At 57.8% G+C, this 225,498-nt stretch carries 225 protein-coding genes, 1 tRNA gene and 16 pseudogenes (2 of these 242 cut by a window edge); 132 read left to right on the top strand and 110 right to left on the bottom strand.

Annotated elements, in window-relative coordinates; genetic code table 11:
- Both OSJ75_RS10415 and OSJ75_RS10410 read left to right on the top strand, forming a co-directional pair.
- Positions 1-1,065, top strand: partial view of an efflux RND transporter periplasmic adaptor subunit gene (locus OSJ75_RS10415; RefSeq protein ID WP_267227910.1) — the 3' portion only. 126 nt of this gene lie to the left of the window's left edge; only the last 1,065 of its 1,191 coding nucleotides appear in the window; the start codon falls outside the window, past its left edge; its stop codon occupies positions 1,063-1,065.
- 10 nt (positions 1,066-1,075) lie between these two features.
- Positions 1,076-3,025: a MacB family efflux pump subunit gene (locus OSJ75_RS10410; protein ID WP_267227909.1), complete on the top strand. Its 1,950-nt coding sequence runs from the start codon at positions 1,076-1,078 to the stop codon at positions 3,023-3,025.
- A 1,126-nt stretch (positions 3,026-4,151) separates the two neighbouring features.
- On the opposite strand, the gene OSJ75_RS10405 is transcribed toward OSJ75_RS10410, so the two are convergent.
- From OSJ75_RS10405 to OSJ75_RS10375, 7 genes and pseudogenes are all read right to left on the bottom strand, one after another.
- A complete protein-coding gene (locus tag OSJ75_RS10405) occupies positions 4,152-4,481 on the bottom strand; it encodes an antibiotic biosynthesis monooxygenase family protein (protein WP_267227908.1) in 330 nt (109 codons plus the stop codon).
- 28 nt (positions 4,482-4,509) lie between these two features.
- Positions 4,510-5,499, bottom strand: a complete 990-nt coding sequence (locus OSJ75_RS10400) for a zinc-dependent alcohol dehydrogenase family protein (protein ID WP_267227907.1) — start codon at positions 5,497-5,499, stop codon at positions 4,510-4,512.
- Positions 5,500-5,560: 61 nt separating this feature from the next.
- Complete coding sequence (locus tag OSJ75_RS10395; protein WP_267227906.1) at positions 5,561-5,863, bottom strand: ArsR/SmtB family transcription factor; 303 nt, start codon at positions 5,861-5,863, stop codon at positions 5,561-5,563.
- A 297-nt stretch (positions 5,864-6,160) separates the two neighbouring features.
- A complete protein-coding gene (locus OSJ75_RS10390) occupies positions 6,161-6,661 on the bottom strand; it encodes a hypothetical protein (RefSeq protein WP_267227905.1) in 501 nt (166 codons plus the stop codon).
- Positions 6,658-7,194 carry a calcium-binding protein gene (locus tag OSJ75_RS10385; RefSeq protein ID WP_267228052.1) on the bottom strand — a complete coding sequence of 179 codons (537 nt, stop codon included), beginning with the start codon at positions 7,192-7,194 and terminating at the stop codon, positions 6,658-6,660. Before OSJ75_RS10385 ends, OSJ75_RS10390 begins: the two co-directional genes overlap by 4 nt.
- Positions 7,177-7,254: pseudogene (locus OSJ75_RS10380) on the bottom strand (hypothetical protein); the annotation flags it as partial. The gene OSJ75_RS10385 and the pseudogene OSJ75_RS10380, both read right to left, overlap by 18 nt.
- 120 nt (positions 7,255-7,374) lie before the next feature.
- A complete protein-coding gene (locus OSJ75_RS10375) occupies positions 7,375-8,301 on the bottom strand; it encodes a LysR family transcriptional regulator (RefSeq protein ID WP_267227904.1) in 927 nt (308 codons plus the stop codon).
- A gap of 181 nt (positions 8,302-8,482) precedes the next feature.
- Here OSJ75_RS10375 and OSJ75_RS10370 point away from each other — a divergent pair, with 181 nt between their 5' ends.
- The 5 genes from OSJ75_RS10370 (at position 8,483) to OSJ75_RS10350 (ending at position 14,081) form a co-directional block, all read left to right on the top strand.
- A complete protein-coding gene (locus OSJ75_RS10370) occupies positions 8,483-9,775 on the top strand; it encodes an ABC transporter substrate-binding protein (RefSeq protein ID WP_267227902.1) in 1,293 nt (430 codons plus the stop codon).
- A gap of 60 nt (positions 9,776-9,835) precedes the next feature.
- Positions 9,836-10,717, top strand: coding sequence for a carbohydrate ABC transporter permease (locus OSJ75_RS10365; RefSeq protein ID WP_267228051.1), 882 nt, complete (start codon positions 9,836-9,838; stop codon positions 10,715-10,717).
- Complete coding sequence (locus OSJ75_RS10360) at positions 10,710-11,585, top strand: carbohydrate ABC transporter permease (protein WP_416362543.1); 876 nt, start codon at positions 10,710-10,712, stop codon at positions 11,583-11,585. Before OSJ75_RS10365 ends, OSJ75_RS10360 begins: the two co-directional genes overlap by 8 nt.
- A 43-nt stretch (positions 11,586-11,628) precedes the next feature.
- Positions 11,629-12,696 carry an ABC transporter ATP-binding protein gene (locus OSJ75_RS10355; protein ID WP_267227901.1) on the top strand — a complete coding sequence of 356 codons (1,068 nt, stop codon included), beginning with the start codon at positions 11,629-11,631 and terminating at the stop codon, positions 12,694-12,696.
- Between the two features lie 104 nt (positions 12,697-12,800).
- Complete coding sequence (locus OSJ75_RS10350; protein ID WP_267227900.1) at positions 12,801-14,081, top strand: Gfo/Idh/MocA family oxidoreductase; 1,281 nt, start codon at positions 12,801-12,803, stop codon at positions 14,079-14,081.
- Between the two features lie 181 nt (positions 14,082-14,262).
- On the opposite strand, the gene OSJ75_RS10345 is transcribed toward OSJ75_RS10350, so the two are convergent.
- The 5 genes from OSJ75_RS10345 to OSJ75_RS10325 all read right to left on the bottom strand — a co-directional run bounded on the left by OSJ75_RS10345 (position 14,263) and on the right by OSJ75_RS10325 (position 19,169).
- Positions 14,263-15,462: a M20 aminoacylase family protein gene (locus tag OSJ75_RS10345; protein ID WP_267227899.1), complete on the bottom strand. Its 1,200-nt coding sequence runs from the start codon at positions 15,460-15,462 to the stop codon at positions 14,263-14,265.
- Positions 15,463-15,534: 72 nt separating this feature from the next.
- Positions 15,535-16,314: an amino acid ABC transporter ATP-binding protein gene (locus tag OSJ75_RS10340; RefSeq protein WP_267227898.1), complete on the bottom strand. Its 780-nt coding sequence runs from the start codon at positions 16,312-16,314 to the stop codon at positions 15,535-15,537.
- The gene (locus OSJ75_RS10335) at positions 16,311-17,240 is read right to left on the bottom strand and encodes an amino acid ABC transporter permease (RefSeq protein WP_267227897.1); all 930 of its coding nucleotides are present in this window, start codon (positions 17,238-17,240) and stop codon (positions 16,311-16,313) included. Before OSJ75_RS10335 ends, OSJ75_RS10340 begins: the two co-directional genes overlap by 4 nt.
- A complete protein-coding gene (locus OSJ75_RS10330) occupies positions 17,237-18,139 on the bottom strand; it encodes an ABC transporter substrate-binding protein (RefSeq protein WP_267227896.1) in 903 nt (300 codons plus the stop codon). Before OSJ75_RS10330 ends, OSJ75_RS10335 begins: the two co-directional genes overlap by 4 nt.
- A 58-nt stretch (positions 18,140-18,197) precedes the next feature.
- Positions 18,198-19,169, bottom strand: a complete 972-nt coding sequence (locus OSJ75_RS10325) for a nitrate ABC transporter substrate-binding protein (RefSeq protein WP_267227895.1) — start codon at positions 19,167-19,169, stop codon at positions 18,198-18,200.
- Between the two features lie 103 nt (positions 19,170-19,272).
- On the opposite strand from OSJ75_RS10325, the gene OSJ75_RS10320 reads away from it, so the two are divergent.
- Entirely contained in the window at positions 19,273-20,598 is a 1,326-nt protein-coding gene (locus OSJ75_RS10320; protein ID WP_267227894.1) for a PLP-dependent aminotransferase family protein, read from the top strand.
- A 312-nt stretch (positions 20,599-20,910) separates the two neighbouring features.
- Here the strand turns inward: OSJ75_RS10320 and OSJ75_RS10315 are convergent, their stop codons facing one another.
- The gene (locus OSJ75_RS10315) at positions 20,911-21,693 is read right to left on the bottom strand and encodes an IclR family transcriptional regulator (RefSeq protein WP_267227893.1); all 783 of its coding nucleotides are present in this window, start codon (positions 21,691-21,693) and stop codon (positions 20,911-20,913) included.
- A gap of 140 nt (positions 21,694-21,833) precedes the next feature.
- Between OSJ75_RS10315 and OSJ75_RS10310 the strand changes: the two genes are divergently transcribed.
- From OSJ75_RS10310 to OSJ75_RS10295, 4 genes are all read left to right on the top strand, one after another.
- On the top strand, positions 21,834-22,709 hold the full coding sequence (locus OSJ75_RS10310; RefSeq protein ID WP_267227892.1) for a transporter substrate-binding domain-containing protein: 876 nt from the start codon (positions 21,834-21,836) through the stop codon (positions 22,707-22,709).
- A 149-nt stretch (positions 22,710-22,858) separates the two neighbouring features.
- Entirely contained in the window at positions 22,859-23,524 is a 666-nt protein-coding gene (locus tag OSJ75_RS10305) for an amino acid ABC transporter permease (protein WP_267227891.1), read from the top strand.
- A 3-nt stretch (positions 23,525-23,527) separates the two neighbouring features.
- The gene (locus tag OSJ75_RS10300; protein WP_267227890.1) at positions 23,528-24,175 is read left to right on the top strand and encodes an amino acid ABC transporter permease; all 648 of its coding nucleotides are present in this window, start codon (positions 23,528-23,530) and stop codon (positions 24,173-24,175) included.
- Between the two features lie 4 nt (positions 24,176-24,179).
- Positions 24,180-24,968, top strand: coding sequence for an amino acid ABC transporter ATP-binding protein (locus tag OSJ75_RS10295; RefSeq protein ID WP_267227889.1), 789 nt, complete (start codon positions 24,180-24,182; stop codon positions 24,966-24,968).
- 320 nt (positions 24,969-25,288) lie between these two features.
- On the opposite strand, the gene OSJ75_RS10290 is transcribed toward OSJ75_RS10295, so the two are convergent.
- The 17 genes and pseudogenes from OSJ75_RS10290 to OSJ75_RS10210 all read right to left on the bottom strand — a co-directional run bounded on the left by OSJ75_RS10290 (position 25,289) and on the right by OSJ75_RS10210 (position 39,068).
- The gene (locus OSJ75_RS10290; protein WP_267227888.1) at positions 25,289-26,065 is read right to left on the bottom strand and encodes an SDR family NAD(P)-dependent oxidoreductase; all 777 of its coding nucleotides are present in this window, start codon (positions 26,063-26,065) and stop codon (positions 25,289-25,291) included.
- Between the two features lie 2 nt (positions 26,066-26,067).
- A complete protein-coding gene (locus OSJ75_RS10285; RefSeq protein WP_267227886.1) occupies positions 26,068-27,051 on the bottom strand; it encodes an NAD-dependent epimerase/dehydratase family protein in 984 nt (327 codons plus the stop codon).
- The gene (locus tag OSJ75_RS10280; RefSeq protein WP_267227884.1) at positions 27,048-28,445 is read right to left on the bottom strand and encodes an amidohydrolase family protein; all 1,398 of its coding nucleotides are present in this window, start codon (positions 28,443-28,445) and stop codon (positions 27,048-27,050) included. Before OSJ75_RS10280 ends, OSJ75_RS10285 begins: the two co-directional genes overlap by 4 nt.
- A gap of 23 nt (positions 28,446-28,468) precedes the next feature.
- Positions 28,469-28,909: pseudogene (locus OSJ75_RS10275) on the bottom strand (LysR family transcriptional regulator); the annotation flags it as partial.
- A complete protein-coding gene (locus OSJ75_RS10270; RefSeq protein WP_267227883.1) occupies positions 28,890-29,471 on the bottom strand; it encodes a DUF2867 domain-containing protein in 582 nt (193 codons plus the stop codon). The gene OSJ75_RS10270 and the pseudogene OSJ75_RS10275, both read right to left, overlap by 20 nt.
- A gap of 7 nt (positions 29,472-29,478) precedes the next feature.
- Entirely contained in the window at positions 29,479-30,285 is an 807-nt protein-coding gene (locus tag OSJ75_RS10265; protein ID WP_267227882.1) for an SDR family NAD(P)-dependent oxidoreductase, read from the bottom strand.
- A gap of 91 nt (positions 30,286-30,376) precedes the next feature.
- Positions 30,377-31,162: an acetoin reductase gene (locus OSJ75_RS10260; protein ID WP_267227880.1), complete on the bottom strand. Its 786-nt coding sequence runs from the start codon at positions 31,160-31,162 to the stop codon at positions 30,377-30,379.
- A gap of 8 nt (positions 31,163-31,170) precedes the next feature.
- Positions 31,171-31,857: an NADPH-dependent F420 reductase gene (locus OSJ75_RS10255; RefSeq protein WP_267227879.1), complete on the bottom strand. Its 687-nt coding sequence runs from the start codon at positions 31,855-31,857 to the stop codon at positions 31,171-31,173.
- Between the two features lie 37 nt (positions 31,858-31,894).
- The gene (locus OSJ75_RS10250) at positions 31,895-32,356 is read right to left on the bottom strand and encodes a nuclear transport factor 2 family protein (protein WP_267227878.1); all 462 of its coding nucleotides are present in this window, start codon (positions 32,354-32,356) and stop codon (positions 31,895-31,897) included.
- Between the two features lie 48 nt (positions 32,357-32,404).
- A complete protein-coding gene (locus OSJ75_RS10245) occupies positions 32,405-33,172 on the bottom strand; it encodes an SDR family NAD(P)-dependent oxidoreductase (protein WP_267227876.1) in 768 nt (255 codons plus the stop codon).
- A 63-nt stretch (positions 33,173-33,235) separates the two neighbouring features.
- Positions 33,236-33,934, bottom strand: a complete 699-nt coding sequence (locus OSJ75_RS10240) for an NADPH-dependent F420 reductase (protein ID WP_267227875.1) — start codon at positions 33,932-33,934, stop codon at positions 33,236-33,238.
- Between the two features lie 332 nt (positions 33,935-34,266).
- Positions 34,267-35,178 carry a LysR family transcriptional regulator gene (locus OSJ75_RS10235; RefSeq protein ID WP_267227874.1) on the bottom strand — a complete coding sequence of 304 codons (912 nt, stop codon included), beginning with the start codon at positions 35,176-35,178 and terminating at the stop codon, positions 34,267-34,269.
- Between the two features lie 144 nt (positions 35,179-35,322).
- Positions 35,323-35,694, bottom strand: coding sequence for a DUF427 domain-containing protein (locus tag OSJ75_RS10230; RefSeq protein WP_267227873.1), 372 nt, complete (start codon positions 35,692-35,694; stop codon positions 35,323-35,325).
- Between the two features lie 96 nt (positions 35,695-35,790).
- Positions 35,791-36,588, bottom strand: coding sequence for an NADPH-dependent F420 reductase (locus tag OSJ75_RS10225; protein ID WP_267227872.1), 798 nt, complete (start codon positions 36,586-36,588; stop codon positions 35,791-35,793).
- Positions 36,589-36,923: 335 nt separating this feature from the next.
- Complete coding sequence (locus OSJ75_RS10220) at positions 36,924-37,496, bottom strand: TetR/AcrR family transcriptional regulator (protein ID WP_267227871.1); 573 nt, start codon at positions 37,494-37,496, stop codon at positions 36,924-36,926.
- Positions 37,493-38,458 (bottom strand): SDR family NAD(P)-dependent oxidoreductase, encoded by a 966-nt coding sequence (locus tag OSJ75_RS10215; RefSeq protein WP_267227870.1) that lies wholly within the window; start codon positions 38,456-38,458, stop codon positions 37,493-37,495. The genes OSJ75_RS10220 and OSJ75_RS10215 overlap by 4 nt, the downstream gene beginning before the upstream one ends.
- A 187-nt stretch (positions 38,459-38,645) precedes the next feature.
- On the bottom strand, positions 38,646-39,068 hold the full coding sequence (locus OSJ75_RS10210; protein ID WP_267227869.1) for a limonene-1,2-epoxide hydrolase family protein: 423 nt from the start codon (positions 39,066-39,068) through the stop codon (positions 38,646-38,648).
- 152 nt (positions 39,069-39,220) lie between these two features.
- Here OSJ75_RS10210 and OSJ75_RS10205 point away from each other — a divergent pair, with 152 nt between their 5' ends.
- A complete protein-coding gene (locus tag OSJ75_RS10205) occupies positions 39,221-39,373 on the top strand; it encodes a hypothetical protein (RefSeq protein ID WP_267227868.1) in 153 nt (50 codons plus the stop codon).
- Here the strand turns inward: OSJ75_RS10205 and OSJ75_RS10200 are convergent.
- A complete protein-coding gene (locus OSJ75_RS10200) occupies positions 39,366-40,337 on the bottom strand; it encodes a LysR family transcriptional regulator (RefSeq protein ID WP_267227867.1) in 972 nt (323 codons plus the stop codon). The two genes, OSJ75_RS10205 and OSJ75_RS10200, sit on opposite strands and share 8 nt — an antisense overlap.
- 186 nt (positions 40,338-40,523) lie before the next feature.
- Here OSJ75_RS10200 and OSJ75_RS10195 point away from each other — a divergent pair, with 186 nt between their 5' ends.
- From OSJ75_RS10195 to OSJ75_RS10185, 3 genes are read left to right on the top strand one after another with little or no spacing between them, the layout of a single operon-like run.
- Positions 40,524-40,952, top strand: a complete 429-nt coding sequence (locus OSJ75_RS10195; RefSeq protein ID WP_267227866.1) for a nuclear transport factor 2 family protein — start codon at positions 40,524-40,526, stop codon at positions 40,950-40,952.
- A gap of 48 nt (positions 40,953-41,000) precedes the next feature.
- On the top strand, positions 41,001-42,620 hold the full coding sequence (locus OSJ75_RS10190; RefSeq protein ID WP_267227865.1) for an MFS transporter: 1,620 nt from the start codon (positions 41,001-41,003) through the stop codon (positions 42,618-42,620).
- Between the two features lie 51 nt (positions 42,621-42,671).
- Positions 42,672-42,794 (top strand): hypothetical protein, encoded by a 123-nt coding sequence (locus OSJ75_RS10185; RefSeq protein ID WP_267227864.1) that lies wholly within the window; start codon positions 42,672-42,674, stop codon positions 42,792-42,794.
- A gap of 200 nt (positions 42,795-42,994) precedes the next feature.
- Here the strand turns inward: OSJ75_RS10185 and OSJ75_RS10180 are convergent, their stop codons facing one another.
- Positions 42,995-44,401: an amidase gene (locus tag OSJ75_RS10180; RefSeq protein ID WP_267227863.1), complete on the bottom strand. Its 1,407-nt coding sequence runs from the start codon at positions 44,399-44,401 to the stop codon at positions 42,995-42,997.
- A 145-nt stretch (positions 44,402-44,546) separates the two neighbouring features.
- Here OSJ75_RS10180 and OSJ75_RS10175 point away from each other — a divergent pair, with 145 nt between their 5' ends.
- Complete coding sequence (locus tag OSJ75_RS10175) at positions 44,547-45,110, top strand: TetR/AcrR family transcriptional regulator (protein WP_267227861.1); 564 nt, start codon at positions 44,547-44,549, stop codon at positions 45,108-45,110.
- Between the two features lie 134 nt (positions 45,111-45,244).
- Here the strand turns inward: OSJ75_RS10175 and OSJ75_RS10170 are convergent.
- Positions 45,245-45,329, bottom strand: a tRNA-Leu gene (locus OSJ75_RS10170).
- A 400-nt stretch (positions 45,330-45,729) separates the two neighbouring features.
- Here OSJ75_RS10170 and OSJ75_RS10165 point away from each other — a divergent pair.
- Positions 45,730-46,215, top strand: a complete 486-nt coding sequence (locus OSJ75_RS10165) for a sensor histidine kinase (RefSeq protein WP_267227860.1) — start codon at positions 45,730-45,732, stop codon at positions 46,213-46,215.
- Between the two features lie 54 nt (positions 46,216-46,269).
- Here the strand turns inward: OSJ75_RS10165 and OSJ75_RS10160 are convergent, their stop codons facing one another.
- The 3 genes and pseudogenes from OSJ75_RS10160 to OSJ75_RS10150 form a co-directional block, all read right to left on the bottom strand.
- On the bottom strand, positions 46,270-47,205 hold the full coding sequence (locus OSJ75_RS10160) for a spore coat U domain-containing protein (RefSeq protein ID WP_267227859.1): 936 nt from the start codon (positions 47,203-47,205) through the stop codon (positions 46,270-46,272).
- 14 nt (positions 47,206-47,219) lie between these two features.
- A pseudogene (locus OSJ75_RS10155) lies at positions 47,220-48,035 on the bottom strand (fimbria/pilus outer membrane usher protein); the annotation flags it as partial.
- Positions 48,013-48,368: pseudogene (locus OSJ75_RS10150) on the bottom strand (hypothetical protein); the annotation flags it as partial. The pseudogenes OSJ75_RS10150 and OSJ75_RS10155, both read right to left, overlap by 23 nt.
- A 257-nt stretch (positions 48,369-48,625) precedes the next feature.
- Here OSJ75_RS10150 and OSJ75_RS10145 point away from each other — a divergent pair.
- From OSJ75_RS10145 to repC, 6 genes and pseudogenes are all read left to right on the top strand, one after another.
- Positions 48,626-48,742 (top strand): annotated as a pseudogene (locus OSJ75_RS10145) (type II toxin-antitoxin system Phd/YefM family antitoxin); the annotation flags it as partial.
- Between the two features lie 56 nt (positions 48,743-48,798).
- Complete coding sequence (locus OSJ75_RS10140) at positions 48,799-49,071, top strand: hypothetical protein (RefSeq protein WP_267227858.1); 273 nt, start codon at positions 48,799-48,801, stop codon at positions 49,069-49,071.
- A pseudogene (locus OSJ75_RS10135) lies at positions 49,061-49,946 on the top strand (integrase). Before OSJ75_RS10140 ends, OSJ75_RS10135 begins: the two are co-directional and overlap by 11 nt.
- A 234-nt stretch (positions 49,947-50,180) precedes the next feature.
- Positions 50,181-51,389, top strand: a complete 1,209-nt coding sequence (gene repA, locus OSJ75_RS10130) for a plasmid partitioning protein RepA (protein ID WP_267227857.1) — start codon at positions 50,181-50,183, stop codon at positions 51,387-51,389.
- Between the two features lie 68 nt (positions 51,390-51,457).
- Complete coding sequence (repB, locus tag OSJ75_RS10125) at positions 51,458-52,432, top strand: plasmid partitioning protein RepB (protein ID WP_267227856.1); 975 nt, start codon at positions 51,458-51,460, stop codon at positions 52,430-52,432.
- A gap of 155 nt (positions 52,433-52,587) precedes the next feature.
- Positions 52,588-53,799, top strand: a complete 1,212-nt coding sequence (gene repC, locus OSJ75_RS10120) for a plasmid replication protein RepC (RefSeq protein WP_267227855.1) — start codon at positions 52,588-52,590, stop codon at positions 53,797-53,799.
- A 228-nt stretch (positions 53,800-54,027) separates the two neighbouring features.
- On the opposite strand, the gene OSJ75_RS10115 is transcribed toward repC, so the two are convergent.
- Complete coding sequence (locus OSJ75_RS10115) at positions 54,028-54,543, bottom strand: hypothetical protein (RefSeq protein WP_267227854.1); 516 nt, start codon at positions 54,541-54,543, stop codon at positions 54,028-54,030.
- Between the two features lie 57 nt (positions 54,544-54,600).
- Between OSJ75_RS10115 and OSJ75_RS10110 the strand changes: the two genes are divergently transcribed.
- The gene (locus OSJ75_RS10110) at positions 54,601-54,852 is read left to right on the top strand and encodes a hypothetical protein (protein WP_267227853.1); all 252 of its coding nucleotides are present in this window, start codon (positions 54,601-54,603) and stop codon (positions 54,850-54,852) included.
- 371 nt (positions 54,853-55,223) lie between these two features.
- Here OSJ75_RS10110 and OSJ75_RS10105 read toward each other — a convergent pair whose 3' ends face one another.
- From OSJ75_RS10105 to OSJ75_RS10070, 8 genes are all read right to left on the bottom strand, one after another.
- Positions 55,224-56,141 (bottom strand): hypothetical protein, encoded by a 918-nt coding sequence (locus tag OSJ75_RS10105; RefSeq protein WP_267227852.1) that lies wholly within the window; start codon positions 56,139-56,141, stop codon positions 55,224-55,226.
- A gap of 48 nt (positions 56,142-56,189) precedes the next feature.
- Positions 56,190-57,545 (bottom strand): hypothetical protein, encoded by a 1,356-nt coding sequence (locus OSJ75_RS10100; RefSeq protein ID WP_267227851.1) that lies wholly within the window; start codon positions 57,543-57,545, stop codon positions 56,190-56,192.
- Positions 57,546-57,547: 2 nt separating this feature from the next.
- Positions 57,548-57,907, bottom strand: a complete 360-nt coding sequence (locus OSJ75_RS10095) for a hypothetical protein (protein ID WP_267227850.1) — start codon at positions 57,905-57,907, stop codon at positions 57,548-57,550.
- Between the two features lie 9 nt (positions 57,908-57,916).
- Positions 57,917-60,031, bottom strand: a complete 2,115-nt coding sequence (locus OSJ75_RS10090; RefSeq protein ID WP_267227849.1) for a type VI secretion system Vgr family protein — start codon at positions 60,029-60,031, stop codon at positions 57,917-57,919.
- 403 nt (positions 60,032-60,434) lie between these two features.
- Positions 60,435-61,256 (bottom strand): hypothetical protein, encoded by an 822-nt coding sequence (locus OSJ75_RS10085; RefSeq protein WP_267227848.1) that lies wholly within the window; start codon positions 61,254-61,256, stop codon positions 60,435-60,437.
- Between the two features lie 10 nt (positions 61,257-61,266).
- Positions 61,267-61,929, bottom strand: a complete 663-nt coding sequence (locus OSJ75_RS10080; protein WP_267227847.1) for a hypothetical protein — start codon at positions 61,927-61,929, stop codon at positions 61,267-61,269.
- Between the two features lies 1 nt (position 61,930).
- Positions 61,931-62,953, bottom strand: a complete 1,023-nt coding sequence (locus OSJ75_RS10075; RefSeq protein ID WP_267227846.1) for a hypothetical protein — start codon at positions 62,951-62,953, stop codon at positions 61,931-61,933.
- 6 nt (positions 62,954-62,959) lie between these two features.
- Positions 62,960-63,325, bottom strand: coding sequence for a PAAR domain-containing protein (locus OSJ75_RS10070; RefSeq protein WP_323748355.1), 366 nt, complete (start codon positions 63,323-63,325; stop codon positions 62,960-62,962).
- Positions 63,326-63,690: 365 nt separating this feature from the next.
- Between OSJ75_RS10070 and OSJ75_RS10065 the strand changes: the two genes are divergently transcribed.
- From OSJ75_RS10065 to OSJ75_RS10055, 3 genes are all read left to right on the top strand, one after another.
- Positions 63,691-64,581 carry an alpha/beta fold hydrolase gene (locus OSJ75_RS10065; RefSeq protein ID WP_416362551.1) on the top strand — a complete coding sequence of 297 codons (891 nt, stop codon included), beginning with the start codon at positions 63,691-63,693 and terminating at the stop codon, positions 64,579-64,581.
- Between the two features lie 186 nt (positions 64,582-64,767).
- Positions 64,768-65,514 (top strand): DUF899 family protein, encoded by a 747-nt coding sequence (locus OSJ75_RS10060; protein ID WP_267227845.1) that lies wholly within the window; start codon positions 64,768-64,770, stop codon positions 65,512-65,514.
- 51 nt (positions 65,515-65,565) lie between these two features.
- Positions 65,566-66,558: a methyltransferase gene (locus OSJ75_RS10055; RefSeq protein WP_267227843.1), complete on the top strand. Its 993-nt coding sequence runs from the start codon at positions 65,566-65,568 to the stop codon at positions 66,556-66,558.
- 116 nt (positions 66,559-66,674) lie between these two features.
- On the opposite strand, the gene OSJ75_RS10050 is transcribed toward OSJ75_RS10055, so the two are convergent.
- From OSJ75_RS10050 to OSJ75_RS10025, 6 genes are all read right to left on the bottom strand, one after another.
- Positions 66,675-67,136 carry a cupin domain-containing protein gene (locus OSJ75_RS10050; protein WP_267227842.1) on the bottom strand — a complete coding sequence of 154 codons (462 nt, stop codon included), beginning with the start codon at positions 67,134-67,136 and terminating at the stop codon, positions 66,675-66,677.
- A gap of 53 nt (positions 67,137-67,189) precedes the next feature.
- On the bottom strand, positions 67,190-68,257 hold the full coding sequence (locus tag OSJ75_RS10045) for a PQQ-dependent sugar dehydrogenase (protein ID WP_416362542.1): 1,068 nt from the start codon (positions 68,255-68,257) through the stop codon (positions 67,190-67,192).
- A gap of 66 nt (positions 68,258-68,323) precedes the next feature.
- On the bottom strand, positions 68,324-68,698 hold the full coding sequence (locus OSJ75_RS10040) for a DUF2255 family protein (protein ID WP_267227841.1): 375 nt from the start codon (positions 68,696-68,698) through the stop codon (positions 68,324-68,326).
- Between the two features lie 58 nt (positions 68,699-68,756).
- A complete protein-coding gene (locus OSJ75_RS10035) occupies positions 68,757-69,197 on the bottom strand; it encodes a cyclophilin-like fold protein (RefSeq protein ID WP_267227840.1) in 441 nt (146 codons plus the stop codon).
- 77 nt (positions 69,198-69,274) lie between these two features.
- Positions 69,275-70,054, bottom strand: a complete 780-nt coding sequence (locus OSJ75_RS10030) for a carboxymuconolactone decarboxylase family protein (RefSeq protein ID WP_267227839.1) — start codon at positions 70,052-70,054, stop codon at positions 69,275-69,277.
- 145 nt (positions 70,055-70,199) lie between these two features.
- Positions 70,200-70,592, bottom strand: coding sequence for a putative quinol monooxygenase (locus OSJ75_RS10025; RefSeq protein WP_267227838.1), 393 nt, complete (start codon positions 70,590-70,592; stop codon positions 70,200-70,202).
- 133 nt (positions 70,593-70,725) lie between these two features.
- Here OSJ75_RS10025 and OSJ75_RS10020 point away from each other — a divergent pair, with 133 nt between their 5' ends.
- Positions 70,726-71,613 (top strand): LysR family transcriptional regulator, encoded by an 888-nt coding sequence (locus OSJ75_RS10020; RefSeq protein WP_267227837.1) that lies wholly within the window; start codon positions 70,726-70,728, stop codon positions 71,611-71,613.
- 168 nt (positions 71,614-71,781) lie between these two features.
- Here the strand turns inward: OSJ75_RS10020 and OSJ75_RS10015 are convergent.
- The 4 genes and pseudogenes from OSJ75_RS10015 to fic all read right to left on the bottom strand — a co-directional run.
- Positions 71,782-72,478: pseudogene (locus OSJ75_RS10015) on the bottom strand (IS630 family transposase); the annotation flags it as partial.
- Between the two features lie 1,433 nt (positions 72,479-73,911).
- Positions 73,912-74,091, bottom strand: a complete 180-nt coding sequence (locus OSJ75_RS22930; RefSeq protein WP_416362541.1) for a relaxase/mobilization nuclease domain-containing protein — start codon at positions 74,089-74,091, stop codon at positions 73,912-73,914.
- Positions 74,092-74,132: 41 nt separating this feature from the next.
- A pseudogene (locus OSJ75_RS10010) lies at positions 74,133-74,581 on the bottom strand (recombinase family protein); the annotation flags it as partial.
- Positions 74,578-75,681: a protein adenylyltransferase Fic gene (gene fic, locus OSJ75_RS10005; RefSeq protein WP_267228045.1), complete on the bottom strand. Its 1,104-nt coding sequence runs from the start codon at positions 75,679-75,681 to the stop codon at positions 74,578-74,580. The gene fic and the pseudogene OSJ75_RS10010, both read right to left, overlap by 4 nt.
- 404 nt (positions 75,682-76,085) lie before the next feature.
- On the opposite strand from fic, the pseudogene OSJ75_RS10000 reads away from it, so the two are divergent.
- The 3 genes and pseudogenes from OSJ75_RS10000 to OSJ75_RS09990 all read left to right on the top strand — a co-directional run bounded on the left by OSJ75_RS10000 (position 76,086) and on the right by OSJ75_RS09990 (position 81,746).
- Positions 76,086-77,192, top strand: a pseudogene (locus tag OSJ75_RS10000) (RHE_PE00001 family protein).
- A gap of 253 nt (positions 77,193-77,445) precedes the next feature.
- Positions 77,446-79,020 carry an N-6 DNA methylase gene (locus tag OSJ75_RS09995; protein ID WP_267227836.1) on the top strand — a complete coding sequence of 525 codons (1,575 nt, stop codon included), beginning with the start codon at positions 77,446-77,448 and terminating at the stop codon, positions 79,018-79,020.
- Complete coding sequence (locus tag OSJ75_RS09990; protein WP_267227834.1) at positions 79,020-81,746, top strand: hypothetical protein; 2,727 nt, start codon at positions 79,020-79,022, stop codon at positions 81,744-81,746. The genes OSJ75_RS09995 and OSJ75_RS09990 overlap by 1 nt, the downstream gene beginning before the upstream one ends.
- Here the strand turns inward: OSJ75_RS09990 and OSJ75_RS09985 are convergent.
- The 8 genes and pseudogenes from OSJ75_RS09985 to OSJ75_RS09950 all read right to left on the bottom strand — a co-directional run bounded on the left by OSJ75_RS09985 (position 81,724) and on the right by OSJ75_RS09950 (position 89,112).
- Positions 81,724-82,146 carry a three component ABC system middle component gene (locus OSJ75_RS09985; protein WP_267227833.1) on the bottom strand — a complete coding sequence of 141 codons (423 nt, stop codon included), beginning with the start codon at positions 82,144-82,146 and terminating at the stop codon, positions 81,724-81,726. The genes OSJ75_RS09990 and OSJ75_RS09985 overlap by 23 nt on opposite strands.
- Positions 82,143-83,354, bottom strand: coding sequence for an ABC-three component system protein (locus tag OSJ75_RS09980; RefSeq protein ID WP_267227832.1), 1,212 nt, complete (start codon positions 83,352-83,354; stop codon positions 82,143-82,145). Before OSJ75_RS09980 ends, OSJ75_RS09985 begins: the two co-directional genes overlap by 4 nt.
- A 647-nt stretch (positions 83,355-84,001) precedes the next feature.
- The gene (locus OSJ75_RS09975; protein ID WP_267227831.1) at positions 84,002-84,901 is read right to left on the bottom strand and encodes an Abi family protein; all 900 of its coding nucleotides are present in this window, start codon (positions 84,899-84,901) and stop codon (positions 84,002-84,004) included.
- Positions 84,902-85,407: 506 nt separating this feature from the next.
- A pseudogene (locus OSJ75_RS09970) lies at positions 85,408-85,683 on the bottom strand (GMC oxidoreductase); the annotation flags it as partial.
- A 570-nt stretch (positions 85,684-86,253) separates the two neighbouring features.
- Complete coding sequence (locus OSJ75_RS09965; RefSeq protein ID WP_267227830.1) at positions 86,254-86,598, bottom strand: hypothetical protein; 345 nt, start codon at positions 86,596-86,598, stop codon at positions 86,254-86,256.
- Positions 86,599-86,721: 123 nt separating this feature from the next.
- Positions 86,722-87,123 carry a RidA family protein gene (locus OSJ75_RS09960; protein WP_267227829.1) on the bottom strand — a complete coding sequence of 134 codons (402 nt, stop codon included), beginning with the start codon at positions 87,121-87,123 and terminating at the stop codon, positions 86,722-86,724.
- Positions 87,124-87,250: 127 nt separating this feature from the next.
- Positions 87,251-87,991, bottom strand: coding sequence for an SDR family NAD(P)-dependent oxidoreductase (locus OSJ75_RS09955; RefSeq protein ID WP_267227828.1), 741 nt, complete (start codon positions 87,989-87,991; stop codon positions 87,251-87,253).
- Positions 87,992-88,254: 263 nt separating this feature from the next.
- Positions 88,255-89,112, bottom strand: a complete 858-nt coding sequence (locus tag OSJ75_RS09950) for an alpha/beta fold hydrolase (protein WP_267227827.1) — start codon at positions 89,110-89,112, stop codon at positions 88,255-88,257.
- Positions 89,113-89,245: 133 nt separating this feature from the next.
- Here OSJ75_RS09950 and OSJ75_RS09945 point away from each other — a divergent pair, with 133 nt between their 5' ends.
- Positions 89,246-89,806: a TetR/AcrR family transcriptional regulator gene (locus OSJ75_RS09945; protein WP_267227826.1), complete on the top strand. Its 561-nt coding sequence runs from the start codon at positions 89,246-89,248 to the stop codon at positions 89,804-89,806.
- Positions 89,807-89,937: 131 nt separating this feature from the next.
- Here OSJ75_RS09945 and OSJ75_RS09940 read toward each other — a convergent pair whose 3' ends face one another.
- The 3 genes from OSJ75_RS09940 to OSJ75_RS09930 are packed head-to-tail and all read right to left on the bottom strand — an operon-like array spanning position 89,938 to position 92,343.
- Positions 89,938-90,453 (bottom strand): nuclear transport factor 2 family protein, encoded by a 516-nt coding sequence (locus OSJ75_RS09940; RefSeq protein ID WP_267227825.1) that lies wholly within the window; start codon positions 90,451-90,453, stop codon positions 89,938-89,940.
- A gap of 40 nt (positions 90,454-90,493) precedes the next feature.
- Positions 90,494-91,969 carry an aldehyde dehydrogenase family protein gene (locus tag OSJ75_RS09935; protein ID WP_267227824.1) on the bottom strand — a complete coding sequence of 492 codons (1,476 nt, stop codon included), beginning with the start codon at positions 91,967-91,969 and terminating at the stop codon, positions 90,494-90,496.
- Between the two features lie 47 nt (positions 91,970-92,016).
- A complete protein-coding gene (locus OSJ75_RS09930) occupies positions 92,017-92,343 on the bottom strand; it encodes a hypothetical protein (protein WP_267227823.1) in 327 nt (108 codons plus the stop codon).
- A 125-nt stretch (positions 92,344-92,468) separates the two neighbouring features.
- Here OSJ75_RS09930 and OSJ75_RS09925 point away from each other — a divergent pair, with 125 nt between their 5' ends.
- Together OSJ75_RS09925 and OSJ75_RS09920 are read left to right on the top strand one after the other, a co-directional pair.
- The gene (locus tag OSJ75_RS09925; protein ID WP_267227822.1) at positions 92,469-93,380 is read left to right on the top strand and encodes a LysR family transcriptional regulator; all 912 of its coding nucleotides are present in this window, start codon (positions 92,469-92,471) and stop codon (positions 93,378-93,380) included.
- A 424-nt stretch (positions 93,381-93,804) separates the two neighbouring features.
- Positions 93,805-95,199, top strand: a complete 1,395-nt coding sequence (locus OSJ75_RS09920) for a PLP-dependent aminotransferase family protein (RefSeq protein WP_267227821.1) — start codon at positions 93,805-93,807, stop codon at positions 95,197-95,199.
- Here the strand turns inward: OSJ75_RS09920 and OSJ75_RS09915 are convergent.
- The 10 genes from OSJ75_RS09915 to OSJ75_RS09870 all read right to left on the bottom strand — a co-directional run bounded on the left by OSJ75_RS09915 (position 95,196) and on the right by OSJ75_RS09870 (position 106,211).
- On the bottom strand, positions 95,196-96,905 hold the full coding sequence (locus OSJ75_RS09915; protein WP_267227820.1) for an IlvD/Edd family dehydratase: 1,710 nt from the start codon (positions 96,903-96,905) through the stop codon (positions 95,196-95,198). The genes OSJ75_RS09920 and OSJ75_RS09915 overlap by 4 nt on opposite strands.
- A gap of 22 nt (positions 96,906-96,927) precedes the next feature.
- Positions 96,928-97,566 (bottom strand): class II aldolase/adducin family protein, encoded by a 639-nt coding sequence (locus OSJ75_RS09910; RefSeq protein WP_267227819.1) that lies wholly within the window; start codon positions 97,564-97,566, stop codon positions 96,928-96,930.
- A 52-nt stretch (positions 97,567-97,618) separates the two neighbouring features.
- The gene (locus OSJ75_RS09905; RefSeq protein ID WP_267227818.1) at positions 97,619-99,142 is read right to left on the bottom strand and encodes an amidohydrolase family protein; all 1,524 of its coding nucleotides are present in this window, start codon (positions 99,140-99,142) and stop codon (positions 97,619-97,621) included.
- The gene (locus tag OSJ75_RS09900) at positions 99,143-100,180 is read right to left on the bottom strand and encodes a s-methyl-5-thioribose-1-phosphate isomerase (protein WP_267227816.1); all 1,038 of its coding nucleotides are present in this window, start codon (positions 100,178-100,180) and stop codon (positions 99,143-99,145) included.
- 49 nt (positions 100,181-100,229) lie between these two features.
- Positions 100,230-101,063, bottom strand: coding sequence for a nucleoside phosphorylase (locus tag OSJ75_RS09895; protein ID WP_267227815.1), 834 nt, complete (start codon positions 101,061-101,063; stop codon positions 100,230-100,232).
- Between the two features lie 27 nt (positions 101,064-101,090).
- Complete coding sequence (locus OSJ75_RS09890) at positions 101,091-101,840, bottom strand: ABC transporter permease (RefSeq protein WP_267227814.1); 750 nt, start codon at positions 101,838-101,840, stop codon at positions 101,091-101,093.
- Entirely contained in the window at positions 101,837-102,619 is a 783-nt protein-coding gene (locus tag OSJ75_RS09885) for an ABC transporter ATP-binding protein (RefSeq protein ID WP_267227813.1), read from the bottom strand. Before OSJ75_RS09885 ends, OSJ75_RS09890 begins: the two co-directional genes overlap by 4 nt.
- A 6-nt stretch (positions 102,620-102,625) precedes the next feature.
- Positions 102,626-103,672 (bottom strand): ABC transporter substrate-binding protein, encoded by a 1,047-nt coding sequence (locus OSJ75_RS09880; RefSeq protein WP_267227812.1) that lies wholly within the window; start codon positions 103,670-103,672, stop codon positions 102,626-102,628.
- An 838-nt stretch (positions 103,673-104,510) separates the two neighbouring features.
- Positions 104,511-105,755 (bottom strand): MFS transporter, encoded by a 1,245-nt coding sequence (locus tag OSJ75_RS09875; RefSeq protein ID WP_267227811.1) that lies wholly within the window; start codon positions 105,753-105,755, stop codon positions 104,511-104,513.
- 3 nt (positions 105,756-105,758) lie between these two features.
- A complete protein-coding gene (locus OSJ75_RS09870) occupies positions 105,759-106,211 on the bottom strand; it encodes a MaoC family dehydratase (RefSeq protein ID WP_267227810.1) in 453 nt (150 codons plus the stop codon).
- 536 nt (positions 106,212-106,747) lie between these two features.
- Here OSJ75_RS09870 and OSJ75_RS09865 point away from each other — a divergent pair.
- The 7 genes from OSJ75_RS09865 to OSJ75_RS09835 all read left to right on the top strand — a co-directional run bounded on the left by OSJ75_RS09865 (position 106,748) and on the right by OSJ75_RS09835 (position 114,207).
- Entirely contained in the window at positions 106,748-107,911 is a 1,164-nt protein-coding gene (locus OSJ75_RS09865) for a helix-turn-helix domain-containing protein (RefSeq protein ID WP_267227809.1), read from the top strand.
- A gap of 277 nt (positions 107,912-108,188) precedes the next feature.
- Entirely contained in the window at positions 108,189-109,238 is a 1,050-nt protein-coding gene (locus OSJ75_RS09860) for a UDP-glucuronic acid decarboxylase family protein (protein ID WP_267227807.1), read from the top strand.
- A complete protein-coding gene (galE, locus tag OSJ75_RS09855) occupies positions 109,238-110,224 on the top strand; it encodes a UDP-glucose 4-epimerase GalE (RefSeq protein WP_267227806.1) in 987 nt (328 codons plus the stop codon). The genes OSJ75_RS09860 and galE overlap by 1 nt, the downstream gene beginning before the upstream one ends.
- On the top strand, positions 110,221-112,086 hold the full coding sequence (locus OSJ75_RS09850; RefSeq protein ID WP_267227805.1) for a glycosyltransferase: 1,866 nt from the start codon (positions 110,221-110,223) through the stop codon (positions 112,084-112,086). Before galE ends, OSJ75_RS09850 begins: the two co-directional genes overlap by 4 nt.
- Position 112,087: 1 nt before the next feature.
- Entirely contained in the window at positions 112,088-112,693 is a 606-nt protein-coding gene (locus OSJ75_RS09845) for a DUF995 domain-containing protein (protein WP_267227804.1), read from the top strand.
- Complete coding sequence (locus OSJ75_RS09840) at positions 112,690-113,652, top strand: glycoside hydrolase family 26 protein (protein ID WP_267227803.1); 963 nt, start codon at positions 112,690-112,692, stop codon at positions 113,650-113,652. Before OSJ75_RS09845 ends, OSJ75_RS09840 begins: the two co-directional genes overlap by 4 nt.
- Positions 113,653-113,688: 36 nt before the next feature.
- Positions 113,689-114,207 (top strand): DUF995 domain-containing protein, encoded by a 519-nt coding sequence (locus tag OSJ75_RS09835; protein WP_267227802.1) that lies wholly within the window; start codon positions 113,689-113,691, stop codon positions 114,205-114,207.
- Positions 114,208-114,273: 66 nt separating this feature from the next.
- Here the strand turns inward: OSJ75_RS09835 and OSJ75_RS09830 are convergent, their stop codons facing one another.
- Entirely contained in the window at positions 114,274-114,582 is a 309-nt protein-coding gene (locus OSJ75_RS09830; RefSeq protein WP_267227800.1) for a hypothetical protein, read from the bottom strand.
- A gap of 402 nt (positions 114,583-114,984) precedes the next feature.
- Between OSJ75_RS09830 and OSJ75_RS22925 the strand changes: the two genes are divergently transcribed.
- Entirely contained in the window at positions 114,985-115,467 is a 483-nt protein-coding gene (locus OSJ75_RS22925) for a DUF4279 domain-containing protein (RefSeq protein ID WP_416362540.1), read from the top strand.
- Between the two features lie 176 nt (positions 115,468-115,643).
- On the opposite strand, the gene OSJ75_RS09825 is transcribed toward OSJ75_RS22925, so the two are convergent.
- Positions 115,644-115,910 (bottom strand): DUF1488 domain-containing protein, encoded by a 267-nt coding sequence (locus tag OSJ75_RS09825; RefSeq protein WP_267227797.1) that lies wholly within the window; start codon positions 115,908-115,910, stop codon positions 115,644-115,646.
- A gap of 196 nt (positions 115,911-116,106) precedes the next feature.
- Between OSJ75_RS09825 and OSJ75_RS09820 the strand changes: the two genes are divergently transcribed.
- Positions 116,107-116,385, top strand: coding sequence for a hypothetical protein (locus OSJ75_RS09820; RefSeq protein WP_267227796.1), 279 nt, complete (start codon positions 116,107-116,109; stop codon positions 116,383-116,385).
- Between the two features lie 217 nt (positions 116,386-116,602).
- Here OSJ75_RS09820 and OSJ75_RS09815 read toward each other — a convergent pair whose 3' ends face one another.
- The gene (locus tag OSJ75_RS09815) at positions 116,603-116,797 is read right to left on the bottom strand and encodes a hypothetical protein (RefSeq protein WP_267227795.1); all 195 of its coding nucleotides are present in this window, start codon (positions 116,795-116,797) and stop codon (positions 116,603-116,605) included.
- Between the two features lie 265 nt (positions 116,798-117,062).
- On the opposite strand from OSJ75_RS09815, the gene OSJ75_RS09810 reads away from it, so the two are divergent.
- Positions 117,063-117,614, top strand: a complete 552-nt coding sequence (locus OSJ75_RS09810) for a Holotricin-3 precursor (RefSeq protein WP_267227793.1) — start codon at positions 117,063-117,065, stop codon at positions 117,612-117,614.
- A gap of 325 nt (positions 117,615-117,939) precedes the next feature.
- On the opposite strand, the gene OSJ75_RS09805 is transcribed toward OSJ75_RS09810, so the two are convergent.
- From OSJ75_RS09805 to OSJ75_RS09795, 3 genes are read right to left on the bottom strand one after another with little or no spacing between them, the layout of a single operon-like run.
- Complete coding sequence (locus tag OSJ75_RS09805; RefSeq protein ID WP_267227792.1) at positions 117,940-118,311, bottom strand: hypothetical protein; 372 nt, start codon at positions 118,309-118,311, stop codon at positions 117,940-117,942.
- Positions 118,312-118,356: 45 nt separating this feature from the next.
- A complete protein-coding gene (locus OSJ75_RS09800; RefSeq protein WP_267227790.1) occupies positions 118,357-118,800 on the bottom strand; it encodes a TA system VapC family ribonuclease toxin in 444 nt (147 codons plus the stop codon).
- The gene (locus OSJ75_RS09795) at positions 118,797-119,024 is read right to left on the bottom strand and encodes a CopG family transcriptional regulator (protein ID WP_267227789.1); all 228 of its coding nucleotides are present in this window, start codon (positions 119,022-119,024) and stop codon (positions 118,797-118,799) included. Before OSJ75_RS09795 ends, OSJ75_RS09800 begins: the two co-directional genes overlap by 4 nt.
- Positions 119,025-119,390: 366 nt before the next feature.
- Here OSJ75_RS09795 and OSJ75_RS09790 point away from each other — a divergent pair, with 366 nt between their 5' ends.
- Positions 119,391-120,374, top strand: coding sequence for a TerC family protein (locus OSJ75_RS09790; RefSeq protein WP_267227788.1), 984 nt, complete (start codon positions 119,391-119,393; stop codon positions 120,372-120,374).
- Between the two features lie 36 nt (positions 120,375-120,410).
- Positions 120,411-120,689, top strand: coding sequence for a hypothetical protein (locus OSJ75_RS09785; RefSeq protein ID WP_267227787.1), 279 nt, complete (start codon positions 120,411-120,413; stop codon positions 120,687-120,689).
- 63 nt (positions 120,690-120,752) lie between these two features.
- Here OSJ75_RS09785 and OSJ75_RS09780 read toward each other — a convergent pair.
- Together OSJ75_RS09780 and OSJ75_RS09775 are read right to left on the bottom strand one after the other, a co-directional pair.
- Positions 120,753-121,830, bottom strand: a pseudogene (locus OSJ75_RS09780) (ISL3 family transposase); the annotation flags it as partial.
- Between the two features lie 25 nt (positions 121,831-121,855).
- Complete coding sequence (locus tag OSJ75_RS09775) at positions 121,856-122,752, bottom strand: LysR family transcriptional regulator (protein WP_267227786.1); 897 nt, start codon at positions 122,750-122,752, stop codon at positions 121,856-121,858.
- 118 nt (positions 122,753-122,870) lie between these two features.
- Between OSJ75_RS09775 and OSJ75_RS09770 the strand changes: the two genes are divergently transcribed.
- From OSJ75_RS09770 to OSJ75_RS09760, 3 genes and pseudogenes are all read left to right on the top strand, one after another.
- The gene (locus OSJ75_RS09770) at positions 122,871-123,830 is read left to right on the top strand and encodes an NmrA/HSCARG family protein (RefSeq protein ID WP_267227784.1); all 960 of its coding nucleotides are present in this window, start codon (positions 122,871-122,873) and stop codon (positions 123,828-123,830) included.
- 110 nt (positions 123,831-123,940) lie between these two features.
- A pseudogene (locus OSJ75_RS09765) lies at positions 123,941-124,159 on the top strand (alpha/beta fold hydrolase); the annotation flags it as partial.
- Between the two features lie 31 nt (positions 124,160-124,190).
- Positions 124,191-124,352 (top strand): hypothetical protein, encoded by a 162-nt coding sequence (locus OSJ75_RS09760; protein WP_267227783.1) that lies wholly within the window; start codon positions 124,191-124,193, stop codon positions 124,350-124,352.
- A 204-nt stretch (positions 124,353-124,556) separates the two neighbouring features.
- On the opposite strand, the gene OSJ75_RS09755 is transcribed toward OSJ75_RS09760, so the two are convergent.
- Entirely contained in the window at positions 124,557-125,177 is a 621-nt protein-coding gene (locus OSJ75_RS09755) for a TetR/AcrR family transcriptional regulator (protein ID WP_267227782.1), read from the bottom strand.
- Positions 125,178-125,309: 132 nt separating this feature from the next.
- On the opposite strand from OSJ75_RS09755, the gene OSJ75_RS09750 reads away from it, so the two are divergent.
- Positions 125,310-126,776: an MFS transporter gene (locus OSJ75_RS09750; protein ID WP_267227781.1), complete on the top strand. Its 1,467-nt coding sequence runs from the start codon at positions 125,310-125,312 to the stop codon at positions 126,774-126,776.
- 993 nt (positions 126,777-127,769) lie between these two features.
- Here OSJ75_RS09750 and OSJ75_RS09745 read toward each other — a convergent pair.
- On the bottom strand, positions 127,770-128,546 hold the full coding sequence (locus OSJ75_RS09745) for an alpha/beta fold hydrolase (protein WP_267227780.1): 777 nt from the start codon (positions 128,544-128,546) through the stop codon (positions 127,770-127,772).
- A gap of 158 nt (positions 128,547-128,704) precedes the next feature.
- On the opposite strand from OSJ75_RS09745, the gene OSJ75_RS09740 reads away from it, so the two are divergent.
- The 3 genes and pseudogenes from OSJ75_RS09740 to OSJ75_RS09730 all read left to right on the top strand — a co-directional run bounded on the left by OSJ75_RS09740 (position 128,705) and on the right by OSJ75_RS09730 (position 131,095).
- A complete protein-coding gene (locus OSJ75_RS09740) occupies positions 128,705-129,277 on the top strand; it encodes a sigma-70 family RNA polymerase sigma factor (protein ID WP_267227779.1) in 573 nt (190 codons plus the stop codon).
- Complete coding sequence (locus OSJ75_RS09735; RefSeq protein ID WP_267227778.1) at positions 129,270-129,926, top strand: DUF1109 domain-containing protein; 657 nt, start codon at positions 129,270-129,272, stop codon at positions 129,924-129,926. The genes OSJ75_RS09740 and OSJ75_RS09735 overlap by 8 nt, the downstream gene beginning before the upstream one ends.
- A gap of 174 nt (positions 129,927-130,100) precedes the next feature.
- Positions 130,101-131,095: pseudogene (locus OSJ75_RS09730) on the top strand (alpha/beta hydrolase).
- Positions 131,096-131,139: 44 nt separating this feature from the next.
- On the opposite strand, the gene OSJ75_RS09725 reads toward OSJ75_RS09730, so the two are convergent.
- Positions 131,140-131,949, bottom strand: coding sequence for an SDR family NAD(P)-dependent oxidoreductase (locus OSJ75_RS09725; RefSeq protein WP_267227776.1), 810 nt, complete (start codon positions 131,947-131,949; stop codon positions 131,140-131,142).
- A 46-nt stretch (positions 131,950-131,995) separates the two neighbouring features.
- Between OSJ75_RS09725 and OSJ75_RS09720 the strand changes: the two genes are divergently transcribed.
- From OSJ75_RS09720 to OSJ75_RS09700, 5 genes are all read left to right on the top strand, one after another.
- Entirely contained in the window at positions 131,996-132,376 is a 381-nt protein-coding gene (locus OSJ75_RS09720) for a winged helix-turn-helix transcriptional regulator (protein ID WP_267227775.1), read from the top strand.
- Between the two features lie 158 nt (positions 132,377-132,534).
- A complete protein-coding gene (locus tag OSJ75_RS09715) occupies positions 132,535-133,068 on the top strand; it encodes a TetR/AcrR family transcriptional regulator (protein ID WP_323748361.1) in 534 nt (177 codons plus the stop codon).
- Positions 133,069-133,148: 80 nt separating this feature from the next.
- Positions 133,149-134,567 carry an MFS transporter gene (locus OSJ75_RS09710; RefSeq protein ID WP_267227773.1) on the top strand — a complete coding sequence of 473 codons (1,419 nt, stop codon included), beginning with the start codon at positions 133,149-133,151 and terminating at the stop codon, positions 134,565-134,567.
- 128 nt (positions 134,568-134,695) lie between these two features.
- Positions 134,696-135,451 (top strand): SDR family oxidoreductase, encoded by a 756-nt coding sequence (locus OSJ75_RS09705; RefSeq protein WP_267227772.1) that lies wholly within the window; start codon positions 134,696-134,698, stop codon positions 135,449-135,451.
- A gap of 181 nt (positions 135,452-135,632) precedes the next feature.
- Positions 135,633-136,322: an aspartate/glutamate racemase family protein gene (locus OSJ75_RS09700; protein WP_267227771.1), complete on the top strand. Its 690-nt coding sequence runs from the start codon at positions 135,633-135,635 to the stop codon at positions 136,320-136,322.
- A gap of 70 nt (positions 136,323-136,392) precedes the next feature.
- Here OSJ75_RS09700 and OSJ75_RS09695 read toward each other — a convergent pair whose 3' ends face one another.
- Positions 136,393-137,319 (bottom strand): AraC family transcriptional regulator N-terminal domain-containing protein, encoded by a 927-nt coding sequence (locus tag OSJ75_RS09695; RefSeq protein ID WP_416362550.1) that lies wholly within the window; start codon positions 137,317-137,319, stop codon positions 136,393-136,395.
- A 76-nt stretch (positions 137,320-137,395) separates the two neighbouring features.
- Between OSJ75_RS09695 and OSJ75_RS09690 the strand changes: the two genes are divergently transcribed.
- The 8 genes from OSJ75_RS09690 (at position 137,396) to OSJ75_RS09655 (ending at position 142,610) form a co-directional block, all read left to right on the top strand.
- Positions 137,396-138,223, top strand: a complete 828-nt coding sequence (locus OSJ75_RS09690) for an oxidoreductase (RefSeq protein ID WP_267227769.1) — start codon at positions 137,396-137,398, stop codon at positions 138,221-138,223.
- Positions 138,224-138,278: 55 nt separating this feature from the next.
- Positions 138,279-138,869: a TetR/AcrR family transcriptional regulator gene (locus tag OSJ75_RS09685; protein WP_267227767.1), complete on the top strand. Its 591-nt coding sequence runs from the start codon at positions 138,279-138,281 to the stop codon at positions 138,867-138,869.
- Positions 138,870-138,936: 67 nt separating this feature from the next.
- On the top strand, positions 138,937-139,563 hold the full coding sequence (locus tag OSJ75_RS09680; RefSeq protein WP_267227766.1) for a hypothetical protein: 627 nt from the start codon (positions 138,937-138,939) through the stop codon (positions 139,561-139,563).
- A 105-nt stretch (positions 139,564-139,668) separates the two neighbouring features.
- The gene (locus OSJ75_RS09675; RefSeq protein WP_267227765.1) at positions 139,669-140,523 is read left to right on the top strand and encodes a cytochrome b/b6 domain-containing protein; all 855 of its coding nucleotides are present in this window, start codon (positions 139,669-139,671) and stop codon (positions 140,521-140,523) included.
- Positions 140,520-141,296 (top strand): molybdopterin-binding protein, encoded by a 777-nt coding sequence (locus tag OSJ75_RS09670; RefSeq protein WP_267227763.1) that lies wholly within the window; start codon positions 140,520-140,522, stop codon positions 141,294-141,296. Before OSJ75_RS09675 ends, OSJ75_RS09670 begins: the two co-directional genes overlap by 4 nt.
- A gap of 31 nt (positions 141,297-141,327) precedes the next feature.
- Complete coding sequence (locus OSJ75_RS09665; RefSeq protein WP_267227761.1) at positions 141,328-141,636, top strand: hypothetical protein; 309 nt, start codon at positions 141,328-141,330, stop codon at positions 141,634-141,636.
- A gap of 51 nt (positions 141,637-141,687) precedes the next feature.
- Positions 141,688-142,272, top strand: a complete 585-nt coding sequence (locus OSJ75_RS09660) for a DUF308 domain-containing protein (RefSeq protein WP_267227760.1) — start codon at positions 141,688-141,690, stop codon at positions 142,270-142,272.
- Positions 142,273-142,313: 41 nt separating this feature from the next.
- Positions 142,314-142,610, top strand: coding sequence for a chorismate mutase (locus OSJ75_RS09655; RefSeq protein ID WP_267227759.1), 297 nt, complete (start codon positions 142,314-142,316; stop codon positions 142,608-142,610).
- A gap of 67 nt (positions 142,611-142,677) precedes the next feature.
- On the opposite strand, the gene OSJ75_RS09650 is transcribed toward OSJ75_RS09655, so the two are convergent.
- A complete protein-coding gene (locus OSJ75_RS09650) occupies positions 142,678-143,541 on the bottom strand; it encodes a LysR family transcriptional regulator (protein ID WP_267227758.1) in 864 nt (287 codons plus the stop codon).
- Between the two features lie 108 nt (positions 143,542-143,649).
- Between OSJ75_RS09650 and OSJ75_RS09645 the strand changes: the two genes are divergently transcribed.
- The 7 genes and pseudogenes from OSJ75_RS09645 (at position 143,650) to OSJ75_RS09615 (ending at position 149,096) form a co-directional block, all read left to right on the top strand.
- A complete protein-coding gene (locus OSJ75_RS09645) occupies positions 143,650-144,474 on the top strand; it encodes an oxidoreductase (RefSeq protein ID WP_267227757.1) in 825 nt (274 codons plus the stop codon).
- Positions 144,475-144,520: 46 nt separating this feature from the next.
- A complete protein-coding gene (locus OSJ75_RS09640) occupies positions 144,521-145,369 on the top strand; it encodes an alpha/beta fold hydrolase (RefSeq protein WP_267227756.1) in 849 nt (282 codons plus the stop codon).
- A 54-nt stretch (positions 145,370-145,423) separates the two neighbouring features.
- Positions 145,424-145,954 (top strand): VOC family protein, encoded by a 531-nt coding sequence (locus tag OSJ75_RS09635; RefSeq protein ID WP_267227755.1) that lies wholly within the window; start codon positions 145,424-145,426, stop codon positions 145,952-145,954.
- A pseudogene (locus tag OSJ75_RS09630) lies at positions 145,951-146,684 on the top strand (L,D-transpeptidase). The gene OSJ75_RS09635 and the pseudogene OSJ75_RS09630 overlap by 4 nt, the downstream one beginning before the upstream one ends.
- Before the next feature lie 105 nt (positions 146,685-146,789).
- Positions 146,790-147,548 (top strand): alpha/beta fold hydrolase, encoded by a 759-nt coding sequence (locus tag OSJ75_RS09625; protein WP_267228043.1) that lies wholly within the window; start codon positions 146,790-146,792, stop codon positions 147,546-147,548.
- Between the two features lie 384 nt (positions 147,549-147,932).
- Positions 147,933-148,580, top strand: coding sequence for a LysE family translocator (locus OSJ75_RS09620; protein ID WP_035201353.1), 648 nt, complete (start codon positions 147,933-147,935; stop codon positions 148,578-148,580).
- Between the two features lie 111 nt (positions 148,581-148,691).
- Entirely contained in the window at positions 148,692-149,096 is a 405-nt protein-coding gene (locus OSJ75_RS09615) for a RidA family protein (RefSeq protein ID WP_205837081.1), read from the top strand.
- Between the two features lie 474 nt (positions 149,097-149,570).
- Here the strand turns inward: OSJ75_RS09615 and OSJ75_RS09610 are convergent, their stop codons facing one another.
- Positions 149,571-150,299 (bottom strand): SDR family NAD(P)-dependent oxidoreductase, encoded by a 729-nt coding sequence (locus OSJ75_RS09610; RefSeq protein WP_267227753.1) that lies wholly within the window; start codon positions 150,297-150,299, stop codon positions 149,571-149,573.
- Positions 150,300-150,394: 95 nt separating this feature from the next.
- On the opposite strand from OSJ75_RS09610, the gene OSJ75_RS09605 reads away from it, so the two are divergent.
- Positions 150,395-150,817, top strand: a complete 423-nt coding sequence (locus tag OSJ75_RS09605) for a winged helix-turn-helix transcriptional regulator (protein ID WP_416362539.1) — start codon at positions 150,395-150,397, stop codon at positions 150,815-150,817.
- Positions 150,818-151,133: 316 nt separating this feature from the next.
- On the opposite strand, the gene OSJ75_RS09600 is transcribed toward OSJ75_RS09605, so the two are convergent.
- Positions 151,134-151,595, bottom strand: a complete 462-nt coding sequence (locus OSJ75_RS09600) for an aldo/keto reductase (RefSeq protein ID WP_267228041.1) — start codon at positions 151,593-151,595, stop codon at positions 151,134-151,136.
- 86 nt (positions 151,596-151,681) lie between these two features.
- On the opposite strand from OSJ75_RS09600, the gene OSJ75_RS09595 reads away from it, so the two are divergent.
- The 9 genes from OSJ75_RS09595 to OSJ75_RS09555 all read left to right on the top strand — a co-directional run bounded on the left by OSJ75_RS09595 (position 151,682) and on the right by OSJ75_RS09555 (position 160,459).
- Positions 151,682-151,972, top strand: coding sequence for a hypothetical protein (locus OSJ75_RS09595; RefSeq protein ID WP_267227752.1), 291 nt, complete (start codon positions 151,682-151,684; stop codon positions 151,970-151,972).
- Positions 151,973-152,348: 376 nt separating this feature from the next.
- On the top strand, positions 152,349-153,209 hold the full coding sequence (locus OSJ75_RS09590) for a transketolase (RefSeq protein WP_267228040.1): 861 nt from the start codon (positions 152,349-152,351) through the stop codon (positions 153,207-153,209).
- Positions 153,209-154,198, top strand: coding sequence for a transketolase family protein (locus tag OSJ75_RS09585; RefSeq protein ID WP_267227751.1), 990 nt, complete (start codon positions 153,209-153,211; stop codon positions 154,196-154,198). Before OSJ75_RS09590 ends, OSJ75_RS09585 begins: the two co-directional genes overlap by 1 nt.
- Entirely contained in the window at positions 154,195-155,493 is a 1,299-nt protein-coding gene (locus tag OSJ75_RS09580; RefSeq protein WP_267227750.1) for an aspartate aminotransferase family protein, read from the top strand. Before OSJ75_RS09585 ends, OSJ75_RS09580 begins: the two co-directional genes overlap by 4 nt.
- Before the next feature lie 36 nt (positions 155,494-155,529).
- On the top strand, positions 155,530-156,561 hold the full coding sequence (locus tag OSJ75_RS09575) for a polyamine ABC transporter substrate-binding protein (RefSeq protein WP_416362537.1): 1,032 nt from the start codon (positions 155,530-155,532) through the stop codon (positions 156,559-156,561).
- A gap of 11 nt (positions 156,562-156,572) precedes the next feature.
- Positions 156,573-157,619, top strand: coding sequence for an ABC transporter substrate-binding protein (locus tag OSJ75_RS09570; RefSeq protein WP_267227749.1), 1,047 nt, complete (start codon positions 156,573-156,575; stop codon positions 157,617-157,619).
- Positions 157,619-158,890, top strand: a complete 1,272-nt coding sequence (locus tag OSJ75_RS09565) for an ABC transporter permease (RefSeq protein ID WP_267227748.1) — start codon at positions 157,619-157,621, stop codon at positions 158,888-158,890. The genes OSJ75_RS09570 and OSJ75_RS09565 overlap by 1 nt, the downstream gene beginning before the upstream one ends.
- A gap of 3 nt (positions 158,891-158,893) precedes the next feature.
- Complete coding sequence (locus tag OSJ75_RS09560; protein WP_267227747.1) at positions 158,894-159,694, top strand: ABC transporter permease; 801 nt, start codon at positions 158,894-158,896, stop codon at positions 159,692-159,694.
- Between the two features lie 15 nt (positions 159,695-159,709).
- Positions 159,710-160,459, top strand: a complete 750-nt coding sequence (locus tag OSJ75_RS09555; RefSeq protein ID WP_267227746.1) for an SDR family NAD(P)-dependent oxidoreductase — start codon at positions 159,710-159,712, stop codon at positions 160,457-160,459.
- A gap of 18 nt (positions 160,460-160,477) precedes the next feature.
- Here OSJ75_RS09555 and OSJ75_RS09550 read toward each other — a convergent pair whose 3' ends face one another.
- Positions 160,478-161,155 carry a GntR family transcriptional regulator gene (locus tag OSJ75_RS09550; protein ID WP_267227745.1) on the bottom strand — a complete coding sequence of 226 codons (678 nt, stop codon included), beginning with the start codon at positions 161,153-161,155 and terminating at the stop codon, positions 160,478-160,480.
- Positions 161,156-161,339: 184 nt separating this feature from the next.
- On the opposite strand from OSJ75_RS09550, the gene OSJ75_RS09545 reads away from it, so the two are divergent.
- The 5 genes from OSJ75_RS09545 (at position 161,340) to OSJ75_RS09525 (ending at position 167,783) form a co-directional block, all read left to right on the top strand.
- A complete protein-coding gene (locus tag OSJ75_RS09545) occupies positions 161,340-162,704 on the top strand; it encodes an aminotransferase (protein WP_267227744.1) in 1,365 nt (454 codons plus the stop codon).
- Between the two features lie 9 nt (positions 162,705-162,713).
- Positions 162,714-164,150: an amidase gene (locus OSJ75_RS09540; protein ID WP_267227742.1), complete on the top strand. Its 1,437-nt coding sequence runs from the start codon at positions 162,714-162,716 to the stop codon at positions 164,148-164,150.
- A 23-nt stretch (positions 164,151-164,173) separates the two neighbouring features.
- The gene (locus OSJ75_RS09535; protein WP_267227740.1) at positions 164,174-165,256 is read left to right on the top strand and encodes an ABC transporter ATP-binding protein; all 1,083 of its coding nucleotides are present in this window, start codon (positions 164,174-164,176) and stop codon (positions 165,254-165,256) included.
- An 18-nt stretch (positions 165,257-165,274) separates the two neighbouring features.
- Positions 165,275-166,756, top strand: a complete 1,482-nt coding sequence (locus OSJ75_RS09530) for an NAD-dependent succinate-semialdehyde dehydrogenase (protein WP_267227739.1) — start codon at positions 165,275-165,277, stop codon at positions 166,754-166,756.
- A gap of 97 nt (positions 166,757-166,853) precedes the next feature.
- Positions 166,854-167,783 (top strand): histone deacetylase family protein, encoded by a 930-nt coding sequence (locus OSJ75_RS09525; RefSeq protein ID WP_267227738.1) that lies wholly within the window; start codon positions 166,854-166,856, stop codon positions 167,781-167,783.
- Positions 167,784-168,067: 284 nt separating this feature from the next.
- On the opposite strand, the gene OSJ75_RS09520 is transcribed toward OSJ75_RS09525, so the two are convergent.
- The gene (locus tag OSJ75_RS09520; protein ID WP_267228038.1) at positions 168,068-169,693 is read right to left on the bottom strand and encodes an ISL3 family transposase; all 1,626 of its coding nucleotides are present in this window, start codon (positions 169,691-169,693) and stop codon (positions 168,068-168,070) included.
- Positions 169,694-169,756: 63 nt separating this feature from the next.
- Between OSJ75_RS09520 and OSJ75_RS09515 the strand changes: the two genes are divergently transcribed.
- Positions 169,757-170,518 (top strand): SDR family oxidoreductase, encoded by a 762-nt coding sequence (locus tag OSJ75_RS09515; protein WP_267227737.1) that lies wholly within the window; start codon positions 169,757-169,759, stop codon positions 170,516-170,518.
- Positions 170,519-170,845: 327 nt separating this feature from the next.
- On the opposite strand, the gene OSJ75_RS09510 is transcribed toward OSJ75_RS09515, so the two are convergent.
- Positions 170,846-171,649 (bottom strand): AraC family transcriptional regulator, encoded by an 804-nt coding sequence (locus tag OSJ75_RS09510; protein ID WP_267227736.1) that lies wholly within the window; start codon positions 171,647-171,649, stop codon positions 170,846-170,848.
- 167 nt (positions 171,650-171,816) lie between these two features.
- Here OSJ75_RS09510 and OSJ75_RS09505 point away from each other — a divergent pair, with 167 nt between their 5' ends.
- The 10 genes and pseudogenes from OSJ75_RS09505 (at position 171,817) to OSJ75_RS22915 (ending at position 178,594) form a co-directional block, all read left to right on the top strand.
- Positions 171,817-173,841 carry an FUSC family protein gene (locus OSJ75_RS09505; protein ID WP_267227735.1) on the top strand — a complete coding sequence of 675 codons (2,025 nt, stop codon included), beginning with the start codon at positions 171,817-171,819 and terminating at the stop codon, positions 173,839-173,841.
- A complete protein-coding gene (locus OSJ75_RS09500) occupies positions 173,831-174,046 on the top strand; it encodes a DUF1656 domain-containing protein (RefSeq protein ID WP_267227734.1) in 216 nt (71 codons plus the stop codon). The genes OSJ75_RS09505 and OSJ75_RS09500 overlap by 11 nt, the downstream gene beginning before the upstream one ends.
- Entirely contained in the window at positions 174,043-174,939 is an 897-nt protein-coding gene (locus OSJ75_RS09495; protein WP_267227733.1) for a biotin/lipoyl-binding protein, read from the top strand. Before OSJ75_RS09500 ends, OSJ75_RS09495 begins: the two co-directional genes overlap by 4 nt.
- 874 nt (positions 174,940-175,813) lie before the next feature.
- Positions 175,814-176,143: pseudogene (locus OSJ75_RS09490) on the top strand (transposase); the annotation flags it as partial.
- Between the two features lie 139 nt (positions 176,144-176,282).
- Positions 176,283-176,621: a helix-turn-helix transcriptional regulator gene (locus OSJ75_RS09485; protein WP_416362536.1), complete on the top strand. Its 339-nt coding sequence runs from the start codon at positions 176,283-176,285 to the stop codon at positions 176,619-176,621.
- Positions 176,622-176,623: 2 nt separating this feature from the next.
- Positions 176,624-177,013: an IS66 family insertion sequence element accessory protein TnpB gene (gene tnpB, locus OSJ75_RS09480; RefSeq protein ID WP_267227732.1), complete on the top strand. Its 390-nt coding sequence runs from the start codon at positions 176,624-176,626 to the stop codon at positions 177,011-177,013.
- 67 nt (positions 177,014-177,080) lie between these two features.
- Positions 177,081-177,296, top strand: coding sequence for a hypothetical protein (locus OSJ75_RS09475; protein ID WP_267227731.1), 216 nt, complete (start codon positions 177,081-177,083; stop codon positions 177,294-177,296).
- The gene (locus OSJ75_RS22870) at positions 177,226-177,579 is read left to right on the top strand and encodes an IS66 family transposase zinc-finger binding domain-containing protein (RefSeq protein ID WP_323748354.1); all 354 of its coding nucleotides are present in this window, start codon (positions 177,226-177,228) and stop codon (positions 177,577-177,579) included. The genes OSJ75_RS09475 and OSJ75_RS22870 overlap by 71 nt, the downstream gene beginning before the upstream one ends.
- Before the next feature lie 26 nt (positions 177,580-177,605).
- Positions 177,606-178,444: pseudogene (gene tnpC, locus OSJ75_RS22920) on the top strand (IS66 family transposase); the annotation flags it as partial.
- The gene (locus OSJ75_RS22915; RefSeq protein WP_416362549.1) at positions 178,427-178,594 is read left to right on the top strand and encodes a transposase domain-containing protein; all 168 of its coding nucleotides are present in this window, start codon (positions 178,427-178,429) and stop codon (positions 178,592-178,594) included. The pseudogene tnpC and the gene OSJ75_RS22915, both read left to right, overlap by 18 nt.
- A gap of 519 nt (positions 178,595-179,113) precedes the next feature.
- Here the strand turns inward: OSJ75_RS22915 and OSJ75_RS09460 are convergent.
- Positions 179,114-179,911: an IclR family transcriptional regulator gene (locus OSJ75_RS09460; protein WP_267227729.1), complete on the bottom strand. Its 798-nt coding sequence runs from the start codon at positions 179,909-179,911 to the stop codon at positions 179,114-179,116.
- 165 nt (positions 179,912-180,076) lie between these two features.
- Here OSJ75_RS09460 and OSJ75_RS09455 point away from each other — a divergent pair, with 165 nt between their 5' ends.
- The 11 genes from OSJ75_RS09455 to OSJ75_RS09405 all read left to right on the top strand — a co-directional run bounded on the left by OSJ75_RS09455 (position 180,077) and on the right by OSJ75_RS09405 (position 189,684).
- Positions 180,077-180,919, top strand: coding sequence for an ABC transporter permease (locus OSJ75_RS09455; protein WP_267227728.1), 843 nt, complete (start codon positions 180,077-180,079; stop codon positions 180,917-180,919).
- Positions 180,916-181,755, top strand: a complete 840-nt coding sequence (locus OSJ75_RS09450) for an ABC transporter permease (protein ID WP_267227727.1) — start codon at positions 180,916-180,918, stop codon at positions 181,753-181,755. Before OSJ75_RS09455 ends, OSJ75_RS09450 begins: the two co-directional genes overlap by 4 nt.
- Entirely contained in the window at positions 181,752-182,882 is a 1,131-nt protein-coding gene (locus OSJ75_RS09445; RefSeq protein ID WP_267227726.1) for an ABC transporter ATP-binding protein, read from the top strand. Before OSJ75_RS09450 ends, OSJ75_RS09445 begins: the two co-directional genes overlap by 4 nt.
- A gap of 88 nt (positions 182,883-182,970) precedes the next feature.
- The gene (locus OSJ75_RS09440) at positions 182,971-184,050 is read left to right on the top strand and encodes an extracellular solute-binding protein (RefSeq protein ID WP_267227725.1); all 1,080 of its coding nucleotides are present in this window, start codon (positions 182,971-182,973) and stop codon (positions 184,048-184,050) included.
- Between the two features lie 57 nt (positions 184,051-184,107).
- Positions 184,108-185,295, top strand: a complete 1,188-nt coding sequence (locus tag OSJ75_RS09435; RefSeq protein ID WP_267227723.1) for a CaiB/BaiF CoA transferase family protein — start codon at positions 184,108-184,110, stop codon at positions 185,293-185,295.
- Between the two features lie 39 nt (positions 185,296-185,334).
- Positions 185,335-186,264 (top strand): dihydrodipicolinate synthase family protein, encoded by a 930-nt coding sequence (locus OSJ75_RS09430; protein ID WP_267227722.1) that lies wholly within the window; start codon positions 185,335-185,337, stop codon positions 186,262-186,264.
- Between the two features lie 6 nt (positions 186,265-186,270).
- Positions 186,271-187,047, top strand: a complete 777-nt coding sequence (locus OSJ75_RS09425; RefSeq protein WP_267227721.1) for an enoyl-CoA hydratase/isomerase family protein — start codon at positions 186,271-186,273, stop codon at positions 187,045-187,047.
- A 26-nt stretch (positions 187,048-187,073) separates the two neighbouring features.
- Positions 187,074-187,850: an enoyl-CoA hydratase/isomerase family protein gene (locus OSJ75_RS09420; RefSeq protein ID WP_267227720.1), complete on the top strand. Its 777-nt coding sequence runs from the start codon at positions 187,074-187,076 to the stop codon at positions 187,848-187,850.
- A 32-nt stretch (positions 187,851-187,882) separates the two neighbouring features.
- Positions 187,883-188,932, top strand: a complete 1,050-nt coding sequence (speB, locus tag OSJ75_RS09415; RefSeq protein ID WP_267228034.1) for an agmatinase — start codon at positions 187,883-187,885, stop codon at positions 188,930-188,932.
- A gap of 129 nt (positions 188,933-189,061) precedes the next feature.
- A complete protein-coding gene (locus OSJ75_RS09410) occupies positions 189,062-189,286 on the top strand; it encodes a hypothetical protein (protein WP_323748353.1) in 225 nt (74 codons plus the stop codon).
- Between the two features lie 29 nt (positions 189,287-189,315).
- Positions 189,316-189,684 carry a hypothetical protein gene (locus tag OSJ75_RS09405; protein WP_267227719.1) on the top strand — a complete coding sequence of 123 codons (369 nt, stop codon included), beginning with the start codon at positions 189,316-189,318 and terminating at the stop codon, positions 189,682-189,684.
- 641 nt (positions 189,685-190,325) lie between these two features.
- Here OSJ75_RS09405 and OSJ75_RS09400 read toward each other — a convergent pair.
- Positions 190,326-190,985 carry an RraA family protein gene (locus OSJ75_RS09400; protein ID WP_267227718.1) on the bottom strand — a complete coding sequence of 220 codons (660 nt, stop codon included), beginning with the start codon at positions 190,983-190,985 and terminating at the stop codon, positions 190,326-190,328.
- Entirely contained in the window at positions 190,978-191,739 is a 762-nt protein-coding gene (locus OSJ75_RS09395; RefSeq protein ID WP_267227717.1) for a FadR/GntR family transcriptional regulator, read from the bottom strand. Before OSJ75_RS09395 ends, OSJ75_RS09400 begins: the two co-directional genes overlap by 8 nt.
- Before the next feature lie 262 nt (positions 191,740-192,001).
- Here OSJ75_RS09395 and OSJ75_RS09390 point away from each other — a divergent pair, with 262 nt between their 5' ends.
- The 7 genes from OSJ75_RS09390 to OSJ75_RS09360 all read left to right on the top strand — a co-directional run bounded on the left by OSJ75_RS09390 (position 192,002) and on the right by OSJ75_RS09360 (position 197,803).
- On the top strand, positions 192,002-192,814 hold the full coding sequence (locus OSJ75_RS09390) for a transporter substrate-binding domain-containing protein (RefSeq protein WP_267227716.1): 813 nt from the start codon (positions 192,002-192,004) through the stop codon (positions 192,812-192,814).
- An 83-nt stretch (positions 192,815-192,897) separates the two neighbouring features.
- Positions 192,898-193,617, top strand: a complete 720-nt coding sequence (locus tag OSJ75_RS09385; RefSeq protein ID WP_250015631.1) for an amino acid ABC transporter permease — start codon at positions 192,898-192,900, stop codon at positions 193,615-193,617.
- Positions 193,611-194,270: an amino acid ABC transporter permease gene (locus tag OSJ75_RS09380; RefSeq protein ID WP_267228033.1), complete on the top strand. Its 660-nt coding sequence runs from the start codon at positions 193,611-193,613 to the stop codon at positions 194,268-194,270. Before OSJ75_RS09385 ends, OSJ75_RS09380 begins: the two co-directional genes overlap by 7 nt.
- Positions 194,251-194,982 (top strand): amino acid ABC transporter ATP-binding protein, encoded by a 732-nt coding sequence (locus tag OSJ75_RS09375; RefSeq protein WP_267227714.1) that lies wholly within the window; start codon positions 194,251-194,253, stop codon positions 194,980-194,982. The genes OSJ75_RS09380 and OSJ75_RS09375 overlap by 20 nt, the downstream gene beginning before the upstream one ends.
- Positions 194,983-195,022: 40 nt before the next feature.
- Positions 195,023-195,832, top strand: a complete 810-nt coding sequence (locus OSJ75_RS09370; protein WP_267227713.1) for an HpcH/HpaI aldolase family protein — start codon at positions 195,023-195,025, stop codon at positions 195,830-195,832.
- A 33-nt stretch (positions 195,833-195,865) separates the two neighbouring features.
- Entirely contained in the window at positions 195,866-196,684 is an 819-nt protein-coding gene (locus OSJ75_RS09365; protein WP_267227712.1) for an SDR family oxidoreductase, read from the top strand.
- 825 nt (positions 196,685-197,509) lie between these two features.
- Entirely contained in the window at positions 197,510-197,803 is a 294-nt protein-coding gene (locus OSJ75_RS09360) for a glutathione S-transferase family protein (protein ID WP_267227711.1), read from the top strand.
- Positions 197,804-197,923: 120 nt separating this feature from the next.
- Here OSJ75_RS09360 and OSJ75_RS09355 read toward each other — a convergent pair whose 3' ends face one another.
- Entirely contained in the window at positions 197,924-198,772 is an 849-nt protein-coding gene (locus OSJ75_RS09355) for a sugar phosphate isomerase/epimerase family protein (RefSeq protein ID WP_250015637.1), read from the bottom strand.
- Between the two features lie 182 nt (positions 198,773-198,954).
- Here OSJ75_RS09355 and OSJ75_RS09350 point away from each other — a divergent pair, with 182 nt between their 5' ends.
- From OSJ75_RS09350 to OSJ75_RS09325, 6 genes are read left to right on the top strand one after another with little or no spacing between them, the layout of a single operon-like run.
- Positions 198,955-199,941 carry a C4-dicarboxylate TRAP transporter substrate-binding protein gene (locus tag OSJ75_RS09350; protein ID WP_250015639.1) on the top strand — a complete coding sequence of 329 codons (987 nt, stop codon included), beginning with the start codon at positions 198,955-198,957 and terminating at the stop codon, positions 199,939-199,941.
- Between the two features lie 27 nt (positions 199,942-199,968).
- Entirely contained in the window at positions 199,969-200,457 is a 489-nt protein-coding gene (locus tag OSJ75_RS09345; RefSeq protein ID WP_250015641.1) for a TRAP transporter small permease, read from the top strand.
- 9 nt (positions 200,458-200,466) lie between these two features.
- Positions 200,467-201,747, top strand: a complete 1,281-nt coding sequence (locus OSJ75_RS09340) for a TRAP transporter large permease (protein WP_267227710.1) — start codon at positions 200,467-200,469, stop codon at positions 201,745-201,747.
- Between the two features lie 40 nt (positions 201,748-201,787).
- The gene (locus OSJ75_RS09335) at positions 201,788-202,450 is read left to right on the top strand and encodes a GntR family transcriptional regulator (protein ID WP_267227709.1); all 663 of its coding nucleotides are present in this window, start codon (positions 201,788-201,790) and stop codon (positions 202,448-202,450) included.
- A 3-nt stretch (positions 202,451-202,453) separates the two neighbouring features.
- Positions 202,454-203,179 (top strand): SDR family oxidoreductase, encoded by a 726-nt coding sequence (locus OSJ75_RS09330; protein ID WP_267227708.1) that lies wholly within the window; start codon positions 202,454-202,456, stop codon positions 203,177-203,179.
- Between the two features lie 8 nt (positions 203,180-203,187).
- On the top strand, positions 203,188-204,225 hold the full coding sequence (locus OSJ75_RS09325; RefSeq protein ID WP_267227707.1) for an Ldh family oxidoreductase: 1,038 nt from the start codon (positions 203,188-203,190) through the stop codon (positions 204,223-204,225).
- A 114-nt stretch (positions 204,226-204,339) separates the two neighbouring features.
- Here OSJ75_RS09325 and OSJ75_RS09320 read toward each other — a convergent pair whose 3' ends face one another.
- The 5 genes from OSJ75_RS09320 to OSJ75_RS09300 are packed head-to-tail and all read right to left on the bottom strand — an operon-like array spanning position 204,340 to position 209,202.
- Complete coding sequence (locus OSJ75_RS09320) at positions 204,340-205,395, bottom strand: aldose epimerase family protein (RefSeq protein ID WP_267227706.1); 1,056 nt, start codon at positions 205,393-205,395, stop codon at positions 204,340-204,342.
- Positions 205,396-205,403: 8 nt separating this feature from the next.
- Entirely contained in the window at positions 205,404-206,903 is a 1,500-nt protein-coding gene (locus OSJ75_RS09315) for a tripartite tricarboxylate transporter permease (protein WP_267227705.1), read from the bottom strand.
- Between the two features lie 8 nt (positions 206,904-206,911).
- A complete protein-coding gene (locus tag OSJ75_RS09310) occupies positions 206,912-207,373 on the bottom strand; it encodes a tripartite tricarboxylate transporter TctB family protein (RefSeq protein WP_267227704.1) in 462 nt (153 codons plus the stop codon).
- A 16-nt stretch (positions 207,374-207,389) separates the two neighbouring features.
- Positions 207,390-208,175: an HpcH/HpaI aldolase family protein gene (locus OSJ75_RS09305; RefSeq protein ID WP_267227703.1), complete on the bottom strand. Its 786-nt coding sequence runs from the start codon at positions 208,173-208,175 to the stop codon at positions 207,390-207,392.
- A gap of 34 nt (positions 208,176-208,209) precedes the next feature.
- Complete coding sequence (locus tag OSJ75_RS09300; RefSeq protein WP_267227702.1) at positions 208,210-209,202, bottom strand: Bug family tripartite tricarboxylate transporter substrate binding protein; 993 nt, start codon at positions 209,200-209,202, stop codon at positions 208,210-208,212.
- Between the two features lie 159 nt (positions 209,203-209,361).
- Between OSJ75_RS09300 and OSJ75_RS09295 the strand changes: the two genes are divergently transcribed.
- Positions 209,362-210,405, top strand: coding sequence for a substrate-binding domain-containing protein (locus OSJ75_RS09295; protein WP_267227701.1), 1,044 nt, complete (start codon positions 209,362-209,364; stop codon positions 210,403-210,405).
- Positions 210,406-210,714: 309 nt separating this feature from the next.
- Here OSJ75_RS09295 and OSJ75_RS09290 read toward each other — a convergent pair whose 3' ends face one another.
- Positions 210,715-211,734: a LacI family DNA-binding transcriptional regulator gene (locus OSJ75_RS09290; RefSeq protein WP_267227700.1), complete on the bottom strand. Its 1,020-nt coding sequence runs from the start codon at positions 211,732-211,734 to the stop codon at positions 210,715-210,717.
- Positions 211,735-212,093: 359 nt separating this feature from the next.
- Here OSJ75_RS09290 and OSJ75_RS09285 point away from each other — a divergent pair, with 359 nt between their 5' ends.
- The 6 genes from OSJ75_RS09285 (at position 212,094) to OSJ75_RS09260 (ending at position 218,334) form a co-directional block, all read left to right on the top strand.
- The gene (locus OSJ75_RS09285; RefSeq protein ID WP_267227699.1) at positions 212,094-213,185 is read left to right on the top strand and encodes a Gfo/Idh/MocA family protein; all 1,092 of its coding nucleotides are present in this window, start codon (positions 212,094-212,096) and stop codon (positions 213,183-213,185) included.
- 23 nt (positions 213,186-213,208) lie between these two features.
- Positions 213,209-214,123 carry a sugar phosphate isomerase/epimerase family protein gene (locus tag OSJ75_RS09280; protein WP_250015656.1) on the top strand — a complete coding sequence of 305 codons (915 nt, stop codon included), beginning with the start codon at positions 213,209-213,211 and terminating at the stop codon, positions 214,121-214,123.
- A 104-nt stretch (positions 214,124-214,227) separates the two neighbouring features.
- Positions 214,228-215,409 (top strand): aldose 1-epimerase family protein, encoded by a 1,182-nt coding sequence (locus OSJ75_RS09275; protein ID WP_267227697.1) that lies wholly within the window; start codon positions 214,228-214,230, stop codon positions 215,407-215,409.
- On the top strand, positions 215,406-216,176 hold the full coding sequence (locus OSJ75_RS09270; RefSeq protein ID WP_250015658.1) for an SDR family NAD(P)-dependent oxidoreductase: 771 nt from the start codon (positions 215,406-215,408) through the stop codon (positions 216,174-216,176). The genes OSJ75_RS09275 and OSJ75_RS09270 overlap by 4 nt, the downstream gene beginning before the upstream one ends.
- Complete coding sequence (locus OSJ75_RS09265) at positions 216,161-217,291, top strand: lactonase family protein (protein ID WP_267227696.1); 1,131 nt, start codon at positions 216,161-216,163, stop codon at positions 217,289-217,291. Before OSJ75_RS09270 ends, OSJ75_RS09265 begins: the two co-directional genes overlap by 16 nt.
- 53 nt (positions 217,292-217,344) lie before the next feature.
- Positions 217,345-218,334 carry a LacI family DNA-binding transcriptional regulator gene (locus OSJ75_RS09260; protein WP_267227694.1) on the top strand — a complete coding sequence of 330 codons (990 nt, stop codon included), beginning with the start codon at positions 217,345-217,347 and terminating at the stop codon, positions 218,332-218,334.
- Here the strand turns inward: OSJ75_RS09260 and OSJ75_RS09255 are convergent.
- From OSJ75_RS09255 to OSJ75_RS09230, 6 genes are read right to left on the bottom strand one after another with little or no spacing between them, the layout of a single operon-like run.
- On the bottom strand, positions 218,331-219,443 hold the full coding sequence (locus tag OSJ75_RS09255) for a M24 family metallopeptidase (RefSeq protein WP_267227693.1): 1,113 nt from the start codon (positions 219,441-219,443) through the stop codon (positions 218,331-218,333). The genes OSJ75_RS09260 and OSJ75_RS09255 overlap by 4 nt on opposite strands.
- Before the next feature lie 11 nt (positions 219,444-219,454).
- Positions 219,455-220,411: an ABC transporter permease gene (locus OSJ75_RS09250; RefSeq protein ID WP_267227692.1), complete on the bottom strand. Its 957-nt coding sequence runs from the start codon at positions 220,409-220,411 to the stop codon at positions 219,455-219,457.
- Positions 220,408-221,388, bottom strand: a complete 981-nt coding sequence (locus OSJ75_RS09245; RefSeq protein ID WP_267227691.1) for an ABC transporter permease — start codon at positions 221,386-221,388, stop codon at positions 220,408-220,410. The genes OSJ75_RS09250 and OSJ75_RS09245 overlap by 4 nt, the downstream gene beginning before the upstream one ends.
- Positions 221,385-222,146, bottom strand: coding sequence for an ATP-binding cassette domain-containing protein (locus OSJ75_RS09240; protein ID WP_267227690.1), 762 nt, complete (start codon positions 222,144-222,146; stop codon positions 221,385-221,387). The genes OSJ75_RS09245 and OSJ75_RS09240 overlap by 4 nt, the downstream gene beginning before the upstream one ends.
- Complete coding sequence (locus OSJ75_RS09235; RefSeq protein ID WP_267227689.1) at positions 222,136-222,978, bottom strand: ATP-binding cassette domain-containing protein; 843 nt, start codon at positions 222,976-222,978, stop codon at positions 222,136-222,138. Before OSJ75_RS09235 ends, OSJ75_RS09240 begins: the two co-directional genes overlap by 11 nt.
- A gap of 56 nt (positions 222,979-223,034) precedes the next feature.
- Positions 223,035-224,240 carry a substrate-binding domain-containing protein gene (locus OSJ75_RS09230; protein WP_267227688.1) on the bottom strand — a complete coding sequence of 402 codons (1,206 nt, stop codon included), beginning with the start codon at positions 224,238-224,240 and terminating at the stop codon, positions 223,035-223,037.
- Positions 224,241-224,459: 219 nt separating this feature from the next.
- Here OSJ75_RS09230 and OSJ75_RS09225 point away from each other — a divergent pair, with 219 nt between their 5' ends.
- Positions 224,460-225,498: the 5' portion of a CaiB/BaiF CoA transferase family protein gene (locus tag OSJ75_RS09225; protein ID WP_250015669.1), read on the top strand. It continues 155 nt past the right edge of the window; 1,039 of the gene's 1,194 nt are visible here — the first part of the coding sequence; it begins with the start codon at positions 224,460-224,462; the stop codon falls past the right edge of the window.

Here is a 225,498-nt window from a genome sequence, read left to right as displayed (position 1 = left end):
ACCGGCGACATTGAGGAGGTCGTGCTGGCGACTGGGATTCTGGAACCACTGGAACTGGTACGTGTCGGCGCCCAAGCCTCCGGCCGCATTGAGCGACTGGCAGTCAGGATCGGCGACGTCGTCGAGGCTGGCCAGTTGGTGGCCGAGATCGATTCCCAGACCCAGCGCAACACCTTGCGGGACCGGGAGGCCGCCCTGGACAACATCCGCGCCGTCCACGCCGCGCGCATGGCCGATCTGGTGAAGGCCGAGAAAGATTTCGAGCGCCAGCGCGAGATGCTGGCAAGCGGTTCGACGCCACGCGCCCATTATGACGCTGCCGTCGCTACGCTAGACAACGCCAAGGCGGAGGTCCAGGCGCTAGACGCTCAGATCAGCCAAGCACAGGTCGCGCTGGAGTCCGCAGGTGTAGAACTGGGCTATACCAGCATCACCGCTCCAATCGCCGGGACCGTGGTTGCGGTCGTCACTGACCAAGGTCAAACTGTAAACGCCCTGCAGACGGCGCCGACCATCGTCATGATCGCGCGATTGGACACAATGACGGTGCGTGCGGATATCTCCGAAGCCGATGTCGTGCGTGTACGGCGGGGCTTGCCTGTCTGGTTCAGCATTCTTGGCGACCCACAGCGTCGTTTCGATGGTGAACTGCGCGAGGTGGAGCCGGCACCGGCCTCCATTGCCAACGAGGGCAATGCCGCGAACGGGCGTGGCTCAACCAATGGCGCCGTCTACTATACCGGACTAATCGACGTCGCGAATACGGACGGAGTTCTGCGGCCTTCGATGACGGCGCAGGTATCCATTGTCCTCAGCCGCGTCAGCGGTGCCGTGTTGGTTCCCTTGAGCGCGGTCGAGGGTGCACCGCGGGCTGGCGACAATGCGCGTGTTCGGGTGCGCGACGCGAGAGGCGAAGTACAGATCCGGCAGGTTACGGTCGGCATCGACAACGGTGCTGATATCCAGATCCTTAGCGGTCTTCGGGCTGGCGAGACGATCGTCCTGGGATCATCTACGGACGAACGCACAGATGGCCAGGCTCAACTGGCCGCAGCAAAGCGGTAGGGCGCAAGCTATGACCGAGCCACTGATCCGCATACGCGGGGTATCCCGCGCTTTCCCCGCAGGCGACGATATGGTGCAGGTGTTAAAGGATGTCGACCTAGACGTCCAGGCTGGCGAGATGATGGCCATCATTGGCGCATCGGGCTCCGGCAAGTCAACCCTTATGAATATCCTTGGATGTCTCGATCGTCCGACGACTGGTAGCTACTGGATTGAAGGTCATGAGACGTCGAAGATGGGCGCCGACCAACTGGCAGCGCTACGCCGCGAGCGGTTCGGCTTCATCTTCCAACGGTATCATCTGCTTGGCGACCTCAGCGCGGCCGCCAATGTCGAGGTGCCCGCCGTCTATGCCGGACGCCGCCGATCCGACCGTCACAGGCGGGCCATCGGTTTGCTGACCCGGCTGGGTTTGGCCGAACGGACAGGCAATATCCCCGGAAAGCTGTCGGGCGGCCAGCAGCAGCGGGTGTCTATCGCCCGCGCCCTGATGAACGGCGGCGAGATAATTCTAGCCGATGAGCCGACCGGAGCCCTGGACTCGCACAACGGCGCCGAGGTTATGAATATCCTGCGCGAGCTTCACGCCGAGGGGCACACCATCATCCTGGTCACTCACGACCAAAAGATCGCCGACCATACCGATCGGGTTGTAGAGATCAGCGACGGCGTTATCATTTCCGACGCGCGCAACGTACCCCAGCCTGCCGCGACGGCACGTCCGAACCGTGAATGGGAGCCCGACGCTGGCTGGCGCGGCGTCATCGATCGGCTGACCGAAGCCCTTCGCATGGCCGTGGCTGCAATCTTGGCTCATAAGATGCGCTCGCTACTGACCATGCTCGGCATCATCATCGGTATCGCCGCGGTGGCCGCGATCTCGGCTCTGGGCGCTGGCTCGCAGCAGCAGATACTTAACAGTATCAGTTCGCTCGGCACCAATACGATCGAGGTGCGGGCTGGGAAGGGCTTCGGCGATCTGGAAGTGGGGCGAATACGGACCCTGGTGCCCGCCGACGCTGATGCGCTGGCGAAACAGCCCTACGTCGACAGCGTGACGCCCACGGTGGCGACCAGCATGACGGTCAAACGCGCCGCCGTGGCCGTCAATGCAACGGTCACTGGGGTCGGCGCGGACTTCTTCCGCGCACGAGGCCTCGAGTTAGCACATGGAGAGGCCTTCGATGCCCAGGATGTCACGAGCTACAGCCAGAACGTTGTGATCGACGCGAATGCCTCGCGCGACCTGTTTCCCGATCGGATCAATCCCGTGGGGCAGGTGATCCTTCTCGGCACGATGCCAGCGAGGGTCGTGGGCGTAACGGAACAGGAGAACTCCCTCGGACCGGCGGTGGATGCACTGACTGTCTACGTGCCCTACACGACCGTCATGGGGCGCATGCTGGGTCGCCCGAACGTTGATGGCATCACCGTTCGCATCAGCGACGATGTCGACCCGGGCAATGTCGAGGCGGCGATTTCACACCTTATCGAGCGGCGGCACGGTGCGAAGGACTTTTTCCTCACCAATTCGGCGACCATCCGCGAGACCATCGAGACCACTACAGAAACCCTGACGCTGCTGATTTCGTCAGTTGCGGTGATATCGCTGATCGTCGGTGGCATCGGAGTGATGAACATCATGCTCGTGTCCGTGACCGAGCGCACCAAGGAGATCGGGGTGCGTGTCGCCATCGGCGCGCGCCGCAGCGACGTCCTATCCCAGTTCCTGATCGAGGCCGTTCTGGTCTGCCTTGTGGGCGGGTTCATGGGTGTCATGCTCGCCCTCGGGATCGGTGCTTTATTCGATTTGCTGAGCCCCGACTTCAAAATGATCTTTTCTTCCAGGTCCATCATAACGGCCTTCGCCTGTTCGACCATGATCGGGGTTGTCTTCGGCTTGCTTCCGGCGCGCAAAGCGGCGAAACTAGACCCCATCGAAGCATTGGCGCGAGACTGATGATCCGAAGCGTCCGCTGGGCACCGCGTGCAACGATAGCCCTGTATAATGCCGAAAGGCGCAATGTGGTGACAGCCAAAGTCCTCTTCGTCTCAGGAGTCACAGTTTAAGCTTCCTGCGGTTCAAACTGTGCTTTCGCAAATGAGCAGAGGGAGCAATTCTGTCTCTGCTCCCTATTATTCCCTCAATTTCATTCAGACACAGCATAACGAAGTCAGTAAAGGCCCGTACCACGGGACGCGTGAACGTGTTCGCCGGGTAGGCAAGAACGCCTCTGTCGTGTTCATTGCGGCTGCGCCTAAGCATCTTCCAAACTCAGACAATGTTGCCGCAAGCTTCTCCTGCTCTGTGGGTTCTGGCTGGTCATGGCGGCCGCGGGGCGTCGCTTTGCCTCACTCGCGTCGTCAACGAACCGCCAGTGCTCATTCTCGAAAGGAGATCAACAGAATGCTGCAACGCCCTTCCATTGACGATCGTCGGCCCGCGGCAATCATCCTCTCCATCGCCCTCGTTGGCCTCGCTCTATCAGCGTGTGTGTCGGCGGAAGAACGGCAGTACAGGGACGCGAATACCTGCCAGAGCTTTGGGGCAACCTACGGGTCTCGGACTTATACAAACTGCATGCTGGAACAACAGGCGCGGCGCGACAACGCGCAACGGCAGTCGCTCGAGCAGACCCGATTGACGCAAGAGATTGCAAGAAACGCTCAGGTCATGGCCGACCGCGCGCGCTGGGACCGCTGCAGGCGGGATCCTGATCGGCGCGAGTGCAGACGATAGGAACAATCGGCTGATACTTCTGTGCGCCAACACCACATCGCGCCGTCTCCGCCGACTTGTCACTTGAGGCGGTCCGCGGAGACGAAAGCACGAGGGCAGACGACACGTACGATAGATTGCTACGGCAGTCTACGGACAACCAAGCAGTGGATATTCTACCGTTTTGCACAGCCGGGATCGCCGAGTAAGCAATGGATGCCCGGCTGAGGAACTTGAGCTTTTCCCGCCCTAAGCAAGACACTCCGCACAGCCCACGCCACGCCTGAGATGGCCGCAGCGCTAATTGAAAAGTTGCGCAGTGCCATCGCGCATCGGGTCGGCGACGGTTACCGGCATCTTGCCCACACTAAACGGCTGTGTTGAAATCATCATTTTCGCTTGCGGCGAATGCTCCGCCTTCGAGATGATAGACCTTCGGTTCTTCCGAAAAATATTCCTGTATGCCTCTCATGAAGACCTGGTGGTCTTCGCTCGTTTCAAAGCCCGGGGTGTGATCCTCGAGCGAGCGCCATCGTACGATCAAGTTGAATATTTCCGGCCTTTCGATCCCTTTGGCCAGAATGTGGCCGCGGTAACCCTCTGCGCGGCTAAGCAACGGAACGACTTCTGCGAATGCTTGTCTGAACCTGTCGGTATGCTCCGCGTGTACGGGCAGTTGAGCGATCTCGTAAATCATGGTTGCACCTTCAAAGTGGTTAGAGCGCTTATGAATCGCTGCGCTTCGTGCCGGCCGATGGTTCGACCGCGATCACGATCTTTCCCCGGACACCATTGTCCCGGGTCTCGAGCAGTGCATGCGCGAGAGGCAGGTCAGCCAGCGCATAGACAGCCCCGACATGCGGCCGCAGTTGACCACGGTCCACCAGGGTGCTGAGCTCGTCGAGCTTGCCGCGGTTCTGTCTTGTGAAGACGAAATGGATGCTGGCGTTCTTGCCCCAGGCTTCGATCAGGTTCTGTGGCTGGGCGATGTCCACGATCGTGACAATGCGACCAAGTTGCGCGAGCACGTCCGGGCTGCGCGACAGCGTATCCCCACCAATGGTGTCGAACACGACGTCGACGCCGCGGCCGTTCGTTTCCTGCATTATGACGTCGATATAATTATCGTTCCTGTAGTCGATGACCACGTCCGCGCCAACGCTTCGTGCGAATTCGAAATTGTCTTCGCGCACGGTCGTAAACACCTGCGCGCCGATGGCCTTGGCGACCTGAATGGCGACGTGACCGACCCCTCCAGCCCCACCATGAATCAGGACGCTTTCTCCCACTCTCAGGGCCGCACGTCCGACCAGGGCCTCCCATGCCGTCCCGCCAACAAGGCTCAGACTTGCCGCTTCCAGATGGCTCAGCGAGGCGGGCTTCCGGCCGATGATGGTTTCGTTTGCGACGTGGTATTCGGCGTAGCTTCCCGGCCCGTCAAAAATTTGCGGCGTGTACCAGACTTCGTCTCCCGGAGAAAAGCTCGTCACGCCGGGTCCCACGGCTTCGACAACCCCGGACACATCGTGACCTGTGATGGCCGGAAGTGGAACGTAGTCGCGATAGTCGCCGCGGCGAACCTGGTAATCCAACGGGTTGATCGATGTAGCGTGTACGCGCACCAGCACCTGCCCTGCCTGCGGAACAGGCTTTGGTACCTCGGTAAGCTCGAATGCTTCCGGGCCACCGAAAGATTTTAGTATCATCGCCTTCATAGTAGATCCTCGTTTCTGGAAAACGCTATATTGGGATTTCTCGATATTATAAGGTAAATGATCACAGGTCTTTCCCAATGATCTCGGCTAGCGCCTTGATGGTCCCTTCGTTGCGCTTGTAGTAAGTCCATTGACCGATGCGCCTGACTTCCACCAGACCGGCCCGTTGTAGTGTTGCTAGGTAGTCGGACACCGTTGACTGCGAGAGGCCGACACCTTCTTGAATGCTGCTCACACAGACACCCACCGCATGAACGTCCCCTTCGTCCTGCGGAGGGAAGTTCTTCACGGGATCCCTCAATCCCCGCACGATTTCCAGCCGGGTACGGTTTGAGAGTGCTTTGAATATTTCGAGCAAGTCCATCCCTTATAAATATCGATATTTCCCGATATGTCAATGCTGAATTTCCGGCAACAGCTAATTTCGACAGTCGTGACGAGCGGTTGCTGCTCCCAGAGGTGTGCGATGTCACTGCTGATAGTCGGGAGTACTGAAAAGGTCTTGAGGGGATATGGACCGTCGGCCATGGCGTCTCGATACCGGGCTCGAATCTTTTGTTCAGATCGATAGACGTTTTGTCTTCGTTATCCTTGACGGTGTTCCGTAGCCCCGCTGCGAACGTGACAGTCCTTCGTCTGACCTTTGTTTCTTAAGATGCCATCACATTATGAAGTCGTCGGCCGTCCAGTCATGATTCACATCGCCCTGCACCAGAACAATCAGATCGCCTATACCGTCGCCATCGATATCGTCCTCGATCTGCACATGATCCTGGGGTGTTGCATTCGCAACTACCCGCAATTCGCCGGCAGTGTTGCTGAAATTGCCGCCACCGATAAAATGAAATGCCTGATTGCCATCCACCGTGGTATCTGCATCGATCCAGCTCAGATCAAAAATGTCGCCCTCTATCGAGCTAAAATCTGTGACGGTGTCCGCAGGGGGTTCTTCACCGCTCTGAGAGCCTTGGTGGGCAGAGTCGAAGCGGAAGGGATCGGCACCTGAATTGCCGGTGAGGACATCGTGGCCTTCATTGCCGTCCAAGACGTTGTTTCCGGCATCGCCGGTCAAAACGTCGTTATGAAGACTGCCGGGAAGATTCTGAAAGTTGGAAAAAATATCTCCGTCCGAATTCTCGCCGGTGGCGAGATTGACGCTCACGCCAGCTTCTGCAGTAGCATAGGCAAGAAAATTGGACCACTGCCTCCATCCATGACATCGCTGCCACCTTCGCCAATGATCACGTCATCGCCATCACCGCCGAACTCATTGTCTGCGCCACCCCAGAGACCGTCATTGCCAGCACCACCGCTTATCCGATCAACTCCCCTCTGGCTCTCCAAAGAGTCATTGCCTTCGCCGCCACGGATCCGATCATCGCCATGTCCGCTATAAACACGGTCATTACCCGCACCCGCATCAACCCAGTTTGTATCACTCCCGCTCCATCCGGCGGAAATGAAGTCGTTCCCATCACCCCCGCTCAGGTGGTTCTCGCCATACCGACCATCGATTTCATCGTCACCGGCACCACCATAGATCCAATCGCCATAGTCGCTGAATTGCGTACCGTCTCCACCATCAAGATAATCATCGCCAAGACCACCATACATGTGATCCCGGCCAAGACCGCCAAGCATATAGTCAATGTCATCGCCACCGTTTAGGTGATCATCACCCAGACCGCCGTTCATGCGGTCCACGCCAGCGGCCCCATCAAGCGTATCATTGCCGCCATAGCCGGAGATCCAATCGTGACCAGCGCCCCTTGCAGATTGTCATCGTTCGCAGTTCCGGCGATAGTATCGCCCGGGCTGGCTAACGCTTCATCGCTGGTCATGGGAAAATACCAATTCTGATCATACTGCCCCCGCTCAGGTTTCGGGCAATGGTGGGAACAGCGCCAAGGCTTCGACGCGAGCTGCTATTGAAGCAATTAGCGCCTTGACCTGTGGTATTGTCCGACGCTCTGGAAGAACGTAGATACCCATCACGGCGTGACGCCGGTCGCTGCTGGCGTCGATCTCGACCTCACGCAGGCCATTTTGTGCGAAGTAATGTCGCAAGACATCACTGTGGATCAACACCGAATCCGTATGGCGCACGAACTCCAGACAGGCATCCATTGAGTTGCAGGCAAATGCGTGGCCGGTCCCGTCGAGCTCTTCCTCCACATCACCAGAAATCAAACGCTTCTGTCGAATGTCGGTCGGATTGGCCATAGTGGTCGGATAGTCCCGCACCTCATCGACGGTACGTGCACCATTGAGAAGCGGGTGCCCCTCGCGAACGAAATAGCCGTCGGTTGCAAGTCCCAATGGAATGAAATCTACCTCAAGGCCCGGCCGAAGGCGTTCGATGCGATGTCCGAGGAAAAGCGAAAGATCTCCGGCCATAAGCTGATCCATGCAACGCATCATATTGCCAATGCTGACGTTTATGGGCGCTGCAGGATGCGCGTTGTGGTGCTCGATCACAAAATCCTTGAGAAGCAGAATCCATGTCGAATATCCGGTTCCAATGCTGATGCCCTCTTCCAGCTCGGCCTTCTGTCTTGCGATGGTAGCGAGTGCGTTCGTGTGCAGGCGGTACATGAAGACGGCACTGCTGTAGAGGGTCTCTCCATAGGGCGTCAATTGCACCCCGCGTGCCGACCGGCGAAACAATTCAACGCCCAGAGACTGCTCGAGACGTTTCAGATTATAACTGAGCGCAGGCTGGGACACATGCAAGGTCTCTGCCGCCGCCATGAATGAACCTGCCTCTGCCACAGCCATGAATTGTTGCAGAGCCTTATCCATTTGACCTCCCACAGCCATAAAGGATTTTTATGATACTGCCGAAATATTATATTTGTTCGTATGGCTTTGACAAGCTAGTCTTTCACCTGCAAGTGGTGCCGGCCCTGGGGAGAGACTGGGCTCGCGCGATCCGTCTTGTCCGGCATGGCCGACAAAATACATATCGTCTCGGGAGGATGACATGAACATAAACCATCTTGGTCGGCGACATTTTCTCAGCGCCGGGTTGGCCGCTGCAGGCCTTTCGCTGTTTTCCCGTACGCATGCTTTTGCGCAGGAGACTAGCAACATCCGAATGATTTGGTGGGGTGGCGACGAGCGGGCGCGTCGAACGAATGCCGCGATCGATCTGTTCCGTCAGACGAATCCGGACATTGCCATAAATGCCGAATTCATGGGCTGGGATGATTACTGGGCACGTATTGCGACCCAGGTTGCTGGAAGCAATGCACCTGACTTCATCCAGATGGACTATCGCTACATGTTCGAATACGCGCGTCGTGGTGCGATCCGACCATTGGACGAGTACCTCGGCAAGCAGCTTAAGCTGGGGGATTTTGGACAGGTTAACCTGGACAACTGCTCCGTCGACGGGAAGCTTTACGGCGGCAATGTAGGTGTGAACGCGTTTTCGGTTATCTTCAACAGCAAGGCCTGGGAGGAAGCTGGCGTCGAACCGCCCAGCCTAAAAACGACATGGGACGGCTTTGCCGAGAAATGCGAAGCCTTTAGCAAAGGCAATCAGAACAACCGACTGAGCGCCACGGCCGACGGAAGCTACCAGGAAAGCCTCTTTGAAATCTGGCTTCGGACGCAGGGCAAGGCGCTGTACAATCCTGATGGAACACTCGCCTATGATGCTGCGGACGCGGGACGCTGGTTTGCTTACTGGGCGGAGCTGCGTAAGGCGAACAGCTGTGTCGCGGCGGACGTGCAAGCGCTATACAAGCAATCGCCTGAAACGTCGCCGATAGTGAACGGCCGGTCGGCAACCGATTTTGCGCACTCAAATCAGTTTGAAGGCTACCAGAATCTCCTCCAGTTCGAGCTTTCGGCGACCGGCACCCCCATTCAGGAAGGCGGAAAGCCCGGTCAGTACCTGAAGCCTTCGCAATTGTTTGCCATTTCCTCGAGTTCAAAGAGCCCGGAAGCAACGGCGCGGCTGATCAACTTCCTTATCGCTGAGCCCGAAGGGGCGAAGATTCTCGGCCTTGATCGGGGCGTACCCGCGTCTCCTGTGATCCGCCAAGCCATCATGTCCGAGCTCAACTCGGCTGCCCGCAAGGTAGTCGAACTCGTCTCCAATATTACTCCGCTGGTTGGACCCCTCCCCCCGACTCCGCCGCGCGGCGCGGGGGAAATTAACGACGTCCTCATCCGCATCAGTCAGGAGGCCTCGTTCGAGGCGGTCAGCCCCGAGCAGGCCGGAGCTAATCTGGTAGACGAAGCCGCCGCCATTCTGCAGCGAGCATGACGAATGGCCGTGAAAGACCTTTCCAGCGCCCAGATTGTGAGTGGGCGAGACAGCCGCCTCATGACCGCAATCAGAAGAAACGGGGCCGGATATCTTTTTCTGTCGCCTTGGCTGATCGGCTTTTTCTGCCTGACATTGGGGCCGGCACTCGCTTCACTTTACCTGTCGTTCACGCGGTTCGATCTGTTGACAGTTCCGGAGTTCATTGGCGCGCAGAACTACGTCCGCATGGTGACCGCCGATCCCAAATTCGCCGCATCCATGAAGGTGACGCTGATCTATGTGATACTTTCTGTCCCCCTCAAGCTGACATTTGCGCTGGCCGTGGCAATGATATTGAACCGCGGCATGCGCGGGCTGCCTGTCTATCGTGCCATCTTCTATCTGCCCTCGCTATTGGGTACTTCGGTCGCGATCGCGGTGCTATGGCGTCAGCTTTTTGCAGCCGACGGTCTAGTCAACAGCATTCTGGCTCAATTCGGGATCGTCGGGCCGAGCTGGATCTCCAATCCGAACTACTCCATCTATACGCTGGTCGTTCTGTCAGTGTGGCAATTTGGCTCGCCGATGATCATCTTTCTGGCTGGCCTGCGGCAGATTCCGACTGACATGTATGAGGCGGCAAGTCTGGACGGGGCATCGCCAGCGCGGCAGTTCTGGCGCATCACCTTGCCGTTGTTGTCGCCGGTCATCTTCTTCAATCTCGTGATCCAGGTCATCGAAGCCTTCAAGGCATTCACGCCGGCCTTCGTGATCTCCGGTGGATCGGGTGGACCGATCAACTCAACGCTTTTCTACACGCTTTATCTCTATCAGGAAGGATTCAGCTATTTCCGGATGGGCTATGCCTCCGCACTGGCCTGGGTACTGGTCGCGATCATCGCCGTGTTTACCGCCATTTCCTTTCTGACCACCAAGTACTGGGTGCATTACGATGACTGATGCCTTGCAGCACATGCCGGGGCGCGGGCCCGCGCGTCCGCGATTGACGGGTACGATCCGACATGTCGCCCTGATCGCCATCTGCTTCGTGATGATCTATCCGATCCTCTGGATGCTGTCCGGCTCTCTTCGGCCGGCATCCGAGCTCTTCGGCAACGACGCTGGACTGATCCCATCACAGGTGACCGTGCAAGCTTATCCGGACGGGTGGTTCGGCTTGCAGATCGATTTCGGACACTTCTTCCTCAATTCGCTCATCATCTCGGTGCTTGCGACGATCGGAAACGTTCTGACGGCATCGCTTGTGGCTTACGCATTCGCGCGGCTGAAGTTCAGGGGCCAGACGTTCTGGTTCGCACTGATGCTCGGCACCCTGATGCTGCCCTATCATGTCACCCTGATCCCGCAATATGTGCTGTTTCGCGGCGTCGATCTGGTGAATACGTGGTGGCCACTGATCCTTCCTAAATACTTCGCTGTCGATGGCTTTTTCGTCTTCTTGATGGTGCAATTCTTCCGTGGAATTCCGCGTGAGCTGGACGAGGCGGCACGGATGGACGGATGCAGCGCATGGCGCATCTACTGGAAGATCATTCTGCCACTTTCGATGCCGGTCCTGGCGACTGCAGCCATTTTTTCCTTCATCTGGACCTGGGAGGACTTCTTCGGCCCCCTGATCTACGTCAGCGAGATGCGCAACTACACGGTTCAACTCGGCTTGCGATCCTTCATCGACTCGAGCGGGACATCCAGCTGGAATGAACTTTTCGCAATGTCGGTCCTGTCTCTGGTGCCGATCTTCCTGATCTTCCTGTTCTTCCAGCGCCTGTTGATCGAAGGCATCGCAACGACCGGCATGAAGCGCTGACACCCTCTGGCCAGCCCGTTGCGGCTGAAACTTGGAAATGCGAATGGTAACGACAATCAATCTGAACAATGTGGAAAAGCGATACGGGACCCATGAAGTGATCCGGGGTATCGACCTCAAGATCAAGCCGGGTGCCTTCACCGTGTTTGTCGGACCTTCCGGCTGCGGCAAGTCCACACTGCTGCGCATGATCGCCGGGCTCGAAACCATCTCGGACGGTGATCTGCTCATCGACGGAGAGCGGATGAACGATGTTGCCGCGTCCAAACGCGGCATTGCGATGGTTTTTCAGTCCTACGCGCTTTATCCACACATGACAGTCTACAAAAACCTCGCATTCGGACTGGAAACGGCCGGCTACAAGCGAGACGAGATTGATCGTCGTGTCCACGCTGCCGCTGCGACACTGCAGATAACCGATTACCTGCAACGCAAGCCCAAGGCACTATCGGGCGGTCAGCGGCAGCGCGTCGCCATCGGCCGCTCGATCGTACGTGATCCAAGGATCTTCCTGTTCGACGAACCGCTGTCCAACCTTGATGCCGAGTTGCGTGTACAGATGCGGGTGGAAATCACCAAGCTGCATGAGCGTTTGGGAAATACCATGATCTATGTCACTCACGACCAAGTCGAAGCGATGACCATGGCCGACCAGATCGTGGTTCTGCGGGCAGGAAAGGTCATGCAGGCGGGCTCTCCACTCGAACTGTACAATAATCCAGCCAACCAGTTCGTTGCCGGATTCATCGGGTCGCCGAAGATGAACTTCATAACGGTACAAATTGCCGACAACACAGGCATCTTGTTGAACGGCATGCGGATCGAAGCTTGCCGGCAGGTCAAGGGCGAGCAATTGACGCTGGGCGTTCGCCCGGAGCATCTCGAAATTGGCGAAGGCCCGGGACAATCGATTGGCGATGCGTATGTCGAGCTGGTCGAGCATCTCGGCGGAAGCACTGTCCTGCACGTTCGCCCGTCGTTCCAGGCGGATACGATGACAGTTGTTCTCGCCGGTCAGCTATCGTGCCGTCCAGGTGACATCGTTCCGCTGCGGCTCGGTACCGCGAATTGTCACTTCTTCGATACCGAAGGCAACACCGTGCCCCGCTAGTGCGAACCTGCTGCTTACCGGAACAATGGCCACGGACCTCAGAGTTCAGCCGGATCGACATGCCGATCGGATCGAGCGGTCGTGCACAAGAACAGGAGATATACATGCGCAAGAAATACGTCCTTGTCGGCACCGGCGCCCGCGCCCGGATGTTCTACGAAGCCATTGCTCGCAACTACCGTGACCACGGCGAACTGGTGGCACTTTGCGACACCAACCAGACACGAATGGACTACACCAACAAGGTTCTCGTCGATGAATTCAGCCTGGCGAAGTTACCTACTTACAAGGCTGAAGACTTCAGTCGGATGCTGGAAGAGACCGGTGCCGATGTGGCCATCGTCACCTCGATCGACCGAACGCACCACATCTATATCATCGCCGCGCTCGAGGCCGGATGCGATGTCATCACCGAAAAACCGATGACCACGGATGTCAGCAAGTGCCAGCAGATCGTGGACACCGCGAAGAGGACCGGGCGTTCGGTCCGGGTAACATTCAACTACCGATACGCACCGCATAATGCCGCCGTGCATGAAATCATTGCTTCGGGCGGTATCGGGGAGGTATTTTCGGTTCACTTCGAATGGCTGTTGGATACCCGGCACGGGGCGGACTATTACCGCCGCTGGCATCGCGACAAGCGCAACAGCGGCGGGCTGATGGTGCACAAATCCACCCATCACTTCGATCTTGTGAATTTCTGGCTGCAGAGCCAGCCACAGACCGTCTTCGGCATGGGCGATCTTCGCTTCTACGGTCGCGCCAATGCCGAGGGGCGCGGGATCTTCACTCCTTATACCCGGACGACCGCAGTGGAGACTGCAAAGACCGACCCGTTCGCCATCGATCTGACAGCAAGCCCGATCCACAAGGCGCTTTATTGGGACGCAGAGCATGAAGATGGCTACCAGCGCGACCAGAATGTTTTTGGCGATGGCATCAGCATTGAGGATACGATGCAGGTCATGGTCCGGTATCAGAACCGCGCTGTCATGACCTATTCGCTGAACACCTATGCCCCATGGGAGGGTTTCAATGTCGCCTTTAATGGCTCGGAGGGGCGGATCGAGCTGATGGTTCGCGAAACATCCTACATCAACGCCGGTGGATCGTCCGATAAGGAAGGAGCAGCAAAAGGCATCCAACTCTACCACTTTCCCCTGCATGGCGAACCACGCGTCGTGCCTGTGGTGATGGGCGAAGGTGGCCACGGTGGTGGTGACAACCGGATGCTGGCGGATATTTTTGGGAGTTCGAATTCCGGCGACGCCTACGCGGCCGGTTATCGTGACGGCGCAATGTCGATACTGACCGGGCTTGCTGCCAACCGTTCATTTCAGACCGGACTGCCGGTGGAGGTCGCTGAACTCGTCGCTTTCTGAGCAGCGCTCCGCACAAGCTCTGGCTACGGAATAACCGCCTGCAGCAGGATTGCTCGCCTGCAGGACGGCCTAGGTCCGTCGATAGCGGCCGCACGATCATGCACAAGCAAGCGCAACGAAGTCCGTGATGCACTCAATCAGCAAGTCACGACAGGGAGGCATGCTTTGTTGTCAAAGGGCTTCATAGGTCGAGATAACGCTCTGCCAGACGCGCCCACATGGCCGCGCCAGTGGTCAGGCTGCCGTCGTTAAAATCGTATTTCGACGAATGCAGGATGGCCGAGTCCTTGCCATTTCCGAGCCGCAGGAAGCTGCCGGGACGGTGTTCGAGAAAATAGGCGAAATCCTCGCTGCCAGGTAAAAGTGGACAGGTCGAAACGTTCCCGGTGCCTATCAGTTCTTCGGCCACTTCGCGCGCAAAGGCGGTTTCCTTTTCCGAGTTCACCACGACCGGATACCCGTGCTCGTAGTCGATCTCTGCGGTTGCGCCATGGCCCTCGGCAACACTTGCCGCCAGCTTGCGGATGCGCTCCTCCAGGAACGTGCGGATCGCCGGATCGAAAGAGCGAACGCTCATCGAGATCTTTGCCGTGTTGGCGATAACGTTCGAGGCTTCACCTGCATGGATGGTGCTGACTGTGACGACCGCCGTCTGGGTTGGGTCGACATTGCGCGAGACGATCGACTGCAGTGTCATCACGAGATTGCAGGCGACCAGCACGGGATCGATCGTCAGGTGCGGGCGCGAGGCATGCCCCCCCTTGCCGATGATGGTGATCTTGACGGTATCACCGGCTGCCATGATCGGGCCGGAGCGGGTCAGGAGCGCGCCGGCCGCCATGCCCGGATGGTTATGCAGGCCAAAAATGGCGTCGATCGGAAAACGTTCGAACAGACCGTCGGCGATCATGTGCTGCGCGCCGCTGACCTTGCCGGCCTCTTCGGCAGGTTGGAAGATCAACGTCACGGTGCCATTAAAACGCTTGGTGCGAGCCAGATATTCGGCAGCGCCAAGCAGCATGGTCGTGTGGCCGTCATGGCCACAGGCATGCATCTTGCCCGGCACGGTGCTGGCGTAAGGCGCGCCGGTTTCTTCTTCGATCGGCAGCGCATCCATGTCGGCGCGGATGCCGATGCTCTTCGTGCCGTTGCCGTTCTTCAGAACTGCCACGACCCCGTACCCACCGACATTGCGGGTGACGTCGTAGCCCCAGGCCTCGAGCTTGTCGGCTACGTAACGGGCGGTCTCGGTTTCTTCGAACGAGAGTTCCGGGTGGGCGTGCAGATGCTGGCGGGTCGCCTTCAGGTCGGCTTCCATGGAAGCGAAATCGGCAACGCGGGCATAGAGGTTGTCTTTCGGGAGATTGTTTTGGCTTGGCATGGCTTATCCGGACTTTTTTGAAATCGAACAAAAGACCCCGGCCTTTTGGCCGGGGCTAGTTGAGGGGATATTTTATAGGAAACGCGACAGGAAGGCCTGCGTGCGCGGATGCTGCGGGTTGCCGATGACGTCCTCCGGCTTACCCTGTTCGACGACCACGCCGCCATCCATGAACACCACCCGGTCGGCGGCCTCGCGGGCAAAACTGATCTCGTGAGTGACGACAATCATGGTGAGACCCTGCTTTGCCAGATCCCGCATTGTCGCCAGTACCTCACCGACAAGTTCCGGATCGAGTGCCGAGGTCGGTTCGTCGAACAGCATGAGTTTCGGCTTGATCGCCAGAGCGCGCGCAATCGCAACACGCTGTTGCTGGCCACCGGACAGCTGGCGAGGATAGGCGTTGGCCTTTTCCGACAGGCCGACCCGCTCCAGTAGGCCTTTGGCGTTTTCAATGGCGTCTTTACGGGTTTCACCATGAACGCCGACCGGCGCTTCGATGATGTTCTGCAGCACGGTCATGTGCGGGTAGAGGTTGAACGACTGGAACACCATGCCGATCTTGCGGCGCTGCTTGGCAATACCGTTTTCGGAGAGCTTTTCCAGCCTGTCTTTCTTCACCCGGTAGCCGATCTGCTCGCCATCCACCTCGATATATCCCTGCTGGATGGTCTCGAGATGGTTGATACAGCGCAGGAAGGTCGATTTTCCCGAGCCGGATGGGCCCAGAACCGCGACAACTTCCCCCGGCATGATGTCGAGGTCAATCCCTTTCAGCACTTCGAGATGATCGAAGGACTTGTGGACGTTACGGGCCTGAACGAGTGGCTTGACGTTGGAGACGATGGTCAATGGCTTGCCTCCTCTGCGACAGCGGCAGGCTTCTGCGTTGCGCCGTTACGACGATCGCTGCGGCCGTAGTAGGCTTCAATATAGCTCTGGCCGATGTTGAGCACCGAGGTGATTAGCAGGTACCAGAGGACGGCAACCAGCAGCATTGGGATGATCTCGAAGGTGCGGTTATAAATCGACTGCACCGAATAGAGCAGATCGGCCATGGCGATGACGCTGACGATCGAGGTCGCCTTGATCATGCTGATCAGCTGGTTTCCAGTCGGCGGTACGATGGAGCGCATCGCCTGCGGAATGATGATGCGGCGAAGCGCGCGCGCCTTGGTCATGCCGAATGCCTGCGCCGTTTCCGCCTGTCCGCGATCAACCGACAAAAGGCCACCGCGGATGACTTCTGCCATATAAGCCGCTTCGTTCAGTGCCAGACCCACGATCGCGGCGGTCATCGGTGTAATCAACGAGTTCGTGTCCCAGCTTGCCAGCGTCGGACCGAAGGGAATGGAAATCGAGACCTCCGGAAAAAGCGTCGACATGTTGTACCAGAAGATCAGCTGGACCAGGAGCGGCGTGCCGCGGAAGAACCAGATGAACAATGAGGCAAAACCGCTCGCCAGCCGGTCGTCCGACATGCGCATGATGGCGATCACCAGGCCAAGGGCAACGCCCAGCACCATCGCAATGACGGTTAGGCCAAGGCTGACGTAAAGGCCACTTAAAACGGTCGGATCGAAGAAATACTGGGCCACAATCGGCCAGCCGAAGTTTTCGTTAGTGGCAATGATCCAGCCGAAGTCGATAACGATTAATGCAATCACGATGCGGAGGACGAGAAGACCACTCCGGAAAGGCGTGTGCGCCGTCTTCACGTCGCGAAAGTCCGAAGCCCCCGAAGAGGCCTCATTGTAGTTGGTGTTGCTGGTGCTCATTTGGGAAGCTGTCCGCCGAGATTGAGCCCTGGCTGCTCGATCATGTTGTTCTCAAGACCCCACTTTTTCATGATTGCGGCATAGGTGCCATTGTCCATGAGCACTTTGATCGCATCTATGAACAGCGGGCCAAGCGGCGAGCCTTTCGGCACGACGGCACCCTGAAAAATGTCGCCAAAACCATTCTTCTGTCCAACGCCGTTCAGCTCCAGCTGGCCGTTTGCCTGGGTGACGAAGTAGGTCAGCGGCGCCAGCGAGGAGAAGAAGGCATCCGCGCGCTTGGAACGGACGGCCAGGATCGATGCGGGCTGGTCGGTATAGGACTGCACTTCCACGGGCTCCTTGCCGTCAGTCTTGCACTTGTCCGACTGTGCTTTGATCACCCGCTCGGCAGATCCGCCAGCCATGACCGAGATGCGCTGGCCGCAGGACGTGTCCAGCGAACTAATGCCCTTGGGATTACCCTTGAGGGTGGCGAAGACGACGAATTCCTGTACCCAATCCACAAAGTCGCTTGCTGCTTCGCGATCCTTGTAGTCGCCGATCGGTCCGAAGGCGAACTGATAACGGCCGGCGTTGACGCCGGCCAACAGCGCCGGCAGGCCGCCGACGGTGGCATGATCGATCTTAACACCTAGAACCTGTCCGAGAGCGTCGGTGAGATCGGCGCTGGCACCGGTCATTTCTGTGCCGTTAACAATTTCATAGGGCGGAAAGGAGCCGTTGTTGACGGAGGTCATCTTGCCCGCAGATTTGATCTCTTCCGGCAGGCGATCGTGCAGCTCCTTGATCACCTCCAGTTTAATGGAAGCGTCCTCAGCGCTGGCGGTGCTTGTGAAGGCGATGCTTGCGAGCGCGACGCCGACCAAACTGAGAGCAGTGGATTTCTTTTGCGACATGTCATTCCCCTTGTTTTACACAAACTGCGTTTCTTGAGACTAAGGTTCAGCCGTCCGATCAGCCGATACGACAGCCATCGGTGTCGTATGCAAACAGTTCTTCCGGCGTCATGTGGCGTTTCATGATGCCCTGCGCATGCAGTTCCCCGGCAAAATCGTCAATCATCTTGCGGTTGACGGCAAAGCCGCTGGCATCCCAGCCCTTGGGCAGTTCACGCGAGGTCTTCAGCACTTCGTCGAACATCCACGGTGTGGTTTCGGCATATTTGCGGCGCTTCTCGGTCCACAGCTTCTGCGACGCATCGATCAGGCGGCTGACTTCGGCGATCACCCACGGGTTTTCGGCGACGATCTCGGCCTTGATGCCTATCAGGTGCATACCGGGAACATAACCGACTTCATCGAAATAGCTGCGTTCTTCCGAACGAAAATCCGACAGGACCTGACGAAAAGGCGATCCCGGCTCGAAATAGCCGTTCGGCATGAACGGCGTGAAGATCGCATCCAGTCCGCCGTCGCGCAGTAGTTCGACCATCGGGCGCTCGCCGGGGCAGGCCTCGATGAGACCGGGCTGGCCAAAGCCATCCAGACGGTCGGTGATCGGATGCGCCTCCGTCAGACGACCAGCATACCACATGGCATCCTTGACCTCGACGCCTTCGCGACGGATTGCGGCACGCGTCCAGGTGTTGCCACTGTCGCGCCAGCCGGTCACGCCGATGCGTTTTCCCTTAAGCTGGCCGAGTGTGGTGATGTCGCTGCCGGCCAGCGTCATGATGCAGCGATGGCGGAAACCGCGCATGATGAAGTTGGGGATGCCCACCACGCTGTCATCACCATCGTGACGCAGCTGCGTATAGCGGCTGAACGACATTTCGGCCGCGTCGTGATCGGGGTCCTTGCCGACATGTGAGACCAGCGTGCCGATGCGATTGACCTTCAGGTCGAGCTTGTCGGAAGAGACGTCGCCCAAAACCAGCGGCGTCATGTAGTCCCAGTCACGCAGTGCAATTCGAAGGCGCAGTGTCATTTGAGCTACTCATGTCAAAAAATGCTGATGAAGAAAGAATAAAATGTTTGCGCGCATATGATCAAATGTTATTATGTTATTGAACATTTAAATTGGTGAAAAAATGAACGACGCCTTTGATTCGAGCTGGTTTGCCGAAAAAATAAGCGATCGAACAATTCGCGGAATAGCTTTGGAAACCAGCGCCTTGATCAGAGCAGGCGCCCTTCCTGTTGGTGCCAAGCTGCCTCCGATCCGTGATCTTGCTTTTTCGCTCGGCGTCAGCCCCGCAACGATTTCGGAGGCATGGAGCGATCTGAGACGGCAAAAAATAATTACAGGACGAGGCCGGAACGGGACCTCGGTCAGTGGTGACCGCTTCATCGCAAAGCCAGAGCGTCTTGCGAGTTCTGGCCACTACGGCACAAATGTGCTCGATCTGACGATGGCCGTTCCCGACCCGCGGTTGCTGCCGCGGCTGGAAAAGGCGCTAGCTCATGGAGCTTCTGCTGAGAGCCTCAACAGCTATGAGCGCAGTCGTATTCTGCCGGAACTGGAGGCCGAAATTCGCAAGACATGGCCCTATGACCCGGAAGCGATGCTTGCGACCAATGGCGGTTATAATGCCGTATATACGGCCATTCATGCCTTGGTGACGCCAGGCGCGCCTGTCGCCATCGAAGAACCGACGGCGATGCGCCTCCTCGACATTCTTGAGCACCAGGGTGCGCGTATACTACCTGTTAAATGTGACGAATACGGCCCGCTGCCCTCATCGCTCCAGGATGCGATGCGATACAAACCCGTCGGGTTCCTCTTCCAGCCACGACTGCATTCGGTGACCGGCCGGACCGTAACGCCGCAGCGCTTGGGCGAACTAGCCGAAGTACTACGTGATAGCGACACCCTCATAATCGAGGATGATGGAATGTCCGATATTTCCAACGTTGAGCGTCATTCACTTGGCACGCAGTTTCCCGACCGGGTCATTCATATTACCTCGTTTTCCAAGACGCTCGGCCCTGACCTTCGTTTGGCCGTACTGTCCAGCACATCCGCGATCGTTGAACAGATCCAGTCTTACCGTAGTTTTAGCGCCGCCTGGACCAGCCGCGTGCTTCAGGCCGCTGGCGCATGGTTGTTGCGCCAACCGGAAACCTGGGACGACGTCGCATCCGCGCGAATTATCTATAAAAAAAGACGCGACATGCTTGCCTTCGCTCTACGGGCGCGAGGGCTAACCATCGAAGATGGAGATGGGCTATCGTTGTGGGTGCCTGTGGCCTCCGAGCCCTTTGCTATGGTTACACTCGCTGCCCGGAATATCGCCGTCAATTCGGGAAATAAATTTTGCGTTAATCCGAGCAATAACATTCGCGTGGCAACATCGATGTTGGATGAGCGCTGCGAAGAGGTGGCCGAAGCGATTGCACTCGCCCACGTTAGGTAGATGTCAGTCGGTGCGAAAAATTTGAATTTTGTTTGATGTGTCTGGAATCCAAAATCTAAAGTCTCCACCAGACCCGACAACGGATTGAGATGAGCGACAGGATATGACGCAGCCTGCTCGCGGCACCTGTTTGCAGTCCCCGATAGAGCTGGAATGTCCCGGTCATCAAACGACGCAGCGGCCGATCCCGGCTGTCCTGCTGGGTGGGGTTGGCTTGTCGCGGACAATTCGGCGACGGCGCAACCCATTATGGCTTCAATGCCGATCTCACGTGGAAGTCTGACAATATACCCCCCTGTAAAGCGGGCCCCCTCACCCATGGGCCGCGAAGGAGATTTCGTTCGCGGCCTCGATTAGTCTGGCTTCCAACGTCCGTCGAATGGCCTCCGGCATATCGGCGGGCAGAACGAAGCAGATTGTCGCCTCCACTGCTCCCCGCGCATTGACCAACGGGGAAGCCAGACATTGCGTGAAATTGTTGATGGCGCCGACGGTGCGAGCCAGTGGCTGTTTGCGGTGCGCGTGGCACTCGGCAATGAAGGCTGCGATATCCGCGGCCTGCCCATCTGGTTGCAGACGGTCTTCCGGCTCCAGCACTGTTTCGATTTCCTCACCAGATAGATCGGACAACATCAGTCGACCCGAAGCCGTCCACGGGATCGGTATCTGCGAGCCGACTTCCGAACTGATGCGCAGCGGTCGGGAACCGGGCCGGGCATGGATGATGACCTGCTTGCCACGCAGGCGGATGCAGAGTTCGCAAGTCTCACCCGTTTCCTTGGCCAGATGATCCACCATCTCGCGGCCACGCGCCACGATATCGTTGGCGCGCAGGTAGCTCGCGCCGTAAAGCTGCATCACTTTGCCGAAATAGACCTGCGCGTCCTTGATTTCTAGCAGGCCCGCCTCGCTCAGAATATTCACTAGATCGTAGATCGTAGATTTCGGCGCATCGAGCGCCTTGGGCAGATCTGCCAGCCGCGCTGGCCCGCCATGGTCTTGCAAATATGAAAAGAGCTTGAGAAGGCGGTCTATCCCGCGTTCGCGCTGTCCTCGCGCCACACGTCTGCCGGCTGCAGTCTGCACCGAAGTCATGAGTTGGCCCTTTCTGATCTGATGACGGTTGCCAAACCACACACCTTGTAATATCGTCCTAAATATAAGATTATAGTCCAATATATAAGACTATAAAAAATATCAAGGGAACAGATAAACAAAGATACGTGGAGGCAAAAATGGCCGCAGGCAATGAACGGCGTGAATTCCTTAAACTCGGACTGGGCGGGGTAGCCCTCGGAGCAGCTGCCGCCGTGACGCTGAATGCAAAGGAAGCTGCAGCCCAGGCAGCGAGCGACAGCCTGCTGCGTACCGTTCTGGATCGGGGACACCTGATCGTGGGTACCGGCAGCACTAATGCGCCTTGGCACTTCGAAAACGACGCCGGTGAACTGGTCGGCATGGACATCACCATGGGCCGCATCATCGCCAAGGCACTGTTCGACGACCCAACCAAGGTCGAGTTCGTGAAGCAGGATGCGCAGCAGCGCATTCCCAACATCGTCACAGGCAAGGTCGATATCACGCTTCAGTTCATGACGATCTCCGGCACACGCGCCCAGCTCATAAACTTCACGCGCCCATATTACGTCGAGGGCGTCGCCCTTTTGACCAAGCCTAGCGCTGCGGCCAAGACCTTCGACGAGCTGAAGGCCAAGGGAAGCGGCACCCGCATCGCTATACTGCAAAATGTAGACGCCGAAACGACCGTACATGCGGTACTGCCGGACGCGCAGGTCATGCAGATCGATACGCAAGCCAATGTTTTCCAGGCATTGGACTCCAATCGCGCCGATGCCTCCGCAGTCGATCTATCGAACGTGCGCTGGCTTGTTGCCAAAAACCCGGACCGTTATTTCGATGCCGGCAAGCAATGGAACGCCATGCTCTATGGCGGCGGTGTGCGTCAGAGCGACATCGACTGGCTAACCTTCGTAAACACCGCTTTTTCTATTGCCATGTTCGGCCACGACAACGCCTTGTACGACGCGGGCTTCAAGGAATATTTCGGCATGGAGCCGCCAGAGCGCAAACCGGGCTTCCCGTCCGTCTGAATCCAGAGCACTCGACCGTATTCGCGGTCGGGAATCGTAGGGTGCGATCCGAACATTGCGCCCGCCTGCCCGAAAGGGAGGCTAGAACGGAATGTGGCTTCCGCCCGAAACCACCCCGATCCAACGTGCCGGGAGGCAAGCACCTGCACATGAACTACCATATCAATTTCAACCTGATCTGGCGACATTTCGACAAGCTGTGGCAGGGACTTGTTCTCAGCCTTGAGCTTGCGGTGCTGTCGATCCTGATCGGCGCGATCATCGGGCTGGCGCTCGCCATCTGGTATGTGTCGGCCGGTAGGGTCGCGCGCGCTCTGATCTCGACCTATGTCGAGGTTCTGCGCAACGTGCCACTGATCCTGCTGGTCTATATCGTCTTTTACGGCATCCCCACCGTCGTCAATATCGCATATAGCCCGACCGTTTCCTTCGTGGCGACGCTGTCGCTCTATGCGGGGGCCTACCTAGTCGAGGTATTCCGCTCCGGACTGGAGGCGGTTCCGCGCGGCCAGATCGACGCCAGCAAGGCCATCGGCCTAACGCCGTGGCAGCGGCTGCTTTACGTGCGCCTGCCGACCATGACGCGCATCACGCTCCCCGCGCTGTCCAACACCTTCATCTCGCTGTTCAAGGATACGTCCGTGGCGTCGGTGATCGCCGTGCCGGAGCTCACCTACGGCGCACAGTGGATTAACTTCAACACTTTCCGGATTGTCGAGGTCTATATCGTGACGACGGTGATGTATCTGATAACCGGGTATGGAATCCTGCTCGGCCTACGCCAGTTGGAACGCCGTTTCAGGGCGGAGCGCTGAACCATGTCGTCGATCCTCTACGCTCTTCCCTTCCTTGGCAAAGGCCTTGCGATCACGCTGCTCGTGTCCGCGCTAGTCGTGCTTTTCTCGCTGGTTTCGGGCGTTATCCTCGGTGTCGGGCTGATCTACGGCCCGCGCCCGCTACAATGGTTCATACGCTTGTTCAGCGACTGCATCCGCGGCATCCCGATCCTCGTTTTGATCTTCGTGGTCTATTACGGCTTTCCGCCACTCGGCATTTCGATCGATTCCTTCTGGGCAGGCGTGATGGCGCTGACGTTGTTCAAGGCCGCGCAGGTCATCGAATATGTGCGTGGCGCCATTGTTTCGATCCCGAAGGGACAGATGGAAGCCGCCAAAGCCATCGGCCTGACCTTTGTATCGCGCCTACGCTACGTGATTTTCCCGCAGGCCGTCCGCCGCTTTCTACCGCCGTGGATCAACGGCGTTACCGATGCGGTCAAGGGTAGCGCACTGGTTTCGCTCCTCGGCGTGGTCGATCTCATGCAGTCGATCAACGAAGTCATCGGTCGCACCTATGAGGCCATGTCTCTCTACCTGCTGGGCGCTTTCATTTATTTCGCCATCAATTATTCACTCTCGCTGGTCAGCCGCTCGGTAGAGCGACGCTATGCCTATATTCGGGACTAGAGCCATGACTGCAACTGATAAGCCGCTTCTCAGGATCGAGCGCCTGGAAAAAGCCTACGGCTCCGTATCGGTGCTGAAGGGCATCGACATGCAGGTGAAAAAGGGCGAGGTGGTGGCCGTGATCGGCCCGTCAGGCAGCGGCAAGACCACGCTGCTGCGCTGCGTGAATTTTCTGGAAACCTACGACACCGGGTCGATCCAGATCGACGGCCGGGAAGTAGGCTATTCCGACACCGGCAACCGCAAACGCCGAGGCGAAACCGACCTCGCCAGGATGCGCGCCGAAACGGGCATGGTGTTTCAGGGCTTCAACCTGTTTCCACATCTGACGGCGGCCCAGAACGTCATGCTGGGCCTCATGAAAGTGCGCGGCAAGTCGAAGCAGGAAGCCCACGCTATCGCCGAACACTGGCTCAAGCGCGTCGGCCTCGGTCACCGCATTGACAATCTGCCGTCCGAACTGTCTGGCGGCCAGCAGCAGCGCGTGGGCATCGCCCGAGCCGTGGCCATGGAGCCGAAAATCCTGCTGCTGGACGAAATCACTTCGGCGCTCGATCCAGAACTGGTCGGCGAGGTGCTCGACGTCGTGCGCCAGCTGGCGCAGGAGGGCATGACGATGCTAATGGTGACCCACGAGATCGCCTTTGCTCGCGACGCCAGCGACCGCATCGTCTTCATGGACGAGGGCCGGGTCGCAGCCGAAGGCGCCCCGGCGCAACTGATGGCGCAAGCTGGCCGGAACGATCGCCTGAACACCTTTCTGTCGCGTTTCAGAGCATCTCATTTGAACTAGGACCGCGGGCGCATGCCCCGTTGTCGCCTCAATGCCGCACTGGAGCGCGAGCTTCCGCCTGCTCCCAAGCCCGATCGGCACGCTTCGCAACGTGCTGGAAGTCGGCACCATGCTCTATATTTCCGGTCAGGGGCCCCCGGACCATGAGGATGTCCTGTACAAAGGCAAGGTTGGCCGAGACGTCAATACCAAAACGGCGAACGAACATGCACGTCTTGTCGGAACCTGCTCGCCGTGCTAACGGCGCATCTGGGCGAGCTGCGGCGCGTAAAGCGGGTCGTGAAGAACTGCGTTGACTGCCAAATCAAGGCACCAATGCCTTACGCAGCCATCCATCCTCCATCGACAAACAGATTGTGCCCTGTGATGTAGGTCGCCTCGTCGCTTGCGAGGAAAAGCGCGGCGTTTGCTACATCTTCGGGTGTGCCGAGCCGCGGCCATGGCGTGCGCGAATTAGAATAGTCCAGCCAACGCGGTTCGACGGCTCGACCACCCTTGCCGGTAAGAATCTTGCCCGGCGCAACCCCGTTGGAGATAATAAAATCCTTCGCATAGTCTGCAGCGATCTGCTTGGTCATATAAGCAATGCCTGCCTTGCTAACCCCATAGGCAAAATCCTCAGGAGCGCTGATATGGCCGTGCTGCGAGGAAATATGCACCAGCCGCCCCCGCACGTCCCCGACAAGTTCCTGCTTTAACATCTGCCTCACGGTCGCACGCGCGCATAGATAGGCACCCTTGAGGCTAACGTCCATAACCTGGTCCCAATCGCCCTCCTCGGTCTCGAGAAGCGGCTTGCCGGCACGCAGCACTGCGTTGTTCACCAAGATGTCGAGCCGGCCGAAACGTTCCACCGTCTTTGCCACGAGCGCATCTACTTCGGCTGCGTTCGATATGTCGGTCTTGATGAATACGGCGGTGCCGCCCTTCTCAGCCACGACGTCGCAGATCGGGGGGCCACCCTCGATCGCATTCGTGGTAATGTCGGCAACGACCACCTTTGCACCGTGAGCAGCAAATTTTTGCACGATGGCGCGGCCGATGCCGGATGAGCCGCCGGTGACAATTGCCAACCGTCCGTTGAGACGCTGTGTCATGACTACTTTCTCTCGAATTGTGTAAGCGGACTGAAACGGTCGAGCCAGCCGAGATAGTCTTCGACAGCCCTGGTGAGCAGGATTGCGTCCGGCGCAGACAAGGTGTCGATCCGGCGGTTATCCAGCGCGGGGCGATCGGTGACATAACCGTAGCGGATATTTGTTGCGCCGGCATCGACATGCCAGCGGAAACCGGGGATCTTTAAGGTTAGTTCCTCGCACCAGTCGACCAGCGTCGTGATCTGACCACCACCCAAATTGAACACATCGGCGGCAGGTTGTTGGGCAGACAGGAGATCGACGATCCGCCGTGCCGCTTGGCGAGAGTAGATCCAATTCGCAGGAGCCGCGCGGGGCAAAATGCAGAGCTCGCCGCTCCGGGCGAACGCTGCTATCTGGTGGTGAGGACTTAATATCGTACGCGAACCGGACTGGTGTTCCCATGGGCCGAATACGGGGCCGAGCCGAACGATGCGCAGGTCCATTTGTTCCAGCCGTGCATAACGACGCATCGCTTGCTCTGCGGCCCACTTGCTGATCCCATACAAGGTTTCTGGCGCGGGTAAGCTTAGATATTCATCAAGCCTGCCCTCGCCGTTGCAAAATGCATTCCCGTAAACCGAAATCGAGGACAGCGCGACGATCCGCAAAGGCCTAGAGCGGCGAGCCGCCGCCATCACTCGGCAGGCACCGGTAATGTTGACGTCCATGATGGTATCCGGTGCGGCCCGCTCAAAATCCTCATCGGGCGTCATCGCCGCGGCATGTACGACGTGAGTGATGGGGTAATCCGCGAACAACTCCGCCAAGGCACTAGCGTCACCAATTTCACCGGCAACGAAAGTCATCTTCTGCGCCCATTCTGCATCGGGAAATGCAGGCGGGATACGATCGAAGCCGACGACCGGCACTCCGCGAGCATTCAGCGCTTCGCATATGGCCGAGCCGATGAAACCAGAAGAACCGGTGACCAGCGTGCAACTCATACCTCGCCCCTGCGACAATGCTTTCGTAGCGCTTCTGCGATCTCCTCGCTGGCCCGGCGTGCCGCATCTCCCACAGAACGTGCCGACTTGGCCGACGCCGCTGCCGTGATCGCAGCTTCGCGACGGCGCTCGTCGGCACCGCGTTGGTAGCGCACCATACCGTCTACAACAGTCATCAGGACATCCGCACCCCTACCCCGGGCCATGACCGCCTCCAGAAGATCGGTATCAGCATCTAGATAGCTACCCGATAGTCGTGACAGCTCGATAGCGACAAGATCGGCTTTCATGCCGACCTCAAGCTGTCCTACCTGCGGGTTGAAGATTGCTCTGGCACCCATGGATGTTCCCATATCCAGCATTCTGGTTGCGCTTTTCGGTGGCCCGGCACCGTCAAATCGCGCAAGCAGGCCTGCCAGTCGCAACTCCGACAGGTAGTCCTCTTCATCCTGCAGGGCGCAATTGTCGGTACCGACAGCCACAGGAAGCCCTCCCCTGTGCCAATCCGCAATTGCCGGCGCTCCGTTGCCGAGACGCATGTTCGAACCGGGATTGGCGACGACGACCAGGCCGAGCCTGACCGCATCCGCCACGTCCTTCAGCGTCGCCCGGACGAAATGCGCAGCACTCGTGCTAGTCTTAAATACGCCAAGCGCCTCCAGCCGTGATAGCACGCCCTCGGGATAGAGCATCCGCGCGCAACGGCTCTGAGCGGGCGATTCCAGCAGATGGAAATGAAGCCCTACCCCCCGCCGCGCCGCGTCTTTGGCGAGCGCGCGCCATGCCTCGTCGCTGACCCATTGCGGCCCCGCAGGGCCATAGGCCAATGTAATTGTCGGATGGCCGGAATATTCGGCAGCGAGCCGCGCCATCAGGTTCAACGTCTGCGCCAAAGGCAGATATGCAGGCCTCGCGAGCGCTAACAACTGCTGCGCTTCCTGCGATAGCTTCTTGCGAAACTCTCTCTCGTCTTCCGGAGGATAGACCAGGCCGCCACGATCGGCGTAACCGATGCAGACCGTTGCGCGCAGGCCCGCATCCTCATAGGCGCGAATTGTCCCGCGCAACTCGGCCTCGTAGTCCCCGGTAGAATAGCTGTAGTTGGCATGGAGCGTAGAGGTCACGCCATTGGCCAGCATCTCTTCTGCAGCAAGCCGCGTCAGAGTGTAGCTGTCCGGTGACCCACGCCCGCGCCGGCGGGCGATCCACGGCTCGAGTGCATCATCCGGGTAACCAAGTTGGATCTGGCTAAGCCCCCGTCCGTGCTGATGGGCATTGACAAAGCCCGGCAGAAGCAGCGCATCGGCGAGCCGACGCCGGGGTGCGTCGGGAAAACGGGACACGATATTGACCTTGCGTCCGATGTCTTTGATCGCTGCCCCACTGATTGCCACCGCACCGTCGGCATGAAGGCAACGTCAAGCCGGCCGTTCAGAAGAGCACCAGCGGTGGTTTGCGATGTACCATCTTGGAAAGAAACGTCGATACCGGGATAGCGCCGATGATACGCAGCAAGCAGCTCGGCTAGAAAGCCGTTGCCGAAGCAGGCTGTCAAACCGACGCGGAGCACGCCTGTGGCGCCACGTTTGGCTTGTGCGACTGCATCAACAGCCTGGTGAAGATGTCTCGCGCCGATCACCGCCTCCCTGAGAAAGCTCTCGCCTGCAACGGTTACCCGAGCACCCGATCTATGCCGCTCAAACAGGGCGATACCGATACGTCGCTCCAATATTTGGATGCGTCGGCTGACGGTAGACTGCGACACCGAGAGGAGCTCCGCCGTGCGCCGGAAACTACCATGCTCTGCAGCGAGCATCGCGTAACGCAGATAGCGCAAGTCAAAGGAGACGTCCGGCACTGTTGTCTCCTTTCGCAGAGCGCCGCGTCTGGCGGCGCGCTGTCGCCGCGGCGCGCCTCAGATTTGAACGAACAACAAGTACGTGAAATGGCCTAATTAGATTCAGATAAGCGCGCCCAAACGTATTGTGACAATGAACGACCGTCGTTACGACGACTTCGAAAGCGCCCTCGTCATTCAACGCCCCCAGCAGTATCGACGCTCTGAAATCAAGGTGTCGATCGTCCACACCGAGCACCAGTTCGTTTTCTGATCGAGACAGGACGGGGAAAAAGGCGACGGACTCGTTTTCGCGGGCGTTGCGATGAAGTTCATCCGTCGTCTTCAAGCCAAAGCGAGCTACGGTCATATTGCGCGTCGCGAGGAGCCCGCGGACCCACCAGGCCGGGCGGCCGAGGATAGCGTGCGCTACAGCTTCAGGGTCACGCGGGATTCCAGCACCGAAGGTCCTGCCAAAAGAATCAACTAGGTCGGCTCCGCTGTACCAGCCCACTATGCTGCTTTGAGAGGGCGGCGCCACCGACCTCACGCCGCCGACCGCGTTGCACAGACTTCCCGCCATGGCGCCGCTAGATCGCCATCACCGAGCCGCCATCAACCCGAAGATTTGTCCCGGTGATGAAGCTCGCCCGCTCCGACGCCAGAAACACGACCGCAGCGGCGACGTCCTCCGGATTGCCGGGGCGGCCGACCGCGATATTGGGCCGCAGCGCCGGCTGGAAATGAGCGGCCAGTTCGCCAGGCGAGAGATTCTCTGCCCCGTCCTGCTGCGCCAACAAATCGCGAAGAATGGGAGTATCGACATAGGCCGGCGACACCACGTTCACGACCACGCCGCGGCTCGCGTAGGTTTTCGAGATGCCCTTGGTCAGAATGTTTAGCGCGCTCTTGGCCGAGGCATATTCGAGCGCGACCGCGTCGGGCTGGATGCCGCTCTCCGACGAGATGTTGATGATCCGGCCCCATCCGCGCTCCGCCATTGCCGGCGCCAACGCCCGGGTAACACGCACCACGGAAAGGACGTTGAACTCCCAGGTCTCCAGCCAATCCGCATCGGGGATTTCCTCGAAGGGCCGGAACAGCTCGCCCGTCGACGACCGAAGGCCGCCCGCATTGTTCACGAGGATGTCGATCGGCCCGAGTTTCGCTTCGATCGTGGCAAGCGCCTGCGCCAGGCTATCTTCATTGGTCACGTCAGCGCCGACCGCCAGCGCTCGCTCGCCGAGCGCATCGGTGATCGCCGCCAGTTTCGCTTCGCTGCGGGCCAGGAACGCCACCTTGGCGCCTTCGGCGTGCAATGCGCGGGCGATCGCCTCACCGATTCCTTGGCTTGCTCCGGTCACCAGAGCAGTCCGACCATTGAGTTGCGTGTCCATTCCAGCCTCCTTCGAAGGGACGCAGCTCCTCTTTGGTGGAGCCCTTCGGTGGCTCCTGCCCTGCCGCGTCGGGTGTTAAGGGACGTCGGGCCTAGCGATAGACGAGCCCGCCATCGGTCAGGATCGCCTGACCGGTGATGTAGTCGGCGTCGTCGCTACAGAGGAACGCGACAAGAGCCGCGACATCTTCCGGCGTCTGGGCGCGGCCGAGCGCGATGCCCTCGACATACTTCTTGTAGGTTTCGCCTTTCGGCGCACCGGTGAGCTGCGAAAAGCGCTCGTCGATCTCGACCCACATGTCGGTCCCGACGATGCCGGGGCAATATGCGTTTACCGTGATCCCGGCACTCGCATATTCCTTGGCCGCAGCCTGCGTCAGAGCGCGAACAGCGAACTTCGTTGCGGAGTAGACGCCAACCATCGGGAAGCCTTCATGGCCCGCGGCAGACGATGCGTTGATGATCTTGCCCTTCGTGCCCCGCGCCTTGAACGTGGTCGCAGCGGCTTGAATGCCCCACACGACGCTATCGACGTTGACCCGAAAGATGCGCTCCAGGTCTTCGGGAAGGACGTCGGCAAGCGGCTTCACCTGCGCGATACCCGCATTGTTGACGATCGCGTCGAAGCCACCAAGCCCCTTCTCGACCTGCTGTACCGCCCCAAATACCTCATCGCGTCGGCTGACGTCGGCGACGACCGACACGGCCTTCGCGCCGAAGCCCTCGACCTCTTTTTCTACGTCAGCGAGCTTGTCCCCTTTCAGATCGACCAGTCCGACGTTCGCGCCGTCTCTGGCAAGGCGCAACGCGATCGCTCGGCCGATGCCCTGGCTCGCTCCTGTTACGAGGACGACCCGTCCTTTTGGCTGCGTGACCATAGGTCCTCCTAAGGCTTGCCGATGCTGCTGTTGGGGGATGCGCGGAATTCCGGCTTGCGCTCCGGACTCGCCGCGGCCAACGCCTTGCGGACGCCTTCCGCATCCAGATTGGCAGCATAGACCGGGGTTCCCGGCTGCTGGCGCCAGGACTCGTCGAGCGGGCCGGCATCGATACCGTCGTATCCGAGTTCGTCGAACAGTCGGATGACCCGCGCTTTGTGGGCCTCGCTATCGCCAGCGACCGGCAGTGCGATGCGGCCCGGCGTGCCCGCAGGCTTGCCGCCATCGAGGAGGCTGCGCCAGTGCAGGTTGTTGATGGCCTTGAGCACCGGCCGTCCGAGTTGATCCGCGACCCAACGGCTTTCAGCCGCACCCTCTTCGATCTGGTCGATCCGCCCATCCCGCTCCTGGGGATAGTAGTTCCCCGTCTCCACGACGGCGACATCGGCATCGACACCGTCGAAGAGATCCTTCGGCAGGTCGGCGATCCGCCATGCCGGGATCGCTACGAAGACGATCTCGCCGCTGCGCGCGGCATCATGGACGGTCACCGCCTTGGCGCCGGTCTCGGCGGCGAGATCTGCAAGCGAGGCAGGACCGCGCGAATTGGCGATGGAAACTTGGTGGCCTAACTTCGAGAGCCGGCGGGCCAGAGAGCCGCCAATTTCTCCACTTCCTATGATTCCAATGTCCATGAATGGACCCCTTTTTAGCTGGTTGACTTGGTGCTGGTCAGCGTTGCGTGGCTTCCACGATCGCTGGTGGGGCAACCGCTCTGGGAAGATCGAAGCCCTGATTGTGCAGATAGATGGCGAGGTCGAGAGACGCGTCGGCCGTGTCCCAGTGTGTGACCTGGCCATTTTCCAGTCGGAGCAGGAAACACTCGACGGATGTCCCACTCTCGCCCGTTGGGGCGATTCCGTAGAATGGCTCGCCGTCGTGTTTCCAATGCAAATTGACCGTCACCAGGGCTCGATCGCCGGCGACGAAGTGATCGATTAAGTCAACGCGCGGCCGAAAGGCCGCGTGGAACGCTGCACCGAATGCCTTGAGCGCATCGATCCCGACTATGTCTCTACCCGCCGGGCTGTTCAGCTTGACATCAAGGCGGATGACCGCGTCCCAACGATCAAGCTCGTTGTTCGCGAACGCCTCGTAGATTTCGAGGGTGAGATCAGTTCCTATCTTTGTCATTACACACACCGTTTTCGGTTGTTGGAGAAGCGATCTCACCCCGTTGGGTCAGAGCTTGTAGCCGCCACTCGCTTCGATGACCTGGCCGGTCACCCAACGACCTTCATCCGAGGCTAGGAAGGCCACGACATTGGCGATTTCCGACGGCTCGCCGAAACGTCCCAGCGCGGTGTCAGCCTCGATCGCCTTCACGATATCGGCATTGTCACGGACGGCGGCATTCATGTCGGTCCGCGTCCAGCCCGGGGCGACAGCGTTCGCCGTGATGCCACGGGGACCCAGCTCGATGGCGAGCGAATGCGTAAAGACGTTGATGCTTCCCTTGGCCATCGAGTACATCGACGCCATCGGTGAGGGCCGTGTGGCGAAGCCGGAAGACACGTTGATCACGCGTCCACCAGAGCTCAGGCGGCTAAGTGCGGCCTGCACGACGAAAAACGGCGCACGAACGAAGACGTTGAACATGGCGTCAAAGCTCTCAGCCGTCGCATTGTCCAGCCCGCCAAAACCGCTGCCGCCGGCATTGTTCACAACTATGTCCAGCGTTTTGCTGCCGTTGCGGCTCTCAAGTTCAGCATCAAGCGCCTCGAACAACGGCCCAATGGAGCCCGCGTCCAGCAATTCGGCCTTCAGAGCGAAGGCGCTGCCGCCGGCTTTCTGAATCGCGGCGACGGCCTCCTCGGCGCCAGCCTTGCTGGAGTTGTAGGTAAGTGCGACGGTCGCGCCATCGGCGGCAAGACGCTCTGCGATAGCGCGACCGATACCCCGTGACCCTCCCGTCACGAGAGCAGTTTTTCCCTTAAGTGACTGCGACATAGAATTCTCCTTGGTTCGGCGAAATGCGAGTTTGGTGATGGCGTGAAGGGATGGCGCGCGAGCTCAGACAACCCGTTCGCGCGCGATCGGGCCGGGGCTCGCCTCGATGACTGCAAGGCCCAGCCGAACGAGATCGGCGTCGCCGGCATATTCATTCTCTGCGACGTGATGCAGGAACACGCCGATCTGTTCGAGCTGTCGGGCGCCCTTGAGATCGCCAGCGTTCACGGGCTTGAAGCCGGCGTCACCGATCAGGCTCCGCGTCACTTCTCCTGCGGCCTTGTCGTCGGTCGCGTAAAAGACGCTGGCCTGCACCGGCGATGCGGACCATGCCGCCGCTTCAAGCGACGGAGCCGCGATCAGGTTGAACGCCTTGACGATGCGCGCCTTTGGCAAGCGTCGCTGCAGGTCTTCGGAGGTTGAGTTTCCCCGCATGAACTCCAGATCGTGGTAGTGCACGAAATCGGCGGTAACGCCGAGCGGGTTCATGGTCTCGATTACGACCTTACCGTCGAGCGCGTCGCCAACCTCGCTTACGATCGCCTCGACCCGCGGCCAATAAATGGAGAACAGAACAGCCTCTCCGAATTCCGCAGCCTCGCGGATCGTGCCGAGGCGAGCCTTGTCGCCCAGTTCCGCAAGTAACGGCGCGATCTTCCGGTCTTCACCGTCCTTCGCGACAACGAGTTCATGACCTGCGGCGGCCCAGGCTCTTGCAAGACGACTGCCGATATTGCCGGCGTTCAAGATTCCGATCTTCATTAGATATCCTATTCACTTCAACGTTTGCGCTTCCTCACGGAGCGGTTCGGTTGGAAGGTAGGATATCTCTCGGAAACGGATTAGATGCCCGACGAACCCCAGTCTGTTGTTCGTCCGAGCAACAATGGTGCACGGGTGCTCGGCCGTGGAGATCCTCTGGCGCGCTATTCTGAGCTTCTGTGAGGTACGAGGCCGATTGTCTGATTTCAGCCACGCCGGCGGGGAAGCGGGTCGTCCGCTTCCAAACTGCCCGAGGTACAGGTTTCGGCGCAAACCACCGGCGATTCTAGTTGACGATGCGCGGGCACGACCACTGCCATGGTCGGCTCGCTTCAGCGTAGGCTTGCGTCACTGCCGTCCCCGAAAGCAACACGACAAAGATCAACGAAGCCACGAACCTTCGGATCCATGTAGCGCGTCGAGGCAAAAACGGCGTGAACCGGCATCGGTATGCTGGCCCAACCCGGCAAAACCCTCACCAAGCTTCCCTCCGCTACATGTGGCTCAGCCATGAACTGTGGAAGTTGCGCCACTCCCAAACCGAACACCGTCAGGTTCTTGGCGGCAACGATGTTATCGATCGCGCAGCGTGGCGCCTGCGAGACCTTCTCTGTTGCTTGGCCGTTAACAAGGGTCCAGCTTGCACGGCCGCTGGACGTTTTCATAATGAGGTCATGGCGCTTCAAATCGTCGACGGTGCGGAGCGCCGCAGCGTCCTTCAGATATCCAGGCGCGGCATAGAGACCGTAAGTTATCTCTCCGAGCTTGCGAGCCGACAAATCCGAATCTTGCAAGGTGCCAATACGGATCGCGACATCGATTCCCTCGTGAATGATATCGACGAAGCGAATTGAATATACCGCTTCCACCGTGACCTTCGGCCACTTGGACAGATAGGCGGCGATCCAATTGTCGACCCGCGTTGTGCCGAACTCGGGTGTCGCTGTGATCTTAAGACGGCCCTTGGGCTCCTGGCTCTGCTGGGCGACCGCGGCTTGCGCCGCCTCCGCGGCCGCAAGGATCGAAGACGCACGTTCGAAATAGTCCCTTCCGACTTCTGTCACGCTGAGCCGGCGCGTCGACCTGTTCAGCAGCCTTGCGCCGAGCTTTTCCTCGATCCGCTGGACGATGCGGCTCACCCGAGCCTTGTCAGTCTCAAGGCGGTCGGCCGCAGCGGTAAAGGACTCCTCCGTCACCACTGCGACGAAGACCTGCATTTCGGAAAAGCCAATTGTTGATGTCATGGGCAACATTCTGTCACGCGCTGCTTGAACCATCAATCAGCGCGAGCCCCATATCTCCGACATTAATGAGCTGAACTCGGATGCGCTGTTGTCATGGAAACAACAATAGAATTGGCCGATTTTGCTCGGCGCATATTCCAGCATTTAATCGCGGGCCGTCGTTTCGATAGCATCGACGCGGTCAGGGTAAAACGCGAGGTAACCCTTAATCATCAGCATGTGGTCGAAAGGATCCTCGTAAGACCAGGCGACATCCCTGGCGGCGCCACCTCGCGCGCTGAAATAGCCGGCGTCGCCCTTGTAGGGGCAGTGGGTGCTGGTGTCGCTGCGGCTGAGTTCATCCATCGCCACGTCAGCGCGCGGGATGTAGTAGACCGGATTGAGGCTCGCCTCTTTGAGGATGAGGGCGTCACGGCTGTCGGCGAGGACGGACTCATCCAGCTTGACGACAACCCTCTCGCCCGCAGGAGCGATGGTGATTGGATGGTCGAGACCTGGCTTTCTTCCACCTTGCATGTCGTGTTCCTTTCTGTTGCTCGCGCCGGGCCGGCAGCGGTCGGGCCTCTCTCGACCGGTAGCCGGACGCCCTATGCAAGGGCGCCCGGCAGCGGATCACTTCTTGACGGTGTCAGCGCTGGCTTGAGCCATGAAGAGGTCGACGTGGACCTGCGGCATGCCCTCGAACGTGCCGCCGATCGGCGACGGGCGCTTTGCCTCGTCGATCAAGCGCCGAGCATCTTCGCGCGACACGGGCGTGCCGGGCTGCGTGTAGGCGCGCTCGGCTTCCGGTCCCGTCGCCTGCAGGTCTACCTTCGGAGCATAGGCCCAGAAGTAGATCGGCGTGCTCGGTTCGATGCGCCAGCTGTCCGCGAGCGAACCAGCGTCGATGGAATCGAAGCCGATCTTGTCGAAGAACTCGGTCACCGCCTGCTTCGCTCCGGCGTCGTCACCCGCAATCGGCAGCGTCGTGCGGTTCGCCGAACCATTCGGTGTCGCGTTGGCCTTCATGTGGAGCCAGCTGAGATTATGCATGCCCTTGACGACCTTCGCACCCGGCAGACGCCGCTGGATCAGTTCGCTGGAAGTCAGCTCGGCCTTGTCGAGGACGTCATTGTTGCCGAATGCGGGATAGTAGTTCGTCTGGTCGAGTACGACCTTGCCCGCGAACTTGTCGGCAGGCAGCTGCTCGGTGGCGGCGATCGGGATCGAAAGCGTGACGATGTCACCCGCCGCGATGGCGTCTTCCGTGGTGCCTGCGCTCGCCAGCGGACCAAGCTCCTCGATCAGGTCCTTGATGGTGTCCGCGCCTCGGGAGTTGCTGATCACCACCTTGTAGCCAGCTGCGGTCGCGAGGCGCGCGACTGCCTTGCCGACGAGGCCGGAGCCGATGATTCCGATTGTTTGGGTCATCTACATTGTCTTTCTTCATAAGGGCGGTAGCCGCCGACAGGATTCATACGCTCGCACCGTATCGCGCTCCCTTTGACAGCGAGCGCCACAGCAGGCGACACGAGCGAAATTATGAATTTGATGGAGGAGTTAACAGTCTAGCCAGACACAACAGACTGTTGCCCCTCCGACCGACAATGCAACTTCGACCCGACGACGGCCCTGGCTATCAGTGTGTCCAATTTCGCCGACGACCTAATAAGGCAATCCGATCGAACGTATCGAACCGCATCTTCGGCTTGCCTTGCCGAACGCAGTCACGACCGGGGGTCGCCGCAGAGTGCGGATCTCCGCCTCTACGTCTTGGAGGGCGCGAGGAGAGCGAGCAGGATCTCCATACTCGTTTCCACGCTGGAAAGGCCTTTTTCCGGGTGCAACTGACCGTTGCCTTCTATGGCCAAAAGGCCGTGGACGGTGGCAAAAATCAGGCTGGCCAGGGTTTCACTGGGCGCGCTGGGCAGATCGTTCGCTTGCTGGCATTCCTGCACGATCGATCGGAAGTGCTCGAAAGTCTGAAGGGCCTTAATCTTCAGCTCACCGCCGGCTGCTGCTGTTTCCGGATTGTTGAATAGAAGCCTATATCGGGCCGGATGCTCTCGGCTGTAATCCATGAACAGCTTGAGCGTAGCCATCAATTTCTTCGTCGGCGTTCGACGCGAACTGCGAATGGCAGCCATCGCCTTGGCCAAATCGGCGAATGAGACAGCCGCGACAGCCGCGAGCAAGGCGCTCCGGTTTGCGAAATGCTTGTAAGGCGCATTGTGTGAGACGCCCGCCGCGTGGCCGATAGCGCGCAGCGTCACCGCGTCCTCCCCACCAGCGTCGAGCAGCTTCGCGGCGGCCTCGATCAGCCTCTTGTCAGTGGTCATGCCGATAAGCGCGCTTCCTCCGGCCGCAGTCCGGCCAGGACCTCCATTTGGGTCCAGAGCTTCGTAGCCCGGCTTTCGTCATATGACAGAGTGGAGGACCTCGTCTCAATCAGCTTTCCGTCGCTGGATTGAAAATACTTGCCCGACCCGGCTCTATAGGCCGGATCAGCGGCAAGACGAGCGAGCGATGCACCGGAAAATCCGACCGATCCCATGGTGACGCCCAGACGGCGAGACAGCCATGACATCCCGGCTGTCCTCGCGAACCACTGCACCGGTCCGGGCAAAGTTCGAAGGAATCCGGTCTCCGGTACGCTGCCCGGGTCGAACGCCATAGCAACGATGGGAGAGCCGGATCTCCGAAGGCGGCGGTGGAGTTCGTAGGCATTTAGGATGTTGCACAGCTTGGACGTTGAGTAGCGCTTCCCCGCCGACAAGGGCTTGGAACCGTCCTTACCGATGTTCGCGAGCCTTTCACCGTCGGGTTCGACCACGGCACCGACCAGCTTGCCATCGATCGTGTCGGGATCATGGGTTCCGCTCGTGGTGAAGACGATACGTCCGGTAGGAACCATGTGGTCGGCGAGCAGGCGGGCAAGCAGAAAATGACCGAGACAGTTGCTGGCGAAGGTCAGCTCATATCCGTCCGCTGAATATGCAACGGGACCATCGAAACGCCCACCGGCATTGCAAAGCAGTGCGTCCAGGGATGCCAGTTCACCACTATCCAGCATGCCGATGCATTGCGCTGCCGCTGCCCGCACCGACGCCAACGACGACGTGTCGAGCGCAAGCGTAACCACATCGATACCTGCTTCCCGCCGAAGCTCGTCGGCCGCCCTCTCCATTTTGTCAGGGCTGCGCCCGGCGAGCACAAGGTTCCATTTGTAGTGCGTGGCGAGGTGGCGGGCACAGGAATAGCCGATGCCGCTATGGCCACCGGTAATGACGGCGGTTGGCATATCAAAAGCCCTCGGTTGACGCTGTCAACCATTAGGCGAACAGGTTGACGCTGTCAACCAACCGCCCGGAAGAGGGATAACGACGGCCTGAATGAAAGCTGGGCTCCTACGCCTAGGGTTCCGTCCCACGGCAGCAAGCGCGCACTAAGCGACCGGCGAACTCGCCGGTAATGATGACGCAAGGTCGTTACCGCTGTTTTGCCTGATCGAGCGGGACCAACTGCATTGCTTGGCCGCCAAGCTTGGGGACCAGCCGCTGCTGCACCGCGACGACCGCGGGAAGCGGACGCCACGCCACCGTCATGCCCTCGATCAGGCCTTCATTGTTGAGGCGGATATGGTCGAAGGCGTCGATAACATGGTCTTCGAACCTGATCGTCAAAACTGCGACCACGTCCGCCCCATCACGCAACAGCAACTTCGGCTCGAACGCATCGAGTGTGCCCACGAGCTGTGTAAGAACAGCGGCGACATTCTTTTTGCCGTGGAAGGGCGCAGGTAAAATCGGGCTGCGAAGTGAGATATCGTCGGCAACGTGAGCGACTGCGCCGTCAACGTCTCCGCTTTTCATGGCCTCCAGAAAGGCCCCGAGATGGTCTGCGCTAGTCACGGCGATAACTCCTGATTTGCTCTCGCGCCCGACACTGTAAGGCGCGTACCTAACGGGGAGAGCGACACACGGAGCGAGAAGTACGGACTCGGCGAAGCACTTACTAGTAGCGCGACACGCCACAGACCGTTGTCGTTCGAAACGACAATAAAATGGCCAATGATGCAGACAGGCTCGATCTGAGAGCGACGCAGGTGCTCGAATGGCAGCGTTGTGACCAGATCGCTACGACGCTCGGTGACGACAGGATGGCTTTCGCGCCGCTAGAGCCCAACTCATGGGGCGAAGCTGATCCTCTCAGCTGAAGCCTTCAACATCACTCCTGAAGCCATCGCGACAGACGTCGACAAAACCCCGCACCTTCGGGTCCATGTAGCGCGTCGAGGCAAAGACAGCGTGGACCGGCACGGGGATACGCGCCCAGCCCGGCAACACTCTGGCAAGGCCGCCTTCGGCCACATGCGGCTCGGCCATGTATCTTGGAAGCTGCACGATCCCAAGGCCCGACAGCGCCAGGTTCCTGGCGGCCATGGTGTTATCGACGGCGCAACGTGGCGCGTGCCACACCTTCTCCGTCTTCTCACCATTCACCAAGGTCCATCCCGGACGACCGCGTGGCGCATGCATGATGAGGTCATGCCGCTTCAGATCATCGACCTTGCGGACAGACGCTGCGTTCCTCAGATAATCGGGGGAAGCATACAAACCGTAGGTTAACTCGCCCAGCCTGCGAGCCGAAAGTTCTGAGTCCTCCAACGGCCCGATGCGGATCGCCACATCGACACCTTCATGAATGATGTCGACGAGACGGTTCGTGTACTCCGTCTCGACGGTGACCTTCGGCCATTCGCGCAAGAATGCAGCAATCCAGCCGTCGACCCGCATCGTCCCGAATTCAGCCCCAGCCGTCACTTTCAGGCGGCCCTTCGGTTCTTGACTCCGCTGCGCCACTGCGGCTTCGGCGGCTTCGGCAGCCGCCAGGATCGACGAGGCGCGTTCGAAATAATCGCGCCCGACTTCCGTCACGCTTAGATGCCGGGTCGACCGGTTCAAAAGCCGTGCGCCGAGCTTCTCTTCCATTCGCCGCACAACGCGGCTCACCCGCGCCTTATCCGTTTCGAGGCGTTCCGCTGCGGCGGTGAAAGACCCTTCAGTCACCACGGCGATGAAGGCCTGCATCTCCAAGAAATCGATTGTTGTCGCCATTACAACAGTCTGTGATTTTTTGACCGAATTATCAACACCCAAACAACTGCCATTCTGCGCCATCGACGGCAGGTGGACCGAAGACGTCAGCGGCAGTCCCCACCCCGAAGCCAAGCCCGCCGAGTGAGGAGTGTTGCGATGTCTGGACCTTCGCCCGCCTTGTCCTCTGCTCCCGCCGTCATCGTCATCGCAACGAGGCCCGACACCACCGTGTGACGCGGCCCCAATAGGATCAGGTGGACTTTCAACATGTCTGACACACCAAATGTCGAAGCAGCGAAAGGCTTCTTCGAAGCGCAACGCGGCGATGGTCTCGATGCTGCTATCAACGGCTACGTCCATCCCGATTTCCGCTTCGTGGTCTCCTGCGTGTGCAATGACGAGCTACGCGCCCTGATTCCATGGGCCGGATATGAACACCGAGGTTGCGAAGGCTACAGACGCCTGATCACACTACTCTTTTCCGAGTACCAATCCCTCGCATGTGAAACCACGCGGTTCACCGACGCTGGCAACCAGGTCTTCGTCGAGGGCCATTTCCGTTTGCGGCACCGCGAGACTGCGAAGATCGCCGAAAGTGACTTCCTTGTCCGCCTTGAGATGCGGAATGGAAGGATCGTTATGGGGCAGATGTACGAAAACACTGCCGCCATCGCCGAAGCACGCCGCGCAGACTGAACCCTTTTCATTCCACCCCTTCAATCCGAATAAAGTTGAGCCTCACGTATGAAAGACCGCAAACACACTTCATCTGCGACAGGTACTGCAACAACGACAGAACGGCTGCTCATTCTCATTGCTGTATGCTGCGCGGCTATTACCGCGCCACTGGCGTTCACCGGTATTGCCGTTGGCCTGCCTTCCATCAGCCATGCGCTGGGTGGCAACCCGATTGAACTCAACTGGGCGCTCAATGCGTTCATACTGACATTCGGCAGCACACTGATGGCGGCCGGCGCGCTCGCCGACAGCTACGGGCGCAAGCGGGTCTTCCTATCCGGACTGGCGGCCTTCGGCCTGCTTTCGGTGATCCTTATTTTCGTGGGCAACATCGTTTGGTTTGACATACTGAGGGCGCTCCAGGGAGTTGGCGCGGCTGCTGCGTTTTCCGGCGGCCTCGCTGCACTCGCCCAGGAATTTGATGGGACGGCGCGGCTTCGCGCGTTCAGCATCGTTGGCGCCAACTTCGGCATTGGGCTCGCCTTTGGGCCGGTCGCGGCGGGATGGATGATTGCCACCTTCGGGTGGCCGGCCATCTTCGCGCTACTCGTCGTCCTGGCGGTAGCCGGACTTCTCCTTGGCGCGACCTTCATGCGAGAATCCAGCGATCCGAGCGCTTCGGGGCTCGACTGGAAGGGCGCCGTCAGCTTCACCTTAGCGCTCACCGCGCTGACCTTCGGCATACTACAGGCCCCGGAAAGCGGTTGGGGCGATCCTCTTGTCATCGTGCTCCTGATCGCCTCGCTGCTCCTCTTTGTCGGTTTCTGGCTGATCGAACGGGCCGTCGCCCGGCCCATGCTTGACCTCTCGTTGTTTCGCTTTCCGCGTTTCGTCGGGGTGCAGCTTCTGGCGCTCGCACCGGCCTATGCCTTCGTTGTCCTCCTCGTCCTGATGCCGGTGCGCTTTATCGGCATCGAGGGCATGGACGAGATCGCCGCAGGTCAGATGATGATTGCGCTGTCGGCTCCGTTGCTCATCCTGCCGATCGCAGCGGGAATGCTGACCCGCTTGTTCGCACCGGCGACCATTTGCGGGGCAGGCCTCGGTATTGCGGCAGTTGGCCTCTTTTGGCTCGGTCAATTCCCTATCGGTTCCGACCCCGTCGCACTGATCGCGCCGCTCCTCACGATCGGCGTCGGCATTGGCCTGCCCTGGGGCTTGATGGACGGGCTTGCCGTCAGCGTCGTGCCGAAGGAACGGGCGGGGATGGCGACCGGCATTTTCAGCACCTCGCGCGTTGCCGGTGAGGGCCTGGCGCTGGCGCTGGTGTCAGCGGTCTTGTCCGGACTTATCGCAGCCAGCCTTGGGACAACCGCCGGCGAACGGGCGGGCGCGGTCGCCCAGCGGCTCGTCACCGGCGATCTCCCGGAGGCGACGGCGCTCGTGCCGTCCATGGGGCGGGCAGCACTCCTCCAGGGATATAGCAATGGATTCTCGACGCTGCTCTGGCTGCTGTGCGGGATAACGGCAATGACGGCCGTTGTTGTCTTTCTCTTCCTCGGCCGGAGCCACGAGACAGTAGAGGATATCGAGGATGAGGCCGAAGGGGCCGCAGCCGCCACAGCCGGGATCGCCGAGTGGGCGATCGGTGAAGCCTCCAACTCTCTCTGCACAGAAAGGCAATGAGCAAATGGACGAGTTCAAGATCGGGACACCGTCAGAATCATCGGTTCGGTCATGCCGGGCAACGTGGGAACCGTCGTTGCAATCGACGATACCCGCGGAAAGTACCTGGTGCGCATCACCGAAGTGACGCAAAACTACTATCGAGCTGATGAACTCGAGCTGTTCGAGACCTAGAAACGCTGGATCATGTCGCACCCAAACGGCGAGGAACGGTGGCTGACGCTTGCGAAAGTAAGCCTGAAACTCCGGATACCGCGCCGGCTTGGTGCCGTTGTCGCGAATAGGGCCCAAATGAAATCTCGTCCGCTCCAGCGTGTGACATCAGAGAGCGCCGAGATGCTGAGCTTCCGCAGGATTCCGGCACCCCGCGCAGGTTAAAGGTCCGGGCGCAGCTCTCTGACGGTGCTTACGCCTTCCAGCTGGGCCGCGACTGCCAGGATCGTCGACTCCGCCAGCCAGCTTCCGACGATCTGGACGTTGATCGGTAGACCTTCGCTGCTCGTGCCGAACCGCATGGAGATTCCCGGCAGGCCGGTGACGTTGAGCGGCACGGTCGCGCCCTGCAGATAGGTGGCATCGACCGTCTGGCCATTGATGACGAACTCCTCCTGCCCGTGCTTGTGGGCCGGGAGGGGAAGCACCGGCGTGATCAGCGCGTCGAACTTCTGGAAATATTCGGCGAAGCCATCGCGAAGGCGCTCGGCCGCCTGCTCGGACTCGATGTAGTCCGCCATAGATGTGTCGGGCAGCGACAGCATCGTCTTGGACATCTTGTACATCTGGTCTTCGTGCCCGGCGGTTGCCTCCGCGAAGGCCGACTTCATCTCCATCACGTGGATGCGGTTGAAGACGTCGAGTGCGAAGTCCTTTTCGAGCGCCGGAATGCGGACCGGCTCGACATGCAGCCCGAGGCTCTTGAGCGCTTCAGCAGCTGCTTCGACCACCTTAGCGACTTCGGGATCGATCGGCCCGAAGCCTGGCTCGACCAGCCAGCCCACTCGAAGCTGCCGATAGGGCTGACGGCCGATGCCGGCGTCGAATTGAACAGTGCTCGTCGAAAAGGCGTCCTGCCCATCCGGACCGGCTAGCTGCGAGAAGGCGAGCGCCAGATCGCGGATGCTGCGGGCCATTGGCCCCACATGCCAGAAGCGGCGGGGCGCACGCGGATAAATGCCTGTCATAGGGACACGGCCATGCGTCGCCTTGATGGACGAGATACCGGTCTGGGCAGCGGGGCCGCGCACCGAGATGGCGAGATCCGTGCCGAGGCCGATTGGCGACATGCCCGCCGCGATCGCCGCTGACTCGCCGCCGCTCGAACCGCCCGGCGTCCGCGTCAGATCCCAGGGGTTGTTGGACCGGCCGGTAAGGAGATTGTCGCTTTCGATCCAGTAGGAGAATTCGGGAAGATTGGTCTTCGCGAGGAGGATGCCGCCGGCCCTCTTCATGCGTGCAACGCTGGTGGCGTCAGCGTCGGGCGTGCGGCCCTTGAAGATCGGCGAGCCGCGCTGCGTCAACACGCCGGCGGTATCGATCGAGTCCTTGACCGTGAACGGGACGCCGTGAAGGATGCCGAGTTTGTCACCCGCGCGGACCGCGGCGTCCGCCGCTTCGGCCTTTGCAAGAGCGTCACCGGCGAGCGTGACGATCGCGTTGATCTTCGGATCCACCGCCTGGATGCGATCCAGATGCGCCTTGACGACCTCGACCGCGGAGACCTCACGGCTACGGATCATGTCAGCGAGCTTCGTGGCGTCCGAATAGATGATGTTCTCGCTCATGGCTTTCTCTCTGTTTCAGGCTCCGGCACGACGCACACGCAGCCTACCTGTCGTTCGTTAGGTTGATATAGGCCCTTTATTTTTCGCCCGTCAACCCCTATCTAACGCTTGGTAGGGCGACGGCCGCTGAAACTGAGGCGCGGAGATGATGACGAATTCAAAGGAAGCGATCCTGGCGGCCGCCAGGCAGATCGCTCAGTCACATGGCTACAGCGGGCTGAACTTCCGCGATCTCGCAGCCCAGGTCGGGATCAAGGCGGCGAGCATCTATCATCACTTTCCCAGCAAGGCCGGCCTCGGTGCAGCGGTTGCGCGGCGTTATTGGGAAGATACCAAAAGCGAGCTCGACACCTTGCTCGACAACTCGGTGGACGCGATCGGCGCGCTCCGGGAGTATCCAGGAATCTTCCGACGGTCGCTCGAGAGCGACAATCGGCTCTGCCTCTGCAGCTTCATGTCGGCCGAATATGATGATCTTCCTCAGGAGGTAACGGCAGAGGTTCAGACCTTCGCCGAGATCAATGTGGCCTGGATCAGCAGGGCGCTTGTCGCGGCCGGCGCTGCGCGCGCCGAAAACAGCGACGCCCAGGCACGCGCGATCTTTGCAGCGGTCGCCGGGGCTCAGCTCATGGCGCGAAGCCGTTCGGACATTTCGATGTTCGACGCATTGATCGAAAGCTATCAGACCAATGGGCTCCTGCCGGCCTAAAGCGCAGCTCGCGCGGACCCTGTTGGCGCTCAGCCAGATGCGCCGCTGGCGTTCGCCTGGCTTATTGCGGAAGGCGGCCGAGCGGCATCGCTCTTCGCTCAGTTATGCCAGGACTTTGAAGGTCTAACAAAGGATGGTGCGGGTGGCCGGGGTCGAACCGGCACTCCTTTCGGAACTGGATTTTGAATCCAGCGCGTCTACCAATTCCACCACACCCGCACATTTGCCGCCGATTCTAGCCCTCGCTCTCTGCACCTATACTGCACCTAGCGCGATTCTTGAACTCTGGCGGCTTAAACTCCTATCTTTATAACCAACTGATCTTACTACACTTTCGGCCCGTTGCAAAACCTGTGGATATGGTAGACAAACCACTTTTTGAGACGATCGCAAGTAAAGATGGCGGCAATCTTCAGCCAATCGAACTGGCAGCGCTGCCCGACGAATTGACGCCTATTCTAGAGTCAGTAAACCGGTTGCTCGATCGCATAAGGGCGGCGATGGAAGCAGAGCGAGCGTTCACGTCCAACAGCGCTCATGAACTCCGCACTCCCTTGGCCGGAGCGCTGGCACAGTGGAGGGCTCTTTACAGAAACTGATCCGCCTCGTTGAGAAACTCATGCAATTGGCGCGGGTTGATGCGCGTATCGGCCTATCGTCCAACTCGGTTGATATGGGGCAGCTGTTGAGTTTGATCGTGGAAGAGCTCCAGCGCTCCGCGCGCACAAACAAGCGCCTTCGCTACGAAAATTCGGCTGTCATGAAGGTACATCTGAAAATAAACGAGGATGCTTTTGCCATAGCAATAAGAAACCTTATCGAGAACGCGTTGATACATGGAGATGCCGAAAAGCCGGTATATGTCGAGCTTCGCCCCGATGGCGAAATCCAGATATCCAACCACGGTCGGGTACTGGATGCCGATGAACTGGTGAGCGTTCAGAGCCGGTTCAAGCGCGGCAAGACCAATGCGGAAGGCACCGGGCTTGGACTCTCCATCGCCTCGGAGTTGATCGGTCAGATGAACGGTCGTCTCGTATTGAAATCGCCGGCCCCACAATTGGGTGAAGGCGTACAGGTAATCATCACCTGGCCGCATAGTTGAAATCGGGATACCCCGGACCACTGGGATAGGCGAGCGCTCGCCGATAACTGGTCATCAATAGGTCAAGGTGACCACCACGGTGTCGCTGTAGACCCCGGACGACGGAGTGGGTTGTGGAGGAACCCGCCCGTAAACCGTATAGACTTGGGCTGCGCCATTGCCGGTTCCCGCCACTGTGCTTCCTGGTGTCGTGGTATCGCCCCAAGGCTGGTCGCGTGCAGCGTTCTTGTAGAGGCCGTAGGTCACGCTTTCTGCGCCCTTGGACATTTTGCGAGCAGTCGGTGGAGCGTTGGCCGTACCACCGTTCAGAGAGATCGTATAGGTCGCGCCCGGCGTGCATCTTGCCGTGACTGATCCGGTAGAATCGACATTCGAACTCAGGATGCCCCTCGGGCCGAAATCGATGTTCTGAACTGATACCAGACAGTTTGCGGCCACGCTCGCGTTCACATTGAAATTAATGGTGGCCGTCCTTCCGGCCGAAGACGTGCAATCGTTACCTAACGAATACCTGAAGGGCGTGTTTGCGCCCGAGAACGTGGACAAATATGTGCCAGGAATTGCTGTCGGCTGGCTCCCCAGTACGGCACCATAAACGGTGATGGTTCCTGAGCCGCAGCCCAGGGCGCTCAAAGTAAGGGCATAGGCGGGAGATCGTGCGGGATATGGCCAGCTGTGTGAGCCCCAAATGATGCTTCGGCTTGAGTCAGCGTATAGCTGGTAGTTGAGCGTGTTGGCACCGCTTACCATTTGCCGTGCGGCTGCCGATGATGATCCTCCGCTACCAGCTGCAAGGTTGGGACAGAGCAATATCCTTTGCAAGACCAACCCCGTGCAATTGACACTGATCGTCGCCGTCGAATTGACTTGGCTCCCTGACAGCGTATCCACCGCGCCAAAATTCATGCTCGATGTGCTGAAACTGCAGGTCTGAGCGAACGCGAGCGAGGGTAACAACAGCAAGAGCAGAAGATAGATGAAGCGGGTCATGTTCTTTCCTTGCTTTACTGGCATCTTACATCGTCGATCACGACCTGTTTCCCCGACTGCTGCTCATAGGGGAACTCGGCAAGACACTTGCTGCCGTCGTTTAGCGATATCTCGACGGTGTTCTGCGATCCGAGATTGCGAATGTAGGCCTGGCCGTCATAGCCAACGACGAACTCTTCACCAGAGCCTTGCAAGACACCATGGACGCCAGCCTGAAAGGGCAACCCTTCCTTGTCCTTGATTGTGACCAGTGCGGCTTTTGGAGCGTCTGACACGCCAAATTTAACCACCACGCCGCTACGGTCAGCGGGGACGATGACTTCCTTCGTCGCCGGAACATCGGCATCGACGGGAAGGTTCTTAGGATCAATGGAAACAGTATTCGGCTCGTAAGAATTGAGATCTGGTATGAGTATCCGGCCGCTGTCGTTCGTCTTGCCGACTGGCCGGTTCTGCTGCTGGACTTCCACTCCGGGAGTACCCACATCCACCACAGCGAAGGCATCATCAATCCGGTTCGTGGCGAATACGCTTCCTCCGGCAACTGCGATAGCGCCATCGATTTGCGCCGTAGCCCGCACGTCGCCGTCATATTGCTGCACTCCAGCTTCCAGTCTTGCAAAGCGCGAGCGGTAGCTCACCGACGCTTCTCGGTTATCAACCTTGCCTTCGGAGGTGCGTGCTCGCCAGCCTATGCTGCCATGCTCCCGCTGTTCCGACTTCGCAACGTCCGCAACGACATTCAAACCATCGGGGCCGTTCTCGATCCCAGTGCTCGCCATTATATTGTCGCCAAGCGGAATGGAGAGCCCTGCAAACACGCCGAAGCTGTCGGGCCAGCACCGCATCGATCGCGGCATAGTCGACGCCCGGTAGATTTTCCGCATCATCACCATCGTCGCCATTCCCTTCCGGATCGATCGGGGCCTCGGGGGCGAACGACACCGGCTGTGCCCACCTCGGTCCCACCGACCGACGTGATCTCGGATGTCTGTCGCAACGTTCGGACGCCGTCTGTGGACAGCGCCCAGTCTGGTGCCTGCCCTGCGATGCGCAGGCGGGTGCGCAAAACGTCCCGGACGATGGTGAACTCGTGGGCGGTATGCGGATGTCACGCGTGGCATCGGGGAGACGAGATCTTCGAGATGCACGAATTCGCCGTCGCTCCGGGTGAGACGGGTGGTTTGCGATACCGCGACCCCTTGAAATGATGGTTAATACTTAAGATGACTAGAAACTATCTCGGCCTTTGCTTCCGTTGCACTGACGCCTGCCTGGTGGTGTTATCACCTGCGATAAGTACCTCTTATCGCCTGTGAGATGGTCCATGGGTTGGCCATGCCTGGGCATGGCCGCTAGTCTCCGGCACAATAGCAACCGCGTTGCCGCGCGTCTGCCTGTTGGCGCAAGGAGCTCCCGCATGACCGTCACCGTCAAGGTCGCAGAAGCCAAGACCCATCTGTCCGAACTGCTGGCGCGGGTCGGGGCCGGCGAGGACTTCATCATCCCCCGCGGCAACGATCAGGTCGCCCGCCTGCCCGACGAGGATACCCGGGCGCCGGATCTGCTGCGCCACGAGATCCGCACTATCCTTTGAACGCCGAGCGGCATGGCCGGATTTCCGCCGACCTGATCCATTCGGCGCTGGCGCGTTTGCGCGGGCTGCCCTTGACGCTCGTCGGCGCTGGCGACGAGGCCGAGGTGGTCCGGCTGTCCCGCTACTATCGCCTCAGCGCCCATGACGCGGCCGATCATGCCCTGGCGCTTATGGAGCAGCTGCCGCTGGCCACGCTCGTCCGCCGCCTGGCCGAGGCCGCCCGGGCGGAAGGAGTCAGCCTCTTCGGACCGATCGACCATGAGCCCTGATCCTTCGCCCGGCGTCGTGGCGCGCGCCGCAGCACTCGACACGCTGGCCGCCGTGCTGCCGCTGCACCGGCGCGATCGGCTCGCCGGCATCCTGAGCGACGACGACATCGACACCCTGCGCCTTCTGGTCCAAGCCGGCATCGGTGCCAACTCGCTGAAGGCACTGGCCTCCGACCTTGGCTATCTCGAAGCCTGGTCGCTGGCGGCAACCGGCGCCCCCCTGCCCTGGCCGGCGCCGGAAGCGCTGCTGATCAAATTCGTCGCCCAGCATCTGTGGGACCCGGCCCGGCGCGAGACCGATGCGGCGCATGGCATGCCGGATACGGTTGCGGTCGAGCTGCGCCGTCAGGGCCTGTTGCGCGCCGACGGGCGGCATGCGCCGGCGACGGTGCAGCGGCGGCTGACCAGTTGGTCGAACAACCGCCCCTCGCCGCCAGCGGCAAGGACGGTAACGCCCCTCCCCTGCCCGGCCTGAAGATCGTGCTCGGCCGCACCAAGACCACCGTGGCCGGCGACGATGCCTGCGCCTTTGTCGTCGGCGCGCCGGTCACCGCGCTCAGAGCATCGCGCGCGCCGGCATCCGCGACGGCGCCGTGTTCCGCGGCATCGACCAATGGGGCAACATCAAGCCCCGGGCGCTCAATCCGGCGGCGGCCAATCTCATCCTCAAGACCCGCATCGCCCAGGCCGGTCTCGATCCGACACTGCTCAGCGCCCATGGCCTGCGTTCCGGCTATCTCACCGCCGCCGCCCGCAGCGGCGTCCCCCTGCCCGAGGCCATGCAGCAGTCGCAGCACCGCTCCGTCAACCAGGCGGCGCGCTATTACAACAGCGCCGAACGCCCCCAGGGCCGCGCCGCGCGACTGATCGTGTGATGGTCTGCAGGCGGCGGTTAGCGTTCATCGCCGGATACATTTTTGTCCGCTGACAAAAACTGTAGAAAACCATGGAAAGTCAGCACGATACTGGTTACATCGTGCGAAAATCAGCGAGTCGTCCGTTAACCTTTCGTTAACCTTAAAGTTCTTGCGGATCATAGAGAATCGGACATAATAACGGTTCATCGGGCCGGATTGCCCTAAAATCGTTATTATGGAAGTCACTGGGCAATGAACGAGATCTCGGTTAGAAAGCCGAACGCAAGGCTGAAGTTTGAAGAGCAGATCCTCGAACAGGGCGATCAGATCTCGAAGAAGCTGCATCTGCTTAGCCTGCAGAATTTTCCAGATACCGGTAAGAAGACACTTCGTTCATTCTCGCTCGCCGAAGCATCACAATATATCGGCGTCAGTCAGAGTCACCTTAAGAAGCTGCATCTGGAAGGCAAGGGGCCAGCCCCTGAGACATCGTCGTCTGGTCGCAGGTCATACACCGCTGAGCAGATGCAAGAGTTGCGTCAGTATCTGGATCAATATGGCCGCTCAGAAACGCGCAACTACGTGCCGTACAGGAAGGCTGGAGAACATCTGCAGATCATAGCTGTCGTCAACTTCAAGGGCGGTAGCGGCAAGACGACAACGACAGCTCACCTCGCGCAGTACCTCGCGCTTACCGGGCATCGTGTTCTGGCCGTGGATCTTGATCCGCAAGCATCTCTTTCTTCGCTTCACGGCTTCCAGCCTGAACTTGATCAAGTTCCGTCAATCTATGACGCGATACGGTACGATGACGAGCGAAAGCGTATCTCCGAGATCATCCAGAAAACGAATATTCCTGGTCTCGATATCATACCGGCAAACCTGGAGCTTCAAGAGTTTGAGTACGACACGCCGCTGGCCATGAGCGACCGGAATTCGAATGCCGGCAAGTCTTTCTTCACTCGCATTTCAAAGGCACTCGAGGAAGTTGACAGTTCCTACGATATTGTCGTCATCGATTGCCCTCCCCAGCTCGGCTATCTCACGATCACAGCACTGACAGCGGCAACCGCAGTTCTGATTACAATTCATCCTCAAATGCTTGATGTCATGTCAATGGGTCAGTTCCTTTTGATGTTGGGCAACATTCTTGAGCCTATCCGTGCTGCAGGGGCAGAGGTCAACCTTGAGTGGTATCGCTACCTCGTGACGAGATACGAGCCTACAGATCAGCCTCAGGCTCAAATGGTGGCGTTTTTGCAGACCTTGTTCGGCGAGTTCATCCTCAAGAACCAGATGGTGAAGTCGACGGCGGTTTCTGATGCCGGCATCACAAAGCAAACCCTTTACGAGATAGAAAAGAATGCCATGACCCGATCCACTTATGAGCGCGCAATCGAATCCTTAAACGCCGTGAATAGCGAGATTGAAGGGCTGATCCACGGAGCTTGGGGCAGGTGAATTGTCCGCTGACAAAATGCACCTTTTTACACGCAATTCCAGTGCGATAGACTATTGCGGAGATTGAAATGGCCAGAAAAAATCTGCTTGCGGGACTTGCCGACACAACCGATGAGCCGGTGGAGGCTAATTACCGGATAGGCGGTGCTTCCAAGTCGATGATCCGATCGGTTAACGAGCTTGCCCGTCAGGCTGATGCTTTTCTCGAAGGCGAACAGGTCATCGAAATCGACCCGGATGTCATTGACGGCTCCTTCGTCTCAGATCGCCTTGGCTCAAATGATGAAGATTACCAAGAGCTCCTGCAGGCGATCAAAGAGCGCGGTCAGGATAGCCCTATCCTTGTTCGCCCACACCCTGATTTCGATGGCCGTTATATGATTGTCTTCGGGCATCGGCGCGTTAGAGTTGCTCGCGAGCTTCACCGGAAGGTACGAGCTGTTGTAAAGGCGCTAGACGACAAAACTCACGTCATCGCGCAAGGTCAGGAAAACTCGGCTCGAGCCAATCTTAGTTTTATTGAGAAAGCACTTTTCGCCAGCAATCTCGAAAAGCTTGGATATGACCGAGAAACAATTTCTTCAGCGCTCGCCGCGAATGCGGCAGCGGTGTCCAAGATGGTATCGGTTACCACGCGCATTTCTCAAGATCTGATTTACCGGATCGGCGCCGCGCCTGGAGTAGGGCGTGAACGCTGGGTTGAGCTGAGCCTTCTTGCCGAGCGCAAATCAACCCAAATTGCGGAGGTGTTGGCTTCCGAAGAATTTGGCAGCCTGGACAGCGACGAACGCTTCAGCCGCGTCCTTGCCGCTGCCAGCATCAAGAGAAAATCGGCTAGGAAGGAGCGTTTAACCGCCTCTCCCGCTAAGTCCTGGAGATCCAAGGACTCTTCCGTCATCCTAACGATGAACCAGAAGGCCAAGAAAGTCGCTATCGAACTAGGAAATGAAAACGCCAAACCGTTCAGCGACTGGCTTTCAAGTCGTCTGGACCGTTTGTATGATGAGTTTGAGCAATCGAAAACTGGACCAGCAGGAGACTAAATCGCAAAAGAAAAAGGCCCCCAAAACGTTGCCATCATGGAAGCCCTTCTCGAAGTTCTAGCAGACTGAGAATCGCATTTCCACGAATCACTGTCAAGAGTCTTTGGCGCCGTTTGGTGAGCGGATTTCTTTTGCCTTACAGAAGGTAAGGGGAAATGCAAGCTATAGAGACTATCACGTCCGCCTTTCGCGGGCGAAAGATGTCGTTTGCGCAATTGCGGGCGTCATCATCACAAGAGAGCAAAGAAAAGAGTAACGCGGTCGATCGATGGATCGTCTATAAGCAGCTCTGTATCGCCAAGTCCGTATTCCGCATCAATGACCGCTGTCTGGCGGTGTTGAGTTCTCTTCTGTCATTCTATCCCGAGAACGAGATTTGCGAGAAGAACGGGCTCGTCGTGTTTCCATCGAACCGTCAGCTGGCGCTGCGGGCCCATGGAATGCCGGAGTCGACGTTGAGACGGCACCTAGCGTCCCTGGTGGATGCCGGCCTTATTGCACGTCGTGATAGTCCGAACGGCAAACGATATTCCTATAAGAACAGGGCAGGGGTGGTCGAGGAGGCCTTTGGCTTTTCCTTTGAACCATTGCTTGAACGCGCCAAAGAGATTGCAAGAGCTGCAGAGACAGTCCAGGCAGATGCATTGCTTTTGAAACGAACGCGTGAACAGGTTAGCTTGCAGAGGAGGGACTTAGGCCAGCTTATCGACGCTGCTCTTGTCGAAGACACCTCCGGGCAGTGGACGCCCGTTCACAAGCGCCTGCGCGCAATCGTCGACGCTATTCCACGGCGTGCATCACAGGCTGAACTCCAGGCAATTCTGGGTGAATTGGCCCGTCTGCGTGCAGATGTCGATAACTTATTGAAAACATTGGCTGATGCGCAAGAATTGAGCGGCAATGATGCTCAGAATGAGCGGCAGCATATTGAATCCTTGCCTGAATCCCATATTAAATCTAAAAATTCAAAAATGAATGATTTTACGGAGCCACTTCCGTCATCCAATGTTCTTTTGGAGAAACCAAAACCCATATCAACTCATGCCACAGTCCCGCTTGACGTCGTTCTCAGGGCCTGTCCGGATATTCGCGATTATTCACCGAGTGGCGTAAGCTCATGGCGTGACCTTATCGATGCAACACAGATCGTCTCCCGGTGCCTTGGCATTGCGCAATCGGCCTACAGCGACGCCAGGCAAATCATGGGCACCGAATGTCTATCCGCCGTCATCGCATGGATTCTGCAACGCTCCAGTGAAATTACATGTGCCGGCGGCTATTTGCGGTCGCTGACGCAGAAGGCGAGGCGAGGGGAGTTCGCTATAAGCCAGTTGCTGATGAGCGGCCTGAGAGCTACTGCCAGATAATTATGCAAAATGCACGGCTGGCAACGATCAGCACAACCCGCGGCGTTTGTCGGCATAACAGAAATGAACCCGGAGATAGCTTCGGAATGGTGAGCGTTCACTGTGATTTCATTGCGCTGCGATCTCGGCCCACGCCCCCTGCCACCACTGCCCACCCATGAAGGTATGCATATATGACTTAAAGGAAGTGTGGCAGCAATGCGAGGCGGCTAAAACCGGCTGATCCTATTAGAACCGATTGGGGCCCTGCGTCCGGCGGTATGTGCCAGCGATTGCGGCGCGCATCGGGCAGTGGTTGAAATCACCTTCCAGATGCACTGCATTTCCTTGGAAAGTGAGAACCAATCGCGGCGCCGATGTCAGATTGGCATTTCCTGACCCACCAAGATCTTTCTCGATCAGCAGCCGCCCATCAATGCGATTGCCCACCAAACGACCTTCAGCAACAGTTAGGCAATGAGCCGCGACACCGGAGCCGTCGCGTGGATCGCCACCGGCATATACTTCCACACGGTATTCATTCGGGCGACCAGATAGCTCCGTCACGCGCAATTTGGACACCAGTGGTGATGGCATTTCGTACACGCCGACAGGTGATAAATTGACCTGTGTAGCATCCGCGCCAGACGGAATGGGTTCCACCTGTGCCCCCGCCTCGGGGGCCACCAACGCCAAGGCAACTGTCGCCGACAGCGCAATTGCGGCGAGGGGAAGTCTAAGGGAGCTTGCTTGGAACGGGTCCATTACTTCTCGTCTTCATCCACCGTTGTCAGGCGGCGCTGTCCGACATGATAGCTGCAAGTGATTTTCAATTTCAAATACATCCTGCAACAAGTCACCAGACAGTGGGCGGAGGAGTTGTTTGAGAGCAAAGAAGACGGTCCACTACCTATGTGTTGCCCGAGGAAGACTGAGATGCCTTGGTTCGGCGGTTTTGATACGCCAATAGGCGCGGTAGGAGCAACCGGCGGCTGGAAGAGCGGGCGGGCGCCGCTTCTACCGAGCGATTTTGACAACCGCTTTCATCAACATGCCCCGGAGATCAACAATTAACGTGGTTTGGTGGGGTTATGTGATGCAAGATACCATTGCGGTAAACGGTCTGACGCTGTGTCACAAAAGCTCAGATGGTTGAGGGCATCTGCATTCCTCTCATTCCCCCGAGATGGGGGCGCAATTCCGTAGTCGGGAGTATTACCCAGCTTTCGATGACCAAAGGTGTAATCGCGAGACTGGCAACTTTCCCAATCGCGGGCGCGGATGGCGGCGACAAGTCTCAACGATATCTATAATGAGACAGGCGAACTGACGGCAGAAGTAGCGGTGACTTTGCTTTCGACTAAGCACGGGCTCCGTATTTCAGCAGGGATATTGTCGATGGTCTCGGCATCTTCATATCACTGCATCAACGGGCGGGTCCGCTCTCACACGCGCAGATCGAGATTTCCGCCGATGGCCTTGGCAAACAGCGGCAGAACCTTACTGAGCGTTTCATCGCGGGGAATCGGCACAGGATCATGCAGTCTGCCCAGCGGTGTCGCGTCGAACAGTGGGTGAGAGACGTCGATCACGTCCAGGCCCCGCAATTGGCGAATGCGGCAGGCAGCCAGAAGCTCGACAGGGAAGAACCAGTAGTCCTCAGTCTTCACCACGTCATAGTCATCAAAGCCGCACCCCTTGACATGGAAATCGGCGGCTTTGGCCAGGGCATCGCCGAACATTCTGGCGCTCGGATCAAACAGCTTCTCCAGCATCGGTGCGAAACCCTCCAACTGATCGATTTCCGGTTCGTATTCGTACACCTCGTCGCTGTCCCGCCAGGCCTTGTAAAGCTTGATCGCCATCCAGGGCATGTATTCGCCAAAGGTCTCCCACGGCACCGCGCCGTTGCCGTCTTTCTGCACATCCCAGCGGTCGAACAGGGTTTCGGCCATGCGAACGGCGTGATTGGGCCAGCCGAGCGCCAGCATGGTGCAGACCGGGATGAAGTCGCGGTAGCTCAGACGATAACCAGCCGGGTCATCGGACTCCATGATAGCGTGGGCGCATTCCTGATACCAAAACGTGTAGAGCCCGCCGAGCGACAGCCGCTCATCCGGGAATAGCTTCTCGTTCACGTTCGTATCCATTGCATGCCTCATGTGCCACGTCGCAATATCACGAAGAGCGCTTGGAACCAGTTTCTTTTGAGTTTGGTCATCTTCTAAGAACGGCGTCAGAATGTCGGCATGGGCACCCTCGTACAATTCGTTGTTGATATTCTTGGTCACCCACCCACGCGCAAATTTCTGCTGATCCGCGAGGTTTTTCTGGAAGGTCTTCATCATGTCGCGCTCGATCATCGTGATTCAGTCCAAAGGTTATAACATACGGGCGGCTTTAGGGGCACGTTACTCAGACGGTGGCCCGGTCGACGGGTTAGCGGCAGTGTCCGGCCGGGCGGTCTTCCGTGCCGCTCGTCGTTGCTTCTTTTTGTCTTCCTGTTCGCGCCAGCGACGATAGGCGTCTTCATTGCGCTCCCAAGATTCCACACCTTCCTCGGTGATCGAGCCGTCAGGGTTCTTCTTCAGCTTCACCTTCTGGTAGGTGACGGATTCACCAGCTTCGAGCCTCCTTAGCAGTTGCCGTGCGTATCGCGTATCGCTATCGCTCATTGAGCTGTACGCCCTGTCGCCGCCGCTCATCTGCCCCAGACGAGACCTCACAAACTCGTCACCGCCAAGGAGTTCATCACCACGCAACCGATAATCGCCCACCGTGGAGGTCTTTATTTCGTTGAAGGTGATACCGTTTCCAACACCTTTATCATCGAGGTGGTCAATACCGTGCCCAGAGCCATTTTGCAGCGAGCGGCCGCCATATTTGTCCGTGTAGTACTTTTCTCCATCCCGGCCCGTCGTGTTTCTGTCCTTGCCACGCTGCTGTTTGGCGTTGCCAGCGTCGTCCAACTCCGCCGGGCCTGCGTCGGGATCGCGAACCGTCGTGCCCTGATTGTCCGAGCCGAGAATGCGCTTTTCCGCATCATTGAACTCCGATGGGCTGACTTCACCGAGTGCATGGCTGCGTCCACCGCGATCCTTGCGTATCAGCGAGACAGCAAATTTCTGTCCACGCTTGATGGCAACGAAACCAACCTTGGCGGCGACGGCCGCAGCGCCGGCAGTGACAGCAGCAACCGCCGCAATCACCACGTTTTCAAGGATCGCAAAGGCCAGGTCGATGCCGAACTTGCACAGTGCCTGTTTCCACTGGCCATTCAGACACATCTCCTTGATTTTGGCGTAGGTCTCGGCCGCCCAGCTTTTGATGTCGGCCCATAACGCATTCCAGTCCCGCTTGAAGCGTTCACGCGCCGCCGCGCGCTGTTGTGGACCGAGCGTCTGCCGTGTCTTGGCGACGTCGTCGGCCATTTCATCGCCGTTGATGCTGCCATGACGCAGAAACCACTCGCCAACAGCGAAATAACCATCCATCAGGGCACCGCCCCAGCCAAGGGCGGCGTCATTGGCCATGTCGTTCGCCTTGGAGAGGGAACTGGACGCTGTCTCGATCAAGTCTGAAACCGCTGCCTTGACCTTCTCGGCCGCTTCCTCCTGGGCCTGACTCCCATACACCCCGGCTAGAACGCCGAGAAAGTGAACCATCGCCGCGTATTGTCCAGCCGTGTCCATGGCATGCTGAACGCATTGATTGTCGCCGATATACTGATCAAAATCCTGAACGTCGGGTGCGGTAGCCCCTCCCATCGTCATTGGCTCCCAGGGAAACGGAAGTGGCGCTGCAGGTACGAGGCAACGGTTGTGCCCTGGTAAGCGGGGCGGCCGAGAACTCCCGGGATGAGTTGGCCAGAAGGAATCCCAAGCGCGCTCGTTGTGACCAGCGATTGCACGGCAAGCAAGGCGGAGCGGTCGACATTGTGCACCGACAGCGTCTCGTCGATAAGCGTCTTGACCAACGCCAACTGCGCGCCGGGATCGGGATCGCAAGCAAACGGGTCCTTGGTTCTTTCGACCCCGAGCGCGGCAAAGAACTGGTCGCGAGACTGGTCGCGGAGTGACCGCCGCGATGCTTCGTTCTCAACAAATTCTCCGTTCTTGTAGAGCCGCATCTGAGTACCCTAATTCAGGTCGATCTTATCCGATTTGAGCTTGATGCCCTTTGCCGCCTCGATCTCGATCGTTCCCTCCTCGTTGAGCGTGATCTTGGTCTTGCCGCAGACGATCTCGAAGACTTTGCCAACGACGACGGTTTTGTTCTGACCGACTTCCTCGTACGCGCCCATCAGCACCGACTTGTTTTCGATGCCGCCAACCGTGACTTGATAGCCGCCGCCAACAGTCACGGTCTTCACTGCTCCCACAATCTCCGTCGATGATACCATGACAGTCTCGGCTTTGTTTTTGCCGACGCCGATGACCAGATTGCCTTCACCCATATTAGCGATGTCGGGAACACCCAGCTTGTTGGCGAGCCCGGAAATCTTGTCGGTCAGCGCCTTGAAGGCGCCCGTCACCGCTTTTTGCAGTATATTCGGCCCGACCATCAGCGTCATGTTGCCGCCAATCACCTCGTGATGGTTGTTGCCGACTTCGATCGATTTGTTGTGTCCGACAGATTCCGACTGGTTGTTGTCGACGCGCTTCGAACGATTGTTCTCGATATGAAGTGTGTGATCCTTCTGTGCGTGAAGATAGATTTCTTCCCTGTCGCGCTCGTCTTCAAATGACAACTCGTTGAAACCTGTGCCCTTATGTGTGTTGGTCCGGAACACACTCTTGGTCTTGTTGGCAGGAAGCTCGTAGGGCACCTTGTTCGTCGGATTGGGCACGATTCCTGTGATCAATGGCCTATCCGGATCGCCATCGAGGAAGGTCACCAGAACTTCCATCGCGATTCTCGGGATTATCTGTCCACCCCAACCGCCTCCGGCCCAGTTCTGTGCAACCCTGATCCATTTGGTGTCGGTCCCGTCCTTTTTGGCGCGGTCTCTTTGCCAGGGGAACCAGAGCTTCACGCAACCATCAGGGTCAACGTGGATTTCCTCCCCCGCAGGGCCAGCCACAACCGCAATTTGTGTTCCCTCGATGCGCTGTTTGCGTGTCGTACGGTGCGGAGTGAGCGGTACGCGCGAGGGGATCGCCTCGAAGCTATTACGGTATTCCGGTTCCGAGTCGCTCGTTTCGTAGGAGCGGTCCACGATCAGGTGCTCGGCGGCAATAATGACGTGCTCTTCGTATTTCGCGTCGGGATTGGCCGCATCATAGGGCTGGAAGCGTCGTCCTGCTTCAAGCGTTCGCACGTTCGATGTGCCGGTGACCCGCTCGTGATCGGCCTCGGTTGCCTGCATCCGCAGCTTCTCAACGCGTTCTACTTCCTCATTGGTTATCGCTTGAGCCGGCCACTCGAATATTTCGCGCTTGTGATTGTCGGGCAGGTCGACCAGAGTCGGTGTCGTGCTGCGCGGAATGGTGCCAAACGTCTTGTAGTTCCAGTCCGCGCCTGTCCTGACACCTGGCACATAGGCAAAGCGCCGCGACCATTCGCGGATATGATTGTGATCCGAGCTTCCCTGGGCAAGCCGCACTCGACTCTCGCCCCTTGCTGCAGCCGACGGTTTCAGCCAACCCGAGGCATGATCCGCCACATGCAGCGTGTGCGCTCCATCGTCAAAGCTGAACCACCAATGCAATCCATCCTGTTCGAGACGGCGCATCAGATAGTTGAAATCGCTTTCATTGAACTGGGTTGAGTAATGGATAGGGGGCAGTGGATTGATCACGGCGGAACTATCCGCATGCTTGAGGCCATGCTCCTGCAGTAGGGTATCGAGCACATCGAGACTGGTTTGATCCATCCAGATCCTCGAATCCCGCGTCTGTGACAGCAGCCAGAGACTGGGTCTGAGGATGATATGATAGGAGCGAAGGCTGCGTGTTACTGCCGGTCCTTCGTGCAGTTCGGTCACGATACCACTGAAGGGCCTGTAGATTGACTCTTCCTTGTCTTCGTCCTGGCCAATGTCGACTTCGACACCAACGAGGTGACCGATCAACTCCTCGGGCTTGATCGTCTGTTTGGAGCGCACCGCGATCTCGATCTCGAAGAGCCGGTTAACGCCTTCGCTGATCCGCGCGCGTTCGGGCAGCAGAACATCCTTGCCCAAAGGTGACGTTATACGCAGTACGCGCGAAGCTTGGACAACTTCCGTGGAAAAGCTGGGCATCTCGTTCATCGGCAACTTCCTGGGCGCATACCGTCGGCCGTTCGGCTGAACCTCAGTTCAGGTTCAGCTGGAACGTGCGGCGACCGTAACTAATACAACTAGAGTTGGCAACCCGGCTCGAAACGATTACAGATTGCCCTTCTGATCTACGTGTTCGGTTCCAACATGTGACGGTGTAGCTTGACGATAACGACCTTCAATTTCGTTGCCTCTGGAAGCAACCGCACCATATTGCGTCCGCACTGTTCTTCTCAGCGTACGATTTCAGCAGAGCCTGTTCGGACCTAAATAATATCTCAGCCGGGCAGGGATTGCCGCATACGATCAGTACGGCTAAGCCGGGCATTGCTGGTAATGGCGCCGACAAGCTCAACGATATCTATAATGCGATAGGCAAGCCGACGGCAGCATTTTACCAGTCTCGCTTAAGCTTATCGAAATCAGGGATGTTGTCGATGTCGATGGCCTCGTCGATAGGTTGTACATCATTCCAATCTACAAATTCAAACCAGCCTCTGTCATCGGCCTGAATGTGGTCCGTTAAATCGGAAAACAGCGTTTCCTTCTCGGGTGCCGTCAGGAAATCGTGATGAGCTCGCCACCAACGACGGAAATAGACGACGTCCATATCGAGGCCGAAGAAGAGGGAAGGGGCGGCTTCCTGATTTACGAAGTACACATCCCAGAGATAGTCATCCCATCTGGTGCGCTTGCCGGCAAGCCACTGTTCCTCGGAAGCTTCGACGCGCTGTTTGAATGCCTGGGAGGGTCGGGCAACATGGTCACGGTAAGTGGCGATGAAAGCATCAAATCGGTTGGAGGGTAGACGTGTGGATTTTTTCCCCGATCCTCGCACCCAATCGTGCAGGGTATCCCTCCATTTCAGGTATGGTCCGATATTCTGCTTCTCACGTGGCTGGTCTACCGGAGTAAGGTGCTCCTGCATGGCGGCATGCCAAAGGATCAGACGCTCCGGATCGTCGCCGCCCTTCCGAAGCGCCTCGAGGAAGCCATCAAAAGCTTGAAAGGACAGTTTTTCATCCGCATCCGGGGGAATTGTGGCGCACACCTCGAAATAGTGCTTTGCCTGAGATTGCATGAAGGCTCGGTTCCGAACCGGCATGCACAGCTCGTCATCAAATTCGACCGCCTGATCGCTGACGACCCAATGCAGTTCGATTTGAAAGGCAAATTCTTTCGTAAGGTACTGCGGATAAGGATAGGGATCAGACATAGTTTTCTCCTCAGAGCCCCGGTCGGATGATACGCAGGAGATCGCCCAGATTGCCGGTGTCGCGCAAGTTGGTAAAATTCAGACAATCGGGATGGTCGCGACCCTTCCACGAGATGGTCTCAGGGGTCCAGCCTATTCTTCGGCTCAATATGTTATTGATCACCAGCCGCTCCTTGCGACTCAGCAACTGCGCGGGATTGCAGCGCGCCCTGTTCATCTTTTCCACGCCGCCTTTCACTCTGTTAAAAGCGCCTTGAAGGCCCTGAATGTGATTGTTAAACCCAACAGTTCCCGGGCCATGGGCTCCGCACATCTGCTCTACCATGCGATTGAGATAACCATGAAAGCCGCCTGTTGCACCCGGCAGGCGCTTGTTCTGGTATAGCCCTTCCTTGACATCGCCGGCTGCCTCCTGACACTCCGGCGGGGGATCGCAGGTCGTACACGCGTCAACGGCATCGCCTTGAGCCGCATTCTCTTCTGCACCTTCATTGGCTTGCTCCATCATGGCGGCATCATCGCGGCCAATGCCGGCGATGGCATTGCCGAGCTGGCGCATGCTTTCCTCGCGCTCCTCTCTGCCCGGCGTTACAACATGAGCAGTTCCGACAACTGCTGTACCTATGAGGCCCTCAACAATCCAGGGAATGGCCGGAAGAAACCAAGCAACCATATTATAGCTCCTTCAATTGCTTGGTGGTTTCACGCATAAGAATATCTACCCGTTCGTTGGGGTCAGGACTGGATTTCTGTGCCATCATAAAATCATGTAGTCCCGGCACTGTTTCCAGGTTTCCCTGTGTGAAGAGCTGCATGTAGCACCATTTGCGCAGCTGCGGTTCTCGGGTTACTCGGTATCCGAGAGCCGATTTCAGCCAGACGCGTACCATGGTCTCCAGTTGCTTCTCCGAGATGGCAGAAGCCCTCTCCTTACCGTATTTGCGCAGATATTCGACGGTTCGTGCCGTGAGCCAGTTGAATCGGCTTTGCTCGATATCGGCAACATTTCGTGTATCAAGGGCCAACGGACCAACGGACGCGGTGGCATCCCGCGGCCTGTCGACCCGCTTCAAACCGCCGCCCCACTCCTCATGGGGGGTGAATAGGATGGAGCGGGCCGGGCCGAGGAGGCGTGCACATTGATCCGTCCGTATTGCCGCCGTTACCTGTGCCATAACATTGGCATCGGCATGGCGGAAAGTGACGCGTTCTGGCGCCGTCTCTTCGAATTTGCTGCGAGGAATGAGTATCTGATTGATCGTGCGCAGATGTCGATAAAGGGCGACGTCCGTCAAATCAGCATCGCCGACCCAAAAGACGGCAGCGCGGCTATCTGTGACGATCTGCATTAGAGATGCGAGTTGTACGTTGGGATCGGCAGGTCGTCGAATGACGTCATCTTTCATCCGAACAGAATCTTCGCCGAACGGCTCATAAAGATCATCATCGTTGGGATGGAGGTAATAGAGATCAGCCAGCCAGGGGCCGCCGACCTTCAAGCCATAGTCGTCGCCGCGGTAAAGCGACCGATGCGCTATCGTAGCTGCAGCGAGTCGCGATGGCAGGTCATCAAAGAGGGCTCCTTCCAGGCCAGCATAGACACGCATTTCAGGGTTCGCAGCAAGCCATGACAGAACCTGATCCAGCCGTGTACGACTCTCCGGATTGACTTTGGCTTTCTCGGCTTCTTCCGTCACGCGCGATCAGCTTTTCAAGGAGGGAGATGCTGCTACCGTCGAGCCAGATTGACAGGGGGTGGATTTTGCACCCGCATCGCCGATGAAAACGTTCGGCGATCCCTGTGCGGCCCTACCGCCACAGTCTATAGCATCGCCAATCCGACCAGCCGGTTGTCCATTGATAAATACGGTCGACGAGCCCTTGGCCAGCGCACGGCCGTGAGAGGGCTCTGGACAAGATGAGCACCCATGTGCCTGATAGCTGTCGCCGACACGCATCAGCGGTTTGCCGTTAACAAAGACATTCGGGCTTCCTCCCGTGGCGGCGGAGGGGGGGAAATGGCAGGCATGGCCGGAACCGATATCTCCGCGACGATGGGCTGGCGGCAAGTTGCTGTCTCCTGATCATTCTGAAAACAAAGATCTGCACGAATGAATAGCAACGCTAAACAATCAAACTAGAGTTTGCAACTACTGCTCGACATCTGCCCCTAGCAAGTGAGCTATGGGGCGACAGCGGCATCTCGGACAGCCAATCCTTACGTTGTGCGATCGCTCCCGCCAGCGCTTCCTTTGCGGCATCTTCATATCACTGTATCAACGGGCGGGTCCGCTCTCACGGCTGCGGTGCATCCGGCTTTCATTGCCCGCGTCGGAAATCGTTATTCAGTCCAAAGGCCGCAACGGGCGGGGAACTCTAGGGCGCGACTTCGTTTATCGTACCTGGCAAGATAGGCTTCGACCCGGTCGGGGTGCTGACCCTGGAAGAACGATATGTGCGCGCCGCTTTCCGGATACCGGATAGGTTTCAGCAGGTCGGCGAGGTCAATGTTTTCTACCGCGAGGCGGGAGCAAAGGATGCACCGGTCCTTTTGCTGCTGCACGGCTTCCCGACGTCGAGCCACATGTTCCGGGACCTCATACCGCAACTGGCTGACAATTATCATGTGATTGCGCCAGATCTCCCCGGTTTCGGATATACGTCGGCCCCGCCGCGTGGAATGTTCGAATACACATTCGACAACTTGGCTAAGGTCATCGGCGGTTTTGTCGACGCGTTGGGATTGAACAAATATGCGCTTTACATCTTCGACTATGGTGCGCCGGTAGGGCTGAGGCTTGCAGTTGCTCATCCTGAGCGCGTGACCGCTCTGATCAGTCAGAATGGCAACGCCTACCTCGAGGGGGTCAGCGATGAGTGGGATGCCTGGCGGGCCTATTGGCAGGATGACACGCCGGAAAATCGCGAGGCGTGCCGCTCAGCGCTTTCGGCCGACGTCATCGAAAACTGGCAGTACCGAACCGGCGCGAACCCACGCCTGCTCGGCCCCGATGGATATATGCTGGACATCGCCCTCATGGCCCGTCCTGGTGCAGAAGAGATCCAGCTGGACCTCATTCACGACTATGCCAGCAATATCGAGCGGTGCCCGGAATTCCAGTCGTATTTTCGCGAACATCAACCACCCTTTCTCACCGTATGGGGCCGGCATGATCCTGCGTTCATCCCCGCAGGCGCCGAAGCCTACAAACGTGACCTTCCTGACGGGCAGGTTCATTTCCTGGATACAGGCCATTTCGCGCTCGAAACCCATTCAACGGAGGTCGCAAGTATCATCAGGAGCTTTCTAAGACAGCACCTTTGAAGGGTCCGAGTTGAACCCATCGTTGGGTTAGCCGTTAAAGCACCGGAGTTTCGAGACTGGATTGGATCAGCTGTGCTTGTGAACGGTATTGGCATCAGAATGCCGTCACACTTGTAACTCTCACCCTTCGATTTCGTGTTCTAATCTATACTCACAGTTATCTGCAGGTCATAGGAGGAGACGATCATGCCTCGTAGGAAAGGTGATAACGGAATTCCAAAGATCGTAGAGCGCGCCACGTTCCAAGCAGAACTGGACGCATTGCGTGTTCGAGAGAAGTCCCACATGAGAGAAGGTGATGCCATCGCGGCCTCCCGCCGCCGACTTCCCATGGTGGCGGTGGACGGGGCGACGCCGCTTGTCGGGGAGCGCGGAACGATGACGCTGCTGGACGCCTTCGAGGGCCGCCAAATGCTCATTGCCTACTACTATATGTGGTTCAACGGCCGACCCGCGCCGGAGCAATGCGAAGGCTGTACCTTCTTCACCGCCCAGGTTCGTGAGCTTTCCCATATCCATTCGCGCGACGTTACCTACGCTAACTTCTGCCAGGGTTCCTATGACGAAAGTGTCCTCTATCGCGACTTCATGGGCTGGAAAATGCCATGGTATTCGGTAGAGATTTCGGCCGACACGCTGCTCGCCGGCCGCCGGCCAGGCATGATGTACCTCATCTGTTATCTCCGGCAGGGATCGGACGTATTCGAGACCTACTGGACGACCCGTCGCGGCGTCGAAGCTATGGACAACACTTATCGCCTGCTCGACCTGACGGTCTACGGACGGCAGGAGGATTGGGAAGACGCGCCCGCCGGGTGGCCACAGCATTGGGGCGAAACCAACCATCCTTTTCGTCGCGGCGGCCGGCCAATCTCTCAATGGCAGCGCTTGGAGGCTGGGCATTCCGATGATCTGGGCACGCGCAGCTCATGACGTCGCCTGAGCGATTTCCGCGCGAGCTTGGTGAACGGTCCGCGAAAGTAGATGATCATGAATTCTGATCGCATCGACAATCTGATGGCGTCCGTGCCTCGCGCCCTGGCGGTTCGCGCCGCGCTGGACCTTGGCATCTTCACCCTGCTCGGAGACAGGGCGATGACCGCCAAAGGCCTTGGAGCAGCACTCGAGATTGATCCGGATCGTCTATCACGGCTTCTATACGCATTGGCCAGCATCGATCTTCTCGAGATCAGCGCTGATCAGTTTCGCAACGGGGTAGAAGCCTCTGCCTATCTTGATGCGACCAAGCCGACCTATCGCGGCGCCGATCATGCGCTGCTGCGGGAGCTCTGGGGAGCAGACCTTTTGACGGCCGACTCTCTGCGCCAGAACGGACCCGCCGCCCTGCATGATTTTTCCGACGCGGACCCCGCGGCCGCAGCGGCCTTCAACCGCAAGCTGGCACCTGGTGCGCTGAATTTCGGCCGACAATTGGCAAGCGCAATGGACTTCTCTCGCGTCGGTTCGGTCATAGACATCGGTGGGGGTCCCGGAACAATTCTCGTCGGCCTTCGCGAATCCTGGCCGCATATCGTTGCAACAGTAATGGAGCTAGCGACCGTCGCGGCGATAACGGCGGACATTCTGTCGGAATATGGCAGCCGCGACATCGCTGTCGAAGTGGGGGACATATGTGCGGCACCCTCCACGGGCCGGCACGATCTGGCGATTCTGAAGGCCGTCGTGCAGGTTCTTCCGCCCGACCGGGCACGAAGTTCGATTTTGAATGCGGCACGCTGCCTCATACCCGGGGGTGAGATTATGATCGCGGGATGGGGGGTCGTGGATGATGATCGACTTGGACCGCCCGAGGGAGTCTTTCTGAACTTGACCTTTCTGAACCTCTATCGTCATGGCGAAGCCTATGCCGAAGCTCAGTATCGCGCGTGGATGACAGAAGCCGGATTCAGGGACATTACGAGGTCACGCCTCGGCGACGGCTCTACATTGTTTCGCGCGCACCTTGGTCGCGACTGATCAGGATCCCACGTCGCGACGATTGCAGATCAGGTCATGCTGCAACATCAGTCACACGCGATCGAAGTCGTCGACTCCGGGTTTCGATCAGCGCTTCGGTGTACTATTGCTAATAGCTACGGTGCGAACTCTTCATCTGTGACGAGCTTGCCCCATTCGACGTTCTTGCCGTCCTTCATGTAGGAAATCGCGATGTGGCCCATGCCGGTCTTGTCGGTTGCCCCATGCCAATGATTGACGTCGACCGGAATCCAGACGACATCTCCCGGATTGATCTCCCGCTTTTCACTTCCCTCCTGCTGAACCCACCCCTTGCCCGAAGTGACGATCAGCATCTGGCCGGCGGGATGCGTGTGCCAAGCGGTACGAGCGCCTGGAGCGAAGGTTACATGACCGCCTGTGCCATGCGTGAACTCGTTCGCCGGAAACAGCGAGTTGACGACGACGTGCCCACTGAACAAATTGGCGTCGCCTAGCGCGGATGGTGCCGACGCATTCGGTGTGATCTCGATGGCCTGCGCATGGGCAATCGCCGTCGACAGCGTGACAAGCGATGCGGCTGCAATCAGCTTCTTCATTTCGGTTCCTTTCCCATGGTGGTCGAAGACTTCGGGGGTTGCCGAAGCTGTGGTCATCGCTGCGCAGATAGTCTGACCAGCCGATCCTTTGAAGGTCCTTGCCCTCGTGGTGAGCGATTGGTGGTAATGATGAGGAGATCGTCGCCGACCGGCAGCACATGCCGGACACGCTCACCCAGGTTGACTACGGGCTGGAGCGCTCGGTTTTGCCGATCGAGCACATAAAGCCCGCGGCCCTGTAGGGCCGTTACCAGCAGCTCGTTGCCGGCGAAAGCAATCCCCGATGGCGCCCAAGTGTCATCTCCCGAATGGAGGAACGGCGTCTGCATACCCTCCTGGGCTTCGTCGCCCGAGATGACAGGCCAGCCGTAATTGGCGCCGGGCGTAATCAAATTGATCTCATCGAGAGCGGCCTGACCGTGTTCGGCAACAAGCAACTCACCGTCGGCATTCCACGCCAATCCTTGAGGATTGCGGTGGCCATAGGAATAGATTAACGAGCCTTGAAACGGGTTGTCTTCTGGAATGCCGCCCTCGAGCGTCAGGCGGAGAACCTTGCCAGCGAGGCTTTTGAGGTTCTGGGGGCGCTCATAGTTTTCGGTCCAGCCTGTCGTGACATAGAGATGGCCGTCAGGGCCGATGGCAATTCGGCCGCCGTTGTAAAGCCGGTGGCCAGGAATCGTGTCAACGAGCACAGCGGTTTCGCGCCACGTATTCCCGTCAAATTTGGCGGCAACGACCCGGTTGGCCGGCTCCAACCCGGATGAATAGGAATAATAGAAAAAGGCCCGATCGCTGTCGGCGAAATCCGGCGCAAGCGCTATGCCAAGCAGTCCCGCGCCGCCTTCGGTTCTCAACGGATCGGTTGTTTCGAGAGCGGACCGCTGAACTTTTCCGTCCTCGATAATCACAACGGACCCGGCTTTTTCGGTGAGGATCAGCCGTTTGCCGTCGCGAACAATGTCCCAGGGGTAATCCAGACCGTCGGCGACGACGCTGGACGTCCACGCACTCTCACCATGATTCAGAATTGGCGTGGAGGCATCCTGCGCTATCGAAGAGCCCAGCGCGCAGCTTCCTGCCAGCAAGACCAAAAGAGTTGCGTAAAAGTGCTTCGTCATGCCTGTCCTTCTGTTCTCCGCAATGGGCGTACTCTTGTGCTTCGTCAGCCCGTACGCCGTTGACCCTCAACCCTTTGAGGTGATTTTTACGGTTGCCGCGCGGGCGCGTTCACCGATCATCGGCGCGAGATAGCGGCTCGTGGCGTATTTGCGGCGGTATGCTTCATCGATGCGATCGTTGAGAGCGCCATCGACCGGTTCGAAGACCACTTCCCTGGTCATGCCGGCGGCTGTGATGCGGCCTGCCTTCTGACGGATCGCGGCCTGATACCAGCGCGATTTCTGGCCATTATAGCCGCGAACATAGAGCCCGCCGTCCACGACAACCGACCAGATCCAGGTCAGCGTGCCGTAGGTGGTGCCGTCTTCGCGGAGCGGCGCGATATGCAGGTCGTCGCTTTCAGCTATCTTGTGCAGTTCATCTTCGGGCCATGTGTTCATTGCAAGTACTCCCTGAATTTGGGCGCTTGATCGCGTGTGTCCATGTCCGTCGTGCGCGCTAGTCTTTCGCTTGTTCGACGGTGACTGCGGCAGAGCCGGTAATGCGTAGTGCCTCGATGCCCTGGTCGATATGCCCGAGTTTCACGAGACCGGGCGAATGGCGGAAATCCTTGTGAAACAGAGCAAGATTGCCCCACGGCGCGTAATAGGTGACGTCACCGGCCTTGGGATCGATTCCCGACGGAGCTCCCTGCGTGCTGAGCTTCCGTGGCAAATAGGCGATCTTCTCGGTCGCTGCAAAATCCTCAAGCGTGACAGTCAGCGGCAGCATGGCGATGAAATCGCGCGTTGTAGCATTGTCTTCGAGGGTTGCCGTCACGACCGTCCCGTTGAGCGTGAATCTGACCTTCATGGCTGCCTCATTGGTCTGGGCGTGAGCTGCGTGGGCGACGAGTGTCTGCAGCGTCGCTGCGAAGAGGATTCCGCGAGCAAGTGACACCGCAGCACCCGGCATTGTGCTCGTTCGAGGTATGTTTGAACCAGTCCACGACTTTACCATCCTTTGGCCGCCCCGGATTAGCTGCGGCGCTTTTCAAAGATGGCCTTGGCAACCGGCAGCGCCGACATCGCGTTAGGCCAGCCGGCGTAGAATGCCAGATGGGTGATGACTTCGGCGGCTTGTTCTTCGGTCAGCCCGTTGTCCATGGCTTTGTTCAGGTGGAAGGCGATCTGTTCAACCTGACCGACCGAGATCAGCGCGGCGACCGTGACAAGGCTGCGATCCCGCGGCGCCAGATCGGGGCGCAGCCATAGGTCACGGAAGAGATAGTCGGTCGTGTACTGAACGAGGCCGGGAGCAACGCTGCCGAACTGGTTGCCGACAGTGGTGGCGCGTTGTGCTTCCACCGGTTCGTCCAGCGGCAGAGGCGGAGATTCGACGGCTGCGAGCTGATCCGGGCCGATGCCTCGCTTGGCAAAAGCTTCGCTCACGGGACCGATCGTGGCCATAGCCTTTCCCCAGCCGGAATAATAGGCGAGATGCGTGATCGCCTCCGAGATCTCGGATGGCTTCACGCCGTTCTCAAGCGCCTGATCGGCGTAGTAGGTGAGAGCCGGGGCTTCTCCTCGCGCGATCAGCGCGGCAATCGTGACGAGGCTGCGATCGCGCCGGTCGAGGCCGGGGCGCTGCCAGACGTCGCCGTAGAGGCGTTGCTGCGTATACTCTTCAAGGGCGGGCGCCACCGAGCGAACCTGATCGGGCGAGAAACGGCGGCCTTCGACATTGGGCTGTTGAGCTCCTGCATCCGAGGCAGTCATCATCATAACTCCTATGAACGGTGCGATTAGATGTTTCATCCGGGTCTCCTGAAATTCCTGGCTGGCTGTTGCGATGAGGGATACGTCAACTGTGGTCGAACTGCTTTTCGGTGATGGGATCACTCCGGGCCAAAGCTTTGACAGGGTAGATCGCTTCATTACGCACACATTCCGGTTCTCTCGCTCACCGCTGCCTGGCGCTGAGCTGGAAATTGTCTGTCTCGAAAAGCTTGCGGGACGTGATCATGTCCTTGGTGATGTCGACATATTTCCTGAAGTGCGGAGATTCACGGTGGGATTCGTAGGCAGCCTGGTCCGCATACATCTCGAAGAACCTGAGGTGATTGGGTTTGCCTTTGATCGACACCGCGTAGAGCGCAAGGACGCCTGGCTCGACGCGGATGGATTCTTCCATCTCCTCCTTCACGGCAGCCGAGTAGGCGGCCATCTGCGCCGGATCGATTTCCAGCTCCGCGATCCGGATCACCGGACCCTCGGCCTCCTGTGCCATCGCCGGCTGGACGGCAAGCGGAGCGATGATCGAAGCGGCGATGACGAGAAGACCTTTCAAGCTCATGACACGGCTCCAAATTGCTGCTTTTGGTTTGTGAAGACGCCAGCGCGCCTCCTCTGTGAGGAGACATATAGACCTTGTCGTTTGTTTCGATTAGACGCTAATATGAGATTGAACTTATACCTAGGGTCAATGAATGCAGCGGGAAGAACTTGGAGACCTGATGGCCTTCCTGGCGGTGGCCGAGGAGAAAAGCTTCACCAAGGCCGCCGCCCGGCTTGGCACGTCCCAGTCATCGCTCAGTTTGATTATTAAACGTCTGGAGGCACGGCTCGGAGTTCGGCTGCTGACCCGAACGACGCGAAGCGTTGCCCCAACGGCTGCGGGAGAACAGTTGTTCTCCACCCTCGCGCCCGCATTCGGCACTATCGATGCCCAATTATCGGCGCTCAGCGAATTCAGGGACAAGCCGGCGGGAAGCTTCCGGATTACCGCCGGCCAGCATGCAATCGACACCATTCTCTGGCCCAAGCTTTCCGCATTCCTCCTCGAATATCCTGACATCAAGGTCGAACTCATCGCAGAGTCTGCATTGACCGACATCGTGGCCGAGCGCTTCGATGCTGGGGTTCGGCTGGGTGATCAGGTCGAGAAAGACATGATTGCAGTCCGCATTGGGCCGCTGGCGCGAATGATCGTCGTTGGTGCGCCGTCCTGCTTTAGGGACCAACCGCCGCCGAAGTCGCCGCAGGAACTGACGGCGCACCGCTGCATCAACCTGCGGCTGCCGAGCTATGGCGGATTCTATGCTTGGGAGTTCGAACGAGACGGAGGCGAAATCCGGGTGAGGGTGGACGGTCAGGTGGCATTCAACGGGGTTCCCCAGATTGTGAAAGCTGCCCTGGACGGATACGGCCTCACCTATGTTCACGAAGACGTCGTTTGGGAGTATCTTGATGACGGGCGGCTTGTGCAGGTCCTCGACGATTGGACGCCGCCGTTTCCCGGGTACCATCTCTATTACCCCTCGCGCCGGCACCATTCGCCCGCGTTCACCTTGCTGGTCGAGGCATTGAAAGAGTGATCGAACGGCACCAGGTCAGCTCTGTCAGATCCAGTAGGTGAAATCGAACGGCATGGTCAGGCGCCTTAGAAAAACGCTGTAGAACGTCGGTATCCTAAGCCTTTTTGCTTTCTTTGCTTAATGCGGACAGCAGGATATGAAGGGCCAGATAACAGGCGCTAGAGCATTTCATGTTTTGTTAGAAGCATATCCCGCATTTGTGAGATAATTGGCGCATTCGCCGGGTTGGATTGTTTCGACCATGCTGCCGATGTGCTTCCATGTGTCGTCGATGGTTCGCTTTTGTACGTGTCGCATCCAGTGTTTGATCTTCGAAAATGCCTGCTCGATCGGATTGAGGTCCGGCGAGTAAGGTGGCAGGAACCAGAGCCGTGCACCGGCGGCTTTGATCATCTGACGGATGGCGGCCGACTTGTGACTGCCGAGATTATCCATGATGACGATGTCGCCTGGCTCGAGGACGGGAATCAACTGCTGCTCGACATAGGCACGAAAGCACAGGCCGTTGATCGGGCCGTCGAAGACACAAGGCGCTGTTAGCCGATCGTTCCTCAATGCACCGAGGAATGTCAGAGTGCGCCAGTGGCCGTGTGGCGCAAACGCCCGCAAACGCCGGCCTTTTGGTCCCCAGCCCCTGATGGGTGTCATGTTGGTCTTGATCCAGGTCTCGTCGATGAAGACGAGGCGTTCGGGATTTAGATGGTGTTGCAAGGTTTTCCATCGCTCTCGCCTGCGGGCGACATCGGCACGGGCCTGTTCAAGAGCGAACAACGTTTTTTTTGAAGCGCAGCCCCTCGCTGCGGATGAACTCCCAAATCGTATTATGGGAGACGATGATGCCCTGCGCTGCCAACTCGGCCTTCAGATCGTCATCCTTGCGTAGCGCATTGACCACCCCTAGAAGCTTGTTGTCGATGTCAGCGCTTTTGGATGTGGGATCCTCGCTGGCCAGTTCGCGCCGCTGCTCACCCAACCCCCGCCAGCGAGCTACGAAATCTTGGGCTCTTTTATCCAGGCGTTTACGTCGTTCATTCTCCATCCGGATCGTATCCCGAAGCAGCGCCGCCCGTTCGCCAGCATCGCTGGTCAACAGCTCATCGACAATGCCGGGGTTTCGTGCAAGCCCTGCACGCAAAAGGTTGGAATCTCCCGGCGCCAGACGGTTCATCGTCGAGCGCGCATTGCTCAGGCGCGTCTGCTGGCTGTCGAGAACCGGCAACCCTTTTCGTTTCAAACGCTCGGCGTCACAATAAGCTTCGGCATATTGGTCCAGCGCCCGATCGAACGCAGCCCGAGTTGGATCAGATCGATTTGCTGGACCCGGCCGATCCCGATCCGCCCCCTCGTTTCGAGCCTGAGGCAATTGGGAGGATGCTGGACCCTTGGGAAACTTCATCTTGTCAAAGATGCCTGCCTGCGACTTGCCGCGCAGCATGTCCCGACTGGGTTCGGGTTCCGGGCGTTGCGCTGTCTTCCCCGCCTTCGCGTCGCGGCTTGCCTTCAGCTTCTCACGAAAATCCAGCCAGACCCGTGTCAACAATGGCGCGGCCCGGCGCCGCTCAGCTTCCGCATCCGCCTTTTTTTGCCGGATCTGGGCGGCCTCAAACAGCGGCAGGTCGCCGTCAGCCTTGCGAATTTGCTTCAGACGAGCCCATTCACCCCTAATTGCCCTTGTGAGATCATCGCTCTCGCGTTTGTGTCGTTCGCGCATTGGTTTGAGCTTGTCATGATGCTCTTGCCAGATCGATTTCACCAACGTTTTGACACGCTCCTGTTGTTGGCCGGCCAAAGCAACCCTGCGCTCACGGTAAATCTCTTCATAGCGTTCGACCAGAGCCCTTTCAGACAGGGCAAACCCCACGATCTCCAGCTTGCTTAGACGCTGGCCGAAGCCAAGCATTCGCGCGAATGCACGAAGGCATGACAGGCGCGTTCAAAAATACCATTGCGGTTCTTTTTCACCTGGGTGATCGTCGAACGCTCGTCCTCAAAGATCTTTCGCCATTGCGGCTTAAATTCGCCCTTTGTGGTTTCCCGCGCCTTTGCAACCCGCTCTTTCGTTCGACGTGTCAGTGCGTCGCGCTCACGCGTTTGACTTGCATTGAGATCGACCCGCTCATCCCGATGAGACTCGCGTCACAAGCGATCTTGCTGATCGCGCCAGGCGACAAGTATCTCCCGCGCCACAGCTTGTTTTTCCGCTGCATGGTCCTGCGATGATTTCGAATTCGTATCTTTGGCCCGCAGCCCATGGTCACGGACGCGGTTGTTCTCCACCCGTTGCTCGCAAAAGATCCGTCAGCGCGAGCTCTCGTAAGCTTCTGCCCACCGGGACAGTCTGTACTGGTCCTGGCTGGTGTGGACAGCGCGCACCTCCGTTGGGTGCACCCGGTTGACGATCACATGGATATGCGGATGCAGCCGATCAGTATGCTCGACAATAACAGCCTGCGCCGCAGGCCCCGCAATGCGGAACAACCGACGGTCAAAGAGCGGCCTCTCTTCGCAACAAAACCACCAATGCCAGGATTGCCCGGCTTCTTTCCTTTCGCCTTCGCTGCGCTGATTCCAGCTTTTGTGCGTTCGGAGATCAGCGCACGTTCAAGCTGGGCTACGGCGCCGAGGACTTGCAGGGAAAACATGCCCTGCGGCGTCGATGTATCGATCGGATCCCGCAGCGATCGGAAATGTGCGCCCTGGCGGTGAGATCCTCGATGACTTCAAGCAGGTGGCTGACCGAACGCGCTAGGCGATCAAGGCGCACAACAACAAGGGTATCCCCGGCGCTGATCTCGCGGACGAGTTTGGCAAGGGCCGGTCGGTTGCGGGAAGCGCCGGAACCATGTTCCTCCACGATGAAGTCGCAGCCGACCGAGCGCAATTCGATTTCCTGCGCGTGTGTCGTCTGCTCGTCGGTGGAAACGCGGGCGTAGCCGATCAGGCGGGGAGTTTTGATCGCCCGGGTCATCGATCGGCCTGAGCATTGCGCCGGTCGTTTAGAAGCGTGAGCAGGGCTGGATTGATGTAGAGGTTCTCGCGTCCCGCTTTCACTTCCTCAAGTAAGCCGTTATCAGTGAGTGCCTTCAGATAGACAGAGGCCGCCTGACGTTTTGCAATGCCGGCTTGCACAAGGTCGCTGATCCGGCAGTAGGGGTTGACGAAAATCACTTCGGCCAGCTCTCGTGTGTAGAGCTTCGGGAGATCGCGGCGAATGCGTTCAGCGGTCTGATTGAGGAGATCGCGAATGGCGCGAATACGTGCGGTCGACCAATCTGCAGTCTCACGTACAGCTTCGAGCATGTAGAGAATCCACTCCTCCCAGGAGCCTTGGGTGGTGACAGCGAGAAGCCGATCATAATAGGCGCGCTTGTTGCCGATGATATATCGGCTGAGGTAGAGGACGGGGATGTCCAGCAGGCCTTTGTCTACCAGATAGAGAAGGTTGAGGACGCGGCCCGTACGGCCATTTCCATCGATAAAGGGATGGATAGCCTCAAACTGGTAGTGCATTACAGCCAGGCGAACCAGCGGATCGATTTCTTCCGCTTCGTGAATGTAGCGTTCCCAGTTGGCAAGCTTACCTCGGAGCAAATCCTGTCCTTCCGGCGGAGTGTAGATGACCGTGCCGGTAGCCTCGTTCATCAGTGCCGTGCCGGGCGTTGAGCGAACGTCGAGATCAACACCTTTGATCCTGCGGCAGACGGCGACGGCTGTGGATGTTGATACCGGGCGCTCTTTGAGCGACTGGAATCCTTCGCTGAGAGCTGTGCGATAGCGCAGCGCTTCTTTCGTAGCAGGATCGGCTTGATCACCAGACTCGTTGGCGAAGCGGAACAGTCGATCCGTGGTGGTGACAATGTTCTCGATTTCAGAACTCGCTTGCGCCTCAAGTAGCGGGATCGAGTTGATGAGGATCGACTGGTTGGGTATCAGGTGCCCTGAGACGCGGAGTTCGGCCAGCGACGCCCTTGCTGTGATACATGCCTTGAGTATGGCTTTCGTTTCGACCTCCTCGCGCGGCGGCAGGGACGGGAGATCATTATAGGGGCGATCAGGGCGGAACGTCATGTCGATCAATCCTCATTCTATCGACATGTCATCTTCGATATGTCGATAGTACCGACACGTCAGGGGCTTGTGTCGATGAAAATTGATTCTATCGACATATCGCTGAGCCTGCAAGCAGGTTTTCCAAATCCAGAAGACAAGGCTAAATGGTCGTTTGTAAACGTCTCTAGCGCGATTTCTCAGGCGTCAGGCTTGATTGAAATGCCCGCAAATAGGGCTTTCATGCGTAAAATAGCTCATTGTCAGAGGCCTTTGTTCAGTTCGATAAGAAGTACTTATCGCCAGCGATAACACCTCCAGGCAGAAGTCCACTCAACAGAAGCGAAGGAGAAGATAGTTTCTAAAAAGCGGACTATTAACCATAATATCAAGGGGTTACGTATCGACCACCCGTCTCAACCCTGATGGAGCCGGCTTTCATTGCCGGCATCGCCCCGACCCGTCTTAACGAGCGCATCGCCCGCTCGCCGGTCGGTCGGGGCTGGATCGAGCGCATGCACTTCGGCGATGCCTGCGCCTCGCTGTGGATCGACGGCGAACTCGTCCACCTCGAAGACCTGGTGCGGCACGACGCCGGCCACGACGTCCGCGCCCCGACCCATGAGCTGACGATTGCCCGCGACGTGCTGCGCAGCCGCCGGCGTATCCGCTGCCCAGCCGATGGGCTGGGCGCTGAGCCTGGCGGGTCTTCGCGCCTTCCGTGGCCACGACATCGTCGGCGGCGCGCCTGCACCGTCATTTGATGGCGATGGCGTCGCAGGGTGATCGGCGCAGAGTCTGATGACACTGCCGTGCCGGAAGGGGAGGGGGAGGAGGGTTCTGACGTCACCAGCCCTTTCGACGCCGAGCTTGCCGCCATCGATGCGGTGCTGGCCCGATCGGATGCCGCCATCGAAAAAGCGAAGGCGCCCGGCCGCGGTCGCGCTCGCGAAAAGGATCCGCTTGTCTATGATCTGGACTGGGACGAGGACGAGCGGCTCGACGAGTGGTGGGTCGTGCTGAGCGAGATCGAAGGCCTGCCAGCTGTATTGCAGGCGATCATCGCCCTCGATGCCTGGAACGATCTGCAGGTCCTGCAGCACGCGCCGTGGCTCGGCCGGCTGCTCGCCGCCGAAACGCTGCGGCAGGCAGGACTGACAACGGCGGCGCATCTCCCCGCGATCAATCTCGGCCTGAAAACCATTCCCGTCGATCGGCGCCGGCATCGCGCTCGGGACGCCCGGCTGATGGTAATCGTCAATGGGATCATCGCGGCTGCCGAGGTCGGCCCCAAGGAGCACGACCGGCTGGCGCTGGCGAACTCCATGATGGAGCGGAAGCTGGCAGGACGGCGGGCGTCGTCAAAACTGCCAGCGCTGGTCGAGCTGGTGATGTCCCGACCACTGGTCTCGGCCGGCATGGTCGCCGAGACGCTGAAGGTGACGCCGCGGGCGGCGCTCCGGATCGTCGAGGAGCTCGGCTTGAGGGAGATGACGGGGCGGGGGAGGTTTCGCGCTTGGGGAGTCATGTAGAACGTCTGCGTTCACCTTGTAAGAAGCCCAAGGTTTGGCTTTTGCAATATATCTTTAGTTCGCCACCAAACCCAGCCGTGATTCCGCTCGGCATGCGACAATATAGCATGATTCAACGTGCATATGCGGCGAGACTCTGCAAGAGTAATTCAAAATCGCTGGTTGAGTCTCGGGCTGCACGCTGGCACGGTATCTTTGTCTTTGGGGGACTGAGGTTGAGGACTTGAGTGGCAGGGGGCTAAGCGAACTATCGATGCTGACGGTGACCCGTTTGGCCGCGCGCGCGCTTTTGAAACGGCTTCCTGATGGTTCGGACTTCGGGGCGGTGTGCATGGATCTGGCACCCTATGACGCGGCGCCGGTCGCATTGCTGAGGAACAGGCTCGCCGCCCTTCCGGTCAACGAGCGCAACTATTGGATTGGAACTCTCTATACTCTGATGATGACGCAGGAAGCCCGTCGGGCCCAGGCTGCATATTTCACGCCGCCGTACCTTGCAGAAGCCGTCATCGATCTTGCGGTAGAACATGGATTCGACCTCAGACGACACGACGTGCTCGACCCCGCTGCGGGTGGAGCGGCCTTCCTTTCCATCATTGCTGCGCGAATGCGAGACGCCGGTGCAAAGCCGCTCGACATCGCCTACCGGCTCAACGGCGTCGAGATTGACCGTTGCCTTGCCGAGATATCTGAACACCTTATCTCCGAGCAGCTCGGCGGGTTCCGTGGACGACGTATTGTAGAGACCCACGACAGCCTTCATACCACCACGCACGCTTCTTACAATCTAGTAATAGCGAACCCACCCTATGGCAGAATCACACCGGCCGCCCTGAAAGACGATCATTGGAGGAAGGTCGCGCACTCGGGACATATCAATAGATACGCCGTGTTTACGGAGCTTTGCCTGCGCGTGGCTAAACTAGGCGGGTTGGTCGCCCTGGTCGTTCCGTCGAGTTTCAGGGGCGGGCCGTTCTATGACAAGATGCGATCGTTTATAGCCAGCCAGGGCCAGATTTTGGCACTCGGGACGGTAACCAATCGCGAGGACGTCTTCGCCGACGTTCAGCAGGATATCAGCGTCCTGCTCGTGCGGAAAGGCGCCATTCATCGCACGATCTTACCGGTGAATTTCCCGGAGTTCACGGCGAAGGGCATTACGCGGCCTGTTCCGACGGGAGTGCTTTCGGATGACATTTCATCGCCTTGGCTAGCACCGTCCGATTCAAACCGCGAGCGCGGCGGGGCGACGATCGCAGACTACGGCGTCGTCGCGAAGGCCGGCTACTTCGTTTGGAACCGGGAGCAGGACAAGTTTTGCAAGGGAGAAGAGACCAACGCGTTCCCATTGGTCTGGGCAAAGAACGTTCGGCCCGGACGGCCGTGCGTTCCGGTTAACCGCACCGGTGACGGCGTCGATTTCGTGCGCGTTCCCGAGGGCAGTCAGGCGATCGTATCCACGCCGGCCATTATCCTCCAGCGCACCTCCAACAATAGTCAACCAAGACGAATCCTTGCCGCGATCGTCGACAAGGATTCGGTTGCACCGTGGAAGGGCTTCGTCTCGGAAAACCATACGATCGTCGTCTACGGTCCCGATGCCGACGAGGTCGCGCTGCTGGCGAAACTGCTGAACACCAGAGCCGTCGATGAGCGCTACCGCGCGGTGTCCGGCACAGCGACAGTTTCCGTCCAGCTTTTGCGGCAGCTAGACCTGCCGCCGCCGAAAGTCTTTCGCAAGGCTCTCCGCAAGACAAAGGATCCGGAGAAGGCCGCGTTGATTGCCTACGCGATGGGCGGCGGTAACAGATTGGCGGAGGCTTCCTGATGGCTGGGCCGGGACCGAATTTCCGAAATGCGCCAGGCACCGAACTTTCGGACCGACGGAAACAGCAGCAGGATCAGCTCAAGCGACGTTCAGAACTGGTGGCAGCCCAAAAGGCGAGGTTGGCGACAGGGACCATATCGGCAACCGAGGCTCCCGCCCCGGAACAGGAAGCCGTGCGAAACGCAAACACTTGGCTATCTGCGCTGTCGGAGATCCCGCTGAAGCCGATCGGAGCGGACACGCGCCCTCTGGCGGACGTCTACACCAAGCTCCTTCGCGAGGCTCTCGGCGCGATGAACAGCGGCGAGGCCGTGGTGGTGATGACGTGGCCCGCGCGCGACATCTGCCTTTCGGCGTTGGCATCGCTGCTGGCGCTCGCAGACGTCGCCGTAGCCCCGCCGCGGTCAATCAAGGTCGGCGGCGTTTCGCACCAGTCTTTCGAACGCCCCAACGGTTTCAGGGCTCTTCTCTATCCCTACGCACGCACGACGCATGAGGCCGCCAGAGATGTGCAGATTGATCGGGACTACCTCTGTCGCATCCATATGGCGCACTTTTCACGGCATTCGGCCGTGGGGCAGGACGAATCTTCCGCGCTAAAGGACTACCACCACACGCTGAGCCGGGTCCGAACATTGACTGGCAAAGCCCGCGACGGAGGGACCTATTCCGAGTTCGAACATCCTACCTTGGACGAGATACTTCCTCACGGCGCCTGCGACGGCAAGGCGCATTCCTCGGGCACGCTCCTGTGGCGGACGAGTTCGAAGACCGATCTCAAGGTTCATAATACGATCAAGGGCCATGCCGACGATGGAAGTAAGGCGAGCTATTTCCTCTACGGGCTGAGGAAGGACGACGATCCGGCCGCTTCGCTACGAAAAGTTCGAAGCGGGCTCGATCTGGTGATCGTCGATCTAACCCGGACCGGACGCAACAGGCTCGGCGAAGATTGGACGAGTGTGGCTGCCGCCACGTTCAAAGCAATCCGAAAGACCCACCCGAAGACCGGTGTGCTGGTGGTGACGGAAGACCCCTGGACGTTTGACAAGGCACGCTTTGAAATTTTCAATGAAAACGTGCGCGTGCGAAACCGCCCGGTGCCGCCGGCTAGGTCGAAGATGATCACGGCAATGTCGTCGTCGATTCTTGCTGGCGACGAGGAAAGCGCGCTCTGGTCCGGTTGCGAGGACGTTGCTGTCAAAGGGTTCAATGGCCCTGGCACCAAGGTGGTCGAAAAATTGCGAACGGTTGCACACAAGGCGCAGCGCATGCACGACGCTCAGGGCACCGCCGCTGTACAGGACGTCATCGTCAAACTTCGTCGAAATGCCTCGCTTCCCGGCTCGCTCGCCTCGCTCAGCAACTTTGTAAGTACTGAGCAAGGCCAGGCGGCCGCAGCCGACCTCATGTCGAGCTATACGATCGCCGGCGCCGTTCAGTTTCTGAGTGATCCTTCCGTCCCGGCGAGCCAGATCGGTGGCTCCGAACTCGTGGCGCTCCTGCGGGAAGCCCAGGATATCATTGCGCGGCTTACCCGCTCGACGCCCATGTCCAGTCTCCTCGAAGCGATCGTGCGCAGCATACTGAACGCCTCGTCAAAGGCGCTCTTCATGTTTCGGACGCAGGCACTCGCCGAGTTTGCGACGGCCGATCTTTCCAGGCGGATTCCGGAGCTCAAGGGACGGCTCGACAATGATATGATCGTGTTCTCGGGTCCAGGCGGTCTAACCGACATCACGGCCCGGCCAACGTCCGACCGCAACAAGTTCAAGAAGATTTTCGCCGTTGCTCCGGCGCGCGACGGGGTGCTCACGTTCTTTGCCCGACCTTGGCTCCCGAGCCAGGTGTTCGTCCTCGCGGACGGCGACACTCTACAGTTCTCTTCTCGAGATGCTGCCAGGTTGGCCGGGGAGATTGAAGAGCACGAAATAGCGTCTCGGCTTAGGAAGTACGCGAAGTCATCGGGGGACGAGTTGGGCAGTCTCGGAAACTATCAGATCAAAATAACCGAGATGCCGCCGCTGCCGGCGGAGCTTCAGTTCCCCTCGGAGACGGTGATCGATCTGGCCGGTCCCGCTAGCCGCGGCGGCGTCGAACTTATCGAACTGACGATGGAGAGCGGGCAGAGAATGATCGCCCGGCCGGGGACGGGGTTGGTACAGTATGACCGGACCCGATCACTTGAGGCATTCAAGCAGGTCGATGCGCAAGACCTGAAGCAGGGCGACGAACTCTGCGTGATCAGCGCGAACTTTATTGATCGCGCTCGGCTGTTGCTCAGTATCACAGCAAACGCCCACGAGGCGATCCGCGAGTATCACGAGGACGTTGTCCGGCGCTTCCGCAAGTTGCCCGGACCGAGCGACAGCGACAAGATGAGAACTTTGATCGGAAAGATCGGTGACGCGGACCTCGAGATGCAGCGAGTCCGCTATTGGGTGCATCTGGACAAGCAGTTGCGGGCACCTTTGCACGAGGTCGTGACGCAGGCGCCTCAACACCACGCGATGTTTCTCAAGTTCACCTCTGCTCTGGGCATCGGGGAGGGACTCGCCAACCGCTTCTGGCACTTGGGAGTGAAGGCGCAGCGCAACAGCAGAATGCGCGCAGGGATGGCGTTCCACGATTCCTACAGGAACATCCTGACCGATCCACATGCGGCCGCTGCGTTCGCAGACACAGCGCAGCGAGCCTCCGAAATCAAACGGCTCCAGCGTCTCTAACCGCACGCTTTGGGCTCTCGGGAAGATCGGCGACTGGTGCCGTCGACGGTCTGCGGCCGCCGAGCCCGATCGTCCCGTCCGGTCCGAGCGACAGCGCTCTTGCACCAAGCCCGAACCGCACCGCGGCGGAGACGATGTCCTTCGAGGCGTCGAGCCGGGCGCCCAAATCCAGACGGATGTCGGGATATCGGTTGAGCCAAGACAGGAGGCCGGTGGTTGCGGCGGTCTCCTCGAAGGAGGTTTCCAGATCGTCGGACAGCGCGATGGGCAGGGCGAGGTACGCCAGGGCGAGTTCAGGCGATCTTCCCGCAACTGCCTCGTATTTTCGGCAAAACCCAACGAGACCAAACGTGCCGAAGGCGGGATTCGTCTCCGCGAAGAGATCGTATGCGATATTCATTTCTTGAATCCCAGCAGTGCGAGATAGTCAGGATGCCAGCCAACCCGTCCATCGATCGAAAGGACATGGTACGTGCCTCTGATATAGCTGGGCGTGGTGACGCTCGACGCAATGGACTCGATTTTGTCCGGCGCGTCGTAGAAGCTCCATTTAAGGAGTTCGCGTCCCTTCGTCTTCTTTACTTCCTCGGATTGTCCGCCGCATTCTTCGCACATGTCAACGTGCTTGTAAGTCCACTCCTCCGCAAGCCGGTCGTCGTACTTGGAGATCCTCTCCCGCCAGGATGGGTTTTCGGTGGACCATCGCGAGCGGGATTCGCGAGCTCGCCATTCGTTCGTAACGGCACGCTGAAGCCACGATTCGGTGCCGCCCACCAGCCTTATCTGGTTCTCCACCATGTGATGCGAGCGGTAGGTGTCGGGGGGAAGATCCGCAGCGAAATAGTCCACAAGGTTGTCGTGTTCGATGTCGGCAACGATCTCCATGTGTCGCTTCACCAGTTCGAAGCGGTGGATAGCCTTGTCGCGCTTTCCGCAGTGCGCATGGATGATCTGGCGGTTCCACCATTCCACCATCAGCGCCGCCACATGGGACTGATCCTTCGCGAGCACGGACGTCAGCCTTTTCGCGAGCTCGTCCTCGATGTGCCGGATATTCTGTTGGCCGGGCTTTAACCGGACTCTTGAAAGGATTTCGGCCTGTAGGTTTTCGGAGAGCTTCAGGAATGCTTCGCAACCCGGCGCCCGCTTTGCATGCGGAAGCGGCTTGACGCCCTTCGCGTCAGCCTCCGCCCTTTCTCGGATGACGCGTCTGGCCTCATCCTGAAGAGCGGCCAGAAGGTCGTCTCGGTCTTCAGTCTCGTCGAGAAGAACCTTTAGGGGAGAGGTTGGAGAGATATCCGCCACCGTGACAAGATGCAGCAATGTCTTGGGCAGATCCAGACTGGGAAGCACGTCGATCCAGGCTTTCAAGGTCTTCCAGACGTTGACGCTAGCCACGGTTATGGCATCCGGCTTTGCCGAAAGGGAATGTTTGAGCTGTTCGAGGATCGTTTGACCATTAGCTTCGAGAACGACGTCGTCGAGTGTTTCGAGATAGACGACAGCTTCGAAGCTTGTCTCGTTCCAAAGCCTTAGGAGAGCGTACTGGGCCTGAAAAAGAAACCCCAGGGCGGAGGCGTCTGCGCTGTGAGCATTCGTACTGTCCAATTTCGGCCTCTTGGATCGGAAACTGCAGTCAGCTGTGCGAGCGCGTTATGCTTTGTGATTCGATGATTTGCGCAGGCGTAGCTTGTCTAGGTTCCTCGGTTGCGATGCTCAAGATGCAACTTCACGTTCCGAAGATCAAATGTTAGATTTTTTCGCTCGAAAAGATTCATCAAAGAGGAGGGGCCGCCTTGTTACGCTCTCCGCACGGCTGTTTTACTTGTCCTTTGAACCGGAGCCCAGACTGAACTGCTGGCAGCGATGATGGTCAAGTTCAGCTTTACGCCGGCCTCCTGCTGTCTGCGCAAACGCGGTCGCTTGCGTAAAAAGAATCGCTGAGGCGGCTAATGCGAGCGATAGTTCGCCGACCGACTTGGAAGCCCGCAGACCGACCGGACGCCGTATAGCTCGGAGCAGCCTGTAACTTCGATCGTGGGTAGAAGCGAGAACAGGGTCAGGCTCAGAGCGATCGCGGAAAATCTTCAAGACTGGCGGCTGCAGGTGCAAAGCTTCGCGAGCTCTCCAGTCTGCCCGGGGATCAGAGAAGAGTCCAACGCTCTCGCAAGTCTCGGAAATGACGTGAGAAGCGAACCTGGAGGCGCCACGCAATATAGGGCGCTGGGTTCGTATCCGTTCACCTTCTTCGAAATCTAATTCCATGCGGAAAGATTTTTCCAGTTCTGGGGAAAGCCCATGGCATTTTCGTCTGCGAGTGAGCAGGAATTCATCAATTCTAAGAGATGCTGACGCCATTGGTTTCCGGGCGCTACGATACCCATTAGATAACCGAGAACCGCCACCGTATTATATAGACGGCCTTGAACATTCTGATTCATGGCCAACTTCAGGCTGGCAGGCGACTTTGGCACGATCATCTTCACAGTGATCTGTTTGTTCCAAAGGCGGCCGTGATGTGCACAGATGTTGCGTATGTAAGTAAGGTGATGAGCAAGCGAAACCAAAACCGTTTCGTCAAGTCCATACGTTTTCGCAATGGCTTGGCGGTCGGCGCGGCTTTTCAAATTACTGTACCACATCGAGAGCTGACCCAGTGAAACAACCTCTGCCGTCATCCATATAGGGGGATGTTCCGGATCATCGTATTTGTTTCTGTAATGAACGATGAAAGTGTCTTTCGATCTGTTGAGATCTTCAATCAGTTTGGCGAACGCTTGAGCGTAACGATCGGCGCGATTGTAAAGCGCTGGCTCGAGGTAGCCGTGTGGCCCATATTTCATTGCGAGATGATGCGCCCAACTACCTCGCAGAGAAACTTCAATTCTTTCGATAGCATCCATCACGAGCAATCGGAGCCGTCTGTCGAAGATGTATAGGTCCAACACATTTTCGAACGTGGTTCCATTCTTGAATCGATGTTCGCCATTTGGCGGCGTCGCATCTTCAAACGGAAGCCAGTAGGCACGCAGACGGTAGTAGCTTATATGCTGGAGGCAATGAGCTGTATGAGCGCGATCGGGAACGGCCATTCCCCTCGCTTCAAGCAGCGTAATTTGGTCAGCGATGGAGACGGAAGGCTTTTCGAACTTCATGCCATTTCATAAGCAGATTCGAAGTCCTAGAAAAGGAAAACCCGCCGGGGTGCGCAGTTCCGAAACCTAAGTTCCGTCCGAGGCGTGGCGGGTGTTGTTGACGTAGGATATGGCTCAATCTCGTTAAGAATGCAACAAGGGAAGGGCAAAAAATCCGTCCGTTTCCGGGCTTTTGAGGGCAACCCCTTGATCCAGAATCAGAATTTATTTCCAGACGCAGCGCTCGTTCAGGCCGGAGACGTTTGGACTCGAGCGGACCTCTGGGACCACTGTGCTGAAGCAGGTAAGGCAATATTCGCGATCTCATTCGAGCCAGCCTGCCGGAAATCAACAGGCGCGGGCGCGAGCCGGGAAAGCGAGCTTTTACAATGGGATTTTATTCGAACTTGATGGCTCTTGGTTCGAATCCCTTCAAGACCTAGTGTACTCGACGTCGGAGACGTGGTTGTGAAAAGCCAGAAAATACCTTGCTAACCGGGCAGTTGCTCATCTGCGTTAGAGCCATTTTAAGGGGAATGCTCTTCTCCATCAACGAGATGACGCGGCAGGAGCAAAAGGGTCAGGGCCATGACGGTGAGGGTGGTGCCGGCAACTCCACTGCCGCGGAAGGCGCTGGCGTCGGTAACGGCGAAGTTAGGCGCGTCCCAAACTTGGTTGTAGCGATTGAGCACTGATGGATGCCTCCGGAGTCTCTTCCATCCGCGCGCCGCCCGTCTCGTGGATAGCAGCGCCCATGCAAGTGTCTTGCGAAACCATGTCCGGAACATGAAGCGGGTGAAGGCTGGTCAGCTCTCAGTGCAATTCACCAATGAGGTCGCCTCCCTCAATGGAATAGCCTCGTCGGCAATGAGCACAGCGCCCGGCCCGCAGGCAGGATCCGGCATATCGACATATTCAAGAACGGCCGGAACACCAGGGTTGCCATATGCGGCAGCCTTCATCGTTCTTCCTTTCCCCGACTGCACGGACAAACTGTCGTCCACCGATGGACCCAATTTGCAGCACTCAGCCCAATCTGCTGAATTCCACCGATAAGGGATTTGCCCAGCGATTGCGGGGTCAGATCGCGGTCGTCCCGCCTGTGCTACCGGGCGCCATTTGCGATGCTAAAAGGCAAGACGCCTGTAAATGCTTCAGTCCTTTGATAGTTGCTATAGCGGCGGAGCTTCCCGTTTGAAGAAATTATGAAAGACGAAATGCGCTGGGGAAACGACCGCAACCAATTCCCACCCAGCGTCACCGAGTTCGTTCATCTGATGATTATCGAGCGTTTTGTCGACTGTCAGGTATTCCCATTTCATGATGGACCTCGTTATTGCTGTGACCGATTGCCTGGAACAGGGGAGTGCTTTTCAGGGCACCGTGGTCTGTGCTGTGTGGCTCTTCCAATAGGTGTCAATGATGTGGCGACAGTTCCGAATGACATGTTCGCCAACCTCCGGGTTTCCTCCCCGCAGCGTATCCGGATTGCCTCCGCAAAGGCGCACGAATGTTGCCTGCTGAACCGCGAACATGAAGTAGCCTTCACCGCTCGGTTCAAATCCCAAACCAGCGTCTTGCACGTTCCTCGTGACTTCGGCTGTCGCATCGGAGATGGCGCGCGACACCTTCTCAAGCATGGTCTGTTCGGCCGCTTGCTGGATGGCTAGGAAGGAGCGCTCCTGCGGTGTGGGAATGGGGCAACTGTAGGTGTTCATTACATTCTCCTTGGGAGGCTGAGATTCTGATCGCATTAAAGCGGTCACAGGCTTTGGCCATGGGGCGGTCGTTGCTAAGCGCGACTAGCCTTTGCATCGTAATGCAGCCGTCAGGCGCCAGAGTCATTCCAGGATGGCAGTGACACGGATCTCAATTCTCATGGCGGGGAGCCCAAGGGCTTCCACACCGGTCTGCGTCCAGATCGGAGCGCGATCGGGCATGTACTCACGGAAAAGACCGGCAATCGTTTCGTTCACGATCGGTGGAAAGCCTCCGACGTGATAAGAGTTGACATGGATGACGTCCTTCCAGTCCGCGCCAGCCGTGGCCAAGGTTCGCCGGACATTCTCAAATGCTCTCTCGATCTCGGTCACGATTGACTCCGGAATTTCGAGTTCATCGTTCCATCCGCCCTGGCCGGAGATCTCGATGCGATCACCAATCTTGAGCGCTTGTGAAAAGTGCAAAAGCTCATGGAATTTCTGCCCGTACCCGGGCGTGACGAAAAGTTCAGGCTTTGCCATTGATGTCTCCTGTTGTGAGGAAGGTATAAGCATGGAGATGGCGCCCACCGAAATGGCGTGTTGCCGGTTAGTCCGGGCGATCGAAAAGGTGGGCACCATCGCTCCATCAGAATCTTGCACGCGCAAGTCAGGCGATTGCACCGCCGTCTGCGGTGAGAATAGCGCCCGTGATGACACTCGCGGCCGGGCTTGCGAGAAATACCACAGCGTTGGCAATCTCCCGCGGTTCGCCGTAGCGTCCCAAGGAGGTCAAGCTTTTCTGCAAGTCTGCAGCCGGGCCGTCCGCCGGGTTGCTTTCCGTATCGGTAGCTCCGGGTTGCACGAGATTGACGGTGATACCACTCGGACCAAGTTCACGCGAAAGACCGCGTGTGAAAGATGTTAGTGCAGCCTTGGACATTGCATAGGGCGTTATGCCGGGAAACGGTACCCGCTCACCCAGAGCCGAGCCGATTGTGACGATGCGGCCGCCTTTGCCGAGATGCGGGATGACGGCTTTCGCGTACAGGACCGGAGCTCGTACATTGACATCCATCAAGGTCTGATACGCTGAGACATCAAGGTCCGCGATCATGCCATTGTGGCCAATCGCGGCGCTGTTCACGAGAATGTCCAGTCCACCCAAAACGGAGACGGCCTCGCTTACTGAGCTAGCAATTGCCTCGGGGTCGGCACTGTCGGCCTGGATTGCAGCCACGCGACGCCCCATCTTTTCGATCGCTTCCGTTACCTTCGAAGCCTTTTCGGCAGAGCGTTGGTAGGTGAACGCGACATCCGCGCCGTTCTCCGCCAGTGCCAACGCGATCGCAGCGCCGATGCCTCGCGACCCGCCGGTTACCAATGCCCGTTTGCCTTCAAGATTGATCATGTATCTGTTCCTTTCTTCCAAAGGTAAGTTGATGTGATTCAAGTTATTTGCGAAAGACGCCGAAGGCGCGGACCGAACCAGCGAATACTATTTCACGGGGATTGCTGGCGTCGTGTAGGTGCCAGACGTGCAAAACTCCGTTGCTTGAATAGGAACACTTGGAATAGGCCGGAACCCGTACTGTCTTCCCCGTGAAGCTTCGCGATTGACCGCTTTCAGTGGCCACTTGAGCCAAGCCCGACGACGACAGCGTCGTATCGGGCTTAGAAATGTCTGATCAGGAAGCTTCGGACGATTTGAGCGATCTCATTCGCATGTGTTTCCAGGGCGAAATGGCCGGTATCAAGCAGATGAACTTCGGCGGCTGGGAGGTCACGTTTATAGGCCTCGGCACCCGCCGGTATGAATGCTGGGTCATGTCTGCCCCAGACCGCCAGGAACGGTGGTTGGTGATCGCGAAAATACGCCTGAAACTCCGGATACTGGTCAATGTTTGTCCTGTAGTCGAGGATTAGATCCAGTTGAATGTCTTCAGCACCCGGCCGCGACATGAACGCGATATCAAGTTGATAACCATCGGGGGAAAGACGCTCTCGTGATGTCCCGGTGCGGTACTGCCAGTTCTCGATCACCTCAGGAGATAAAGATGCACGACATGCGTCTCTGTTTTGAGGGGAGGGGTCACGCCAATATGCGTCCCACGCCGTCCATTCATCACTGAACCCTTCGATGTAGGCGTTGCCGTTCTGGCTGATGATGGCGGAGATCCGGTCCGGATTGGCCGCAGACATCCTGAACCCAACCGGTGCGCCGTAGTCAAAGACGTAAAGTGCATAGCGGCTGAGGCCGAGTGCCTCGGTGAAGGCTGTCATGACAGCGGCGAGTTTATCGAATGTGTAAGGGAACTCTCCACGTGCAGGCGAACTCGTTCGACCGAACCCGGGAAGGTCTGGTGCGATGACGCGGTATCGATCCGCCAGCAGCGGGATCAGATCACGGAACATGTGGCTGGATGACGGAAAGCCGTGGAGCAAAAGAAGGACCGGCGCATCCTTAGAGCCAGCCTCCCTGTAGAAAACCTCCACGTCTCCAACTTGTTGCGTTTTGTAGCTTATGGCCATTTTTAAAACTCTTTCTCAGAGGGTTCAACCAACCAACAGTAGCGAATGGAGGTAAAATACGACCGAACGGTCGGTTGTCAACCCTTTAGATTTCCTGTATCAAGTGTAGAGAACCCTGGCTCGGAGAAGATGTATGAAAGTCATGAGAGAAACGATCGTATCGACTGCCAGAGAGTTGTTCCGATCAAGAGGGTATGCTGGCGCGTCGATGAACGACCTCGCGGATGCCGTGGGCCTGAAGAAATCATCGCTGTACGTCCGCTTCTCCAATAAGGAAGCTCTCGTTCCGGCGGTACTCGATCTCACCTTGCAAGAAACATTCGGTCAAAAAGACCTGGGCTCCAGGCAATGGGAGACCGAATTCGTTGAGGTCATAGAACTGATTGCGACCACTCTCACTGATCACGGGCGATGCGTAGGCCTGCATCTCGCTTATGGCACGAGTGACGAGACCCCGATCGCCAAGCAGGCTGTTCGTGCATTTTTTCAAGCGCATCGCGATCATCTGTCGAGTATCCTGTCCCGCGTCATGCCTGTTGATGTGGCTCGAGACATCGCAACCGACACGTTAGCCCGATTGGAAGGTGCCACAGCTTTTGTTGCGATATTCGGCGAGAAGGATGCCATGAAGCGAGCAGTTCGACTTTCCATTGAAGAAGCCCAAAAGGCGGCCGAAACCGAAAGCTTGGTCTGACGGCTAGTTATTGATCAGTGGTATTGGCCGGAACGCTACCGCGTCAAAGTGGAGTGACGGGGTGGCGGGCACGGAAGTCATCGCAGCTCGGAAACTCCGACCTGCCACCTTGAGTACGAGGGCCATATTCCTCAGATGGTAATTTCGGACCCGTCCGGGTTCGCTTTGATGGAATACTCGCCGCTATATCTGAAACTGCGGACCGTTGCGAAAGTATCTTCCATAAACTGCACATAAGACAGTTTGCCGTTTTCACCGCGTGCCAGAACCGAGAAAGGCGACGTCACCTTTTTACCCAACACATTTGACGTGTAGGTGAACGTGCCGAAGATCGCTGCGCCGTCCTTATTTTCGAAACTGTCCTGGATTTCGAAGTTGTCTGTCGTCCAGTAACGGCCGACATCGATAAAAGTCTGAACTAGCCCTTCGGTACCTTCGTTGGTACCGGCCCAGGGCATGATCCTCTTCAGCTCCGGGTGCTCATAGTTCAGCGAAACGTAAATGAAATCGTCCGTCGTGAATTGTTTGACGAAATCTAGGTCAGTCGGGTTCGACAAGATCGACTGCAGGATTGCCAGAGGTGAGTTTGTCGACGCAGGCGCGACTGTGGAATGCTTCTGGGAAAGAACGTGTGCATTGGTGGACATTGATGGTCTCCTCGTTGCGGGTCATTAAGAAATTTAGGTGTCAGCGTTGCTTTAAGCCCGGGTTCAGCGCGATGTGCTTGTGTTCGATGAAATCGTCGAGCGCAGCAAGGCCGTTCAAGCGGCCAAGACCAGACTGCTTAAAGCCGCCTTCCTCGGTCCCGTCGTAAACTTTCGCCCAGTCGTTTATCCACACTGAGCCGACTTCGAGCGCCTGCGCGACGCGCAAGGATCGATCTACATCGCGTGTCCAGATGCTGGCCGACAGTCCGTACTCATTGTCGTTGGCAAGATGGATCGCTTCCGCCTCGTCAGAGAACCGCTGAATCGTCAGCACTGGACCAAAAGTCTCCTCCTGTACGATAGCAAGACTGTTGTCGGAGACTTCCAGAAGGGCCGGGCGAAAGAAAGCGCCGTTTGCAAGAGGACCCACATTGATGGGGCCGCCACGCTCGACCACCGTTGCGCCGGCTGTGATAGCGGCCTCGACCACACCATCGACCCGCGCAACGTTAGCGCGGTCGATTAGCGGGCCCATATCGCTGGAGGGGTCGGCGGCGGGCCCAACCTTGACGTTGCGCAATCTCTCCGCCAAGCCGTCGCGCACGGCCTCGTATTCTCCATCCTGCACGAGCAAGCGGGAGCCCGTCATGCAGAACTGGCCGCTGAAGACAGTCAGCGCCTTTTCCAGCACCGGCAAGGCGGCATCAAGGTCTGCATCGTCAAAGACGATCATCGGCGTCTTACCGCCGAGCTCCATTCCGAAACGTTTGAGGTACCTCGCGCCGGCGCTGCTAATGGATCGGCCGGTACGGGTAGATCCGGTGAAACTGACGACCGGAACCTCCGGCGAGTCCACGAGATAGGCAGAGCCTTCAGGACCGCCCTCGAAAAAGAGATTGATCACGCCATTCGGGAGATCTTCTGCTTCCGCCATAATCTCGGCCATGACGCTTGCCGTCTGTGCTACTTGTGCCGGGAGTTTGATGACCGTGGTGCAACCAGCAGCAAGCGCGGGAGCAAGCGATCGGATCGTCAAAATAACCGGAGAGTTCCAGGGTGCAATGACCGCCGCGACTCCCATCGGTTGCCGAAGGATCAGGGAGATGCTCCCGGGCTTTGGTGTCAACGCCCGTCCACCGTCAACCAGGGCAGTAGCTGCCGAGTAGCGGAGTTTGCTCGCAACCATGTCCAGCTCGAATGCAGCTTCAGCCTTTACCTTGCCGTTCTCCAACGACAGAATTTCGAGTAGTCTGTCGCGATTGCGTTCGAAGGAGCAGGCTAGTTGATCGAGCACACGCGCGCGCAATTCATGATCATGCGCCCACATGGTTTCGCGAAAGGCTTTGGAGGCTGCTGCCACCGCGAATTTCGCTGCCTCAAGGCCGTGATCGGGGTAGTGGCCGATTACGTTATAAGTCGCCGGGTCGACCGACTGTTTCAATTGACCTTCTTGGCACTGGGATCCATTGATCCAATTGAAGGCTTTGCGGCTCGTTATGCTGTCGGGGTTCGTCATATCTCTGGATCCTTCGACATTTGAGTGAGCGTCCAAGAAGGACGAAATCAGACCCGGTGTCGTGATTGCCACTGCACCAATACCTGTTCAATTTTGCCGATAATTGTCCTGGCTGCGGGCTGGCTAACGTTGGTGACAATCGGCACGATCATGAGCGTTGCGGCCAATACACGCAGTGGCATGGGCCAGTCCTGCGTGGAGTCGCCCACAAGCCAAATAATCAGAAGCACGCTTGGGTAGACGGCGAGCCAAACTATCACGGTCGCTTTCAAGCGTTCGAATATTACCTGCCGCAGTCCTGTCATGCTTGCTTGATCCGTTACCCCGCGTGTTGAATGATGAGCGATGGGGACGCGCGTATGAGTGAGAGACATGAGCACTTCCTCCCAAAGCTTAGCTCGACGCACTGGCGGGGCCGGTGCCGGCGTTTGCTGTTCTGATATTGGAGAATCGAAGCAGTTGACGGAATGGGGGTACTCGTCGCATCATTCCGGACATAATGTCGTCAATCGTCTCAATAGAATCCCTCAGCGGCCTTGTCGCGTTTTCAGTCGCTGTGGAATCCGGAAGTTTTGCAGCTGCGGGAAGGAAGCTTGGCCTATCCGCATCGGCCGTGGGAAAGGCAGTGGAGCGACTTGAAGCGCGTCTAGGTGTGCGGTTATTAAACCGTACGACCAGGTCGCTCGCCGTGACCGGCGAAGGTGAAATTCTATACCGATACGTCGCGCGCATCTTGAAAGAACTGCAAGATGCCGAGCAAGAGCTTCATATGGTCCAAGAGGCACCCCGAGGTCGCCTCAAGGTGAGCGTGCCCACAGTCTTAGGACGCAAGATCATCATGCCGGCGCTACTTGATTTTCAGACCCGCTTCCCAGAGGTGACGACCGAGATCAGCCTCGACGATGTGAAGGTGGATATTATTAACGGTGGATATGACGTGGTGCTGCGACTTGGTGAGCTAGACGACTCGACCTTACGCGCACGAAGGATCGGACCACACACATTCATAACGTGCGCCTCACCTGAATATCTTGCCCATCGCGGCACCCCGCAAAGTCCGTCGGATCTCCATGATCACAGTTGTGTTTTTTATCGTTTTCCAACCACCGGTCGGCCAGAGGTTTGGGCGTTCAAGAATTCACGTCTACTAACGCCAATCAAGCCTTCTGCCGTTTTGAACGATGGCGAGGCGCTTGCATCCGCCGCACTGGGTGGCTTGGGGATTATTCAGGCGCCAAGCTATCTCGTAAACGATGACATTGCGGCGGGACGCCTCCAAGCCGTCCTCGCAGATTACACGGACGAACGTGGCAGCGTTTCGCTCGTCTGGCCCCCTATGTCGGCACGAGCGCCCAAAGTACGCGCCTTCATTGATTTCATGGCCGAGCGCGTTTCCCAAAAGCTCTATTAAGGCGGCACCCAAGATTTCTGCCCACTGCTATGGGACAGTTTGCTGTTTAGGTCGGTCTCATGGGACATGCTCTTTAATTCAAGCCACTTAACAGCAGAAGCACAGGCGCCGAAGGTCCATATCCATTCAAGCACCCACTTTCCCGCCTACCAGCCGGGAATAAGGCGGACCTGGCGTCGTTGTCGGCTCTCTCTGTCTCAGGGCTACAAGATTTTCGACTCAGCAGGACTCCGTTGGGCACGCCACCGTCGAACTGATCAGTAGATACCGCTTGCCAATGGGGTAAGAGCCAGTTTCTATAGAATTTAGAACCAGTCTTTCCCTGAGGTCATACGTGAATAATTCCAGCACGAGAGTGAACGATCCCCTATCAGTGTGGGAACACGTCCTTCGCAAGCCCGCCCGTCAAAACGGCTCCCTCGTCATGCAGCTCGTAAGCTCGTTCATCGATGCGATCGACTCCAGGCAGATACCGGAGGGCGTTCGGCTGCCTTCGAGCCGCGCCATTTCGGCATCGCTGAATATCGGTCGCAACACCGCGATCGCCGCGATCAACACCCTTATCGAACAGGGTTATCTCGTCGCCAAGGACAGATCAGGCGTGTTCGTCGCCGAAATCAGTAGGTCCGAAGGTGCTCGCATCCGAGAACCCAGGTCGGCTACGTTTGACTGGCGCCAGAGACTTCGTCTCGTCGATCCGGCACGAATTGAACTTGCCACCAAGACCCAACCCCTAATCACACACAATTTCAAGTATGGGCAATTCGATCCCAGTACGTTTCCGACGAACCACTGGCGGCAGTGCGAAAGGAGCGCGACAGGCGTTTCGGAAATCGCTGAGTGGGGCAGAGACGCGTTCGACCAGGACGACGCGATACTCGTGGAGAGCCTTCGAAGGCACGTCTTGCCCAACCACGGCATCTGGGCCGAACCTGACGAGATCCTCGTTACCCTGGGCGGGCAGGAAGGCCGCTATCTCGTCGTACAGCTTCTCAGCAAGGACGGAGTGACGGTCGGGTATGAAGACCCGGGTCTTCCCGACACGCGCGACATCCTTGCGCTTACCGGAGCTCGCCAGATCAGTCTGCCGATCGATGACGAAGGGGTGTGCCTGTCAGCGGAGCTGAAGCAGTGCGATGTCGCCTTCGTGATGCCAGGTCATCATTGCCCGACCACAGCGGTCATGTCGGCCGAACGGCGAGAAGCGCTGCTTGTTCTGGCCAAAAGACGAGACATGATCCTGGTGGAAGACACGTACGAAACGGAGCTCCTGACATATGGCAAAACCCAGCCTTCGCTGAAAAGCGTAGACGAGGAGGGTCGGGTCATTCACATCGGGAGTTTGTCCAAATCTGTCGCGCCAGGACTGCGGATCGGGTTCGTCGTCGCGTCGCCCGTGGTTATCCGAGAGCTCCGGTCGATACGGCGCCTGGTGCACCGCCACCCGCCCGGAAACATTCAACGCGCGTTGGCGATGTTCATCGACCGTGGATATTACCACTCGTATATTCGCAAGGTCGCAATGACGAGCGCTATCCGTGCGGGGGTCTTCAAGCGATCATTCGGGGAACTTTTTCCGAGCGCGGTGATGAAGCACTGCGACGGAGCCGCCTCATTCTGGGTCAGGTTCGAAGAAGACGTCGACTGCAATGCACTGTGCTCAACGCTTGAAGGGCAGGGTGTTCTGACCGAGAGCGGCGAAAGGTTTTTCCGTGAGGACCCCAAGCGAAACTACCTGCGCCTGGGCGTGTCCCAAGTCCCGTCCGAGAAGATTGCGACAGGACTTGGAATTATTTCGCGGACGCTGTGGTCGAGCTAGGGGCGGGGTTTGGCCCGAAGAAAGTTAAAGTCACAACCGTCTTCCGCCTGGAGGACTTCGTCGAAATAAAGTTTAGCATACCCCCGGCTCACGCTCGTGTGCGCGGGAGGAGACCATTCGGCACGACGGGTTTCCAGTACGCTGTTCTCGACCAGAAGTGTCAGTTCCCCATTAGCGACATCCAGGCGAATCCGGTCTCCGTTCCGCACCAGCGCCAGCGGCCCGCCGACCGCGGCTTCCGGCGATATGTGAAGGACGATCGCACCGAACGCCGTGCCGCTCATTCGAGCATCCGACATGCGCACCATGTCTTTCACGCCCGCTGCGGCCAGTTTGCGCGGAATGGGAATGTATCCGGCTTCGGGCATGCCGGGCGCACCTTTTGGTCCGGCGTTTTGCAGGATCAGGATGTCTTCCGCCTCGACGTCAAGGTCCGGCGAGTCGAGCCGCTCTGCCATGTCTTGCAGCGACGAGAAGACAACGGCCCTGCCCGTATGGTTGAGCAGTGCGGGGGTCGCCGCAGCTTGTTTGATAATTGCTCCGTTCGGCGCAAGGTTCCCGCGCAGAACCCGTATCCCGCCGCCCTTATGGATGGGGTTGGAAACCGGGCGCACCACGTCGTTCGACCATCCTTCGGGTTGCGCCGCGATGTTCTCGCTCAACGTTGTACCGGACACGGTCAGGCAGGATCCGTCGATCAGACCTTCGATTTCCCGGAGAACCGCGGTCAGACCGCCGACCTTGAACAGGTCTTCCATGTAGTGCTGGCCCGATGGCTTCAGATCGACGAGTACCGGGGTCTCCGACCCCAATCGGTCGAGCTCTCCCAGATCTAGGTCGAACCCAAGACGCCCTGCGATTGCGGCGAGGTGGACGACGCCGTTCGTCGAACCGCCCACGGCCTGTAGAACTCGCAACGCATTTGTCATTGAGCTCTTGGTCATGATCTGCGAAGGCCTGAGTTTCTCAGAAGCAAGAGCAACCGCCCTCTCACCCGTGGCTTCGGCGTGGCGGAGCCTGTCGGCGTGCACGGCGGGTATGGCAGCCCCGCCCGGCAACATCATTCCCATCGCCTCGCTGACAAGCGCCATCGTGCTTGCGGTGCCCATCACCATGCAGGTGCCGGGGCCTGGCGCGAGCTTGTTGCCGATCTCCTCGATCTCCGTTTCGTCGATCGTGCCCGCGCGATGCTGGCCCCAGAAGCGCCGGCAGTCGGTACAGGCTCCAAGCCGCTCGCCTTTGTGGCTCCCGGTGATCATCGGTCCCGTGACAGTCAGGATCGCTGGCAGATCGACGCTTGCCGCTCCCATCAAAAGCGCAGGTACGGTCTTGTCGCATCCCCCGATCAGGACCACGGCATCCATCGGTTGCGCCCGGATCATCTCTTCCGCATCCATCGCCATGAGGTTCCGCAGGAACATGCTCGTCGGGTGCGAGAACGCCTCGTGCATGGAAATGATCGGGAACTCGATCGGGAGCCCGCCAGCGAGCATGACACCCCGTTTGATTGCTTCGATCAAGTCCGGCACCGAGCGGTGGCAGGCATTGTAGCCGGAAAACGTGTTGGTGATCCCGATGATGGGCCGTTCGAGCGCGCTGTCCGAATAGCCCATGGCCTTGATGAACGCTTTTCGCAGAAAGAGCGAGAAGCCCGCGTCGCCGTAATTCGCGAGGCCTCGCTTCATTCCTTTCGGTTCTTCAGACATTTTCATCCTCCTCGGCCGCGTGCTAGCTCAGGCCGTACGTCTTGTAGCGTTCGATCGCGATCTCGATCTCGCGTGGCTGCATCATCACGACCTCGCCTGCCTGCCTAGCCTGGATGTACTGACGGCAGAGTATCTCCAAACGAAGCGCGAGATTGTAGGCCTTGCGCAGGGACGTGCCGTGGCTGATCATGCCATGATTTCCCAGAAGGCAGGAGTTTCTGCCTTCGAGCGCTTCTACCGCCGCCTGGCCGAGCTCCGGGGAGCCATACGTGACGTAAGGAGTACACCGTACGTCTTCCCCTCCAAACGCCGCGATCATGTAATGGAAGGGCGGAAGCGGCTTGTTCGTGCATGAAACAGCCACGCAATTGTCCGAATGCGTATGGACCACAGCCTGCGTGCTCGGCGCCGAAGCGTAGATCGCGGCGTGCATAGACCACTCGCTCGAAGGTTTGCCGCCACCGGGGCACGTGCCGTCGAAATCGCAGAAGATGAAGGAGTCGGGGCTGATCTTGTCCGCTGACGCGCCCGTCGGAGAGATCAGCATGCCGTTCTCGTGGCGGACACTGATATTGCCCGAGGCGAGGAATATCAATCCGCTCTTGTCCAGCTCCCGATATGTCTCCGCCAGATCGTTTCGCTTTTCGCTTTCGGTTGTCATTGCATTGTCCTTTTTGATGAAGGCGATCGGGCAAGGCCGATCGACGCGGGCGTTACGTCGGGTCGCAACGGAAGTTCTGCTTCCCCGGTGGTGTGGTCTTGTCGCAGCGCGGGCACTGGTGTGCCGAGAAAACGCGTCGCTGCCATGCCGCGTAGTCGGCGTGCAGGCTTTTGATGTCTCCGGCGCGCTCGACGGCTTCGCCTCGCAGGTCGTCGGCGTAGCGCACCGCGTTTTCCAGCACCTCGGCTTCGTCGAAGGCCACGATCCTTCCGTCACGCAGGACCCATTTTCCGTCGATCATCATCGACACGACGTTGCGCGGATCGGAATGGACGACCAGCGAGTTGAGGTTCGGTGCGGATGCTGACAAGCTGTAGCGCTGCGTCGCCAGAACAAGCACGTCCGCCGCGGCACCCGCTTCGAGGAAGCCATGCGATTTGCCGCTGTTGAGGGAGCCCGAGCCGTTGGTCGTCGCAGCGGACAGGACTTCGTCGGGGGTAAGCCACGACTCGAAATCCGAGCCGGGATCGCGGCCCGAGACAAGCATGTGACGCATGACCTCGAAGAGATCGTGCCGGCCTCCTGTATTCGAGCAGTCGGTCCCGAGTGCGATCTTGAGACCCGCGTCGATGTCATCGCGGAGGCGCCTGCGGCCGGAACCGAGCATCGCGTTGCTGATCGGGTTGTGGGAAACCGTGACACCGCGTTCCGCCAACAGGTCCCGCTCGCTGTCGTCGACCCAGATCCCGTGCGCTACCGAAAGGCGACTATTGAGAAGACCCGCCCCGTCGAGGGCTTTCACGACACCTTGGGGCCAGCGCTTCCAGGCGGCGTTCGCTTGCGGAAGGGTCTCGAGAAGATGCGTATGGCTGCCGATGTCCAGTTCCGTTTCAAGTTTCTTCCAAAGTTCCCAGAGCGTCTCCGAGCACCGCTGCGGCGAATTCGGCCCCGCAAGCAGCGTCAGCCTGCCTTCGCCCTCTGTTTTGAGAAGCGAATGAAGGTTTAGGTAGGCCGCATGGATGTCTTTCGGGCGTCTCGGGGCAAGCGGAGCTATCTTGCGCACCACGTCCCGGTCGAGCGGGATTTCGAGAATGTCCTCGTCCCACATGTCGGCGAAAAACGGCGCGAAACCGACCCGCAGGCCGGACCGCGCGTGAGCCTCGATAGCGAACGCCGAACGGTGGGTTTGCGGGAAGTGATCGATGTATCCGCCGATGCCGCCCCTGATCATCTCTATGTCGGTCAGAAGCGCCGCGTGGCGTATGCCCTCGTCGGTGGAACCACGGCCGTAGTTGATGGCGTAGTAGGACCAGAGCTCGAGAGGGAGCGAATTCTCGGTGCCACGCAGAAGCGTGGAGTTCGAGTGGACGTGGCAATCGACCAGGGGCGGCATCAACACCATCCCCGCGACGTCTATGACCTCGTCGGCGGTGGCGGCCGCCGCTTCGGCCTCGCCAAGTCCGAACACAGCTTCAATCTGGTCGCCGATGATGAGAAGTCCGCCTTCCGCGAGGGCGGCTCCGGCGCCGGGCCATACGTAGCCATTCTTGAAGCATATCCGCTTATGGTCGGTCATTCACGCGGCCACCGGGTTGGCGAAACGATCTCGGATCATTGATGGAGCATAGACACCAACGGCGGTTGCCACCGCCGACACCAGCCTTGGCGGGGTGATGTCGAAAGCGGGATACCACCCCTTCGCGAGCGGTGAGGCGGTCCGCATACCAAGGCAATGGAGCGCCTCCTCGCCGTCGCGTTCCTCCATGCGGACGTCGGCCGGCGTCGACGCCTTTGGGTCCGGAAAACGCACCATCGCGACGAACGGGATGCTGAAATTGTTCGCGGCGATGGCGAGTTGAAGCGTTCCGACCTTGTTGATGACGTGACCCGACAGCGTGACGCGATCGGCTGCGGTCATGAGCTTTTGTACGAGACCGCTGTCCATGGCATGCGCCGCCATGTTGTCGGTGATGACCGTGGCGTCGATCCCCATTTCAGCCACGCTGTGCGCGGTGAGACGGGAGCCTTGAAGATATGGCCTGGTTTCCGTGCAGAGTACGGTGACCTTCTTACCCGCTTCCAGGGCGCAGGCCAGCGCGTCGATGATGCCCGACTCGCCCCAGCAATGCGTGAGGATCGCGTCTCCGTCGTCTATCAGCTTCGCGGCATTCTCGCCGAGGTTACGACTATGCTGGTGTTGTCGAGCCCACGCCTGGCGGGCGGTCGCTTCAAGATGTTGGCCAAGGTTGTCTTGGCCGATGACGCTTTCGGCCTCCTGTGTGAGGTGGGCGATCACGTCGCGGATGTTGTTGTTCGTGGGACGTGTCCTCACCAACCGTTCTCCCGCCGTCGCGAGCAGCGCACGCCGCTGATCTACGGTCGCGAGCTTGGCCGCTTCCCTTGTCGCTAGCACAAACCCGGCACTTGCGGCGAAAAACGGTCCGCTGCTCTGGGTGACCATCTGCTCGATGGCCACCGCGACGTCTTCGAAAGTGCGGCAATCCACGTATTCCGTTTTGAGCGGAAAAATGCGTCGGTCGAGAATCCGTACGATCTCGTCATCGAGCAGTACGCTTTTGGTAATAAGGGTCGGCATAGTGATAGGCTTGACCATCACCATCTCCTTTGTCTGTTTGTTTGACGCGTTCTGTTTTGGATTTCGGTCAGAAATCCTGGGAGGTAATATTCTGCCGATTGGCGGATTTCGCCTTGAGGTCCCATTGCGTGAGATTTTTCACGGCTTCCGCTGCCACCTCGCAGGCCCGCGTTATTCCGCCGTTGTCGCCCCAGACGCCTGTCAGGCGGTTGGCAATGACAGAGCAAATCGAACCTGCGCGGAATCCGTAGAGACGAGCGAGCGTCAGGAATGCGGCCGTCTCCATCTCGAAATTGAGGACGCCGGCGCGTTTCATCTCTTCGAAGATCCGTTCGCCTTCTAGCGACATGAACCCATTGAACGCTGGCCGTCCCTGTCCGGCGATGAACGAGCCGCTGGTCGCTCCCGTTCCGACGCGATGCGCGTATCCCTTGGAGGAGGCGGCGTCCACCAGCGAGAAGGTTACTTCGTGCGATGCGACGGCAGGATATTCGTTCCGGACGTAGAAATGGGACGTTCCATCCAGTCGAACCGAGGCGTCGTTGATGATCAGCGACCCTGTCTCGATATCTTCCTTGAGGGTCCCACAAGTGCCGACACGAATGAACGTATCGATACCGAGCCGGAACAGATCGGCCAGGATGATGTCGAGCGAGGGAGCGCCCATCATCGTCGAAACGGCTCCGATGCGCGCGCCCTTGTAGACGCCGACCGCGGCACGGTAGCCTCTCGGTAGGCTGATGGTCTTCTGCTCGTCCCACTGACTTGCCATGAGATCGACCCGGTCAGGATCGCCCGGCAGAAGAACATACCTCGGCAGATCGAGTTCTTTGAGGGCGTTGATCCTACGGCGATCGCCCGTGTTGGCGGTTGCTGTTTCTTCAGTCGCGTTGCTGGTCATGGATAATTCCAATCTTCTCTTGTGCGGCTAGTTGGCGCGCCACTTGACGACGTATCGTTCCAGGAGCGTGACTGCTCCGAACATGGACAGCGCGAGGGCTGACGACATCGCGATCGAAGCGTACAGAACGTCGGTCCGGTAATCGAAGGTGGACTGGATGATGAGCATCCCGATACCCCTTTCAGCCCCGACCCATTCGCTCACGATCGCGCCGATCACGCTGCTGGTCGCAGCGATCTTCAGGGCGGTGAAGACAAAAGGCAGCGATCGCGGAAGCCGCAGTCGGAAGAATACCTCCCGTTGGTTCGCCGACAGAATTTTCATCAGCTCCATTTCCGAATGAGATACGGACTCGAGGCCTCGTAGCGTGTTGACCAGGGTCGGAAACATGCAGATGATCGCGGCGATTGCTACTTTCGATGTCATCGTCAGACCGAAGACCAGAATCAGTATTGGCGAAAGCGCAATGATCGGAATGGTGTTGAACAGGACGACGACCGGAAAATAGGTGGTTCTCAGGAACTGACTATGCACGAACACGGTGGCCAAGAAGAAACCGATCGCGTTTCCGATAAGGAAGCCTAGGAGGGCCTCGGCTGCTGTTGGGCGGATGTTGTCCCAAAGCAGTTGTCGGTGCTGCCAAATGGCCTTGGCAACCGTCAGAGGGTCCGGAGCGATAAAGGGTCTGACCTGAAAGCCGGTGATAACGGCTTGCCAGAGTGCAACCAGCGATACGAGCCCGATCGCGGGCAAAATCCACGCGCCAATACTTCTCATTGATCCGCTCCCGTCTCATGGGCTTTTTCCAGAACACCTCGCAACTGCGAGGTAATTTGGAAGAATTCTGACGATGTACGGTCGATCAGGTTTCTGGGTTTATGTTCATCAAGTTTGATTTCTTCGACGATCCGGCCAGGCCGGGCTCCCATGACGACGACGGTTTCGCCAAGAAAGGCCGCCTCAGAAAGGCTGTGGGTTACGAAGACGATGGTTGTCCCCGTCTCCCTCCAAATTTTCAGCAGTTCTTCGTTGAGACTGTCGCGTGTGATTTCGTCGAGCGCACCGAAAGGTTCGTCCATCAGGAGTATTTCCGGCTGCGTGACGAGCGCCCGGGCGATCGCCACCCTCTGCCGCTGGCCGCCCGAGAGCTGCCAGGGATAGGAGCTTTCACGACCTTTCAAGCCAACGAGCGCCAACAGGTCCGCGGGGTCGCGAGACTGGCGCTTTGATCGAGTCCAACCGCCAACCTGTAGCGGAAGGGCGACGTTGTCCAGCGCGGTTCGCCAAGGTAGAAGCGTTGCCTCCTGGAAGACAAAAGAGAATCGTCTCTGACGACGCGCCTCACTTGGACTTGAACCAAAGACCTCGATATTGCCTCCAGTGCTCTCCAGCAGGTCGGCGATGTTCCGGAGCAGCGTGGATTTCCCGCAACCGGATGGTCCGATCAGCACCACAAACCGACCCTTTTCCGTCTCCAGTGAGATATTCTTGAACGCAGATACCTGCGCGAACGACATCGACAGGTCGGAGACCTTGATCGCAAGCTGATTTGACATGATTTATTAGCCCAGTTTAGGTCGTGTATCGGCGGTCAGATCCAGGATCTCCCAGGTGACACACTCTTCGAGCACGGGTGCCTTGTCGGGGAATTTGCCGATTTCCTTGAATAGGTCGAGCTGGGTCTGCAGCTTTTCCCGAGCGTGCCAGCCCCAACCGTGTTCCTTCGTCGTCTCGTCGAACGTGAGGGACATGATGAGGTCGATGGTCTTATATTCGACTTCGCGGTCCAGAGCAGGGTACGCATCGCACATCAGATCGACGGCGGCGCGCCTGTTTTGAAATGCCCAGCCCCAGCCCTTCGAAACGGCTCTGATGAACTTTACGAGATTGTCTTTCTGACTTTCGTAAGCATCCGCCGCCACGAAATAGGAATTTGCGTAGTTCGGAACCCCGGTGTTTGCCGGAATAAGCGTTACGATTTCGGGGCCAAGAGCGGACAGGGCCTTGGTGTTCGTAAGAAAGCCTGTCACTGCGTCGACCTGGCCTGAAATCAGCGGTGTCATGTCCGCGCCCATCGTGACAACCTTCACGCTGTCCCGGTTGATGCCGTTTTTCGCCATGATCAGATCAAGGAGATAGCGGCCATTCGGGTTGATCGCCACGGTCTTGCCCACTAGATCCGCGGGTGTATGGACTGGTGATTTTGGAAGGGAAATGTAGGCGTAGGGTGAGTATCGGAAACCGCTTGCGAAAAGCTTCAAGGGCCTGCCTGCTTCGAAAGCCGTGAAGAATTGCGCCGTTGACGACAATTGGCCAATCTGCGCCTGCCCGGCAAGGATCGGAGGGACGGTCTGCGCGTTTGGCCCGCCCGGACCGAACGTAAGATCAAGGCCTTCGTCTTTGAAAAATCCCTTCTGCTGCGCGACGATGTCGCCGACTTGGCCATTGCCGATAAGCCAGTCGTATTGAACGCGTACCGAAGTCAGATCCTGGGCTGACGACGTGTTGAACGTAACCATAGCACCCGCTGTCGCCGCGGCTGCCGATTTCAGAAAACTGCGTCTCCCAAGGATTGTCATTTCAAAGATGTTTTTATTGGCAGATGACATGATTGCTCCCCTTTTATGTTCCGAGGCTCAGTAGTAGAGACGGCGAGGCGGGCCGGAAAGAACCAGTTGCGAATGAATATGGAACCAGTAGCTCTGATCGCTCAAAACGTTCTCGAAGCTCGTGATGCCGATCGTGGTATCGTTGGCACCGCAACCAATCTGGCGCGCTGGTTCCACCAAGCTCACTTTAACAGAGTGCGCGATCGCCCTTGCCCGGGAAACGGAGAGGAACGTGTAAAGGCTCTATAGGAGCTCGTCGTTGCTATCTTCCCAGCATGGTCGAGGATGGTCTACTTATGAAGTTGGGTGATGCCCCTATCGCGTCTGCGCTTAAAACGACTGAAATGACTCGCTCAACGGCAGCGATGCTGTTGAAAGAACCTCATACTTTCGACTCAAGCGGCACCCGACGGTGCGCTCGAAGCCAGACGATTATGACGTTGAACTAGCTGGAGTTGTGACTGTACACGAGGTTTGAACGTAGTGGTCGCAGGTTCGTATACGGTCAAGACCACGTTCCCGTCATGCGGCGCCAATTGCCCGGTTGACCATTAAACCGAGTCTTATCCTGAAATAACCCGAGGGATGCATGCAAATATAAAGACTGCTCGTTAGGTCTTCGGTCAACTAGGCGTTGGCGTCGACTATGTAACCCTCAGTGGCCAGTTCTCGGACCTTCGCCAAATGTTATCGGTGTTGGGTCAGTCCAGCCTGCGCATATGTTAAGCCGAGATCTGCCTTCATCGCCGGTCGCATCAGGCCCTAGACGAAACGTGAGCTCCCGAGCCCGAGTGCTGGGCCGAGGGAGAAAAGACCTATCCTGGCGACGAAGGGGTCATCAGCGTCGGCCGCCGGAAAGCTTGAGAGCTCCCTGCGAACGACGAAGTATCAACATTGCCCAGGCGCCGATGAAGGGGCCAGGCGCGAGTACGACAAAGCACCATTGCCAACTGCCAAGCCAGGCGGCTAGGTGCGGCATCAACCAGATGACGAAGACGGTAAGGGCAAAGCCGAGTCCCATCTGCAGCGAAAGCGCTGTTCCCACGAGGTCTCGGTCTGCCAGTTCCGTTACGGCGGCGGAAAAGAGGGGGGAGTCCCCGACGATCGCGATGCCCCAGACGACGGCGATGAGAATGAGCAGCCAGGTCGGCCCTGAAAATGCAAAGCCGATGAGCAGTGCGCAAAGGCCCGACACGACCATCAGGCCCATCGTCGTGGCGGTGCGCCCAAACCGGTCTGACAGGAGGCCGCCGGCCACACATCCGAAAAGACCGACGGCGATGGCGACGAAAGTGATGAACGAGGCCATGTTCGGGGGAACCGTGCCTTCCGCAGCCGTGCGCATGAACATGAGCAGCCATGCCCACATCGCGTAAAGTTCCCACATGTGGCCGAAGTAGCCGATATTCACCAGGAAGAGATCGCGATCACGCAAGACCTGGCCAATCTGCCGCGGATCGAAAACGGCTTTGCCGAATGGGTAAGGTCCTTCGCGCGCAAACAGCAGAAAGGAGAGAGCTGCAACGAGCGATGCAGCGCTGGACAGGCCGATGACGAGCCGCCAGTCGATATGCTCCGTAATGGTCCGAAAGAGATGAGGCATGGACGAGCCAAGCGTGAGGGCACCGACCACGGCGCCGAGCGCAAGCCCCCTGTTGAGCACGAACCAAGTGGAGACGAGCTTCAGAGCCGGAGGGTAGACGGCGGCGAGCGCCACGCCGGTCGCAAAACGGCAGGCGACGGCTCCGACGGGGCCGGGTTCGAGCAGCAGTAGGGCATTCACGCCGGCCGCCAGGATGGAGGCGACCGCCATGAGGCGGTTGAGGCGAACAATGTCGGGCAGGTTGACGAGGCTTGCCAGCAGCGCGCCCGTCACGAACCCGATCTGCACGCCGTTCGTCAGCCAGGCAACGATGCTGTCCGAAAGCTGCCAGGCGGCCTTGAGCTCGGGTGTTATGGCGGTGGCGGAAAACCATGTCGTCATGGAAAGGACGACCGAGAGGCACAAGATGAAGAGAACCAGCCAGGGATTGGTGTCCGCGGGCCGGTTGACGGCAGATGGAGCGTTCCCGGTGCTGGACACCGGTCAGGCCTTTGCGAGGGGAACCGTGTAGACTGTCGCAGTTCCGCTGAGGCAGGTCTCGCCTGCTTCATTGCGCACGCTGGTGACGATCTTGCAGATCGGCTTGTCGTCGCGGACCTCGGTGACCTCGACGTGCGCGGTGATCATCTCGTCCACGCCGACGGCCTTGGCGAATTTCCACTCGACGCCGAGGAAGACGGTGCCCGGACCGGGCAGGTCTTCGGCAACCACGGCATTGAGCATGCCGGATGTGACGCCACCTTGGACGATGAGCTTTCCGAAGACCGATGCGTCGGCGAGCGCACGGTCGTAGTGCAGGGGATTGCGGTCCCCGGTCATTTCGGAGAAGGTCTCAATGTCCTTCATCGTCGTGCGTCGCGACCGTTCGGCCGTATCGCCGACCTTCGGCTTGCCGTTGACGATGCCGGCCCAGCCATCCTGTTTGATGTCGCTCATGTCATGCCCTTTCCTTGGATTGTTTCTGGCGGAAGGTGGACAGGGTACACCCGTCGATCCGCGTGGGGATCATTTCGACGGCCTTTCCGATCGCGCAGCATTTTACGGGCAGAGAGAATTTTCATGGTATTTCAAGTGGTTATATTATGTTTAAAGAATAGAGCTGCCAAAACAATGAAAGTGGGAGTAGGGGATAAAAACGGGGGCAATAACACCGTTTTGGCGGTGGTCTTCGTCTTCGCTTAATTGCTGCTCCCGTCGTTCTTCACTTCCACTGAATTCGCCTACTCCATTTCTTTCCCACATCATCAATCTGCGCTCGCTTCAGGATGGTGTAAAGCCGTTTGCATTGGCGGGAGCGCGCTGGCGTAGAACGGCGTGCGCAAAGGCGGGTCTGCTTCGAGTGATAGTATCGTTGGAGCTAGGTTCGAGCAGTTGGCCGATCATAGGGAGTTATTAACTCTGGAGGGGCATCGTATGGAGGTCGGCTAATTTCGCGCGACAGGAACTCGCATTCGGTCAGCAGGAGGATCGATTTGCCAGACGCCGGGAAAAGAAAACCGTTCTCATCCCCAAATGATGCGGGGGCGGATGCGCCGCCAACACATGGGGAACGACGCCGTTGGCCAAGACCCACCAAAATTGCCGAGACGGGCGGCGCGCCCTCGTCCCCCGCATTGCAGCCGCTGAACTTCTCCACGCTTGATCTAGCCCCGGCTGATCAGTTCGCCGCCTGGCAGAGCTATCTGGCGCCACTCATCGACATCAAGTTACCCGATGGTGTTGATCCCGAAGGTGGGTTTCCGGCAAGTCATACGGCTTGGAATCTCGGCAGCATGCTCATTGTACAGCAGGACGCGCCTGCTCACAGTTATCAGCGCACATCCGCGAAACTGCGGTCCAGTCCTATCGACCATTGGCAAGTAGTGGTGCTGCAGGTCGGCCGGACATGGACCGAAGTGGAAGGATCGGTTTGCGAAGGAGAGCCGGAAAAAGTCGAATTCAGATCCCTCGGCTACCCGTTTCGAGGCAGGGCGACCAATTCCCGAAGTCTTTCGATTTTTTTGCCTCGCGAATTGTTCACTGACGTTGCTGCAGGCCCGGACATCAGGAACAACACGGCCATAGCGGGCAATTACGCAAAGCTTCTGATTGAATATATCGACAGTATCGAAGCGAACCTTGCCAATTTGACGGCTCAGGACCTGCTGCAGATCGTACAAACAACGCGGGACATGATGGTTACTTGTGTCTCATCATCCCCGGAGGCTTCCACAACAACAGAAATGCAGGGCAATCTCGCGCTTATGGAGCGGGTCCGCCGCTACGTGCAGCGAAATCTAAGTTCACCAGGCCTTACTCCGGACGCCCTCTGCCGCGAGCTTGGAACCTCGCGAACACGGCTCTACCAGTTGTTCGAACCCAGCGGCGGTGTCCATCATTATATACAGAAACGACGTCTCCTGTCGGCGCACGCAGCACTTAGCAATCCCGTGAACCGGCAGCAGATTATCGAAATCGCGGCAGCGGTCGGCTATACGTCCGCGGCTCATTTCAGCCGGGCTTTCAGCAAGGAGTTTGGCTACAGCCCACGTGAGGCGCGTAGTGTCGCCGTGCCACCGTATTTTGCGCATGCCGTTTCGCCCGTGGAACTCGCGGGCCACTCATTCGACGATTGGCTCAAATCGCTTGGCCATTGAGGATGCCGGCTCGATTCCGGCCAACTGACGCTAACGCCGAACCATGTAGCCCTTTCTCCCCTCCGCTTCGTTGAAGCGGCGGAGCCCAGCCATATTCCTCACGAGAATCAGGCCCCCATAGCAGATATGGACGGATTGGCAACTCCCCGGATGCGCGTCTAACGACAGTGCAGAGCGAAGAAAGTATACCGGAACAAGAATGACGACAGCGTCAAGAAAAGCTGAAGAAAACAAACGCCGCTGATCGAAAAGAAAAAAACCTTGGGGGTCAAAATCAATGAAAACAATACGCCCGCTATCTTCCCGTCCAAATGTCAACGCTCTATTCGGCGATGTGCGTGTCGTACGCTCAAAGCAACGGCCTCGGCATATCCTGGTGGCCGGCGGCGCCGGTTTTCTTGGGTCGCATCTTTGTGAGCGCCTTCTCAAGGCGGGGCACACGGTTATCTGTGTTGATAATTTCTCGACCGGGCTTGAACGCAACATCCGCCGTCTGCGCAACTATGACCGCTTCAGTGTTTTAAAGCATGATGTCGTTGATCCCGTCGATGTCGAGGTTGACGAAATATACAATCTTGCGTGCCCGGCATCCCCTCCGCACTATCAGGCAGATCCGGTTCACACGATGAAGACGTGTGTCCTTGGCGCTCTCAACCTGTTGGAGCTGGCGGCGCGAACGGGTGCACGCATATTCCAGGCTTCCACGTCCGAGATATATGGCGATCCACTAATTCACCCGCAGGTTGAGAGTTACTGGGGTAATGTCAATTCGTTCGGCCCGCGGTCTTGCTATGACGAGGGCAAGCGAAGCGCGGAGACCCTGTTCTTCGATTTTAACAAGAAGCATCAGGTCGAGATCAAGGTGGCGAGGATATTCAACACGTATGGGCCGCATATGCGTCCCGACGATGGCCGCGTCGTCTCCAACTTCATCGTGCAGGCGCTGAAAGGGCAGGACATCACAATTTTCGGTGACGGCTCACAGACGCGCTCGTTCTGCTTCGTAAACGATCTCATCGATGGGTTCCAACAATTGATGTCAACCGAAGCCTCATTCACGGGCCCGGTCAATCTCGGCAATCCAGGAGAGTTCACCATTCTTGAGCTCGCTCAGATGGTCATTGAAATGACCGGCTCGCGCTCGAAAACCATTCGAAAGCCCTTGCCGACGGACGATCCGCGCCAGCGGCGGCCGGATATTTCGCTGGCCGAACGTCAACTGGGCTGGCGCCCCCTGGTGCCGCTCGCAGTCGGCCTGGAAAAGACGATCCATTATTTCGATCGGCTTCTCTCGGAAGAAGCACATGAGCTAGCGGAGATTGCATAATGTCTGCGCGCAGGGTTCTCGTTACGGGCGGCGCCGGCTACATCGGCAGTCACACCGCCAAGCTGTTGCACGCGAACGGCGTCGAGCCGATCGTCTTCGACAACCTCGCTACCGGAAATCGCTCATCGGTTCGATGGGGACCATTCGTGCACGGCGATATCCTCGATACGAGCAGCCTCGCCAGGACGCTCACCCAGTATAAGCCGGATGCAGTGGTGCACTTCGCGGCCTCTGCATATGTTGGCGAATCTGTCGAGGATCCCGCCAAATACTACCGCAATAATGTGGCCGGAACGCTATCACTTCTGGATGCCTGTCGCCACGCGGATGTAGATAAGGTCATCTTCTCATCGAGTTGCGCGACATATGGTGTTCCGGATGTGCTTCCGATCACCGAGAATACGCCGCAGCGGCCGATCAACCCCTATGGCAGGACCAAGCTGATCGCCGAGCAAATCCTTCAGGATTACGCTGCAGCCTATTTCCTGAAATATGTAGCCTTGCGTTATTTCAATGCATGCGGCGCCGACCCCGAGGGCGAGCTTGGCGAGTGGCATGAGCCCGAGACGCATTTGATCCCGCGAGCATTGCTTGCCGCGGGAGGATCCATTGAACGCCTCAGCGTCTTCGGTGACGACTATGCGACGGAGGATGGCACCTGCATCCGTGACTATGTTCATGTGACCGACCTAGCCCGTGCACACGTGCAGGCGCTGGATCATCTCATTGGTGGCGGCCAGAACCTGTGCGTGAATCTCGGAACTGGACGCGGCTCTTCGGTAGGCGAGATTATCGAAACCATTGGCCGCGTTACCAAGCGCGAAGTGCCGGTTGAGATGCACCCTAGGCGCGCCGGCGATCCGCCAGCGCTCTATGCAGATCCCTCCTTTGCTCGCAGCACGCTCGGATTTTCACCTGAATACTCCGATATGGAAACGATCGTTCGCACCGCCGCTCCCTTTTTTGGGCTGGAGCCGCGGACATGAACGCGCGTAGCAAAAGGAGCGTGGAACGGCAGCCGTTTCTAGTACCTGTTCTGACCGGGGCAAGAAAGGGTGAATACCTCCTCGGTGCAGCAATCTGGCTGACGATGCTGTTCTATTTCTGGTCCTGGTGGCTTCAGCCGGCGCACTATATTGGCTTTTGGGGCTTTGCCTCTGTTACCGCTATTCTAATCTGGGTCACCCTGTTGCCGGGCTATTTCATAGCCATATTCTATCGTGCGAGAAAGCCGAACGGAGCGCTTGGACTACCTGCCGGACGCCGAGTCGCCATGGTCGTCACCAAGGCGCCATCAGAGCCGTTCTCGGTTGTGGCGAAAACGCTGGACGCCATGCTCGCCCAGGAATATGAGCATGATGTGTGGCTTGCGGATGAAGATCCGACTCTGGAAACATTGAGGTGGTGCAAACAACACGGCGTTTTCGTTTCGACACGAAAGAACCGGCCTGATTATCATCTGTCTACCTGGCCGCGCCGCACACGCTGCAAGGAGGGCAATCTCGCGTTTTTCTATGATCATTACGGCTATGACCGCTACGACTTCGTTGTGCAGCTCGATGCCGATCATGTTCCTGCGGACGGATATCTCATCGAAATGTTACGTCCCTTCGCTGATGCCGGTGTCGGTTACGTATCGGCGCCAAGCATTTGCGATCAAAATGCGTCGGAGAGCTGGTCGGCCCGCGGCAGGCTCTGTGCGGAAGCCAGTCTGCATGGGTCGCTCCAGGCTGGGTATAACAACGGTCTGGCCCCGCTTTGCATCGGATCACATTATGCCGTGCGCACGTCCGCACTGAAGCAGATTGGTGGTCTGGGACCGGAACTAGCCGAAGATCATTCCACGACCTTGATCATGAACGCCCACGGCTGGCGCGGTGTGCACGCGCTTGACGCTATCGCACATGGCGATGGCCCGCGGACGTTCGCCGATCTTGTTACCCAGGAGTTCCAGTGGTCACGCAGCCTCGTCATGGTGCTCCTGCAATATTCACCGATCTACGTTCCGCGCCTGTCGCTGAAGCTGAAATTTCAGTTTCTGTTCTCTCAGTTGTGGTACCCTTTGTTTGCGTTCTTCATGGTTCTCATGTTCCTCATGCCGATACTGGCACTGGTGCGCCAACAGAACTTTGTCGCCGTGACCTATCCAGATTTCTTGGCCCATTTCATGCCGCTTTCGATCACGCTGATGGTGCTGGCCTACCGTTGGCGTTCGAGCGGGTCGTTTCGTCCGATCAATGCAAAAATCCTCAGCTGGGAGGCGATGTTTTTTCTCTTCGCGCGGTGGCCCTGGGCATTGGCTGGAACCATCGCTGCGGTTCGCGACTGGATAAGCGGTTCGCATGTCGACTTCCGGATCACACCGAAGGGAACATCTGAGGTGGACCCGTTGCCCTCGCGTGTTCTCATGCCATATGGGCTGCTATCGGTTGTGTCCGTTCTGCCGGTTCTATTGGTGCAGGATGCGGGCGAAACGCGTGGATTCTATATTTTCGCGATTATCAATGCCGCGCTCTACACACTTCTGTTTCTGATTATCGTCATCCAGCATGCCAGAGAGAATGTCGTCAGGATCCGGACGAGAACATATCGTCCCGCGATGGCGGCAAGCCTCCTCGCTCTCATCATGTTGCCGGGATTTGCGCTGTTCGAGCACGGAAAAGAGGGACTGGAGTCACTCGCTTGGGGCGGCAGGCTCAGACTCTATGAGACGAAATATGCAGTATCAGGCGCCGGAATCGCTAGTGGGGAACTTCGTTCATTGACGTTCAAGCCACGCTGGCTGCCCGCCACGCCAGCCAACAACTTCTCGCAAGAAGAAGAGCTCGAGGGGGGCGCAATCAAATGAAATGGACGACCAAAGAGACAACGGACCAGCGGAACATTCGCCGAAAGTGGAGGCTGGCGGATTGTGCATCGCTTACACGTCACTCTGCCTGGCAGGGTCAGCGTTCACGCATATTGCGCATGCCGCAGAGGGGGTTGTTCCCGCGGCCGAGGCGAAGCCGATGACAGGTGTTGAGCTTTACATGCTCTATCGCAACAAATCCTGGGCTTGGAACGATGGCGCCGGTCGCTTCGACGATGCGCAGCGCCGGTTCACGGCAATCACCGGTGCGGGGGGCACCACCGCGTGGGCGCAGGGCCGGTGGGTCGTAACCGACGACGGCCGCCTGTGCATCAGTGCTGAATGGCACACGGCGTCAGGGGTCCATCCCAACACCAGCTGCTTCAGCCATAAGCGCGCCGGCCAGACCATCTATCAAAAGCGGGAGCCGTCCGGCGCCTGGTACGTCTTCCGGCATGCCGAGCCGGTCGAAACTGACGAATCCAAAAAACTCGTCGGAGAGAATCTGGTGTCAGCTGACATTAGGGTGATCAAATCCAAACTTGAAAATCAAAAAAGACTAGCAGGCAATACGTTGACGAATGCTAGCAGGAGGAAAGTACAATGAACAAGAACAAGACACGCACAGCCATTGCGGTCTCATTTGCAACACTGCTGTTGACCGGCACCGTGCTTGCGGCGAGCGTTCCGCGGGGCATACCAACGAATACCGCGCCGAAGGCAACGCATGGGTTCGACAAGCGCCCGGTGATTGGCCCGACTTCGGTTGTGTTTGGCGCGTATGACCCGCATGGCGATTTCAGCGCTGATCCCAACTCCAAAATTGAGCACCTGTTTCTGCCATGGGAAGACGTTGACCTGTCATCCTTGTCCCTTGCGGACGATTATGCCCAGCAGCGCGGGCGGAAGCTTTATATCACGATCGAACCATGGTCCTGGGCTCTTGACTGGAGATTGTCGCCCGAACAATTGCTTAGCGGCATCCTGGCAGGACGATATGACGCCAACATGGCTGCAGTCTGCTCCACCGCGGCCGGACTCAAGAGCGATGTCACCATCCGTTGGGCACAGGAAATGGATGCAAACGACAACCAGTTCACCTGGTCGCACTGGAAGGCCGCAGATTATGTTTCGGCCTACAGGCGCATGGTGGGCGTGTGCCGTCAGCACAACAAATCGGCAAATTACATGTGGTCGCCGAAGGGGGAGCCTGATCTGGCGGCGTTCTATCCCGGCGACGACGTAGTGGATCTTGTTGGCCTGTCGGTGTTCGGGTTACAGCAATATGACAGGGACCAGTTTGCGAAAGACAGAACGTTTGCGGAGGTGCTCGAGCCCGGTTACCGCATTGCCGCCACCTTCGGGAAACCGGTCGTCGTGGCAGAGTTGGGCTACGAGGGTGATTCCGATTACGTCCGCAACTGGGCGGACAACGCGGCCAAGCAATACGCCGAGTTTCCGAGGCTGACCGCAGTCGTCTATTTCAACGACAAGGAGGTCTATCCTTGGCCACGGCCTTATGGACTTCCCAACTGGCGCGTCGTCAGTGACGAAGTGGTCAACTAAACGCATTCAGTCATTGCCGTTCAGGAGGACGAACAAATGAGAAAATTCAAAACACTATCGCTTCTGTGCATGCTTACTGCAGCCACCGGTGCAATTACCGTCGACGCCCATGCCGCGCAGACCAAGATGGCCAAGCTCCCTGCAATGTCAGAGCCGCTGACCAGCAACGAACTGGTCAAGCTCTACGGCAATCGCTCATGGATATGGAAGGATGGTGCCGGCTATTTTTCCGTGAAGCGGCGCGAGTTCAAAGCCTGGACAGGGGAGGGAGCAGGTTCATACGGCATCGGCCACTGGTTTGTTACGGGCCCTGGCAAGCTCTGCTTCAAAGCTATGTGGTATGCAAAGGCCGGCAATGCTGATGCTCTGACTTGCTTCAGCCACCGCAGGAAGGGCCGCACGATCTTGCAGAAGCGCGAACCAGATGGGGATTGGTACGCATTCAAGACCAGTCCCGCGGCTGCAGGAGATGAATATCGGAAGATACAGCCGGGCGATTACGCTACATCGCGCCTCGTCCGGCTTCGAGCAAAATTATCGCCGGCAGCAAAGTAACGGCGCGTGCATCGGACGATACTATCGCGCTGGCGGTGCGACGATTCTGCTTGGGCCGATCCAAGTCTATCGCGGAAAGCACCTGGAAGTTTGGCCAAACCCGCTTGGCGTACAGATCCAGGGTGCCCGACCCAGATATGAAGCCTTCGTGGCGACAGGCCGGCCAAGCTTTTTCATCGCCGTCGGCTTGCCGGTCTTCTTGGCTTTCACGGTTCTCGAATATGCGGCCTCGGGTGAAGATGCTTGTGCTTGAACCGCACCCGCCAAGCCGATTGCCAGCGTGGCTGCCATCAGAATACGCGCTGGATTGACCAGCTGTGACATCTTGTACCGCTGCAATAAGCTGAACGTGAAAGCTTCAACGCCGTTTGTCATCTGACCTCTCCATGTCTCGATGCGTGAAGGCTACTACGGGTGGCTTTCCCGTCATTTAAGTTCTTCGGTACAATTAGAACCAATTTAGAACGTTGGTCTCTTTGCTGTTGGAAAGTCGTAATAAAGCCAAAATGCGCTCGGCGGGCGCTCCTGCCGTATTTGGTTGAATCACCTGACAGCAGTTGTCGACGCACATAGCCTCTGCTCCGGGCGGTTCAGCAAAGGAAAATGCTGCCGGCCAGTTCCCGGTGGGACAGAGAGTTTTGGTGATTGATCCGGCAAATCCGCTCTCAGAGCAGGCAGGGTGATTCAGGAAGGAGGGCTTCTCTGGAATTGTTTGGCCGGATGACACCAGTTGAATTCAGCGCTAAACTGTTAGTTTCCGCGGTATAGGATCAGCGATTGGCAGAAATATATCAATCAGCGGCATCACTTAATGTCTCGAGCGACGAACTTGAGATCGCACACGTTAGTCATCTTCTCGAAGCTGAGCCTGACTTAGCGTACGAGAAGGGGAAAGAACGTGTCTTGCCGAATGGAAATAGAATAATTGCGCACACTGGCCTTTGGTCCAGAAGCGCAGAATACAGAATACCCGGTGACCTCGACGGACAGATCGCTGAACTATTCACACCGCTTAGCCAGGATCTTGATCACTGGCTCGACGTGTCATCTCGGTACAGAATACGCATATTTTGCGGACTCTGGTTGAAGGACGAAAATGAGGGCATAGACCTTGACCCCCAAACACTGATCGAAGTGGCACTGCGAAACGCCTCTATCGAATTCGACATCTACTCGCCGGTCAAACCCAGCCCAAGCAGCAGCTTGGGGCAGACGGAGGTTTATGGGCGCTCGGTCCTGCGGAGATGGACATCTTTGTGACTGATGAAACCAACCCGTTTGCGGATTCCACTGAGTTCTGGACGAAGTTGCGAGAGCCGGTCGCATCATCGCGCTCATAGAGCTCTTTGGACGCACGACGGTCGTACATTTTGACGCGCGGCAGATAACACCCAAAACGACCGAACCAGCCTAACCGCGCGTGCTTGGTACTATCATCACCGAAGGTCCGCGGCGCAAATCAAGTTCAAGCTCTTGCGGCGAGTGCTGTAGATATTCCTCGCTGCGTTGAGTATCGATTCTCGTGCGGCATCGAATGCTAGTAGACAGTCTTTTTCGATGGTGTCTCTATTCGACGCGGCAGATTTTAGCGCGTCGGCTTCGACATAAAAGCAGACTTCAAACAATCCATCATGTCCGTAGAACCTTATGCGCTGATGGGCTGTATCGTAGCTTCGGCTCCGATTAGGAAAAGATAATGACATAAGTTTTTCCAGTACGTGTTAATAAAAATATGATGTATATTTGGGTTCTCTGGCATACGCATACAACAAATAATATCTAAATTGAGATGTTGGAAGTTTCTAACTTAGATATTTTTCTTTCCGTAGGTATTTTTATTACTGAATTGTCAAAAAAGCGCCGGCGAAAACTGCTGTTCGCAGGCAAAAAGGAAGTGCCATGGTCACTCGTGTCAAACATAGCGTCGTACAGTTCGCTCATCCGTTCACACTCCCCGGTATCGAAGGTACACTCCCGCCGGGTGAATACAGCGTGGATGAAGACGACGAATTAATCGATGGCGTATTAACGGTTTCCTATCGGCGCGTCGCGACCTACGTAACTGTTCCCGCTCGAAATATTACATCATCAAAAAGGCAGGTTTTCGCAATCGACTATGGCGACCTTTCAGCTGCGTTGGAGCGGGATCGGGAACCAAGAAATTCACTGCCTAGTTAATAACGCCGCCGGCACGACCTATCGCAGGTAATTTTCCCAGGTGATGAAAAAATCCGGTCTGACGTAGAGCAAATCAGCTCTATCAGCAGAGATAGGTGATTTACGGCTGACTGGCGGACCTTTGGACAGGGAACACTCGCCGAGCGCATGGGAAGAGCTTCACGGCTTCCCGCCATGGAAACCTATTCACCAAAATCAGCCTCGTTGGCGCGGTGGTTCAGTGCTTTCGGACCTTGCGCGAGCCAACCGAAGTGTTGATCCTTTCGCAATCGCCATTGTACTTCAGGATGAGCTGTTCGGCGTCATCCTTGTTCAGGTCGAACGCTTCCATAAGGTGGTCGACGGTATAGGTCTCTCCTGCCTTTCCAGATGTGCGGTTCTTCCAGCCTGAAGCAAGTTTATCGTCGGTCATTGAATTTCCTCCGCGCATTGCGCGCAAGTTATTGGGCGCTCACTTGCAAAGGAAAGCAAGCATGAAACTAGCAGCGTAGTGAAGGAGTAGAAATGCGCTGGACCAAGGGCGAACCGACCAGATTCACTGCTATGTTCAAATCCGCGTTTTGCCATCGTAGCGCATGATCACGAAACTGCATTCGTGCTAACCAAATTTGTTTAGGCGTCCCCAATTTAGCCTCATATCGCCTCCTTCATGAGCAACGCCAAAGAGGGAGGTAGAAATGTCTTACACACGCACAATAGGAACGTACTGCTTGTCGCTAGGATTGGCGCTGTCGGTCAGTGCCTTGCCTGCGCTTACGGGGATTGCAAAGGTCGATACGGCCTATGCAAAAGATGGAAACGGTGGAGGTAACGGCGGCGGCAATGGCGGTGGAAACTCCGGGGGCAAAGGCGGCGGCAAAAGCGACCATTCCGGGAAAGGAAATGCGTTTGGACAAAGCAAATCAAGCAAAGCCGCGTATTCCAAGTCTGAAAAGCGCTCCAGCGTGAAAACGGCAAAGGTAGATGTTGCCAAAGAGAAGAATACCCTTGGCCCATTGAACGCGGCTCATGCATCGGCAACGGCTCGTGCCAATGCCGCGCCGAATTCCGCAGTGGGTAAAATCGCAACCTATGAAGAGAGCAGGGAAGCTGCTCTTGCCGTAGAGGATCCGGTCGAACGTCAAGAACTGCTGGAACAAGCAAGAGTGGATCTGGAAGCGGCTTTCGGGACCGAACTCTCGACGGCAGAGATTGCTCAGGTTGACGATCTGCTGGACGCTGAAAAATAACTAGCGCACAATCACGATAACGATGCAGCGATTCAGGATCGCTGTATTTTTTTATCCTCTGTGGGGTGGAGCAAGTGGGCTCACACCAACAAGCCAATGCTTTGGCACAAGGCCGAACGTGGTTTTGACGTAAATCGCCATTGGCGGTGGGTTCGATTAATCTGCACGCCGTCCGATGTCCAGCAGACGTTTCTCGGCCGCATCATATTCCTCGCGCGTCAGGACTCCCGAGCGGTATTTTGCGGCGAGTTCAGATAGTCTCACAACGAAGTAGTCGGGGCTGTGCCCCCCATGCGTTTCCTCCCAGGTAGGGAATTGAGGCTTATCATCCGGTGAATAGGTCGGGTCCAGCCCCATGCAATGCGATCTGCCCGAAAATCCAACCGTCTTCGCCTCGCCAAAGCCATATCGGATCGCCGATCCGGAACAGATCGCCACGCGCCCTTGGCCTTGCTTTAAGACGGGCGTCGACGAAGATAACCTCGCCGCCTGCAGATTCTGCGACGACCAGCATATCGAGCTTTCGGCTGCTGACGATATCGCCGTCCGGGTGCGAAACCCATATGGCTCGTCCCCGCTCGGCCGGCATTCCGCGCACCATCGCCGCAATCGCTTTGCGGCCTCGGCTGACTCGGATGGAACGCCGCCGCCCCCAAATCCAAAAACTCCACAGCGGAGCGAGAACCACCCACGTCATTCTTGAACCCATCGGCTACGATGTGCGCAATGTATTGACGGGATTTCACGACCTGTTTGCGGTGATCAAGTGCAGGGCAGAATTGCCCCTTGTGACCGCTGCTGCTGACAGTTTGCGATCGAACGTTGCGAGCTGGCCCCCACGAGCCTTGGCGAGTGCAAGCAGATAGGTGTCAGTCACCTGCGCCGACGTTAGGATTTTTGTGGGAGCGATGTCAATTGAGCCAACAAGACTCACATCGTCCGGCCAAAAACTATGACCAGGGAGCGACCGCAACTTGCGGACGATCTCAACCACGAGTGAAGGTGAACCGGGAGAGTTGGGATATTTGGGATTGCCGACAATGCGGATGACACCATTCTCGGTAATAGGGCAAGTAGCCCATGCGATCTGCCCCATCGCCGCGAACCATTCGTGCGCATTGTCATGGGCTACATGGCCCGGATCGATCAAGGCAATCAGCACGTTGACGTCAAGCAGGAAGGTCATGGTAGTTCGTCACGCAAGGCATTCACGATTTCGAGCGTCACTGGCGGCGCATCCGGCCGAGCCGACAAGAGAGGGATGCCATTGCGCTCGCCGCTGCTCCGCGGGCGGCGCAGAGAACGTCTCGCCAGCTCGGAAATGACCTCGCCGACGCTCCGGTGTTGCTGGGCTGCCATCGCTTTTGCGGCGATCAGGACATCGTCGTCAATTGCTAGGGTCGTTCTCATTTCCGCCTCCACCGAGCATCAAACATCACGCATCATATAGCAATTGGCTCGCCTTCTCAAGGTGGAGCCGGTAGGTACAAGCTTATCAAGGCGCAAGCGCAGAAGATCGCAGCCGGGCAGGAATGATGCTACTCTCGTTGGGGCTCTGAAAGTGGGCTGCACTGACGGTCCCGCCGACGCACAAAGGTTTTCAAGAACGAATAAGGCGTTGGTTGCGAGAAAATCCCCGGGGCGCCCTTGACGTCCCGAAACGTATTTACAATCTATGCAGCAACCCGCTGGTCCGGGCCCCTCTGGCGAGAGCCTCGGCACTCTTGCGATGTCGGACCGTTTTCCGACAATCCGTGCCGATAGGGGATTTACGTTTTGACGCTCTCTTTTCTATTCGTCGAGTGGATGGGAACTCCGCTGTGGATGTGGTCGAGTTTCTTCGTCCTGATCATTGCCATCCTGTCGTTCGATCTCGGCATTCTCCATAAGCAGAACAAGGAAATCGGCGTGCGCGAAAGCGTCAAGCTTTCCGCGCTCTATATCACGCTCGGCCTGGCCTTTGGCGGCTGGGTGTGGTGGCATCTCGGCTCCGATGCCGGCCTTGCCTACCTGACCGGCTTCGTCGTCGAAAAAACGCTGGCGCTCGACAATGTCTTCGTCATCGCCCTGATCTTCTCGTTCTTTGCCGTGCCGCGCATCTACCAGCACCGGGTGCTCTTCTGGGGCATCCTCGGCGTCATCGTGCTGCGTGCGATCATGATCGGTGTCGGCGCGACACTGGTCGCCGAATTCGCGTGGATCCTCTATATCTTCGCCGCGTTCCTTATCGTTACCGGCATCAAGATGCTGCTCCTCAAGGAAGCCGAACCGGACGTCTCGAAGAATGTGCTCATCCGCTTCATGCGCAACCGGTTCAATGTCACCGAGGAACACCATGGCGAGCGATTCTTCGTCAAGAAGCTGCATCCGGCTACGGGTAAGCTGACCTGGTTCATCACGCCGCTTTTCATGGCGCTGGTGATGGTCGAGGTTGCCGACGTCATCTTCTCCGTGGATTCGGTGCCAGCGATTTTCGCGATCACCACGGATCCGTTCATCGTCTACACTTCGAACATCTTTGCGATCCTCGGACTTCGCGCCCTCTATTTCGCGCTCGCGGCAATGATCCATCGCTTCCGCTATCTGAAGCCCGCGCTTGCCATCGTCCTGATCTTCATCGGCTCGAAAATCTTCATTGCCGATCTCCTCGGACTCGAGAAATTCCCCGCCGCATTTTCGCTCGGTATCACCTTTGTCATCATCGCTGCCGGCGTGGCCTGGAGCCTTATCAGGACGCGGGATCAACAGCAGCCGGTGTGATCGGGCTGCACCACGTAAGCTAACAAGGAAACTGACATGATCTCGAATTTCATCGGCTGGATTTTTGCCCTGCTCGTCATCGATCCGCTGCAAGCCCAGTTCCAGGAACAAGCCGAGCGAGCGAAGCTTCCCATGGAAATCGTTCGCCACTCCCAGGCATGCCTGGTCACCCTGGGCCCGCACCTCGTCGAGCGGGCCACCAGCGATTACGGCTGGGCTGCAGTCACCGTGGTCAATCTGGCAATAGGGACCACAACGCTGGCGGAGCTTCTGGGGAGCGCCGACCGACAATGCGCGGCTCTCTCCGCGTCTTGAACGGGGCCGGCGAGGAGGCTTGACGGTCAACGGGTGTCGCTTTGCCCTCAAAGGGGTTCATCCTCAATTTCTGTGATTCAGCGGCAGCATTCTTGCCCTCATCAGTTCTGGGCCGGCGCGACCGTACATTGCTCGCTTCAGCATCTTGAGGCGGTTGAGCCCTTCGGCTTGACCATTGCTCCAAGGGAGTTCGATTGCATTTTTGACAGCATCAATATCCCGGCGTAAAACGCTGGCGAAACGCATGATCGCCGTGAGTTCGGTGTCAATGGCGTCGTCGATCCATTCATCCAGTGCCCCGAATTCCTGCTGCGCAAGATGCCGTTGAAGCGCATGGCCAAGTCACGCATTATGGCGAACACTGTCGAGCCCTGCTTCAAAGCATTGACCTTTCTGGTCTGAAGATCTGTCCGCACGGTGTTATGCACAAAGCTGCGGCCACCACAGACGAGATCACATGGCCGGTATCAGGATCGCGGACAGGTTCTGAAACATGCACATCTGGAGGCGGGTCGTCGGGTTGGATGTTTTCGGCTTCACGCCACACCTTCAACAGGCGCTCCAGATTGGAACGACTGCCCGTGTAGCCGCGGTTCTTGATATCGTGAAATAGATGGCGCCCAATGCGGTTTCCATTCTTCCAGCATTCAGCCAGAAAAGTTTCAAAATACAACGGCGATGTCGGATTCAATGCTGCCCGGTTTCTGTCTCGAGGTGCGTTAGAAGTGAGCCAATTCGCGATGCTGCGGCGCTCGTATCCGGTCCGCCTTGCAATCTCGCTGTAGGTGAGGCCCTGCTGGCGCAAAGCTTGAAGCGTGGCGAATATTTCCTGACGGGATTGTCTGTGCTGCAAGCGGGCTCGGCGGTGTTGAGTAGTAGTGCTGGCTATGGCATCTTCCGACAATATCGGTCTGACGTTGGCATGACCGTGGAGACTCATCTGCTCCTTGATAGCCGCCCTGAGATTTTGAACAAGATGAAAGCGATCGGCCACCTGTTGAGCTCGTGGTGCGCCTTCTCTGGCAGCCTGGGCATAAAGACCACAGCGATCTCGGCTGATGATCTCGATAGAGGGGCGTCCTTGCAACCATGCTTTTGCGCTCTCAACGCTGCGGTCGTCCAGAACATCGACGACCGATTGGCACCTGTTCAAGCCATGCATTCGCCTACGAAGCTTTTACGAGATCGTGGATCTGCTCGCGCATCCATTGCTGACCCTGATGCCTGTGCGTCCGCTCATGCCATATGAGCTCGACCTGAAACCGCTCCGGAAGCCATGGAACGTCTATCCATGCGACCCCACCCAAACGGTTCCGCATCAGGCGTCGCGGCACCAGTGCCACGAGGTCGCTGCTGGCTACGATGCTTGGGACAACGAGGAAAGAGGCGGCAGACGCGACAACGGTGCGGGAGTGACCGAGGACCTCCAGAGTGGCGTCGACCGGCGTGGAAAATCCGCCGCCAGAAGGCGAGACGATGAGCTGTTCAAGCCGGGCGAACCCGGCTGCAGTAGCGCCTTCCTTTATCCGTGGGTGGCCAAGCCGGCCGATAAGGATATAAGTCTCCTCAAACAGGTGGTGGGTACGCAGGTGAGCCTGCCCGGCATCCGGTGTGGCGATGGCGAGATCGACGTCTCCATCTGCCAGCTGCTGCGCTAACCTTGTCGGCGCAAAGCGGTGCACCGCAAGCCGGATACTGGGCGCCCTTTCGCGCAGCGCCACGACCAGGGGTGCTACCACCACAGCCTCGACGTAGTCGGTGCACGCGATCGAGATGGTCAGCTCGGCTGTCGCGGGAGAAAAGCTGTCGTGGCTCTGGAGGGTTCCGCGGAGCTGATCCAGCGAAGCTCTGAGCGGTCCGATCAGCTCCAGGGCCTTGGCGGTCGGCACCATGCCACGATGCGCCGGCACGAGCAGGGGATCCTTGAACAGGTCGCGAAGGCGGTTCAGCTGGGCGCTGAGCGCCGGCTGGCTCATATGTAGCCGGGCTGCGGCCCTTGTGACGTTGCGCTCGACAAGTAGAGCTTCGAGACTGACGAGGAGGTTGAGATCGATGCGCTTCATATCCATGTGCTGGATAGTAGCGCATAAATCAATCGATTTCACATATGGCCTATGGTTGCGATTTAAATCTCCAGGGAGTGCCGCGCTGCGCTGCTCCAGGAAAGTGATGGAGATACACATGTCGATCGATCAAAAGCCTACCATTGTCGTCGCAGGCAGCCTGAGCAAGCAGGGCCGGAGCGTGACAGAGTCGTTGTTGGGGAGTGGACGGTATCACGTTCGTGCGCTGACAAGTCGTACAGACTCGCCTGCGGCCCTCAAGCTGGCGGAGCAGGGCGCTGAGCTCATCGCCGTGCCGCTTGCGATCAACCACAGGAGCGATTTTGTGCAAGCGTTTCGGGGAGCGCAGGGCGCCTTCCTGATGACCCCAGTCGTCGCCCCTCCAGCTACCTACGAGTTCGATATCGGTAGGGACCTCTCGGATGCCGCCGTTGAGGCGGGTGTCGATCACATCGTCTTCAGCACGCTGGAAAACGTAGATGAGATCACTGGAGGTTCGAAGTTCGCGCCGCATTTCACGGACAAAGCGCGCGTCAAGGCCTATATCCTGGGTCTTCCTGTTCGCAGCTCATTCGTCGAGCTCGCGTTCTTCTACGCCAACCTTCTCGAATATTATACGCCGCGTAAGGAGGGCGACACGCTCGTCTTTCCCATTTATCTGCCGGAGCATTTCCGAGCACCCTTCGTCGATCCGCTGACGTCGACAGGGCCAGCCGTTCTGGAAATCGTCGACCATCCCGACATCTATGCCGGGCAAACGCTACCGATCATCGGGGATGTTCTATCCCCGGCCGAGATAATCGAGACTTTCAAGCGTGTCACGGGCCGGAAGGCTGTGTATGCATCCGCCTACACCCCTGATGAGCTGGTTCGTCATTTTCCAGAATTCGGGGAAAATCCCGAGCTCGTTCGAGAAAACATCGGCATGGCGGAATACGCGGTCGAATACGGATATTTCCGGAAAGACCGGGATCTCTCTTGGAGCAGGCGGATCAATCCCTCCAGTCTCACCTGGGAGCAGTTCCTGATCAAGACCGGTTGGGACGGCGAAAAAAGGGCTTTTGGTCTCAGCTGGTGAACCTCGGTCGCTCGCCGGTCGTTTACTCCCACGTCGAGCGCCGGAACCCTTTATCGGCAATAGGGATTTCGGACACAGTTCCATCTGGAAATCCCGAAAAAACGTATCTGATGTTCACAGACTTCGAGCTTACAACCGTCCAAACATCACGTGGTCCGATCCGGCTGAGGAAAGGAGGGGAGGGGCCGCCCGTCCTTCTGCTCCACGGACATCCGCGAACGCATATGACCTGGGGGTAGGTAGCGGATAGGCTGGCGCCGTCATTCACAATAATCTGCCCAGATCTGCCGGGCCTCGGGCAGTCGTATATCCCGCCTGACGCGCCTGACAGAAATCTGGGGTGAATTCGGCGCCCTGATCATGAGCGTCTCAAGTCGCGTGCGCGATGCAGCCACCCGATCGGCGCTCGGTTGGTCCCCTCTTCACAGCGACATGCTGTCGGAAATCGGCAAGCCGCGGCTGCGCGCGCTCGCCTCGTTGACGGCGGCTGGCTCCGGCTCTGAGGAGAGCGCCATCGGGTAACTGCGCGGGACATGTCCCGCTCGCAGAGGTAATTGGTCAGTTCGGCCAATAGGAGCAACGAGGTCCGGCACCTTCGTGCCGGGCCATCATCCACGAACGCATGCCGATGACCTTGCGCGACAAAAAGTGCTTAAGCGCAACGTATCGACGTCAGGTGCCGACGCCGTTGTGAATCCCAATTTCACAGCATCATTGACGAGCATTCTAGGCCGATAGCAAACCGCCGCTCCTGCCGACCATCGCAATGATGATCTCGTTGAGCTCGACTTGAGCTTGGTCGACAGTGATCTCGCCGGTCGCAGCGGCGTGGGACAAGGCATCGGCAGCACCGAGCATTGCCCAGAAGCTGGATTGAAGGATGCCCTTCGATCCGGTGAACGAGGATAAAGCCTTCCGACACTTTTCAATGAAGGCTAGCTGATAGTCTCGTTTCACGGTCTCCAGTTCCGGGGAGCCAGCAAGCCCAGCCAGCACGCCGGGGATTTCGCGACCTTGGGCCAACACGCATTCGACATAGGACTCAGCGATAACTCGCGCAGTTGCTTCCAGCGTCGGCGCGCAGGCTCCAAGCGCGGCGTCGATCACTGCAGTTTGGCGCTCATCAAAATCCCGATAGAGCGCTGTCAGTAGGCCGTTGCGCGTGCCGAAATGGTCGTAGATCAGCGGTTTGGTCACGCCAGCCTTCTCGGCCATCCGCGGCAACGTTAGCGAATCCGTACCTTCTTCTCGCGCGAGCTGCCACGCGACATCCAGGAGCTGGCGCTGCCGCTCCTGGCGGCTTAGGCGCAACCGCTTCCCCCCGCTCAATTTATCAGCACTCACCATTGACACCCTTATATACCCGAGGTAACTTACTAAAAGTATATAGTAGCAATTGTTCAAACACAACCATCCGCCTCGCCCGAGAGGCGGCCGTGGCGGTGCGCGCGCGTGCCGTCCTTGATGGGACAATATCTGATGACTCCAATAGCGCTTACAACGGCCGTCAACCGCAAGGGGTGGCTCGGACTTATGGCTGTCCTACCCCTTGTCCTGCTCGTCGCTATGGACGGCTCCATACTTTATCTCACGATGCCACATGTGACGTCAGCTCTGACGCCTACAGCCGATCAGGCTCTTTGGATACTCGACATTTACGGCTTCGTGGTCGGATCGCTCCTGATCGCCTTCGGCAATATCGGAGACCGATATGGCCGTCTGAAGCTTATCATGGGCGGAGCCGCGGTGTTCGGTGCTGGGTCGCTAGGCGCAGCCTATGCCCAATCACCACTGATGCTGATCGCCGCGAGAGCGCTGATGGGTTTGGGGGGCGCGACACTTTTGCCGTCCGCCCTCGCTATCGTCAGCGCTCTCTTTCCTGACGCTCGGCAACGGGCGCAAGCTATCGGTATCTTCGCGGCAACATTTGCCGCCGGCTTTGCCATCGGTCCACTGATCGGCGGCATGTTACTCCGACAGTATGAATGGGGCGTCGTCTTCCTCATCAACATTCCGATTGTACTCGCGTTCCTAATGACCTCGCCGTTCGTGCTGCGCGACGTCCGTTCGACCGCTTATGGTCGGATCGATATGCCCAGCCTGATGCTATCGTTCGTCGGCATACTTCTGTTCACCTGGTCACTCAAAACGGTCGCTGCGGAAGGATTCACGGTGATGCAATCGACGGGCGGCGTCATCGGCATCCTTGGGCTTGCGGTGTTCCTACGCCGGCAGACGCGCATCGCGTACCCGCTACTGGACCTTAGCCTGTTCCGGGACCCCGTCTTCTTTATCGCGATCCTGACGGGGCTTCTGTCTCTCGTTGTCTGGTCCGCCACCGGCTTCTTGTCGGGCATCTACCTGCAAACGGTGCTCGGCTTCGACGTGTTCACGACCGCGCTGCTGACATTGCCCGGGGCTGTCGTCTTGACCGCGACATGTGTGGGGACGGCCCGTATAGTCGATTGGCTTGGGCAGAGGGCCGCTCTGGTGACAACACACCTGCTTATCAGCATGGGGGTCTTCCTATTGTTGCTGACAAGCACCCAGACAGGTGTCGCTGCGTTCATCGCCTCAACGATTATCGCGGGCATCGGCTACGGGCTCTCGTTCAGTCTCGTTGCCGACGTTGCGGTGTCCGCCGTTCCGGCGGAGCGCGCCGGTGCTGCGGGTTCGATCGCGGAAACCAGCAATGAACTCGGCAATGCACTCGGCATCACTCTGCTCGGATCACTGGCTGCGCTCAGCTTTCGTCTTTTTGGTCCCGGCGTGGCAGGAACCCTTAATGAAACTCTGGACCATGCGGGCATCACAACAGAGGCTGCCGCACAAGCCAAAGAGGCTTTTCTCACCGGCCTGCACCTCGTGGTCACCGTCGGTGGGCTCCTTACCTTGCTAGTTGCCGTAGCTGCCTCGGTCTTCCTGCCCAAAAGGCCGGCGGGTTGACCACAATAACGTCGGCAGAGACAGCCGATACAATCGGCTTCTCCACAGTGTGTTGGCGGGAGAGGCTGAAAGCCCGCGCTAGAGCGGTTCCCTGACTGATTGAATTTGGGGCTTTGCAGATTAGACTCGTTCTGATCCAAACTCTCTGCCGACGAAGGTCGGCAGAGATGTAAGCGGTTGGCGCAACCTGAAATTCAGCAGGGCAGCGTTCGTCCCGGTCCGCTCGGCGGTGACCGCAACTCTCGCAAGATACTCCCGGCTGTTGCGTCATGCTAGATATTCGGCACCGCGCAGTTCATCAGCAATGTCTTCTATTGATTCCATCTGTCGTTCAGCATTCTGTGACAGCAGGTGAGAATTTGCCAAGAGCGGAGGTACCAGAACAAGGCGATCTCTCGGGTACCGGGATGCATTGCTTGATAGAGATAACGATCGTAGCCACCAAGCACGAAGCCGTAGCGCTGATAGAACCTGCAGACAGCCGCGCTATTGGAGTGGGCTTTGAGGCTGATTCCTGCGAGCGCCAGTTTTCGGGCCCATTCGAGCTTCGAGCCCGTGGTAGGTAGCGCGTCCGGTTGGGAGCCTCTGTCTACCAAATCAGATGCTCCGCAGCCGCAGCCGCAGTCAGGCCGGAAGGCGGGAGATCATCTATCGAGCCCGATATCAGTCTATCCAGCAACTCAAGTTCTTGGCGAGGAACGGGTCCTTAAATGGCAACATAAGGGGCAGGGATCTTTGGTTCGATTCCGTTCAAGAGCTAGATTTCTTGAGAGATGAATCTGAACAACCTGGCAAACATATATTCACTGGCTAACAACTCGTAGAAAGAACGACACCCCCAGTCTTGGCTGTCGTCCTCTCTCGATTGCCCTGCTCGCCTGGTTGCCTGGAAACCGTCCGCTTTGCAAAAAGGTCACTTGACGATTAGCGCAGGCTTAGGGGAGGTCACGCAGCGATGTCTGACTGTCTCGCTCGCGGATCGGGCTAGGCTTTCTAGCCTGCAGCTTCCAGGATAAGCTCCGCGACCTCGTCCGGGTGCGAGATCAGCGAGAGATGGCTGGCTTTTAATTCGATTGCCTTTGCGTCCATGCGTTTGGCGAGAAAGCGCTGCAGGTCCGGGTTGATCGTGCGGTCTTCGCTCGACACCGCATAATAGCTAGGCTTGTGGCGCCAAGCGGCTTCGGTAACTTTGCCTGAGAGTAGCGCCTTCCGGAACGGATACTGTGTTGCGTAAAGCACTTCCGCACGAGCCCTTGGGATATCGCCGGCGAAGTCCTCAAGGAACGCCCTCTTGGTTAGCCTGCCTTCCTCGCCGTCGAAAACAATACCAGCAGATGCGGGAGGTGTAGGATAAGTCTTAGCCAATGCGGCGAAGTCCTCATTCGCATCTGGGGCACGGGCTGCGATATATACGACAGCGGACACATTTGGATGCATACCTGCCTGCGTTACGACCATTCCGCCGAACGAGTGCCCGACAAGGACGGTTGGGCCGTCCTGCCGCGCCAGCACGCGCTCGGCAGCCGCAATCGACTCGGGTAGGGTGGTCAGAGGGTTCTGGACCGACGTGATGTTCAGACCTTTGGGCTGTAGCCTGGATATAACCTCGCTCCAGCAGGAGCCATCGGCGAAAAGCCCATGGACGAAGACGATGTTGCGGGCATTTGGTGGGCGGGCAATCGCTGGTGCGGCCATGCCGTTGGTTGAAACCAGCTTTGCCGCCGCACCAACAAGCAATGCAGTTGAAAATCTGCGTCTATTCATGATCATCTTGGACTCCTTTCGTGATAAAGCACATGCTTCGATGGAGTCTTTCGATGCCGAGTCCTCGATCTTACATCGTCACGGTTATGTGATCATTGGGCAAAATCGGAAGATTTTCGAAATGCCACGTAATAACAGGTCTCGTCCAACGAAGTTACAAATGCATGGATACACGGGAAGACAGATGGGCGAAAGCGATGCGGGCCGAACGTATTGGAGATAGTGCTGCCTATGAAGCCTTTCTTCGGGACTTCGCCTCTTCGGTGCGCAGGATCGTCGAAGCGCATCTGCGGCGCATGCGCTTCAGTCTCGCAGAGGTAGAGGATGTCGTCCAGGAGGTGTTGATCGCCGTTCACTCCCGTCGCCATCAATGGGATACGCAGAGGGCTCTGCTTCCCTGGCTGAATGCAATTGCGCGCTACAAGATCATTGATGCAAGCCGGCGCCTAGGACGGGATGCACGCGTGCGCATTGATCTGACCGAGGAGGAATGGGCTGGCATCTTTTCTTCGGAGGCGTTCGATCCGGAGCGCAATCCGGCAGATGTAGAGAAACTCATTTCTGCCTTGCCTCGTGGCGAACAGGCTGCTGTCCGCGCCATCGGTCTTCAGGGCGCATCGACCAAAGAGGCGGCAGAACGGCTCGGATCAAGTGAAGGGGCGGTGCGGGTCGCGTTCCATCGCTCCTTAAAGAAACTGATGGTTGCCGCGCGGAGAAAAGGCTTCGACCATGAATGACACCCAACGGCTGACGGGGCGGACCGACGATCTGATCAAGGGATTGGCAACGCAGGCAGGAAAACGATCGTCGGCAACACCCAGTCTCTCCATTGTCCTTGCCGCTGCCATGGTCTTTTCGATCCTGGCGGCAACTGGCGTGGTTCTGGTGATTGCCGGGGCGCGTTCAGATCTCGCGCGGATCTTGCCGACCTGGACGTTCCAGTTCAAAGTCATCGGCATGGCCTTTATCGCAGCTGGCGCGTTTCAGCTCGCTAGGACCGTGGTACGACCGGGCCGGGCGCTTCGTGCGTTGCTGTGTCTTGCTCCAGGCGTGGCGTTCCTGCTTGCCGGAGCATTGCTCGACCGGAGCGGCTTTCCATTGCTTGGGGTTCACACTTATTCGGTGTCAAGTTGTGCAGGCATCATCATTATGGCTTCCATTCCTGCGTTGGCTGCTTTTCTTGCTGCCATGCGGGCAGGAACGCCTACGCGGCTTGGCCGAGCAGGCGCTGTCGCGGGTTTGCTCGCAGGTTCCGTCGGTGCCCTTGCCTATACGATCGCTTGTCTCAACGATGGCGCTGCCTTCGTCGCAATATGGTATTCGGTTGCTATCGCGTTCGTGACTGCGTTGGGAGCGGCTACTGGCCCAAGATTGTTGAGGTGGTAGCTGGCTGAGGTCGGCAATGGATGCAACGTCCCCCACACATTTCTGGGATGCGGCAAAGAAGGAGCCGCGGACACCGGCATCAATTCCATGCGATGTCGTCGCGTGCAGATCATCGTAATTTGATAAGCCAGACCGATATTCCGAGGTAGGGATAAAGATGTCGATTTTCGACCAATGACAGAGCAAGAAAAAATGAGCAATTTCACACGCAGCGTAACCATACCTGCACGAACAATTTATCCCCCACAATCCATTAGCGTAGAAGCCCAGGCGTCGCTGTCACGCCTGGTAGACGAGGACGGCAGCCCGATCAACGCGCGGTATGAAATGCCGTCCCCAGAGGATTTTTCAGGCTGGATGATGATGAAAGCCGCAGTAGATGCACACTACGCCGCCGCGGCTAAAGATCTTGCCGGGAGTTTGAAGTCCACAGTCGAGACAATTGTAGTCGAACAAGCAACGATCCATGTCGCGAGGCCGCACGGATCATTTCATGAGCGTAGCGCACTCATCGACCTGCATGGCGGCGCAGGAGGCGGTGAGGCCTGTCGCGTCAGTGCGCGACACCAAGCTCACCAGCATGCCGTTCGATGCTACGGTGTCGATTACCGGATGCCGCCTGAGCATCCCTATCCGGCCGCTCTTGATGACTGCTTGGCCACGTACCGTCATGTATTGAACGGTCATCCCCCGACAAGGTGGTCATCATGGGGAGATCGGCAGGCGGCAATCTCGCGACTGCTATGCTGCTGCGAGCGAGAGATGAAGGCATGCCAATGCCCGGCAGACTAGTCTTGCTCTCTCCACAGTTTGACCTCACCGAATCGGGCGACAGTTTCCAAACCAACCAGATGCTTGATCTGGTTCTGCCTCGCCCGCTTAGATCAAGCAACCTGCTCTACGCTGGTGGTGCAGATCTTTCCAATCCCTATCTATCGCCACTCTTTGGCGATCTGCGGGGCTTCCCGCCGACATTTCTGCAGACCGGCACGCGTGACCTGTTCCTATCGAACACGGTGAGGATGCATCGAGCCTTGCGAAAAGCTGGCGTGGAAACCGAATTGCACGTCTTCGAAGCTATGCCCCATGGTGGCTTCATGGGTGGGACGCCGGATGACCAGGAACTCGAAGCGGAGATCGACCGGTTCGTCATGACAAGCTGGAAATGATGCGAGCACCCAGACAGGTTTGGCGCAGCTCCTCTGTTGCCCAGCTACGTCCCTGGCCACATTCCTCCGTCAAGTCGAATGTTCGCCCCTGTGATATAGCCGGCACGAGGGCTTGAGAGAAAAGCAATCGCATCAGCAATCTCCTCGAGGGTTCCGACCCTTCCAACGGGCACCTGAGCAAACAACGGCAGGATTTCTCTCTCAATGTCATTCCAGGGGGCGTCAATGGCCATCCCCATCGCAATTGCTTTCTTACGGAATGCGGTATCCAAACTGATGCTATGCACCGTTCCAGGCGAAACGGTGTTTGCGGTGATGCCGTGTGCAGCAACGTCTTTTGCGAGCGACGCCGTCATCGCGATCATGGCTGCTTTGGCGGCAGAGTAGTCCGGTCGACTTGCAGGCGGCATCAGGGCCGCCAGGCTTGAGATGTTTATGATCCGACCCCACCGCGACGCTTTCATTGCGGGCAGAGCGAGCGAGACGATCCTCACAGATGCGAGCACGTTCCTGTCATAGACAGCGGCCCACGTTTCAGAGTTTGTCGAGGTCCAATCCTCCGCCGGGGCAGATCCGCCGGCATTGTTGACCAGGATGTCGATTGAGCCTGCTGCAGCCTTTGAATCACGAACCAGACGATCGACCTGATCCGGCACAGTTAGATCGCCGAATACCGCGAACGCTTGCCCTCCAGAGGATATGATGTCATGCGCGACTTCCTCTGTTTTCATTCTGTCGCGACCATGGACAAGAACGGTTGCCCCTTCCTTTGCGAGGCCTCTGGCCACGCCCTCGCCAATCCCCTTACTGCTTCCCGTGACCAGCGCAACCTTGTTTTGGAGTTGTAAGTCCACGATATCTCATCCGTGTTGTCGTCTCCTGCAGATATGAGGTTCGTTGATGAAACAGGCAATTACGCACTTTAAAGTGCCTGTCGAGGACAGGGCGACATGCCTCGGAGCCGACGGATCTGTCTCTCATGTCAGCAGGGTGCTTCGGATGATTACAGGACGTTGGAAACTGCCGATCCTTTTCCGATTGTTTGCCGAACCATCATTGCGAGCATCGCAGTTCATGAGAGACATACCTGGGATATCCCAGAAGATGCTAACGCAACATCTCAGGGAACTGGAAAATGACGGCCTCATAATCCGACACGACTTTCAAGAGCAGCCTCCTCGAGTCGAATACTCGCTGAGTTCAGCAGGCCGCGGGCTTATGCCGATTTTGATGGCGGTCAGGGAATTCTCTCGGGCCTATCCTGTCGATCGGCGTCGCTAACTAAGTTGGGTGCCGACGCTTGGCGCGTCATCCCGAAAATATCGCTTGCATTATAGACCGAATGGTTCCATATAGCGTTCATGGTCAAGCGTACTCAAATATCCGCGTCCGTTGGTCGCCCTAGAGAATTTGAACTCGATGAAGCAGTTCGAAAAGCAATGCACGTATTTTGGGATCGTGGATATCACGATGCATCCCTTCCCGACTTGCTTGAGGGTATGAAACTTTCCAGAGGCAGCTTTTATAAGGCTTTCGTCGACAAGAGAGGCGTCTATCTGCGCGCCCTCGACGCTTACATTGAGGACGCTGTTCGCTCGGTCGGTGAAACGCTGCATTCCAATCCGTCGCCCAAAGCCGCGATTTTAGAAGCTTTTTCTCAACAAGTGGATCAAGCATCGGGAAAGGAAGGTTTGCGTGGATGCTTTGTCGTCTTTGCAGCCGTCGAGATGCTTCCAGAGGATGAAGAGGTCGCTCCACGTATTTCCCGGCTGTTCAGGCGGCTGCAAGATCTTTATGCGGCGGCGATAATAAGAGCGCAGGCCTTGGGCGAAATCGATCCCGAGCTTGATGAACGAACGCTTGCCAGGTTCCTCGTGTGTCAGATTCAGGGCATGCGGGTTCTTGCCAAAGCAGGAGCGGATCGCGCTGAGACGAGGGCCATGGTCAAACTGGCGCTAAAGGCGCTTGGCTGACTTCTATTTGGAACCAATAGGTTCCAAATTTTTAACATTGCAAACCTTCGATCGATTTTTTGGTCGATGTGGAGACACTTATGAGAGACACAAGCAATCCCGATGACAAACTCGATCCACGTCGATGGATTGCACTGGTCATCCTTTTGACCGGCGCATTTTTGCCACCGCTTGACTTCTTCATCGTCAATGTGGCGCTGCCCTCGATCCGGGTGGATTTCAGGGCCTCTGCGTCAACGATGCAGCTGATTATCTCTGGTTACGCCACCACCTATGCTGTGATGCTGATCACTGGGGGCAGGCTTGGAGATCTCTATGGTCGACGAAATGTCTTTCTGGCTGGAATGGTCGGGTTTGCAGTCGCATCTGCTTTGTGCGGGTTTTCCTGGTCTCCAGCCGCGTTGATCGCCGGCCGTGTCCTTCAGGGGCTTGCCGCGGCCATCATGGCACCGCAGGCGCTGGCGTCGATCAATGCAATTTTTCCAGACCACGAGAAATCAAAGGCACTCAGCTTTTACGCCCTGACATTTGGTGTTGCATCGATGGCTGGCCTGTTTCTCGGTGGAGCGCTAATCGCACTGAATATCTTCGGTCTCGGATGGAGGGCCATTTTCCTGATCAACCTCCCGGTGATTGCGATCGCTGCGCCGCTGGCCTCCTTCATGTTGCGCGAAACCCGCTCGGAACACCCAACCAATCTGGATTTGGGCGGAGCCTTGCTGATAGCGCTTGCACTTTTTGCCCTGATCGCGCCGCTTATCGAGGGCCGGGAGCGGGGGTGGCCAATCTGGTTGCCTCTGATGCTCTGTGCTTCACCACTGCTTTTCGTCTTGTTCTGGCGGCATGAGCGAAACGTCGAGACAGCGGGCGGAAATCCTATCCTTGAACCAAGCCTGCTGAACGTCTCGGGGTTGAAGCGCGGGTTGACAGCTGCCTTCTTCTTCTACTCTCTGGCGGCATTCTGGCTCGTATTCTCGGTTTATCAACAGAGCGGCCTTGGCCGCACGCCCTTTGAAGCCGGGCTCGCCATCCTGCCTGCCGCAGCCGGTTTTGTCCTTGGCCCCTTTGCAAGCGAGCGCGTCCTCCGCTTCTTTGGAAGATACTCCGCTGCCATTGGCATGGGGCTGCAAGCAGGCGGCCTGTTTGCAACGGCCGCCCTTATCTCAAGTGATCATGCCCAGTTCCTCTCTCTAGCGCTCTTTCTCATTGGAGCGGGGCAGGGGATCGCGCTTCCAAACCTTTTGAAAAGCGTCGTGCAGCGCGTCGCCAGACCGCAATCGGGACTGGCCTCCGGTCTCGTCAACTCCACATTTCAGATTGGCGGCGCATTCGCGGTTGCACTCATTGGCGGGTTGTTCTTCTTGAATTTGGGGTCTGCAACCGATGCCAGATCCATCGGCCGGGCATATAGCCTGGCAGCAATCGCAATCGCACTCTGTCTTCTCGTCGCAGGATGGCTTTCCGCTGGCCTTCCGTCGAACAAGGCGGTGCGCCGATGAGCACGCGCATTGACGAGCTCAATGACTAACGCTGCATTGACGGCTTGATCATTCCCGCCTCCACGTCGGTCCCCACCAGAGGACCATTCCTCACAGCTTGAAACAGAACTATTTCGGAGTAAACCGCCATGAACAACATCCATGATCTTCCTCTTTCGGGTAAGAGCGCGCTTGTTACCGGTGCAGCACGCGGGATCGGCGCGGCCATCGCGCTGAAGCTGGCTAAAGATGGTGCCGACGTTGCGATCACCTATGAGAAGTCGGCCGAAAAAGCCGAAGCTCTCGCCGCCGAGATCAGAACTATGGGCCGCAAAGCTGTGGCCATTCAGGCCGATGCAGCAAGCACAGCCGCCGCTACGGCTACCGTCGAGCGGACCGTCGCTGAACTTGGCGGCCTCGACATTCTGGTTAACAATGCCGGCGTCCTCTTCGCAGGAGATTTCGCGGTACAGCCACTGGAGGAAATAGATCTGCAACTGAGCGTCAATGTTCGTGGCGTGTTTCTGATCACCCAGGCAGCGCTGAAACACATCCCGAATGGCGGCCGTATCATCAGCACCGGAAGCAATGCAGGCCTGGCGGTGCCATTTGCAGGAATCGCGGTTTATGCGGCGACCAAATCAGCGCTGGAAAGCTTCACGCGCGGCCTGGCGCGTGAACTGGGTCCGAGGGAGATTACCGTCAATCTGGTCCGACCGGGGCCAATCGACACTGAGATGAACCCTGCCGACGGTGATCTCGCGCCTGCCATCCTGCCAAAACTGTCGATCGCCCGGTACGGCAGAACCAGAGAAGTGGCAGAGGCCGTTGCGTTCCTCGCTGGTCCAGGTGCTGCCTATATCACCGGCTCGGGTATTCTTGTCGATGGCGGCATAAGCGCCTGAGCATTGGCGCGAGGGGGCGGACCGTACGCCTCGAGCACCGCGTTCTATTCAACGGCACCGAAAAAAGGTGCAGAAACATGGAGTATAAACGCCTTAGAACCGCCAGCCTTCGGATTTGGCGCCTCTGCGCTGGATGCATACTTTTGGGCGAACCTGGAACAGATGGAACCGGAGAAAGCATTTGAAGACCATCGGCATACTTGGCGGAATGTCCGCCGCCTCGACGCAGATTTATTACCGTGAACTCTGCCGGCTCACCCGCGAGACCCTGGGAGGACTTCATTCTCCTGAGCTTCTCATACGATCCGTCGACTTTGATGAAATCGAAACGTTGCAGGTGTCTTCCAATTGGGACGCGGCGGCAGATATCCTGAATGAGAAAGCCATTGCTTTGGAGCGTGGAGGCGCCGAGCTCCTCATCCTGGCGACGAACACCATGCACAAGGTGGCGGGCAGGATTCTGGCCGGGGTGTCGATCCCGTTCGTACACATCGCAGACGCCACGGCGACGGCGATCCTCGACGGCGGCTTTCGCAAGCCGGGCCTGATGGCGACCGCCTTCACGATGGAGCAGAACTTCTATACCGACCGTCTGACTGCTAGGGGACTGTTGCCGATAATTCCTGAAGCGGGAGATCGAGCGGAGACCCACCGCATCATCTACGACGAGCTGTGTCGCGATGTCGTAACCAAGGAAAGCCGTTTGAGGTACGAATTGATTGCGCAGCGACTGATCGATCGAGGCTGCGACTGTCTTATCCTTGGTTGCACGGAGGTGGGCATGCTGTTGAACCAGGATAATGTCGCCGTCCCTGTCTTCGATACGACCCTCATTCACTGTGAAGCGGCTCTTAGGGCGGCGCTGGATTGATGTGCTGCCGGTTGCGGCTCGGCGGTTATCTCGTATGAGGCGCCCTGGGTTCAGGTCTTGGCAAATGGGGTTAAACCTGTTCTCCAAGGTGCTGTTGGACCCACTTCACCTCTTCCGATGCGGTACGTCCGAAATGCCGTTTGAATTCGCGGCTGAACTGAGCGGGACTGACATAACCGACCGATGCAGCCACGGCAGCAATGGTCCCGCTCTGGCGCGCGATCATCAGTCTCGCCTCGTGGAGTCGCATCGCCTTCACGTATTGCATCGGACTTGAGCCGGTCAGGTTTTTGAAATGAACGTGATACGAAGGGACGCTCATGCCCACGCTTTTGGCAAGATCCGCGACAGTGATGTCAGAACCATAGTTCTCGCGCAGCCACGCTACGCTTTCGACCAGTTTTCCGGACGTCCCCTTTCGCTGAAGGGCCGCGATCATCGCGCCGCCTTGCGGGCCGACCATGACGCGGTAGTGCAATTCGCGCAGGATGGAGCTTCCGATCACAGCGACCTCGGCCGGACTTTGGAGCGCCTCGACCAGGCGCAGAAGCACGTCCTGGATGCTGCGGTCCATCCTGCTGGAGAATAGCCCCTTCGGCGTGGCGCTCGGAGAACCTGCATGTTGTTCGACCTGCATGGCGATTTCTGCCGCCACCTGCATGTCGAACTCGAGATAGATCGCCAGCAACGGTCTCTGCTGACTGGCTTTGGAAGTCATCCTGAAGGGAACGGGTACCGAAACGGCAAGATAGTGATCCTCATCGTAAAGGTAGGCTTCCCCATCCAAGATGCCGTGCTTGCTTCCCTGTAATACGAAGACTGCCCCTGGCTTATAGAGAACCGGCACGTCGTTGAGGACTGCTTCAGTGCGCAGGATACGGACACAACCGATCGCCGTCTGATTGTAGCCGAGACGGGGAGCAAGTTGCCCGGCCAGGGCGACAAGCCGGTCATGGCCAACGGACGGTTCTTCATAAATCATAGGATTTGGCAAAATATCGAGAGGATTCGCAATCGAGATAAGAGAACCATCAGATTATCTGTCATCTTGCATAAATCAAGGAGTTTCGAAAATGTCGAGCAAAACGTTTTTTATAACGGGTGTGAGTTCGGGTTTCGGGTTGGCGATCGCCACTGCCGCTATTGACGCCGGTCACAAGGTTATCGGCACCATCCGCTCTGAGGCCTCGCGCAAAGCCTTGGCGGACACTCTTCCGACGCTACCCCCGGTTCTTTGCGATGTCACCGAATTCGACCGAATCCCGGACGTCGTCCGACAAGTCGAGGACGAACACGGGCCGGTCGATGTGCTGATCAACAATGCCGGGTACGGTCATGAGGGCGTTCTTGAGGAATCGCCAATCGAAGAGATGCGCCGTCAGTTCGACGTGAACGTGTTCGGCGCCGTCGCCGTGGCCAAGGCGTTTCTTCCGAGGTTCCGCGAGCGCCGCCGGGGCTTTGTCGTCAATGTCACGTCGATGGGCGGGATGATCACCATGCCCGGCATCGCCTATTACTGCGGCAGCAAGTTCGCGTTGCAGGCTATTTCAGAGGTCATGCGTTCGGAAATGGCTCCGTTCGGTGTTCGTGTGACAACCCTTTGCCCCGGCTCATTTCGGACGGACTGGGCAGGCCGTTCCATGGTCCGCACAGAGCGTTCCATTGCTGACTATGATACCCTGTTTGATCCGATTCGCGAGGCGCGTCAGGCAGTGAGCGGCAAGCAGCTTGGAAATCCGCAAAAGCTCGCCGACGCGGTGCTGACCCTCATCGAATCTGACAATCCCCCGCCGCAACTTCTCCTTGGCAGCGATGCGCTTAAACATGTAACGGCGCGGATCGAACGCCCGACCCAGGAAATCGAAGCTTGGAAGGGCGTGACTGTCTCCACGGACGGCTGACGCAAACCCAAAATTTGTTGTTGACGATCTGCCTACTAGAAGGTAGACAGACTGCATGAGCAATCTTTCGACCACCTCGGACGACATTCTGGCGTCCACCCGAAACCTTCTGATAAGCGGCGGCTACAATAGCTTCAGCTACGCCGATATCTCGGAGATTGTCGGTATCCGCAAGGCAAGCATCCATCATCATTTTCCGAGCAAGGTCGATCTGGTGCGTGAGCTGGTCAAGCGTTATCGAGAGGATGGCCAGGCAAGCGTGGCAGTCCTTGAGCAGAAGGTTCCGAATGCTCTGAACATCCTCAAGGCTTATGCAAACCACTGGGCTGCATGCATTGAGGATGCGAGCAGGCCATACTGTGTCTGTGCCATGCTTGCCAGTGAACTGCCTTCCCTCCCCACGGAAGTCGCAACCGAGGTGACGAACTTTTTCCGCTTCATCTCCTCGTGGCTGGCTTCGGTCATGGAGCGCGGTTCCAAGCAGGGCGAGCTGGGTCTAACCAGTGCGCCGCATGTTGAAGCCGAGACATTTCTAGCAACCGTATACGGGGCAATGCTTTCGGCGAGAGCCTATGGGAAGCCGGGAGTGTTCTCAATGATACTCGAACCTGCTCTCAACCGGCTCACACCGACTGTCTCTCACTAATCCTGCGTAGCTAGCCTGCTCAGGTCAATCGCGCCTAACGAAACTACCAACTAGTAGGAAGATCTAAGTGAAAAATGTATTCCCCGCTCTGGCCCTCGGGCTGACCAGCATCCTTTCTGTAACAGTCCTTTCGACACCCGCATCTGCCGAAGATAAGAAAGCCGCGCCGATCCATGTCCGCGGCAGCATCGTCGCCTATGGGGGATCGACACTCAAGGTGAAAACCCGCGAGGGGGAGACTGTCGATGTTGCGCTTGCCGACGACTGGAAGGTCGCGGGCGTTGCGGAAGCCAAGGTGACGGACATTAAGCCCGGCGATTTTGTCGGTATTGCATCCCTGCCAAAGGCTGGCGGCGGTGATGGCGCACTCGAAGTCCTGATCTTCCCGCCGGCGATGAAGGGCCTTGGAGAAGGCAGCTACGGCTGGGATCTGAAGCCGGACAGCAGCATGACCAACGCAACGGTGGCAGATGCCGTCAAGGGCGTCGAGGGACGGACTGTCACCGTGACCTATCACGGCAAGGAAAAGAAGATCGCCATCCCGGATGGTACGCCTGTCGTGACCATTGCTGCGGCAGCCAAGGACGATCTCGTGCCGGGGGCGGTCGTCTTCATCACCGGCGAAAAGTCTGTAAACGGCCCGGTCGCCCATCAGGTGGTCGTCGGCAAGAATGGCGTAGTTCCCCCCATGTGAAGACCACGCCGTCACTGGCCGGAGCGGCCGCGCCGCTTCGGCCAGGCGATACGATCGATGCTGCTCCACCGGCAGCCGTGAACGTCACAGACGAGAGACGCTGAGATGACCGAAAATGCCGATAATGTTCCTGCTCAATATCCTCGAATGGTCTTCATCCGCCGCCACTCGGTTGTGACCCGGCTTACGCACTGGCTGAACGTGCTTTGCATGAGTTTCCTTCTCTTGAGCGGACTGCAGATCTTCAACGCCCACCCCGAACTATACTGGGGACATTATGGCGCCGACGGTGATCCTGCCGTCTTGACGATTGGCGCTGATGACGAAGGCGGCGAACCGCGCGGTTTTGCTCGCATTGCAGGCCTGGAACTACCCACCACAGGCGTCCTCGGCGTGTCGAATGTTGAAGGCGAACAAGTCTTACGCGCTTTTCCCTCTTGGGCAACCATCCCTTCATTCCAGGATCTTGCGGCCGGACGTCGATGGCATTTCTTCTTCGCCTGGCTGTTTGTCATCAATGGCATTGTCTATCTCGGTTTCAGCCTGCTCAGCGGACATTTCAGACGGGACCTTGCACCCAAGGCCCATGAGCTTTCGCCAAGCCACCTTGGCCGTGAAGTTCTCGATCATGCTCGGCTGCGCTTTCCGCAAGGGGAGGAGGCAAAGCATTACAATGCCCTTCAAAAGCTTACCTACCTGGCCGTCATTGTCATTCTGCTGCCCCTAATGGTCGTGACGGGCTTGACCATGTCACCCGGGATTGACGCCGCTTTCCCCGCACTTGTTGAGATCTTCGGTGGGCGTCAATCCGCACGAACCATCCATTTCATCACAGCATCGGCACTCGTCATCTTCGTTATTGTCCATGTGGCGATGGTCGTCCTGTCCGGGACCTGGAACAACATCCGCTCGATGATCACTGGACGTTACATCATTCATGAGGAAGGACCGAAGGCATGAGCAAGCTTTTCACCCGACGCCGCTTTCTCATCGGCGGCACGCTCGGCGCCAGTGCCCTTACTCTCTCGGGCTGCGACCTGTTGGACCAAAATGCAGACGTCGCCAATGTCCTTCGCTCAGCCGAACACTTGACCATGAAGGCACAGAGACTGCTTCAGGGGCGCAATGCGCTGGCGCGTGAGTTTGACGAGAAGGACATTTCCCCCTCCTTCCGCGTGAATGGAACGAGTGCCCCCGACAGCGACGAATATGCGGAACTGCTGGAAAGCAAGTTTGCGAATTGGCGACTGAAGATCGACGGTCTCGTCGATCGGCCTCGAGAGTATTCGCTCGCCGATCTGAAGGCGCTTCCCTCCCGCACGCAGATCACCCGCCATGACTGCGTCGAAGGCTGGAGCGCCATCGGCAAATGGAAAGGCGTTCCGCTCGCCCATCTGTTGCGCCTGACCGGGCTCAAGCCCACGGCGCGCTTTGTCGTTCTGCACTGTGCCGACGAGCTCGAAAAGACGCTGGATGGAAGCGGCCGATACTACGAGAGCATCGATCTCATCGACGCGGTTCATCCGCAAACCATCCTCGCCTACGAGATGAATGGCCAGGACCTCAGCGTCGGCCACGGTGCCCCCTTGCGCCTGAGGGTCGAGCGGCAGCTCGGCTACAAACAGGCAAAGTACATCATGCGCATAGAACTGATCGACAGCTTCGCCGGCTTGTGGGGCGGGAACGGCGGTTATTGGGAAGACCGCGGCTACGAATGGTACGCCGGGATCTAAGGCCCTGAGAAAAGCCGCAGGAGGACAGTTCATGAGCAGACGCAAGGTTCAGGAAGTCATGCCGATTTCTGCGACAGCTTCGTCTCGCCAGGTCGACATCGGCCAAACCAATTCGATCCTCTCCGATCCCGACGGTCGATGGGTCGCAAAGCGGCAGGAGGCGATCAGCGAGGCATTCGAGAAACGCATGCGCTTGGAGAGCGACCAGCGTCACGGGGCAAAGGTTCCTTCTCACGACAGCTTACAGAACACCGTAAAACTCTCCGGAGAAAGCGATCGTATCGGCCGAAATGATTGGGACGAGAACACCCCATTTGGCAAGCATGTTGGCTTCGTCTGACAAGGCTCGCGCGGACCATCCATAAACCAATTCAGAAAGTGGAAGAAAACAATGTCGAACACTCAGACCTCCCGCGCCACACGCGACAACGACCAGTGGCTCAAGCAGTATTATTTCGCCAGAGCGGCCTTCTCAGTGCTGTGGGTTGCGGCTGCGCTAACTGTCGGGCGGCAGTCGTTTGCAGTGGCCGCCGCGTTGCTGATCATCTATCCGGCGTGGGATGCCGCGGCCAACGTCGTTGACGCGGCCAGGAGTGGTGGATTTGCCGCCAACCGGAGTCAGGTAATCAACGTCACAGCGAGCTCGATTATGACGATAGCCGTGATCCTGGCGTTGACAATGAACATGAACTGGGTTCTGGGCGCTTTCGGTCTATGGGCGATCTTTTCGGGGCTGTTGCAGCTTGGAACTGCCGTGCGGCGTTGGAAAACGAGTGGAGGTCAGTGGGCGATGGTTTTGAGCGGTGGCCAATCCGCTGTGGCCGGTGCTCTCTTCATCTTTCAAGCGCAAATGCCGCAGGAGCCTTCGATCTCCACGGTTGCGGGCTACGCTGGCGTTGGGGCATTCTACTTCCTGGTTTCGGCAATTTGGCTGACGATCGCCCTGTCGCGTCGCAGTATGCATCCCATCTCATAAGCTCTACCTCGCGCCTATGAAACCACTTGGAAGATATTCAAATGATGACAGATGATGTGGCAGAGCAACTCGCTTCCTACCGGAGGACCATCGACAATCTGGATTCGGCTATCCTCTATATTCTGGCCGAGCGCTTTCGCTGTACCGAGCAAGTCGGCCACTTGAAAGCCAAGCAGGCGTTGCCGGCGATCGATAATGAGCGAGAGCGACGCCAATTGGATCGACTGATGAGTATCGCCAATGATGTTGGCCTCAGTCGGCACTTTGTCGAAGGGCTGATGACAATGATCGTGGGCGCTGTGGTGGAGCGGCACAGGGAGATTGCAGCCAGGAAGTAAGTTGTCTGTCGCGGCTGTCCTACCGCAGCCGTGGATCGGCGGGGAAAATCGATTCCCTTCGCCCGGCTTACCATGCAGGGGCATTTGTGATGTGGTCCGAGACGGTCGAGATAAACGCCCGAAGACGCTGGAGACGTCGCAGGTCCCGGTGATATCCCATCCAGATGTCTCGCGCCGGCGGGGGCTTGGGCAGTTCAAGTCTGCGGATACCCGGGATTTGATTGCCCACTGCGCGGGGCAGGACGGCGATTCCAACACCCTGCCTGCACATTCGCCCCTGGACGTTTCGGTTGTTTGATCGCAGCACGGGTCTCGCGTTCGGAAAACTCTCGGCGAGCCAGGCTATGTCGGGGAACTGCCCGGTAGAAGTGTCGTGGGTGATCAGACGGAAACCAGTCCCGTCGCCATATTTAGGGTCAGGCGACTCCTCGGCGATGTAGACGCCGTATTCGAGCCTAAAGAGCCGCCGTTGAATGACATCGGCAGTGTCGAACGGAACGATGCGAAAGGCAACGTCGGCCTCCCTTTGGGCGAGGTTGAACAAGCGAGTACCGGTCAGGACCTCGACGTCTACATTGGGGTAGGCTTTCGAGAAATCTGCCAGGATTGGAGGCAGGACATAGGCCCCGAACCAGTCTGCCGATGAGATACGCAGATTGCCTTTGAGATTTTGCTCCTGCCCGGCGAGCCGGCGCTCCATGGCAAGCGCGCCTTCTTCCATCTGCTCTGCCAGTGCGATGATCCCATGGCCCTCCTCGGTCAGCACGAGACCGTCCGCGGTCCGCTGGAAGAGCGTATGGCCGATGGCATCCTCGAGGGCACGCAGCCGTCTGCCGACGGTCGGATGGCTTGTATGAAGAGCACGCGCAGCGCCGCCGAGCGTGCCGGATCGCGCAATCGCAAGGAAGATTTTTACGTCACTCCACTCCACGGCCATGCCCTTACAAAAGTGAACAGTCAAAATACAAAACTGTCACTTCAAGTACAAATATAAACATATAGATTCAAGTCATCTTCTGAAATGAAGCGGAGAAACGTCATGAAAACATGGTTTATCACAGGCTGCTCGAGCGGCTTCGGACAACGGCTCGCGCTCGCTGCGGCACAGCGGGGCGATCAGGTTGTCGCGACTGCCCGCAACGTCAACTCGATTGAAGAAATGGCTCGGCCATTCGACGGCCGTATGATCACCCTGCCGCTCGACGTGACGGATGCGGCGGCAGCGCAAGCCGCAGTCGCAAAGGCGGTCGAGACATTCGGCGGCTTTGACGTACTTGTGAACAATGCCGGCTACGGGCTGTTTGGGGCGCTTGAGGAGGGCACGCCCGAAGAATATCGACCGATGTTCGAGGTGAACGTTTTCGGTCTTATCGAAACCACCAGGGCAGCCTTGCCTGCACTGCGACGTTCGGGCGGAGTGATCGTCAACATGTCTTCTGGCGCAGGGATCGCGGGCAGCGGCGGCGCAGCATATTACAATGCAGCCAAGTTTGCGGTTGAAGGGGTTTCCGAAGCGCTCGCCGGTGAGCTGAAGCCGTTCGGCATCCGCGTGCTGATCGTCGAGCCTGGGCCATTTCGGACCGACTTCCTTGGCCGTTCGATCACGATGGCGGCCAAGGAGATGCCGGAATACGCCGTGAGTTCGCGCAGGCACTATCGCGAAACCAATAACGGCAATCAGGCGGGCGACCCCGATAAGGCGGTTACAGTGATCCTGCAGGCGGTCGACGCCAATAACGCCCCGCTTCATCTGCCGCTTGGGCCCGTCGCGCATTCAATCGCCGAGCGAAAGCTGGCTTCTTTCCGCACCGATATCGACGCTTGGCGAGATATCTCGGTCGCCACCGATTTCGATCAGGCCTGAGCTGGTCGCTAGCTCTGTTTAACATCAACATCGACGGGAAAGAGTTATGATCCCAACACTGGAAGATTTTACCCAGCAACTGGTGCCGGTGAACGGCATCAAGATCAATGCCGTCACGGGCGGCTCTGGCCCCCCGCTCCTTCTGCTTCACGGTTGGCCGGAAACTTGGTGGGAGTGGCACGACGTCATGCCGCTGCTGGCCGAAGAGTTCAGAGTGGTGGCGATTGATCTGCGCGGCGCAGGCTTTTCCGACTGCCCGCTTGACGGCTACGATAAGGCGACGATGGCGCGCGACGCGCACGAGGTCATGATCGCCCTTGGGCATGAACGCTATGCCGTATGCGGCCATGACATCGGCGGAATGGTGGCGCTTCCGCAGGCCGCTATCTATCGAGATGCGGTTACTCACCTTGCCGTCCTCGATGTTCCGCTTCCTGGCTGGAGCCAGTGGGAGGCGACGACGGCAAAGATCTGGCACTTCGCGTTCCATGCTAATCGGGATCTGCCGGAACGCCTGATTTATGGCCGCGAACATGACTATGTTTCGGCCTTCATGGCGGAGCGGTTTTACGATCACAGCACCTTTAATCCTGAAGACATCGACATCTATGCGAAAGCAATGGCACTTCCTGGTCGCACGCGCGGTGGCATGGAATGGTACCGCACACTGACCGCCGACCATGCGGCCGCGCTCGAATACAAAAAGCAACCGCTCCGGATTCCGGTTTTAGGTCTCGGCGGGGAGCACCGCTTCGGTGCGCATATGGTTCCGATGCTCAAGGAGTTCGCCACAGATGTAACGGGCGGCTCGATTGCCCGCTGCAGTCACTATGTGGCGGATGAGTGCCCGGATGAAGTAGCCGCTGCTCTCATCGACTTCCTCAAGGCCAATTGAACTCTGCGATCCGCACGATCACGTTCATCGATTCAACAAAAAAGGAAAACTGTCATGACTGCACCTCAAATTCGTGGCGTCAATCACATCGGCATCACAGTGCCCGACATCGAAGCGGCAAAATCGTTCCTGGTGGAAGCCTTTGGCGGCCAGGTGATCTACCAATCGTTCGGACCGCAGGATCCGGCAAGGCAGGGACCCCAGTTCGAGCGGGCCACTGGTGCATTCCCTGGAACGGTTGTGCGTGCGCAGGCGATGGTCAAGATCGGAACCGGGCCTGACATCGAGCTCTTCGAAATGCACGGCCCCAAACAAGCGCAACCGGTTACACCGAGCGACTTCGGCATCACGCATTTTGGTGTCTATACCCACGACATCGACGCATCGGTAGAGCGCTTTGAGAAGGCTGGCGGCACGCCACTCACCGCGCCGCGCGATATTCCGTATGCCACCGAGAAAGGCCAAGGGAACAAGGTCTGCTACTGCCGCACGCCTTGGGGCACGATGATTGAGTTTATCACCACACCCGACCGCATGGGCTATCACGACCAAACGGATCTGCGCAGGTGGCAGGACGAGCAATGAACGTGGATCTGGAAAACACTACATCACGCCGCAGCTTTATAACGCTTTCGGCGATTGCTGCGGCGTCAGTACTGGCAGGGTGCGTCTCCACCGCCGGCAAGCGTCGGATGGTGGGGGGACAGTCGACGCCTCCCCAGGATCCGATCGGCTCTGTCCACATCGCTCCTGCGCCGACAGATGCCGAACTGGCTGTCATGTACGGTCCCACCGAGGATGGCGGCTTTCTGATCCCGGCGATTCCCTACAAGCAGATCGATCCGCGCTACTATCGCCAGCAGGTCCTCGACCCGACTGGCGAGGCGCCCGGCACGATCGTCGTCGACACCTCCTCCCGCTTCCTCTATCTCGTCCAGCCGGGCGGGACCGCTATGCGCTATGGTGTCGGGATCGGGCGCGATGGCTTTGCCTGGCAGGGCAAGGGCATCATTCAGTGGCGTCAGAAATGGCCCCGCTGGAAGCCGCCAAACGAGATGGTCGCCCGTCAGCCGGAATTGGCCAAGTATTCGATCGAGAATGGCGGCATGGAGCCGGGCCTGAAAACCCGCTGGGGGCGCGTGCGCTCTACATCTTCTCCGGCGGCCAAGATACACTCTATCGTTTGCACGGCAATCCGGAATGGCGCTCGATTGGCAAGGCCGTATCGTCCGGCTGTGTGCGCCTGCTCAACCAGGACATTATAGACCTCTATGAACGCGTGCCGATCAAGGCTCCAATTGTCGTCATGCAGTAAGCGCAAGCGATCATGTCCGTCCCTCCCTGAACCAGGAGAGACATGTCCTTCAGCGCTTTCAAAGCCTGCATAATTCCACGCACAAAACTCAAGGAACTACCGACCATGTCGAACTTCAGTAAAGCGGCTGTTGGCCTCATTGCCGCGCTTTTGTCTTCTGCTGTCCTAACAGCCCCAGCCTTAGCGGACGCGCGCAACATCGTGCTTGTCCATGGCGCGCTCGTGGATGGTTCGGGCTGGCGCGGCGTTTATGACATCCTGACCCGCGACGGCTATCAGGTCAGCATCGTCCAGCAGCCACTGACAAGCCTGGATCAGGACGTTGCAGCCACGAAGAGCGTGCTTGATCAGCAGGACGGGGACGTCGTTCTCGTCGGCCACAGCTATGGGGGCACGATCATCACGGCAGCAGGTGATGATCTCAAGGTCAAGGCACTTGTCTATGTTGCGGCACTGCAGCCCGAAAAGGGCGAAAGCAGCGCACAACTGCTCCAATCGATGCCGTCACCCACCAATGATATCAAGCCGACAAAGGATGGCTTCCTGCTCATCGACCCGGCAAAGTTCGCGGCTGATTTCGGGGCGGATCTACCCAAAGAGCAGGGCGAGTTTATGGCCCGGTCTCAGATGCCTGTCGCCGTCGCGGCCACCAGTGCGCCGGTGTCTATTGCCGCTTGGCACGACAAACCTAGCTACGGGATTGTTGCGAAGGACGACATGACGATCAATCCGGACCTTGAGCGCTGGATGTACAAGCGCGCCGGTTCAACTGTGACGGAGATCGATGGTAGTCACGCTATTTATATCTCGCAGGCGGCTGCAGTTGCGAAGGTGATCGAGGAGGCCGCGGAAGCTGTCGACTGACAGAAAAGGACCGCGGTAACTCTGCAAATTCACTAGCTGCAGCGTTTTGCGAGTTTGGACTCGTGCCTTGCTAGTGATGTGATCGCTGCACCAAGGATAAACGTTGTCATCAGAGAGTCCCCGCGATCCAACATCGCGCTTTGAAGCCTGATGTCGTCGCGGGCCTTCAATGTAGAGCGCCATGGAAGGTACAGCAGGAGCGCGCTCCGATGCGCGGAACGTCTCAAATTTTCAGTCCCGTTGAAACGCAGCTCTGCATATCTGTTGCCCGGGAGCACTGTTCCCGGTAACTTCGTCTCGACTCGAACTCCTTCGTATGATGCAGGCCGAAGAACGGCCGAATGCAGTACCCCCTAATCGTGCCTAAACCGCAAGGTCGTTGCCATGTCCATCCCTCTGCATCAATACTTCATATTTATCTCTATCGTTACCATGATCGTGGTGACACCAGGACCTAACCTTGCTCTGCTCCTAGCCAATGCGCCGAGCAACGCGAAGCTAACCGGCTTCGGGATGGTATTAGGGTTCGCCGCAGCCATCGTTTCGCATGCCGCGTTGGCACTTGTTGGAGTGGGGGCGGTGATCGCAGCGTCGGCAATCTTGTTCACAGTCATGAAATTGTTGGGCGCAGCCTATCTCATCTGGCTGGGGATTAAATCTCTCTTGTCGCTGCGAAGTCTGACGGCACCTGTCCGGAATCCAAGCCGGGCGCCAGTGATCCTGACAGCTCCGAGAGCCTTCGTTCGCGGATATCTCAGCAACTTCCTCAATCCCAAACCGGCGATCTTTTACGTTGCCGTCTTCCCCCAATTCTTGGAGGGCCACCAACAGGATGTGCTTGCAAATGGCGCCGCGCTTGCTCTGACACATGCTCTGATCGCTTTAGGCTTTTACGGCGCAATTGTCCTCCTTGTCGGCAGCGTAACTGGTTTTCTCAATCGCCCGCACATCGCCAGAAGGATCAAAACGATCTCCGGGGCGGCTTTGATTTTGCTGGGCGGTCGCTTGTTATTGGCAAAGAGCCCTGCCTGATCGTCTCAACCTAATCCGGGCGAAGGCGGCTTCAACACAACGACCTCATCGCATCAGTGCATTCACTTAGCTAATTTGGTTTAGCCGATGCGGACGAAGAAAGGATCATTAGTGAAACGCGAAATTATCGTGCCGCTGGCAATGAAGCCCATTGTTGAGCGGGCAGGCTATGCCCCTGCAGTACGCTTCGAAAACCTGGTTTTCTGCGCGGGGCAGGTTGGACGTGATGCCAACATGAATGTCATCAACGACCCAGAGAAGCAATTCGAGGCGTGTTGGGACAACTTAGCTACCGTTTTGTCAGCGGCAGGTTGCAGCTTCGAAGATGTTGTCGAAATGACTACGTACCATGTCGGATTGCAGCAGCACATGCATACGTTTCGCAAGGTAAAGGACCGAATTTTCCCCCGCGGAACATGCGCGTGGACTTGCATTGGCGTCTCTGAACTTGCCCATCCCGGTCTTCTTGTGGAAATCAAAGTTGTGGCAGCTATACCTTCGCACCCGTTGGAATAGAGCGGTAGTTGATGCCCGCCGAAGTCCTAGAGTGCACAAATTGGACTGGACAGCTGGTGTAGAAGACATAACAAAACGACGCAGCTGGTGGACGACCAGCCGCGGTTTGTATCGCTAATAGCGCGGCTGCGACAGGTGTGTATGCTCACCATAATGTTCCTTGGTCGGCTGGAATTAGCGGTTCCATAATTAACGGTCACGCTCCAGCCTACGCTCCGCTTGCATGAAGCCATTGAACTTTCAATCGCTTGACGAACCAACGCGTGGGCAGATGGTTCGATTCCGCTCAAGGCGATGGTATTGGGGTAAGTTATCGCCGGGCCCTCACGGGTCGCGAGGCGCCGAGACCTAATGTTAAACACGAAGGCTACTTCTCCAGAAATGATGCCGCTTCACGAGAGAAAAGTCGGTCGGGGGGCACTCTTGCCTTCCTTTAGCTTAGGCGTCGTTTTCGACGATTGTCGAAGGCAGGCGTTAAACCTGAGCCATGCCCCCATCAACGGCTATTTCTGCACCTGTTGTAAAACTGCTCTCGTCGCTTGCAAGGAATAGCGCTGCTGCCGCCACTTCATCAGGTCTACCCATACGCCCAAGAGGGATCATACTGGCCAGTGCGTCTCGAACTTCCTGTGAGGTGCCGGCCATCATCGCCGTATCGGTCGGTCCGGGGCTAACGACGTTGACGCGAATGCCCTTGGAGGCAAGCTCGTTTGCCCATGTGCGTGTGAACGAACGAACTGCGGCTTTGGTCGCACCATAGACACCATATCCTTTGGTGCCTATATCGCCCGCAATGGAGCCAATCAGCACAATCGTTCCACCGGGCTGCATGATGTCGACGGCGCCCTGTGCCGCGAATACGAGGGACCGGACGTTCAGGCCGAACGTCCGATCGAAATGATCCTCAGAAATGTCTTCAAGGGGTGCATATTCGGACAGGCCCGCGTTCACGACGAGCACGTCGATGCGGCCTTTTTCCAATCGGATCTGCTCGAAGACGTGCTGAAGATTGGTGTTGTTGTTAGCATCCGCCCGGACAACGTGGATGCTCCCTATGACCGCCGATTCAGATGTGCTCTCCGCGTCCTTGCGGCTTGTCGCGTAGACTTGGGCTCCCTCCCTGGCGAACATCTGAGAAATGGCCCCGCCAATTCCACCGACACCGCCGATAACGAGGGCGATCTTGTTTGCTAATCTGCTCATGTAAACTCCATAAACATCGATGAAGTTAAGATATAGCCTCTATACCTACGGTCAATTACGCACTATAGGTAAAGTAGATATGGAGGAGTATACCCGTGTCCGCGGTTGATGAAGGTCTGCCCATCAAAGCCAACTTGCCTCGTAGGCCTAAGGCTGTCTCCACCGAGGCGTTGCTGGACGTTGAGAAAGCGCGGCCGGTGCTTGAGCAGATTGCAAACAAGTGGTCGGTGCTAATCCTGACGGTACTGTGCACCAGACCGTCCCGTTTTAACGAGATCATGCGCCGCCTGGACGGCATCACACACAAGGCGCTTGCTGACGCGCTGAAGCGTCTGGAGCGCAATGGTCTCATTCGCCGTGAGGTACTTGCGACGAAAACGCCGGTCGGGGTTGAATATACCATCACATCGCTCGGCCGTTCATTACAGCAACCCTTCGAGGCGCTCTACGCGTGGTCCATGACCTATGGCCCCGAGCTCGAGCGCGCGCAAGAAGAATACGATCGCCTTCGAGACTAGCCGGCCTGGCATAGATCGACATTCTATTGCTCGGCCGATACCTTGACCACAACTTGCCGAAATTATCCAACCAGCAGCCTCCCTCAAAAAAGCCGGTTGTTGCGGCCTCTTGATACACCGCCAATACCCGAGGGTGTCTACGAAGCCCGCCGCTATTCAATTCACTTCAAAATTCGGTTCCGAAAGGAGTGTTGGTCGTTCCGACCACCCGCACTGTCCTTCAAAAATATGCTTATCTCCGTGTCCACCAAACCGGCAGCGGGCCAGCCCGGCCTAATCGCTAACGCTGCAGATCATTCCTTGTGCGGCCACTCCTTCACGAACCGAGCGCTTGCTTGCGGATCGTCGCTTCAGTTGCGGAGATCAGGTCCATTTCGCCTTGCGAGAGTTGCCAGCTGAGGGTTCGCGCGTTGTCCTGAGCCTGGCGAAGGTTCTTGGCGCCCACGATGGGGAGAACTCTGTCGTTAATGCCAAGTAGCCAGTTGAGCGCCACTTGAGCGATGGTGGCGTTATGCTGCTTGGCCAAGTTGGCCATCACTTCGAAAAGGGGTTCCAGCGCCTCGCGCCGCATTGGATAGGGCTTTGAGAAAAGACGTCGAAGCAAAGACGGCCGCTCGTGAGATTCGCGGAATAGATCAAGCTGCATGACGCGCATTACGATTTTCACGCGGGATGGTAGGGCGGGCCCGCGGGGCCGGTATTTGCCGGTCAGAATACCTTGAAGCAGTGGCATCAGCGCGATGACGGCGATGTCCAGCTCCTCGCAGGCGTCGAGGATATAGCCAAACGCCAGCAGTTACGGACCTGAATGCGCAAAGGTTGCCATCATGATTATTACCCGCACGCTCGCCGACTTCCCTGCATATGGCCACCGCGATCGTGTTTCCGAAGCCCAATGCTTTAGAGAGAGCTTTGTCGTCGAATTCACCACGAACCAAGGTGAATCTTGCATTGGGAACTCTTCAGAAGGATGGCGCAAACGCCTTCACTCCGTTCATGCAGCGCATGATGGCCGATCAGTTGTCGTCGTGGCTCGTGGCACTGGTATTTGTAAACGTAGAAGCGAAGAGACTTATCCGTGATTTTGACGGCGAGTATCTATGGTATTTCGACAGTCAGCGCATGTTCCTCGTCTCAAATGGGCTTTGGTTTTGAAATGTTTGATGTAAATGGCGTGTGTTGGCAAACCCCGCGTATTTCGTGGGACGGCTTGCGAAAGTTCGAGCTGTTGGATGGCGGTATTCGCGGTGAGGCATATGACCCGCCTTCCGATGGGTGGGTCCAATTCGAACTCAATCTTCATACTGGTGATGTTGTCGGTGGCTCGTACTGCGAGGCTTGAGAGAGTCTGGAGTCACCACATTATTGCCGTGTGCCGCTTAGGGTGTCATTTCGCCCCCAGCCGGAACCGACCCCTTGTCAAAAATCCATGTTGCCTTCCTTGAGATTATATATAACATATAACTTATAAGTTAGGAACAACGGGAGCGTATCCGTGACATCGTTAAATTTTAATAGCGACCATCCACCGATGGACCGCGACATTGACCCATTGTCGGACGCCCAGTTGGAGCATCTCCGCGAGCGTGCACAATTCGTGCGCCTGGAAACAATCAGGCTGATTTCCATCGCTAAAGTGGGGCACTACACGTCGGTGTTCTCCTGCGCCGAGATTTTTGCTGCTCTGTATTACGACGTCATGAGGATCAAAAAAGGCGAGCCCGCATGGCCCGACCGTGACCGCTTCCTTATGGGCAAAGGGCACGCCGCAGTTGGGCTTTTCCCGATATTGGCCGATCTCTGTTATTTCGATCCAAGCTGGCTGGATTCCTACACGCGTCTCGGGAGCCCGCTCGGCGACCATCCAGATATGACCAAGGTGCCAGGCGTCGACTTCAGTTCCGGCTCCATCGGACATGCTTTGTCCAACGGCGTTGGAATGCTCCTCGGGGGCCGCTTCCAGAAGCGTGACTTCAACGTCTTCGTTCTTTTAGGCGACGGCGAGATGCAAGAGGGGCAAGTCTGGGAGGCCGCGTTGTCTGCCGCCAGCCACGGCCTCTCCAATCTGATCGCGATTGTCGACCGCAACGGTTATCAGCTTGATGGAAAGGTTGACGATATCCTTGCTGTCGAACCCCTGGATGAAAAATGGCAAGCGTTTGGATGGGAAGTCCACACCGTCAACGGCCATGACATCCATGCGCTCACTGCTCTTCTGCGACAGGTCAAAGCCGACAAGAATCGCACCAAACCTTGCTGCATCATCGCAAAGACCGTCAAGGGCAAGGGCATCGATTACATGGAAACCGAACCGGGCTGGCATCTTGGCTTCCTTGGTGCGGAAGACGAAGCGAATGCCCTCGAAACGATCCAAAATACGGTGATCTCATAATGAACCAGCTGATTTCCAAGGACTCGTGGCAGTACCGCGAAGTCAATCGCCGCGCTCCTTCGCTTCCAACTTTTTCCGATGCCCTGATCGACCTCGTGGAGGCCGGTCATCCTGTGATGGCGGGAACCGCAGATCTTCAGTATTCCAACGGTTTGAACGAATTCGCCCAACGCTTTCCGGAGCGGTTTGTCCAGTTTGGTATCTCTGAACAGAACATGATCTCCGCAGCGGCGGGTATGGCAACGACGGGTGTTATTCCATACGTGGCAACGTTCGCGTCTTTTCTTGCACTGCTTTGCTGCGAGCAGATCCGGATGGATGTCGCTTATTGCAAGCAACCGGTCCGCCTCATCGGCCATCACACCGGCATTTCGCTCGGCTTTTACGGTACTTCCCATCACGCAACGGAGGACATCGCGATCACGAGAAGCATCGCGAACCTTGCCGTCGTTTCGACAGCAGACGGCCCGGCTCTCGCGGCGGCACTCAAGACGACGGTGGATTATCCCTTGCCAATCTATTTCCGCATTCACCGCGGACATGACCCAGTCGTCTACGACAACGGCGTCGATTTCCAACTTGGGAAGGGGATCGTTCACGGTATAGGCAACGACGTTACGATCATCGCCGCCGGCTACCCGGTTCATGGTGCAAAAAAAGCAATGGAAGAGCTTAACGAGGCTGGCTACTCGGTCGGTCTGATTGACATGCATTCCATTAAACCACTCGACGAGGAAGCCATACTGGAGGCGTCCACGCGTTCCAAAATCATCCTTACGGTGGAGGAACACAACATTATCGGCGGTCTCGGTGGCGCGGTAGCTGAAGTCCTTGCTGAAAAGGGTAAAGGTGCTCGCCTCGTTCGCCACGGCATCAAGGACGAGTACAGCCTCATCGCTCCTCCGACCCATCTCTACAGGCACTATCGCCTTGATGCCGCCGGGATTCGCGCGGTCGTGCTTGAGGCCATCGGGGGAGCAAGCGCATGACGAATAACGAGGCTATTGCACGCCGCGCTGAAGCCGTCATTCCCGGCGGTCTTCTCAGCCCCAGCCGACGCCTTGGAGCGCCTATCGCTTTCTCCAGGGCGGACGGGCCTTACCTCTACGACGCCGACGGCAATCGCTACACCGACTATCACTGCGCGTTCGGTGCAAACGTGCTCGGGCACCGCAACCCGGCAATCTTCAAGGCGATCGCGGATGTCAACGAGAGTGTCGATCTGATCGGCGCTGGTGTTCTCGAACTGGAGGTCGAGGTCGCCGAGCTCCTAGTAAAGGCCATCCCGTGCGCCGACCAGGTCGCGTTCTGCAGCAGCGGATCGGAAGCCACGTACCATGCCCTCCGTCTTGCCCGCGCCTACACGGGACGAAAGCAAATCATCAAGTTCCAGGGCGGCTATCACGGGTGGCACGACTACGTCGCCATGAACGGCCAGTCCAGCCGCCAGATGATCGGCTCGTTCGACCCGATGTCCGACGGAATCCTTTATGACGCGGCTCGATATACGAAGATTTTGCCATACAACAATGCAACCGCCGTTGAGGACTATATCAAAGCCAATCCCGGCGAGGTTGCCGCGATCATCATCGAGCCAATTGCGCACAATATGGGCGCAATCATTGCACAGAACCAGTTCCTCCAGGACTTGCGCAGGATTACGAGCGAAAACGGCGTTGTACTGATATTCGACGAAGTTATTACCGGGTTCAGGCACGCGCTTGGCGGCTACCAGTCGATCGTCGGCATCACCCCTGACCTCGCCACCTTTGGCAAGGCAGCCACCAGCGGTTACCCGATTGGTCTTGTTGCCGGCAGTCAGGACATCATGGAACGTGTCGGGAGAACTGGCGACGGAGCCGTGTTCATGGGTGGGACATTCAATGGAACACCGTCTTCCCTGGCCGCCGTGAAAGCCACCGTTCAAGAGTTGTCAAAGCCTGGCGTCTACAACCGCCTCTTCGATCTCGGGAGCTACCTCCGGAAGCAGATCGACGAAATCATCGCGCGGCACAACATCAGAGCGCAGACGGCGGGCTTTGGCTCGGTCTGGCTCGTCTACTTCTTCGATGGCGAGTTCAGGGAATACGCCGATCTGCTCCGGAACGACAACGATCTCGACATGCGGTTCCGGCGGGCACTGATAGAGCGAAAACAGATTTTCCAGCCTCTTCAGCTCAAACGCCTCTATCTCTCCCTCAGCCACGACCAGACCGTGCTGGACAGGACTCTCGAGCTCATCGACACCACCATGGCCGACCTCGCGCGGTCGGCCGCGGCTTAACTTCCAGAACTAATCTCAATTAAAAAAGGGGAACCAATGAGACATCGGTTAATCACATTGATGGTCACGCTCGCGTGTTCTGCGACGACGACTCCGACACTTGCCCGCGATCTCACGGTCGTCGGCTTCGGCGGCGCAACGCAGGAGGCAATGCGCGAGACACTCTTCAAGCCTTACGAGAAAAAGTCGGGCGCGCTTCTTCTGGAGGAGTCGTACACAGGCGGCATCGCCAAGGTGAAGGCGATGGTCGAGACAGGTACGACGACGTGGGACGTTGTGCAGATGGACGAAAACGAGATGATCCTCGCTTGCGACCAAGGACTTCTCGAGACGTTCGACTGGACGACATTGCCGAACGCAACAGACATCATCGAACCTGCCAAATCCGACTGTGGGGTTGGCGCGTTCGTCTGGTCGAAGATACTGGCTTACGACGGGGACAAGACCACCGGCGTGACATCCTGGGCAGATTTCTGGGATGTCAAGAAATGGCCTGGGAAGCGAGGTTTGCGCAAGCAGGCGCGGATGACGGTGGAAATCGCACTTCTGGCGGACGGCGTAAAGCCGGAGGATCTGTACAAGGCTTTGGCGACGAAGGAAGGGCAGGACCGCGCCTTCGCTAAGCTCGACCAGTTGAAGCCGAACATCCAGTGGTGGGAAAGCGGAGCTCAGCCGATGGAATGGCTGGCATCGGGCGAGGTCACTATGACGTCTGCGTATAACGGTCGTGCTATTGCAGCCAACCAGCAGGGCAAGCACTTCCAGATGTGCTGGACGAACCAACTTTACGCAATGGATTTTTGGGCTATTCCCAAGGGCAGTAATTCGAAGGCGGCATTTGATCTCGTCACCTACATGACAAGCCCCGAGCCCCAGAAAGCGTTTGCGGAAAAGATGGTCTATGGCGTCACGAACGCCAAGGCGACGGCCAGCATTTCGCCCGATGTAGCCCCTCAACTTCCTACCGCTGATAAGAACATGGCAGGCGCGGTGGCCCTAAACACCCCATTTTGGGTCGATCACGAAGAGGAGCTGCAACAACGATTCAACCGGTGGGTAGCGCAATGAGGAGAAACCCCATGCCATATCGTAAACTTTTCAGCGCGCTTATGCTGCTCGCAGGCCTCGGCCTTACATCTGCGGCGTTGGCGGATTCAGGAAAACTGACCGTGGTCGGCGCAGGTGGCGTGCTACAGGACGCGGAGCGAAAAGCGTTTTTTGAACCCTTCGCGAAGTCCTCTGGCGTGAGTGTCACCGAAGATTCCTATTCCGGCCAGATGGCCAAGGTTCGTGCAATGGTAGCCAGCGGAAGCGTTTCCTGGGACGTCATGCAGGTCGAGCAAAACACGCTGCTGTCCGGATGTGCAGAGGGCCTTTTCGAAGAACTCGACTGGACCAGGATCGGTAATCAGGACGACTTCATTCCTGAAGCATACAGCGAGTGCGGAGTTGGCGCTTTCGTCTGGTCCATGGTTCCAAGTTATGACAAGTCCAAGCTGGCGGATGGACCAAAGAACTGGACAGACTTTTGGGATGTGCAGAAGTGGCCTGGCAAACGGGGGTTCCGGCAAACTGCAAAGATGACCCTCGAAATCGCGCTTTTAGCTGACGGCGTGCCTTCAAGCAACGTCTACGAGGTCCTATCGACCAGAGCCGGGCAGGATCGTGCCTTCGCCAAACTCGACCAGATCAAGTCTGACATTATCTGGTGGACCTCGGGCGCGGAGTCGCTGGAGCGCCTGGCCTCCGGCGATGTTACGGCCACGGCCACTTTCAATGGTCGCGTCTCGGCCGCGAACGCAACGGGCAAGAACTTCGCCCTCATCTGGGACGGCCAGGTCTACGGCATCGACTACTGGGGCATCGTTAAGGGTAGCGCCAATCGCGAGAACGCGGAGAAGTTCATCGCTTTCGCAGCGTCAGATGCTGCGCAGTCCGCCTTCCCGCAGTACATCGCATATGGCATTACCAACAAGAAGGCCATCCAGAGCGTCAAGCCGGAGCTGGCAAAGGACCTTCCCACGACGGAGGTAAATATGAGATCCGCCGTTGGCCTGAATACCGAGTTCTGGGCGGACAATGGTGAAGCTCTTGAGGCGAGATTCGCGACATGGCGAGCTCAGTGATGTCTGAATTGGAAGTGCGGCAGTCTCCCGGGACTGCCGCCGCCCAGCCCGGACGCGCGTCAGCGCTCGCGGCTGGTTTTCGCGCTGACCGAAAAAGGCAGAGACTGATCTCGGTCATGCTGATCGGGCCGCTCGTTGCATTCATCGTATTCGCATTCATTCTACCGCTGGGAACCATGCTGTTCTACGCGGTGAACAACCCCGAGGTTCGCAACGCACTGCCGCGAACACTGGAAGTTTTGAAAACATGGGATGGATCAGGTCGTCCACCCGCGGCTGCCTTCGACGCGCTTGTCGCTGACATAAAATCGGATGTTCCGCCGAACGTTCTTGCCGAAGCTGGCCGTCGTCTGAACTACGAGATAACTGGCTTCCGCAGCCTCCTTGCCAAGACAGTTCGTAACGTTCGCAACGCCGAAATAACGGTAGCGCAGCAGCACTTATCCGCTATCGACGAACAATGGAATGATCCTGCCTACTGGAGGGTAATACAGCGGAACGGGTCCGCATTGACAGCGTTCTATCTGCTGTCTGCTGTCGATCTTAGACCTGGAGACGAAGGAGGTGCCAAGCTCGCTCCTCCGGAAGAGCAGCTTTTCCTTTCCACGCTGATGAGAACGCTTGTCATCAGCACCGTCGTTACGCTCATTTGCGCCCTCCTTGCCTATCCTATAGCCAATGCCGTCGTTTCTGTCGGGGGACGGTTCTCGGCCATCATGTTGGCTTGCGTTCTGTTGCCGTTCTGGACCTCTCTTCTGGTGAGAACGAGTGCCTGGATCGTGATTCTTCAGAAGGAAGGTATTGTCAACCGCGTGTTACAGGCATTGGGCTTGACGAAGGCGCCGCTTGAGCTCGTGTTCAACAGGACGGGCCTCTACATCGCAATGGTCCACATCCTGCTGCCATTCATGGTCTTGCCGCTCATCAGTGTCATGAAGGGTATCTCTCCCTCTTATGTCCGGGCCTCATCGTCGCTAGGCGCCGGGCCACTCACCACATTCCTTAGGGTATATCTTCCGCTTACGCTGCCCGGCGTCGGAGCAGGGTGTCTCCTGACGTTCATCATCGCAGCGGGATACTATGTCACGCCTACGCTCGTGGGTGGCGCCTCGGACCAAATGCTCAGTTATTTTGTCGCCTTCTATGCGAATACGACAATCAACTGGGGCATGTCGGCGGCACTCGGTGTCCTACTTCTGAGCTGTATCCTCGCGCTCTATATAATCGTCGGCAGGCTCGTCGGCATCGACCGTATAGTTGGAATGGAGTGAGTCATGCCTTCTAGCATAAGACACGTTCAGATCGCTTTCTGTTCCCTCGCAATGATTTTCCTGATCGGTCCGACCTTCGCGATCATCCCGATTTCTTTCAGTTCGGCGAACTTCCTGTCGTACCCGCTGCCCGGATTTTCGCTACAGTGGTACCACAAGATACTTCAGCCGCAGCCGTGGATGTCGGCATTGCTGAACAGTCTTATAATCGGAGCTGGTGCCACTGTGGTCGCAACTGTCCTCGGCACGGTGGCAGCACTCGGCCTCTCTAGAGGACATCTTCCGGCACGGGCGGCAATTCTCGCCGTCATCATTTCACCGATGATCGTTCCCGTGGTGATCAGCGGCGTGGGAATGTATTTCTTCTTTGCAAAGCTTGGTCTCGTCGCTTCCTTCCTCGGCCTCATTCTTGCTCACGCGGTCCTGGCGGTTCCCTTCGTCGTGATCACCGTTACGGCGACACTGAAGAATTTCGATATGAACCTGGTCCGCGCAGCGGCCAGTTTGGGCGCGTCGCCGTTCCACGCCTTCCGTACAATAACGCTTCCGCTGATCGCCCCTGGCGTCGTGTCGGGTGCGCTATTCGCTTTTGTCTTCTCCTTCGACGAGGTAGTTGTCGCCCTCTTCATCAGTGGTCCGGGCCAAAGAACTCTGCCACGCCAGATGTTTGACGGCCTCCGGGACAATATAGATCCTTCGATCCTCGCAATGTCGACGTTGCTCGTCCTCATCTCAATTGTCCTGATGGGCGGCGCAGCCCTTGTTCAAAAACGTGCTTCCGCTCATGCGAACGTCGTAAATTAATTCGGAGTATTTTTAATGATCATTGTTACTGGAGCTACGCACGGTATTGGACGGGCTTGCGTCGAAACGCTAGCAAGGGTAGGAGAGCAAGTGCTTGCAACTGGTAGAGACGTTGCCGCTGGCGCTGAGCTTGCCGACGCAAACTCGAGTGTCACTTTCGTGTCAGGCGATGTCAGCATGGAAATCGATTGCAAGAACATCGTCGATCAGGCTCTGGAAATGGGCGGCGGACGCCTTTCCGGTCTAGTCAACAATGCAGGAATGTCTAAACGCATCGCGTTCGCGGAGGCAACACAGGCCGATTGGGACGAAGTTCTCGCCGTCAACGCGCGCAGCGCATTCCTCTTTACGCGCTACGCCCTGGACGGACTAAGAAAGGGGAAGGGCTCGGTTGTAAACGTCGCCAGTATCGCCGGGAAAACGGGCGAGGAGGGACTAGCGGTCTATTGCGCGTCGAAAGCGGCCGTCATCGGAATGACCAAAGCGTTGGCTCTCGAGTTTGGGGAAGAAGTGCGCTTCAATGCCGTGTGCCCTGGACAGATCGCAACACGAATGATGAAAAAGATCATCGCTGATCCACTGAGGAAAAAGCAACTCGAACTCCGTATTCCGGCGAACCGCTTCGGAACGCCGGAAGAGGTTGCGGACGTGGTTGCATGGCTTCTCTCCGACCACTCCAGCTATGTAAATGGAACGGTCATCACCGTCGACGGCGGTGAAACGGCGGGCTTGCGCACCCCGCGTATTGCTGAAGTTACAAACTGAGGACCAAGTGAACGGGAGCTACACCAGCTCCCGCTCGTCGAAATATCGCAGAAAGCTCGTTGATGCCCGCGTAATATCATTCTCGATTGCCGCCCGGGCCCTCTTCTTGTTCTTCAACCGAAGAGCTTCCAGGAGGTGCTCATGCTCTTCCGCGCCAACGTAATCGTGTGGGATCTCGCGATAATAGACATTCAAGATAGGTCCCATAGACACCCACATTGTCTCGATTTGCGCGATGAGCATCGGCATTTTTGAAAGGCGATAGACGCCGAAATGAAAAGACCTGTTTGCCGATCTTGCAGCCTCAAAGTCATCAGACTTCTCGCTCGCGACAAAAGCCTCGTGGAAGATCTTTAGCTGCTCGATGTCTGCTGCTGACACATTCTCTACCGCAAGTTCTGCAGCAAGGCCCTCAAGAGCGGTGCGTATCACTTTTATCTGCACATAACGATCTCTACTGAGTTCCGGGACAACAACAAACCGGCCCGAACGGAGTTCGAATGCCTGCTCGCTCACAAGACGCAAGCACGCTTCACGCACAGGGGTGACACTCGTGCCGAGCCTTTCCGCGAGCTCTTGCATCAAAAGCCGCTCGCCCGGAGCAAAACTCCCCACAATCAAACCCTCACGCAGCTTGGTATAAATCCTGGCAGACAGGCTTCCGATCTCCCCCGGCTGCATGTCTATAACACTCATCGTCTCAACTCCTAATCCCTACTGCTTGCATACCTGAACCGGGCGACGCGACCAACCAATTATATCTTATAATCCGGCCGTGCACGTTAGATGACGAATTTTATTCCAAAGCCAACAACAGCAGTTGCCAATTGCATCTCATAACTTATAAGTTATAAAACACAAGAACGCTTAGGAGGCTATCGTGCTAAATTCGCTCCGCTCACGCGATATGGCGTACCACTTTCACTCGCAGACCAATCCCCGCCGCCAAGAGGCTGGTGGCCCGTTGATGATCACCAAAGGGGAGGGTTGCTATGTCGTCGACGAGCTCGGCAACAGATATCTGGAAGGCATGGGTGGGCTTTGGTGTGCATCGCTCGGTTTCGAAAATGAGCGTTTGGCAGAAGTGGCGGCCAGACAGATGAAGACGCTGGCGACCTACCATACCTTCAATCATCGCTCGAATGACCCCTGCGCCGACGTGGTTGAGCAGATTGCCGAGCTTTCGCCAATCCGAGGGAGCAGAGTATTCCTGGTCAACTCAGGCTCCGAAGCCAATGACACGATGGTCAAGCTGGCCTGGTATTATAACATCGCCCGGGGAAAACCATCCAAACGTAAGATCATCAGCAGAAAGGGCGCTTTCCACGGCAGTACCGTGATGGGAGCAGCGCTCGGCGGCCTGCCGCATATGCACGAAAGCTTCAATCTGCCAGGTCTGAACGTTATCTACGCGGAGAAGCCCCACTTCTACAAATACGGTATGCCGGGTGAACCGGAGGAAGCTTACTGCGATCGCCTGATTGCCGACCTGGAAAGCCTGATTACCTCAGAAGGACCCGAAACCATAGCCGCTATGATCGCCGAGCCGGTCATGGGAGCAGGCGGGGTCGTTACGCCTCCAGCCGGGTATTTTCAGCGCGTCAGCGAAGTCCTCAAGCGCCATGACATTCTCCTTCTCTCGGACGAGGTGGTCTGCGGCTTCGGACGCAGTGGCAACTGGTTCGGGTGCGAGAGCTTCGGTTTTGTCCCCGACATGATGTCCATCGCGAAGGGCCTGTCCTCGGGTTATGTCCCTATCGCCGCAGCAGTGATCGGAGATCACGTATACCAGGTAATTGCCGACGAAGCCGATCGCATCGGGGTTTTCGGACATGGTTTCACGTATTCCGGTCACCCCGTAACGGCGGCTGTGGCCGCTGAAGTGCTCCGTACGTACCGCGAAATGGATATCCCCGCGCGCGCTCTGGAACTAGGCCGTTATCTTTTCGATGCGCTTGAGAGCACGATTGCAGGGAGCCCCATTGTAGGTGAAATTCGCGGCGCGGGCTTTCTCGCCGGGATCGAGCTCGTAGCCGACAAGTCGACGAGGACCGCGTTTGAGCCGGCCCTCGAAGTTGGCGCATTTGTCGAGCGTCGTTGCCGCGCACACGGCGTCATGATCCGTAACATGGGCAATGTGATTTCCGTCTGCCCGCCATTCATCATGACAACATCACAGATCGACGAGCTTGCGGGCGGTATTTCCGCGGCGCTCGAAGACGCAGTTTCTGAATTCAAGAATTGAGCGTGTACGATGGATGAACTTGCAAAACTCGATCTCTGCGCCCAGGCGGCGCTCGTCAAGGCAGGGCAGGTGACTGCCGAAGAGCTTCTGGAGGGGGCCATAAGGCGGTCCGAAAAGACAAACTCCCAACTGAACGCCATCATCCGGCCTCTACATGAGGAGGCTCGCAGGGAAGCGCGGGGCGCAGATAAGAGCAGCGTTTTTGCCGGCGCTCCCTTCCTTGTCAAAGACCTATATTGCCACATGGCAGGCGTGCCAACCACGGGTGCTTCGGAGATCACACGGGATTTCGTGCCGGACCACGATAGCGAACTGATGCGCAGGTACCGCAAAGCCGGGCTCAGTACATTCGGCAAGACCAATCTCTGCGAGTTCGGTACCCTCGGGACCACAGAGCCGAAACTCTTTGGAGTCACCCGCAATCCATGGGACATTTTACGGTCAAGCGGCGGATCGAGCGGCGGCGCTGGGGCCGCCGTGGCTGCTGGCATCGTTCCCGCAGCCCATGGCGGTGACGGGGCGGGCTCGATTCGAATTCCGGCGTCATGCTGTGGCTTATTTGGTCTAAAGCCGTCGCGTGGAAGGATCACACTCGGCCCGGATCAGGGGGACAGTACAGGTGGGATCGTAAATGAACACGTTCTGTCGGTGAGTGTCCGTGACAGCGCCGCTCTCCTCGATGCGACCCGAGGGACCTTGGCTGGAGACCCATATACGGCTCCCACCCCGGAGCTCAGCTATATCGACGCGTTGCGATCAAAGCCGGGCCGACTCAGGATTGCGGTTACCACCACTTCGCTGCTAGACACATACGTAGATCCGGAGTGCGCAAAGGCGACGATCGACACCGCACGTCTTTGCGAAAGCCTGGGACATGAGGTGGTTGAAGCCAGCCCGCTGTTGGACGGCGACACCTATCGCATATACTACAAGCGGTTCTGGGCAATGACCGCGACCAGGGCCATCACCGCTCTCGCCAGAAGCAGAAACGTCAGGCCCGAAAGCCTAGCGTCCGGTGTCGAGCCCTTCAACCAATACCTGTACAGCGTGGGCTCGAAGGTCACGGCGGCTGATTATTTGGTAGACCTCAACTGGTTTCATGGTGTCGGCCGGACCATCGCGAATTTCCTCGGCGACTTCGATCTATGGCTGACACCGACACTCGGCTCTCCGCCGCCTCTGCTTGGGCACTTCGACGCCGACATTCACGGCGGTGAGGAAGTAATGGAACGGTTCCTCCAGTTCCTATCGTTCACGACATTCGCCAACATGGCCGGTCTGCCGTCTATGAGCGTGCCAATGTACTGGACACCAGCCGGACTCCCGATCGGCACACAATTTACGGGTCGCTTCAACGACGAGGAAACACTTTTTCAACTTGCCGCTCAGCTTGAGGAAGCTCGCCCGTGGTCGGTCAGACGGCCTCCGGTTCATGCAACGGCATAAGCGCATCAGAAAAGGGGACCGCTATGTCATCTTCAAACTACGTGGAATTCATCAAGGTCGATAAAAGCTACGACGGGCGAAACCTCGTCGTGGACACCCTCAACCTCTCCATCCCCCAAGGCGAATTTCTGACAATGCTGGGACCATCGGGCTCGGGCAAGACGACAAGTCTGATGATGCTAGCGGGGTTCGAGGCTCCCAGCAGCGGCCACATCCGCATTGCTGGTCGCTCATTGGAATCCGTGCCACCGCATCGTCGAAACATCGGGATGGTGTTCCAGAATTACGCCCTTTTTCCCCACATGACTGTGGCGGAAAACCTGGACTATCCCTTGCGCGTCCGCAAGATAGCCAAAGCCGAACGTAATGATCGTGTCCGCAAGGTTCTGGATGTGGTGCAGATGGGGGCTTTTGCCGCCCGAAAGCCGGCGCAGCTTTCGGGCGGGCAGCAGCAGCGGATTGCGCTCGCTCGGGCGATCGTTTTCGAGCCAGACGTCGTCCTCATGGATGAGCCGCTCGGCGCGCTGGACAAGAACTTGCGCGAGCATCTCCAGCTGGAAATAAAACACCTGCACGAGCGTCTCGGGATCACAGTGGTCTATGTCACCCACGACCAGTCGGAGGCTTTAACGATGTCCGACCGTGTAGCGGTGTTCAACGCCGGGAAGATCGAACAACTGGCTCCGCCAGCTGAACTTTACGAGCGTCCTGCCACTCCCTTCGTTGCAGGCTTCATCGGGGAGAACAACCGCCTTGCGGGGGAGATTTCCGGGCGGAACGGCGATGAATATGCCGTCCAAACAGAGACCGGTCACAGAATGATCGTTCGAAGCCAAAAGGACTTCTCGGAACGCCAACGGGTCATGATATCGGTGCGGCCCGAACGGGTGCGGCTTGATACCACTAAGGCGTGCCTGAACACCTTTAGCGGAACCGTCGAGGAGGTAATTTATCTTGGCGACCACAAGCGTGTGCATGTCAGGGTCAGCGAGGCTTCCACGCTCATTGCAAAGGTCCCCAATGCAGGCACCAACATCGACATCAAGCCGTCTCAGGCGTTATCCCTCGGATGGGACAGCGGCGATGCGGTACTAATCCCAGTTTGAATTTCAGGACAGACTACTATGGCTATCTTCCGAGACCTCGACCTTCGTAACCCCGAACTGATGCGTGATCGAGCCTTCGTGGCAGGGAACTGGGTCGAAGCAACGTCGGCTGATCGTATTACCGTGACCGATCCCTTTGATGGGAGCGCTATCGCAGACCTTCCCAGCCTTGGATTGGACGCCGTGCGGCATGCGATAGACATCGCAGACGAAACGCGGAAGGCATGGGCTGCACGTCCTGAACGCGAGCGGGCTGTGGTGCTCAAACGGTGGTACGAGCTGATCGTGGCTAACAGCGACGACCTTGCACTCATACTAACGCGCGAGCAGGGTAAACCGTTGAGCGAGGCAAAGGGCGAAATCCTCGCCAACGCCCACTACATCGAGTGGTTCGCGGAGGAGGCCAAGCGAATCGATGGCGATATCATTGCCACTCCGGTTTCGGGCCAGCGCCTGATGGTTTTCAAGCAGCCCGTGGGCACCTGCGCCGCTATCACGCCCTGGAACTTTCCTAACGGTATGATTACCCGCAAGGCCGGTCCTGCCTTTGCAGCAGGCTGCAGTATGGTTCTCAAACCAGCGTCGCAAACGCCCCTGTCGGCTTTGGCGCTCGCCTTTCTGGCGCAGCAGGCGGGCATCCCGGACGGACTTTTTTCGGTTGTGACAGGGCCTGCGAAAGCCATCGGGGCAGAATTTTGTACCAATCCAAAGATTGCTAAGATCAGCTTCACCGGATCGACCGAAGTGGGCCGCTGGCTGATGGAGCGGGGAGCCGCGCAGATCAAGCGGCTTTCGCTGGAGCTTGGTGGGAATGCGCCTTTCATCGTCTTCGCTGACGCGGATGTAGATGTCGCTGTGGAAGGCGCGATCGTTTCGAAATTCCGGAATGCTGGCCAGACCTGTGTCTGCGCTAACAGGTTGTATGTGCAGGAGGGTATCCTGCCTGAATTCTCCGCCGCGTTGTTAAAGCGAGTGGCTAAGCTCAAGCTCGGCGATGGTAGCAATCCTGAAACGAGCCTTGGGCCACTCATCGATCAGAAGGCTATTGCCAAGATTGAGGAGCACATCGAAGACGCCGTTTCCAGAGGTGCGACCGTTATCGCTGGCGGACGCAGGAGCGAGCTTGGCGGTAACTTTTTCGAGCCGACCATCATGACAGGCGTAACCCAGGAGATGAAGGTGGCGAAAGAAGAGACATTTGCTCCGCTGGCTCCGCTGATCGCGTTTCGCACCGAGAGCGACGTCATCGCGATGGCCAATGACACTGAATACGGGCTCGCGTCCTATTTCTTCACCCGGGATTATGCCCGCATATGGAGGGTGGCTGAGGCACTTGAGGCAGGCATGGTCGGCGTCAACACGGGGCTCATCGGAAGTGAGGCAGCTCCGTTCGGAGGGGTGAAGCAGTCCGGACTTGGACGAGAAGGATCGAAGTACGGGATCAACGAGTACCTGGAGATCAAATACGTTTGTATCGCCGGGATAGGATCGGCCGCGTGAGATGAAGGTCGTGTATTCCGACCTACACAGGTCACACATCCCCGGAGACGTGGTCGAGAACGGCGTTTCCAGGCCCAGCCGTGACGTACCCGAACGAATGGATGCGCTGCTGCGAGCAGTCAAGGAAGCAGGCCTCGAAGTCGTGGGCGCATCAGACTGCGGCCTCGAACCTCTCTGTGCTGTTCACTCGGCGGAATACCTTTGTTTTCTGGCCAGCGCTTACCGCGAGTGGAAACGATCTGGTTTGAATGGTCGCGTAGTGCCGGCAACCTTTGAGACGCGACGTGAGACCTATCGGGACGATTGGTCGATCATTGCCAGGGCGGGTTTCTATCTGCGCGACCAGATCACACCGATGGGTGAAGGGACCTGGGACGCGGCTTACTGGGCAGCTCAGACAGCTGTAACAGCAGCTGAGCTCATCGCGAATGGAGAGCGGCAGGTCTATGCCCTTTGCCGTCCATCAGGTCACCACGCCGGCCGAGACTATGGTGGAGGTGCAACCTATTTGAACAACGCTGCGATAGCCGCTCGGCGGCTGGCTGCGGAAGGAAGCCGCATAGCGATCATCGATTTGGACGTCCATCATGGGAACGGGACACAGGACATCTTCTGGGACGACAAGCATATCTTTTTTGCGTCTATCCACCGCAGCACAGAAAACTATTACCCCCATTTCACGGGTTCTCGTGAGGAGGCGGGTGGTATGACTGCCTGCGGCGCCAACATGAACTATCCCTTAGCCAGTGACGCGGGCGACAGGGAATATCTTATCGGAGTCGAAGCCATCCTGACCGCAGCGCTTGGGCACAACCCCGCTACTCTGGTCGTGTCACTTGGTTTCGACGCACTTGCAAGCGACCCGGCGAACGGGCTCTGCGTGACGCAAGAGGCGTTCGGAAAGGTCGGCCGATTGCTTGCTGGTGTTGCTCTCCCGGTCTTGCTTGTGCAGGAAGGCGGTTACGACTTGAAGAACTTGCAGTATGCAGCGGCTCGCTTTCTTGATGGCTTTTGTCCGCTTCGTTAGCAGCCGTCACGTTTGGTTGGGGGACCAACGGCAGGGCCAGTGGCGATCGCGTGTATTGCACAACGCACAAAACAGAGTTTCTCCCATTGGGCGCCTGGCCTACAGCCGCCAGAGCAAAGATCGTTCGATGAAATAGAACAACACGATCGAAATTGTCCAAATTCCGGAGCATGCTAGGAACGCTTACGTTGCCTCAATGAAACGACCGGCTTCCCCAGCTGGGAGGCAATGAAGGAATGCACCACAATCTCCAGCTGTCGCTTTGCCCTTAAAGGGATTCTTCCTCAATTTGTGTGATTCAGCGGCAACATTCTCGCTCTCATCAGTTCTGGCCCGGCTCTGCCATACATTGCTCGCTTCAATGTCTTGAGGCGGTTGATCTGCCCTTCGGCTTGGCCGTTGCTCCAGGGGAGTTCGATTGCGTTTTTGACGGCATTGATATCCCGTCGTAGAACACTGGCGAAACGCATGATTGCCGTAAGTTCGGTGTCGATGGCGTCATCGATCCATTCATCCAGCGCCTCTGGATGCCTACTGCGCAGGATTCCACTGAAGCGCATGGCCAAGCCTCGCATCTTGCAGAATGCCTCGGAACCCTTCTTCAAGGCATCGACCTTTCTCGCCTGGGGAACGGTCAGAAGGCCGCGCGGCTTGATGCACAGCGCAGCGACGACATCTGAAGAAATGACATGTCCAGTGTCAGGATCACGGATGGCTTCTGAAACATTCACCTCGGGCGGCACCTCATTGGATCGGAAGTTTTCTGCCTTGCGCCATACCTTCAAAAGTCGCTCCAGATTGGACCGGCTGCCAGTGTAGCCTTGGTTCTTGACGTCGTGGAACAGATGGCGTCCAATGCGGTTTCCATCTTTCCAGCATTCAGCTAGGAATACTTCAAAATACAATGGCGATGTCGGGTTCAATGCGGCCCGGTTCCTATCCTTGGGTGCGTTTGAAGTCAGCCAATTTGTAACGCTCCGGCGCTCATAGCCAGTGCGCCTCGCGATCTCGCTGTAGGTGAGGCCCTGCTGGCGTAAAGCGTGGAGCATTTCGAATATCTCCTGACGCGACTGTCTGTGCGCCAGGCGGGCACGGCGGTGTTGAGCAGTGGTGCTGGCAATGGCGTCTTCCGACAATATTGGTCTGACGTTGGCATGACCGCAAAGGCTCATCTGCTCCTTGATCGCCGTCCTGAGATTTTGAACCAGATGAAAGCGATCAGCCACCTGTCTGGCCTGCGGCGCACCCTCTCTGGCAGCCTGTGCGTAGAGACCACAGCGATCTCGGCTGACGACCTCAATAGAAGGGCGTTCTTGTAACCACGCTTTCGCACTCTCAACGCTGCGGTCGTCCAGGACATCGACAACTGCTCGACGCTCAAGATCGACCATGATTGTGCCGTATCGTGTGGAGCGCCGCCAGCTCCAATCATCGATGCCAACGATCCTTATGTTGGCATCCTGGTTTGAGGTGGAAGCCTTTCGTTTAATCTGGCGAAGGATCGTGTCATCGCTAATGGGCATTCCAAGCCGGCCCATCAGATATTCAGCGGGGAGGCCGCCCATGCTGTGGCCGATCATGTCTACAACCGCCGCCATCCGTGCGGTTCGCCGCGAATGGGGTGAAGCAATCTCGGGAAGCCGATCGGTGAACGTTCGACGCTGACATCCCAAGTCTCTACATTGCCACCGATTCAGTGCGAGCTGGACTTTCACAACTTGGCCCTGAACCGGCAAGTCTTGAAGAGTGCGCTTGCGCCAACCGTGCCGATAACGGCTTCGCGTTCTGCAATCTGGGCAAATTCCGATTGGTTTCGCAACCGCGGAAACAACCCAACTTGCTTCACTTTCGAGAGAGATGCCCAGAACGTTGACGCTTGGGCCGGGTGACCAGTTTGATTTCGTGCGCATCACCGTGGATAGCAACTGCGACGTTAAGGATCTATTAACCACACAAATTGAGGAAGAACCCAAATGAATACCGTTCCGCAGACACACCTGATGCTGATAACCGGAGGAAGCCGAGGCGTGGGCGCTGCGACGGCGCGGCTTGCCGCGGCCAAAGGCTATGATGTCGTCATTACTTTCGTTTCCAATGTGGCCGCCGCTCATGCGGTTACAGCCGATGTGGCCGCCGCTGGGCGCAGGGCTTTGGCCGTTCGGGCAGACAGTGCCGATCCCGACCAAATCACCCGGCTATTCTCGACGATCGACCGGGAGTTTGGCCGGATCGATGTGCTGGTAAATAATGCCGGGATCATTGCGCAGCAATCCCGGCTGGAAGATCTCGGATTCGAGCGTATGCAACGCATATTCGCGGTCAACGCGATCGGCCCGATGCTTTGCGCCCAACAGGCCGCCAGGCGGATGTCCAGCCGCCACAACGGGCGGGGCGGCGTCGTGATCAACATATCGTCGGCATCGGCCCGGCTCGGCAGTCCAAACGAATATGTCGATTACGCCGCCTCGAAGGGTGCCCTCGAAACATTCACCATCGGCTTCTCCAAGGAAGTTGCGCGGGAGGGAATACGCGTCTGCTGCGTTCGCCCCGGCCATATCTATACCGAGATGCACGCCAGCGGCGGAGAACCGGGGCGGGTGGATCGGGTCAGAGACACGATTCCCATAGGGAGGGGTGGCCAGCCAGAAAAGGTCGCCCGCGCGATTGTATGGCTGGCGAGCGACGAAGCATCTTTCATCACCGGTACATTCCTGGACGTCACCGGCGGCAAGTGAGCAGCGAGCCGAGTGGAAAGCTGCTGGCACTAACAGGGAACAGCGCTGATCTGATCGGGGTTGAAACCTGCATCGACGTTATCGCGTGCTTGCCCCGCCTTCAAGGTCTCCGATAGGAGTTGCCGAACGCTATCGGTGGATCATGATCTTGTGTATGTTCTCATTTCTCCCTGCCTCTGCAAGCAGTTCGAACGTGATGCGGCAATGAGCCAGATCGTTCCGTCCATTCATACTCCAGCGTTCGGAAAGCAATAACCGAGGTGTGCTCGAGGGTGACGGGCTGCCCCCTCGACACGGATGATGCGCGTGCCGGTGCGGACGCATGATTCAAGCAGACTTAGCCGGTGCATTGCGTTGCGCAAAATACTGCGCTGGCGTGCTTCCCAGAGCCCTCTTGAACATCGTGATAAATGCGTTGACCGACTCGTATCCGAGTTCGGCGGCAACATTCTGCACCGTTTCGCCGCTGGCCAGTTCACGAAGCGCGACGACAAGATGGAGTTGCTGCCGCCAGCGCCCGAACGTCAGTCCCGTCTCCCGGGTCAACAGGCGCGCCAGTGACCGCTCGCTCATTGCGACCCGCTTCGCCCAATCGCTCAGCGTACTGCGGTCTGAAGGCTCGATCGTCAGACCATCTGCCATCGCCCGGATTTTCGGATGGCTGGAGATCGGCAGATTGAACCGCTCACGCGGCATCTGCACAAGTTCGTCCAGGATCACCCGCGCGATCCGGGCGGCATGGCTGCCGGCCAGATAGTCCGCACGCTCGCGAGCAAGCCGATCGACCATCTCGCGGATCATTGGGGACACCGACAGCGTGCAACTGTTGTCGGGCAGGTTAACTGCCCCCGGTTCCACGAACAGGTAGGTGAGCCGGGCGTTCGCGGTCGCGCGGGCGCTGTGGGGCACGCCACCGGGAATCCAGACTCCGCAACTGGGAGGCACGATCCAGATTTCGTTGCCCGCAATGCAGGTAACGGCGCCGTGCAAGGCAAGGATCAACTGGCCCTTCCGATGCACATGCGAAGGTATTTCCGCCTCATGCTCGGCGAAGTCGAGCTGATACGCGACCGCCGGCAGCGGCGTGAGGTCGGGATCGGAAACGGAGACGGCAGATCGCGGCATGGACATAAGGATGACCGGATTTAGGGATTTCTTGTCAGAATACTTAATTTATCTGCTTTTGCAAATCGGTCACAACTGACTGTATGAACACCGCGCAATCCATAAACCCCCTTTCAAGCAAGGCCGGTGCGGCCCTGCTGCAAGCTGGAGCTACCTTCCTTCGCACGCCAGCCATGAAGGCGGATGCGAATGCGATCCTCTTTTCAGCGAAGACTTTCGCCGCGGCAATGTTGGCCTATTATATTTCGCTGCGGATAGCGCTTCCCAAGCCGTTCTGGGCCATCGTCACCGTCTACATCGTCTCGCAGACTTCTGCCGGAGCGTCGCTCAGTCGTGGCGTCTATCGCTTCGCCGGGACGCTCATCGGCGCCATAGCGACGGTCGCGATCGTCCCGAATTTCGTGAACAATCCTATGGTGTGCAGCGTCGTGCTTACGGGCTGGATCGGCCTGTGCCTGTTTTTCTCGCTGCTCGATCGCACGCCACGCTCCTATGCCTTCGTTCTTGCCGGCTATACCACGAGCCTGATCGGGTTCCCGAGCGTGCTCGATCCAGGCGCGGTTTTCGAGACGGCGTCGGTGCGCGTTCAGGAAATCTCGATCGGGATTCTCTGTGCAGTCTTGATCCATCGTTACGTCCTGCCGAGATGCATGACCGGCCAGTTCACCGGCAAGCTATCGGCCACGCTGCGGGACGCCCGTCGGCTGGCGGGCGACGTGCTCAATGGAACGCCAGGACAAAACCATAGCGACCGCCACCAGCTTGCAGCGGACCTGCTTGCGATCCAGGGGCTTGCGGCACATCTGCCCTATGATCCGGCACCCACGCCAGGACGCCAGATACTGCAACTCATCCATGATCGGCTCGCCCGCTTGCTGTCGCTTGCAGCCGAGATCGAAGACCGGGTTCATGCCCTTGGGATAGGGGACGCGGATGCGCCCGACGAACTCGTCGCATTGGTCGACAACGTCGGGGCCTGGGTTGCGAGCGTCGAAACGGAGGACCGGGAGGCCGCCGCGACCCAACTGATCGTGCGCGCGCGATCAGTCCAGAAGCGCTTTGGCGCGGACGCCGCGACGCCCGGCGACAGGCTTGCGGCCAACCTCGCAGGTTACCTGGCCGAGATGATCGGTCTGCTACAGGACTGCGACAGATTGGGGCGGAACATCGCGACGACCGGGCGATTGCGAGATACCGCGTCGCTTCATGGGCCGAAGTGGGCGAAGGGCTACGTCTATCACCGCGATCCGTGGATGGCGGCTCGCACCACGGCCGGCGCCGTCATCGGCATCCTCATCGGCTGCGCCTTCTGGATCTGGTCGGCCTGGCCGGAGGGCGGAATGGCCGTCTCTATTCTCGGCGTGTGCTGCACCCTGTTCGGTAATTTTGATGCGCCTGTGCCATTTGTCGTCAAATATATCGTCGGCACGATCTTCGGGGTCGTAATCAGCCTCGTCTACAGCTTCGTCATCCTGCCCCAGGTCGCGGACTTCCGGGTTCTTGTTGCGGTGCTCGCCCCGGCGTTCCTGTTCGCCGGGTCTCTCCAAGCACGCCTGCCGACGACCTTCATGGCGCTCGGCATCACGCTGACCGTTCCGATCCTCTCGGGTCTGGGCACCCATTACACCGGCGACTTCGCCGCCTCCCTCAACAGTGTGATCGCGCTCTTTGCGGCGGTGGGATTCGGGGCGGTGAGCATGTCCCTGTTCCAGACCGTACCGGTCGATGCGGCGATCAACCGCTTGCTTCGCTTGAGCCGCCGGGACGTCGGCCGGCGCGCGCTCGGCGCTGCGCCCAACGAAGCGCGCTGGGCGAGCCTGATGATCGATCGGATAGCCTTGCTGCTCCCAAGGTTGCGGCTGACCGGCGATGCCTATCCGGATGTGCTCGACGATACGCTGCACCATCTTCGCATCGGCCATGTCGCCGGACAGCTTCGCAAGACGATCCCGCAGATCAAGGGCGAGGCCGGCGTCGAATTGAGCGAACTTCTATCCGTGATCGCCAGGCGCTTCAGTGGCAGGAAGTCGTCAACGCCTGCCGACCTCCTCGACCTCGATCAGCGGATCGAGACCTTGATCAAGACGATGGCGGGCAGCGCGCTCGGGAGCCGCCTGCGGATTATCGACCTGCTCATCGACCTGCGGTTCACGCTCGGCTTCCCAGCAGACGGGAGGGCCACAACTCATGATCGTTGATCTCAATATCGGGGGTGTCCTCATCCTCGGTCTGGTGGTGCTCGCGTTCATCGCGCTGGTCGCCACAATGGTGACGCTCCGCCTGTTCGCCGCCGCCGGCCTCCATCGTCTGTTCGCTTATCGGCCGCTCGTCGAGCTCGCCACCTTTGTCATCATCTACGGTCTGCTCGTGCAGTACCTGCCATCGATCGGACTCCTGCCTTGAACCCTGTTCTATCCCTGCTTGGCCGCTATGCCCTGACCCTTAGCCTCGTCGCCGTATCCGCCTTTATCGCGCTGAAGGCGTGGAGCCATTACGAGCGGACGCCCTGGACCCGCGACGGACGGGTTGGCGTCGATGTCGTGCAGATCGCGCCGGAAGTTTCCGGCACGGTCAGCACCGTTCCCGTGGTGGACAATCAATATGTGCGTCGGGGCGACATCCTTTACGAGATCAACCCCGAGCGGATCCGGCTCGCCGTAGCGTTGGCTGAGGCTGACGTGGAAGCCAAACACCAGGATATGATCGTTCGTCAGGCAACGGCACGGCGGCACAGCCAACTCAAGGACGTCGTCTCCCAGGAGGCGGTCCAGCAATCGGGCGGCGCGGCCGCGGTCGCCGGCGCCGCCTACTCGTCAGCGGTGGCGGTGCTCGATCTGGCCAAACTCAACCTTGCCCGCTCGTCCGTCCGCTCGCCGGTCGATGGCTATGTCACCAATCTGAGGCTGCGTCCGGGCGACTATGCGACGGCCGGTGTGACGAAGGTTGCCGTTCTGGACGCCGGCAGCTTCTGGATCACCGGCTATTTCGAGGAGACGAAGATCAGGCAGATTCGCGTTGGCGACCCGGCACGGATCATGCTGATGGGCTTTGATCAGCCAGTCTCTGGCCATGTCGAAAGCCTCGGTCGCGGGATCGAGAACAGCAACGAAGCGCCCGGTCATCTCGGCCTACCCAATGTGGCGGCGACATTTTCCTGGGTGCGTCTTGCCCAGCGCATCCCGGTGCGCATCCATATTGATCGGGTGCCGCCCGGTGTCGATCTCGCGGCAGGCATGACCGCGACCGTCGAGATCATCCCCGCGAAAGGTGAAGCAACCACGGAGGCGCGGCCATGAAACATGCGCTTCCCTTCCCGTCGGGCCCGTTGCTGGCTAGTCGTGTCTTATGGCAGAAAAAATAATAGAGTGGACTACACACCACAGAAGATGGAGCTTAAGCAGTCTTTCGAGACAGTTGGCTGAGACCTGTAACCGAAATATGCTGCCTGCTGCTGGTGCGGATAGAGCAAGGTCATGGGCATGGCCGGAATTGGTGGGAAGCGGTCAGTGGGTTTGCGGGCAGGGAGAGGGTAGAAGCGGCCTGTAGTGTCAGCGGTTTTCCGCATTTTATGCAGAAATCGTTGAGAAAAGTTAGGGACACTGACCCAAAGGCAACATAGTGGCCAAAAAGGCAAAATATCGTGTCATTCGACACCTGCTTTTATCTGTATAGTCAGAAGGATTTATACCTCCGATACCCAGTCTCGTACTCTGGTGCTCTATCCACCTAAGCCGTGCAACCACTGCAGGTCTATGGCGGTATACCAGAGCGTCGGCTCGAATCCTGCCTGTTTGCTACCGTTGCGGTAAGACATCATCTGGACCGGGCGTTGTGTTTCACCCAGACGCCTTCACAGACGAAGTAAGGCCGGGTCGATGGACCAAGATCCGAGGATACGAATTCATCCGTGCCTATCCTTGGCGCGGCGGGTCTGCTTAAATGACCTGACGGTACTTTTAGAGGCTAGTTCGCGCGGGTCGCTGGACACCGAGAGGTGTACAAATCGTCCGATTGATCGTAAGCGCGCATTTCTCTGCGCCTGTGCTTGAATAGATTGATGATGCAATTTGCATCCCGCCCGAAGGAGGGGCGTGATGCGATGGATGGAAACGACAGAAACAGCATTAAGCTGAAGCCGATAGGTATGCGTGCGAATGGCGGGCGGAATATGACCCGGCTGACAAGGTGAGGCTGGTCCTGGAACGCCTGAAGCCCGGGGTCTCGGTGGCCGGGATTGCGGTTGCACATGGTTTAAACCCGAATCTCGTGCGCAAATGGATTAGCGATTACCGGAAAAGGCAGGGAGACAGGCAAAGCCCAGCATCGCCTGCGCCTTCAGTGTTTATTGAGATCGTTGCGGCTGGCAAACTGCTCAAGGCTATAGCGACATCCCCGACACGGAGCATCAAAGTGTCCGGCCTGATGATGCCGGGACATGTATGCAATCTGCTGGCCTGTTCGGGCATGACGCAGCGAGTGACATTGTCCGGGAAAAGGTAACGCCGCTGCTGGCAACCAGTCTGGAAGCGCTGACGGACGCAGTTCTGAACGCAGTTGCGGGATGGCGCCCTGAACCTGATCCGGTGGTTGTTCGGCGCACAGTTGAGCGTAGCAGGCGTCGGAGACCGGAGGGGAGCGCATGGAGCTGCCGGATATTGGCGATGGCAGCAAGGCGGACGGGCTGGCCGCTTCGTTATCCGATGGACCGCCGCGTTACCTGCGTACTTATGATGCTGCCCTGTTCCTGAGGTTGTCAGCGCGAACGATGGAAAAGCACCGCTGCTGCGGTACGGGGCCGGTCTGTCGTAAACTCGGTGGTAGGGCTGTTTATGCGCTTTCCGACCTGGAGCATTGGGCTAACCGGGGTATCGTCAGCTCGACGTCCGACAGCACAATGGGCGCGCGGCCAGAGCGCAGCGTCAGAGAGATGAATGACCATGGCCTTCAAAACGATAACAACAGTCATGGAGGGCCTTAGCCATGCTGCGTCTGGCCGATGATGTGAAGGTCTATCTTCACCGCGAACCGGTCGATCTGAGAGCGGGTATCGACAGCCTTGCAATACTGGTCGAGCAAGCCATGCAGCTCGGTCCGTGGTCGCGGTCCATATTTGCGTTTTGCAACTGCCAGAGAGACCGGATCAAACTCCTGTTCTTCGATCGGCAGGGGTTTGTCCTGGTTCTGAAGCGGCTCGAAGCCGACAGGTTCCGGTGGCCCCGCCGGGCGGAAGCGGTTCTGACGCTCACGACGGAGCAGCTTCATTGGCTTCTGGACGGCATCGACATCGATGCGATGTCCCGTCATCCGGTACGACGTTATCGTAGTGTTGCCGGCATTTTGCCGGAACCCGAAGGGCGCGTTTTACTGTAATAGCTTCAGCCAGCCTCTGGCGAGAAAATCGTTGACCTGACAGGAGGCTCCTGATTCAAGAATCGGGATGAATCCAACCTGTTCGACGTCAGATCCCGATGAACTGCTCGCCCAGATCGCTGCGCTGAAAGCGGAGAACGGGAAACTCGACGATCGCGTCTTTAATGAGGCCGAACAGGCCGCCGCGACTGAGAGCGTCGAGGAATATAGCGATGACGGCGGTGATGACGCCACCGCCATCGATCTGCCGGATACCGGGGGAGCAATTCCGCAAAAAGCGTAGGCGCAAACGCCTGCCGGCTCATGTGCCACGTGAACGGGTGGAATACGATGTGCCGGAAGATCAAAAGCTGTGCCCTTGCTGCCGTCATCCGATGCACAGAATGGGTGAAGTCGTCACCGAACAGTTGCATGTGGTGACGAGCGCGAAGGTCTTGCAGAATGCACGGGTGAAGTACGCCTGCCGGAATTGCGAGCGCACCGGCATCAATACGCCTGTGGTGATCGCGCCGATGCCAGCGCAGCCCTTGCCGCCAGCGTCGCCACACCCTCAACGCTGGCGTTAGCGCTTGTCAGCAAATATGTGGATGGCATGCCTCTCTATCGTCTGTCGCAGGCATTTGACCGGATCAATGTGCCGATGAGCCGCGGGACATTCGGCAATTGGGTGATCCGCGCCTGCGATCTGCATCTGAACCGCATTTATGATGCCCTGAAGGAAAAGCTTCTGGCCCAGCCCGTTCTCCATGGCGATGAGACCTGGGTGCAGGTGCTGAAGGAAAAGGGCCGGAAGCCCCAGAACAAAATCCTACATGTGGGCCTTTCGCAGCGTGCAGGACAGCGAGCAGCCGGTCGTGCTGTTCGAATCCAGCCTGGTCGCGGCAAGCATACCCTCAGGCTTTCCTTGGCGACTATCAAGGTCTTCTGATCAGCGACGGTTACGAGGCCTGGCGCACGATCCGGGGGGCGATGCATTTTGGTTGCATGGCGCATTCACGCAGGAAGTTCAACGATGCGCTCAAGGCCATGAAGAAGCCCGGTGGCGCACCGATGGAGGTCCTGAAGGTGCTCGCGAAGCTTTACCAGATCGAAAAGCAGGCGCGCGAAGACGAGCCGGGTGACGGGGAAACACGCCACGCCTATGCATTCCGGTTGCGCCAGCAGCATAGTGTGCCGGTGTTGATTACCTTCAGGCAATGGCTCGAAAAGATATCCCCGAAGATCGCCCCGAAAAGCAAGCTCGGCAGAGCCATCTCCTATACGCTGAACCAATGGGATTATCTGGCCCGCTACACCAGTGATGGCCGGGTTCCGATCGACAACAATATACTCGAACGCGATATTAGGCCCTTTTGCACGGGAAGAAAAAGCTGGCTCTTCCGCGACACTGTTGATGGGGCAAAGGCGAGTGCGGTGGTTTACAGTCTGGTCCTGACCTGTCGGGCTTGCGGCGTTGATCCCTTCAAATGGCTGGGCCACGTCCTGACGGAACTGCCCAGGCGTAACAGGGAGAATCCAGATATAGACGACCTGCTGCCGTTCAACTTCGCCAGGCAAGTGGAAATCGGCGTCGCCGCCTGAGCCGCCTTTGTGTCGGCCAAGGTGTCCACCTTGAAGGTGTACCCCTTGGTATCTGGTGTAATCTCTTGCGGGCGGCTCGGAATGCGGGAAGCTGTGACGAGGGGGCTCCCTGATAGGGGTACCCTTTCAAGGTGAACACCTTGAATTGCCGTGCAAAGAAAGCCGCGCTTACGATAGTTAATGATATTAACTATCAATTTGTGAGGTAATCGGCGGTGTTTGGCGGGCCATGAACGTAGGAGATGGGCATGTCAGTTTCACTATTCCTCTCTGAGGCCGCCGGCACTCTTAGAAACTGCGATCTTATTCGATCGGGGTTGCTGAAGTCGTGTCAGCCGGGATCTTCGAGTCGATACCTTCAACATACCGGATTATTGGCCTGAAGACGACGTCCGGACTTCCGCATACGGATGGCAGCTTTGCGCGCCCATACCGGCTCTTTCAGACAGACTTTCCAGCGGACGGCATTCACCAAGTGATCAATGAAGAGCGACAAAGCTGGAAAACGGAAGGACTCACTCACTTGGCGACAGCGAGCGACGCTAGTGAGGCGCGGAGTTCCAGGGCGGCGTCGCGCAGTTCTGCGACATATGTCTCGATGGGATACTGGTCGAATATCTGCTGCTCCAGTCCCGTTACGCCGATCGAAAACATAACCCCCGCATATGGAATGTCGATCGGAACGGCCAAAGCGGTCACGCCAAGTTCGAACTCGGAGTGGCTTAGAGCGTAGCCTTGCGCACGGACACGCTCCAGTTCCTCACGAACGACCATAGGGTCGATGATTGTATTGGGCAGATATTTCTTGAGCGGCTTCGCAAGTTGCTGATCTATCGCCGATTCTTCCTGAAAGGCGAAGATCGCCTTGCCTGACGCGGTGGCGTGGATCGGCGAATACTCGCCGGGCACGATAAGGGCGCGTTCGGTGACCTCGGGCATCGCAAACGCCACGAGACGGACCTTATCGACGATCAACTGATTGACATAGAACACTTGGCCGAACTGCCTCAGCAGTCGGGACAGGATCGGGTCGGCCACCGCCTGCACGTTCCTAGCCCCGAATGCGACATGCATTACCCTGACGAGGCGGCGCCCCAGATGGTAGGTCTTGTCGGATTCGCTCATGGCCAAATAGCCTATCGCAACGAGGCTGTTCACGATCCTGTGGGCCGTCGAAGCAGGAAGCCCGACAGCCTCGCTTATCTTCTTGAGAGTAACCCCCTCCTTGGTCGCCGCCACCGCATCTACGACCTGCGCCGCGCGCGTTAAAGGCATGGATGCAGCGTCTTTGGGCGTTTTCGCGATGTTCTGCTCCAAGTCATTCTCCATTTCGAGCCTCTCCTGCACAGATCGGAGCCCATCAATGGGCGCAAGTCCCTTGACATCTCATCAACCGCAGAATAGTTTCTATAAAACGGAAATGCAATTCCGAAAAATGGAAATCTAGCAAACGATTTCCTAGGGCGAACAGGAACTGATTCGATGCTAGCTGCGCGTAGTGGTTCACTTTTATGGAAGGACCCCTGGTCCCTCATCTCCATCCCGGGGATCGTGTTCATTGCGCTTGGCTTTGGATCAGCGCTTGCGTTCACAGTCGTGCGAAGCCTGACGGATCCCGGTCCTCAGAACTACTTCCGCATTCTGCAAGGCGCGTCTTTTCATGCGCTCCTCACGACCTTCAAGGCTTCGGCGATCACCGCAGTTGTCGTTCTGGCGATGGGCTATGCCTACGCCTACGCCATGCGCGTCGGGCCGAAGCCGCTGCGCATATATCTGATGCTTTTTCTGGCAGTGCAGTTCGCCACAAGTTCGATAGCGCGCGCCTATTCCTGGGTGCAGTTGCTGCAGACCAATGGTGTCGTGAACAAACTGCTGATGAGCGCCGGCGTGATCGATAGCCCGTTGAAGCTGATGCGCAACGATCTGGGGGCCATTATCGGCACAAGTCATGTGCTGCTGCCGCACATGGTCCTGATTCTCTATGCTTCCATGCAGCAGGTCGACCTCGCCACCGTTTCGGCGGCGCGCAGCCTCGGCGCCAGCGCGCCACGCGCTTTCTTCTCAGTCTTCGTTCCTGCAACGAAAGTCGGCATATTGAGCGGTCTGGCGCTCACCTTCATCCTGGGCCTTAGCTTCTACGCCACCCCGGCTCTGCTGGGTAACCCGTCCGGCCAGATGATCAGCGCAATGATCATGACGCAGGCCGAGTACGGCAATTTCGGTGCCGCGTCGACGCTTTCGATAACTCTGGTTTTCATCACGCTGCTCGGCCTGTTCCTGACAAGCCTGTTCCTGCGGCGGTATCGTTCGGTGGGCTCCCGATGAATACGCTCCGGCTGGGTTGGATCGGGTGGCTCTCGATCATCATCGTCAACGTCTTCCTGTGGGCGCCGCTGGTAGTGATTGGCATGCTCGGTTTCAGTGACGCCAACAGCATGACATTTCCGCCGCCGACTTACTCGACGCGCTGGTTATCGTCGCTAGTGACTGATCCTCTCTGGACGCACTCTATTTCGACGAGTCTGTGGATCGGCGTCATTACCGTCATCCTGTCGGTCGTGCTCGGCGTGCCGCTTGGACTGGGCCTTGCAAGAGGGCAGTTGGGCAAGTGGCCCGCGGTTCAGGCTCTGGTCGCGGCTCCGCTCATCCTGCCGGCAATCAGTCTTGCCATAGGCTTCTATTTCGTTTCGGCGCGCTTGCAGATTCTCGATTCCATGCTGCCGCTCATTCTGTCCCACACGACGGTCGGCATTTCCTTCATGGTGGCGACGGTTTCAGCCGCAGCGCGTAGCGTCGACAACGCCCTTGAGCCAGCCGCGCGCACGCTGGGAGCATCGTTCCTGCGATCGATATGGGACGTGACGCTCCCGATGATCCTTGCCGGCGTAATCGGCGGCGCGGTGTTGGCGTTCCTTCACTCATGGGATGACGTGGTGAGCGCCCTGATGCTGGGAACCGCGAGAATCCAGCCTTTCCCGCTCAAGCTCTGGGCGGAAATGCAGCATGTCCTTAATCCCGTCGCCGCGACAGCCGCTGTTCTCCTTTCCGGCGTCGGCATCGGATTGTTCGGCCTCGCCGCCCTGATCGTCCTACTCCGCAGCAAGCGGATGCCAGCAGGACAAGCGAGTGGAATACTTTTGAGACACGGAGCAGGCGAATGAGCGTCGCAGCAAGCACAACCGCAGCCGCCGTAGCGCTGTGCAGCGTCCGAAAGGAATATGGCCGCTTTGTCGCCTTGGATAATATCGACCTCGAGGTGCCGGCCGGTTCGTTCTGCACCTTCCTGGGGCCATCGGGCTCCGGCAAGACCACAACGCTCAATATTGTGGGCGGCCTGGTGTCGCCTGATCATGGCCGCGTCAGCATAGGCGAAGCCGACTGCACCCGACTGGCGCCCGACAAGCGCGGGCTGGGCTTTGTCTTCCAGAGCTATGCGCTGTTCCCCCATATGACGATCGCGAAAAACATCGCCTATCCGCTCAAACTGAGAGGCGTGACAGGTGCTGAGCAGGATCGTCTGGTCGCCGATGCGCTGAGTCTGGTCCGGCTCACCGAGATCGCGAACCGGTATCCGTCGGAGCTGTCCGGGGGCCAGCAACAGCGCGTGGCCTTGGCGCGAGCCTTCGTCTTTAGACCGAAAGTCCTGCTGATGGATGAGCCGCTGAGCGCCCTTGACGCCGCCCTGCGCGCCCATCTCCAGCGGGAGATCGTACGGATCACGCGGGAGCTTGGCTGCACGGTTCTCTATGTGACGCACGATCAGGAAGAGGCGCTGGCGATGAGCGACCAGATCGTTCTCTTCAATCAGGGCAGGATCGAGCAGCGCGGCACGCCTCTTGGAATCTATAGCAATCCATTGACCGAATTCGCGGCGGGCTTCGTCGGGAACGGAAGGCTTGTCCATGGCGTCCTTCACAGAGATGGGGATGCCTGTTTTGTAGCGGCACCGGGCGGGCTGCGCGTGACCGTGGATCCGCAATCCGTTGCTCATGTCGGGATCGGGAATGGCGCGCCTGCCGCTGCAGTATTCCGTCCCGAAACGATCAGTCTCTCGGCGCCTCCCGCAGAAGCGGGCGGAGAATTGTGCCGCGGAACCGTCAAGGATGCGATCTTCGTCGGAGGTCAGATCAAGGTGAGGGTGAAGCTGAACGAAGACAACATCGTCGAGTGCCGCTGCAACCCGAGAAGCGGGCCGTGGGAAACCGGGGCCGAGGTGTCCGTACGGATCAATCCAGACAACCTGCCGGCGGTGGTCCCGTCAACGACGGCGACCAGACCACGAACATAATGACAAGAGCCCCAGTCCGCCGGTCAAAGCGGAAGCAAGGGCCATGGATGAGAAGAACCTCAGAAATCCAACGAAAGGGAACATTCATATGATCAGGAAAAATATAGCGCGCTTCAACGCAACGACAGCCAGGGCAATTTTCAGCGGCGTGATGCTTGCCGCCACCCTCGTTTCGGGAAGCGTCGCCTTCGCACAGGAAAAAGTGACGCTCGTCTGGGTCGGCTACGGCGGCGCCAGCGGCGAGGCCGTCAAGAGGGTCTGGCTCGAACCCTTTATGAAGGATAATCCGAACATCGAGGTCGTCTACGAAGCCGGCGTCCAATGGGCCAAGCTCGCCGCGATGCGCGAAACCGGGAATGTGACCTGGGATCTCTACGAGGGCGACCTCTACGCCACAGACCCCGAGAACTACTTCGAGAAGATCGACTGCGCGGTTATCCCCTGCGATGAAATCATGCAGGATTCGAACCGCAGCGACTACACGATTGTAACCAGAACCCTCGTGAACGGCGTCGCCTACGACAAGGACGCGTTCGGCGATAATCCGCCCAAGACATGGCAGGATTTCTTCGACCTTGAGAAATTCCCGGGCAAGCGAGGTGTGCTCGCCCGCCCGACCGCCGCAGGCACTGTGTTGATGGGTTCGATGATCGGCGCCGGCGTGCCGCGCGAGGAACTCGTGCCTTACAAGACTGAAGCGGCCTTCGGCGCGCTGAACAAGCTGAAGGAGAACGACAGCCTCGTCCTGTTTGCGCAGGGACCCCAATGCCCGCAGCTTCTGCGCGACAAGGAGGTCGTGATGGCCGGACATTGCGACGCCGGATCCATCGTGGCGGCTAACGAAGACGGCGCCAACCTCGGATTCGCATGGGATTCGTCTATCGTGCTCGGCGCATCGATGGCGGTGGTGAAGGGCAGCAAGCACCCCAAGGAGGCCATGCAACTCATCGCCTACATTCTCGATAAGGAGAACAACGCCAAGATGAGCGCGCTCGTAGCGCAGGGTCCAAGCAATACGCTGGCCCTCGACAAGGTCGACGCCAAGTACAAGGACTGGACCATCGCGGGCCATCCCGATGTGAAGCCTTACGCCTATGACTGGCCGTATCTTCGCGTCGACGGCCAGAAGCTCAACGAAGCCTATCAGAACTGGTTCTCGGGCAACTGAGACCAATCCCGCATACCGGCGCGCAAGCGCGCGAGCCTCTTCAAAAGGATTCACAAAGTGACGATCTCGGAACCGATCCTGCCATTCACCGGCATCAAAGTGTTGAGCTTCGCGCAACTGGCGCAGGGGCCGGCCAGCGTACAATTGCTGGCCGATCTCGGGGCTGACGTGGTCAAGGTCGAGCGGCCCGGTTCCGGGTCGCTGGAGCGGACCTACAGGCTTCGGAACGGCGAAAGTCTTCTCTTCCAGATGCTGCATCGGAACCAGAAGAGCCTTACGCTCGACCTAAAGTCGGTCGAGGGCAAGGAGATCATTCTCAAGCTTGTCGAGGGCGCCGACGTTCTGGTCGAGAATTTTCGCCCGGGAGTGATGGACAGGCTCGGTCTGGGTTATCAGGACCTGTCCCGCGTCAATCCCCGTCTCGTCTACCTGTCTGCTTCGGGTTTCGGTCCGGATGGCCCCTATGTCAGCCGTCCGGGCCAGGACCTGATCTTGCAGGGGATGACCGGCCTTGCCTCGGCGACGGGCAAGCGCACGGATCTTCCGACGCCGACCGGCGCCTCGGTGATCGACTTCCATTCGGCCGCGCTGAATGCGTTCTCTATGGCCGCCGCCCTGCTTCACCGCGAGAAGACCGGCAAGGGACAGCACGTCACCACCAGCCTGCTCGACGCCGCCGCGCACCTGCAGACCGAGAATATATTCGACTGCGCCAACGGCATTCACAAGGTGCGCAGCACTTCGGGTCTGGCCAGCCCCGGCGCCGAAGCGCCCTATGGAATCTACGAAACAGCCGACGGACATATCTCGTTATCGGACGTATCGACGGCGGCCCTGTCAGATGCGCTCGATGAGCCGCGTATCGCGGAATTCTCGAAGCAGGATGCATTCACCCGGCGCGATGAACTCCATGACATCGTGGCCGAGCGAATGAAGCAACGCACCAGCGCGGACTGGCTTCAGCACCTGCTCTCGAAGGGCATCTGGTGCGGCCCAGTGCAGGGATACGAAGAATTGCTGGAGGACCCGCAGTTCACGCACAACGAACTTCTCTTCGAGACAGAACATCCGCGTCTCGGACGGCTGCGCAACATTCGCAGCCCGGTCACCATGTCAGAGGCGCCAACCAGCCTCCATCCGCGCAGGATGGCGCCGGAAGTCGGACAGCACACAGACGAAGTGCTGACCGGGATCGGCCTCAGCGCCGATAAAATCGCGTCGTTGAGAGCGGCAAAGATCGTCTGACATCAACCTTCGACAACCACGTTTATAGACAGGAAGACTATGAGAAGCGTCAAACTTGGGGGCGTGGTATCCGCCCTCCTTACCCCCTTCTACGATGATTACTCGATCGACTACGCGTCTTTGCGCAAACTGGTCGACCGGTCGCTGGCTGTAAAAAGCGTCGGCGCGGTATTTGGAGTGGGCCATGCCGGCGAAGTCGCGAGTCTCACGCGCGAGGAGCGCGCCGAGGTCACGCGCGTCATCAGCGATCAGGTGAAGGGGCGCGTTCCGGTTCTGACCGGCGTGTACACGGATTCGCTCAATGAGGCGGTCGACCACGCCAGGGATGCAAAGGCCGCCGGGGCCGACGCCGTCACTATCTTCCCACCGCCGATCTTCGCGGACGGCGCCTGCGCCAGCCACGAGATGCCGCTGCTATGGCACGAGACGATTGCGGAAAAGGCCGACATCCCCCTGGTTCTGTTCCAGTTCAGCCCCGGCGGCGGCCTCGGTTACACGCCGGATACGCTGCGGCGCCTGGTGGCCCTTCCCTATGTAGTCGGCATCAAGGAAGGTAGCGCCGGCATGGTTCCCTACCAGTTGAACGTCGAGATTTGCCGCGAGGCGACGCCGCCCGTGCCGGTTCTGACCTCGAACAACTCTTCGCTGCTCAGCTCTCTGGCTGTCGGCGGCGAGGGAATCCTGTCCGGGAGCGGCAGTGTTATCGCCGCGGAACTGGGCGAGATGTGGGAAGCTGTCGAGAAAGGCGACCTCTTTGCCGCCCGCGCGGCGCATGAAAAGCTGCGGCCGCTAACGAAGTGCTTCTACAAGGCTCCGTTCATCGACATGCACACGCGGATGAAGGAGTGCTTGGTGATGCTCGGCGTTCTGGAAAGAGCAACCGTGCGACCGCCTCTTCTCGCGATCTCGGAAATCGAGCGCAAGGCGCTCCGCGACGCGTTGGCGTTCGCCGGCCTGCTCAAGGGTTAAGCTGCGATGGCTGAGTGCGTGGATCTCATCTTCGACGGTGACATCGCCGAAATATGGTTGAACCGGCCGAAGGTTCTCAACGCGCTCAGCCGGCAGTTGATGAATGAACTCGACGCGGCGTTGGCGGAGGTCGGGCGATCGTCGGCGCGCGCTCTGCTGCTCATGGGCCGTGGCGAGAGAGCATTTTGCGCCGGCGCCGACATCACCGAGTTCAAGCCGGTCGCGACCACGGTGGAAGCGCGGGTATGGCACTATCGGCGCGATGTGTGCATGCGGATTCAAACGCTGCCCATGCCGACGATCGCCGCCATGCATGGCTATACCTTCGGCGGTGGCATCGCACTGGCATTGCCCTGCGACCTGCGGATCGCTGCTGCCGACACATTGTTTGCGCTGCCCGAAACAGCGCTGGGCACTTTTCCCGGCATGGGAGTGACGCTCAGGCTTCCGCAGATCGTCGGGCGCAGCGAGGCGATGAGGCTTATCTTCACGGGTGAGCGGATCGACGCCGCGGAGGCGCTTAGCATTGGCCTCGTCAACGAGGTCGTGCTGACGTCCGACCTGATCGCCAGAGCGCGCGAGGTCGCGGGATACATCGTTGAACGAGGGCCGCTCGGCGTCCGCTACGCCAAGGAGGCAATTGCGCGAGGTGAACGCACGGCGCTGGCGGAGGGGCTCAAGGTGGAAATCGATCTCAACATGTTCATGGATACGACCGAGGATTACGTCGAGGGCGCCAAAGCCTTCGGCGAACGTCGCAAGCCGGTCTTCCGAGGCCGCTGACCGCGAATGCTGAAAGGAATTTGATCATGGCAGAATGCGTTGAACTCTCGTTCGAGAACGACATAGCCACCGTCTGGCTCAACAGGCCGCATGCGCTCAATGCGCTGAGCAATCAGCTCATGCTGGAACTGAACGCGGCGATTGCCGAGGTCGAGGCGTCGTCGGCCCGTGTCTTCATTCTTGCCGGCCGGGGCGAACGCGCGTTCTGCGCGGGCGCCGACATCAAGGAATTCAAGACGGTCGCGACCACCGTGGAAGCGCGAGCGAAGCATTACAGTCGCGATGTCAGCGGCCGCATAGAGCGCCTGCCGATGCCGACGCTGGCCGCAGTGCACGGCTACACACTCGGCGGCGGATTAGAACTTGCGCTGAGCTGCGATATACGCATCGCCGCCGAAAACACGCTGTTCGGGTTTCCGGAAACGGGGCTTGGCACGTTTCCGGGAACGGGAGGAACGCAGCGGACGCCGCGGCTGATCGGCAAGAGCCAGGCCATGTGGATGATCTTCACCGGTCAGAGGATTGATGCCGTGGAAGCGTTGCGCATCGGGCTTGTGAACGCCGTGGCTCCGACTGAAGGCCTGATGGAGCGCGTTCTCGAAACCGCTGGCAGGATTGCCTCCAACGCGCCGCTGGGCGTGCGCTACGCGAAGGAAGCAATTGTCCGAGGCGAACGCGTTCCACTCGAGGAAGGCATGAAGATCGAGACCGATCTGAACATGTTCATGGACACAACCGAAGACTATGTCGAAGGCGCGAAGGCCTTCGGAGAACGTCGCAAACCACGCTTTGTCGGCAAATAGAAATGTCAGAGCGCAAATCTGAAGGAGACGCTATGTCGACGTTTGAAGACCGGCTGCAAAAGCTTCGCGCGAAGTATGGCGAGGCGCATGGTGGCGAGATGTTTGACCCACGGTTTCGGAAGGTTGCCGACAAGATCTTCTCGAAGAACGGCACGCGCCAGGCACCCTATGCAGGCGTACCGACCTTTTTGTCCGCTCCCCATCTGGTTGTCGATCCGGTCAATCCGGATTTCAAGGATTTGCAAGTGGCGCTCCTGGGCATACCGATGGATCTCGGCGTCACCAACCGCAACGGCGCCCGGTTCGGGCCGCGTGCGCTTCGGGCGATAGAGCGGATCGGGCCCTACAATCACGTGCTGGAAACCGCTCCTGTGCACGAGTTGCGGGTCGCCGACATCGGCGACGTGCCTTTTCAAAGCAGATACAGGCTCGAATTAAGCCACGAGGACATCGAACGCCGCGTTGCCCAGATTGTCAAGGCCGGCGTCATTCCTCTTTCCGTGGGCGGCGACCATTCGATAACGCACCCGATCCTGCGGGCGGTTGGCAAGCAGCGCCCGGTGGGCATGATTCATATCGATGCTCATTGCGACACCGGCGGGTTGTTCGACCAGACAAAGTTTCATCACGGCGGACCATTCAGGAACGCGGTGCTCGACGGAGTGCTCGATCCTGCCCGCACGATCCAAATCGGAATCCGGGGTTCCTCGGAATATCTGTGGGAATTCTCCTATGAATCGGGAATGACGGTCATCCACGCTGAGGAAGTGTCCGATCTGGGAATCGCAGCGATCATCGAAAAGGCGAGAGCGGTCGTCGGCGACGGTCCCACTTACCTGTCGTTCGATGTCGACAGTCTCGATCCGTCCTTCGCACCGGGTACGGGAACGCCGGAAATCGGCGGCTTGGCGACGCGCGAGGTGCTGGAGCTGCTCAGAGGTTTGAAGGGACTCAACCTCGTGGGAGGCGACGTTGTCGAGGTAGCGCCTCAATACGACCCTTCAACCAACACCGCCCAAGCGGCGGCCCAGATCCTATTCGAGATACTGAGCCTCATGCCCTTCAGTCCGACTGTTCTTTAAAGAGGTCCCGCCTGTTATAGGGCTAAAGCGCAAAATGTACTTACTACTATCGCCCGGTGCGCTGTGCGGAATACCGCAGATTAATCCGCGATAGGCTGCAGCTACTGGCGCTACCGGAATGCCAGCGAGATGATACACGAGGGCCTGCGTCTGATAGAGCAGCAGGAAACCCTTGAAACCGCCAAGCTGGAAGCTCTCCGCGAGGGCTGCCCGGATCGATTTCGCCAATCTCGAAGAAGGCCGGTTTGTCGACTTCGCCTCGGTCGACGTACTCGGGGATCACTTGGCTCGCGCTACAGAGGAAGCGCTGGCGTTAGGGCACCGCTGAGCCAAATGGATGGCAGGGACGTGTAGCGGTCGGACATGCGACCAAACTCGCAGCAATGGGTGACAAACAGCTCAACCGGCTTACCGCAGCAGGCGTGGCCGTTACAGCGCTGCCATCCACCGACCTCTATCTAAACGGCAGGGAACAGCAGTTTCGCGCACCGCGCGGTGTTGCGCCAATTCATTTTCTGGCTGAACGAGGAGTTACAGTTTCAGTGGCAACGAATAACGTTCTCAACCCCTTTACCCCCTATGGCGATGCCTCGCTCATACGAATGGCCAATCTCTATGCCAACATCATGCATATCGGCCCAGAAGAGTTTCCACGTTGCTTCGATATGATCAGCACAGGCGCTGCCCGGCTGATGCGGATTCCGAATTATGGACTTTTCTCCCGGGAACAGAGCCGATATCATCGTCCTTGACACCACTGATGAAATGGAGGCTTTCGGAGGATTGGCATCTCCGTTGGTGGGTTTCAAGCGCGGTCAAAAAAGCTTCATTCGCCCTGCTGCCCGCATTTTTAAACCAGGTTAAACCTAAGGAAATCTGATTCAGGTATGCGATCGTTCCTGGTCTCAGGGAGGAACGCTGCTCGTCTTCAGCGGAGAATTATCGATGTTCGAAGGCCGTCATTTCGATAAAATCCGGCGTCCAGCGGTAAGCTGAGCTCGCTAACCGATTTTTGCAACACATCCGTTAGAGCCCCACTCCTGCGTACGCACTGCACGCTCCACCTGCGCAAGCAGCGCCTGTTCGCCGGACTCCACTAGGCCATGCGGAGCCCAGCAAGCCGAGAGCTTGCATTCGATCACGCGATCTATTATTGATCTATTCGGCAGCGATTGCCAATGCGCTCGATCGCGCTCTAGCGAGCAGAACTGCTCCCGCCAACGGATCGTACGCCAGATACCGTCGCGCAAACAGCAGGATGATGCGGCCCTTGAACATTGCGACTTCCCGGCGCGAAGTTCAACCTTTTCAATCTCACAATGGTAGTTTACGGAAAATTTGCAGAGCCATTGACGCCGGCAACGGCTGTAGCACCGCTGCCGGCCAAAATTGATCAGGCGGGCCAGATCGACTGCAGCTTCTCCCCGGCCAATATGCGCTGTCTTGCGGCAGCTTCGTTCCTGCCCAGTTCGTCTGCCGCGTCGGCGACATCACGCACCCGGTCCTTGGCGATGACGACGACACCGTCGATATCGGCGAAGATCACATCGCCCGGATTGATCACGACCCGGCCGAATTTCAATGGGACCTGCGATTTCTTCGGCTCCTTCTTGCCGGTGACGCCGACAGGGCTCACTGCGGTGCCGAAGAGCGGATAGCCAAGCGCGCGGACCTGCGCCAGGTCGCGCACCGTTCCATTGACGATCGTCGCCGCCGCGCCGCGCGTCTTCGCCCCGGTGCTCATCAGTTCGCCCGAGCAGGCACCATCGGCACAGGATGCGTCGCAGACAAGAATTCCGCCTTCGGGCGTATTGTCGATGGCATTGTGATAGACATCCTGCGGCTCGCCCTTGCGATCGGACGGTTCGAACAGCACGGTCACGGCTGGCCCGCAGACGACCTCGCCGGCAGGCAGCGCGCCGAGCAGGGAGATTCCCTCGAGGTAGCCCCACAGGCCGAGATGTTCCATGCTGTCGTGGACATCGCCGGAGTACCATTTCTTCAGCCGCGAAATTGCTTCCCAGTCAGTGTCGGAATAGTTGAAATCAGGCATTCTTACCGTCCTTGTCCTTGCTGTTCTTTATGGCAACGCGCAGATAGGCCGCGCTATTGTCGATCTGTGCCCGCATGAGGGCCTTTGCACCTGCCTCGTCCCTGTTCTGGATCATGGCAAGAATATCCGCATGTTCGGCATAGGCCGCATCGAGCGATTTGCTCGGCACGCGGCTCGTCACTCGGATAACCTCGGTGATGAGACCATAGAGATTGTCGTAGAAAACCGAGAGAATCTGGTTGCCGGTCGAGTGCACCAGTGCGAGATGGAATGCCGCGTCGGCCTCGGTAAAGCCCGAGAAATCGCCGCTGTCGCGCGCCTGCCGCATCGCGTCCAGCGCCGCCCGGACTTCATCGCCCACCGGATCTTCGCTGGCGGTCAGCAGTCCGACCACTTCCGTCTCGATCATGCGACGAACAACCATCAGCTGTAGCAAATATTCGGGGTCGCTCGAGAAAAGCTGTCTGACAGTTATGGCGAGGGTGCCGAGAAATTCGCCGACATCATCCCGCACCACGGTCGTCCGTTCCCCATGCCGGCGTCGGACGAGCCCCTTGGTTTCGAGTATCTGTATTGCCTCACGGACGGAGCGCGTGGATACGCCGAAATCGCGCGCGATCTCGCTCTCGGAAGGCAGGCGCTCACCGATCGCCAGCTCTCCCGACATGATCTGGGCTTCCAGCGAACTGGCCACCGAAGAATGTAGCCGGTCCCGGGACCGTCCCTGATCCGATATTCGCTCATTGGATATCATGCATTCGCTCCCGCTGTTCCAGTCGATATTTCCAGCCTTTGCGACAATGCCCTCGAAACTTCAACAGGCACTGGCTTGACTGGTCCCCCGACAAATTCGCCGAACTACACTTGACTCATACTGATGTCATAAGTCATATGTCAAGAGTGGCTCGACGTGACTGGGAGGTCTCGGAAGTAACGGAGCCAGGGCGGCCATCATCAAATCGTCGCGAAACACCCGCCGCAGTAGGCGCCGGGAGGAACGATCGGGAGGAGAAAATATGATCAGATCATTTGCGCGTCACACCATGGCCGTTCTCGGCCTTGCTGCTTTGCTTTCAACGCCCTTTGCCGCGGCACAGGCGCAGACCACGGCCGATATCGAAAAGAAGGGGACGGTCACCATCGGTGTTCTCACCGGCATCCCGCCCTATGACACGGTGGATGCATCCGGCAATCCCGATGGGTTCATCGTCGACCTGGCTCGGGAGGCGGCCAAGGCTCTCGGCGTGCAGCTCGCCGTCGTGCCCGTGAATAATGCATCGCGTGCGGCGGCACTCGAATCCGGCCGTGTCGATTTCCTGATCGCCCATATGACGGCGACGCCGGAGCGCGCGAAGACCTTTCTCATGACCAATCCCTACGGGGCCTATCAGATGCGGTTCGTGGCCGCCAAGGACATGAAGCTTACTTCGCTGGACGACCTGAAGGGCAAACGCGTATCGGTGCCCAAGGGAAGCACGCAGGACGTCGCTGTCAGCGGCTACGGCATCGATGGACTGGAGGTCGTGCGCTTCGACGACGACGCGCTGGCCATGCAGGCGCTCGTTTCGGGGCAGGTGGATGCCACCGCGGCGGTTGCCGCCGTCGCCAATGACGTCATCACCAAGCGCAGCCTCGACAATCTCGAAGTCAAGAACGACTTGCCCATCTTTACGCTCTACTGGTCCATGGCGACACGCAAGGATGCGACCGAACTCCACCAGTGGTTGAACAACTTCATCTACTACGCCGAAATCACTGGAAAGCTCGATGAGCTGCACAAGAAGTGGATCGGAATTCCGACGCCAGGCGGCAAGCTGCCGACATTCTGACCGGGGCGCGGCGCGCAGATGATGGCGCGCCCGACGGTCGGCGGGGCAGAAAGCACCGCCGGCCGGCTGTAGCAGGAGGCATCATGGCTTATGAAATGAACTTTGCGCCGGTATTCGCCCGAACGCCGGAGCTCGTCAGCGGTACGATCGACACGATCACGCTGTCCGCCCAATCCATCGCGGTCGGGCTGGTGATCGGCCTCGCCGTGGCATTGCTGAGGGTGGACGGGCCGAAATGGAGCGCGGTGTTCGGTGCGGCCTATGTCGAAGCCTTCCGCAACACGCCGCTATTGGTGCAATTGTTCCTGCTGTTCTTCGGGCTGCCCTATATCGGCTTTCGCCTGAGCGCCGATCACGCGGCGATCCTTGCGATCTCGCTCAATCTCGGCGCCTATTCGGCGGAGATATTCCGCGCCGGCCTTCTGGCGATCCCGAAGACGCAGATCGAGGCCGGCCTTGCGCTGGGCCTGTCGCGATTGCAGGTGATGCGCTATGTCGTCATCATACCGGCGCTGCGGATCATCTATCCGGCGCTGACCGGCCAGCTTACGCTCACGCTGCTCGGAACCTCGATCGCTTCGGCCATATCCGCGACGGAATTGACGCTCGCGGGCGCTAAGATCGAATCGCAGACATTCCGCAGTCTCGAGACCTTCCTCGTTCTCGCTGCCATCTATATCGGCATCACCTTTGCGTTCCGCCTGCTCTACTGGCTGGTCGGATTGTGGCTGTTCCGCCGCCGCACGCCGCCAGCAGGTTCGGCCACTGCAACACTCACTTTACCGCGCGAGGTGGAATCATGATCCAGTCCTTCGGGTGGTCGAGCGTCGGGTTCCTCTGGAACGGATTAATCTGGACGGTATGCCTTTCCCTGTGCACCTTCGTCTGCGGCGGCGTTTTCGGCCTCATCTTTGCGGTCGGCCGGGCGCTCGGCCCACGCTGGCTGCAAATGATCATCGCGGGCTATATCCAGCTCATCCAGGCGACACCACTGCTCATTCTGGTATTCCTGGCATTTTACGGGCTAAGCTTTGCCGGTTTCTACTTTCCGCCGCTCGCCGCCGCCGCGATCTCGCTGACGATCTATTCGACCGCCTTCCTCGCCGATATCTGGAGGGGCTGTATCGAAGCCATCCCGGCCACCCAGTGGGAGGCCGCGGACGCACTCGCGCTCAGCCGCACGCAACGATTGCGCTATGTGATCCTGCCTCAGGCATTCCGCATCGCGCTCGGCCCGACCGTCGGCTTCATGGTGCAGATCGTGAAGAATACATCCGTGACGGCCCTCATCGGCTTCGTGGAACTGACCCGCGCAGGGCAGTTGCTCAATAACATGACATTCCAGCCCTTCCACGTCTTCCTGACGGTCGCCGCGATGTATTTCCTCGTGTGCTTCCCCTTGTCGTGGTGGAGCGAGAGATTGAAGGAGAGAAAGCATGCCGGCGCTGCGCATTGAAAACCTGAAGAAATCATATGGCGCCGTCCCGGTCCTCAATGGGATCGATCTCACCGTCGACAATGGCGACGTCGTCGCAGTCATCGGCCGCTCCGGTTCGGGCAAGAGCACCATGCTGCGCTGTATCAATGGCCTCGAACCTTTTCAGGACGGCGCCATCGAGGTTGCCGGGCACGTCCTCGACCGGTCGCGCGCCAATCTGCGTGAATTGCGGAAGGAGGTGGGGATGGTGTTCCAGAGCTACAATCTGTTCCCGCATCTGTCGGTCGCCGAGAATATCACGCTGGCGCCGCGTGTGGTGAAGGGCGTTCCGAAGGAGCAGCAATCGGCGCTTGTCGAGGAAGTGCTGGCGCGGGTCGACCTGCAGGAAAAGCGGCACGCCTTTCCCGACGAATTGTCCGGCGGGCAGCAGCAGCGCGTGGCGATCGCCCGTTCGCTGGCAATGAAGCCGAAAGTCATGCTCTTCGACGAGGTGACCTCGGCGCTCGATCCAGAACTTACCGGCGAGGTGCTCAAGACCATTGCCGAACTCGCCCAGGCGGGAATGACTATGGTTCTCGTCACGCACGAGATGGGATTTGCCCGCCGCGTCGCCAACCGTACCGTTTTCATGCACCAGGGCCGCATCTGGGAGGAGGGGAGGTCGGAAGAGCTCTTCGCCAATCCAAGAACACCGGAACTTCAAAGCTTCGTGGCCCCGGATCTGAAATGAGCCGCACAATTCATGACATGCAAATCCAAGGAGATGACAATTGCCCGGTCCTGAGAATCGAACCCTGATCGACAAGATGAAGCGTGGGGAGGCCGTCTTCGGCGCGACCTTCTACACGGGGTCCACCACGGCCATCGAGGCGGCGGGCAATTGGGGGCTCGACTTCGCCTTCATCGATGCCGAACACACGCCCGTCAACATCGACCCGCAGATGGAAAAGCTGGTACTGGCGGCGCTGCTTGCCGCAATTGCGCCACTCGTGCGCGTGCGCGGCACTAATGAGTGGGACATCCGCAAATCGCTGGAATTCGGCGCCACGGGCGTCATCGTTCCCCAGGTCGGCACCGCCGAACAGGCCCGCGCCATCGTCCGGGCCGCAAAGTTTCCACCCTATGGACGGCGCGGCGGCGATGCCAATTGCCGTGCGGCAGGCTTCGGCGGCCCGGGTTTCCAGTGGTCGGCCTATATGGAGCACGAAAATGAAAGCCGCCTGGTGATACCGATGGCGGAAAGCTACGAATTCTTCGACAATATCGACGAAATCCTCGATGTCGAAGGCATCGACGTGATCAATTTCGGGCCTGCCGATTATTCGATCTCGCGCCGCATTTCCATCGACTATTCCATGTCGCATCCGGAGGTGGAAGACAAGCTCGCCGAGCTTATCGAAAAGGCCCACGCCCGCAACATAAAGGTCATGGCGCCGTGCATTCCGCCGGTCGCCGACAATGTCACAGCGCTCAAGAAAAAGGGCGTCGACATGATCATCATGGGCAATGACGTGCTGTTCCTCAATGAAGGATGCCGCCGGGCCCGCGAAGCAATCGACACGGCAGCGAAATCCGCCTGAGCAAAGCGCATCATATCCAGCAAGGACCAATCAATGAGTGATCCATTCGACATTGCAGGCCGCGTTGCGGTCGTCACCGGCGGCCTCGGCCAACTCGGAACCCAGTTCACCAAATCGCTCGCGGAGGCAGGGGCCAAGGTGGCGATCTACAGCCGGCGCCCGTTCAGCGACGAGAAGCTGGCGGAGAAATTTCCGGGGCTAACCGAGCGCATCCGCGTCTATGAGGCCAGCGTCACTGACAAGGAGGCACTCGAGACGGCCACCGAAAAACTGATCGCGGACTGGGGCGTGCCGCATATCCTCGTCAACAATGCCGGCATTGACTCCAAGCCAGACGGCTCCGCCGAGCAGAACGCGCCGTTCGAGGTCTATCCGCAGAAATATTGGGACGAGATCATCGAGACGAACCTGACCGGCGTCATGCTGACCAGCCAGGTGGTCGGCAGCAGGATGGCCGAGGCGGGACGCGGCTCCATCATCAATGTCGGCTCGATCTACGGCATCGTCTCGCCCAACCAGGCGCTCTATGCCTATCGCGAGAAGCGGGACGGCATACCCTTCGTCAAGGCCATTTCCTACGCCGCGTCGAAATCCGGGCTCGTGAACCTGACCCGCTATCTCGGCACCTATTGGGGTACCAAGAAAGTCCGCGTCAACCTCATCTCCTTCGGTGGCGTCAAGACGGCGAGCTTCGACAAGGAGTTCATCGAAGCCTTTCTCGAAAGGGTGCCGATGGGCCGTCAGGCCGAGATCGACGAGTATAATGGCATCATCCGGTTTCTAGCCTCCGATGCATCCTCCTACATGACCGGGTCCAACGTCGTGGTCGATGGCGGCTTCACCGCCTGGTAGCTGCTGGCGAGGGCGGTGCGCCTAGGCACCGCCCCGTCCTGGCTTATCGCCGCGTCAGCCGCAGCGCCATCATGACGATCAACGCCATGACGGCGGAATAGGCGACGAGCGGCCAGGCTGTGTCGCCCGGCAGCAGCATCACCGCTAGGCTGCCGGTAATGCCGACGAACAGGCTCTGCGTGCAGAAATAGGCGGCGACGGCGATCGTTCAGGGCGCGGCATGCCAATATGACGCTGGCAACGATGAAGTTGTTTTCGACTATTTGCTTAAAAGGCGTAGCATACCCTGTTTCGAACAGCATAATGGCATAGCCATACCGAGGCATGTCAATGCGACGCCCCACCGCAAAGTTGCGAAAAGGTGCCTCATCGTAATGAAAGCTGATCCGCAAAGCAAAATTGCAACGGGAACCGCTCAATCAAGTAAAGTCACAGACATAGAGGCTTGGGTGCTCCGCGGAGCGCTTAAGTGCGCAGATTGATTATATTATAGTCCTATTAAGGTGGCATCTCGAGTTCAACTAGGATTCACTCTGAAAATGGGAATTCTCACTAGGACGTGAAGTCATAAATCGAAATGGCGAGCGCGTTACATCGCTGACAGGAAGCGCTTTACGATTTCGCCAGGTTCATGTGCGAACTTTCGAAATTTCTCGTCGGATTCCTGCTGTAATCGAGCCGTATCAGCGTCGCAGAGGGCCGCGTCGACCTGGGCCTCGGATTGACCTTGAGCGGCCCCCGCTGAGAGGGCGGCAGATCGGCAAACGCGGAACAATTCAGAGAACTGTTCTCGGTAGTCGTCATCTGCAGTCAAGTGCTCTTGCAATGATCGCTGAGGTCATCGACCTCTCACTAAACAAGATTCGCTCGGCCCGAATTCTGGACGCTCATCTCGCAGACCGGCAGTTTATCGTCGGCAAGGAACTCACATTGGCTGACATCGATATCTCTGTCCCATTCTCCCAGGTTCACCGATCCAAGCCGCCCCTTGCTGAGTTTTCGAACCTCTGGGCTTGGCAACAACGGCTTCTGAATACAATCCCCGCGTGGGTAGAAACTAAACGGGATCTTGATCACCGCATGGATACGTTCTTCAACAGCATCGGCCTCACATTCTGATGCAGGATTCGGAGCGAGGTATGCCTGATACGACCGGAACAGGATTGCAACTGCAGTTTTGAACCGCCGAGTTAAGGTAATCGCATCGAGGGTGTGTTTCACAAACCAAGTTCCAGGGATTCAGAATCCATGCTTTTCGAGGAGTTCGACCGCCTCCCGTGCAATGTGATCTCCGTGTTCGAACAAGTTCCGCCATGCTCCGACACCGGCAACGATGTCTGGATGCGAGACGGCCGACGAGAATGCCTCCACACCTACGAGTCCTTGATAACCGGCATGTTTAAGGCGGATCAGAAGGGGTGAAAAGTCGATGGTACCACGGCTTAGCGATCCTCGATGGTTCTGGTCGATCTCGAAGTAAGCCAGATGGGGAAGGGCAGTCTCCAGCGCATCCATCATATCGTCTTCTTCTATGTTCATGTGAAAGGCGTCGAGGTGTACTTTGACGTTGTCTGCGCCGATGGTTTCGATCATTCTGACTGCGTCGGATGCGGTATTGATAAGGTTCGTTTCGTAACGATTCACCACTTCGAGTGACAGCATCATTCCCATCGTTTTTGCTTTGTCCGCAACAATCGCCAGCCCTTCAGCGGCGGCGTTGAAGTTGTCTTCCGTGGCCACACGAGTGGCCTTTCCGAATGCGGAATAGAGTATACCGCCCATTCGATCTGCACCCATGGCCGCGGCAAGTTCCAGCGCGGTTTTGTGACGTTCAACGCCGCGCTTCCAGATCGACCGATCAGTACTTGATATGTCGTTGTCGATCTGCAGCGGCGATGTCGTTACGGGCTTAAGTCCGGCATCGGCAAAGATCCGCCCAATCTTGGTCGGCTCGATGTTCTCATGGTTACGGATGGGGACAACAACATGATTGAACCCAAATGCCGCCGCCCTCTCCACCGCATAGGCCCCGTCCTCTGTCGTCCACTGCGGGACCCATGTGTAGGCGTGTATAGAGCGTTGCGTCATCGTCCGGTATCCTCCCTGTCTCATGCTTATATCTGATATCTTGCATCTGATATGCAAGTATGCAAGATCTGTCATTAGCAGTCTGATGGTGGAGGAGAACACGCAGCAGACTTTCGTGGAGCATCCGCATTTGAGGAGACATGCTGCCTTGAGGGAACAAGGTGGCTTTATGGGAGGAATTCATGTCTGTTAAGAATTGCATTGCAGCGACGTTGTGCGTCGGCGCGTTGGCGCTCATGTCCACCGGTCAAGCTCTGGCTCAGGAATACGTCTTACGGCTTAATCACGTGCACACGCCTGCCGAGGCTTATCACCAGGGCTTTCAGAAATGGGCAGATCGCGTCTTTGAGCGCACCAAGGGCGGGCTCAAGATCGAGGTATTTCACTCTGCCCAGCTCGGTGTTGAGGAAGACATCATTGAGCAGATCCGTATGGGGGCCAATGTCGGCCAAAACACCGATGCGGCGCGACTAGGCAACTACGTCCCAGAGATCGCGGTCCTCAACGGACCTTATCTGGTCAAGTCTTTCGATGAAGCCTTCAAATTGGCCGAGCTGCCTGTGGTTCAAGGATGGATCGACAAATTGGCGACACAGCACGGTCTCAAGGTTGTGTGTTTCGACTTCTCGCAAGGGCTGCGCCATGTCTTTACCAATCAGCCCGTCCGCAACCCCCAGGATCTCTCCGGCCTTCGCATCCGGACACCCCCGGCTCCCATCTGGCAGGAAGCGACCCGTGCGCTAGGCGCGGCGCCCACGGCTATGGCGTTCGGGGAAATCTATCCAGGGCTCCAACAGCGGGCGATCGACGGCGCAGAGGTCACTTACGCTAATATTCGGCCAAACAATCTCCAAGAAGTGGTCAGTCACGTTAGCGAAACAGGACATATCCTGCTTCTGAATTTCGAGGTCGTTTCAACGACCTGGTTCGAAACTCTTCCGCCCGAGTTCCAGACAGCGCTCGTCGAGGAGTGCCGCGTTGCAGGGCAGGAGACGACGAAAGTGCTGCAGGCGCAGGCTGAAACAGAAAAGGCGGCACTGATCGAAGCGGGAATGACCGTTGTGGACAATGTCAACCTCGAAGCGTTCAGAGCCGCGAGTGAGCAAGCATATAAAGCCCTCAACCTGACGGACGTTCGAGACGCGCTCTACAAAGAACTGGGCCGCTGATAGGTGATGGCTGGCTAGGAAATTCATATGAAGGCATTTTATCGTTCCCTTACGCGGTTGGAGGCTATCCTCGCCGGCTTCTTTCTCATCGCCATGATCTGTATGGTGTTATTGGGTGGAGTCGCGCGCATGGCGAGCATGCCACTCAATTGGACCATTGATCTATCAACCGGCTTTTTCGCCTGGGCCGTTTTCCTTTGCGCCGACATCGCATGGCGCAACAACACCCTCATGTCGCTGGATCTTTTCACAGAACGATTGCCATCCACGACCAGACGCGTCCTTGATAAGATCAATCTCGGGATCATAGCCGTGTTCCTCTGCTATGGCGTTTGGTATGGCGTAACTCTGGCATGGGCAAGCCGCGCGAGATCCTTCAACGGCATTCCTGGAGTGTCATATTCCTGGGTGACAAGCTCAATTGCCGTCGGCTGCACGCTGATGCTGATCACGACATTGATCAAGTTCAAGGACGCCCGCCTGGAACACGCACCCCCGACAGCATCTGTCAGCTGAGGCAAAACCATGCTCCTTGTCGCTATCGTCTTTGCCATTTTCCTTGTCATCGGAATGCCGGTCGCATTCGCGATAGGCATTTCCGGAATGATGTTCTTCCTGCAGCACCCCGAACTGCCCATTTCGATACCGCTGCAGATAACTGTATCGACAACGCAAAACTTCTCGCTCCTCGCCGTCCCACTGTTCATTGTAGCTGGCAACTTGATGAACCGCTCGGGCATTACGGAGGGCCTTCTCAATCTTGCATCCGTCCTCACCGGACGACTGCGTGGCGGGCTGGCCCAAATCTCGATCGTGCTATCTGCCTTAATGGGCGGTGTTTCCGGCTCGGCGATCGCGGATGCGGCTATGCAGTCCCGCATGCTCGGCCAGCAAATGATTGACCGTGGAATGACCAAGGGCTTTGCAGCGGGCGTCCTGTCGTTTTCCTCCTTGCTGACCCCCATCATTCCGCCGGGTATTGGAATGATTCTGTTCGGTACGATTGGATCGGTTTCGATCGGGCGCCTTTTTGCCGGTGGGATCCTGCCGGCGTTGCTTCTGGGCGTTGCGATGAGCCTTTCGGTCTGGATAACGGCGACCAAGCGGGGTTATCCCCCGGAACGCTCGACGCGCCCGACAGCCAAAGAGACGATCACTGCATTCCGCGGCGGCATTTGGGCCATCCTGTTCCCGGTTATCCTGCTGGTGGGGCTTCGCGCCGGTATCTTCACTCCGTCAGAGATTGGCGCCGTTGCCGTACTCTATGCCGTGTTTATCGGCTTTCTTATCTACAAGAGAATGAAGGTGAGCGACTTCATTGAAGCGCTGGAGTCAAGCCTTGGCGATGTCGGATCCGTAATGTTTCTGATCAGCCTATCTGCCATCTTCGGTTACGGAATTGTATTCGAGAGATTACCTGAGCTTGTGGCGTCGGGGTTGGGCACTCTGACCGATAATGTCCAGGTGGTGATGGTACTGATCGTGCTGCTCACAATCGTAGCCGGGCTCTTTGTCGATGCAACGGTACTGATCATAATGATGACGCCGATCGTTCTGCCGGTGGTCACCCGACTGGGTGGTGATCCTGTTCATTTCGGGATCATTTTCGTGATCGCGGCGACCTTGGGCAATTTCACACCTCCGGTTGGAGCTGCCATGTACACGGTCTGCTCAATCCTCAACGTCTCGATAAAGGACTATATCAAAGAAGGCTGGCCGCTGTTGCTGGCTATCAGCATTGTGACGGTTTTGCTGATCTTTGTCCCGAGCATTGTTCTTTACATACCCAACCTGATCTTCGGCTGATAAGGAGGCAGTTGCAGTATTGGCGATTGTCGAGAGCAAAATGATGAAGATCGAGAGACCAAGGTCACTGAAGGAACTGGTAGTGGACGAACTGCGAAGCCGTATCATCGATAACAAGATTCAGCTGGGCGCTGCTCTTTCGGAAAATGCGTTGGCCGCCGATCTTGGTATGTCGAAGACTCCGGTGCGAGAGGCGCTACAGCAGCTCCAGCTCGAAGGATTGGTAGAAGTGCTTCCGCAACGAGGCTCTTTCGTATTCCGCATAGCAGCAGAACAGGTCGAGCAGATCAGCGAATTGCGTACGGTATTGGAGCTTGCCGCTTGCCGCCTGGCAATTAACCGCAACCACACATCACTTGTTTCCCAGATGAGTGTCGTCATGGAGGAGATGCAGGCGGCCTATGACCGCGATGACACCGTTAGCTATCACAAACTGGACGGTGCGTTCCATCAGGTATTCATCGAGCTTTGCGGCAATCCTTTCCTTGTCGAAGCTTTCAGTCAGGTGGGCTTTCGTACACAGGCATTGCGATCACGCCTGTCGCGGATCGCAGACTTGAATTCGCGTTCAGTCGCGGAGCATCGCCAAATGCTCACCTATGTCCAGCGACAAGATATCCCTGAGCTTCAAGCTCTGTTGGCGGCGCATATCGACCAAACCCGCAAGTCCTATCTGCGAGTGCTGGAAGAACAGGAGAAATAAGTCATGAGCAACCGCCTTGACGGAAAAATTGCGCTCGTCACAGGTGCGGGTGCCGGTATTGGTCGGGCGATTGCATTGGCTTTCGCTGCGGAGGGTGCAAAGGTGATTGCCACCAGCCGATCGCCGTTTGAACTACCCGCAGGGATCGAAGCTCATCGTCTGGACGTCTCCGATCGAGCCGCAATTTCCAGTTTCGCAGCGATACCCCGCAGGGTGGACGTGCTTGTCAACGTCGCGGGCTATGTGCACACAGGGTCAATCCTCGACTGCCCGGATGAGGAGTGGCAAGCCTCCTTCGACATCAACGTGTCGGCCCCATTCCATCTCATTCGGGCATTTCTGCCCCGCATGATCGAGCGGGGCGGCGGCAACATCATAAATATCGGCTCGATAGCCGGGGCAATCAAAGGAACACCAAACAGGTTTGCCTATGGGGCGAGCAAGGCCGCTTTGATGGGCTTGACCAAAGGACTTGCTGCTGACTTTGTCAAACAGGGCATTCGTGCCAACTTCATCGCCCCTGGCACGACAGATAGTCCCTCGCTCAATGCGAGAGCCCAAGCCACTGGTGATTATGATGCAGCTCGAGCTGATTTTATCGCCCGGCAACCATTGGGCCGCCTCGGTCAGCCAGAGGAGATAGCGGCACTGGCAGTCCACCTTGCTTCCGACGAATCTGCTTATACCACCGGTGCCGTCTACGTCGCCGATGGTGGTGTAACCATGTGAGATCCCCTATGCGCGATGATAACCAAATTCTCGTACCGGTCGATGATCTGCGGCGACGCGTCTTGGCGGCTTTGTCTGATGCGGGAGCCAGTGAGGAATCGACTTCAGCCGCCGTACGGGCGCTGATGCATGCCTCCATGGTCGGAGTGGACAGTCACGGCGTCCGGCTTGTCGAACATTATTGCCGTATGCTGGCAAAGGGACGGTTAAACAAGCAACCACAATTATCGGTAAGGCGCACCGCCGTAGGCAGCGCAATGGTCCACGGCGACGATGGACTTGGACATTATGCAGCCTACAAGGCTGTAGAAGTCGGATTGGATATAGCGCGAGAAAGCGGCGTGGCAGCAGTCGGTATCGAGCATTCCTCGCATCTGGGCGCAGCCGGCGCTTATGCCACGGCGGGCGCAGAGGAAGGATTTATTACCTTCGCGACGACCAATACCGACGCAATGGTGAGCCTGTTCGACGGTGCACAACGCTTCCATGGAACCAACCCTTTGGCCTTTGCCGCGCCAGTCCCGGATAGCCGGCCATGGCTGCTTGATATGGCGACGTCGTCGATACCGATGAACCGTGTCCTATTGCATCGCTCGCTTCTCACCCCACTTCCATCCGGAGTAGCGGCCGACCAGGGCGGGTTGGCCACCACCGACCCGTTCAAGGTAGAAATGCTTCTGCCACTCGGCGGCGAAGAATATGGCTACAAGGGAGCCGGTCTGGCTGGAGTCGCCACGCTATTCTCCGCACTTCTAACCGGCACGACCCTCGATCCTGATTTTATACCCATGTACGGCACGGATAATATGCATCAACCACGCAATATGGGGCACTTCGTTCTCGTTGTAGATCCCGAGAAGTTTGTTGGTGCCACATTATTTGCCCAAGCCATAGCGGGATATCTCGCTTCTCTAAGGGGCGCTGCTCGCCGCCAAGGTGGCGGGCCTGTTATGGCGCCAGGGGACAGGGAGTGGGCGGAGGCCGACCGTAGGGCGGCGGAAGGTATTCCGATTGACCCGGATACTGCGCGATTCCTCAGCTATTAGAGAAGGGCTGTCGCGCATCATCCCGCCGCAGATGGGTAACCAGGTGAGTTGGAACGGTTGTTGTTCCGTTTCCGATGCGCCGCAATGAGCATCGTGGCTGGCCCGGAGAATGGCTCATGATTTCGGTTCCGGCACGTCTTTGAGAGAAAACCGGATCAGCATGTCGTGCCTATAGGTCTCGCCTGCCGTGAGAACTGTGGATGGGAAAGCGCTGACATTGGGGCTATTGGGAAAGCCCTGCGTCTCGAGGGCAAAGCCGGCATATCGAACGTAATGCGCTCCACCCTTTCCTGTGGCAGGGAAAGCACCGAAATGGTTCGCCGTGTAAAATTGCAGGCCCGGCTGGTTAGTATGAATGGCGATGGCGCGCCCCGATACCGGATCCCATGCCTCGACACTGGGCTCGTCTTCTGCGCATTCGTCAAGGCAGAAATTGTGATCATATCCACCTCCCGGCCATGCGTCTTCAATGCGATCTCCAATTGGATGTAAAGTGCGGAAGTTGAAGGGCGTGCCGCTGACAGGCCGCATGGTCCCCAATGGAATCTTATCCGCATCGACTGGCGTATAATATCCGGCTGCGATCCGAAGATGTTGGCCCAATACAGAGCCTGAATCATGGCCCGTCAGGTTCCAGTAGCCGTGATGGACGAGATTGACGATGGTGTTCCGGTCGCTGCTGGCCCGAATATGGATTCCAAGATCACCGCGGGTGTCCAGCGCATAGGTAACGCTTGCCGTCATATGGCCTGGATAGCCCTCATCGCCATGGGGACTGTCCAGCTCAAATCGTACGGCATGGCCGGAGGCATCCGGCACGGCTCCCCAGACACGTTTGCCAAAGCCCTTCGGGCCACCATGGAGATGGTGCGCACCATCATTGCAGGCAAGCTGGTAATCGACACCGTCCAGCGTGAATTGACCGGCGGCAAGACGATTGGCATGGCGACCACAGACTGCGCCGGCATTGCCGCGATTGGTCACATATGCGTCTGGTTGATCGTAGCCGAGAACGATATCCGCCTCGCAGCCCTTCCTGTCGGGCCGCCAGAGCTGATTGAGCACCGCACCATAGCTGAAGAGACGAACGCGCGTATCTCCACGCGCAATATCAAAGCCTTCTATGGGCTGACCATCGACAGAGCCAGCCAGGAAAGTGGTGAACGCCATGAACGCTCCTATTCCGCAAAGGTTTCGTCACGTCCACGCCGTATAGCGGGCAGAGCCACTAGCGCCACGAGCACCACGCAGATCACAAGGATACCAGCGCTGATTGGGCTGGTGAGCAGCACGGTGCTGTCACCCCGCGATAGAAGCAATGCTCTGCGCAGATATTCTTCCATCATTGAGCCAAGGATGAGCGCCAGCATCATCGGTGCCGGTTCTGCGCCTATCTTGCGCAGCAGATATCCAGCCACGCCGAACAACGCCATCAGATAGACGTCGAAGCTCGCATTGCTGACAGTAAACACACCGATGGCACAGAAGCCCAGAATGATCGGGTAAAGCAGATGATACGGCATAGAAACGAGTTTTACCCAGAAGCCAATCAGCGGCAGGTTGAGGATGATAAGGAACAGGTTACCCACCCACATGGACACGATCAGCCCCCAGAACAACGCTGGCTGGTCGGTCATGACGGTTGGTCCGGGCTGAATGCCCTGTATCAACATGGCGCCGATCATCAGGGCCATGACCGGATTGGAGGGTATGCCCAGAGTGAGCATAGGAATGAAGGCGGATTGAGCGCCGGCATTATTGGCAGCTTCCGGTGCCGCGACACCCTCGATGGCTCCCTTGCCGAATTCTTCGGGATGGCGGGACATTTTCTTTTCGGCTGCATAGGCCGCGAAGGAGGCTAGGTTGGCCCCGCCGCCGGGCAATACGCCAAGGATGGAACCCAGCCCGGTGCCACGCAGGATGGGCCAGAAGATCCGCTTCCAATCTTCCCGCGTCGGCAGGCTGCCCGAAACCGATTTGAGAGAAATGCTCCTGTCCAGTTTCTCTTCGAGATTGGCGATGATCTCTCCAATTCCGAAAAGACCCATGGCAATGGCGACGAACTCGAGGCCGTCATAAAGCTCCGGCACATCGAATGTGTAGCGGGCAACACCAGAATTGATATCGGTGCCCACGAAACCAAGCAGCAGACCAATAAGGATCATGCCCAACGCATGGAGTAGTGATCCATTGGCCAGCACCACGGAAGCGATGAGGCCCAGCACCATAAGAGAGAAGAAGTCCGCCGGCTGGAAATTGAACGCGACCTGAGCCAGAAAAGGGGCAAAGAGCGCAATGACCAGAGTGGCAATGGTGCCCGCGATGAACGAGCCAATGGCCGCTGTGGCCAGTGCCTTGCCGGCCTGGCCATTGCGCGCCATCTGGTAACCGTCGAGCGTGGTGACCACCGAACTGGTTTCGCCCGGCAGATTGACCAGAATAGCCGTGGTCGAACCGCCATATTGAGCACCATAGAAAATGCCCGCCAGCATGATCAGCGATGTTTCAGGTGGCAGACCGAAGGTCAGTGGAAGTAACATGGCGATGGTGGCGACTGGGCCAAGGCCGGGCAGAACGCCAATTGCAGTGCCAAGGAAAACCCCGACAAAGCAATACACCAGGTTCAAGGGGGTCATTGCCGTGACAAGGCCCAAACCGAGATTGGCCAACATATCCATTTACTGCCTCACCGAAACCAGGAGCCGAGAATAGGAATGGGCAGGCCGAGGCCGTAGGTGAACAGGGCCGCGCAAGCCAGAGTGAAGGCGATCACCCCCAACGCAGTCCGCCATTCCAGGCTGAACCTGTCGCTGGCAAGCGCCCCGAGGACGAGCAGCAGTGGCATCGTCATGGCAAGACCCGCCCGTTCAATCAGAAAGCCGAAGGCGAGGACGCCCCCGGTGATCAACGCAATGGCCTTCCAGGCAATTGGGCCGACAGCCTCGCCGGTCGTCGTGACGCTGCGAACGAAAGAAATCACCGCGAAAATCAACAGCAGGCAGGAAATGTAGAACGGAAAGAATCCTGGGCCCATATTGGCCGCGCTACCGATCACATAATCCCGGCCATAGAAAAGACCCGCCCCGCCCACCACGAGGTAGAGCAGCCCCATCCAGAAATCTTTCGGATTGCACACGAACGAGGGCATGGCCGAAATCCTTGGTTTATGAGCCCGTGCGCCCGTAAAGCTGACGAAACGTGCCGACATCGGCGAGGGAGCGGTCCCGCAGGATCGCGGTGTCCGACGCGGAATTGACCATGGCATAACCGGCATCGAATAATTCCTGCCAGGAACGTTGCAGGGGAACGGTGCCCATGGGAATGCCAGAGTCCAGAATCTTACGCTCGGCAAGTTCGAAATAGGGCACGACTTCCGGATGATGACGGTCTGCCAGATGACCGGCGGAGCCGGTCAGATCCATGGCGCCGATGAACACGACATCGATGCCCTCGACCTTGAGAATCTCGTCAAGATTTTCCACGGCCTTGACCGTCTCGATCTGCAAGACGACCAGAAGGCGCTCGGAAGCCGTAAGCTGATAATCCTTGATCATCCCATAATGGGAGGACCTGCTGCCAGCCCAGCCAGCGCCTCTTATACCGGAGGGCACGTAGCGGCAGGCTGCCACGGCCGCCCGGGCTTCTTCTGCAGTATCGACGGAGGGGATCATGATTCCTTCTGCTCCAGCATCGAGCGCCCGCTTGATCATCACATGATCGTTCCATGGCACGCGAACGATAGCGGTGGCCGGGTTGTTGGCCATAGCCTGAAGCTGGCCGATCAGACTGAGATTGTCGCCCACGCCATGCTCCTGATCGATCACGAGGTAATCATAGCCCGCGAGGCTCAGTAACTCGGTGACGACTGGACTTCCCGAGGACGTCCAGCAGCCGAGAACTTTTTCGCCGGCCACGAGGCGGGCCTTCATGGAATTATCTCTATAGGTCATCTCATCTCTTTCAATGCGCACAATTGCGGAAGCCTCAAGGCTTGGAGCCTGCGACGATACCTGCCTTCGCAATCAGGTCCCCGAACACTGCATGGTCCTGACGGCGACGCTCTTCGAGTTGCGCCAGCGTCTGCTGACCGGGCTGTAGCCCAAGCGTTGCAAAACGCTCGATCACCTTGGGTAATTGCACATAGCGGTTCATCATTTCGTTCAACTGCTGGCAGATTTCGGGCGGCGTCCCCTTCGGCACGGCAACACCATGCCACGAACGGATGGCCCAGTCGGGAAGACCAGCTTCCGTTGTCGAGGGGACATCGGGCAGGGATGGCCAGCGGCTTTCCCCAAGCGTGGCAAGGCCGCGCAATTCACCGCGTGTATGATAGCCGGCATCACCCATGGAGAAATTGACCTGCGTCTCACCCTTGAGCGTGGACTGAATGGCATCTGCCGCGCCGCGATAGGGGATGTGGGTCATTTCAATACCGGTGCGCTGCTTAAAATATTCACCACACAGATGTGTGAGCGAACCCTGTCCGTTGGAGGCAAAGTTCAGCACACCTGGATTGGCCTTGCCATAAGCGATCAGCTCTTCAAGCGTATTGGCCGGAACCGAGGGATGGACCGACATGGTATTGAACTGGTCGCCAGCAAATCCCACCGGCGTCAGGTCGGCTAGCGGGTCGTAACGCACATTGCCAAGGAACGGTGTCACCGCATAGAAAGTGTTGCTTACCGCCAGCAGCATGTAGCCGTCGGCGCGTGCGCGGGCGACCATGTCGCCGGCAATGCCACCACCACCCCCCGGACGATAGTCCACCACCACGGTCTGCCCGGTTTCCTTGGTTATCTCGTCACCAAAGCTGCGCGCGATGAGATCGCTGGTGCCGCCGGGATTATAGCCGACAATGAATGTGATATTGCCGCTCGGATAGCCGGATTGGGCGAAAGCGCCAGGTACGCGTGGCAGCACGAGGCCAGAAGCCGCTGCGCCGATGAAATGCCGGCGTGACAGTTTAAATTGGGTCATGACGATCTCCTCCCGATATCCGCCATTCCGCCGGCTTGATACGAGCGCCGGACTTGTAGTTTCACGGATGTATGCGCATTCATTTGCCTTGTCAACCTTGTATGGAAATGCAATATCAGTCGCAGCTATGCCTCAAAGCGGATGACACAGGCCTGATAGATGACCAAAGCCATTGAAGAGCCAACAATGCCTCGATCACCCCGCGCCGTTGACGTCGCCAAGGTTGCCGGGGTGTCTCAGGCGACCGTCTCCCGGACGTTTAACGAGCCGGACAAGGTTCAGCCTCACATCAGGCAGAGAGTACTGGCGGCCGCTGAAAGCCTTGGCTGGCTGCCGCACGGAGCAGGAAGCGCACTGGCGCGACGCCGCAGTCTGATCGCAGGCGCATTGATCCCGACTCTGGCAAATGGCATATTTGCCACCCATGTCGCCGCTCTGCAGGAAGTGTTTTCCGATGCTGGAATCAACCTGATCGTGTCGGTATCCAATCACGACCCCGCGCAGGCAATGCGCAGTACCCAGGCCATGCTGGCCCGCGGGGTAGAAGCCATAACCGTGGTTGGGGAAGATTTCGGCGATCCCATCTTCGATTTAATGGCGGCACGCCGTGTACCCTATGTCATCACTCATGGCTTCAATGCCAATAGTCGTCACCCCACAATCGGCATCGACAATTTCAAGACTTTTCAAGAAATTACGAATTATCTCCTGTCGTTGGGCCACACAACCGTCGGCATGATCGCTCCACCTCAAGCGAATAATGCGAGGGTCGAGGCCCGGGTCGGCGGGGTCCGTGACGCATTGGCGGCTGCAGGGCTGGGCATGCGACCAAAGCACTTCATCGAGGGGCCTTGGAGCATTCAGTTCGGTCGGGACAGTCTTGCGGCTATCCTGGCCGCCGGAAGCCCGACGCCAACTGCAATCATCTGTGGTAACGACCAGATCGCCTTCGGTGTGTTGACCGAGGCCAGAGCACGCGGCATATCCATACCGAACGATCTCTCCATCATCGGTTTTGACGACGATCCCATTGCGCAGCACACCACTCCACCGCTTACCAGCGTGAAAGTGGACCGAGCTTCGATGGGACAAGAGGCGGCGCTATATTTGTTGGCGCGCCTGCGCCGCGAAATGCCCGACCTGCCGCCCCCCATGCAGGCCAAGCTGATAGTACGCGGCTCGACGGCGCCAGCCAAACGCTGAATCTGGAAATCACAACTCTGCGCCAATGCGCATGTTCCGAACATAGTAGCGACCAATGTGTATGCGCATACAATTGCCGTGACAGGTCCAGCGGTCATGACATGCCGCACGCAAAGGCCGGAGACATGACTGCATCCGACCCGCCGTGCTCAAACTTCTCCCAAAATCACCCTGCCAAACGGGCGCCATCCAGACATGACAACACCCATAATTGAACGCTATTCGGTCGGATCGACGTCCCTTTCCCGATCGACTGCCATTTGCCATATAGCCGGTCTTGCCTGCAAGTCCTTGGGCAAAAGCGAAGGATTAGAGCTCCGGAATATTTTCCCTGAATATTACTTGTATGCGTGGCGGATGATTGTCGAAGGGCTGACCCTTGACGCTGTTTATCAACGCGGCGAGCGCCTCCCGCGCTTCAACGCGCGGGTTTTGATCGATGACGGCATCCATGGTGCCATTCAACAAAAGTCGTTTGGTGTTTTCGGTCAATTCGTGGCCGACGAAAATGACAGAATTTGATTTCCCGGAATCGATCAACGCTTGTCCGATGCCCTGATTGCCCGCGCCGAGATTATAGATGCCAGCAAGCTCTGGATGGCGCTCAAGCAAAGCCATGGTTTCCGTATAGGCTTTCTCACGGCTGTCCTCGATCTCCTTGAGTTCGACAATGTCAAGATGTGAGAACTCCTCCGTGATTACACGACGAAAGCCCATTTCACGCTCTTCATGACCACGATAGGAAAGGGATCCGGCAAAAAGTGCGATCTTTTTATCTGCTGACCGGACAAGGAAACGGCCGAGAATATAACCGCCGAGGCGGCCAGCAGCTCGGTTGTCGATGCCGATATAGCCGACGCGCGGCACATGCAGGATGTCAGATGCGATGGTAACGATGTGTGCGCCGGCTTCGGCAAGGGAGCGCATGGCCTCGCGCACGGCCGGATGATCCAGTGCGATCACGCCAATGCCTTGCGCCTGTCCCTTGAGCGCCTCGAGTGCGCGCGCCAGTGTATCGGGGTTGAAACCTTCGACACTGTGGATCGTCAGCTCGATCTCAGGCTGAAGAGCGGCCTGCGTGACGATCTGGTTGCGCAGATTGGCAATGAAGGTGTTTGTGCCCGCTGGCAAAACGAAATCCAGCCTGATGCGGTGGGCGGGATATGGGCTGGACCGTGTGCTGCCAGGCAGATAGCCAAGGTCCCGGGCGGCTTCGAGCACGATCTGCCGCGTGCGCTCTTTAACGCCTTCACGGTTGTTCAGCACGCGATCGACGGTAGAACTGGAAACTCCCGCTGTCTTAGCAATATCGCTCACCGTCGAACGCAAATCAGACTCCTCATCAAAATGATGGAAAATGATGTATTTCGAATTCCGCAGGATGCAAGCCCGGTCGTGCTAAGGACATGGGTTTTCCTCGTTAGAATCTAGTGCGCTACGAGATAATTCCATCATAAGACGTCATTGGTTCATAGGCGAGTCGTGGAATTCGGACGAAAATCGGCGCCAGTCATCAATATTGATGATAAATGATGTAAAATGATTGCTAATGGCGTTGACACTGCGATGTCGAGGCTTCAATAATCATCAAGTTGCCAATGGAGGTTGGCTTCTCCTCGAAGGAGGAGGGGTCCGGCTTGTCGATCCGTCGATAAGATGTGGACCCTTGGAGTACAGTGGAGGATGCAATGAGGGAAGCGCTGGGCTTTGCTCCTGATCCGCAGTTGCGGGCCAGGGAGTTCAAAATTGGCTGTGTCGGTGCAGGCATGATCATGTCGGAGTGCCATCTTGCGGCCTACAAAATTGCGGGCTTTACCGTCGCGGCAATCGCCTCGCGCACCAAGTCCAAGGCCGAAGCGGTAGCCGCACGCTGGGGTATCGGCATGGTTCACGACACGCCTGAAGCGCTGATCGCCGATGAAGCAATCGAAGTCCTCGACATAGCATATCCGCCGGACCAACAGCCTGCGCTCATTCGCACAGCGCTCGCACAGTCGCACATAAAGGGAATTCTGGCGCAAAAGCCGCTGGCTCTGACACTTAAGGAAGCCATTGCTCTTCGCGATGAAGCGGAACGGGCTGGTAAAATCCTCTCGGTCAATCAGAACATGCGCTACGACCAGTCGATGCGCGTATTGAAGCAAATTCTCGACAAGGGTGAGCTGGGTGCGCCCGTGATGGCGACGATCGATATGCGTGCGATCCCTCATTGGCAGACATTTCTCGAAGATTACGATCGCCTGACATTGTCCAACATGAGCGTGCATCATCTCGATGTGCTGCGATTTCTATTCGGTGAGCCAGAAACGATCACCACGCTAACGCGAACTGACCCGCGCACCAGGTTTGAACACAAGGACGGCATTACCGTCTCGACGCTGATGTTCGCAAGTGGCGTCATGGCTGTCTCGATCGAAGATGTCTGGTCGGGGCCGCGCGAAGAGGGCTTCGACAGCGATCTTTACATCAAGTGGCGCGTCGAAGGTACGGATGGTGTGGCACAGGGCACGATCGGCTGGCCCGATGGTTCGCCGTCCACGCTGACCTATGTGTCCAGGAAGACGACGAGCGGCAAATGGGTGAGTCCGAAATGGGAAACAATGTGGTTTCCACATGCCTTCATCGGCGTGATGGAGCAACTGCAATACGCCATTCAGTCGGGCGAACCGCCAGCGCTTTCAGTGGCCGACAATGTGAAAACTGTCGCGCTCATTGAGGCTGGCTATAAGTCGATCGATGAGTGCCGCACGGTCAGATTGTCTGAAATATCAATCAATTGAAGTAAAAGGGGAGGGATTGGATCATGATGCAGGTGGGTATTTTCAGCGGCTATTTTCCTTATTCATTGGAAGAAACGGCCAAAAAAATCCGCGCGCTTGATTTCAATACAGTCCAGCTGGACATGCACTTCAAGGATATTGACCTGAGCGCCGGTCAGATCACCAAGGATAAGTGCATCAAGATCCGCGAGACATTCCGCGATCACAATTTGCCGATATCGTGCATTTCCGGCTATACGAACATCATTCATCCGGACAAGGCTGAGCGCGGGCGGCGCGTCGACTATCTCAAAGAGATCATCCGTCACGCGCAATATCTCGGTACGCCTTACGTGATTTCTGAAACCGGTACCTACAACACGGAATCCGACTGGGTCCACCACCCAAAAAACAAGACCGAAGAGGGCTTTGAGGAATGCCGAAAGGTCATCGCTGACCTGTCGCAGTTCGCCTATGATCACGGCGCGGTATTTCTGCTTGAAACCTATGTGAACAACGTCGTTGGCTCTGTTGAGGAAACGGTCAAGATGTTTGCACAGGTCGATCATCCGGGCCTCGGCCTGTTGATGGATCCGACAAATTATTTCGAGACGCACAATATCGATCGGATGGATGAAATCCTCAATCAGGTCTTTGATACGTTGTCCGACAAGATCAAGATCGGTCATGCCAAGGACGTCAAGCGTTCAGGTGATGACAAAAGCGAAAAACATGCCGATATCGGCGACGCCGACGCGCTTGAAAGCCATACTTTCCGCGGCGTGGGTGAGATCGAACTGCCGGCTCCGGGCCTCGGTTCGCTCAACTATGACCTTTATCTCAAGCGTCTTGCCCAGAAACATCCGAATATTCCGATGATCATTGAACATCTCGATGAGACCGATGTGCCACGTGCGAAGAAATTTCTCGACGGAACGCTGCGCGCGCAAGGACTGTAATACCACGTTGAGCGGCCTGTGTGGCCGATGCGAAGTTCATCCTGGGAGCGCCGGCCGCTTTCGGAATTCAAACGGCCGCACGCTACAGTATTTAAGGTGCCAAAATGGTGAAGCTTTATGGAGAGGTGAGGTCGCGTCGCGACATTGCCGCAAGCAGTGGTTCTTTTGCGCAATTTGCGGGCGTTCGCCTGATGGTGCTCGAAGATGGTTTGGAGCGCGGCATAAGAATGCTGGAATTCCGGTCCGGCACCGGTTTGCGCTTCACCGTGCTGGTTGATCGGGCTTTGGATATTGCCGATTGCGAATACCGTGGCATGGCTATCGGCTGGCATTCTCCGTCCGGTTTCCGCCATCCGGGCCTGCATGAATATGAGGGTGAAGGCGGCCTGGGCTGGATGCGCTCGTTTTCCGGCCTGATGGTCACGTGCGGTCTGGATCACATCCTCTTCATGCATGATGAGTCTGCGGATCACTATAATTACAAGCCACGCCAGACGATCAAGCATTCCATTCATGGGCGCGTCGGCACCATTCCAGCGAAGCTCACCGGCTATGGAGAACGCTGGGACGGCGACGAATGTTATCTCTGGTGCGAGGGCGCCGTTACGCAAGGAACCGTCTTTGGCGAACATTTGGAACTGACGCGTCGCATCGAAATCAAGGCGGGCACCAACGATGTCAAGCTGATGGATCGCGTGACCAATAACGGTTTTTATCGCACGCCGCATATGTATTGTTATCACATCAATGTCGGGCATCCCGTTTTGGCCGAAGGCTCGCGCTATCTCGCGCCGATCAAGGATGTGGTCTGGGCGGCACATGCCGGAGACGACTACAAAAAGCAGGGTGTTGGCTATTGCACACTGCCGGCGCCACAGATGCAGTTTCATGAACAGGTCTGGCAGCATGAAATGGGTGCCGATGCCAATGGCGAAGTGCCGGTCGCATTGGTCAATGATCGGCTCGGCATCGGCTTTGAAGTCGTCACCCGCAAGGATCAGTTCGCGTGCATGTATGAGTGGCAGAACTTGCAAGCCGGGCAGTATGCGCTCGGCATAGAGCCCGCGACTAATCATGTGCTGGGGCATGGCGCTGCGCGCGAGCGGGGCGAACTGATCTGGCTCGAACATGGCGAAGAGCGCAATTACCATAGCACGTTCCGCATTCTCGCCGATGCCGCGGAAATTGCGGCGAGCGAAGCCCGAATTCTAGCCATTTGCAAACAGCCTGATGGCGATTTCCCGGTGCCATCAGGCAATCATATTGCCATTGGAGGCCGTTCATGAGCACATCGTCCCCATTTTCCGTCGAAGGCAAGACTATTCTTTATACGGGTGCTGCCGGGGGCCTGGGTCTCGAAACCACGTTGAGTTTTCTCCGCGCAGGTGCTCGGGTCGTGGCTATCGATCACGATCCTAAAAAGGTCGGCGAGCTCGAAAAAAAGGCCGCGGCACATGGTCTTGCCGGGCTTTCGATCCACACACTTGATCTCGCGGATTTGCGGGCACTTCGACCGGCATTGGAAGCGATTTCAAATGAAATCGGTGGATTCGATGTCGTGATCAACAATGCCGCGATTTATCCGTCGAAGCCGTTTGAGCACTATACGCTTGAGGAAATGCAGAAGGTGCAACACATCAATGTCGATGCAGGCATTGTCTGCGTTCAGGTGGCGCTGTCGCATATGCGGGACAAGGGATGGGGGCGGATCATCAACATTGCCAGTGTTACTGCCTATGGCGGCTGGGCGCTTCTCTCGCCTTACGTGCAGTCGAAGGGCGCGCTGATCGGACTTGCCCGCGCATGGGCACGCGAGTTTGGTGCTTATGGCATTACCGTCAACGCAATCTCTCCAGGTGCATTTCCAACGGATGCTGAAAAAATCCATCCTGATCCAGAAGCCTATACAAATTTCGTGCTGGAGCATCAGGCAATTAAGCGTCGCGGATCGTTCAGGGATATAGCCTCGGCCCTGATGTTCCTCGCGTCGGATGATGCCGGGTTTATCACCGGCCAGACCTTGAATGTCGATGGTGGATGGGTAATGCATTAAGCAGACATGATGCACTGGAGGAATGCGTGAGGAATCTGTATCTGGCGGTTGGCTCACTTAACCGCGAAGCGCCTTATTTTCAGGGGGCGCGTGGCGAAGGTCTTTCCGTCTATGCATTCGATACAACGACAGGACATGCGTCACATGTTTGTGCCACGTCGTCCGTCGATAATCCGACTTTTCTGAGTGTTGCCGCAGATTCAGGCGTCATTTACGCGAATTCCGAAGTGTTCGGCTGGCACGAAGGAGCGGTTAGCGCCTATCGCTTCGATGCTCGAAGTCGTGAGCTGGTTTATCTCAACAAGCAAAGCACACAGGGCAGTATAAGCGCACACAATACCGTGACCCGTGACGGACAGTTTGTGCTGGTCGCCAATTATGGGATGGGATCGGGTGGACCGGACCAGTCGCTTGTTTCGCTGCCAGTACGAGGCAACGGAAGCCTCGCTCCTGCTGCAAGCAGTGTTCGTCACGCGGGCACCCTGGGGCCTGCAACTGACCGGCAGGAACGCAGCCACCCGCATTGCGTGGTTGAAACGCCGGAAGGCGGCATATTCTTGTCAGCGGATCTTGGTCTCGACGAAGTCATCGCCTATCGGCTGGATGGCGCGGGTGCTTTCACGCGGCTGGGCAGTGTTGCGACGGCACCCGGTGCTGGGCCGCGCCATATCGCGCAGCATTCCAATGGGCGGTTCGTTTATGTCTCCAACGAACTGAATTCGACCGTCTCTCTGATTGAGCGTGCCGGCGAACACATGCGTCTTGCTCAGACCCTGCCGACGGTGCCGGCGGGCTTTGACTCGCATGGTGCGGATATTCACCTCTCGCCAGATGGCCGTTTCCTTTATTGTTCCAACCGTGGCCACGACACGATCGCAGCTTTTCGTGTGGACCAGGAGAATGGAAGCTTGGTTGAGATCGGTTACAGCTTTACGGGTGGTGCAACACCGCGTAATTTCACGCTGACGCCGGACGGCAACTGGCTTCTGGTCGCGAACCAGAATGCAGATTGCATTGTGATCTTCGCAATCGACAAGGAGACAGGCAATTTGACCGATACGGGTAAACGCATCGAAATTGGTACTCCCGTCTGTGTCAGGCCGTTCCATCTGTGAACGTTGAAACGTCATCACCCCGGAAACGACGCCGCAAAGGCTCTGGCGTCACTATGGCGGATGTGGCTGCTGCCGCAGGCGTTTCCATGCAAACCGTCTCGCGGGCATTGCGGTTTCCAGATTCAGTGACGCTTGAAAAGCAGAAGCTCATTCAAGCTGCTATCGAGAAAACGCATTACATTCACAATCTCGCGGCGAGTCACCTTGCATCGCATAAGAGCAATACGGTCGCGGCGATCATACCCACTCTGTCCGCGTCTGTTTTTGCCGACACCATCCAGCACTTCTCCGAAGTGCTGCATCAGGCTGGTTATCAGATATTCCTCGGCAATACCGATTATCGGCTTGAGCGCGAGGAAGAGATCATTCGCAGCCTCCTCGGCCGCCGGCCGGATGGCGTTTTCCTGATTGGCACACACCATAGCAAACGCAGCGTCGCATTGCTCAAACGCGCCGAAATTCCTGTTGTTGAAGGGTGGGATTTTACCGATAAACCAATCGATCGGTTGGTCGGGTTTTCCAATGCGGCGGCGATCACCGAAATGGTACGTCATCTGATCAACGCAGGTCGACGTTATATTGTGTTTGCTGGTGTTGTTCGAAAAGGTGATAGCCGTGCTGTTGAGCGCAGAGCTGCATTCAAGGCGGCGATGGAGCAGCAGTTTCCGGACGAGAAGCCACGCATCACGGTAGCGGTTGAAATGCCGATTGCCGTAGCTTCAGGGATCGATCTTCTGCGAAAAGCGCTGGCCCAATATCCGGAAGCCGATGCTGTCATGTTCTCGAGCGATGTCCTGGCGTCCGGTGCATTGCTGGAGACGCAGCGCATCGGAATCAAGGTTCCACAGCGGCTTGCCATTACCGGGTTTGGTGATTTTGAACTGTCGCGTCATCTGCTGCCACCGTTGACGACAGTGGCGGTGCCTTCGGCGGAAATTGGCCGGCAGGCGGGCAAGCTTTTACTGGAAGCCATGCGCGGCGACACATCAACGACCAGGATCGTCGACGTCGGTTTCGAGTTGAAAATCAGAGCAAGCGGCTAAATGCTCATCCGGTGCTCGAAGTCAGCCAGCACTTCGCAGCCAATCTCGGTTACATGCAGCATGAATTCGAGCCGCACACCGCCAATGTCCGGATCGAAGGAGGTCGGTTCCACCATCACAACCATATCCTTCTTGAATCTTTCGGTTTCATAGCTCACGAGTCGCGGCCATTCATGCACAGATGTGCCGATGGAGTGCCCGGAGTGATGGGCATAGCCATAGCCCTGCGCCGCAATATGCGCCTGAAGTTTTTGATCCAGTTCACCGATACCAAGGCCAGGACGGACGATTTCTATCGCCAGATCAAGCGCTGATTTTACGGCGTTGAACTGTTTCTCGAACCCTACGCTTGCTTTACCCAGCATTACCGATGCGCAACTGTCGCCCCAATAGCCTTTGACGCGTGGCGCGAGATCGCAAATGAGCGGGTCGCCGGTCGCGATGACCCGGTTTGTCGGCCAACCCATGAATGCCGAGGTGCGTTCCTTGCCCGATATGAAGTCCCCGGCGAGTGGGAGGCGTTCGCCGGCGCTGGTTTCCATGGCGAGCCGTACATCTGCAAATATCTCCAGCTCGCTGCGGCCTGGCTTGCCGTGTTCGATCAATGCGCGTTGCCCGGCGGAAGCGGTCAATGCGGCCTCACGTAACAACGTGATCTCGGTTGCTGTTTTGACCATGCGCTGGCGCTTGAAGGCATCGTCAAGTGAGACATGCCGCTGCGTGCTGACGAGCGGCAATAGGGACATCGGGAAGCTGTTCTGCTCTATCCCAATCGTCCCGCCGACACCCAATCTGGTGCAATGCTCTTGCGTCGCATTGCAGTAGTTCGCGAAAATGTCCGTCGGCTCTTTGTATGAGAAACCTTCATATGTGAGAATCATATCTGCCCAGCTTGGCGTTTCCGCCTCGAGATTGGTGACAACAAGCCCGCATTCGCCGTGCTTACCAACGAGAGCGATGGCTGGTCCACCGGCAAAGGGCGATGGTCCCGTTTCAATGGAAACGATATGGCCCGAGGCATAGGCGATGCCATCAGGACTGGTGAAAAGTCCCCAATCGGCACCGGATGCTTTGATGGCTTCAATCGTGCGTGCGAGCCTCTCGTCCAACTGCATTTCCTTCAGATCAGATTGCGGATATGGCGGTCTCGGCCATAGACCGCGACCAGGAGCAGGATCAATACGCCAAGGGCCGACTGTACCATGGCATCCGAAAAGCCCAGCCCAATGAGAAATGTACGCAGTTCCATCAGCATGATTGCGCCTGCCACTGTTCCGACAAAGCCGCCGCGACCGCCGACAAGTGCAGTTCCACCGATCACGACTGCTGAGACAGTCTGGAAGAGGTAGGGCGTGCCGACAGTAGCGCTCGAGGAGCCGGTGAAGCCGAGCAATAGAATGCCAGCAAGGGCCGCAAATACAGCGCTCAAACCAAAGGTTATCGCCCATATTGCAGCCGGTCTGATCAGTGCAAGTTCGGCAGCTTTTATGTTTGAACCCAGTGCATAAAGCTTGCGGCCATAGATCGTGCGCTGCAAGACAAAGACGGTTCCAAGGGTAAGGAGAATCGTGAAGGGAATGAGCCACGGAAATGGCAAAGGCCCGATATTGCCTCCCAGCGATACGAAATCATTGATGAATGGCGGTGCAGACCCGGTAGGCAATCCGCGTGTCCAGAGCTGAACCCCGGCTTGAACCATCGTCCCGACGCCAAGCGTGACAATCAGCGGATGAATGGAAAGCGCAGCCGATAATGCACCGGAAACAGCACCGATCAATGCCGCCGATACCAACACGATCATGCCGGCCGCAAGCGGCGGCATTCCATCGCCATAGAGGCTTGCGAAGACGACATTGGCAAAGCCTATGACAAAGGGAATGGAAAGGTCGATGCCTCCAAGGATCATCACCAGCGTCTGACCAAGCGCTGCAATTGCCAGTAGTGCAGCCAGTACCAGCATGGCACGGATGGAAAACAAACTGGCAAAGCCCGGAATGATGGCCGCTCCCAACAGGAAGACCAGTATCACCCCGATGAAGGCAACCAGTGCCCGATTTTTCGCAAGTGCCTTGATCATGATTGGGCCGCCTTGCGCCAAAGAAGTGATTTCAGTTGTTCGGAGTTGAGGCACACCGCAAGAACGAGGACGGCGCCATAGACTGCCTGAAGCACGAAGGTAGAGACATTGAAGGCCGTCAACATGCTTTGCAGCAGGAAAATATCCGCAGCACCCAGAAATGCGGCTGTGAGTCCGCCAACGCCACCTGCAAGGCTGACGCCGCCAAGCGCAACCGCAGCGATGGCAATCAGCGTGTAGCCAGGTCCGATGATAGGATCGCCCGAACCGATGAGGGCGGTGAGCGACAATGCTGCAAGCCCTGCAAATAATCCAGCCAGCACATAGGCCATGAAACGGACGAACGGAACATTGACGCCGGCGGTGTAGGCAGCGCGATCCTCACTACCGACGGCCATGAGTGTCTCATAAAAAGGCAGGCATTTGATACCGATCCATATCAAGACCGCCGTACCTACCGGCAGGATAGACCAGGGCCCAGCAAGGGATGCCAGCCATGCAGGCACAGAACCCGATGGCGAAGGCAGGATGGTTAGCGCCAGCCCGCCAAAGATGAGATAGGTGCCAAGGGTCGCGACAATCGGCTGGATACGGATAATTGCGGCCAGAACACCGTTCAACGCACCCGCAAGAACCCCGATTGCGATTGCGGCAGGGACAATGATGAAGGGTGATGAGACGTCGCTTCCTGTGATCAGTATCTGGACCAGGATGACATTGATCAAGCCGACAAGCGGACCGACAGAGATGTCGATCGAGCCGCGTCCGGCAAGAAATGGTATCGTGATAGCAAGCGAGGTCAGCAGCATTGGTGCTGCCAATCCCAGCACCGAGCCCCAGTTCGAAGGTGCGAAGCGCAGCGGGTTGAGCACGATATTGATGACAAGCAGAATGACGAAGAGAGTTGCGGCCAGCCATGTTTCCCGGCGGCCAGAGTATATGCGCGGCAAGCCGCTTTTGCTGTCGGATGCTATCATAGCTGAATCTCATTCTGTCCGAACATGGCTGCAAGAACGCCCGACATCGACATTTCGGATTTGCCGATGGTTCTCGAGCATTCAAAATCGCGAAACACTGAGACAGTGTCACAGATCTGCAGGATTTCTTCGATTTCGCTCGATAGGATGACGAGCGCGATACCTTCTTCACGGGCAAGCTCGCGGAAGGATTCGTAGAACTTCATGCGTGTATTGAGGTCAACGCCGCGCGTTGGATCATTGAGGAGCATCAAACGCGGTTTGAGTGCCAGAAGTCGGGCAAGCAGAACCTTCTGCTGATTGCCACCGCTTAGTGCCGTGATCGGCGCGTCCATTGCCGGATAGCGGATCGACAGAAATTCGGTATAGCGCCGAAGCTCTTCTTTCTGTTTGCGACGATTGAGAATGCCGGCCCACGAGAAGCGCGGCATGGAAGGCATGCCGAAATTGTCGAGCACGGACAGCGCTGGGAAAATGCCGGTCGCACGCCGATCGCGCGGCAAATAGACCACCCCGCACTTGGCCGCATCGTGATGATTGTGATAGCTGTTACGCTCACCTGACCGAGCAATTACTTCTATCGTGGACTGACGGGGCCGAACGAGTCCAGCAAGTGCCAGCAGAAACTGCTCCTGCCCATGGCCCTCCAGGCCTGCAAGGCCGGTAATTTCGCCTGCGCGTATGGTGCCCGACAAAGCCCTGCGTCCCGGTGCAAGAACCAGATTCTCATAGGAGAGGATGATTTGATCACTCGACATCGAGGTGAGCCTCCGGTGCCATGAGTCTCAGAAGTATCTGGCTGTTGATTTGCTGCCTGTCGAGCGTATCGACAACGTGTCCGCTGCGTAGCACGGTAACCTTATCAGAAAGGCGCTTCACTTCTTCGAGTCGATGCGAAATGAAGATCACGATGTTGCCGGAAGCCGCATAATCCTCGATTGCTTCAAAGACGAGATCGCGATCTGCATAGTCGAGTGCGGCCGTGGCTTCGTCGAGAAGCAGGATCGACGGGCGATTGATGAGAGCGCGAGCAATTACCACAAGCTGCTGTGCAGCAAGTGACAGGCCGCCGGCAGCTGCATGAAGGTCGATAGGAAAGCGCGCGATCTTGGACAGGACTGCATCGGCAGCCGTCTCACGTCCCGATTTACTGACTTTGCGGGTGACGAGCCCGTCAAATCCGAGAAAGATGTTCTCGACCACCGAACGATGTGGAGCGATAAGGACTTCCTGAAACACTGTTGCAAGGCCCAGTGCTTTCATATCGGCAGGCGATTTGCCAGAGACGGTGTGATCATCGAGCACGACACGTCCATGGGTAGGTGCGACTACGCCCGACAATATCTTGAGCATGGTGCTCTTGCCTGACCCGTTTTCACCCAGGATCGTATGAACGCCATGGCCGAAAGTCACATTGGCATTTGTGAGCGCTACCGTTTCGCCATATCGTTTTTCGAGACTTTCGACACGGAGCGTCCTGACGGGAGCGTGCGCGATATTGGGCAGTCCCGCTTCGGCAAGCAGCCTGTGTATGCTGGAAGTGCCCAGCGTCGAATGCTCAGACTCTGGCATGGAAGTGCCTTTCTGCATGCGACAAGCCAAAGCGGTTGCCAATTGATGTGGTAACGGTGTCGTCCGGCAAGCGGTTACTTGGCGCAGGAAGCTGGAACTTTGGCAAAATCATAAAGCGCTGTCGCGCTTCCGTTCGAAAAGTAGCCATTCAAGAGTTCTTCTGGAAATGGATCCTGCGGCGGAATCGGGAAGATGGCTGCGGAATCCGGCTTCATGCAGTCCTTGTACCAGGTCGGAAGATCGGCCTGCGTAATCGTTGGCATAGGTGCAATGATGGTGTTGACGAGCGGTTTCTGACCTTCAAGAACCCGCAAGGCGACCCGGAAGGCATTCTGTGCCGCGACATGCGGTGAAACTTCACCACCGTAGAACTTGAACGTGTCCCGGTTGGCATTCCAATAGCCAAGGGCATCGCCTGAAATGGAACCTGCAATCAGAGGCAGCGGACGACCAGCCTGCTGGAAGGCTTCCGCAATGAAACGAGCTTCGCTGCCCGTTGACCAGACTGCATCAATCTGCTGGGGCGTAGTGGCGAGTGCTTGTAGCACCGCGGATTTCGTTGTGGTGCCGGTCCAATCCCCGCTCACCTTGCGTGCAATCTTCAGGTTGGTGGATTCTTCAACAGCCTTTTCAAGTCCGGCATTTTCCTGCTGCACAAGCGGATGACCGGAAATGCCTTCGACCTGAAGGACGGTGCCGCCATCCTTGAGTGTCGCTGCGATGCCCTTGCCCATCTCATAACCCCAGAGATTCTGGTTATGCATGACATTGATGGCGTTCGGCGTCGTGACGGCCCCAGCCGACGTGATGACTGGAATGTTCGCCTTAAGGGCGTCGTCGATCACTGCATTGAGTGCAGTGGACGAGCCAGCAATGGTCGTAATGACATTACAGCGTTGTTCTATGAAGGCCCGAATTTGTGAAATCTGCTGCGTGGCATCGCCATTGGAGTCCGAAACAACATATTCAGACACATCACCAGCCGCGATCGCGTTGTCTACGAGGCGCTTGAGTTCATCATTGAAGGTCACCCGCCATGGATTGCCCATATAGGATTCCGAATGGCACCACCGCCATGGTTTGCTTGGTGCTTTGAAATCAGCATAAGCCGAAGGGCCCACTTCAACCACATCGGTATAAAGCGCCTGAATTTCGGTTGGAAGTGAGCCGAGTAGTGTGGCGCGGTCCTGACTTAGCGCCTGCGTGCTCAATGCGGAAGCCGACAAGATGACGAGCGCAAGTGGTGCCTTCAGACCGAGGCCTGAGCTTAGTTTGGTCATGTGTTCTCCTCCCATGTGAATATGCTATTCACTTGTAAAAATCTTATTCACATACATCACGTTAGGTCAAACGAAAAATGTGAGCGCTAATGCAATTGGTAGCAGTATGACACAAATCATGTTGATCTGCATGTAGAAATGTTAGCGCTCACCCTAGACACGGCCAAAATTTAAGGTAGCTTCTGCGCAAATGGATTTGAGCAGGGAAGTGGAGCTGCCATGGGTATTTTATCAGGCTATCGTGTGCTGGATTGTTCGATTGCTATGGCCGGGCCATTCGCTGCGCAGCGCTTGGGCGATCTTGGCGCTGACGTGGTAAAGGTTGAGCCGACGACGGGAGAATGGCAGCGCCATGTGGCGGCGGGCGGAGCCGAGGGCAGCCGCGTCAACGTCTCGTTTCTGTCGCTCAACCGCAACAAGCGTTCACTCGCGGTCGATCTGAAATCTCCGGATGGGAAACAGGTTCTCCTGGACTTGGTGAAAACTGCCGACGTGTTCTTGCAGAACTATCGCCCAGGCGTCGCAAAGCGCCTGGGCGTTGATTACGAGTCGCTCTCCAAGATCAATCCGGGGCTGATTTACGTTTCGATCTCCGGTTATGGCGAAGATGGTCCTTACGTGCACCGGCCGGGTCAGGATCTCGTTTTGCAGGGCATGTCGGGCGCCATGCTGTCGGCAGGCCGTGAGGCCGAGCCGCCGACAGCTGCCGGGCAATATCTTGTTGATGCGATCACGGCCTACAACGCCTTTGAAGGCGCGCTTGCTGCGCTACTCCATCGCGAGCGCACTGGCGAGGGTCAGTTGGTACAAGTCAATATGCTGGATGCGATCACGACCATTCAGATGCAGGAGCTTTCGGTTTTCACCGTCGGCGGCAAGCCACAGGAACGGTCGGCAGAGCCACACGCCCATGTCTATATCCGTGCCCCCTACGGCGCTTTTGCAACGTCTGATGGCTTCATCATTGTCGCTTTTCCAAAGTTGGAGACGCTGGGCAAGGTCATCGGCGAAGACAGTTTCCTCACCATGAATGACGAGGTCGACACCTGGACGCGACGCGACGAAATCTTTGCCAAGACCCGGGAAAAGTTGAGGACAAAGACTTCCAGCGAATGGCTGGAGCTTCTGCGTGCTGCTGATATCTGGTGCGGCCCTGTCTATGGCTATGCCGATCTCGTTGAAGACGAGCAGATCAAGCACAATGGCACGTTTGTTGAATATGAGCATCCGACCGAGGGCAGGGTGAAGACACCGGGTT

The organism is Phyllobacterium sp. 0TCS1.6A (genome assembly GCF_026420825.1).
Lineage (GTDB): Bacteria > Pseudomonadota > Alphaproteobacteria > Rhizobiales > Rhizobiaceae > Phyllobacterium.
The sequence above is the reverse complement of the archived record's forward strand: the minus strand, read 5'-3'. Positions and strand labels throughout refer to the sequence as shown.

Coding starts and splice junctions, on each gene's coding strand:
- OSJ75_RS10410 (WP_267227909.1), top strand. CDS start 1,076: ATGACCGAGCCACTGATCCGCATACGCGGGGTATCCCGCGCTTTCCCC.
- OSJ75_RS10405 (WP_267227908.1), bottom strand. CDS start 4,481: ATGATTTACGAGATCGCTCAACTGCCCGTACACGCGGAGCATACCGAC.
- OSJ75_RS10400 (WP_267227907.1), bottom strand. CDS start 5,499: ATGAAGGCGATGATACTAAAATCTTTCGGTGGCCCGGAAGCATTCGAG.
- OSJ75_RS10395 (WP_267227906.1), bottom strand. CDS start 5,863: ATGGACTTGCTCGAAATATTCAAAGCACTCTCAAACCGTACCCGGCTG.
- OSJ75_RS10385 (WP_267228052.1), bottom strand. CDS start 7,194: ATGAACGGCGGTCTGGGTGATGATCACCTAAACGGTGGCGATGACATT.
- OSJ75_RS10375 (WP_267227904.1), bottom strand. CDS start 8,301: ATGGATAAGGCTCTGCAACAATTCATGGCTGTGGCAGAGGCAGGTTCA.
- OSJ75_RS10370 (WP_267227902.1), top strand. CDS start 8,483: ATGAACATAAACCATCTTGGTCGGCGACATTTTCTCAGCGCCGGGTTG.
- OSJ75_RS10365 (WP_267228051.1), top strand. CDS start 9,836: ATGACCGCAATCAGAAGAAACGGGGCCGGATATCTTTTTCTGTCGCCT.
- OSJ75_RS10360 (WP_416362543.1), top strand. CDS start 10,710: ATGACTGATGCCTTGCAGCACATGCCGGGGCGCGGGCCCGCGCGTCCG.
- OSJ75_RS10355 (WP_267227901.1), top strand. CDS start 11,629: ATGGTAACGACAATCAATCTGAACAATGTGGAAAAGCGATACGGGACC.
- OSJ75_RS10350 (WP_267227900.1), top strand. CDS start 12,801: ATGCGCAAGAAATACGTCCTTGTCGGCACCGGCGCCCGCGCCCGGATG.
- OSJ75_RS10345 (WP_267227899.1), bottom strand. CDS start 15,462: ATGCCAAGCCAAAACAATCTCCCGAAAGACAACCTCTATGCCCGCGTT.
- OSJ75_RS10335 (WP_267227897.1), bottom strand. CDS start 17,240: ATGAGCACCAGCAACACCAACTACAATGAGGCCTCTTCGGGGGCTTCG.
- OSJ75_RS10330 (WP_267227896.1), bottom strand. CDS start 18,139: ATGTCGCAAAAGAAATCCACTGCTCTCAGTTTGGTCGGCGTCGCGCTC.
- OSJ75_RS10325 (WP_267227895.1), bottom strand. CDS start 19,169: ATGACACTGCGCCTTCGAATTGCACTGCGTGACTGGGACTACATGACG.
- OSJ75_RS10320 (WP_267227894.1), top strand. CDS start 19,273: ATGAACGACGCCTTTGATTCGAGCTGGTTTGCCGAAAAAATAAGCGAT.
- OSJ75_RS10315 (WP_267227893.1), bottom strand. CDS start 21,693: ATGACTTCGGTGCAGACTGCAGCCGGCAGACGTGTGGCGCGAGGACAG.
- OSJ75_RS10310 (WP_267227892.1), top strand. CDS start 21,834: ATGGCCGCAGGCAATGAACGGCGTGAATTCCTTAAACTCGGACTGGGC.
- OSJ75_RS10305 (WP_267227891.1), top strand. CDS start 22,859: ATGAACTACCATATCAATTTCAACCTGATCTGGCGACATTTCGACAAG.
- OSJ75_RS10300 (WP_267227890.1), top strand. CDS start 23,528: ATGTCGTCGATCCTCTACGCTCTTCCCTTCCTTGGCAAAGGCCTTGCG.
- OSJ75_RS10295 (WP_267227889.1), top strand. CDS start 24,180: ATGACTGCAACTGATAAGCCGCTTCTCAGGATCGAGCGCCTGGAAAAA.
- OSJ75_RS10290 (WP_267227888.1), bottom strand. CDS start 26,065: ATGACACAGCGTCTCAACGGACGGTTGGCAATTGTCACCGGCGGCTCA.
- OSJ75_RS10285 (WP_267227886.1), bottom strand. CDS start 27,051: ATGAGTTGCACGCTGGTCACCGGTTCTTCTGGTTTCATCGGCTCGGCC.
- OSJ75_RS10270 (WP_267227883.1), bottom strand. CDS start 29,471: ATGGCGGGAAGTCTGTGCAACGCGGTCGGCGGCGTGAGGTCGGTGGCG.
- OSJ75_RS10265 (WP_267227882.1), bottom strand. CDS start 30,285: ATGGACACGCAACTCAATGGTCGGACTGCTCTGGTGACCGGAGCAAGC.
- OSJ75_RS10260 (WP_267227880.1), bottom strand. CDS start 31,162: ATGGTCACGCAGCCAAAAGGACGGGTCGTCCTCGTAACAGGAGCGAGC.
- OSJ75_RS10255 (WP_267227879.1), bottom strand. CDS start 31,857: ATGGACATTGGAATCATAGGAAGTGGAGAAATTGGCGGCTCTCTGGCC.
- OSJ75_RS10250 (WP_267227878.1), bottom strand. CDS start 32,356: ATGACAAAGATAGGAACTGATCTCACCCTCGAAATCTACGAGGCGTTC.
- OSJ75_RS10245 (WP_267227876.1), bottom strand. CDS start 33,172: ATGTCGCAGTCACTTAAGGGAAAAACTGCTCTCGTGACGGGAGGGTCA.
- OSJ75_RS10240 (WP_267227875.1), bottom strand. CDS start 33,934: ATGAAGATCGGAATCTTGAACGCCGGCAATATCGGCAGTCGTCTTGCA.
- OSJ75_RS10235 (WP_267227874.1), bottom strand. CDS start 35,178: ATGACATCAACAATTGGCTTTTCCGAAATGCAGGTCTTCGTCGCAGTG.
- OSJ75_RS10230 (WP_267227873.1), bottom strand. CDS start 35,694: ATGCAAGGTGGAAGAAAGCCAGGTCTCGACCATCCAATCACCATCGCT.
- OSJ75_RS10225 (WP_267227872.1), bottom strand. CDS start 36,588: ATGACCCAAACAATCGGAATCATCGGCTCCGGCCTCGTCGGCAAGGCA.
- OSJ75_RS10220 (WP_267227871.1), bottom strand. CDS start 37,496: ATGACCACTGACAAGAGGCTGATCGAGGCCGCCGCGAAGCTGCTCGAC.
- OSJ75_RS10215 (WP_267227870.1), bottom strand. CDS start 38,458: ATGCCAACCGCCGTCATTACCGGTGGCCATAGCGGCATCGGCTATTCC.
- OSJ75_RS10205 (WP_267227868.1), top strand. CDS start 39,221: ATGGCCAATGATGCAGACAGGCTCGATCTGAGAGCGACGCAGGTGCTC.
- OSJ75_RS10200 (WP_267227867.1), bottom strand. CDS start 40,337: ATGGCGCAGAATGGCAGTTGTTTGGGTGTTGATAATTCGGTCAAAAAA.
- OSJ75_RS10195 (WP_267227866.1), top strand. CDS start 40,524: ATGTCTGACACACCAAATGTCGAAGCAGCGAAAGGCTTCTTCGAAGCG.
- OSJ75_RS10190 (WP_267227865.1), top strand. CDS start 41,001: ATGAAAGACCGCAAACACACTTCATCTGCGACAGGTACTGCAACAACG.
- OSJ75_RS10185 (WP_267227864.1), top strand. CDS start 42,672: ATGCCGGGCAACGTGGGAACCGTCGTTGCAATCGACGATACCCGCGGA.
- OSJ75_RS10180 (WP_267227863.1), bottom strand. CDS start 44,401: ATGAGCGAGAACATCATCTATTCGGACGCCACGAAGCTCGCTGACATG.
- OSJ75_RS10175 (WP_267227861.1), top strand. CDS start 44,547: ATGATGACGAATTCAAAGGAAGCGATCCTGGCGGCCGCCAGGCAGATC.
- OSJ75_RS10165 (WP_267227860.1), top strand. CDS start 45,730: ATGCAATTGGCGCGGGTTGATGCGCGTATCGGCCTATCGTCCAACTCG.
- OSJ75_RS10160 (WP_267227859.1), bottom strand. CDS start 47,205: ATGACCCGCTTCATCTATCTTCTGCTCTTGCTGTTGTTACCCTCGCTC.
- repA (WP_267227857.1), top strand. CDS start 50,181: ATGAACGAGATCTCGGTTAGAAAGCCGAACGCAAGGCTGAAGTTTGAA.
- repB (WP_267227856.1), top strand. CDS start 51,458: ATGGCCAGAAAAAATCTGCTTGCGGGACTTGCCGACACAACCGATGAG.
- repC (WP_267227855.1), top strand. CDS start 52,588: ATGCAAGCTATAGAGACTATCACGTCCGCCTTTCGCGGGCGAAAGATG.
- OSJ75_RS10115 (WP_267227854.1), bottom strand. CDS start 54,543: ATGGACCCGTTCCAAGCAAGCTCCCTTAGACTTCCCCTCGCCGCAATT.
- OSJ75_RS10105 (WP_267227852.1), bottom strand. CDS start 56,141: ATGATCGAGCGCGACATGATGAAGACCTTCCAGAAAAACCTCGCGGAT.
- OSJ75_RS10100 (WP_267227851.1), bottom strand. CDS start 57,545: ATGGGAGGGGCTACCGCACCCGACGTTCAGGATTTTGATCAGTATATC.
- OSJ75_RS10095 (WP_267227850.1), bottom strand. CDS start 57,907: ATGCGGCTCTACAAGAACGGAGAATTTGTTGAGAACGAAGCATCGCGG.
- OSJ75_RS10090 (WP_267227849.1), bottom strand. CDS start 60,031: ATGAACGAGATGCCCAGCTTTTCCACGGAAGTTGTCCAAGCTTCGCGC.
- OSJ75_RS10085 (WP_267227848.1), bottom strand. CDS start 61,256: ATGTCTGATCCCTATCCTTATCCGCAGTACCTTACGAAAGAATTTGCC.
- OSJ75_RS10080 (WP_267227847.1), bottom strand. CDS start 61,929: ATGGTTGCTTGGTTTCTTCCGGCCATTCCCTGGATTGTTGAGGGCCTC.
- OSJ75_RS10060 (WP_267227845.1), top strand. CDS start 64,768: ATGCCTCGTAGGAAAGGTGATAACGGAATTCCAAAGATCGTAGAGCGC.
- OSJ75_RS10055 (WP_267227843.1), top strand. CDS start 65,566: ATGATCATGAATTCTGATCGCATCGACAATCTGATGGCGTCCGTGCCT.
- OSJ75_RS10050 (WP_267227842.1), bottom strand. CDS start 67,136: ATGAAGAAGCTGATTGCAGCCGCATCGCTTGTCACGCTGTCGACGGCG.
- OSJ75_RS10045 (WP_416362542.1), bottom strand. CDS start 68,257: ATGACGAAGCACTTTTACGCAACTCTTTTGGTCTTGCTGGCAGGAAGC.
- OSJ75_RS10040 (WP_267227841.1), bottom strand. CDS start 68,698: ATGAACACATGGCCCGAAGATGAACTGCACAAGATAGCTGAAAGCGAC.
- OSJ75_RS10030 (WP_267227839.1), bottom strand. CDS start 70,054: ATGAAACATCTAATCGCACCGTTCATAGGAGTTATGATGATGACTGCC.
- OSJ75_RS10025 (WP_267227838.1), bottom strand. CDS start 70,592: ATGAGCTTGAAAGGTCTTCTCGTCATCGCCGCTTCGATCATCGCTCCG.
- OSJ75_RS10020 (WP_267227837.1), top strand. CDS start 70,726: ATGCAGCGGGAAGAACTTGGAGACCTGATGGCCTTCCTGGCGGTGGCC.
- fic (WP_267228045.1), bottom strand. CDS start 75,681: ATGACGTTCCGCCCTGATCGCCCCTATAATGATCTCCCGTCCCTGCCG.
- OSJ75_RS09995 (WP_267227836.1), top strand. CDS start 77,446: ATGCTGACGGTGACCCGTTTGGCCGCGCGCGCGCTTTTGAAACGGCTT.
- OSJ75_RS09990 (WP_267227834.1), top strand. CDS start 79,020: ATGGCTGGGCCGGGACCGAATTTCCGAAATGCGCCAGGCACCGAACTT.
- OSJ75_RS09985 (WP_267227833.1), bottom strand. CDS start 82,146: ATGAATATCGCATACGATCTCTTCGCGGAGACGAATCCCGCCTTCGGC.
- OSJ75_RS09975 (WP_267227831.1), bottom strand. CDS start 84,901: ATGAAGTTCGAAAAGCCTTCCGTCTCCATCGCTGACCAAATTACGCTG.
- OSJ75_RS09965 (WP_267227830.1), bottom strand. CDS start 86,598: ATGAACACCTACAGTTGCCCCATTCCCACACCGCAGGAGCGCTCCTTC.
- OSJ75_RS09960 (WP_267227829.1), bottom strand. CDS start 87,123: ATGGCAAAGCCTGAACTTTTCGTCACGCCCGGGTACGGGCAGAAATTC.
- OSJ75_RS09955 (WP_267227828.1), bottom strand. CDS start 87,991: ATGATCAATCTTGAAGGCAAACGGGCATTGGTAACCGGCGGGTCGCGA.
- OSJ75_RS09950 (WP_267227827.1), bottom strand. CDS start 89,112: ATGGCCATAAGCTACAAAACGCAACAAGTTGGAGACGTGGAGGTTTTC.
- OSJ75_RS09945 (WP_267227826.1), top strand. CDS start 89,246: ATGAAAGTCATGAGAGAAACGATCGTATCGACTGCCAGAGAGTTGTTC.
- OSJ75_RS09940 (WP_267227825.1), bottom strand. CDS start 90,453: ATGTCCACCAATGCACACGTTCTTTCCCAGAAGCATTCCACAGTCGCG.
- OSJ75_RS09935 (WP_267227824.1), bottom strand. CDS start 91,969: ATGACGAACCCCGACAGCATAACGAGCCGCAAAGCCTTCAATTGGATC.
- OSJ75_RS09930 (WP_267227823.1), bottom strand. CDS start 92,343: ATGTCTCTCACTCATACGCGCGTCCCCATCGCTCATCATTCAACACGC.
- OSJ75_RS09925 (WP_267227822.1), top strand. CDS start 92,469: ATGTCGTCAATCGTCTCAATAGAATCCCTCAGCGGCCTTGTCGCGTTT.
- OSJ75_RS09920 (WP_267227821.1), top strand. CDS start 93,805: ATGCAGCTCGTAAGCTCGTTCATCGATGCGATCGACTCCAGGCAGATA.
- OSJ75_RS09915 (WP_267227820.1), bottom strand. CDS start 96,905: ATGTCTGAAGAACCGAAAGGAATGAAGCGAGGCCTCGCGAATTACGGC.
- OSJ75_RS09910 (WP_267227819.1), bottom strand. CDS start 97,566: ATGACAACCGAAAGCGAAAAGCGAAACGATCTGGCGGAGACATATCGG.
- OSJ75_RS09905 (WP_267227818.1), bottom strand. CDS start 99,142: ATGACCGACCATAAGCGGATATGCTTCAAGAATGGCTACGTATGGCCC.
- OSJ75_RS09900 (WP_267227816.1), bottom strand. CDS start 100,180: ATGGTCAAGCCTATCACTATGCCGACCCTTATTACCAAAAGCGTACTG.
- OSJ75_RS09895 (WP_267227815.1), bottom strand. CDS start 101,063: ATGACCAGCAACGCGACTGAAGAAACAGCAACCGCCAACACGGGCGAT.
- OSJ75_RS09890 (WP_267227814.1), bottom strand. CDS start 101,840: ATGAGAAGTATTGGCGCGTGGATTTTGCCCGCGATCGGGCTCGTATCG.
- OSJ75_RS09885 (WP_267227813.1), bottom strand. CDS start 102,619: ATGTCAAATCAGCTTGCGATCAAGGTCTCCGACCTGTCGATGTCGTTC.
- OSJ75_RS09880 (WP_267227812.1), bottom strand. CDS start 103,672: ATGTCATCTGCCAATAAAAACATCTTTGAAATGACAATCCTTGGGAGA.
- OSJ75_RS09870 (WP_267227810.1), bottom strand. CDS start 106,211: ATGAGCGACATCAAACAGGATGGCTGGGCCGGCATCGTCAACGGCAAG.
- OSJ75_RS09860 (WP_267227807.1), top strand. CDS start 108,189: ATGAAAACAATACGCCCGCTATCTTCCCGTCCAAATGTCAACGCTCTA.
- galE (WP_267227806.1), top strand. CDS start 109,238: ATGTCTGCGCGCAGGGTTCTCGTTACGGGCGGCGCCGGCTACATCGGC.
- OSJ75_RS09850 (WP_267227805.1), top strand. CDS start 110,221: ATGAACGCGCGTAGCAAAAGGAGCGTGGAACGGCAGCCGTTTCTAGTA.
- OSJ75_RS09845 (WP_267227804.1), top strand. CDS start 112,088: ATGGACGACCAAAGAGACAACGGACCAGCGGAACATTCGCCGAAAGTG.
- OSJ75_RS09840 (WP_267227803.1), top strand. CDS start 112,690: ATGAACAAGAACAAGACACGCACAGCCATTGCGGTCTCATTTGCAACA.
- OSJ75_RS09835 (WP_267227802.1), top strand. CDS start 113,689: ATGAGAAAATTCAAAACACTATCGCTTCTGTGCATGCTTACTGCAGCC.
- OSJ75_RS09830 (WP_267227800.1), bottom strand. CDS start 114,582: ATGACAAACGGCGTTGAAGCTTTCACGTTCAGCTTATTGCAGCGGTAC.
- OSJ75_RS09825 (WP_267227797.1), bottom strand. CDS start 115,910: ATGTCATTATCTTTTCCTAATCGGAGCCGAAGCTACGATACAGCCCAT.
- OSJ75_RS09820 (WP_267227796.1), top strand. CDS start 116,107: ATGGTCACTCGTGTCAAACATAGCGTCGTACAGTTCGCTCATCCGTTC.
- OSJ75_RS09815 (WP_267227795.1), bottom strand. CDS start 116,797: ATGACCGACGATAAACTTGCTTCAGGCTGGAAGAACCGCACATCTGGA.
- OSJ75_RS09810 (WP_267227793.1), top strand. CDS start 117,063: ATGTCTTACACACGCACAATAGGAACGTACTGCTTGTCGCTAGGATTG.
- OSJ75_RS09805 (WP_267227792.1), bottom strand. CDS start 118,311: ATGACGTGGGTGGTTCTCGCTCCGCTGTGGAGTTTTTGGATTTGGGGG.
- OSJ75_RS09800 (WP_267227790.1), bottom strand. CDS start 118,800: ATGACCTTCCTGCTTGACGTCAACGTGCTGATTGCCTTGATCGATCCG.
- OSJ75_RS09795 (WP_267227789.1), bottom strand. CDS start 119,024: ATGAGAACGACCCTAGCAATTGACGACGATGTCCTGATCGCCGCAAAA.
- OSJ75_RS09785 (WP_267227787.1), top strand. CDS start 120,411: ATGATCTCGAATTTCATCGGCTGGATTTTTGCCCTGCTCGTCATCGAT.
- OSJ75_RS09775 (WP_267227786.1), bottom strand. CDS start 122,752: ATGAAGCGCATCGATCTCAACCTCCTCGTCAGTCTCGAAGCTCTACTT.
- OSJ75_RS09770 (WP_267227784.1), top strand. CDS start 122,871: ATGTCGATCGATCAAAAGCCTACCATTGTCGTCGCAGGCAGCCTGAGC.
- OSJ75_RS09760 (WP_267227783.1), top strand. CDS start 124,191: ATGAGCGTCTCAAGTCGCGTGCGCGATGCAGCCACCCGATCGGCGCTC.
- OSJ75_RS09755 (WP_267227782.1), bottom strand. CDS start 125,177: ATGGTGAGTGCTGATAAATTGAGCGGGGGGAAGCGGTTGCGCCTAAGC.
- OSJ75_RS09750 (WP_267227781.1), top strand. CDS start 125,310: ATGACTCCAATAGCGCTTACAACGGCCGTCAACCGCAAGGGGTGGCTC.
- OSJ75_RS09745 (WP_267227780.1), bottom strand. CDS start 128,546: ATGATCATGAATAGACGCAGATTTTCAACTGCATTGCTTGTTGGTGCG.
- OSJ75_RS09740 (WP_267227779.1), top strand. CDS start 128,705: ATGGATACACGGGAAGACAGATGGGCGAAAGCGATGCGGGCCGAACGT.
- OSJ75_RS09735 (WP_267227778.1), top strand. CDS start 129,270: ATGAATGACACCCAACGGCTGACGGGGCGGACCGACGATCTGATCAAG.
- OSJ75_RS09720 (WP_267227775.1), top strand. CDS start 131,996: ATGAAACAGGCAATTACGCACTTTAAAGTGCCTGTCGAGGACAGGGCG.
- OSJ75_RS09715 (WP_323748361.1), top strand. CDS start 132,535: ATGCACGTATTTTGGGATCGTGGATATCACGATGCATCCCTTCCCGAC.
- OSJ75_RS09710 (WP_267227773.1), top strand. CDS start 133,149: ATGAGAGACACAAGCAATCCCGATGACAAACTCGATCCACGTCGATGG.
- OSJ75_RS09705 (WP_267227772.1), top strand. CDS start 134,696: ATGAACAACATCCATGATCTTCCTCTTTCGGGTAAGAGCGCGCTTGTT.
- OSJ75_RS09690 (WP_267227769.1), top strand. CDS start 137,396: ATGTCGAGCAAAACGTTTTTTATAACGGGTGTGAGTTCGGGTTTCGGG.
- OSJ75_RS09685 (WP_267227767.1), top strand. CDS start 138,279: ATGAGCAATCTTTCGACCACCTCGGACGACATTCTGGCGTCCACCCGA.
- OSJ75_RS09675 (WP_267227765.1), top strand. CDS start 139,669: ATGACCGAAAATGCCGATAATGTTCCTGCTCAATATCCTCGAATGGTC.
- OSJ75_RS09670 (WP_267227763.1), top strand. CDS start 140,520: ATGAGCAAGCTTTTCACCCGACGCCGCTTTCTCATCGGCGGCACGCTC.
- OSJ75_RS09665 (WP_267227761.1), top strand. CDS start 141,328: ATGAGCAGACGCAAGGTTCAGGAAGTCATGCCGATTTCTGCGACAGCT.
- OSJ75_RS09660 (WP_267227760.1), top strand. CDS start 141,688: ATGTCGAACACTCAGACCTCCCGCGCCACACGCGACAACGACCAGTGG.
- OSJ75_RS09655 (WP_267227759.1), top strand. CDS start 142,314: ATGATGACAGATGATGTGGCAGAGCAACTCGCTTCCTACCGGAGGACC.
- OSJ75_RS09645 (WP_267227757.1), top strand. CDS start 143,650: ATGAAAACATGGTTTATCACAGGCTGCTCGAGCGGCTTCGGACAACGG.
- OSJ75_RS09640 (WP_267227756.1), top strand. CDS start 144,521: ATGATCCCAACACTGGAAGATTTTACCCAGCAACTGGTGCCGGTGAAC.
- OSJ75_RS09635 (WP_267227755.1), top strand. CDS start 145,424: ATGACTGCACCTCAAATTCGTGGCGTCAATCACATCGGCATCACAGTG.
- OSJ75_RS09625 (WP_267228043.1), top strand. CDS start 146,790: ATGTCGAACTTCAGTAAAGCGGCTGTTGGCCTCATTGCCGCGCTTTTG.
- OSJ75_RS09620 (WP_035201353.1), top strand. CDS start 147,933: ATGTCCATCCCTCTGCATCAATACTTCATATTTATCTCTATCGTTACC.
- OSJ75_RS09610 (WP_267227753.1), bottom strand. CDS start 150,299: ATGAGCAGATTAGCAAACAAGATCGCCCTCGTTATCGGCGGTGTCGGT.
- OSJ75_RS09595 (WP_267227752.1), top strand. CDS start 151,682: ATGGCCACCGCGATCGTGTTTCCGAAGCCCAATGCTTTAGAGAGAGCT.
- OSJ75_RS09590 (WP_267228040.1), top strand. CDS start 152,349: ATGGACCGCGACATTGACCCATTGTCGGACGCCCAGTTGGAGCATCTC.
- OSJ75_RS09585 (WP_267227751.1), top strand. CDS start 153,209: ATGAACCAGCTGATTTCCAAGGACTCGTGGCAGTACCGCGAAGTCAAT.
- OSJ75_RS09580 (WP_267227750.1), top strand. CDS start 154,195: ATGACGAATAACGAGGCTATTGCACGCCGCGCTGAAGCCGTCATTCCC.
- OSJ75_RS09575 (WP_416362537.1), top strand. CDS start 155,530: ATGAGACATCGGTTAATCACATTGATGGTCACGCTCGCGTGTTCTGCG.
- OSJ75_RS09570 (WP_267227749.1), top strand. CDS start 156,573: ATGCCATATCGTAAACTTTTCAGCGCGCTTATGCTGCTCGCAGGCCTC.
- OSJ75_RS09565 (WP_267227748.1), top strand. CDS start 157,619: ATGTCTGAATTGGAAGTGCGGCAGTCTCCCGGGACTGCCGCCGCCCAG.
- OSJ75_RS09560 (WP_267227747.1), top strand. CDS start 158,894: ATGCCTTCTAGCATAAGACACGTTCAGATCGCTTTCTGTTCCCTCGCA.
- OSJ75_RS09555 (WP_267227746.1), top strand. CDS start 159,710: ATGATCATTGTTACTGGAGCTACGCACGGTATTGGACGGGCTTGCGTC.
- OSJ75_RS09550 (WP_267227745.1), bottom strand. CDS start 161,155: ATGAGTGTTATAGACATGCAGCCGGGGGAGATCGGAAGCCTGTCTGCC.
- OSJ75_RS09540 (WP_267227742.1), top strand. CDS start 162,714: ATGGATGAACTTGCAAAACTCGATCTCTGCGCCCAGGCGGCGCTCGTC.
- OSJ75_RS09535 (WP_267227740.1), top strand. CDS start 164,174: ATGTCATCTTCAAACTACGTGGAATTCATCAAGGTCGATAAAAGCTAC.
- OSJ75_RS09530 (WP_267227739.1), top strand. CDS start 165,275: ATGGCTATCTTCCGAGACCTCGACCTTCGTAACCCCGAACTGATGCGT.
- OSJ75_RS09525 (WP_267227738.1), top strand. CDS start 166,854: ATGGATGCGCTGCTGCGAGCAGTCAAGGAAGCAGGCCTCGAAGTCGTG.
- OSJ75_RS09520 (WP_267228038.1), bottom strand. CDS start 169,693: ATGCGCACGAAATCAAACTGGTCACCCGGCCCAAGCGTCAACGTTCTG.
- OSJ75_RS09515 (WP_267227737.1), top strand. CDS start 169,757: ATGAATACCGTTCCGCAGACACACCTGATGCTGATAACCGGAGGAAGC.
- OSJ75_RS09510 (WP_267227736.1), bottom strand. CDS start 171,649: ATGTCCATGCCGCGATCTGCCGTCTCCGTTTCCGATCCCGACCTCACG.
- OSJ75_RS09505 (WP_267227735.1), top strand. CDS start 171,817: ATGAAGGCGGATGCGAATGCGATCCTCTTTTCAGCGAAGACTTTCGCC.
- OSJ75_RS09500 (WP_267227734.1), top strand. CDS start 173,831: ATGATCGTTGATCTCAATATCGGGGGTGTCCTCATCCTCGGTCTGGTG.
- OSJ75_RS09485 (WP_416362536.1), top strand. CDS start 176,283: ATGGAGCTGCCGGATATTGGCGATGGCAGCAAGGCGGACGGGCTGGCC.
- tnpB (WP_267227732.1), top strand. CDS start 176,624: ATGCTGCGTCTGGCCGATGATGTGAAGGTCTATCTTCACCGCGAACCG.
- OSJ75_RS09475 (WP_267227731.1), top strand. CDS start 177,081: ATGAATCCAACCTGTTCGACGTCAGATCCCGATGAACTGCTCGCCCAG.
- OSJ75_RS22870 (WP_323748354.1), top strand. CDS start 177,226: ATGACGGCGGTGATGACGCCACCGCCATCGATCTGCCGGATACCGGGG.
- OSJ75_RS09455 (WP_267227728.1), top strand. CDS start 180,077: ATGCTAGCTGCGCGTAGTGGTTCACTTTTATGGAAGGACCCCTGGTCC.
- OSJ75_RS09450 (WP_267227727.1), top strand. CDS start 180,916: ATGAATACGCTCCGGCTGGGTTGGATCGGGTGGCTCTCGATCATCATC.
- OSJ75_RS09445 (WP_267227726.1), top strand. CDS start 181,752: ATGAGCGTCGCAGCAAGCACAACCGCAGCCGCCGTAGCGCTGTGCAGC.
- OSJ75_RS09440 (WP_267227725.1), top strand. CDS start 182,971: ATGATCAGGAAAAATATAGCGCGCTTCAACGCAACGACAGCCAGGGCA.
- OSJ75_RS09430 (WP_267227722.1), top strand. CDS start 185,335: ATGAGAAGCGTCAAACTTGGGGGCGTGGTATCCGCCCTCCTTACCCCC.
- OSJ75_RS09425 (WP_267227721.1), top strand. CDS start 186,271: ATGGCTGAGTGCGTGGATCTCATCTTCGACGGTGACATCGCCGAAATA.
- OSJ75_RS09420 (WP_267227720.1), top strand. CDS start 187,074: ATGGCAGAATGCGTTGAACTCTCGTTCGAGAACGACATAGCCACCGTC.
- speB (WP_267228034.1), top strand. CDS start 187,883: ATGTCGACGTTTGAAGACCGGCTGCAAAAGCTTCGCGCGAAGTATGGC.
- OSJ75_RS09410 (WP_323748353.1), top strand. CDS start 189,062: ATGATACACGAGGGCCTGCGTCTGATAGAGCAGCAGGAAACCCTTGAA.
- OSJ75_RS09405 (WP_267227719.1), top strand. CDS start 189,316: ATGGGTGACAAACAGCTCAACCGGCTTACCGCAGCAGGCGTGGCCGTT.
- OSJ75_RS09400 (WP_267227718.1), bottom strand. CDS start 190,985: ATGCCTGATTTCAACTATTCCGACACTGACTGGGAAGCAATTTCGCGG.
- OSJ75_RS09395 (WP_267227717.1), bottom strand. CDS start 191,739: ATGATATCCAATGAGCGAATATCGGATCAGGGACGGTCCCGGGACCGG.
- OSJ75_RS09390 (WP_267227716.1), top strand. CDS start 192,002: ATGATCAGATCATTTGCGCGTCACACCATGGCCGTTCTCGGCCTTGCT.
- OSJ75_RS09385 (WP_250015631.1), top strand. CDS start 192,898: ATGGCTTATGAAATGAACTTTGCGCCGGTATTCGCCCGAACGCCGGAG.
- OSJ75_RS09375 (WP_267227714.1), top strand. CDS start 194,251: ATGCCGGCGCTGCGCATTGAAAACCTGAAGAAATCATATGGCGCCGTC.
- OSJ75_RS09365 (WP_267227712.1), top strand. CDS start 195,866: ATGAGTGATCCATTCGACATTGCAGGCCGCGTTGCGGTCGTCACCGGC.
- OSJ75_RS09360 (WP_267227711.1), top strand. CDS start 197,510: ATGATCGCTGAGGTCATCGACCTCTCACTAAACAAGATTCGCTCGGCC.
- OSJ75_RS09355 (WP_250015637.1), bottom strand. CDS start 198,772: ATGACGCAACGCTCTATACACGCCTACACATGGGTCCCGCAGTGGACG.
- OSJ75_RS09350 (WP_250015639.1), top strand. CDS start 198,955: ATGTCTGTTAAGAATTGCATTGCAGCGACGTTGTGCGTCGGCGCGTTG.
- OSJ75_RS09345 (WP_250015641.1), top strand. CDS start 199,969: ATGAAGGCATTTTATCGTTCCCTTACGCGGTTGGAGGCTATCCTCGCC.
- OSJ75_RS09340 (WP_267227710.1), top strand. CDS start 200,467: ATGCTCCTTGTCGCTATCGTCTTTGCCATTTTCCTTGTCATCGGAATG.
- OSJ75_RS09335 (WP_267227709.1), top strand. CDS start 201,788: ATGATGAAGATCGAGAGACCAAGGTCACTGAAGGAACTGGTAGTGGAC.
- OSJ75_RS09330 (WP_267227708.1), top strand. CDS start 202,454: ATGAGCAACCGCCTTGACGGAAAAATTGCGCTCGTCACAGGTGCGGGT.
- OSJ75_RS09325 (WP_267227707.1), top strand. CDS start 203,188: ATGCGCGATGATAACCAAATTCTCGTACCGGTCGATGATCTGCGGCGA.
- OSJ75_RS09320 (WP_267227706.1), bottom strand. CDS start 205,395: ATGGCGTTCACCACTTTCCTGGCTGGCTCTGTCGATGGTCAGCCCATA.
- OSJ75_RS09315 (WP_267227705.1), bottom strand. CDS start 206,903: ATGGATATGTTGGCCAATCTCGGTTTGGGCCTTGTCACGGCAATGACC.
- OSJ75_RS09310 (WP_267227704.1), bottom strand. CDS start 207,373: ATGCCCTCGTTCGTGTGCAATCCGAAAGATTTCTGGATGGGGCTGCTC.
- OSJ75_RS09305 (WP_267227703.1), bottom strand. CDS start 208,175: ATGACCTATAGAGATAATTCCATGAAGGCCCGCCTCGTGGCCGGCGAA.
- OSJ75_RS09300 (WP_267227702.1), bottom strand. CDS start 209,202: ATGACCCAATTTAAACTGTCACGCCGGCATTTCATCGGCGCAGCGGCT.
- OSJ75_RS09295 (WP_267227701.1), top strand. CDS start 209,362: ATGACCAAAGCCATTGAAGAGCCAACAATGCCTCGATCACCCCGCGCC.
- OSJ75_RS09285 (WP_267227699.1), top strand. CDS start 212,094: ATGAGGGAAGCGCTGGGCTTTGCTCCTGATCCGCAGTTGCGGGCCAGG.
- OSJ75_RS09280 (WP_250015656.1), top strand. CDS start 213,209: ATGATGCAGGTGGGTATTTTCAGCGGCTATTTTCCTTATTCATTGGAA.
- OSJ75_RS09275 (WP_267227697.1), top strand. CDS start 214,228: ATGGTGAAGCTTTATGGAGAGGTGAGGTCGCGTCGCGACATTGCCGCA.
- OSJ75_RS09270 (WP_250015658.1), top strand. CDS start 215,406: ATGAGCACATCGTCCCCATTTTCCGTCGAAGGCAAGACTATTCTTTAT.
- OSJ75_RS09265 (WP_267227696.1), top strand. CDS start 216,161: ATGGGTAATGCATTAAGCAGACATGATGCACTGGAGGAATGCGTGAGG.
- OSJ75_RS09260 (WP_267227694.1), top strand. CDS start 217,345: ATGGCGGATGTGGCTGCTGCCGCAGGCGTTTCCATGCAAACCGTCTCG.
- OSJ75_RS09250 (WP_267227692.1), bottom strand. CDS start 220,411: ATGATCAAGGCACTTGCGAAAAATCGGGCACTGGTTGCCTTCATCGGG.
- OSJ75_RS09245 (WP_267227691.1), bottom strand. CDS start 221,388: ATGATAGCATCCGACAGCAAAAGCGGCTTGCCGCGCATATACTCTGGC.
- OSJ75_RS09240 (WP_267227690.1), bottom strand. CDS start 222,146: ATGTCGAGTGATCAAATCATCCTCTCCTATGAGAATCTGGTTCTTGCA.
- OSJ75_RS09235 (WP_267227689.1), bottom strand. CDS start 222,978: ATGCAGAAAGGCACTTCCATGCCAGAGTCTGAGCATTCGACGCTGGGC.
- OSJ75_RS09230 (WP_267227688.1), bottom strand. CDS start 224,240: ATGACCAAACTAAGCTCAGGCCTCGGTCTGAAGGCACCACTTGCGCTC.